The sequence below is a fragment of the Tabrizicola sp. T46 genome, assembly GCF_057219895.1.
This window is the reverse complement of record NZ_JBXVVV010000001.1, coordinates 495,058-715,311: the sequence shown is the minus strand read 5'-3', so window position 1 is coordinate 715,311 and position 220,254 is coordinate 495,058. Positions and strand designations below refer to the sequence as shown.

Genomic DNA, 220,254 nt, shown 5'->3' with positions numbered 1-220,254 from the left:
GGGATTAACCAGGTTCGGCGGGGTCTTCCCCTCGGCCCAGGCGATCAGGTTCGTGACCGCCATCATCCCCATGTTCTCACGCACCTCAAGGCAGGCGGTGCCGAGATGGGGTAAGAGCGTGACATTCTCCATGCCCATGAAGGCCGCCGGAACCTTCGGCTCGAACTCGTAGACGTCCAGCCCCGCCCCGGCGATCTGCCCCTTCTGCAGGGCCGCGATCAGCGCGGTTTCATCCACCACGTCGCCGCGGGCAATGTTCACGAAGATCCCGGATTTCTTCATCATTTCCAGAGCCTTGGCATTGATCAGGTGATGCGTCGCCTTACCCCCCGGCACGGCCACCACCACGAAATCCGCCGCCATCGCCTCGGCCATCTCCACCTGCCGCGCGGGCAGTCCCGGGTCCTCGACCCTGGAGCGGTTGTAGAACACCACCTCCATGTCGAACCCGTAATGGCAGCGCTTCGCGATCGCCTTGCCGATCCGCCCGAAGCCGATGATTCCAAGGCGTTTTCCGGTGACATGCGTGCCCAGCATCTGCACCGGCCCCCAGCCCTCCCACTTCCCCGCCCGCAGAAGCCGTTCCCCCTCTCCCAACCGCCGCGCGGTCATCAGGATCAGGCTCAAGGCGATGTCCGCCGTCGCATCCGTCACCGCGCCGGGTGTGTTGGAAACGGCGATTCCGGCAGCCTTCGCGGCGTCGACGTCGATGTGGTTGTAGCCCACCCCGAAGTTCGCCAGGATCTTCGCGCGTGGCGCGGAAACATCAGCGAAAACATCAGGTTGGAAACGGTCGCCCAGCGTCGGCAGCACCGCGTCGTAGTCGCGCAAGCTTGCCCGCAGCTCATCCGCCGACAGGACATCGGTCCGGTCGCGCAGGGTCACATCGAAGCGGTCCCGCGCGGCCTCAAGCACGCGGTCGGGCAGGCGGCGGGTGATCAGAAGTTTCTGTTTCAAAAGAGTTTTCCTCCCAAGGGAACCTCATGGCCCGGACCGATCAGCACGACCTGGCCCTCCTCGTCCGGCACGCCCAGGACCAGTACCTCGGACATCACCGGGCCGATCTGGCGGGGCGGAAAGTTGACGACGGCGAGCACCTGCCGTCCGACCAGCCCCTCGGGCGTGTAGTGTTTGGTGATCTGCGCCGAGGACCGCTTCTCGCCGATCCCCGGCCCGAAATCGACCCAAAGCTTGATCGCGGGCTTCCGCGCCTCGGGGAAGGGTTCGGCCCGGGTGATCCGGCCAACGCGGATGTCGACCTTTTCGAAATCGCCGTAGGTGATGGTCATTTCCCAAGCTCCCGTCCCCGGTCGGCAGCGGCCTTGACGGCACGCTTCAGAAGCGCGGGGAACCCGGTTTCCGGGTCCATCAGCACCGCCAGCGCCGCGGCCGTCGTCCCGCCGGGCGAGGTCACGTTGATCCGCAATTGTGCTGCCGTTTCAGGGCTTTGGAACGCCAGTTCCCCCGCCCCGCAGACCGTGGCCCGGGCAAGCTTCATCGCCACCTCGGCCGGCAGGCCCTCAGCCTCGCCCGCCGCTGCCATCGCCTCGATCAGGTGAAAGACGTAAGCCGGACCGGAGCCCGAAACGGCGGTCACCGCGTCAATCTGATCTTCACGGGTCAGGACGACAACCTGCCCCACCGCAGCCATCAGTTCCTGTGCCAGGCCCATGTCCGCATCCGACACCCGCCCGTTGCGGCACAGCGCCGTGATCCCCCGGCCCACCATCGCGGGCGTGTTCGGCATGGTGCGGACGATGGGCGTCTCGGCCCCGAGCGCCGCCTCGAAACTTGCGATGGTGGTGCCGGCGGCGATCGAGACGAAAAGGGTCGTCCCGTTTCCCAATGCCTGCAAAGCGGGCAGGGCGCTGCCCATCATCTGCGGCTTTACGGCCAGCACCGCCACCGCCGCCTCGGACGGCAACCCTTCGTTCAACCGCGTGCCGCAGCCGATCAGCCAGTCGGTCGGGTTGGGCTCGATCACCCAGACGGAGGACGGCGGCAGCCCGGCCTTCAGCCAGCCCGCCAGAAGGGCCGATCCCATCTTTCCGCAGCCAAGCAGTACCAGCCCGTCCCGGGCGACGCGATCCAGTGCCATGGAACCCCCCTCTTGTGGGGAAGAACCTAGGCGCGCCCGTAAGCCTCGGCAATGGCGACTTTCATCGCCTTCTCCGGGGTCTGGTCGCCCCAGACCGCAAGCTGGAACGCCGGGTAGAAGCGTTCCGATGCCATGACCGCGCTGGCGATCAGCCGGTCGATCTGTTCCGGCCCCGCCATCTGCCCGCCGCAGAGGAGGAGGCCATAGCGCCAGACCATCAGCTTCTGTTCCGCCCACCAGGTGAAGGCGCCGGTCCAGACCATGTCGTTGCAGCGGTTCAGCACATCGTGCAGCGCGCCGATCTTGTCCTCGGGCGGCTCCATCTCGAAGGTGCAGATGAGGCGCAGGGTTTCGTCCTGCGGGCTCCAGGCAAGCGTCAGCGAATAGGTCCGCCACTGCCCTTCGACCGCCATGGCGATCTGGTCGTCGGTGACGCGATCGAACTCCCACGCATGGTGTTCGGCCAGCGTTTCGACGATGTCGATCGGATGCAGATCGTCCATCGCAGCGTAGTCTTCGGAAAGCGACATTGCCCGGCCTCATTATGAAGCTTCAGGCGGGCCAAGACCCACTAGAAGCTGGGTGTCTGGCAAGGGTCAGCGTTTGCCCGACGCAGCCCTTACTAGATATGGTGGGACACGAGCGGAAGCCTGTAAAGTGATTTCTTCCGAAATAAGCTGTGGAGAACCGTTTTTCTGCGCCAGAGAGTCAGGAGAGTCAAAGACTTGGCGAGAAGCGGCCGTCGGGGACTCGTTCCGGGCGAGTAAAGACGAAAAAAGCCCCCGTGCGGGGTGGCACGGGGGCATGTCGGGTGCGTCTCGGCCTTTCAGGGGACAGACGGGCCGGGACCGAAGCGATGGGGACAGATCGCATTTCCGAACGCCTCTCGTATAGGGTCGCCCGGAATCGGGATTGTGACAGTCCTGCCCCCGTCGCAAGTTTCCTGTGGATCAATTCGCCTTCGACCGGATCATCCCGACGATATCCTTCGTTCTGTTCAGGATCGGCTGGGCGATCGCCTCGGCCCGTTCGGCGCCGTCGCCAAGGATGCGGTCGATCTCTGCCGGGTCGGCCATCAGGCGGTTCATCTCGGTCGTGATCGGGGCCAGTTTCGCCACCGCAAGATCGGCAAGCTTAGGCTTGAAGGTGCCGAACTGCGCGCCGGCAAATTCCGAGACGACACCGGCAACAGTTTGGCCCGACAAAGCCGAATAGATGTTCACAAGGTTCTTCGCCTCGGGCCGGTCCTTTAGGCCTTCCACGCTGTCCGGCAACGGCTCGGGGTCGGTTTTGGCCTTGCGGATCTTTGCGGCGATGGTGTCGGCGTCGTCGGTCAGGTTGATGCGGCTCTGGTCCGAAGGGTCCGACTTCGACATCTTCTTCGTCCCGTCGCGCAAGCTCATCACCCGCGTGGCAGCGCCCTCGATCAGGGGTTCGACCACGGGGAAGAAATCCACCCCGTAGTCGTTGTTGAACTTGATCGCGATGTCGCGGCACAGTTCCAGATGCTGCTTCTGGTCATCGCCCACCGGGACCATCGTCGCATGGTAGGTCAAGATGTCGGCGGCCATCAGCGACGGATAGGCGAAAAGCCCAAGCGACGCGTTCTCGGCATTCTTGCCCGCGGTCTTGTCCTTCCACTGGGTCATCCGGCTCATCCAGCCCATGCGGGCGATGCAGTTGAAGATCCAGCCAAGTTCGGCATGGGCGCTCACCTGGCTCTGGTTGAAGAGGATCGACCGCTTCGGATCGATCCCCGCCGCGATGAAGGCCGCCGCCCCCTCGCGCGTCTGCTGGCGTAACTTCTCGGGGTCCTGCCAGACCGTGATCGCGTGCAGGTCGACAAGGCAGTAGATCGTCTCGATCCCCTCGTCCTGCTTTTCGACGAACCGCTTCAAGGCGCCCAGATAGTTGCCCAGCGTCAAACCGCCCGAGGGCTGGATGCCCGAAAAGATCCGGGGTGTGAAGGTGGCGGATGGCGCGGAAGGCATGGGCAGGCTCCGTCTGGCAAAAGCTGACGAACCCGCGTAATCGAAGGGGCATTGGGCGTCAATCAGGCAGGACGGGCGGGCAGGAATGGAACATCAGCAATACCCCTCGCCCTTCAACCCTTTGCCGATGATCGTTTGGGTCCTCATCCTGCCCCTCGTTGCGATGGAACTGGTCCTGTCGCTGGCCGACGCCGGTCTGGTCGGAGGCGGGCAGGGCATCGCCTGGCGGATACAGGCGGTCGAACGCTTCGGGCTTTTCCCCGAGCTTCTGCGCTACCAGTGGGAAACCGGCGGCCAGCCCTACGGAGAACTCCTGCGGCTCGTCACCTATCCGCTGGTCCACGCCAGTTTCACCCATGCGCTCTTTGCTGTTGTCCTTATGCTGGCGCTCGGCAAGATGGTGGCCGAGATCTTCCGCTGGTGGGCGGTCCTGGTCGTAGTCTTCGGCTCCGCCATCGTGGGCGGCCTTGCCTATGGGTTCCTGATCCCCGGCCTTCGGACGCAACTCATCGGGGCCTATCCTGCGGTCTACGGGCTGATCGGGGCCTTCACCTTCCTCTTGTGGGTCAACCTCGCCCGCAGCGGCGCGAACCGCTACCGCGCGTTCAGCCTGATCGGGGCGCTGCTGTTCTTCCAGCTCGTCTTCGGCGTTCTTTTCGGCGCGAACTGGGACTGGGTCGCCGATGTCACCGGCTTTGCGGCCGGCTTCGTGATCAGCTTCTTCGTCAGCCCCGGCGGCTGGTCGCGGGTGATGGACAAGGTCCGTCAGCGCTGACGGCGGAAGGCGCCCTTCAGCTCGACCCAGCTCATCCCGCCGATCAGAAGGACGGTGCCGAAGTAGACGGCCATCGCCGTCAGCACCATTGCGCCGAGTGCGGCGGTGCGCAGGCCCGGTGTCGTCAGCGGTCCGGCCAGCGCGGTCGTCAGGCCCCAGAGGACCAGCCCCATCAGCGCTGAGGCAATGATAATCCGCGGCACGCGGGCAATGAAGCGGGCGTCCAGCTGCACCGCATCGCCCATCGCCCGCGAGCCGCGCCAAAGCTGCCAGACCATCACCCAGGCCGAGACAGTGGTGGCGATCGCCGCCGCCAGCCAGCCGATCAGCGGCAGAAGGCCGATGGCAAGGGCTGCGTTCACCACCATCGACCAGACCGCATAGCGGAAGGGCGAGCGTGTATCTTCGCGCGCGTAGAACAGCGGTTGCAGCACCTTGTGCAGCACAAAGGCCGGCAGCCCGGCCCCATAGACCGCCAGCGCCCAGGCGGTGTTCGCCGTCGCCTCGGCCCCATAGGCCCCGCGCTGGAAGAGGACCGAGATGATCGGCCAGGCGATCACCATCAGCGCGACGGCCGCGGGCAGGGTGAGGAGGAGCGCAAACTCCGCCCCACGGTTGAAGGACATGCGCGAGCCCTCGGCATCCGCGGCGCGCAGCCGGCGCGACAGGTCCGGCAGAAGGACGATCCCGATGGCAATGCCGACAACGCCCAGCGGCAGCTGGTAGATGCGGTCGGCGTTGTAAAGCCAGACGACGGCCCCTTCAGTCATGCTCGCCACCTGCCGGCCGACGATCAGGTTGATCTGCACCACGCCCCCCGCCAGCACGGCGGGGGCCGCAATGATTGCCAGCCGCTTCAGTTCCGGCGTCAGGACCGGCCAGCGGAAGGGCAGGCGATAGCCCAGGTGCCGTACGGCGGCCCAGCTGACCAGAAGTTGGAGGATGCCTGAGATCGTCACTGACCAGGCGAGCGTCCGCCCCATGTCCCAGCCCATGCGGTTGGCCAGAAGCATGCCAACGATCATCGTGGCTGAGAGGAGGATCGTGACCGCCGAGGTGATGACGAACCGCCCTGAGGCGTTCAGCATCCCGGACAGAAGGGCGGTCAGCGAGATGAAGAGGATATAGGGGAAGGCGATCTGGCCCAGCGTGACCGCGATGTCAAAGCGTTCGTCGCCGACAAAGCCCGAGGCCATCATGATGACCAGAAGCGGCATCCCCAGGATCGCAAGGATCGAGAAGACGGTCAGCAGCCCTGCCATGCCCCAGAAGGCATCGCGGGCAAAGGCCTCGGCATCCTCGCCCGCCTCGACCTTCTTGGCGAACATCGGCACGAAAGCAAAGTTGAAGGCCCCTTCGGCAAAGAAGCGGCGGAACATGTTCGGCAGGGATTGCGCGATGACGAAGGCCTGCGCGACGGGGCCGTCACCAAGGTACTTGGCCAGGAAGATATCGCGCAAGAGGCCTGCCACCCGACTGACCAGAGTCCAGGACCCGACGGTCAGGAAGCCCTTGACGATGCGGACGGGTTTCATTCGATTTCAATTCTCCGGCGGGTCCGCTCGTCGAGCCCTTCGGGCACTCCTCGCTCCGGCGACGTGCAGCTAGGAGTGCCCGAAGGGCTCGACGAGCGGGCCATGCTCATGCCTGCGCCCGCTCCGCACCTTCGGCGATGGCGGCGCGCAGCTTGCGGTCCAGCGACTCCTGCCGGTGCTTCTGGTGCAGCTTCAGTCCGAACATGTCCTTCACGTAGAAGGTATCGACCACCTGAGCCCCATAGGTCGCGATCACGGCGCTGGCAATGTAGATGTTGTTCGCCGCCAGCGTCCGGGTCAGGTCATAAAGCAGGCCGGGCCGGTCGCGGGTATCGACCTCGATGATCGTGTATATCTCGGACCCTTCATTGTCGAAGGTGATATGCGTCGGGAAGCGGAACTCGCGGTCGCGCTTCTTCAGCTTGTCGCGGTCCTTCAGCGCCTCGCGGGCAAGGACCTCGCCCTTCAGCGTGCGCTCGATCATCTGGCGCAGGCGCGGCAGGCGGCTGACCTCGTAGGGCCGGCCCTCGATGTCCTGCACCCAGAAGACGGCGGTGGCATAGCCGTCCTTCGAGGTATAGGTCCGCGCGTCCACGACGTTCGCGCCGACGAGCGCAAGGGCCCCCGCGAGACGGCTGAAGATGCCCGGATGGTCGGCCAGCGCAAAGGCCGCGCGAGTGGCGTCGCGGTCGGGGTCGGGGTGCAGGTCGATGCGGATCTCGCTGTCGCCAAGGCCTTGCAGCAGCCGAGCGAAGACCAGATGCGTGTCGGTCGACAGCCCCTGCCAATAGGGCGCATAATGCCGGTCGGTCTCATGCTCGAGCGCGGCGGGCGTCCAGTCTGCCAGCCGCTGGCGGAGCGCTGCCTTCGCGTCGTCGGTGCGGTTCTCGCGGTTGATGGTCTCGAGACCGCCTTCCAGCGCCTCGGCGGTCTGCTTGTAAAGCTGCCGCAAGAGCATGGCCTTCCAGTTGTTCCACGTCCCCGGCCCGACGCCCCGGATGTCGCAGACCGTCAGCACCGTCAGCAGGTCCAGCCGCTTCTTCGTCTTAACCGCCTTGGCGAAGTCACGCACCGTGCGCGGATCGCCGATGTCGCGCTTCTGCGCCATGTCGGACATCAGAAGGTGGTAGCGCACCAGCCATTCCACCGTCTCGCATTCTTCCGGGTCCAACCCCAGCCGCGGGGCAACCCGCCGCGCGATCTGCGCGCCCAGGATCGAGTGATCCTCGGGCCGCCCCTTGCCGATGTCGTGAAGGAGAAGCGCCACGTAAAGCACCCGCCGGTTCACCCCCTCCTTCAGGATGCCGCTGGCCACCGGCAGCTCTTCGACCAATTCCCCCCGCTCGATCTGCGCCAGGCAGCTGATCGTCTGGATGATGTGTTCGTCCACCGTGTAGTGGTGGTAGACGTTGAACTGCATCATCGCGACGATGGGCTCGAACTCGGGGATGAAGGCCGACAGCACGCCCAGCTCGTTCATCCGGCGGAGCGGACGTTCCGGGTTCCCGTGCTTGAGAAGGAGGTCCAGGAAGATCCCCTGCGCCTCGGGGTCCTCGCGCATGTCGTCATCGATCAGCGCCAGGTTCGCCGCCAGAAGCCGCATCACGTTGGGGTGGAGAAGGTATCCCGTCCGCAGCGCCTCTTCGAAGACGCGCAGAAGGTTCAGCTTGTCCGACAGGAATGCCGCGGGGTCCACAAGGTCCAGCCGGCCCTGCACCAGCTTGTAGCCCTTCTGCACCTGCTTGGTGCGCTTGAAGATGCCGAAGAGGCTCGCTTCCTTCTTGGCATGCCGCGCCTCAAGCTCGGTCAGGAAGATCCGCGTCAGCTCGCCCACCCGGGTCGCAAGGCGGAAGTAGTCCTGCATGAAATGCTCAACCGCCCTGCGGCCGCCCGCGTCCCGATAGCCCATGCGCTCGGCGACCTCGACCTGCAGGTCGAAGGTCAGCGTGTCCATCGCCCGGCCGGTGATGTAGTGCAGATGGCAGCGCGCCGCCCAGAGGAAATCCTCGGCCTCGGCAAAGCTGTCGAACTCCTCGCGGCTGAGAAGCCCCGCGCCGACCAGCCCCTCGGCATCCGGCACGCGGTGCAGATGCTTGCCGATCCAGTAGAGCGTCTGCAGGTCGCGCAGGCCGCCCTTGCCCTCCTTGACGTTCGGCTCCAGCACATAGCGCTGACCGCCCTGCCGGCGGTGGCGCTCGGCCCGTTCGGCAAGCTTCGCCTCGATGAATTCAGCGCCCGAGGTGCTGAAGAGGTCGGACCAGAGGCGGGCATCAAGATCGGCCGAAAGGGCAAGGTCGCCCGCGATATGGCGGTGCTCCAGAAGTGCGGTGCGGATCGTCACGTCCTCGCGCCCAAGGCGCAGGCAGTCCTTCACCGTGCGGCTGGCATGGCCGACCTTCAGCTTCAGGTCCCACAAAAGGTACAGCATCGTCTCGGTGACGGCTTCCGCCCAGGGTGTGATCTTCCAGGGGCTGAGGAACAGCAGGTCCACGTCGGACTGCGGGGCCATCTCGCCGCGCCCATAGCCGCCGACGCCAAGGATCGCGACGCGTTGGGCCTCGGTCGGATTGGAGAGCGGATGCAGCAACCGCGCCGCCTCGAAGGCAACCTGCACCAGCACATCCGTCAGGCGCGCCTGCGCCGTGATCAGCGCCCTTGCAGCACGCGGGGTGGTGTGAAAGGCCGCTTCATGCGCAGCGACCGCGGCCAACCGGGCGGCCAGCAGGTGCCGGGCGATAACGGCACGCGCCTGCTTGCCGTCGCGGATCCCGTCGAGGTCGGCGCGGATCGCCGCCATCAGCTCGGCGGGGACGGGCAGCGGATAGCCCGGCGTTGCGGCGGCCTCGGCCGCAGCGCGGGCGATGGCCGTCGCAGTCACGATGTCAGAGTCCCGGGCCGGCAAAGCTGCGCGGGGCCGGGTCGATCACCACGACCTGGTTGTCCCGGATCTGTGCCACGGCAAGACCGCGTTCGTTGGTGCCGTTGTCGAGGAAGCGGAAGATGCCCGAAACACCGGCAAAGCCTGCGCGCTGGGTCAGCGCCGCACGCGTGATCGGCGCACCGCCCGCGCCGCGCGCTAGGGCTCCGATGGCGGCGATCCCGTCATAGGCAAGGCCCGCCACGGCACTGGGCGCGGCCCCGTAGGCCGCCGTGTAGCGCGACTGGAACTGCGACTGAAGGCCAGGGTCCGGCATCGCGAACCAGCCGCCCTGCACGCCCGGCAGGGACAGCGTCGCCGACGGAATGTCCCACCGCGTCAGGCCGATGAACTGGGTCGAGCTTCGGTCGATCCCGTTGTCGACCAGAAGCTGCGTCAGCAGCGGCAGCGCGCCCGCGGTGTCGGCCGTCAGGAACAGCGCATTCGCCCCCGTGGACCGCGCCGTGGCAACGATGCCCCCCGCCGCCTGGACGATGCCGTTCTGCGAGAATTCATACGAGCTGACGCCGGCCACGCGGCCCCCAGCGGCGGTCACGCTGCGCTCGATCGCGGCGCGCCCGACATCCCCGGCGACGTTCCGGTCATGAACAATCAGGATGTTCGACTTGCCGTTGCGGACCGCATGTCCGGCCAGCCGCCGCGCCGTATTGTCGAAGGTCTGGCCTAGGACAAAGACATTGCCCCCGGCAATCGCGGTGTTGTTGGAAAAGGCCAGGACGTTGACGCCCGAATTCGCCACCGCCACACCCGCCGCATTCGCCTCTTCGGAATAGAACGGTCCAAGGATGATCTGGGCCCCCTCATCCACCGCCTGCCGGGCAAGCGCACCGGCCTGCGTCGGGTTCGCTGCGGTCCGGTAGACGCGAAGGTCGATGGTCACGCCCGACAGATCCGCCATCGCCAGCCGGGCGGCGTTTTCGAGACTGGTGCCGAAGACCTCGTCCTGCGTCTGGCCCGAACCTGACGGGATCAGGAGGGCAACCTGCACGGCCCCGCCACTGCCGCGCGACGGGGACGGACCCGTCGCCGGCACGCAGGCGGCAACCAGACCGGCGCAGAGGACCACGGCGGCACGACCCAGCGACTTGCGGGCCAGGCGAAGAACGGACAACATGGAAAGCCTCACTCTGCGGCGCTGTTTGCGATTTTGGTGCAGGGTAGTGGGTTCGAAAAGGGATGTAAACTTTTGAGGAGCGCGGCCGATCCGTCCCAGACCGTCCATCGGCCGGACTTGCGTGCCGTCCCGCCGGGCCTTCATCTTGTCTCGACGCCGATTGGCGCGGCGCGCGACATCACGCTGCGCGCCCTTGATATCCTTGCCGGGGCCGATGTCCTCGTGGCCGAGGACACACGCACCCTTCGCCACCTGATGGAGATCCACGGCATCCCCCTCGGCGGCCGTCAGGTCATCGCGTACCACGACCACAGCGGCGAGGGCACCTTGCAGCGTCTGGTCGGGCTGATCGCGGAAGGTCGCAGCCTCGCCTACGCGTCCGAGGCAGGGACGCCGCTGATTTCCGACCCGGGGTTCGAACTGGCCCGCGCCGTTGCGAACGCAGGCCTGCCGATGACGGCGGCTCCTGGCCCCTGTGCTGCGATCTGCGCGCTGACCCTGTCCGGCCTGCCTTCTGACCGCTTCTTCTTCGCCGGTTTCCCGCCCGCGGCCAAATCGGCCCGGGCCGAGATGATCTCAGGCCTGGCCGGGGTTCAGGCAACGCTGATCTTCTACGAAAGCCCGAAACGCCTGGCGGCTTTCCTCGCCGAGCTTGCCCGCATCCTCGGGTCCGACCGCGCGGCCGTCGTGTGCCGCGAACTGACCAAACGCTTCGAAGAGGTCTTGCGCGGACCACTGGGCAACCTGGCCGAAACTCTCGGTGCGCGTGAGGTGAAGGGCGAAATCGTGGTCCTCGTCGACCGGGCCGCAGAAGGTGCCGTCAGCGAAGAAAAGATCGAGGCCGCGCTGGCCGCGGCGCTCCGGACGATGAGCGTTAAGGATGCAGCAAGTTTTGTGTCGCAAACTCTGGGGGTGCCGCGCAAGATTGCGTACCGGATCGCGCTCGACCGCGCCAAGGACCAGGAAGACCCCGATGCCCTTTGACTTTGTCGCTGCCCCCTCACCGAACGCCCGGTCCCGTCGCGGGCTGCAGAACCACCTGTCAGGCCATGCCGCCGAAGCGTCGGTCGCCCGGCATTACGAAGACCGGGGTATCGCGATCGCCCTCCGCAACTGGCGGGGCAGCGGCGGGGAGATCGACCTTATCGGTCGGGATGGCGATCAAGTCATCGTGGTCGAAGTCAAGCACAGCAAGACCCATGATCTTGCCGCCTCGCATGTCTCCCGCGCCCAGGTCGCCCGCATCTTCCAGACGGTGGAGGAATTTCTTGGTGGCGAACCCCGTGGTCTTCTGACCGATGTCCGGATCGATCTGGCGCTGGTCGACGGGCAGGGCCGGATCGAGGTGATCGAGAACGCCTTCGCCTGAATTGCATCTTCGGCCGCCTTCGGTCATCACTCGGCGGACACCCAGCCGGAGACAGCGATGCCGCTCAAGGTAGCCTTGCAGATGGACCCCATCGGGTCGGTCAACATCAACGCCGATTCCACCTTCCGCATCGCGCTCGAGGCGCAGGCGCGGGGGCACGCGCTGTTCTTCTACACGCCGGACCGGCTGGCCTTTATCGAGGGCCGGGTCATGGCCCGGGGTTGGCCGATCGAGGTCCGGCGCGAGGTCGGGAACCACGTGACCTACGGCGCGGAGACCGACGTCGATCTGGGCGAGATGGACGTGGTCTGGCTCCGGCAGGACCCGCCCTTCGACATGGGCTACATCACAACCACGCATCTGCTGGAGATGATCCATCCCCGGACCCTGGTCGTGAACGACCCCTTCTGGGTGCGGAATTCGCCCGAGAAGCTTCTGGTCCTCCGTTTCCCGGACCTGACCCCGCCCACCGCGATCGCCCGCGATCTTGGTACGATCCGCGCTTTCAAGGCGCGGCATGGGGATATCATCCTGAAGCCCCTTTACGGAAACGGCGGGGCGGGGGTGTTCCGGCTGGACCCGAACGACCGGAACCTCTCCAGCCTCCATGAGCTGTTCATGGGGATCAACCGTGAGCCCCTGATCGTGCAGAAGTTCCTGCCGGCGGTCGAAAAGGGCGACAAGCGGGTGATCCTGGTCGACGGCGAGCCGGTGGGGGCGATCAACCGGGTGCCGCAGGCGGGGGAGACGCGGTCGAACATGCATGCCGGGGGGCGGCCCGAGAAGGTGGGCCTCACGGAGCGGGACCTTGAAATCTGCCGGACCATCGGCCCCGTCTTGCGCGAGAAGGGGCAGGTCTTCGTCGGGATCGACGTGATCGGCGACTGGCTGACCGAGATCAACGTGACCTCGCCCACGGGCATCCAGGAATTGGAGCGGTTCGACGGGACCAATGCCGCCCAGCGGATCTGGGAGGTGATCGAGGCGAAGCGGCGGGGGTGACGGCCGGTCTTGACTTGACCACAGTGGTCAGATTCTGAAAATCACTCCTTTTCAAATATTTACGCGTGGGCATTAGGGATTCCTTAACCTGCGCCGCAACTGTCCGGGTGGATGCCCGAACCGCGCCCTGAAGGCGCGCGAGAGGGTGGCGGGGCCGGAAAAACCGGTGCGGAGCGCGACTTCGGCCAGGGGGTGACGCGTATCGGTCAGCATCCGCCGCGCGGCCTGGAGGCGGAGGCCGAGCGCGTGGGCGGCGGGCGTGGTGCCCAGTGCGTCGCGGAACAGCGTTTCCAGACGTCGGGACGAGAGGCCAACGGCATGGGCGGTCTCGGCGGACGTCTCGGGCGCGTCGATCCGCGCCTCCATCCGGGCCAGCGCTGCGGCCACCCGCGCATCAAGCCCGGGTTCCGGTTCGGCGGCGGCGACCTGCGGCTCATGTCCCGGCCGGGCGCGGGTGAGGAAGCTGGAGGCGACCTGCCGGGCAAGGGCTGCGCCGTGGCGCGCGCGGATCAGGTGCAGCATGAAGTCCGCTGCCGGGGCTGCGCCCGAGATCGTCACGCGGTTGCGGTCGATGACGAAACGGTCGGGGACCACATCCACTTCGGGATGGGCGGCGGCGAGGTCTTCGAGGTCCTCCCAGTGAACGGTCGCGCGGTAGCCGTCCAGAAGCCCGGCGCGGGCGAGGACCCAGGGCGCGGCGTCAATGCCGCCGACAAGGGCAAAGCGGGGCGCAATGCGGCGAAGGTCGCGGATCAGGGGCCGCGTCGCCACCTCGGCCAGCCGGTATCCGGCGACGACGACCAGTGCATCAGCCCCGGCGGCATGGGCGAGGGGGCCGGAGGAGGGCAGCTCGATCCCGCAGGTGAGGGGCACCGGCGCGCCGTCGGGCGAGACGACGCGCCAGCGGTAGGCCTCCACCCCTAGCTGCCGGTTGGCATTCCGCAAGGGGTCAAGCGCGGAGGCGACCTCGAGGATCGAGGCCTGCGGGAGCACGAGGAGTGCGATGGTCAGGGGCGCGTCTGAAGGCTGGAAGATTGCATTTTCCGTCATGCGGATTTCGTAGACGGCAAAGAGCGGTTTGGGAAGCCCGCTATGCTGGCGCGCAAATCCGGGGAGGAAACCGATGCCGCTGAACATGAACAAGGAAGTCTTCATCACCTGCGCCGTGACCGGATCGGGCGGGACGCAGGACCGCTCCCCGCATGTGCCGCGTAGCCCGAAGCAGATCGCCGAGGCCGCGATCGCGGCGGCCAAGGCCGGGGCGGCCGTGGTGCATTGCCATGTCCGCGACCCCGAGACGGGTAAGCCGAGCCGCAAGCTGGAATACTACCGCGAGGTGACCGACCGCATCCGCGACAGCGACACCGACGTGGTCCTGAACCTGACCGCCGGGATGGGCGGAGACATGTATTTCGACGGCACCGAGAAGATGACCGAGATGGCCGCGATCTCGGACATGTGCGGGGCCGAGGAGCGGGTGGCCCATATCGTCGAATGCCGACCAGAAATCTGCACGCTCGACTGCGGCACGATGAACTTTGCCGAGGCTGACTATGTGATGGTCAACACGCCCGGCATGCTGCGCGACATGGCGCGGCGGATGACGGCGGCCGGGGTGCGGATCGAGATCGAGGCCTTCGACACCGGGCATCTGTGGCTGGCCAAGCAGCTTCATTCCGAAGGGGTGATCCCCGACCCGGTGCTGGTGCAGCTTTGCATGGGTGTGCCGTGGGGGGCTCCCGATGACCTCAACACCTTCATGGCGATGGTGAACAACGTGCCGGCGGGCTGGCATTTCAGCGCCTTTGGCCTGGGGCGGAACGAGATGGCCTATGTCGCCGCCGCGACGATTGCCGGGGGCAACGTGCGGGTGGGGTTGGAGGACAACCTCTGGCTCGAGAAGGGGGTCCTTGCGACCAACGCCCAGCTGGTCGAACGCGCCGCGACGATCATCGAGAACCTCGGGTCGAGGGTCATCACTCCGGCCGAGGTGCGGGCGAAGCTGAAGCTGGAGAAGCGGGCGCCGGTGGCGAAATAGCCCCTCACCCTGCCCTCTCCCCCGAGGGGAGAGGATGGCCTGTCGCCAGCGGCAGGGCCGGTTCTTCAGGCGTGGATGGGTTCAAGAGACCCCCTCTCCCCCCGGGGGAGAGGGTAGGGTGAGGGGGCAGCCCCAAGGGAGACGACATGGCACGGAAAGCGGCAATCATCGGGGGTGGGGTTATCGGCGGGGGCTGGGCCGCGCGGTTCCTTCTGAACGGCTGGGATGTGGGCGTCTTCGACCCCGACCCGGAGGCCGAGCGGAAGATCGCGGCGGTGCTGTCCAACGCCCGGGCGGCATTGCCCGCACTGTCCGACGTGCCGATGCCGCCGGAAGGCAAGCTGACCTTTCACGGCACGATCGGCGAGGCGGTCGAGGGCGCGGAGTATGTGCAGGAGTCGGTTTCCGAGCGGATCGAGTTGAAGCACAAGGTCTATGCCCAGTTGCAGCAATCGAACCCCGGGGTGCTGATCGGGTCCTCCACCAGCGGCTTCAAAGCCAGCGACTTGCAGAAATCCGCGGTCGCGCCGGAAAACATCATCGTCGCGCATCCCTTCAACCCGGTCTACCTGCTCCCGTTGTCCGAGATCAGCGGCAGCCCGGCGAACCCGCCGGAGATCGTCGAAAAGACCGTGCAGATCATGAAGGACATCGGGATGTTCCCCCTGGTGATCCGGCATGAGATCGACGCCTTCATCGGCAACCGCTTCCTGGAAGCCGTCTGGCGCGAGGCGCTCTGGATGCTGAAGGACGGCATCGCCACGACGGAAGAGATCGACGAGGCGATCCGCATGGGCTTTGGCCTGCGCTGGGGGCAGATGGGCCTGTTCGAGACCTACCGGATTGCCGGGGGCGAGGCCGGGATGCGGCACTTCATGGCCCAGTTCGGACCGGCGCTGAAATGGCCCTGGACGAAGCTGATGGATGTGCCCGAGTTCAACGATGAACTCGTGGACCTGGTGGCGAACCAGTCCGACGCGCAGTCCGGGATGTACGGCATCCGCGAACTGGAACGGATCCGGGACCGGAACCTCGTGGGATTCCTGCGCGCGCTGAAAGAGCGGAACTGGGGTGCCGGGAAGGTTCTGAAGGAACACGACGAGCGGCGGGCGGCGGCCTTTCATGCCGAGGTGGCGGCGGACATTGGCGCAAAGGCGCCCCTGGTCATGTGGCAGGGCCAGGTCCTGCCGGGCTGGATCGACTACAACGGCCACATGACGGAAAGCCGCTATCTCTTCGCCTGCTCGGAAACGATGGACAACTTCCTGCGGCTGATCGGGGCGGGGATGGATTACGTGGCGGCAGGGCACTCCTACTACACCGCCGAGACGCATATCAGGCACCTCGGCGAGGCGAAGCTGGGCGACCAGCTGCGGGGCGAGGTGCAGATCCTGAGCGCGGACGAAAAGCGGTTCCGCAGTTTCGTCTGGATCATGCGGGGTGACACCTGCGTGGCGACAGTGGAACAACTGTGCCTGCATGTCGACATGAAGGCGGGCAAGACGGTGCCGTCGGCGGCGGAGGTTCTGGGGCGGCTGGAAGCGGTGGCCAAGGCGCATGCCGGGCTGCCCCTGCCCGATGGCGCGGGCCGGGCGGTCGGGCAGAAGAAGGGGTAGGGCGATGGATTTCGGGCTGACCGAAGAACAGCGGATGATCGTGGATACCACGCGGGCTTTCGTGGAGGCCGAGCTTTATCCGCATGAGCAGATGGTGGAACGGACGGGCGTCCTTCCGCTGGAGCTGATCAAGGAGATCCAGGCGAAGGCCATCGCGGCGGGGCTTTACGCGGCGAACATGCCGGTCGAGGTGGGGGGTGCGGGGCTCGATACGCTGTCGTGGCTCCTTTACGAGAAAGAGCTGGGGCGGGCGAACTATGCGCTGCACTGGACCTGCGTGGCGCGGCCGTCAAACATCCTTCTGGCCGGGAATGCCGAGCAGCGGGAGCGGTACCTGATGCCCTGCATAAGGGGCGAGACCTGGGATTGCCTGGCGATGACCGAACCCGGCGCGGGGTCGGACCTGCGGGGGATGAAGGCCTCGGCGCGGCCCGACGGCGGCGACTGGGTGCTGAACGGGACCAAGCATTTCATCAGCCATGCCGACCTTGCGGGCTTTGCGATCGTCTTCATGGCATCGGGCGAGGAACAGACCCCCCGCGGCCCGAAGAAGCTGATCACCGCCTTCTTCGTCGACAAGGGCACGCCGGGGTTCACGGTGCGCGAGGGGTATCGCAACGTCTCGCACCGCGGCTACACCAACGCGGTGCTGGAGTTCGACGATTGCCGCGTGCCGGCGGCGAACGTGCTGGGCGAGGTGCACAAGGGGTTCGAGGTCGCGAACTCATGGCTTGGCGCGACGCGGCTGCAGGTGGCCTCGACCTGCCTTGGCCGGGCGGAACGGGCGCTGGCGCTGGCGATCGCTTATGCGGCCGAGCGCAAGCAGTTCGGGCAGGCGATCGGCAAGTTCCAGGGGGTGAGCTTCAAGCTGGCCGATATGGCGCTGGAGCTGAAGGCGGCGGAACTGCTCACGCGTGAGGCGGCGTGGAAATACGACCAGGGCACGGTGACCGAGGCCGACATGGCGATGGCCAAGCTGAAGGCGACCGAGGTCCTGGCGATGATCGCGGATGAGGCGATCCAGATCCACGGCGGGATGGGGTTGATGGACGAGTTGCCGCTGGAACGCATCTGGCGCGATGCCCGCGTGGAGCGGATCTGGGAGGGCACCTCGGAGATCCAGCGGCACATCATCAGCCGCGAATTGCTGCGGGCGGTCGGGGGTTGAAGCGGCGGGAGCGAGGGGTTTCACACCCCTCGCGCTCCCTGTGGGACATTTGTGGACGAATAATGCACACTTCTCTCTTCACCGGTAACCGCGCGTTAACGTTAATGCGCGACTCTGATCGCACGGTACAGGCGAGGACGCCGATGACCGTGGCGTGGAATGGCACCTCGCTTCGGGTTCCGGGGCGGGGTGTTTCCATTCTTCGTCCACAAATATCCCGGGTGCGTTCAGTGGATGCGCCATTGGTTCAAGCACCACTGGACGCGGGGGGCTGGCCCCCGGGGGCAGTTGCAGCAGGGCGAGGCCGCGCATGAGCCGCCTCGACCGCCTGCTCCGCCCGCGCCACATTGCCGTCCTCGGGGCCGGCTGGGCGCTGAATGTCATCGAACAATGCCGCAAGATGGGCTTCAAGGGGCCAGTCTGGCCGGTGCATCCGACCAAGTCCGAGATCGGAGGTCTGAAGGCCTACCCAAGCCTTGCCGACCTGCCGGAAGCGCCTGATGCGACCTTCATCGGGGTGAACCGCTTTGCCACGATCGATGTCGTGGGCGAACTGGCCTCCATGGGGGCCGGGGGCGCGATCTGCTTTGCCAGCGGTTGGGAAGAGGCGGGCGAGGCCGGGCTGCAGGACCGGCTGGTCGCGGCGGCGGGGGAGATGCCGATCCTCGGGCCGAACTGCTATGGCGTAATCAACTACCTTGACGGTGCGCTGCTCTGGCCCGACCAGCATGGGGGTGTTCCGGTCACGTCGGGCGTGGCGCTGATCAGCCAGTCGTCGAACATCGTCATCAACATGGGAATGCAGGCCCGGGGCCTGCCGGTGGCCTATGTCGCCTGTCTGGGCAATGCCGCCGTGGTGGGGCTGGCGGAGCTGACCAGGGCGCTGCTGGACGATCCTCGGGTCACGGCGGTAGGCCTCTACATTGAGGGGATCGACGATGCCCCGGCTTTCGCTGCTCTGGCCGAAAAGGCGCGCGGCATGGGCAAGGGAGTCGTGGCGATCAAGTCCGGGAAGACAGAGCTGTCGCGGACGGCGGCGGCTTCGCATACCGCTTCGCTCGCCGGGGGCGGCGCGGCGTCCAGCGCCTTCCTGCGGCAGATCGGGGTGGCGGAGGTGAACACACCCTCGGAACTGATCGAGACGCTGAAGATCTTCCACGTCCATGGGCCAGAGATCGGCACGCGCATCTGTTCGCTTTCCTGTTCCGGCGGTGAAGCGGGGCTGGTCGCGGATCTTGCGGCCCCTTACGGGATCGACTTCCCGCCGGTACCGCAGGCGACGTATGACCGGCTCTTTGCCGTGCTGGGCGAGATCCCGACGATCTCGAACCCCCTGGATTATCACACCTTCATCTGGGGCGACGGGCCGAAGACGACCGAGGTCTTCTCGGCCATGCTCGACGCCTATGACGCCGGCATCTACATCATCGACAGCCCCCGGGCCGACCGCTGCGACCCGTCCGGCTATCAGCCTGCCTTTGACGCGATCATCGCGGCGCAGCAAGCGACAGGAAAGATCGCCTTCCCGGTCGCCTCGATGGCCGAGAATTTCGGCGAGGGGCGGGTCCAGGCGATGATGGATCGGGGTGTCTGTGCGCTTCTGGGGCTGGAGACGGCGCTGGCGGCGATCAGGGCGGCGCAGACGCCGGCGGGGGTGGCGGGGTGGCGCCCCGCGCCGGCGCTGCCGCCGCGCGAGACGCGGCTGCTGTCGGAGGCGGAAGGCAAGGCGCTTCTGGCCAAGGCGGGCGTGGCGGTGCCGAAGTCGGCCAGCGGAGCGACCCTGGCAGAGGTGGCGGAGAAGGCGGCGGGTTTGCACCCACCCTACGCCTTGAAGGGCCTCGGGTTTGCACACAAGACCGAGGCGGGGGCGGTGCGGCTGGGGCTGACCTCGCTGGAAGGGCAGGCAGATATGCCGGGTGCAACGGGCTATCTGGTCGAGGAGATGGTGACCGGGGCGGTGGCCGAGGTCCTTCTGGGCCTCAGGCGTGACCCGGTTTACGGCGTGACGCTGACGCTGGGGATGGGCGGGATCACAGCCGAAGTGTTGGCGGATACGGTGACGTTGGTCCTGCCGGTGACCGAGGCCGAGGTGCTTGAGGCGGCGAGGGGCCTGCGGCTTTGGCCGCTCCTCGATGGCTATCGCGGGCGGGCGCGGGCTGACATGGCGGCGGTGGCCGAGATCGCGGTCCGCCTGGGTGCGCTGATACTGGCGGACGAAAGCCTTGAGGAAATCGAGATCAACCCGGTCATGGTGCGCGAGACGGGTGCCGTGGCGGTGGATGCGCTGGTCAGGAGGGTGTGATGGGCGAGATGCAGATGCGGACCGAGGGTCCGATCAAGACGCGGCGCGAAGGGGCGGTGCTTGAGGTCACGCTGGACGTGCCGAAGGCGAACGCGATCAGCCTGGCGACCAGCCGGGTGATGGGGCTGGCGTTCCGGGATTTCCGCGACGATGACTCGCTTCGCGTTTGCATCATCCGCGCGGCGGGAGAGAAGTTCTTCTGCCCCGGCTGGGACCTGAAAGCTGCGGCCGAGGGTGATGCGGTCGATGGCGACTATGGCGTGGGGGGCTTTGGGGGGCTGCAGGAACTGCCGAACCTCAACAAGCCGGTCATCGCCGCCGTGCAGGGCATCTGCTGCGGCGGCGGGCTGGAACTGGCGCTGAGTGCGGACCTGATCCTCTGTTCGACGAACGCGACCTTCGCCCTGCCGGAGATCCGGTCCGGCACGGTGGCGGATGCGGCGAGCATCAAGCTGCCGAAGCGCATCCCCTATCATGTGGCGATGGACCTCCTCCTGACCGGCCGCTGGTTCGATGCCGAGGAGGCGTTCCGCTGGGGCCTGATCAAGGAGGTCTGCGCTCCGGAGGAGTTGCTGGCGAAAGCATGGGAATTGGCGCGGCTTCTGGAAAGCGGCCCGCCGCTCGTCTACGCCGCGATCAAGGAAGTGGTGCGCGAGGCAGAGAACATGCGCTTCCAGGATGCGCTGAACCGGATCACCAAGCGGCAGATGCCGACGGTGGACCGGCTTTATTCATCCGAGGATCAGCTGGAAGGTGCCAGGGCCTTTGCCGAGAAGCGTGACCCGGTCTGGAAGGGGCGGTAAGCTGCGCGTCACCATGCCCCCGGATGGTGCGCTGTGGCGCACCCTGCGCGGGGCGCAAGCGAGGTTTCCATGCCGATCCATGACTACACCACCCGCATCCTCTGGACCGGCAACCGGGGCGAGGGGACGGCGCATTACAAGGCCTATGACCGCACCTGGGACATCGCGGTGCCGGGGAAGGCGCTGGTGCAGTGTTCGAACGATCCGCTGCTGGGCGGGGACCCCTCGAAGATGAACCCGGAGGACCTGCTCCTCTCGGCGCTCTCGGCCTGTCACATGCTGTGGTACCTGCACTATGCGAGCGACGCGGGGATCGTGGTGACCGCCTATTCCGACAGCCCGCTGGGTGTGGGCGAGGTCGGGCGCGGCGGGGCGGGGCGGTTCGTCAAGGTGACCCTGCGGCCGCATGTGGTTGTGGCCCCCGGGGCGGACCTCGCAGTGGCGGAGGCGATCCATCACCGCATCCACGAGGTCTGCTTCATCGCCCGGTCGGTGAACTTTCCGGTGGACTATGCGCCCACGTTCGCTGTCGGAGCCTCCGGCGGGGATATCTAGGCAGAAAGGAAATCAGCAGGATCGACGGCTTTCAGGCGACATTTCCTGTCGCTAAAGGAACGGTTGCGGTCAGGCTGCACGGATAGGGTCTCGCGGGGCGTGCGGGGACGAGCATGGACGAGACCGATTATATCATCGTGGGCGCAGGAAGCGCGGGCTGCGTGCTGGCCGACCGCCTGTCGGCCAGCGGGAAGCACCGGGTGACGGTGCTGGAGGCGGGCGGGACAGACCGGCGGTTCTACGTCCATCTGCCGCTTGGCTATGGCAAGCTCTTCTACGACCCGGCGGTGAACTGGCTGTACAAGACCGAACCGGACCCTGGGCTGAATGGCGCGCGGGACCACTGGCCGCGCGGGAAGGTTCTGGGCGGGTCCTCCAGCATCAACGCGATGGTGTGGATCCGCGGGCACCGGGCCGACTACGAGGATTGGGGGCGCAGCAACCCCGGCTGGGGCTGGGAGGACTGCCTGGCCGCCTACCGGGCGCTGGAGGACAACGAGGCGGGCGGGGATGCCTTTCGCGGGACGGGCGGGCCGCTGTTCATTTCGGCCAACAAGTCCGGGCTCCACCCCCTTGTGCCGACCTATGTCGAAGCCTGCGCGCAAGCCGGGCTTCCGCAGAACCCGGACTTCAACGGCGCCGAGCAGGAAGGGGCCGGGGTCTACCAGATGACGATCAAGGGGGCGCGGCGGAACTCGGCTGCACGGGCCTTCCTTCGCCCGGCGATGAAGCGGAGCAATGTCCGGGTCATCACCGGGGCGCTGGCGACCCGCGTCGTGATCGAGGGGGGGCGAGCCGTCGGGGTGGAGTATCGCCGGGGGGGCGAGACGAAGATCCTGAAGGCGAGGGCCGAGGTGATCCTTTCGGGGGGCGCGATCAACTCGCCGCAGCTTCTGCAGCTTTCGGGCATCGGGCCGGGGGCGCTGCTGCAATCCCTCGGCATCCCGGTGGTTCTGGATAACCCGAATGTCGGCGATCATCTCAGCGACCATCAGGGGCTGAACTACACCTGGGCGATGAAAGTGCCGACCTACAATGACGAACTGCGGCCCTGGTGGGGCAAGCTGCGCGCCGGGTTGCAGTATTTCATCGGCGGGGGCGGACCGCTGGCGAAGTCGATCAACCACGGGGGCGGGTTTTTCCGGACGAGCCCCGACCTCGACCGGCCGAACATGCAGCTGTATTTTCAGGCCTTTTCGACGCTTATCCCGCGCGATGGCGAGCGCCCGATCCTGAGCCCCGACCCCTGGTCGGGCATGTCGATCGGCCTGTCGAACTGCCGGCCCACCAGCCGCGGGCACATCCGGCTGCGGACGGCGCGGGCCGAGGATCATCCGGTCATTACCGCGAACGCCTTTTCCACCAACCACGATGTCGAGGAGATGCTGGCGGCGGTCAAGTTCCTGCGCCACATCGCGGCCCAACCCGCGATGGCCCGGCTGATCAAGGAAGAACTGCGGCCGGGTCCGACAGTGCAATCGGATGAAGAGCTTATCCAGGACTTCCGGTCGCGGTCGGGTACCGTATACCATCCAAGCTGCACCTGCCGGATGGGGTCTGATCCGGCGACCTCGGTCGTGGATGCGGGACTTCGGGTTCATGGCTTGGGCGGCCTGCGGGTGATCGACGCAAGCGCATTTCCGAACATCATCGCGGGCAACACCAATGCCCCCGCGATGCTGATGGGCTGGAAGGGGGCCGAGAGGGTTCTGGCCGACGCAAGGTGACGTTCCGCACCGGATTGTGAAGGCGGCTGGCTGGACCGGGGACGACCGGATGCGCCCAAGTGATTCGTCGCACGTTCGTAAGAAAATGGACATATTTGGGCGGGACGAAGGCGGTCAGTGCAATGTGCGCACGCAACGGTAGAAACATCCGCGACTCGCGCACATCCTTAAGTAGAATTACTCGCCCTCAGGTCAAATGCGCGGATGAAATCAGGTTCCGGGATCAGAAGATGTGGCGGGACGCCCTGCATTAAGGTATCGTTTACTGCGTGTTCAGCGTGTCCAACCAGGCGTGATCAAAGGTGTCGCGTCTGACAGGTTTTCACAGGAGGTTTGAATGAGAAAAAGTGTTGCAATCGCCGTCCTCGCGGCCGGGCTTGCGGCGCCGGCATCCGCGGCGACCGTTCTGGATTTCACCGTCTTCGACCCCGTCGCCAATGCCTCTTCGGGCACCGCTGGCAACGAGGGGTACACCGTGACGGCCACCGACGCCTCTGGTGCGAGCCGCGTTCTCACCAACTCGCGGCATGATTCTTCGCTCGGCTGCACGGGCTCCGGATGGAATTTCGCCTGCGCGCCGGTGTCGACGACCCGGTTCAGCACCGGCTTCGGGGTGGAAGGTGCCCTTCCGCGCGAAATCGACGCCGGCCTGATCAATCCGGTCGAGTACGTGCAGGTCACCTTCACCGGCGTGGTCAAGATCCTCGGCTTCGCCGGGATGCTGGCCTACAACGGCAGCCAGCGCGGTGAAGGCACCGAGGAAGTCGTCCTCGAATATTCGAATGACGGCGGCGCCACCTGGTACACCTCGCGTTCGGTTACGGCGTTCAACGACGACAACGACCCGACCAACACGGGCAACGACAACTTCGGAACGGTCGGTCTTGCCTGGCTGAAGACCGGCCCGCTGGTCGCCAATGCCGTGCGCTTCACGGCGGGTGGCGTGTCGCCGTTCGATGACCAGACTGCAAACGTGACGGCGGCGGGCCTGCTGGTTGCCCCGATCCCGGTTCCGGCGTCGCTGCCGCTGCTGCTCGCCGGCATCGGTGCGCTCGGCTGGGCTGCCCGGCGCAAGCGCAAGTCGGCCTGAACCGCGCCAAACGATTGACGAGTGCATTGGCCGGGCTTCTGCCCGGCCTTTTGCATTTCCGCCCTATTCCCCCCTTGGAAACCGCTTCCGTTCTTCCAGCACGTTCAGGTCCATGTGGTTGCGCATGTAGCGTTCCGAGGCCGGGCGGAAGGGCTGGTGATCCCAGGGCGCATAGGTCCCGTTCCGCAGCGCTTCGTACACCACCCAGCGGCGGGCTTGGCTTTCCCGGACTGCGGCGTCGAAGGCGGCAAGGTCCCAGCGGGCGTCGGCGAGGGCGCGGAAGTGGGTGAGGACCTGGGCGGCGCGAGGGTCGGTGGCGAGGTTCGTCGTCTCACCGGGGTCGTTCGCAAGGTCGAACAGCTGTTCGGGGTCAGCGGGGCAGCGGATGTATTTCCATGCCCCGTCGCGCAGGGCGACCATCGGGGTGACCGTGCCTTCGGCGGCATATTCCATCGCGACCGGGCCGCGCGCTTTGCCTTGTGCTACGGGGATCAGGTTGGCCCCGTCGGTCCAGGGGGTGACCTCATCCAGCGGAATCCCGGCAAGCGCCGCAAGCGTGGGCGCCACGTCGATCGCCGAGACCGGTGTCTCGACCAGCCCGGCAGGCATTGCCGGCGAGGAGATCATCAGCGGCACGCGGGCCGAGCCTTCGAGGAAGCTCATCTTGAACCAGAGGCCCTTTTCCCCAAGCATCTCGCCGTGGTCGGAAAGAAAGACGATGTCGGCCTCCTGCCGCGAAGCCTCAAGCACGGCAAGGATCTCGCCGATCTTGTCGTCGATATAGCTGATGTTGGCGAAATAGGCCTGCCGCGCGCGGCGGACATGATCCGGCGTGATGGTGGAGGACCGCCAGTCGCAGGCATCCATCAGGCGGCGCGAGTGCGGGTCCATGTCGTCGTAGGCAAGCCCCTCGGGCGGCTCACACTCCGGGGCACCTTCGTAGAGGTCCCAGTATTTGCGGCGGGCGACGAAGGGGTCGTGCGGGTGGGTGAAGCTGACCGTCAGGCACCACGGGCGGGAATCAAGGCCGCGCGACAGGTCGTACAGCTTCTGGCAGGCCTGATTGGTCACGTCGTCGTCGTATTCGTACTGGTTGGTGATCTCGGCCACCCCCGCCCCGGTGACCGAGCCGAGGTTGTGATACCACCAGTCGATCCGCTCGCCCGGTTTGCGGTAATCCGGCGTCCAGCCGAAATCGGCGGGGTAGATGTCGGTGGTCAGGCGTTCCTCGAAGCCGTGAAGCTGGTCGGGGCCGACGAAATGCATCTTGCCGGAAAGCGAGGTCTGATAACCCGCCCGCCGCAGGTGGTGAGCATAGGTCGGGATGTCCGCGGCAAACTCGGCCGCGTTGTCATAGACTTTCGTGCGGCTGGGAAGCTGGCCGGTCATGAAGCTGGCCCGCGCGGGTGAACACAGGGGCGATGCGGTGTAGGCGTTGGCGAAGCGGGCAGAGCGTGCGGCAAGGGCCCTGAGGTTCGGTGCGTGAAGGAACGGCGCGGGGCCATCCGGGAAAAGCGTGCCGGTCAGCTGGTCGACCATGAGGATCAGGAGGTTCGGCTTCTTGGTCATCGCACGTTCCCTGGCTGCGCGTCCCATTGCATGGCCGCGCCTGCCGGGGCAGTCTGGCCCCCGACCGACGCCTGCCGGTCGTATCCGTCATGGGTGACCCTTGGACCTGCTCGACAGTCCCGACCAGCGCATTCCGATGCCCGACGGCGTGACGCTGTCAGCCCGGCTCTGGCGGCCCGGGGGCGCGGTTGTGCCGGCGGTGATCGAGATGATCCCCTATCGCAAGCGCGACGGGACGGCGGCGCGGGATGAAGCGATCCATCCCTGGCTGGCCGCGGCCGGATACGCCTGCCTGCGCGTTGATCTGCGTGGCTGTGGCGAGAGCGAGGGGCTGCTGACCGACGAATACACCCCGCAGGAACTGGACGATGCCTGTGCCGTGATCGCCTGGGTGGCGGCGCAGGACTGGTGCACGGGCGCCGTGGGCATGATGGGCAAAAGCTGGGGGGCCTTCAACGCGCTGCAGGTGGCAGCGCTGCAGCCCCCCGCCCTGAAGGCGGTGATCGCGGTCTGCGGCACGGTGGACCGCTTCGGGCACGACATCCACTTCAAGGGCGGCTGCCTTTTGGGCGAGAATTTCGGCTGGGCGTCGACGATGCTCAGCTACTCCTCGCGGCCCGCAGACCCGGCCTTGCACGCAGGCTGGCGGGAGGACTGGCTGAAGCGGCTGGAGGGGAACCCCTGGCTCGCCCCGCGCTGGGCCGGGCACCAGACGCGGGACGGCTACTGGCGGCATGGATCGGTGGGGGATGACTGGTCGCGGCTGCAGGTGCCGATCCTTGCCTTCGGCGGCTGGGCGGACGGCTACATGAACATGGTTCCGGCGCTTGTGGAGAACGCCCCCGCCCCGGTGCGCGGCATCATCGGGCCCTGGGTGCATCTTTATCCGCATATGGGGGTGCCTGGCCCGCGGATCGGTTTCCTGACCGAAGCCAAGGCCTGGTGGGACCACTGGCTGAAGGGGGAGGGAGAGGTCCAGGCCGGGCTATACCGCTATGTCCAGCACTCCGCCCGGCCGGACCCTTGCGCCGCGCATCGCCGCGGTCACTGGATCGGGCCGGGTGGCGAGGTTGACCGAAGGGAGTTGTCCCTTGGGGCCGACCTGTCCGGGCCGCTGCCCGTGACCATCGATACGCCACAGCAGCTCGGGCTGGCCGCGGGGGAGTATTTCCCGACCGGCGACCATGGCGAGATGCCAGGGGACCAGGCGGCGGATGATGCGCTGTCGGTCACCTTCGACGGACCGGTGCTGGCCGGGGCGCTGACACTGGCCGGGGCGCCGGTCTTGCGGCTGCGGCTGACCTCGGATCAACCGAGGGCGCATCTGGTCGCGCGGCTGTGCGACGTGGGGCCGGATGGAAGCTCGTTGCGGATCAGCCACGGGATGCTGAACCTCAGCCATCGCTATGATCCCGTCGAACCGGAACCTCTTCCGGTCGGTGAACCTGTCGAGGTGACCATACCGCTCGACCACCTTGCCCATCGGCTGGAACCCGGCCATCGGCTGCGGCTGGCGCTGTCGACAAGCTACTGGCCCTTCCTCTGGCCGCTGCCCGACCGTGCCGCGCTGAGGCTGACCGAAGGCACGCTGGACCTGCCGGTCCTGGCCGATGCCCCGGACTGGACCCCGCCAGCGGCCGAACCCTTGCCCCCGCCGCGCCAGACCGTCGCCCGGTCCGGCCAGTGGTCGCGCGAGGTGACGGTCGATCCGGTTTCGGGTGCCCATGTCATGACCATCGTCGAGGATACCGGCGACACGCGGGAACCCCACGGCCTGACCCATGGCGAGACGGTGACCGAACGCTGGGAGATTGCCGCCGATGATCCCCTTTCGGCCCGTGCAACGATTGACTGGGACCAGCGCCTGTCGCGTGAGGGCTGGTCGGTCCAGACCCTGGCCGAGACCGAGATGACGGGCAACGCGACCCACCTTCGGATGAAAGCGCGTGTCACGGCATGGGACGGGGCGGAGAAGGTTTTCGAGCGCGAGGAAAGCGTGGAAGTGCCGCGCGACTGGGTCTGAATGGAAAAGGGGCCGCCCGAAGGCGGCCCCTCATGTCTGCGTAGGGTGCGCTACAGCGCACCGCCCGTCAGAGCTTCTCGATCATTTCCGGCACGGCGGTGAAGAGGTCGGCCACCAGCCCGTAATCTGCGACCTGGAAGATCGGCGCCTCTTCGTCCTTGTTGATCGCGACGATGACCTTGGAGTCCTTCATCCCGGCAAGGTGCTGGATCGCACCCGAGATGCCGACCGCCACGTAAAGGTCCGGCGCCACGACCTTGCCGGTCTGGCCGACCTGCCAATCGTTCGGCGCGTAGCCGGAGTCCACGGCGGCGCGCGAAGCACCCACGGCGGCGTTCAGTTTGTCCGCCAGCTTTTCGATCAGGGCAAAGTCAGACTGGCTGCCAACGCCACGGCCACCCGAGACGACGATCCCGGCCGAGGTCAGTTCGGGACGGTCGGACGAGGCCACCTTGTCCTCGACCCAGGCCGAAAGGCTGCCGTCGACCGAGGCCGAGACCTTCTCGACCGCAGCCGATCCGCCCTTGCCGGCGGCGTCGAAGGTCGCGGTGCGGATGGTCATCACCTTCTTCGCGTCGGACGATTTCACCGTCTGGATCGCGTTCCCGGCATAGATCGGGCGGTCGAAGGTTGCCGCGTCATGCACGGCGAGGACTTCGGAGATCACCATTACGTCCAAGAGCGCAGCGACACGGGGCAGCACCGATTTCGACAGCGCGCCCGAGGGGGCCACGATGTGTTCGTAGTCGCCTGCCAGCGAGACGACCAGCGCGGCGGTGGGTTCCGACATGCCGTGGGCATATTCCGCGCCATCGGCCAGAAGCACCCTGGACACACCCTGAAGCGTCGCTGCCTCGGCAGCAGCGGCGGCGTCATCGGGGCCCGCGACCAGAACCGTCACCGGACCCAACGACTTCACCGCGGTCAGCGCCTTGGCGACCTGGTCGGTTGCGAGTTTCCCGTCGGCGATATCAGCAAGAAGAAGAACGGCCATCTCAGATCACCCCCGCTTCGTCTTTCAGTTTCTGGATCAGCTCGGCCACCGAGCCGACCTTCACGCCCGCCTTGCGGCCCGCCGGTTCGACGGTCTTGATGACCGAGAGGCGCGGGGCGACGTCCACGCCATAATCGGCGGGCGTCTTGGTCGCCAGGGGCTTGGCCTTGGCCTTCATGATGTTCGGCAGCGACGCATAGCGCGGCTCGTTCAGGCGCAGGTCAACCGTGATGATCGTCGGCAGCTTGACGCTGATCGTCTGGAGGCCGCCGTCCACCTCGCGTGTGACCTTGGCTTTGTCGCCCTCGATCGCGACTTCCGAGGCGAAGGTCGCCTGCGACCAGCCCAGAAGTGCGGCCAGCATCTGCCCGGTCGCGTTCATGTCGTTGTCGATCGCCTGCTTGCCGCAGATGACGAGGCCCGGGGCCTCTTCCTTCACCACGGCGGCCAGCAGTTTCGCCACGGCCAGCGGCTCGATATCGGTGTGCACGTCAGCGGTGGCTTCGATCAGGATCGCGCGGTCGGCACCCATCGCCAACGCGTTGCGCAGCGTTTCCTGGCTTTGCTTCACGCCGATCGAGACGACGACGACCTCGGTCGCCAGACCCTTTTCCTTCAGGCGGATCGCCTCTTCCACGGCAATCTCGTCAAAGGGGTTCATGCTCATCTTGACGTTCGCAAGGTCGACCCCCGACCCGTCCGCCTTGACGCGCACCTTCACGTTGTAGTCGATCACCCGCTTGACCGGGACCAGCACCTTCATGGCCGCACTCCTCATCCGACGCGGGCGCCCCGGCCCGCACAAGCTCTCGCCCGCCTGTTACCGGAACGGGGGGCGTGGGAACAGAGCAAATGCGACAGGTTTCGGCGACACGACGCCGCGTTCTGATCGCCGGAGACGATCAGCACGCCTTTCACCGCCAACTCCTCGAGCGCTTCGTGCACTCGTCGTGACGGCAAGCGAGGAGTGCACGAAGTGCTCGACGAGCGATCCCGCGGTCAGCGCGTCAGGCCCGGCACCCAGAGGACGTCATCCTTGCCGTCATTGTTGGCAATGCGGCCCGCGACGAAGAACCAGTCCGACAGGCGGTTGAGGTAGCGCACCGCCTCGGGGTTCACGTCCTCCATCGTCGCGGTCTCGACCACCAGCCGCTCGGCCCGCCGGCAGACGGTGCGGCAAAGGTGAAGCTGCGCCGCCAGCACCGACCCGCCCGGCAGGATGAAACTCCGCAGCGGCGTGAGACGTTCGTTCATCGCGTCGATCTCGCGTTCCAGGCGCGTGACCTGGCCTTCGATCATCCGCAGCGGCGTGTAGGAAAGCGTTTCGTCCAGATGCCGGTCGGGGGTGCAAAGGTCGGCGCCCAGATCGAAAAGGTCATTCGAGATGCGCTTCAGCGCCTCGGCCATCTCTCCCGTGGCGTGCAGGCGGGCAAGGCCGACCGTCGCGTTCGTCTCGTCCACCGTGCCATAGGCGCTGACCCGCAGGGAATGCTTGGCCACCCGCGCCCCGTTCCCCAGCGCGGTTTCCCCGGCATCGCCGGTCTTGGTATAGATCTTCGACAGGACGACCATCAGTTCCCCGCTGATTTGAGCCAGGCGAATGCCACGATCAGGATCACCGCCACGAACTGCACCCCGATCCGCCAGCGCATGATCTTGTTGGCGTTGCGCTTGTTGAATTCGCCGCCCCTCGCAAAGGTCCCGATCCCGAAGAGGAGGATGCCAAGGACGACGAAGCAGGCCACGGTGGCCAGAAGGAACAGCGGATCGGAAAACATGGGCGAACTCCCTTTCAGCCTGATCTAGGCGGGCGGCCCGCAAAAGCGAAGCCAAAAAACGCCTTCCATCAGCATCCCCGAGTTTTCGTCGGAAATTCGCGTTTCAGCCCTTAGCGATCAGCCAGTCCAGCGCCCGCGTCGGCAGGGCCCGGCGCGCGAACGCCATCAGGTAGGTGGGCGTGGTGACAAAGTAGCGCGGCTTCGGACGCCGCGCCTCAAGCGCGCGGATCAGCTTGGCGGTCACCGCCGAAGGTTCCAGCTCGAAGGCGTCCTTCTTGACCTTCTTGTCGTAAAGCCTTCCGCGCAGGCGGCGATAAAGGTCGGCCTGGGCGGAGTTCTCCCAGTCGATCCACTTCTCGAAATGCGGGATGGCGTTCTCGCGGATCTTCGTCGCGATCGGCCCCGGTTCGATCAGGATCACCTCGATCCCGGAACCCTGAAGCTCGATCCGCATCACATCGGTCAGACCTTCCATCGCGAATTTGGTCGCGACATAGGCCCCGCGAAACCGCATCCCGACCAGCCCCAGGACCGACGAGCAGTTGACGATCCGACCGTGGCCTTGCGCCCGCATCACCGGGATGACCCGGCGGGCAAGGTCGTGGTAGCCGAAGAGGTTCGTCTCGAAAATCTCGCGTAGGGCGCCGCGCGGCAGGTCCTCGACCAGCCCGGGGCAGGCGAAGGCGCCGTTGTTGAAGAGAGCATCCAGCGTGCCGCCGGTGCGGCTCAGGGTCTCGGCCACGGCCTCGGCGATGCTGCCCTCGTCGGCGTAGTCGAGGCGAAAGCTTTCCAGCCCCTCGGCCCGCAGCCTTTCGCAATCCGCCTCCTGCCGGCAGGTGGCAAGGACGCGCCATCCCCGGGCCTTCAGGCCGCGCGCGGCATCAAGACCGATACCCGAGGAACACCCGGTGATCAGGATCGAACGGGGCGTCATGCCAGGGGTCAGGGGGCAGTCGGGCTGAGATAGCGGAGCGCCACATAGCCTTCGACGCCGTCGCCCTGGATCACGATCTGCGCCCAGTCGGAATCGACCGCAGCCACCAGAAGCGCCGCCTCGCCGGTTCCAAGCCGGTCAAGAATCTCCGCCTCGGTCGACGGGGCGGAGCGGACGTTGACCGAATTCGCCGTGACATACCAGATCGTGCCCGCGTTCAGCGCAGGTGCGGCTGCCGGGTCCGTGCCGGCCTCGGCAAGGGCGTCGTTGACGGCGCCTTCGATGGGCGCGCCGTCCTCGCCGGGGACGGGTTCATTGCCCAGGGCTGACAGGGTGAAGACGGGCTCCTCGACCTCGCGCACGACATCGCGACCGGCCTCGACCTCGATCACGGGGCCGGTGCCGGCAAGGGTGACCTTCGGCGGGGCAACGGGTTCGGGAACAGGCTCGGGGGCTGCCTCTACGATAGCAACCGGTTCAGGCGCAGGTGCCGCTGCGGGTGTCGGGGTCGGGTTCGCCCTTGCGCGCGCCTCGGCCCAGACCTCGTCAAGCCGGCCCTCGGCCTCGGCCTTGGCCAGACCGGGGCGCAGTTGTCCACGATCCTCGCCCAGGGTGAAAAGGGCGGCAATCATGCCGAGGCAAAGAAGTAAGGTCAGGCGCAGCATAGGGAATCCGTCTTGGCAACTGACCTGACCCTAACACAGCACCCCTTTCGGGTTGAGTCGGAATCGCATCATTTATCCACAAGGCCACAGGTCCTGTGACAAAGCCATCTGGACCGGCGCGCACCTTTTCCTTACACAACATGCATGAGTGCGGATGACGACGACCCCAAGATCGAGCCCCGGGAGGGGGAAGAGGGCCTGACCCTCTCGGAACCGCTGTCCCGCGCGATCGGTGAGCGTTACCTGACCTATGCCCTTTCCACCATCATGCACCGAGCCTTGCCGGACGCGCGCGACGGGCTGAAGCCGGTGCACCGGCGAATCCTCTGGGCGATGCGGCGGCTGCGGCTGACGCCTACGGGCGGGTTCCTCAAGTCGGCCAAGATCAGCGGCGACACGATGGGGGATTTCCACCCCCACGGCGATGCGGCGATCTACGACGCGATGGCGCGGCTCGCGCAGGATTTCAACATGCGCTACCCGCTGGTCGACGGGCAGGGCAACTTCGGCAACATCGACGGTGATAACCCGGCGGCCAGTCGCTACACCGAGGCCCGCGTGACCGCCGCCGCCGAGGCGCTGATGGAGGGGATCGACGAGACCGCCGTCGACTTCCGCCCGAACTACGATGGCCGCCTGGAAGAGCCTGTCGTGCTGCCCGCAGCCTTCCCGAACCTGCTGGCCAACGGCTCCAGCGGTATCGCGGTCGGCATGGCCACCAACATCCCGCCGCATAACCTCGATGAGCTGATCGACGGTTGCCAGGCGCTGCTCGCCGACCCCGCGATCACCGACGAGGCGCTGGTCCAGCTGATCCCGGGCCCCGATTTCCCCACCGGCGGCGTGATCGTCGAACCCCGCGACTCGATCCTCGAGGCCTACAAGACCGGCCGCGGTGCCTTCCGCACCCGGGCGAAGTGGGAGGTGGAGGACCTTGGCCGCGGCACCTGGCAGATCGTCGTCACCGAGATCCCCTTCCAGGTGCAAAAGTCGAAGCTGATCGAAAAACTGGCCGAGCTCATCCAGCTCAAGAAGATCCCGCTTCTGGCCGATGTGCGCGACGAATCCGCCGATGACATCCGCCTGATCCTCGAACCCCGCGCCCGGACGGTGGAGCCGGAGGTGCTGATGGGCAGCCTCTTCCGGAACTCGGACCTCGAGGTGCGGTTCTCGCTCAACATGAACGTGCTGATCGACGGCAAGGTGCCGAAGGTCTGTTCACTGAAAGAGGTCCTCCGCGCCTTCCTTGACCACCGGCGCGACGTGCTGCGGCGGCGCAGCCAGCACCGGATGGACAAGATCGACGCCCGGCTTGAGGTGCTTGAGGGCCTCATAATCGCCTTCCTCAACCTTGACCGCGTGATCGACATCATCCGCTACGACGACGACCCCAAGGCCGCCCTGATGGCCGAGGACTGGTCGAAACCGCATGTCCGGGCCACATCCGAACGCGACTATCGGCCCCCCGCGCCGGGCGAGGGCGAGCTGACCGAGACGCAGGCCGAAGCCATCCTGAACATGCGCCTGCGCTCCTTGCGGCGTCTGGAGGAGATGGAGCTGAACCGCGAACGCGACGCCCTGATGAAGGAACGCGCCGACCTTGCCGACCTTCTGGACAGCGAACGCAGGCAGTGGAAGCGCGTCGGCAAGGACCTGGACGAGGTGCGCAAGCTTTACGGCAAGGGAACCGCTCTCGGCGCCCGCCGTACCCAGTTCGCCGACGCGACCGAGACGGCAGACATCCCTTACGAGGCGATGATCGACCGCGAGCCGATCACCGTCATCTGCTCGAAGATGGGCTGGATAAGGGCGATGAAGGGCCATGTCGATCTTGCGGCGGAACAGAAGTACAAGGACGGCGACGGCCCCCGTTTTGCCTTCCATGCCGAGACGACGGACAAGATCCTGCTCTTCGCCGAGAACGGCCGCTTTTTCACCCTGCTTGGCGCGAACCTGCCCGGCGGTCGCGGGATGGGCGAACCCGTGCGCCTGATGGTCGACCTGCCGAACGACATCGGCATCTCGGACCTCCTGATCTTCCGGCCGGGGGAAAAGCTGCTCCTCGCTTCCGATGCCGGCGACGGCTTCATCGTGCCCGCAGAGGAACTCGTCGCCCAGACCCGGGCCGGAAAGGCGGTCCTGACCGTCAGGGAAGGCGGCAAGGCGGCGGTCTGCACGCCCGTGCGGGGCGACAGCGTCGCCGTCGTGGGCGAGAACCGCAAGCTTCTGGTCTTCCCCCTGGCGGAACTCCCCGAAATGGCGCGCGGCAAGGGGGTGCGGCTGCAGAAGTACAAGGATGGCGGGCTATCGGATGCGATCACCTTCACGCTGGCCGAAGGACTGTCGTGGAAAGACCCCGCCGGCCGCACCCGCACCGAGACCGAGCTTGCCGAATGGCAGGGTGCCCGCGCCAGCGCCGGCAAGATGGCCCCGCGCGGCTTTCCAAGGGACAACCGGTTTACCTGACGCGCGCTCGTCGTTGACTTCGGCACTCCTCGCTGGGGCCTGACCCGACGAGAAGACGAAGTCCCACGAGGAGGATACCCATCCGCCCCAATCAGGCTTGAATTTCCCGGCCCCACGGGCTAAGTCGCCGCGCGTGCAATCATGGGCTTTCGGGCCCGATCTTGTGAAGGGCGGAAGACGCGATGGCGAAGGCAAAGTTTGAACGGACGAAACCGCATGTGAACATCGGGACCATTGGTCACGTTGACCATGGCAAGACGACGCTGACGGCGGCGATCACGAAGTATTTCGGCGAATTCCGCGCCTATGACCAGATCGACGGCGCGCCGGAAGAGCGGGCCCGCGGGATCACGATCTCGACCGCGCACGTGGAATACGAGACGGCTGCCCGTCACTACGCCCACGTCGACTGCCCCGGCCACGCCGACTATGTGAAGAACATGATCACCGGTGCCGCGCAGATGGACGGCGCGATCCTGGTCGTGGCCGCCTCGGACGGCCCGATGCCGCAGACGCGCGAGCACATCCTGCTCGGCCGCCAGGTGGGCATCCCCTACATGGTCGTCTACATGAACAAGGTCGACCTGGTGGATGACGAAGAGCTCCTCGAGCTCGTCGAGATGGAAGTCCGCGAACTGCTATCGTCCTACGAATACCCCGGCGACGACATCCCGATCATCAAGGGCTCGGCCCACCAGGCGATGATCGGCGAAAGCCCGGAAATCGGCGAAAAGTCGATCCGCGCGCTGATGGACGCGGTCGACAGCTACATCCCGACCCCGGCCCGTGCGGTTGACCAGCCGTTCCTGATGCCGATCGAAGACGTGTTCTCGATCTCGGGCCGCGGCACGGTTGTGACCGGCCGGGTCGAGCGTGGCGTGATCAACGTCGGCGACGAAGTGGAGATCGTCGGCATCCGCGAGACCAAGAAGTCGGTCTGCACCGGTGTCGAGATGTTCCGCAAGCTCCTCGACCGCGGCGAGGCCGGCGACAACGTGGGCGTGCTGCTGCGCGGCATCGACCGTGACGGCGTCGAGCGTGGCCAGGTTCTCTGCAAGCCGAAGTCGGTGAACCCGCACACCAAGTTCGAGGCCGAGGCCTACATCCTGACCAAGGAAGAAGGCGGGCGCCACACCCCGTTCTTCGCAAACTACCGTCCGCAGTTCTACTTCCGCACGACGGACGTGACCGGGACCGTGCAGCTGCCGGAAGGCACCGAGATGGTGATGCCGGGCGACAACCTGAAGTTCGTGGTCGAGCTGATCGCCCCGATCGCGATGGAAGAGAAACTGCGCTTCGCCATCCGCGAAGGCGGCCGCACCGTCGGCGCCGGCGTGGTGTCGAAGATCATCGCCTAACACATAGGGTGCGCCTTCAGGCGCACCGACCTTCTGCAAAAGGGCCGTCCTTCGGGGCGGCCCTTTTCATATCCTGCGGTCTTTTCGCCGGGCACCGGACGCAGTATGCTTCCCCCGGCATGATGGAGGCTGCGATGGACCTGACCCGCTGAACCGTTCCCCTGAACCGTTTCAACGAAAGGTCCCCCATGCCCCTCTATCCCTTGCGGACGCATCCGCTGCGTTTTGCCGATGGCACCACCCATCCGAACATGGTCCACCTGAACCAGGTGATCCATCATCCGAACATCACCATCGGTGATTTCACCTATGCCAACGACTTTGACCCGCCAGCCGACTGGGCCGCGCGGCTTGCGCCCTATCTTTACCCCGGCGCGCCCGAGCGGCTGGAGATCGGCCGGTTCTGCCAGATCGCGCATGGGGTGCGGTTCATCACGGCCTCGGCCAACCACGACATGACGGGGCTCACGACCTATCCCTTCCCGGTCTTCGATCCGGCGCTGATCGAAGGTTACAAGGCAGGCTTATCCGGGCTGCCCGACACCGTAATCGGCCATGACGTCTGGCTTGGCCATGGTGCCCTGATCCTGCCAGGGGCACGAATCGGCCATGGGGCGATTGTCGGGGCCGGGGCGGTGGTGGCAGGCACGGTCGCGCCTTACACCATCGTCGCGGGCAACCCGGCGCGGGTGATCCGGCCGCGCTTTCCGCCGGATACCATCGACGGCCTTCTGCGCCTTGGTTGGTGGGATTGGCCCGTTGACCGCATCGATGCGGCGGTTCCGGCGCTTCTCTCCGGTGACGTGGCCGCGCTCACGGCCCTCGCCGCTGCTTGACTGGCAAGGGGAGGTCAAGGAAGCCCTTGACCTCCCTCTGCACCTGCCGTAACCCCTTCCGCGCGTAGGGGTATAGCTCAGCTGGTAGAGCGACGGTCTCCAAAACCGTAGGTCGCGGGTTCGATCCCTGCTGCCCCTGCCACCTCCCGTAACGACGCCTTCGTCCCTGGTGCCCCTGCCTTGCGCAGGGCGTTCACCTGCCCGTTCCGCTGCTTATCTCGGCATCTTTCGCGGATTGAAGGTCTGCGCGTTGCGGCGGCGTCTGCTGGTGCTGGATGACCCGCCAGTCCGCATGGACAAGGTGCCGATAGGACGAGGTACAATGGGCCACGTAAGAGGTGCCGCCCTCACTCCGGTCTTCGGCGGTATAGGCGATCACGATCAGGCCGTCCGCAGGGCGCGAGATCCGGCCGTCCCGGAACATGACCTCGGCCCAGCGTGGCGTGCCGGACATGGCCTCGGCGGCCTCGGTCCCGGTCAAGAGGAAAGGCTCGGCTGGCACGACCATCTGGCAGTCGGGGTCGATCCGCCTGGGAAGGGAATCGGGACTGCCCGTCCAGAGGCTTTCCTCGAACTTCCAGACCCGCGCGTCGTCCATGATGCGTGTTTCCTAGCTCTTGCCCGGTCGTCAACCACGGGCCCTGCGCAATGTTCCCCGGCGCGCCAATGCAAAAGGCCCCGCGGAGAGCGGGGCCTTGCGTCTGGTCGCGATCTGCGGGCCGATCAGGCCAGCGCGGCCTTGGCCTGGCCGGCGATGGCGTTGAACGCCTCGGGCTCATGCACGGCGAGATCGGCGAGGACCTTGCGGTCGACCTCGATCCCGGCCTTCGCCAGGCCGTTGATCAGGCGCGAATAGGTCATCTCGGCGTCGAAGAGGCGCACGGCGGCGTTGATCCGCTGGATCCACAGCGCGCGGAAGCTGCGCTTGCGGGCCTTGCGGTCGCGGGTCGCATACTGGTTGGCCTTGTCGACCGCCTGGGTCGCGGTGCGGAAGTTGGTGGAGCGGGCGGCATAGTAGCCCGAAGCGGCCTTGATCACCTTGCGGTGACGGGCGTGGGTGACCTTGCCGGATTTTACGCGGGACATCTGGTGCTCTCCTTACCGGTCGTAGGGCATGTATTTCTTGACGATCTTCGCGTCGCTGTCGCTGAGCAGCATGGTGCCGGTCGCGTCGCGGACGAATTTCGGGGTGCGCTTGATCATGCCGTGGCGCTTGCCGGCAACACCGGCCTTCACCCGACCCGAGGCCGTGAAGCTGAAGCGCTTCTTCGCCGCCGACTTGGTCTTCATCTTGGGCATTTCCATCTCCGTGGTTTCAGGCACGACTCGGCATGCCACTCTGGCCGGCCGTGCGGGTAACGAAGCCGCTCCTATAGGGGCAGGCCGAAAAAGGTGCAAGGGCCGAATCCCGGGAACCCTCGGTCAGTTCAGCATCCGCGCCACGACGCCGACCATCACGCCGGGAACATCGCTGATCCGGTAGCCGCTCGGGTGATAGGCTGCAGCCCCGATGATCATGCCTAGAGCGGCGACAAGCATGATCGCACCAAGCCGGGGTGCCTCGCCCTCGACCCAGGCCGACAAGAGCGACGGCAGCGCAAGGATGAGCAGGACGATCCCGAGCGTAAGGATCAGGTCGGTATCCACGGCAAGACCTCCGGGCGGTCTGACGCCCGTAAGGTTACTCCGGGTCGACGCGCGAGATCAATCTTTCGTCGCAGGGGGCGACACGCAGGATGTTCGTGGTGCCCTTGACGTTGAAGGGCACACCTGCGGTGACGACGATCTGGTCTTCCTCGGTCGCAAAGCCATCGGCCCGCGCCGCCCCGACCGCCGCGAGGACCGCGCCCTTGAAGCGCTCCTGCGGCGGAGTGATCACGCAATGCGCGCCCCAGGTCAGCGCATAGCGCCGCGCGGTGGACATCAGCGGCGTCAGCGCGATGATCGGCACATGCGGGCGTTCGCGGGCCACAAGGCTTGCCGTGGTGCCCGACTGGCTGAAGCAGCAGATCGCCTTGATGTTGGTCGCCTCGGCAATCTCGCGCGCGGCGGCGACGATCCCGTCGGCCACCGATTCGCGGCGGACGACCCGGCTCGCCTCGATGACCGAGCGGTAGGTCGGGTCCTTCTCGACGCTCATCGCGACGGCGTTCATCGTCGTGACAGCCTCGACCGGGTACTTGCCCGCCGCCGATTCCGCCGAAAGCATCACCGCATCCGCGCCCTCGTAGATCGCGGTGGCCACGTCCGACACCTCGGCCCGCGTCGGCACCGGCGATTCGATCATCGATTCCAGCATCTGCGTCGCAACGATCACCGGTTTCGCCTGGGCGCGCGCGCCGCGCACCAGCCGCTTCTGGATCGGCGGGACCGAGGTCACCGGCAGCTCCACCCCAAGGTCGCCCCGCGCGACCATGATCCCGTCCGAGACCTGCAGGATCGCGTCATAGGCTTTCACCGCCGCCGGCTTCTCGATCTTCGACAGAATCGCCGCCCGGCCCTTCGCCAGGCTCCGCGCCTCGATCACGTCCTCGGGCCGCTGCACGAAGCTGAGGGCCAGCCAGTCCACGCCCAGTTCGCAGACGAACTCCAGGTCGCCCCGGTCCTTCTCGGACAGCGCCGCCACTGGCAGCACCACGTCCGGCACGTTCACGCCCTTGCGGTTCGAGATCGTCCCCCCGACTTCGACCGTGCAATCGGCGAAATCCTTGCCGCAGGCGTTCACCCGAAGGCGGATCTTCCCGTCATTGACCAGAAGCGTCGTGCCGGGTTCCAGTGCCGCGAAGATCTCGGGATGCGGCAGGTTGACCCGCTTGGCATCACCCGGCACGGTCGACAGGTCCATGCGGAACGCCGCGCCCTCGGCCAGTTCTTCCGCACCGTTGGCGAAGACGCCCACGCGCAGCTTCGGCCCCTGCAGGTCGGCGAGGATTCCGATCGGGCGGCCGACATCGGCCTCGACCTTGCGAATGATCTCGTGGCGCTTGGCGATGTCCTCATGCACCCCGTGGCTCATGTTCAGGCGGAACACGTCGGCCCCGGCCTCGAAAAGGGCACGGATCATCTCATAGGTGCTGGATGCGGGGCCCAGCGTGGCCACAATCTTCACGTTGCGGTGGCGGCGCATCGCCATCCTCCTGCTTCAAATTTCGGTTCATGTGGGCCGCCCGCCTTATGGCGCAACTGATCGCGCCCCGCAACGACTTCCCGCCGCTCTTCGCGTCCTTTCCGTCGCTCATCGCTGGCCACGCGCGAAGAACGACCGTAAGGGAGGGATGAGCAACGCCTTGAGGTCCGCCTTGGCCTTCCAGATCGAAGGAGAGCACCGCCCCGGTCGCTGGCTGGTCACCTGCGACCACGCCTCGAACCGCGTGCCGCCCTGGGTGGCGGGGGGCGATCTTGGCATCCCGGCCGAGGATATGGCCCGCCACATCGCCTGGGATGTCGGCGCCGCTGGTGTCGCCCGCGAACTCGGCCGCCTTCTCGACAGCCCGGTGATCCTCTCGGACTTCTCTCGCCTCGTCATCGACCCCAACCGGGGCGAGGATGACCCGACCCTGGTGATGCAGCTTTACGACGGCACGATCATTCCCGCGAACCGCCACATCACCCCGGCAGGGATCGAGGAACGGCTCGACCGCCTTTACCGCCCCTATCACTCCGCCTACGCCCGCCTCGCCGCGCTGCGCCCCGACCGCGTGATCGTCGCCGTCCATTCCTTTACCCCCTGCCTCAAGGGCCGCCTGCCCCGGCCCTGGCATGTGGGCGTTCTTTACTCGCACCTCGACGAACGCTTCTCGAAGCCCCTCATAGCCCGCCTGGCGAGGGAACCCGACCTCTGCGTCGGGGACAACGAACCCTACTCGGGCCACCTTCCGGGTGACGCGATCGACCGCCATGCCTTGCGCCTTGGCCGTCACAACACACTTATCGAGGTCAGGAATGACCTGATCGGCACCCCGGCAGAGCAGGCCCACTGGGCCGCGCGCCTTGCGCCGATGCTGACCGATGTGATGGAGAGCCTTTGATGGACGACGCCACCCGCACCGAACTTGAAGCCGCCGCCTTCCGCGCGCTGGTTCACCACCTGATGGTCAAGCGCCCTGATGTGCAGAACATCGACCTGATGAACCTTGGCGGGTTCTGCCGCAACTGCCTGTCGCGCTGGTATCAGGAAGCCGCCGCGGAACGCGGGATCGAGATGACGAAGGACGCGGCGCGCGAGGTGGTCTACGGCATGCCCTATGCCGACTGGGTCGCCAGGAACCAGACTGGAGCCGATGCCGGAAAACAGGCCGCCTTCCAGCAGGCCTTCGCCGAAAACGTCGGAAAGAAGGGCTGACCCTCGCCCACGGTGCCGGAGTTTTCGAAAATTCCGGATCGGAGCCTTCAAAGGCTCCGCTGCGATGTCTTCGAAGAAATCGCGTCTAGACGCCCGCCCACCGCAGCAGCGCGACCACCACCACGCCCAGAAGCGCCGCCGCCACATCGCTGCGCAAGGCCACCGTCAGCCCCACACAGGCCCAGCGGCAGCCCGTCCCGCACCCCGCGCCGGAACCCGTCAAAGGTGAACAAGGCGACCGTCATGATCGTAGGTCGGGGCCTGCCCCGACTCTGACGAGACTCCCGGTTAGGTCGGGCTTCAGCCCGACTCCACCGTCCGTCATGCCGCCCCACCCCTGGCCGCCTGCCGCAGCACCCGGTCAAGCACGTCCAGGAACCGGCTCCGGTCCGCCTTGCCGAACATCTTCCCGCCCCCCTGCCGGAACGGGTCGGCGCTCCGCAGGTCCTGCATCAGGTCCCGCGTCGCCAGCGCCATGCCGACATTGGCCGCCGTCAGTTCCTCGCCATTGTGTTTGACCACCCGGGCACCCGCCGCCACGCATTTCGCGGCCAGGGGGATGTCTCCGGTCACGACCACATCCCCCGGCCCGGCATGGTCCGCGATCCACTTGTCGGCCTCGTCGGGCCCGCTTCCGACAAAGACGCTTTCGACCAGCGGGTTCTGCGACGGCCGGATGCCGCCGTTCGACACCACCACCATCCGCACCCTGTGGCGGGTGGCCACCGTCTCGGCCTCGGTTTTCACCGGGCAGGCGTCGGCGTCGATGTAAAGGGTCATGGCGCCCTCCGACCCATGTGGTCAGGTGTTAAGAAAGCCCTAATGGAAAACGCTAACACTCTGACTTCGATAGATAATCCAAATTTGACCACTGTGGTCACGCGTGGTCAGATCGCGGCCTTCCGCATCTCGTCCAGGTAGATCTCGCGCAGCCGGGTGGCGACCGGTCCCGGCTTGCCGGTCCCCACGGGTTGCCCATCCACCTCGACCACCGGCATCACGAAGATCGACGCGGCGGTCGAAAAGGCCTCGTCCGCCCCCTGTGCCTCGGCGGGGGTGAAGGGCCGCTCCTCCACCTCGAACTGGGCTTCCGCCGCGAAACGAAGAACGGCAGCCCGGGTGATCCCATGCAGGATGTCGTTCCCAAGGGCCCGGGTGATGATCCGGTTCCCCTTCACGATATAGGCGTTGTTCGAGGTCCCCTCGGTCACCGCCCCGGCCTCGTCGGTGAACCAGCTGTCATCCACCCCCGCCTTCTTCGCGGCCATCTTGCCCATCGAGGGGTAAAGCAGCTGGACCGTCTTGATGTCCACCCGGCTCCAGCGCAGGTCGGGGATCGTGATGACCTTGAACCCGGTCTTCGCCGCCGGGGCGTCGGCAAGGTTCGGGATGTTCTGTGTGAAGGCGACGACCGTCCCCGGCAGGTCGGGCGCGGGGAAAAGGAACGACCGGTCACCCGGGTTCCCCCGCGTGACCTGGAGGTAGATCATCCCCTGGTCGATCCCGTTCCGGGCCACCAGTTCCCGGTGCATCGCGAGGAGGTCGTCCGACGACATCGGGCAGGTCATCTCGAGCTCCCGCAGGGACCGCTCCAGTCGCCGGATATGGCCGTCGAAGTCGATCAGCTTGCCGTCAAGGACCGAGGTCACCTCGTAGACCCCGTCCGCCATCAGGAAGCCGCGGTCGAAGATCGAGACCTTCGCCTCCGCCTCGGGCAGGTAGTCGCCATTCACATAGACGGTGCGGGTCATCGGTCATCCCCAGAGGTTGGCATCGGGCGGGTGGACCCCTTCGGCATCGTAGTGCAGGGGATGGGCACGGTCTTCCGCCAGAAGGAGGGGGCCGTCAAGGTCCGTCCACTCCGCCCCCTGTGCCAGAAGGACGGCGGGGGCCATCGCGAGCGACGAGCCGACCATGCAGCCGACCATCACCTTGAAACCCATTTCCCGGGCGAGATCGCGGGTCAGCAGGCCCTCGGTCAGCCCGCCGGTCTTGTCGAGCTTCAGGTTCACCGCGTCATACTTGCCCTTCAGACCCGCAAGCGAGGTCCGGTCAAAGCAGGATTCGTCGGCACAGACCGGAAGGGGGCGGGCGATTTCTGCCAGCATGTCGTCCTGTCCGGCGGGAAGGGGCTGTTCGACCAGTTCGACCCCCAGCCGCAGAAGGTGGGGGGCAAGGTTGGCGTAGACCTCGGGCGTCCAGCCTTCGTTCGCGTCGATGATGATCCGGGAACGGGGGGCACCTTTCCGGACGGCCTCGAGCCGGGGCATGTCGTCCGGGGTGCCGAGTTTGATCTTCAGGATCGGCCGGTGGGCGTTTCGGGCAGCAGCCTCGCGCATCATTTCGGGGGAGGCGAGCGAGAGGGTGAAGGCCGTCACCACCGGACCCGGCGGGGGAAGACCGGCAAGGTTCCAGACGCGGCGGCCCGTAGTCTTGGACTCAAGGTCCCAGAGCGCGCAGTCCACCGCATTCCGGGCCGCACCGGGAGGCAGAGCGGATTGCAGCGCTTCGCGGGTGATACCTTCCGGCAACCCCTGAATCTGGCCACGACAAGAGGCGAGGGTCTCGCCATACCGGGCGTAAGGCACGCATTCGCCCCGGCCGGTGGCCCCGCCCCGGGCGATGCTGACGGTCAGCACCTGCGCCTCGGTCTTCGATCCCCGGCTGATGGTGAAGCGATCACGCAGGGGAAAGACGTCTTCCTGAACCAGAACCATGGGGTCAGAAGATCGGAAAGGTCGGAAGCCAGCCGTATTCCTTCAACTCCTTCGAGAGCTCGGCCAGCGGGATGAAGCTGAGGAACACCAGCGCGTCCATCAGGTTGGTGCGCAGGTGATCGACCCGGAAGGTGACCTCGGGCTCGGTCCGGAAGAGCGAAAGGTTCGGCCAGATCCGTGGCACACGGGCGGCGTATGCCTCATATTGTGAGCCGAAGAGGGCGCGGAGCCGTTCCTCTTCCTTCCCTGCCGTCTGGGACAGGATGACGAAGGTCAGGATCGTGAACAGCGCCGTCAGGACCAGCGATCCCAGCATCAGCCCGAAGCCGGCGACGCAGATCGTGGAGAAGAGATACAGAGGATGGCGGCAGATCGAATAGGGGCCGTCCTGCATTACCATGTCGTTCTTGCGGCCCCCGATGTAGAGGATAGCCCAGAACCGCCCCAGTACGCCTGCGATCAGCAGGGAGATTCCAAGGACCTCGAAGACTTCAAACAGCCAGTGCGTCCTTTCCCAGACCGGCCAGGAGAAGAGGACAAGAGGCAGGAGCAGCAGAAATGTTCCCCGCAGGACGTTGATCCGGGCAAGCTCGAAACGTGTACGAGACGGCTGCATGACGGGGACTTTCCTTGGCTTTGCCCCACCTGTGTGGCCCTGCGTTCTGTTGCAGTCAAGCGAACAGGACCGGGAGAAACAGGCCCACCCCGGAAAGAAGTTTCTGCGACTGCGAAAGGCCTGTTGCACCCTGGCGCGCAATAATCTATCGCCGGGACCAAAGTGTGTGAAATATCCTTAGCTAGAGAGACCCCGATGAGCTTCCGCCTGCAACCGCCCGCCCCCGCCCGTCCGAACCGCTGCCAGCTTTTCGGCCCCGGTTCGCGGCCCGAGCTTTTCGCCAAGATGGCAGCCAGTGCGGCGGATGTGATCAACCTGGACCTCGAGGATTCGGTCGCGCCGGCGGACAAGCCGCAGGCGCGGGCGAATATCATCAAGTCGGTGTCGGAGATCGACTGGGGACGGAAGACTCTGTCGGTGCGGATCAACGGCCTGGATACGCCGTTCTGGTATCGCGACGTGGTGGACCTTCTGGAGCAGGCGGGTGACCGGCTGGACCAGATCATGATCCCGAAGGTCGGCTGTGCGGCGGATGTCTATGCCGTCGACGCGCTTGTGACGGCCTGTGAGGCGGCGGCGGGCCGGAAGAAGCGGATCAGCCTTGAGGTCATCATTGAGACCGCAGCGGGGATTGCCCATGTCGAGGAGATCGCGGCCTCGTCCCCCCGGTTGCAGGCCATGAGCCTTGGGGCGGCCGATTTTGCGGCGAGCATGGGGATGCAGACCACCGGCATCGGCGGAACGCAGGAAAACTACTACATGCATCGCGAGGGCCAGAAGTACTGGTCCGATCCTTGGCACTGGGCGCAGGCGGCCATTGTCGCAGCCTGCCGGACGCATGGCGTGCTGCCGGTCGACGGACCATTCGGCGATTTCTCGGATGAAGAGGGGTTCCGGGCGCAGGCCCGGCGGTCGGCGACGCTGGGCATGGTCGGGAAATGGGCGATCCATCCGAAACAGGTGGCGCTAGCGAACGAGGTCTTCACCCCGTCCGAGACCGCCGTGACCGAGGCGCGCGAGATCCTCGCCGCGATGGAAGCGGCGAAGGCGGCGGGCCAGGGGGCGGCAGTCTACAAGGGGCGGCTGGTCGACATCGCCAGCATGCGGCAGGCCGAGGTGATTGTCCGGCAGGCCGACCTGATCGCCGGCGGCTGACCCGTTGCAAGTCGGCAGGGCCTCTGCAAGGCTTGGGCCGGAATGATCGGACAGGCTGTTCACGCCCTCAAGACCTGGAGCCGGGCGCGGTTTCCGCGCCGTCCCCGGCTGCCCCGGCTGGACGTGCTGGCGATCATGAAGAATGAATCGATGAACATCGAGGAATGGGTCGACCACTACCTCTGGATGGGCGCGAACCGCATCTGCCTGATCGACAACGGCAGCACGGATGACACTTTCGCCAAGGCGCTGAACCTGCAATCGCAGGGCAAGGTCAGCGTGATCCAGCTTCCGCGTCCGCACCGGCAGCGGCTGCATACCTGGACGGCCTATGAACGCTTCCGGATCGCCGAACATGCCGACTGGGTCCTGATCGCGGACATGGACGAATTCTGGTTCTGCCCGAATGGCGACACCCTGCCCAAGGCGCTGGCCGAGTTTCCCGATACTGACCTGATCTACTGCAACTGGGTGCAGTTCGGCAGCGGCGGTCTGGTCAAGCATCCGCCCAGTGTCCGAGAAGGGTTTACGCTGCGCCGTCCGGGTCTGGACATCAACACCAAGTACATCTGCCGGACCGCAGCCGTGACTGCGCCAACCGACCTGCACATCCACCGCGTGCGGGGCGGCCGGCGGTTGCGCATGGTCCGCAACCCGCCGCAGTTCCAGTTGAACCACTATTCGATCCAGAGCCTGGAGTTCTTCCAGTCGGTCAAGATGACCCGTGGCGATGCCGGCGGGAAGGCAAAGGACAGCATGCGCGACATGGACTACTTCCGGAAGCATGACGAAGGCTGCGTCGAGACCGACCGCCGTCTTGCCGATCTGGTGGCGGTTTGCAGGAATTCTTGACAAACCGCCCTGAAAACAGTCAGCGTTCAAGGGCGGTGGCCCAGCTTTCGGGCGCCATGTGAAGAATACCAGAGCCGCGCCCCAGGGGAGGGGAGGCCCCGCGCGGCGAATGGGAGGATGCACGCCCCGTGGCCCGGCCACGGGGCGCTGCTGTTTCTGAACGGTCGGGATTCCGGGCAAGTCCTTTATCCATAAGACATATTTTCGAGATACTTCGACAGCCTCCGAAGATTCGCTACGCCCTTCGGCATTGAACCGGAGGTCCTCATGCGTATCCTGATCCTGTCCCTTGCCGTCCTGCTTTTGCTTGTGGCCCTGATCTTCCTGATCGGCTGGCTTCTGCCCACCACGCGGGAGGGGCGCGCCGAGACGGTCATCGCCGCTCCGCCGGACCGTGTCCTTGCGGTGATCGCCGATGTCGAGGCGCAGCCGGAGTGGCGCGAGGTCGGAACCGTCACGCGCACCGCCGAGGGCTGGGAAGAGGTGACGGCGCGCGGCGAACGCATCGCCTTTGTTGCAGAAGAGATGACCGAGGCGCGCATCCGGCTGCGGTTTGCCTCGGACGCCGGGTACACCGGTGCGTGGGAGGCCGAGCTTACCCCGGTGGCGGACGGCACGCGGATCGCGGTGGTCGAACGGGCGACGGTGCCCTCGCCCGTTGGCCGGATCATCTCGCGCCTGATGTTTGATCCGGCCGCTTTCGCCACCACATATCTTGCGGCGCTGAAGGCACGGGTGGAGGGATAGATGGCGAAGAAACCGACGGACTGGCGCAAACGTTTTGGCGGCGCGAAACCCGCGCATGTGGTGATGCTGCACGCAGACTTTGCGGGCGTGAAGGCGGGGAATACGATGCTGATCTCGTCCCCCGGCGACATCGCCGCCTATCTGGCGAAGATCCCGCGCGGTGAGACGCGGACGATGGACCGGCTGCGCAACGAGCTTGCCCGGACGGCCGGGGCAAACGCGATGTGCCCGGTGACGACGGCGATCTATCTGCGCGTGGTGGCCGAGGTGAGCTTGCGCGACCTGGAAGAGGGCAAGCGGCTGGACGAGGTGGTGCCCTTCTGGCGGGTGGTCACGCCGGACAGCAAGGTGGCGAAGAAGCTGAGCTGCGGCCCCGATCACGTGGCGCATCTGATCGCTTTGGACGGCGGAGAGGCGCGCGACGGCTGATCGGCTTTCGGCGAGTTGCATCGCGCGAGGGGCAAGGGCATATAGGGGCGGCCCCCGGAAGGAAACGCGCCCATGAACTACCTTGAGTTTGAAAAGCCTCTGGCGGAACTGGAAGGCAAGGCAGAGGAGCTTCGCGCCCTGGCGCGTACGGGTGGCGGGGTGGACCTGACGAAAGAGGCCGAGGCGCTGGACCGCAAGGCAGAAGCCGCGCTGCGCGACCTCTACAAGTCATTGACGGCATGGCAGAAATGCCAGGTGGCGCGTCACCCGGACCGGCCGCATTGCAAGGACTACATCGAGGGTCTGTTCAGCGAATTCACCTCGCTGGCCGGCGACCGCGCCTTTGCCGATGACCATGCGGTGATGGGCGGGCTGGCGCGGTTCCAGGATCAGCCGGTGGTGGTGATCGGGCATGAGAAGGGCAACGACACCAAGACCCGGATCGAGCGCAACTTCGGCATGGCGCGACCCGAGGGGTATCGCAAGGCGATCCGGCTGATGGACCTTGCCGACCGGTTCCGGCTGCCGGTGATCACGCTGGTCGACACGCCCGGCGCCTATCCCGGCAAAGGGGCCGAAGAGCGCGGGCAGGCCGAGGCGATTGCCCGGTCGACCGAGAAGTGCCTGGCCATTGGCGTGCCGCTGATCAGCGTAGTGATCGGCGAGGGCGGCTCGGGCGGGGCGGTGGCCTTTGCGACGGCGAACCGGGTCGCGATGCTGGAGCATTCGGTCTATTCGGTCATCTCGCCCGAGGGCTGCGCCTCGATCCTGTGGAAGGACGCCGAGAAGATGCGCGAGGCGGCCGAGGCGCTGCGGCTGACGGCGCAGGACCTGCAGAAGCTGGGCGTGATCGACCGGATCGTGAAAGAGCCGATGGGTGGCGCGCAGAGGGCCCCGAAAGAGGCGATCGATGCGGTCGGCAAGGCCATCGAGGCGATGCTGAAAGAGTTGTCCGGCAAGGACGCCAAGGCGCTGATCAGGGACCGGCGGCAGAAGTTCCTGGAGATGGGTGCCAAAGGTTTGGCGGCTTGACGCCCTATTTCGGCCCGGCTTTCCGCGTTAATCGCTTCGTGGAACGTCCGGCCTAGACTGGATGCCAAACAGTCTTTCCTGCGCCGGAGTGTCGGATCGTGCCAACCATTGAGCTTCTCGACAACGGGGACTTTCAGGATCCACCGTCCGTCTGGAACGGGCAGTCGTGGATCATCGTAAGCGGCCTGCCCGGCTGGACCGGCGCCGACATCGAATGGGGGCAGGAAAACCTTTACCGCCCGGGCGGCAATTCGACGAACCGCGTCATCGAGATGGATGGCAACGGCGGGACGGCGATAACGCAGATCCAGCAAAGCTTTACCATCGGCGGGAAGGTCAACGCGGTCCTGTCGTTCGACATGGCGCTCCGCTCGGGCCTGTCACCGACGGTGGGCGAGGGGTTCCGCCTTGAAATCCTGAACAGCGCCGGCATTCCGATCCAGCCCGCGATCGACTATACGCCGACCTCGAATGCCTGGACGGCGGTCACCCTGACCGTGCCTTTCACGACCCCGGGGGTCTACTCGATCCGCTTCACCGAGATCGGGCCGAACAACAGCCTTGGCGCGATCATCGACGATATCAGCCTGCTGGTCTGCTTCACCTCCGGCACCTTGATCGACACGCCGGACGGCCCCCGCCGGGTGGAGGACCTGCGCGTGGGCGACGTGGTCCTCACGATGGACGATGGCCCCCAGCCGATCCGCTGGGTCGGCCGGCGCACCGTCCGCCGCGAGGAGATGCTGCGTGATCCGCGGCTCCGGCCGGTGATCATCGCTGCCGGGGCTTTCGGCGCTGCCATGCCGGAGCGCGACCTTGCAGTCTCGCGCCAGCATCGCATCCTGATGACCGGCTGGACCTGCGAGTTGCACTTCGGCGAGCCCGAAGTCCTGGTCCCGGCGCTGAAGCTGGTCAACGGATCGACGGTCAGGGCCGACATGCCCGACCGGGACATCACTTACGTCCATTTCCTGTGCGACCGCCACCAGATCGTGATGTCGGAAGGGCTGGCCACCGAAAGCTTCTATCCCTGTGCCCGATCGCTTGGCGGGGTCGAGGCCGAAGCCCGGGACGAGCTTCTCATGATCTTCCCGGAGCTGCGCGACATCGGGTCGCGACCGCTTGACTTGGCGCGCCCGCTGGTCGACGGGAAGACGGCGCGGCTGGTGGCCTGATCCGTCCGGGAGTCCGGCCCGTATGAGCGTTGCTTGTAGGGAAAGGGACCGGATGAACCCCTGGGTCATCGTCGTGATCGCCGGGCTGATGGAAACGGGCTGGGCGCTGGGGCTGAAGTATTCCGAAGGGTTCACGAAGCTTTGGCCCTCGGTCATCACGATCGTGCTGGCGCTGGGGTCGTTCTACCTCTTGTCGGTCGCGATGAAGAGCCTGCCGGTCGGCACGGCCTATGCGGTCTGGGTCGGGATCGGGGCCGTCGGGACGGCGATCGCGGCGGTGTTCCTGTTCAACGAACCCGTCAGCGCGATGCGGGTGCTGGGGGTGCTGTTGATCCTTGCCGGCATCGCGGCGCTGAAGTTCGCATGATCCGGGCCGCCGTTCTGGCAGCGGCGCTGGCCGGCCCTGCCGGCGCGGGGACGCTGGAGGGGCGGCTTGTCACCTTCACGGTCGCAACCTGGGACCAGCGCGACCGGCCTTTCCTCGAGGCGCGGGGGCGGACGGTGACGGTCGGGCAGGGTGTGGAGTTCGGGCTGGAGCCGGAGGGGCTGACCGGGGGGCTGGACGTGGTGCCGGTGACGGTCGAGATCGGGCCGAGCCGGATCGAGCTGGCCTATCCGGGCGTGCGGGGGCAGTTCTACGATGCCGCCTTCAACGGTTATGTCCTGCGGTTCGAGACAGAATGCGCCCTCTTCGACGAGGTCAGGATCGACCCTGCCGCGACGACGATGCCGGTGACCGAGATCTGGGCCGAGGTGGGGGCGCTTTACATCAATGTCTCCGGGCTGGACTACGGACCGGAGGCGACCCTGGCGCTGGACATCGAAGTGGCCGACTGCCCGTTGAGTTGACCACAGTGGTCATTTCCGGAATATTCATTCACATCAATAACTTGCATTTTTCTGTAAAGGATTTGGAAAGGATTGACCGCAGGCCTCACCACATCGTCTGTGCGGCGCGTGCCGGCCAGGCTGCGTCATAGGCGGCCCGGCCGATGCGGCCTTCGGTGATCCAGGTCATCAGCGGTCCGCCTGTGGTTGGCCCCGGAGGGTTTCACACCCTCCGGACCTCCCGTGGGATATTTGAGGACGAAGAATGAAAATTTGAGTCAATTCTTCCGTTTCTTGGGCTTCGGAGCCGGAAGATCGGCAGCTATGGCGCGGAGCGCGCGTGCCACACGGTCGGGATCATCAAGAGCGTCGGTGACGAGGAGATGGGGCTTCGCGCCAGGATAGGGCGGAGCGGTGGGGCTGCCGGGGAGGGCGGCGATTGCCCCGGGGGTCGGCTTGAGGAAGAGTTGGTCGTCGCAGACGAGGGCCACGACCCTGCCGTCGAGATAGAGAGCGTATTCTCCGAACATCTTGCGCGCGCTGACGGCCAAGGGGGCCAGCGTGTCGAGAAGGTGATCGATCGTCGCGGCAGAGGTTCCCATCGCTTATGCCTTGAACCCGGCCTCGGCCATCAGGCGGTCAGAGTGGGTCTCCACCTCGGCCTCGAGACGCTTCATGAATTCGGGCACCGGCAGGCCGGGGGCGATCGGGGGGAGGAATTCGACCACTGCGAGGCCGGGATGGCGCAGGATGCCGCGCTTGGGCCAGAAGACGCCGACATTGGTGGCGACCGGAACGCAGGGCTGGGCGAGCTGTTCGTAAAGGAGGCCCGTGCCGACCTTGAAGGGCTTCTGTGCGCCCGGCGCGACACGGGTGCCCTGCGGGTAGATGATGAGCTGGCCGGGCTCTGCCGCCCCTGCTGCGACATCGGCCTTCATCTTCTGGATGGCCGCGCCGCGCTTGCCGCGGTTCACCGGGACGCAGCCGATCTTCAGGGCGTACTGGCCAAGGAAGGGAGTGAAGATCAGCTCGCGCTTCATGATGAACTTGCCGGCTGGCACGGCGTGGAAGATCAGGATGATGTCGAGAAAGCTTTGATGCTTGGCGGCGATCACGCATTCGCCCGTCGGCGGGGTGCCGCGGACCTCGGACCGCAACCCGCAGAGAAGCTGGGCGGTGAAGATCACCCAGGCGCAGTAGCTGTGCATCGCGACATAGGCGCCCCGGCGGCTGAAGAGCGCCCAGGGCGCGAAGCCGATCGCGAGGATGGCCATCGCGACATACATCTGGACGATGAAGACGAGGCTGAGAAGCCAGCGCAGGACGATCATGTCAGCTCTCGCAGTTTCCGGAAGGCGGCGCGGCGGGTGGCAAGGAAGGCCACGACGGCGGCAAGGGGTGGCAGGGCGAGCGGCCAGAGCCAGCCCGTCCCAGTGAAGCCGAGGCCGGTCAGGAAGCCACCGGCGGCATCGGCGGCGGGCAGGGCGGCAACGCCGGCGATCCCGGCAGCAGCCCCGACGGCGGCCCCGGAAAGGGCGCGCAGGGTGAAGCGGCGCACGAAGGCCTTGGCGATGTAGGTGTCCTTGGCCCCGACAAGGCGGAGGACGTGGATCACCTCGGCATTCGTGGCGAGTGCTGCGCGCGCGGCAAGAGTGATCATCGCGGCCATTGCCGCGCCGATCAGCACGATGGAAAGGACGCCGAGAAGGCGGATACGCTCGGCCGCCTCGATCAGGGGGCGGCGCCAGCGGGTGTGGTCGTCGAGAAGCGCACCCGGGGCCTCAACCTTCAGGCGCTGGCGGAGGCCCTCGGAGTCATAGGGCTCGGCGGCCTCGACCAGTTCGAAGAGGCGCGGGATCGGCAGGGCTTCGACCGGAAGTCCGGGGCCGAACCAGGGTTCGAGAAGGGCGCGGGTCTCGGCCTCGTCGATCAGGCGATAGCTGGCGATGCCGGGGGTGGTGGCCAGGACGGCGAGGATCGCGTCGGTCTGGATCTGGACCTGGTCGGCGGGGGCGGAGAGGCGGATGGTGGCGGTGCGGGCAAGGGTTTCGGACCAGCGGTCGGCCAGGCGCCCCGAGGCGAGCGAGAGGGCGAGGGCGAAGACGCAGAGGAAGGTCATCGCGCCCGAGGTGAAGGTGGTCAGCCAGGCAGTGGGGCCCGAGGGCGGGACGACCTGCAACGCGCGGGTGGCGGGTGAGGCCGGTATCGCGGCGGGCGGCTTCACAGGTCGGCCCCGGCAAGCTGGACGCGGTGCTTGGCGATCCGCAGAACCCGGGCCTGAATCTGCGCCTTGGCCTGGCGGATGAGGTTGAGGTCATGGGTGGCGACGAGGATCGTCTTGCCCATGCGGTTGAGCTCGACGAGGAGGGTCAGGATGCGGAGTGACATCTCCCAGTCGACGTTACCGGTCGGTTCGTCGGCAAGGATCACGTCGGGGTCGACGATGACGGCCCGGGCAAGGGCGGCGCGCTGGCGTTCGCCGCCGGAAAGCTGGGGGGGAAGCGCGTCGGCAAGGTGGCCGAGGCCCACCCAGCCCAGAAGGTCGGCAAGGTCCTGCGCGTCGCTTTCGCGGTCCGAGACGGTGAAGGGCAGCGCCATGTTGGCCGCAAGGGTCAGGTGGTCGAGGAACTTGCAGTCCTGGTGCACGATGCCGATGCGGCGGCGGGTGCGGGCGATGTCGTCGCGCGAGAGCGTGGTGACGTCGTTGTCGAAAAGGGTGACCCGGCCGCTGGTCGCGCGCAGTTCGGCATAGGCGAGCTTGAGGAAGGTCGACTTGCCCGACCCTGAAGGGCCGGTCAGGAAGTGGAACGACCCCGGCGCGAGGCGCAGCGATACGTCGGACAGAAGGTCTCCGCCGCCGTAACTGTAGGCCACGTTCTCGAAGGCGATCACGTCGGTTCTCCTGCTATGTCGCACGGCGGACGGCAATGTCGGTGTGCATGGCCGCTGCAGCCCTGTGCGCTTTCCATCGCACAGGGGGAAAGGATTGCACAAGAGCAAGCGACAAGGCCTTGGAACGACAGGAATTAAGGGTTACAACGCCTCTGGGGGAGCCGGAAACTGGCTTTGAGGGACAAGAATGCGGTTGGTTTGCCCGAACTGCGAGGCCAAGTACGAAGTGCCGGAGGATGCGATCCCCGACACGGGCCGCGACGTCCAATGCACGAATTGCGGGCATACCTGGTTCCAGATGCGCGGGCGTGCGGCGCCCTTCGTTGCGCCGGTGTCGGCCGGGCCGGATGCGAAGCCCGCACCGGAGGCCGCGGCCGAGCCGGCACCCGAGCCGGCGCCGGCCGAGCCTACCGTGGTCACTTCTGCGGCCGAGCCTGCCGCCGAAGTCGTGACCGATGAGGCGGTGACCCCGGCAGAGCACGAGACCGTTGCCTGGACGGCCGCAGCGGGAGCCGCAGAACCCGGGCCAGCGCCCGACGACGCCAGCCCTGCCGAAGCCGATCCGGCCGCAGCGACCCTGCCGGATGAGAGCCGGCCAGAGGCGGTGTCCCAGACCGAAGGTGCCGATGCCACCCCGGCCGAGCATGTCAGGGACGTTGCCGCCGGTGCGGCGGCCGATCCGGTGCCGGACGCCGACCCCGCTGCCGGAGTGGTGGCTGAGGTTATCGCCAGGACCCGTGATCTCCGCGAAGAGGTGGCGGCTGCCTCTGACTCGGTGGCCAAAGCTGTTGCAGAGCCAGCGGCTGCCGCGGCAGTCGCGCCTGCTGCGGCCTATGCGGTGGACGAGTCCGTGCTGGCCATCCTGCGCGAAGAGGCCGAACGTGAGGCGAATGCCCGCCGTGCCGAGGCGCTGGAAAGCCAGACCGACCTCGGGATTGACGAGGCCATGCCAAGGAAAGCAGCCGTCTCGGCCGAGGCAGAGGCAAAGCCGACGGCCCGGCGCGATCTTCTGCCGGATGTCGAGGAGATCAACTCGACCCTGCGGCCCTCCGAGATTCAGGCCGACGATGATGGAACGCCTGACTTCGTCGCGCCGCCACCCGAAGCGCCGCGTGGGTTCCGGAGCGGTTTCCTGACCCTGATGACGATCGCGATCATTGCGGCGGCGCTTTACCTTGTCGCCCCCCGTCTTGCGGTGCTGGTGCCGGCGCTGGCCGGGCCGCTGGAAAGCTATGTGTCGTTCATCGACAGCCTGCGCCTTGGGCTGGACGGGGTCATGCGGTCTGCGACAGTGGCGATCAGCGACCAGTGATGTCGCCAAATCGGCTTGCCCCTTCCGGGGCGTGCCTTTATCCCTCTGGGGCAAGCCTGAGCCCCCGAGGAGCCGCCATGACCAATCCGCGTTTCGACAAGTCGAAGCTTCCCAGCCGCCATGTGACCGAAGGTCCGGCGCGGGCCCCGCACCGCAGCTATTTCTACGCGATGGGGATCACCGAGGAAGAGATCCACCAGCCCTGGGTTGGCGTGGCGACCTGCTGGAACGAGGCGGCCCCCTGCAACATCGCGCTGAACCGCCAGGCGCAGGTGGTGAAGCAGGGCGTGAAGAAGGGCGGCGGCACCCCACGCGAGTTCACCACGATCACCGTGACCGACGGCATCGCGATGGGGCATGAGGGGATGCGGTCCTCGCTCGCCAGCCGCGATGCGATTGCGGATACGGTCGAGCTGACCATGCGCGGGCATTGCTATGACGCCATCGTGGGGCTTGCGGGGTGCGACAAGTCCCTGCCGGGGATGATGATGGCGATGGTTCGCCTCAACGTGCCGTCGGTCTTCATCTATGGGGGCTCCATCCTGCCGGGCCGCTACAACGGTCAGGACATCACCGTTCAGGACATGTTCGAAGCCGTGGGCAAGCACCAGGCCGGGAACCTGTCGGACGTGGAACTGGCGATCATGGAAAAGGTCGCCTGCCCGTCCAGTGGCGCCTGCGGGGCGCAGTACACGGCGAACACGATGGCTTGTGTGTCCGAGGCGATTGGCCTCGCCCTGCTGAACTCCTCCAGCGCCCCTGCGCCCTATGAATCGCGCGACCAGTTCTGCGAAGCTTCGGGCGTTGCGGTGATGAACCTGATCGAGAAGAACATCCGTGCGCGGGACATCGTGACGCGGAAGTCGCTGGAGAACGCTGCCCGCGTCGTGGGCTGCACGGGTGGTTCCACCAACGCGGCGCTGCACCTGCCCGCCATCGCGCATGAGGCGGGGATCGACTTTGACATCTTCGATGTCGCGGCCTGCATGAAGGACACGCCTTACTTCGTCGACCTGCGGCCGGGCGGGAAATACGTGGCGAAGGACCTGCACGAGGTCGGCGGCGTCGCGGTGGTGATGAAGGAACTGGCGAAGGCGGGTCTTCTGCACCTCGACTGCATCACTGCGTCGGGCAAGACGCTGGGCGAAAGCCTGGACGAGATCCGGGGTGAGGCCGACGGGCGGGTGATCTACCATATCAACTCTCCCATCACGAAGACGGGCGGCGTGGTCAGCCTGAAGGGGAACCTTGCGCCCGACGGGGCCATCGTGAAGGTCGCCGGCATGACCGAGGCCGAGCAGGTCTTCACCGGCCCGGCGCGGGTATTCGAATGCGAGGAAGATGCCTTCGAGGCGGTGAAGAAGCGCGAATACAAGGAAGGCGAGGTCATCGTCATCCGCAACGAAGGCCCGGCGGGCGGACCCGGGATGCGCGAGATGCTGGCGACCACGGCGGCCCTGTCCGGTCAGGGCATGGGCAAGAAGGTGGCGCTGATCACGGATGGCCGCTTCTCGGGTGCGACGCGGGGCTTCTGCGTGGGCCACGTGGGTCCGGAAGCGGCGCATGGCGGGCCGATTGCGCTTTTGAAGAACGGCGACATGATCACGCTGAACGCGGTCACGGGCGAATTGTCGGTGGCCCTGTCGGATGAGGAACTCGCCAAGCGCAAGGCCGAATGGAAAGGGCCGCGCAAGACGGCCTATACCAGCGGCGCGGTGCACAAGTTTGCCAAGCTTTGCGGCGGGGCGCGCTGGGGGGCGGTCACGCATCCGGGCGCCAAGGGCGAAAGCCACGTCTACATGGACCAGTAAAGGGTCATGGCCGGGCAACTGGCAGGTCTCATCGACCGGTGGCGGCTGCGGAAGGTCCAGGAATACTGGGCCGGAAAGGCCGAAGCCGCCCCGACCCTTCGGCCGCTTGTCCTGCATGGTTTGCGCACGCAGGCCCGGTCGATGCGGCGTCAGATCGACCGGGTGATCCATGCGGCGGACCATCGTCTGGGGACGCCGGCGATCGGCGCGGGCCTGCCGCGGCTGCCCCTTGGCACCGACTGGTCGTGGCGCGGAGACGGCTGGCGGGGGCCTTTGCCGCAGCCGGGGCTGATCGCCGGATCAGATCGCAGCCGGATCAGCGATGACCTTTCGCTTTATCATGATTGCCCGCTGGGTGAGGTCGCCGTCCGGCAGGGGCGCAACACCGGAACCGATGACCGCGCGCCCTTCGGCCTCGGGATCGAGGTCTTCGGCTTTCAGGGCAGCTTCCTGTCGCTGGCGACTTCGCTTCCGCCCGAGGCGGTGCAAGGCCTGAAATCGCGGCATCTGGTGCGCGTCGACGTGATTATCGAGGCCGAGCGGCCGCTGCGGGCCTATGCGCGGCTGAATGTCAGGCACGGCCCCAACGTGGCCCAGATCGTGCGCGAGCTGTCCAGCCTGGACGGTGAGGTCGTGGTGGAGTTCGACCTTGCCTATGCCAAGCTGGACGACACGCGGATCGAACGCGCCTGGCTGGACCTGATCTTCAACGATGCGGCGATGACCGGGATCAGGCTGCGCGACCTTGTGGTCAGCCGCCGCCCGCGTGCCGAGCTTTAGGGGATGCGATGACGGCAGGGCGATTGACATTGACCCAAAGCCGGATCGTCGGCGGCGTCTGGGAGGGGGTCCTGACCGGGGCCGGCGACGCGGTGCCGCTGGAGGCGCTGCACCAGGGCCGCAAGCTGGACGGGCTGTCGGTTTCGCCTGTGCCCGGCGAGGCGGGAAGCCATCTGGTGCGGCTGGCGATCCCGGCCTCGATCCTGAGCGAAGGCGTCCAGACCGTGCTTCTGCAGGCCGGGGGCGAGGTGCTGGCCAGCTTTACCCTGATTGCGGGCGTTCCGCTGGAAGAGGACCTGCGCGCCGAGATCAGCCTGCTGCGTGCCGAGCTGGACCTTCTGAAAAAGGCGTTCCGTCGTCACGTCGTCGAAACAGCCAAGTTCCTCTAGTAAGTGATTGTCCAATTCCTTGCTTAAGGAATTTGGGTCGCGCCTTACCCCCAGGTCGGGTGGAACTTGCCTGCAGGCGAAAGAGTGAAGATCTCGCACCCCGTCGCGGTCACGCCGACCGAGTGTTCGAACTGAGCCGAGAGCGACTTGTCGCGGGTCACGGCGGTCCAGTCGTCGGCAAGGATCTTGGTCTCTGGCCGGCCAAGGTTCACCATCGGCTCGATGGTGAAGAACATGCCTTCCTCAAGCACCGGACCTGCGCCAGGCCGGCCGTAGTGAAGCACATTCGGAGGCGCGTGGAACACCCGCCCGAGGCCGTGACCGCAGAAATCGCGGACCACTGACATCCGCTGCGCTTCAACATAGGACTGGATCGCATGGCCGATGTCGCCGAAGGTGTTCCCCGGCCTGACCGCCGCGATGCCGCGCATCAGGCCTTCGTGAGTGACCTCGATCAGGCGCTCGGCCTTCCGCGCAAGGGTGCCGGCCACGTACATCCGGCTGGTGTCGCCGTACCAGCCGTCGACGATCACCGTCACATCGACATTCAGGATGTCGCCGTCCATCAGCACCTTCGGCCCCGGGATGCCATGGCAGACGACGTGGTTCACAGAAATGCAGGAGGCGTGGCGATAGCCCTTGTAGCCGATGGTGGCCGAGGTGACGCCGCGCCGCCTGATCTCGGCGGTGATGAAATCATCGATCACGGCGGTGGTGGTGCCCGGCGTGACCAGGGGTGCAACGTCATCCAGGATCTCGGCGGCGACTCGCCCGGCCAGGCGCATGGCGGCAAAGTCCGCATCCTCGTAGATGCGGATACCGTCCTTCGTGATCCGGGCGCGGTGTTCGTCCACGGCGGTCTCCTTTGCGCCCTACATAGGCCCCTTGGGGTGGAATGGCCAGAGGGCGGGCTTTGAAACGCCTGAACGCAGGGCTATACCCGGGTGTGAGGCACGGAGGGCGGAATGGGCAATCCAACGGCGGCGATGCTGGTCATCGGGGACGAGATCCTGTCCGGCAGGACGCGGGACACGAACACGCATTATCTGGCCGGTGAGCTAACCCGGATCGGCATCGCTCTGCGGGAAGTTCGGGTCGTTCCGGATGAGCACGGGGAGATCGTGGCGGCCGTACGGGCGCTGTCAGGACGCCATGATCACCTCTTCACCAGCGGCGGGATCGGGCCGACGCATGATGATATCACCGCCGATGCGGTTGCGGATGCACTGGGCGCGCCGATCGGGCACCGGGCCGATGCGATGGCGCTTCTGCAGGCTCATTACGACCGAGCGGGCCTGCCCTTCAACGAAGCGCGGCAGCGGATGGCGCGGATTCCGGAGGGGGCGAGCCTGATCGACAACCCGGTCTCGACCGCGCCGGGGTTCACTCTGGGCAATGTCCACGTGATGGCCGGGGTGCCGAACATCTTCCAGGCGATGGTCGCCAGCGTCCTGCCGAAGCTGACCGGCGGCCCGCCGCTTCTGTCGCAGTCGCTGCGCGTGAACCGGGGCGAGGGCGAGATCGCCGGACCCTTCGGTGCCTTGGCGGCCGAGTTTCCCGATCTTTCGATGGGGTCCTATCCCTTCATCCAGAACGGGGCGCATGGCACGAACCTTGTGATCCGCGGCACCGATCCCGCGCGGGTCGATGCGGCGATGGTGCGCCTGACCGGTCTGTTCGGATGACGCCTGAGGCGATCGCCGCGGTGATGGAAGCGACCTGGCCACCGGCAAGGACGTGGCGCGAAGGGCCCTTCACCTTCCGCGACGGGGCAGGCGGTGGCAAGCGGGTGTCGGCGGCGAGTTGCGAGGGCGACTGGGCCGAGGCTGACCTCGCGCTTCTGGAGGGAATGGCCGAACCCCTGGCGCTGATCCGTCCGGGGGATGGCGCGCTTGACGCGGCACTTGGCCAGCGGGGATGGCAGGTCGTCGACCCGGTCGTGGTCTATGCCGCCCCGGTTGCCGCGCTGCGGGCCGAGCTGCCACCCCTGGCCGCCTTTCCCCATTGGCCTCCCTTGGCGATCGCTCGCAGCATCTGGGAAGACGGCGGCATCGGTCCGGCGCGGATTGCGGTGATGGACCGGGTGCAAGGGCCGAAAGCCGCGATCCTGGCACGCGATGGTGACCGCCCTGCCGGGGTGGCCTTTGTCGCCTGCCATGGCGCCGAGGCGATGCTGCACGCGCTGGACGTGCGCCCGGCCCATCGTCGCCGCGGGATTGGCGAGACGCTGCTGCGCGCTGCGTCCAACTGGGCGGCGTCCGAGGGCGCAAGCCGACTGTCGCTGGCGGTGACCGAGCGAAACAGTGCCGCACGTGCGCTCTACGCTCGCCTTGGGATGCAAGTTGTGGGACAGTATCATTACCGGGTGAAGTGATCGCGGAAAGCGGCGCGGGCAGTGTGGCATAAGACCCAAGCGATGACGGTTCTGGGCCTGGGCCTTGCCCTGGCTTCACCCGTCTGCAGCCTGACGCTGGAGCTTCCGGCCCCGATCCTTGCCGAGGAGACCCGGAGCGAGGCTTTTGGCAGCCACGACCTTCCCACCGGCCCCTATGCCAACGGGGCCTTGCCGACGTGGACGATGGAAGGCGCGGTCACCCAGCGCGCCTTGCAGCTTGACGCGCCCGACCTTCCGACCCTGGCCATCTTTGCCCCCTTGCGCGACCAGATCGTCTCGGCGGGCTTCGAGGTGCTTCTGGACTGCGAAACGCGGGCCTGCGGCGGGTTCGACTTCCGCTATGGCACTGAGGTCCTGCCCGAACCGGACATGCATGTCGATCTTGGGGACTTCCGCTTTCTGTCGGCGATCCGGGGCGACGAGGCGGTCAGCATCCTCGTCAGCCGCTCGGCCCTTACGGGCTATGTGCAGATCACGCGCGTGACGCCTGCGCCTGATACGGCGGCGCCAACGTCCGTCCCTTCTGCCTCTGTCGTCGACATGACCGTTGCGGTGGATGAGAGTGCGGCCGCGGCCGCGACACTGCCCGACTCCGCCATCGGCCCTGCGCTGGATCAGATCGGAACGGCGGTCCTGGGTGACCTTGAATTTGCCAGCGGCGCTGCCGCGCTAAGCGATGGAGACTACCCTTCTCTCGCCGCCGTGGCCGCCTGGCTTGCGGCCAATCCCGATGGCACGATCGCCCTTGTCGGACATACCGACGCCTCGGGCAGCCTTGATGCGAATATCGCGCTGTCGGAGCGCAGGGCCGAAGCCGTGGCACAGGTGCTGATCGACCGCTACGGCGTCGACCGCGACCGGGTGACGGCGAAAGGCGTGGGTTTCCTGTCCCCGCGCGCGACGAACCAGACGGAAGAGGGGCGCCAGAAAAACCGGCGGGTCGAGGTCGTGGTGACCTCGACCCGCTGACGGGAACCGGGGAGGGGGCCGGGGCCCGTGAAGGGGTCACCAGTTGTCGGGACCCTTTTCGATGTAGCGCTTGGCCAGGAAGTCGATGAAGGCGCGCACCTTGGGCTGGGTGAACCGACCCGGCGGATAGACCGCGTAGATGCCCAGCGTCTCGACCGGGAGGCCGGGGATCGCCTCTTCCACCAGACCCTGCCGCATTGCATCGGCATAAAGGAAGCTGGGCAGGTAAGCGATGCCAAGGCCGGAGATCGCGGCGTTCAGAAGGCTTTGGCCATCGTTCACCGTCAGCCAGCCGACCGAGCGGACCTGCCGCTTTTCGCCCGAGGGTGCGGTGATCTTCCAGACGTTGCCGTTCGCCTGGTTGGAGTAGTGCAGCAACTTGTGATCGTTCAGGTCGTCGATCTTCATCGGGCGCCCGAACTTCTGGAAGTAGCTCGGCGAGCCGATCATCCGCTTGGTCGTCTCGGTCAGCTTGCGGGCCCGGAGGCTCGAGTCCTCCAGATCGCCCACCCGGATCGCCATGTCGAAGCCTTCGCTGATCAGTTCGACATAGCGGTTGTTCAGAACCATGTTCACCGTGATGTCGGGGTATTCCAGAAGGAAGTCCCCCAGGATCGGCGACAGGAGGTTCACCCCGAAGTCGGTTGCGACGGAGACCCGCAGCAGGCCCGATGGCGCTGACTGCATGCTGGTCACCAGCGCATCCGCCTCGCCCGCATCGTTCAGCACGCGACGGGCGCGGTCATAGTAGGCAAGGCCGATCTCTGTTGGGCTGACCCGGCGGGTGGTGCGGTTCAGGAGCCTTGCCCCAAGCCGAGCCTCCAGCGCCGAGACATGTTTGGAGACAGCAGATTTCGAGATCCCCATCTTCTTCGCCGCGTCGGTGAAGCCGCCTTGGTCCACGACGGTGGCAAAGGCCTCCATCTCGGTCAGTCGATCCATAGTGCCCTCGTTGTGGCAATTAACACGCTCTTTATGAGAGATTGTTTCGTAGGCAAATCGGGCAGGATGGGGGCGAACCCGCGTCCGATCCGGGGTATTGTGTGGGATCGTTCAAGGCAGGGAAACGCATGGGCCATAAGCGGCCCCGGCAAGCCCTTGCGGGGTGCCTCGTCCAGAGGGCAACGGTATAAGAGAATATGGGCTGTCGGCCGAAAGCCGTGGCCGGCAGGCGATCGGGATCATCGGTCCTTTTCCGCCATAATCCTTTCGAAGCGGCGGCAGAGGGGCGATATCCGGGATGGTCGCCCACAGATTTCGGCGCCTGCGACTCGCGCCGGATTCGCGGCCGCTACAGCTGGGCTGCCAGCCGGGCCGCCTGGTCGATCGCGCGCTTGGCGTCAAGCTCGGCCGCCACATCGGCCCCGCCAATCAGGTGATGGGCAACGCCAAGTCGGGTCAGTTCGGACGCGAGGCCGCGTTCCGGTTCCTGCCCGGCGCAAAGGACCACGGCATCCACGGCCAGAAGTTCCGGTTCCGCGCGGTCGGCGCCGTGGCTGATCCAAAGGCCCTCTGGCGTGATGCGTTCATAGGTGACGCCGCCCTGCATCCTGACGCCCTTCATCGCAAGCGAGGCGCGATGGATCCAGCCCGTGGTCTTGCCCAGATGCCGCCCCGGCTTTTCGGCCTTCCGCTGAAGAAGGACCACCTCGCGCGCCGGGGGGTGGGGGGCCGGGCCACCCGCAGCCAGACCGCCGCGCGTGTCCCAGGGCGCGCTGACGCCCCACTCCGCACGCCAGAGGATGGGGTCCAGCGTCGGGCTGGTGCCTTCGTGGACAAGCGCCTCGGCAACGTCAAAGCCGATACCCCCGGCCCCGACGACCGCCACGCGACGGCCGACCGCGGCCCCCTGCAGAACGTCGATGTAGCTCAGGACATTGGCCCCGGGTTCCGTTGGGATACCCGGATCGCGGGGGGAGACGCCGGTTGCGATGACCACCTCGTCAAATGCGGCAAGCTCTTCGGGCTGTGCCGCGACTCCAAGGCGAAGCGTCACGTTCGGATGGTCCAGCGCAGTGGCAAACCAGGCGACGAGGCCGTGGAATTCCTCTTTCCCTGGTACCTGCTTTGCCAGGTTCAGTTGCCCGCCGACTTCCATCGCCTTGTCGAAGAGCGTGACCTTGTGCCCGCGCCCGGCGGCGACGATGGCGGTCATCATCCCGGCGGGGCCCGCCCCCACAACTGCGATCCGCTTTGCCTGAGGCGCGGGGTCGTAGGTCAGTTCCGTCTCATGGCAGGCCCGCGGATTGACGAGGCACGAGGTCAGCTTGCCTGAGAAGGTATGGTCCAGACAGGCCTGGTTGCAGGCGATGCAGGGCGCGATCTCTGCTGCACGCCCGGCGGCGGCCTTGGTGATGAAGGCCTCGTCCGCAAGCCACGGCCGGGCCATCGAGACCATGTCGGCCATCCCATCCGCCAGAAGCGCCTCGGCCACCTCGGGCGTGTTGATCCGGTTCGACGTGATCACCGGAATCGTCACCTCCGGGCGCAGCCGCGCCGTCAGATGCGCGAAGGCCGCCCGGGGGACGGAGGTGGCGATGGTCGGCACCCGCGCCTCGTGCCAGCCGATGCCGGTGTTGAGGACGGATGCCCCGGCCCCCTCGATCGCCTTTGCCAGAAGGATCACCTCGTCCCAGGTGGACCCATCAGGCACAAGGTCAATCAGCGAGATGCGGTAGATCAGGATCGCCTCCGGCCCCATCGCGGCGCGCACACGGGACACGGTCTCGACCGGAAGGCGCATCCGGTTGGCGTAGGGGCCGCCCCAGTCATCCGTCCGCCGGTTCGTATGGGTGACAAGGAACTGGTTCAGGAAGTAGCCTTCCGACCCCATGACCTCGACCCCGTCATAGCCCGCCTCGCGCGCGCGGGCGGCTGCGTTGGCGATGTCCGCGATCTGCTTTTCGATCCCGGCCGCGTCCAGTTCCTTCGGCGGAAAGGGCGAGATCGGCGACTTGATCGCCGACGGACCCACACAGTCGGGCGAATAGGCGTAGCGGCCCGCGTGAAGGATCTGCATCACGATCCGCCCACCCTCGGCATGGACCGCGTCGGTCACCCGGCGGTGGTTGGCGATGTCCTTGTCCGAAAAGAAACCCGCCGCGCCCGGAAAGACCCCGCCTTCGCGGTTCGGGGCCATGCCGCCGGTCACGATCAGCCCTGCCCCTCCGCGCGCCCGGGCGGCATAGAAGGCGGCAACGCGGCCCCAGTCGCCGGTCTCCTCGAGCCCCGTGTGCATCGACCCCATCAGGGCGCGGTTCCGCAGCGTCACGCCGCTGAGGGTGATCGGGGCAAGCAGGTGCGGGTAGCTGGACATGGGGCCCTCCGGATTGGGCGAGAGAATGGCGGGGTCCGATGATCCTGTCATCCGCTACGCGGCGTCACGCCACGGCAACCTGCGACCGGGTGCAGCGTCACGATGGCGCCGAAAGAACTGTGACGATCGTGTCGCCATAGCGGCGCTGGTCGAGGCTTGCGAAGCTCTCCGGTATTGCGGGGATGACACCTTCCTCCCAGACGACGGTGGCCCCGGGAGCGAGCCAGCCGCCCTTCTGCGCAGAGGCAAGGGCCGCCTCTCCCATCCCCTTACCGTAGGGCGGGTCGAGGAAGACCAGCGAGAAGGGCGCCTCCGCGTTCGGCGGCAGGCGGGTCGCGTTCTGGCGAAGGACCCGCGTCTCACCCTCGGCCCGCATCTTCGTGATGTTTTCACGCAGAAGCGCCAGCGCCTTTGCACCATCATCGACGAAGACCGCCGTTTCCGCCCCCCGGCTCAGCGCTTCGAGCCCCAGCGCCCCCGTCCCGGCGAAAAGGTCAAGCACCCGTGCCCCCGCCACAAGGTTGCCCCGCGTGCCGTTGACGAGGAGGTTGAAGATCGCCTCGCGCACCCGGTCCGACGTGGGGCGCAGATGCGCGGCGGCATCGCCGATCCCGACCTCGGCCAGCTTCAGACCGCGACGGGAACCGCCGATGATCCTCATGCCTTCAAAAGCACCTTCAGGTCGGGCGCAGAGGCGATGGTATCCGGCGCAGGAGACTTGCCGCCTTCAATCAGCCGCTTGCCGACCATATAGGCGCGGGCGTCGTTCATCGCATCCACTGCCAGCAGGCTGTCCCCGCGGTAGTACCAGAAGCTGACCGCATCCCCTTCGCCCTTTCGGGTGACGATCCTGTCATACCCAGTGTTTAGCCCGGCAATCTGCAGCTTCAGGTCGTACTGGTCCGACCAGAACCACGGCTTCGCCTCATAGGGCGCGTTCGCCCCCAGCATGTTCGCCGCAACCGCCTCGGCCATGTCGATGGCGTTGCCGACCGATTCCAGCCGCAGCCGCCCGCCGCCATGCGGGAACGAGGCGCAGTCCCCCGCCGCCCAGATCGCGGGGTCCGAGGTCCGGCCCATCGCGTCCGTGGCAATGCCGTTGTCGATGGTCAGGCCGGCCGCTTCGGCCAGCTGCGTGTTTGGGGTGATGCCCACACCGACGATCACGAAATCCGCGGGCAGGACACGCCCGTCCTTCAGCCGTGCGCCGGTGACGCGGGTCTCGCCTTCCAGCCGGTCAAGGCCGGTCTCTTCCAGCACCTTCACCCCATGGGTTCGATGCAGCGCCCCGACAAAGGCGCTCGTCTCGGGCGCGGCAACGCGCTGCAGGATGCGCGGCGCCATTTCCAGCACCGTGACATCCAGCCCCAGCTTCGACGCAACCGCCGCCGCCTCCAGCCCGATATAGCCGCCGCCGACGATGATCACCCGCGCGCCGGGGCGGAACTCGGCCCGCATCGCGTCAACATCGGCAAGGGTGCGCACGGTGTAGACGCCGCCCAGCCCGCCCCCGATCGCGGCTGGCAGCCTGCGCGGGGCCGACCCGGTGGTCAGCGCCAGCTGGTCATAGGAGAGTACCTCGTCCCCGACCGTCACCGTCTTGCGCGCGGGGTCGAGCGCGCTGACCGGCTCGCCCAGCCGCAGCGTGACATTGTTCTCGGCCCAGAACTCCGGCGCGCGCAGCCAAAGCCGGTCCTCCTCCATCTCGCCCAGAAGATAAGCCTTCGACAAGGGCGGACGCTGATAGGGGGGCGCAGGCTCGTCGCCCAGCATCACGATATCGCCCTGATGGCCGAGGGCCCGCAGCTTTGCCGCAAGTGCTGCACCCGCCTGACCCGCTCCCACGATAACCACACGCATTCTCTGACCCCTCTGGCATCCGTCACGCCGGACCCTATAACCCAAGGCGTGACAGGCGCAACGCAGGCGCCGCAGGAAAGGAATGACTGTCATGACGATTGCAGTGGGCACCCGGCTGCCGGAAGCAACGCTTCTGAAGATGGGCGACAACGGGGCCGAAGGGATCAAGCTTGGCGACAAGCTGAAGGGACGGAAAGTAGTGATCTTCGGGCTGCCGGGGGCCTATACGGGCACTTGCTCGACCGCGCATGTCCCAAGCTTCATCCGCACCGCGAAGAAGTTCGCTGAAAAGGGTGTGGACGAGATCATCTGCGTCGCCGTCAACGACCCCTTCGTGATGAAGGCCTGGGGCGAGGCGACCGGGGCGACCGCCGCTGGGATCACCATGCTGGGCGATGCGGACGCTGCGTTCTCGAAGGCGATCGGGATGACCTTCGACGTGCCGCAGCTTGGGTTCTACGCCCGGTCGAAGCGCTATTCGGCGCTGGTCGAGGATGGGGTGGTGACGCGGTTCAACCCGGAAACCGGGACCGGCTGCGAGATTTCAGCCGGCGAGCATCTCCTGTCGCAAATCTAGCGCGACCCTCCTCGTGCGACTTCGTCTTCTCGTCGGAGGAACACCGGCGAGGAGCGACGAAGCCGACGACGAGCCCTCCCGGATCAGGCCTTCCGCGCTCTGACCTCGCACAGCGACAGGACCGGCTCGCCATGGTCGCGCTGCACCTCGGCGCTGCCTGCCAGCCGGTCCATGGCCTTGGCAAGGTCGATGTCCAGCCGGGAAAGGCCGTGGCAGTCATGCGTCGTCAGCGTGATGTCGACCGTGTTGTAGACATTCTTCCATTCCGGGTGGTGGTTCAGCTTTTCCGCCGCCAGCGCCGCGCGGGACATGAAGCCCCAAGCTTCCGAGAAATTACGGAATTTCAATATTTTGCGGATCGCATCGCGCCCCGGCACGGCGGCCCAGCCGGTCTCGCCCAGGGCCGGCAGGTGGGCGCTGCGGTCGGTGTTGGACAGAAGGTCGGCCATAAGGAGCTCCTTTCCCAAGGATGACAGGGTCTATTCCCGCGCCTCCCCGCGGCGGAAGGGGCCGTAGGCGGTCAGGACCTCGATCTCCTCACCCACGGCGCGGCGTTCGGCCTGCAGGTAGCGGTCGACAGCCTTGCGGAACGAAGGGTCGGCGATCCAATGGATCGAATGGGTCTCGACCGGCAGGTAGCCCCGGGCCAGCTTGTGTTCGCCCTGCGCCCCGGCCTCGACCCGTTGCAGCCCATGTGTGATCGCCCAGTCGATCGCCTGATAGTAGCAAAGTTCGAAGTGCAGGCAGGGGTGGTCCTCAACACAGCCCCAGTAGCGGCCGTAAAGCGTGTGCCGCCCGATGAAGTTCAGCGCCCCGGCCACGGGCCGTTCGCCGTTGAAGGCGAGGACGAGAAGGATGTCGTTCCGCATAGTTTCGTGAAACCGGGTGAAGGCTTTCCGCGTGAGGTAGGGCGTCCCCCATTTGCGGCTGCCGGTGTCCTGGTAGAAGGTCCAGAAGGCATCCCAGTGCTGGGGTTCGATCGTTTCCCCGGACAGGGCGCGGATGGTGAGGCCGCGGCTCTGGGCCGTCTCGCGTTCCTTGCGGATCATCTTGCGCTTGCGGCTGGACAGGTCGGAAAGGAAATCGTCGAAGCTGGCGTAGCCCCGGTTCTCCCAGTGGAATTGCTGGGTGACGCGGTGCAGCGTGCCTTCGACCCCGGCCAGCGCCTCGGCTTCCGCGGCGGTGCAAAAGGTGGCGTGAAGGCTGGACAACCGGTTCTGCGCGGCAACCCCGATGGCGGCGCGCCAGAGGGTCTCGCGGTGCTCTGCCGGGCCAAGGAAACGGCGGCCGGTAGCAGGGGTGAAGGGGACGGCGATCTGGAGCTTCGGGTAGTAGCGGCCTCCCGCCCGGTCCAGCGCGTCGGCCCAGCCGTGATCGAAGATGTACTCGCCCTGGCTGTGGGTCTTCACGTAAAGCGGCGTCGCGGCAAGGAGGCGGCCCTCGTCGCGCAGGACCAGGGGCCGGGCCTGCCAGCCGGTGCCGGTGCCGGTCGAGCCGGAGGTTTCCAGGGCCGAAAGGAAGCGGTGGGTGGTGAAGGGGTCAATCGGCCGACCGTCCGCCTGTTCGGGTGCGGCCACCGCGTCCCATTCGGGGGCGGCGACGCCGGACAGGCTGTCGAGAAGGGTCAGGTCGGCCATCGCGGCTCCGAAGCCGCGGCCTTTGGTCTATCGACCGCAGGCCGCGCGAGGGGTGTCTCTTGCAGGGAAAGGTGGCTGGCGGGCCCGCGAGGTCAAGCCGGAAGGCGGGCCGCGTAGCCTTCGAAGGTCACATTGTCGGCCACCACGCGCGCCTTTGCCTCGGCCTCGGGCGAGCGGATCGTCCAGCACAGGATGGCCGCGCCCTGGGCCTTGAGCTCGGCCACCCGGGGACGCGACAGGTCGCGCCCTTCGTGGCTGATGAAGCTTGAGCCCGTGGCATCAAAGTCCGGGATGTCGCGCAGCCGGTCGCAGATGGCGGGCGGAAGCGGGGCCCAGTCGTCGGGGTCGTAGGCCGAGGTGGTGATCCCGCGCGGCAGGTGGGGGGCGAGGTGAGCCATATGGGCCACGGAATGGGGGTTGAAGGACATGACCGCGACGGGGCCGGGGTAGTCCTTCAGGGCTGCGGCGGTCGCGGCCTCGAGCCGGCCGTCGGTTTCGGCCATGGTGAGGGTCTGGTCCTTGATCTCAATCAGAAGCGGGACCTTGCCGCCGATGATGGCCAGGACCTCGGGCAGGGTCGGGATGAAATCGGTCGAATCCTTCAGCCTGATCCGGCCCAGCTCGGTCGCGGTGCGGGCGCTCACCGGGCCGGTCTCGTCAGTCAGCCGGTCGAGGTCTTCGTCATGAAAGACGATGGCTTGCCCGTCGGCGGAAAGCTGGAGGTCGATCTCGATCCCGTAACCTGCCGCCACCGCGGCGCGGATCGCTGCGGGGGAGTTCTCGACCCGGCCGGCCGTCCTGTCGTGCAGGGCGCGGTGGGCGATGGGCAGGCGGAGGAAGGCTGCCGGCAGGGGGACGCGGGTCATTTCAGTTCGAAGATCGCCTCGATCTCGACTGCGACCCCAAGGGGGAGCGAGGCGGCCGAGACGGCCGAGCGGGCGTGGCGGCCGGCATCGCCGAGGACGGCGACGAGAAAGTCGGAGGCGCCGTTGATGACCTTGGGCTGGTCGGTGAAATCGGGGGTGGAGTTCACGAAGCCAGTCAGCTTCACCGCACGGGAAAGCCGGTTCCAGTCGCCGCCCGTGGCCTTCTTCAGCTGGGCGAGCAGGGAGATCGCGCAGCGTTTGGCGGCCTCGGCCCCCTCTTCGAACGAGAGGTCCTCGCCCAGACGGCCCTTGATCAGTCCGTGTTCGTTCTGGCTGATCTGGCCCGAGATGTGGACGAGGTTGCCAGTCACGACGAAGGGAACGTAGTTCGCCGCAGGGGCGGGGGCGTCGGGGAGGGTCAGCCCGAGCTCGGCCAGGCGTTTCTCGATGGCATGCATGGAGGGGTCCTTTCGCTGTCGGCGGCAGGGTAGCCTGCCCGGGGCGGGCAGGGCAAGGGACGCGTGACCACAGTGGTCAAATCTGGAATGGTATGAGATTTCAGAAGCTTGCGTGTGGGCATTAACCATTTGGAAAGGTGGTCCACGCTGCCCTGCGGTCAGGGCGCAAGGACCGTCCAGGCTGCCGGATAGCGGTATTCCTCGAGGTTCGGGGTTGGTCCGATCCGGTCGACCACGGCGAAGAGGCCGGGGGCGTGCAGCGGGGTGAGCACGCCATGCCAGGTGCCGCGACGGAGGTTGATCCCTTGCGCCCCGTCGGTGAGGAAGGCCTGCGGCGTCGAATCGGGGCCGGCTGCGACGATCACGAGGAAGGGGTCGGCGGTCATGGGCAGGAAGGCCTGGCTGCCGTCGGGGTGACGCTCGATCAGGTCGAAACTGTAGGGCAGCGCGCGGGGTTCGGCCTTGAAGATCGAGATGCCGGCGCGCCCATCGGGGCCAAAGTCGAGCCCTGCGCGGTCGTGGTGGCGGCGGCAGAGGCCGGCGTTGATCAGGCGGAAATCGCCGGTGGCGTCGAGGATGTCGCCGAAGGGGGCGAAGGCTTCGGCGGTGAGGGGCCGGGGGCGGATCAGGCGCATCAGACCGCCCTCGAACTTTCGCAGAAAGTTCGTACCACGAGTTTTCTGCGAAAACTCGCGCTCATCGGGCCGGACCGAAGGCACCGGGGCCGCGAAGGCGGGCGTGGCGGTTCACGTCCTTGTAGAGGAGGTAGCGGAACCGGCCCGGACCTGCGGCATAGCAGGCCTGCGGGCAATAGGCGCGGAGCCACATGAAATCGCCGGCCTCGACCTCGACCCAGTCCTGGTTCAGCTTGTAGACGGCGCGACCCTCGAGCACGTAGAGGCCATGTTCCATGACATGGGTTTCCTCGAAGGGGATGAGGCCGCCGGGCTGGAAGGTGACGATGTTGACATGGGCGTCGTGGCGCAGATCGTCGGGTTCGACGAAGCGGGTGGTGCCCCAGCGTTCGCCGGTGTCGGGCATCCAGCGGATCGGGACGTCGGCTTCGTTGATGACGAAGGCTTCGGGGGCTGCGACGCCCGGGGCGGGTTCGTAAAGCTTGCGAAGCCAGTGGAAGCGGGCGGGGGTGCCGCCTTCGGCGAGGAGGGTCCAGCGGGTGCCGGCGGGAATGTAGGCGTAGGAGCCTTCCTCCATCTCGTAGCCCGCGCCGTCGATGGTCAGGGTGGCGAGGCCGCCGGTGAAGAAAAGCCAGTGCTCGGCGCCCGTTTCGGGATCAGGGGCGTCCGACCCGCCACCGGGGGCGACCTCCATCACGTATTGGCTGAAGGTTTCGGCAAAGCCTGTCATCGGCCGGGCGATGAGCCAGAGGCGCGTCCTTTCCCAGCCGGGCAGGAAGCTGGTGACGATGTCGGAAAAGCAGCCTTTCGGGATGACGCAGTAGCTGGACGTGAAGACCGCGCGCTGGGTCATGAGCGCGGTCTGCGGCGGCAGGCCGCCGGGCGGTGCGTAGTAGGGGCTCATGGCAGCTGGTCCTTCAGGCGCAGTTCGGCGATGCGTTCGACCTGGGCGCAGGCGGTGGCGAATTCGATATTGGTGTCGTTGCCGATGCGGGTCTCGAAGGCCTGAAGGATGGAAGCCTTCGTGTTGTCGCGGACGGCGATGATGAAGGGGAAGCCGTGTTTTTCCACATAGGCCTCGTTCAGGCGCTGGAAGGTCGCGCGTTCCTCGTCCGTCAGGGCGTCGAGGGCGGCGGAGGCCTGTTCGGCAGTGGATTCGGGTGTCAGGCGTCTGGCGGCGGCAAGTTTACCGGCAAGGTCGGGGTGTGCCTTGAGCACCTGTAGCCGTTCGGCCGGGCTGGCACAGCGGAACATGCGGCAGAGCGCGTTGTGAAGGCCCGCGGCGCTGTCATGCGCGGGGCCGAGTTCGAGATGCCAGGCCCGTTCGGCGACCCAGGGGGAGTGTTCGAAGATGCCGCCGAAGCGGCTGACGAACCGTTTCAGCGACATCTGGCTGGGACGTTCGGCGCGGAGATGGGGGTGGGTCATCCGCCAGTGATCGGCGATGTCGATGCGGCGGGGGAACCAGACGCCCTCGTGACCCGTGGCGTAGTCGAGAAAGCGACGGAGGCCCGCGATCTTGCCGGGGCGGCCGATCAGCCGGCAGTGCAGGCCGATGGAGAACATCCTGGCCCTGCCTTCCAGACCTTCGGCGTAGAGCGTGTCGAAGCTGTCCTTGAGATAGGTGAAGAACTGCTCGCCGGTGATGTAGCCCGGGGCGGTGGCGAAGCGCATGTCGTTGGCTTCGAGCGTGTAGGGGATCACGAGCTGGTCATGGTCGCCGAATTCGCGCCAGTAGGGCAGGTCGTCGTCATAAGTGTCGGAGATCCAGGCGAGGCGGCGCGTCTCGGCGGTGAGGCGCACGGTGTTCATCGAGCAACGTCCGGTATACCAGCCCTGCGGGGCTTCGCCGACGACTTCCTCATGCAGCCGGAAGCTTTCCGCGATCTGGCGTATCTCTTCCGCGGGGTCCATGTCGCGGTGGTCGACCCATTTCAGGCCGTGGGAGGCGATCTCCCACCCGGCGGATTTCATGGCGGCGACCTGCTCGGGGTTCCGTGCGAGGGCGGAGGTGACGCCATAGACGGTGACGGGGATGCCGAGCCCGGTGAAGAGCCGGTGCAGCCGCCAGAAGCCCGCGCGGGCGCCGTAGTCGTAAAGCGATTCCATGTTCCAGTGCCGCTGGCCCGGCCAGGGCGCGGCACCGGCGATGTCGGAGAGGAAGGCCTCGGACTGCGCGTCGCCGTGCAGGATGTTGTTCTCGCCCCCTTCCTCATAGTTGAGGACGATCGAAACAGCGATCCTTGCACCGCCGGGCCAGCGGGCATCGGGAGGGTTGGGTCCGTGGCCACGGAAGTCGCGGGGATATCGGTTCACGCTGCTCTCCTCTTGCCGCAAGACTACGCAGAAAGACTGCGGGCATTTTCAGGATTTCACGAAAGGTCATATGGCCGCAACGCCGGGTCGCGTCGCGGTGACTTTCGTGTTTGGATGGAGGTGAACACAGGAGGCGACCATGGGGCGGCTTTCGACGCATGTGCTGGATACGGCCCGGGGCAGGCCTGCGGCGGGGGTGAGGATCACGCTTTACCGGGTCTCTGGCCAGAGCCGTCAGGAGATTGCCGGGATGGTGACGAACACTGATGGGCGGACCGACGGGCCGGTGCTTGAGGGCGCAGCGCTGACGGCTGGCACCTATGAGCTGGTCTTTGCCGCCGGGGACTACCTTCGGGCAAGCAGGCAGGCGGGCGAGGGCATCCTGTTTCTGGATGAAATCCCCATCCGCTTTGGCGTCGCGGATGCGGCCGGCCATTACCATGTGCCGCTGCTTCTGTCGCCCTTCGGCTACGCGACCTATCGCGGGTCGTGAACCGCCGGGTCAAGAAAGCGTCACTTGCAGTCGGGCGCGAGACGGGCTTTGAATGGTCCGTCGAATTGCCATGTTGAGGAGCAAAGCATGTTTCGCATGACGTCTGTGTTTGCAGCACCCACACTTGTTCTCCTGATGGGCGGAACCGCGCATGCCGCGCTGACCGCAGATCAGGTCTGGCAATCCTGGAAAGACGCTGGTGCGCTGATCGGTCTTGAGGTTTCGGCCGCAACCGAGAACAGCGACAGCGGGACGCTGACGCTGAACGGCGTGTCGGTCGGGGTGGCAGGCACGCCCGGGCTGACCATTTCCGACATGGTGCTGACCGAGGCCGAGGACGGGTCGGTCACGATCACGCCGGGCGCGGATATCGGCATCAGCATGACCGGCGAAACCAAGGGCACAGCCAAGATCGTCCATGACGGACTGACCCTGACGGCGCGCGAGGCGGACGGGGGGCTGGCCTATGACTTCGGCGCGGCCAAGCTGGATGTCGTCTACGACACGACCGGACCGGGCACCTCGCTTGACGGAACGGCGGCGGCGGATGTGGCGAGCAGCGGGACCGTCGGCTTCACGGATCTGGCAGGCACCTATTCTGACACACCCGGCACCAACCGGACCTTCGGGCTGGATGTGAAAGCCTCGTCGCTGGCCTATGACACGAAGCTGGACGATCCGGGCCTCGGTCTGAAGCAGTCGACCACCAGTTCGACGGCCGACCTCGAGATGTCGCTGGACTTTGCGCTGCCCTCGACCATTGCGTTGGCTTCGATGGTCGCGCCGGCTGATTTCGGAACCGCGCTGCAGGAGGGGCTTGCTGTCACCATCTCGACCAAGCAGGGCGATTCCGCGGGGACGATGGTGCAGGAGGACGAGTTCTTCCCGATGACATTCGACATCAAGGCCGGTGGCGGAGAGGCGTCGGGTGTCTTCAACAAGGATACGCTCAACATCCAGTCGTCCGGCAGCGGTCTGGAGATCGACGTGACCACGCCGATGATGCCGGCGCCGGTCAAGATCACCTCGGGGCCGATCCAGTTCGGGCTGACCTCGCCGGTGATGGCAAACGAGACGGCGGGGGATTACGGGCTGGTAATGAAGCTGAGCCAGTTCACGGTCAGCGAGGACGCCTGGGCGCTGTTCGACCCCAATGGTGCCCTGAAGCGCGATCCGGCAGACATTGCGATTGATGTTTCGGGCAAGACCAAGCTTGACGTGATTGCGATGGCAGCGGCGGATGAGGCCGGGACCGAACCGCCGGTTCCCGCCCCGGAATCGCTGAACATCAACGAGTTGATGCTCAAGGTCGCAGGTGCTGCGCTGACCGGGACCGGGGCCTTCACCTTCGACAACTCGACGGGCGTGCCGCAGCCGCTGGGCGAGGCGAACGTCACCGTCACCGGCGCGAATGCGCTGATCGACGGACTGATCGCGACGGGCCTTATGGCCGAAGAAGACGCGATGGGCGCGCGGATGATGATGGGCGCCTTCATGTCGCCGGGCGCGAACCCGGACGAGCTGACCTCCAAGATCGAGGCGAAGGCCGGCGGCGAGATCTATGTGAACGGTCAGCGCGTCCAGTAAGACCGTTTCGTAGGGTGGGCAGTATTGCCCACCCTACGGGGCCATTGCCCGACGCAGCTCGTCGCGGATCTGGTTCGACATGTAATCGGTGAAGAGCTGGACCTTCGGGTCCTTCAGCCGCCGGTGCTGGCTGAGCGTCGAAAGCTGCACGGCCAGGGGCGGTGTGGCCGTCGCCACGGGCAAGAGCGCGCCCGAGCGGAGATGCTCGGCCACCTCGAACACGGGTTTCAGGATGATCCCGCGCCCGTCCAGCGCCCAACCGGTCAGGACGTCGCCATCATCGCTTTCAAAGGGTCCGGCAATCTCGAACCTCCGGGGGCCATCGGGGGTGAGGAGTGTCCACTGGAACTCACGCGCCCCGGGATAGCGCAGGTTCAGGCAATCGTGCCGGTCGGCGATCAGGGCTGCGCCATCTGCCGGCATGCCCCGGCGGGCGATGTAGGACGGAGCCGCGCAGAGGATGCGAGGGCAGTCCGCTATTGTGCGGACCTTGAGGGTGCTGTCCTCCAGCAGCCCGAGGTGGAAGGCGACGTCGATGCCTTCCGCCACCACGTCGACCCCGCGGTCGCTGAGCCGGAGGCGGACGTCGATCTGGGGATAGAGGTCCTTGAAGGCGGGGACGCGCGGCGCGATGAAGCGCCGCCCGATGCCCAGCGGGGCCGCGACAAAGATCGTGCCGCGCGGGTTCTGCGTCACGTCCATGACCGCGGCCTCGGCGTCGTCGATCGCCTCGAGCACCCGGCGGGCGCCTTCATAGAAGATGCGGCCGTTTTCGGTTGGCTGGAGCGAACGGGTCGTTCGGGCGAAAAGCCGGACGCCGAGGTGCTTTTCAAGGTCGGACACCCGGGCCGAAGCGACGGCCGGGGAGGTGCGCTGGTCGCGCGCGGCGGCGGACATGCTGCCCAATTCGTAGACACGGACGAACATGCGGATGTTGTTCACATAGGACATGCGGTGGCCATTGTTCGGCGTGGGTTGAAAGTGATGCGGGCTTTCTATGGATTAACAGAAAGGTCACGACCGCGATAGCCTTTCGGCAAAGACGGAGAGCGCGATGTACGACTGGGTGGTCTTGTGGGAATGGATCGAGATCGCGGTGCGCTGGACGCATGTGATCACCGCCATCGCCTGGATCGGGTCAAGCTTCTACTTCATCGCGCTGGACCTTGGCCTGCACCGGGATCGTAACCTTGCCTCGGGCGCGGATGGCGAGGAGTGGCAGGTTCACGGCGGGGGGTTCTATCACATCCAGAAATACCTCGTGGCACCCGAGGCGATGCCGGACCACCTGATCTGGTTCAAGTGGGAGAGTTATTTCACCTGGCTGTCCGGGTTTGCGCTGCTGGTCCTGGTCTACTACCTGGGCGCCGAGCTTTACCTGATCGATCCCACGGTGCTGGAGCTGACCACCTGGCAGGCGGTTGCGATCTCGATGGCGTCGCTGGCCTTCGGCTGGATCGTCTACAACACGCTGTGCAAGGTCTTTGTGAACGCCGACCAGAACGTGCTGATGCTGGCGCTCTTCGCGGTGCTGGTGGGGATGAGCTGGTTCTACACCCAGGTCTTCAGCGGCCGGGCGGCGATGCTGCACCTTGGCGCGTTCACCGCGACGATCATGAGCGCCAACGTCTTCTTCATCATCATGCCGAACCAGCGGATCGTGGTGGCCGACCTCAAGGCTGGGCGGAAGCCTGACCCGAAGTATGGCAAGATCGCCAAGCAGCGGTCGACTCATAACAACTACCTGACGCTGCCGGTCATCTTCCTGATGCTGTCGAACCATTACCCGCTGGTCTTCGCGACCGAGTGGAACTGGGTGATCGCAAGCCTTGTGTTCCTGATGGGAGTGACGATCCGGCACTGGTTCAACACCAAGCATGCGCGAAAGGGCAACCCGCACTGGACCTGGGGAGTGACGGTGGTGTTGTTCCTGCTGATCGCCTGGCTTTCAACCGCGCCGATGCGGACGGTCGAGGGCGAGGCGAAGCTGCAGGGTGCGGCGCTGGTCTATGCCTCGGCTGACGGGTTTGAGGACGTGGTAGGGATCGTGCAGGGCCGCTGCAGCATGTGCCATGCAGCCGAGCCGGGCTGGGAGGGCCTGCACTGGCCGCCGAAGGGTGTCGTGCTGGAGACCGAGGCCCAGATCGCGCATGAGGCCCGGCGGATCTACCTGCAGGCAGGGATCAGCCATGCGATGCCGCCGGGAAACTTGAGCTGGATGGAGCCCGAGGAACGCGCGGCGATCGTGCGCTGGTTCCGGAAGGCGGGGACGGACGATCCGGTGTGATCGCCGCCCGGCGCCGATTGCTTCGAAGAAATCGGATCGGAGCCTTTGAAGGCTCCGTCGCGGAGTTTTCGAGAACTCCGCCTGCGCGCATGGCAGGGGTCAGTCCTCGGTCCGGCTGCCGCTGTCACGGTCCTGCGGGTGGGGACGCATCCAGGGAAACTCCGGCAGCCAGCCTTCGCGGCGGATCGTCCAGAGCTCATATGTTGGGCGGAACTGGTCCGGCGCGTCGAGGCTGCCGAGGTTGATGCCGATCTCGTCGCCGATATGCGCAAAGACGGGAGAGCCGCATGTCGGACAGAAGCTGCGGTCGCGGAAAGTGCGGACCTCGCCGGTGATGGTCACGGCGGTCTCGGGGTAGATCGCCGAGGCGTGGAAGAGCGCGCCGTGGTTCTTGCGGCAGTCCATGCAGTGGCAGATGCCCACCCGGTAGGGCTGTCCCGTCGCCACGAAGCGTAGTGCGCCGCAGAGGCATCCGCCGGTCACAGTGGTCATGGCCTTTGTCCTCCGCTCGTCGATGACTTCGTCACTCCTCGCTGACCCCGGACGAGAAGCCAAAGGCGCACGAGGACGCGTCAGTCTCCCAGCTTGGCGTGAACCTCATCCAGGTCAACCGGGCCCTTGGGCATCTTGTTTCCGGGGTTTTCGAAGTCATAGCGGAAAAGCTGGAAGTCGCGTTTGTAGATCTCCCACATCAGGTGCATCGAGAGGTCGTCGAAATAGGCCTCGACCGGATGGGCGCGCTTTGGCCCGTGGCCTTCGCTTTCGTTGAAGCGCGGGATGGTGGCGAGGTCGACAGGATGCTTCGTGGGGATGTTGTCCAGCACCACCTGCATGCCGGGATTGAAGTCTTCGGTGAAGAAGATGTGGTTGTAGCGCCCGCCGTTGACGATGAAGGTCGAGATGTGCCCGGACATGGACGACCAGTGGATGTCCGGCTCCATCGGCTTTTTCCAGCGGATGGTGTCGCGCGCGAAAAGGAGGAAGCGGCGGAAGCTGGCGATCTGGTCGAACTCCTGCTTGCCGTCCTCGCCCCCGACCTCGACCCCGTATTTCTGGACGAGGAGCGGGACAAGGTTGCCGCGGTAGCGTTTGCCGTTCCGCTGGATGCCGCAGATCTTGTCGAAGAACGAGGACAGGATCCGGGTATAGGGATTGCGCACGCAGGTGAAGGCAAAGACCTCGCGCCCCCGGGCGGCGCGTTCGATCAGGGGCTGGCTGTCGTCGAGCGCCCATTTGTGCAGGCCCGTCACCGCATCATGGATATCGCCGTCGAAAAAGCGTCCGTGGTCGGAATAGTACATGATTTGCCCGATCGTGGAGCAGGCGCATTTCGGCACCACCCGGTAGAGGACGCTTTCGCTTTCCGTCATCCAGATTCCCGGAAAACCCATGCTTGCTACCTTTGCCGGCGAGACTTGACCCGGATCCGAACCAATGCTGCGATTGTGGCAATCAAGCAGACACATTCGGGCTTTTCAAGGAACTGCGCGCCGGTCTAGGACAACGGGACAAAGCCGTTCGCGTCGAGCCAGAGGGCAGATGACACAGATCGCCTATCTTCTTCTGTGCCACAAGGACCCGGAAGCGATCATCGCGCAGGCACTCCGGCTGACGTCAGCGGGCGATTGCGTTGCGATCCATTTTGACGGGCGGTCATCCGCATCGGACCATGCGCGCATCCGGGACGCGCTTGCCGGCAACCCGGCCGTCACCTTTGCCCGGCGCCGCGTGAAATGCGGCTGGGGGGAATGGAGCCTGGTTGCCGCGACGATGGAGGTCGCGAAGTCGGCGATCGAGGCCTTTCCGGGAGCCACGCATTTCTACCTTCTGTCCGGCGACTGCATGCCGATCAAGTCGGCCGAGCATGTACGGCGCTGGCTAGAGGATCAGGATGCCGACTTCATCGAAAGCCTGGACTTCTTCGAGTCCGGCTGGATCAAGACCGGGATCAAGGAAGAGCGCCTGATTTACCGCCACTGGTTCAATGAGCGCCGGCGGAAGTGGTTGTTCTACACCTCGATGCAGGTGCAGGCCCGGCTGGGGCTGGCACGCAAGCTGCCGGAGGGTCTGCGCATCCGCATCGGCAGCCAGTGGTGGTGCCTACGCCGCCGGACGGTGGAGGCGATCCTGGCCTTTGCGGCACGCCGGAAGGACGTGGTGCGGTTCTTCTCGACCACCTGGATCCCGGATGAGACCTTCTTTCAGACACTCGTCGGCCATCTGGTGCCGGAGGACGAGATACGGACGCGGACACTGACCTTCCTCCTCTTCACCGATTACGGGATTCCGGCCACCTTCTGCGATGACCACTATGATCTTCTTCTGGCGCAGGACTACCTCTTCGCACGGAAGATGAGCCCGCATGCCGGACAGCTTAAGGCCCGCCTTGGGGATCTTTATGCCGAGACCGGACGTGACTTTGCCCCGGGCGGGGACGGCCGGCGCCAGTTCGAATACCTTACGGCACGCGGCCGTCACGGTCGCCGCTTCGCCCCGAGGTTCTGGGAGACCGGGAGCAGCGTTGGCCGCGACCGGCTGGTCTATGTTGTCGCCTGTAAGAAGTGGCATGTTGCCAAGCGTCTTGCGGACCGGGTGCAGGACGTCACCGGGATGACGACGCATCATTACGTGTTCGACGAAGAGAAGACCCGGCTGCCTGACCTTGGCGGCCTTGAGTCGACGCTTGGCAAGCGGTCGCGGCATCGCAAGGCCCTGGTGCGGATGCTCCTGGAGGCAAGCGGCAGCAGCCGGATCCTGTTCTGCGTCGATCCGTCGAGTACCGATGTCATCAGTGATTTCCGGCACGACCACGCCAGCATTCGGCTGCTTGAGGTCGGATGCGACTTCAGCGACGCCTACCTTGTTGGTCATGCGCGGCGCCTCGGGCTGGCCGGAAGCTCTGCCCTGCCGGGCGAAATCCAGCGGCTTTTGCCCACGCTGCGCAACGAACTGCGTTTCGAAAGCGAGCGCCTGCGTGACCTCAACCTTCCCGAGACCCACCGGATACGCGAGCAGGCCGAGCCAGAAGAGAATGCCGCTGCGCTGGCGCGTTTCCTGGGTATCCCGCTTGACAAGGCGCGCGAGATCGCGGCCACAGATTATCTCTTCGCCGACTGACCAGAGGATCTAACATGGCCTGGACCTATGACCCGACCAACATCTTCGCCCGCATCCTGCGGGGTGAAATCCCGAACCGGACGGTGATGGATACGCCGCATACGCTGGTCTTCCATGATATCCACCCGCAGGCGCCGGTGCATGTGCTGGCAATCCCGAAAGGGGCCTACGTGACCTTCGATCACTTCGCCGCCGAAGCTTCGGCCGAGGAGCTTCTGGATTTCCACCGCACCGTGGCGAAGGTCTGCGCGATCCTTGGCCTTGCGGGCACCGACGGCTATCGGGCGATCACCAATGCTGGGGCGCACGGGATGCAGGAGGTGCCGCATTACCACCTGCATATCCTGGGGGGCCGGGTCCTGGGGCGGCTGGTCGAACGGGACTGAAACCGCAAGCTTCGGGTCGCGGGACGGTCCTTGAGCCGCCATCCTTCATCACAACGAAGGAGGATGAGATGCAGTACGTGGCCCTACCGACCGAGATTGCGCGGCACTACCAGGCGGGCGGCGCCGATGCCAACGGGCAGGTGCCCGAACGGGTTCGGGCCGAGGGTCGTGGCAATCCCTGCCGCCATTGCCTGCGGATGGTGCCCGAGGGGGCCGGGATGCTGATCCTGGCGCACCGGCCCTTCCCGGCACCGCAGCCCTATGCCGAACTGGGACCGATCTTCCTTTGCGCCGATCCCTGCGAACGGGGCGGCGGGTTAGAGGTGCCGGAGATTCTGGCCTCGCCGGATTACATCTTGCGCGGCTACGGGGACGATGACCGGATCGTCTACGGGACGGGCGGAGTGGTGCCGACTGCTGCCATCTCCGGGCGCGCGGCAGAGCTTCTGGCCGATCCGAAGGTGGCCTATGTCCACGTCCGGTCGGCCCGGAACAACTGCTATCAGCTGCGGATCGACCGGGATTAGGCGCTAGCGCCGGAACGGGCTTGGCCGAAGGCCCCGGGCAGCGCTGTCGGTGATGTCGCGGATGCGCTTGGCGCGGGTTTCGGCGGTCCTGGCGGTCTTTACCCATTCCAGCGTGCCGCGGCGGATGCTGCGGGGCAGGGCGGACCAGAAGGCGGTGGTGCCGGTGGCGGCGAGTGCCCCGGTCAGGTCGGGCGGGTCGATCAGGGCGTCGACGTCGTTCAGGAAATCCCATTGGCCATTGGCCTGGGCGATGGCGATCTTCGCCTCGCCCGCCGGGGTCATGGCACCCGAAGCGCGGGCGCGCTCGACATGCGCCTTGTTGATCGCGGACCAGGCGGATTTCGGGTTGCGCGGGGCGACGAGGATCATCGAGCGGTCCGCGTCGAGCGCGCGGGTGACAGAGTCGATCCAGCCCCAGCAGAGTAGCTCCTCGACCTGCGGTTCGTAGGCGAGGTAGTCGGGGTGGTGTTTCTTGTAACTGGCAAGCCAGACCGAGCGGGCGGTGGCATGGTTCACTGCAAGCCAGTCGCGCAACTCGGCGCGGGACCGGACCGTCAGGATCGGGGCGTCGTCAGCCGCGCCCATGTTCGGCGTCCCAGGTTTTCAGCCAGCGTTTCGGGGCAGCGTCGCGCCATTGCTGGATCAGGCGGGCCCTCGCCCAGCCTTCGTCGATCCGCCCCGCCCGGACAAGGACCAGATTGTGCGGCTCGTAATGGGGGTGGAGGATGAAGGTTTCCGGATCGGCGGCCAGAAGCATCTCGCGTTCGTCGCGCGAGGCCTTGAACACTGCCGCGTCGATGTAGGGCGACCACCAGCACCACATCTTGCCGTGCGCTTTCAGGCATTCGTTGCCCCAGGGGTGGTCGATCGTGACCATCGGCAGGTCGAGGCCGAGGGCGAAGACCTTGAGCTCGGGCCAGGTATGGATCAATGCGCCTCCGCCCAGTTGCGGCCCTTGCCGGCCTCTACCGCGAGGTGGACGTTGAGCGAGACCGCCGGGTGGGATGAGCCTTCCATCACCTCTTTCGCGACGGGTATCAGGCGGTCGGCATCGGCCTCGGATACCTCGAACAGAAGTTCGTCGTGGACCTGGAGGAGCATCTTCGCGTCGAGGTGGGCGATGGCGGCGGGCATCCGGATCATGGCGCGGCGGATGACGTCGGCGGCGGTGCCCTGGATGGGTGCGTTGATCGCGGCGCGTTTGGCGAAGCCTGCGCCGGGGCCCTTGGCGTTGATCTCGGGCGTGTTGATCTTGCGGCCGAAGAGGGTCTGCACGTAGCCGTTGGCTTGGGCGAACTTCACCGTGTCGTTCATGTAGGTGCGGATGCCCGGGAAACGCTCGAAATAGCGGTCGATAAAGCCTTGGGCTTCGGCCCGCGGGATGCGGAGGTTTCGGGCAAGACCGAAGCCCGAGATGCCGTAGATGACGCCGAAGTTGATCGCCTTGGCCTTCCTGCGGATGTCTGAGGTCATCTGGTCGAGGGGGACGTTGAACATCTCGGACGCGGTCAGGGCGTGGATGTCGATCCCTTCCTCGAAGGCGCGGCGGAGTTCGGGGATATCGGCGATGTGGGCAAGGATGCGGAGCTCGATCTGGGAATAGTCGAGCGACACAAGGATGCGGCCCCTGGGTGCCACGAAGGCCTCGCGGATGCGGCGGCCTTCCTCGGTCCGGACGGGGATGTTCTGGAGGTTGGGGTCGGTGGAGGCGAGGCGGCCGGTATTGGCCCCGGCGATGGAGTAGGAGGTGTGGACGCGGCCGGTCTCGGGGTTGATCGCCTCTTGCAGGGCGTCGGTGTAGGTGGATTTCAACTTGGCGATCTGCCGCCAGTCGAGGATCCGGGCGGCGAGCCTTGCGCCCTGCGGGTGGCTGTCTTCTAGCGTTGTGATGTCTTCCAGAATGTCCGCACCGGTGCCATAGGCGCCGGTCTTGCCTTTCTCGCCGCCGGGGATCTGGAGGCGGTCGAAGAGGATTTCGCCCAGCTGCTTCGGGCTGCCCACGTTGAACTTCTCGCCCGCGATCTCCTGAATCTCTTCCTCAAGCTGCACCATCTTCTGCGCGAAGACGTTGGACATGCCGCGCAGGGTGTCGCGGTCGACCTCTATGCCCGCCATCTCCATATCGGCCAGCACCGGGACAAGCGGGCGTTCGAGGGTTTCGTAGACCGTGGTAACGCGGGCCTGGTGCAGGCGCGGCTTGAAGGTCTGCCAGAGGCGGAGCGTCACGTCGGCATCTTCGGCGGCGTATTTGACCGCGTCGTCGATGGCGACCTTGTCGAAGGTGATCTGCGACTTGCCCGAACCGAGGAGCGTCTTGATCGAGATCGGCTGATAGCCGAGGTAGCGGTCGGAAAGCTCGTCCATCCCGTGGTTGTGAATCCCGGCATGCATCGCGTAGGACATGAGCAGCGTATCGTCCAGGGGCGCGATGCGGATGCCAAGGCGGGCGAAGATCTTCCAGTCGTACTTCATGTTCTGGCCGATCTTGAGGATGGCGGGGTCCTCAAGCAGCGGCTTCAGCGCGGACAGGACTTCGTCCAGCGGAAGCTGGTCGGGGACCAGCGCTGTCGCGCCGAAGAGGTCGCCGCCGCCGGTGGTGTGGCCGACGGGGATGTAGCAGGCCTGCCCGGCATCGACCGAAAGCGAGATGCCGACGAGTTCGGCCCGCATCTCGTCGAGGCTGGTGGTTTCCGTATCGATCGCGACATGGCCTACGTCGCTGATGCGGGCAATCCAGCGGTCAAGTGCGGCACGGTCGCGGACGCATTCGTAGGCGGAGAGGTCGAAGGCAATCTGCGGCGCCTCGTGTGCCTGCGGCTTCTCTTCGCGCGGGGCGACCTGCAGTTGCGAGGTTTCGGGCAGGGCCGGGGCGGCAATCCCCAGCTTGTCGGCAACCCGCTTCGTCAGGGTGCGGAATTCCATCCTGGTGAGGAAGTCCATGACTTTGTCGCCCTCGGGCAGGCGGATTTCGAGGTCATCGAGCGTCACATCGAGCGGGGTGTCGGATTTCAGCGTGACGAGGTCCCGGCTGATGCGGATCTGGTCGGCATTGTCCACCAGCGCCTCACGCCGCTTGGGCTGTTTGATTTCGCCGGCGCGGGCAAGAAGCGTATCAAGGTCGCCGTATTCGTTGATCAGAAGTGCCGCCGTCTTCAGGCCGATCCCCGGCGCGCCCGGCACATTGTCGACCGAGTCGCCGGCAAGGGACTGGACGTCGATCACCCGGTCCGGGCCGACGCCGAACTTTTCCATCACCTCATCCGGGCCGATGACGCGGGTCTTCATCGGGTCGAACATGTCGATGCCCGGGCGGATCAACTGCATCAGGTCCTTGTCCGACGAAATGATGGTGCATGACCCCCCGGCCTCAACGGCCTGCCGGGCCAGGGTGGCGATGATATCGTCGGCCTCGTAACCCTCGGTCTCAAGGCAGGCGACGTTGAAGGCGCGGGTCGCCTCACGCGTGAGGGGGAACTGCGGGCGCAGGTCCTCGGGCAGTTCGGGGCGGTTGGCCTTGTAGGCGGGGTAAAGGGTGTTGCGGAAGGTCTCGGCGGAATAGTCGAACACGACAGCAAGATGGGTCGCGGCCCTGCCGTTGGAGGAGGCGCGGCTGAGTTCATTCCACAGGATGTTGCAGAAGCCGGCGACCGCACCCACCGGCATCCCGTCCGACTTCCGGGTGAGGGGCGGCAGCGCGTGATAGGCGCGGAAGATATAGGCCGAGCCGTCGATCAGGTGCAGATGATGGCCCTTGCCGAAGGTAGATGACATTCCTAGCTCCGTTTTGTGGAGGTTGTGCCATGTTCCGTACCGTCTTGCCAGCTTTCGCGCTGCTTGTTGCCGCCCCGGTCGCAGCGGACGATACCCCGTCCTGCGATCCGGTGACGATGAACTGCTCTCCGCTGGTTGCCTGCGTCGAGGCGACGGGAGAGATCCTGCGCGGCGCCTCGTTCGGGGCAGACGGTGGTCCATTTCATGCCGAAAACACAGCAGGTGTGCTTTGTACCGGCACATGGCGGCGTGGGCCGCTGGGCCTCGGTCTTGCTGAATTCACCTGCAGCGACGGCAGGTCGGGCCAATCGCTCTACACGTTCTTCGTGCCGGAAAGCGGCACAGCTGTGGGCACGGGGCACTTCACCGGCGGCGGCGAGGTGCGGTTCTGGTCCGGAGACAACCTGGAACGCTACTTCCGCGAAGTCGCACCCGAAGACCGCCATCGGATGGCCTGCGCGCCAGAGGCAATGCTGCTGAGCTGACGCCGGTCAGTGATCGTCGTGGGCGTGTTCGCGGTCGATCACATAGCGCTTGTCACAATAGCCGCATTCGACCCAGCCGGTGTCAGCCGGGATTGTCAGCCAGACACGGGGGTGTCCCAGGGCACCTTCGCCGCCGTCGCAGGCGACCTTCCAGGTGGTGACGGTCTGGGTTTCAGGGGCGGGGATCGGCATGGTCGATGGGTCCTTTCGGCTGCGCCGCAATCTATCGAAAGAGAGCGGGGCGGAACAAGGGGGAAGCGTGTCACACCCCGATCGGCGATCCGCGCGACTTCAGGGCGGTAAGCCAGCCCAGTCCCTGCGCCGTTCCCTTTGCCGGACGATACTCGGCCGCGATCCAGACTTCGGGGCGGTTCGCGTCGATGTCGTCGCAAAGCTCCGGCAGCGAAAAGCCGCCGCCGCCTGGTTCGTTGCGAGCCGGAAAACCTGCGACCTGCACATGGTTGACCCGATGGCGATGCTCGGCCCAGACCACCGAGGCGTCACCATGCAGACGCGCGGCGTGCCAGAGATCGAACTGCAACCCGATGCGTGTGTTGGCGAGGTCGTCCACGATGCGGGCGGCCTGATCGTAGTCGTTCAGGAAGTAGCCCGGCATGTCGTCTGGATTGAGCGGCTCGATCGTCAGGGTCAGGCCGGGCGCTTCGGCAAGGGCCCAGGCCAGGTTCTCGACATAGCACTGTTCCGCCTGCGGACCGCGCGCGACGCCGGCCATGACATGCAGCCGCCCGGCGTTCAGGCGCGTGGCATAGTCCGCGGCGCGCAGGAAGCTGTCGCGGAACCGCAGCTCCATCCCCGGCACGGCGGCAAACCCGCGGTCGCCTGAAGCCCAGTCGCCGGGGGGTGTGTTGATCAGCGCCAGCGGGATCCCGTTCAAGGCTCGTTCCCAGTCGGCCATCGGCTGGTCGTAGGGAAACAGGACCTCGACCCCGTCAAAGCCGCAGCGGGTGGCCCAGTCTGGGCGATCGAGCACGGGGACTTCGGTGAAGAGGAGCGTCAGGTTGGCGGCGAAGCGGGGCATTTCGGTTCAGGACACTTCCGTATCTGACAGTTCCGAGGACGGGATGACCGGGAAGAACTGTCCCGAAGACCAAAGACCGAACCACATTTGCCCGTCATGCGCGTGATGGCAACCCAGATCGATCAGCCGGTAAAAGCTCTTGCGATCGATCAGAGCCCAAAGATTGGCCCGGATAAGTATGTAGGGCGAGGGTTCGCCGGTGTCCGGGTCACGCTCGACCCGCAAGGGGTGGTCGGGGCCAAGCGTGGCCTGATCCTCTGTCCTGGTGGTGAAGGTCAGGGTCTGCTCAGGCCCCGCGCCTTCCGCGTCGAAGTCGGTCGCCAGAAGCGGGGCGTCGTCCACCTTGATCCCCACCTTCTCGACCGGCGTGACAAGGAAGTAGTCATCCCCTTCACGCTTCAGAATCGAGGAGAAGAGCTTGACGAGCGGCGCCCGGCCGATGGGGGTGCCAAGGTAGAACCAGGTGCCGTCCCGCGCGATGCGCATGTCGATGTCGCCGCAGAAGGGCGGGTTCCACAGGTGGACCGGGGGCGGGCCCTTCTTCGAGGCGGCCTTGGCGGCAGCGGCGAGTGTGTCGGCGGTGGGTTCTGTCATGCTCCGAGTGTAGCGGTGCGACGGGCGAGCGCAAATTTCTTCGACAGACAGGTAATCGGTTCGAAACGGCATGTGTCCGGCTTTCACGAGGAATTGTGTCCCGTCGGCTTTTGCCATTTGTGCCGGGCGGGATAGTTCGCTTTACTGATGAGGTATCACCCTGAAGGGAGAATGGGGCATGGCCGACACCAAGGCGCTTGTGGCCGAAATCGAAGCGCTGGGCGCGACACTGGGGCAGGCCAAGGCCTCGATCAACCACCGGTTCATCGGGCAGGAAAAGGTTGTGGACCTGGTGCTCGCGTCGATGCTGTGCGGCGGCCATGCGCTTCTGGTCGGCCTCCCAGGCCTTGGCAAGACACGGCTGGTGGACACGCTGGGCACTGTCATGGGGTTGAAGGCGAACCGCATCCAGTTCACGCCGGACCTGATGCCGGCAGACATCCTTGGCTCGGAAGTTCTGGAAACGGCTGCTGATGGCGGGCGGTCGTTCCGCTTTCTGGAAGGCCCGATCTTCTGTCAGCTTCTGATGGCCGACGAGATCAACCGCGCCTCGCCACGGACCCAATCTGCGCTGTTGCAGGCGATGCAGGAAAAGGAAGTGACCATTGCCGGCCAGCACCGCGCGCTTGGGAAGCCCTTCCACGTTCTGGCCACGCAGAACCCGATCGAGCAGGAAGGCACCTATCCCCTGCCCGAAGCGCAGCTGGACCGGTTCCTGGTGCAGGTCGACGTCGACTACCCGACCCGCGCGACCGAACGCGACATCCTGATCGCGACCACGGGGGCTGAAGAGGCCGAAGCGCATCAGGTCTTCACCGCGGAAGAGCTGATCCGCGCGCAGGGTGTCATCCGCCGGATGCCGGTGGGCGATCAGGTGGTCGAGGCGATCCTTGACCTTGTCCGCGCCTGCCGCCCGGGCGAGCCAGAGGGGCGTGATCTGGCCGACAGCCTTTCATGGGGGCCCGGACCGCGCGCAGCGCAGGCGCTGATGCTGACGGTGCGGGCGCGGGCACTGCTGGATGGACGCCTCGCTCCGTCGGTTGGCGATGTGGCGGCGCTGGCTCAGGCGGTGCTGGTGCACCGGATGGCGCTGAGCTTCGCTGCCCGTGCGCGGGGTGAGACGCTGGCCGGGATTATCGCACGGGTGACGAACCGCGTTCTTGGTCTTGAGGCTGCGGCGTGACGGCAGCCCCCGACCTTCGGGCCCGGGCGGAAGCGCTTGGGCAGACGCTGCCGCCGCTTCTGGCCGAGGCCGAGATGCTGGCCTCGACCGTTATGCTTGGCGAGCACGGGCGCAGGCGCGCGGGTCTGGGGGATGAATTCTGGCAGTACCGCGCGGCCCATGCCGGCGATTCGGCGCGCATGATCGACTGGCGGCGCTCGGCCCGGTCGGACAGCCATTTCGTTCAGGAGCGCGAATGGCAGGCGGCGCAATCGGTGACGATCTGGATCGACCCGGCGAAGTCGATGAGTTTCACCGGCAACAAGGGTCGGGCGCCGAAGTCTGACCGGGCAAGGCTGCTGGGGCTGGCGATTGCCGTTCTGCTTCTGCGGGGCGGGGAACGCGTCGGGCTTGCAGGTCTGGCGCATCCAAGGTCCGGGCGTGGGCAGCTCTTGCGGCTGGCAGCGCGTCTGTCGGGAGAGGTGGCGGAAGATGATTTCGGCGCCCCGGTCACCGAAGGCATGGTCGCCCACGGGCGCGGCGTCTTCCTTTCGGACTTCCTGGGTGATCTTGGTGCCATCGAGGCAGCCCTTGCGCAGGCGGCGGACCGGGGGGTGAAGGGGGCGCTGATCCAGGTCCTTGATCCGGCCGAGGAGGAGTTTCCCTTCGATGGCCGCACGATTTTTGAATCGATGGGCGGCACCCTTCAGTATGAAACGCTGCGCGCCAACGATCTCCGCACCCGTTATCTTGCCCGCCTTGCAGAGCGGAAGGATCGCCTGGCCGGCCTGGCACGTGCTGTCGGCTGGCACTTCACCACCCACCACACCGGAAGCCCGGCCCAAGGCGCGCTTCTATGGGCCTATGCGGCGTTGCAGGGGAACCGCTGATGTTAATGGTCGGCCCTGTCGGTTTTGCCTTGCCCTGGCTTCTGCTGGGGCTTTTGGCTTTGCCGATCCTGTGGATTCTTCTGCGCGCTGTCCCGCCCGCCCCGATCCGCCGGCGCTTTCCCGGTGTGGCCCTGCTTCTGGGCCTGAAGGACGAGGAGACGGAGGTCGACAAGACACCCTGGTGGCTGCTTCTCCTGCGGATGCTGGCGGTGGCGGCGGCGATCATCGGTTTTGCCGGGCCGGTCCTGAACCCGGACGAGCGTGTTGCGGGCAGCGGCCCGATGCTGATCGCGGTGGACGGGTCCTGGGCCGATGCGCGCGACTGGCCGCAGCGGGTGGAGAAGATCACGTCGCTGGTCGCCGAGGCCGGGGCGGAGGGCCGGCCCGTTGCGCTGGTACGTCTGACCGACGACCCGCAGCCGGTTACCTTCCAGACTGCCGAAGCCTGGGCCGGGCGTGCGGCAGGATTGCAGCCGCAGGCCTGGGCACCATCGGACCTTGCCGCCTGGGCCGAGGTTCTGCCGGAAGGCGATTTCGATACCGTCTGGCTGTCCGATGGGCTGGACCATGATGGGCGCGATTCCCTCGCCGATGCTTTCCAGGATAAGGGTTCACTCCGGGTGATCCAGACCTCGCGCCCGATCCTGGCCCTTCATCCGGCGAGGTTCGAGGACGGCAGGATCGTCCTGTCAGCCAGCCGCCTGCCTGCAGGCGATGCCGTCGCGGTCGACGTCCTTGCCCAAGGCCCGGACCCGGCCGGGATCGAGCGTGACCTCGGTCGTGCGACGCTTGCCTTCGATGCGGGCGCAACGCTTGCCCAGACGACGCTGGATCTTCAGCCGGAGCTTCGCAACCGGATCACCCGCTTTGAGCTTGAAGCCGCGCGGACCGCCGGTGCGGTGAGCCTGACCGACGACAGCCTCAAGCGGCGCAAGGTCGCCCTGATCCGGATCGGGGCCGACCAGGAGTCGCTTCAGCTTCTGTCCCCGCTTCACTATCTGCGACAGGCGCTGGTGCCGGTGGCCGACATCATCGAAGGCAACCTGATCGACACGCTTCTGGCCAATCCTGACGTGGTGATCCTGCCCGATGCCGGAACCCTGACCCAGGCAGAGACGGATGCAGTCCTCGACTGGCTGGACAGGGGAGGTCTTTTCCTGCGCTTTGCCGGCCCCCGGCTGGCTGCAAGTACAATCGCGGACCTTTCGGAGGACCCGCTGCTTCCCGTGCGGTTGCGCGAAGGTGGCCGCACCGTCGGTGGCGCGATGAGCTGGGGTGAGCCCAAGACCTTGGCGCCCTTCCCCGAGGGGTCGCCCTTCTTCGGCCTGCCGGTGCCCCAGGATGTGGTGGTGCGGGAGCAGATCCTTGCACAGCCCGATCCCCAACTGGCCGAGCGTACCATTGCGGCACTGGAGGACGGCACGCCCCTGATGACCCGCAAGGAAGTTGGCGCAGGGCAGGTGGTGCTGGTCCATGTCACCTCGAACGCCGAATGGTCATCACTGCCGCTGTCCGGACTGTTCGTGCAGATGCTGGAACGGCTGGCGGTGTCGACCAAGCCTGCCCAGCCAGAAGCGGCCGACCTTGCCGGCCAGACCTGGGCACCGGAAGTCGTGCTGGACGCCTATGGGCAGACATCGGATGCGGGGGAGTTGCCGGGTGTACCGGGCGAAGACCTGGCCGAGGCTGTTGCCTCGGGGCCTACACTTGCCCTGCAGCCCGGACTTTATGCAGGATCCGACCGCAGGGTGGCACTGAACACCATCTCGACAGAGACTGAACTCGTCGCCGCGACATGGCCCGCTTCCGTGCCTGTGGATCAGCTTGAGGGGCAGGTGGCCCAGGCACTGAAAGGGGGCTTTCTGAGTATGGCACTGGCCTTCCTCCTGGTCGACGTGCTTGCCTCGCTTTGGCTCGCGGGTCGGTTGAGCGGCCTGCGGCGCGGGGTGGCGCTGCTTGCCGTTGCCGCCTTGTCCCTGCATCCGCAGGGTCTGAAAGCGCAGGAGACTGCGCCAATGCCCGATGACAGCCTTGCGCTTGAGGCGACGACGGCCGTCGTCCTTGGCCATGTGCTGACCGGCGACCCCAAGGTTGACGAGATCGCCGCCGCCGGGCTTGTGGGACTGAGTGAAAAGCTTTGGCAGCGCACCTCGATCGAACCGGCGATGCCGATCGGTGTCGATATCGAAAAAGACGAACTGGCCTTCTTCCCCTTTCTCTACTGGCCGATCTCTGCCGGGCAGCAGCAGCCGTCAGCCGAAGCCTATGCGAGGCTGAACCAGTATCTGCGGACGGGAGGCATGATCCTCTTCGACACCCGTGACGCTGATGTCGCGGGCTTTGGCGGAGCGACGCCGGAAGGCCAGACCCTGCAGATGATTGCCTCGGGTCTGGACATTCCGCCGCTTGAACCGATGCCGCCCGACCATGTGCTGACGCGGACCTTCTACTTGCTGCAGGATTTCCCCGGCCGCCATGCGCGTGGAGCCGTCTGGGTCGAGGCCGCACCGATGGCCGCTGCCGAAGCCGAAGAGGGAATGCCCTTCCGCAACCTGAATGACGGTGTGACGCCGGTGGTGATCGGCGGCAACGATTGGGCGGCGGCATGGGCCGTGGATGATATCGGTGTGCCGCTTCTGCCGGTCGGACGCGGCATGGCGGGCGAACGCCAACGCGAGATCGCCTATCGTTTTGGCGTCAATCTCATCATGCACGTGCTGACCGGGAACTATAAGTCCGACCAGGTCCATGTACCGGCACTTCTGGAAAGGCTGGGACAATGAACCAGTCGGTGGTCTTCGCGCCCCTGGTCGGCTGGCCGGTGATCGCGGCCCTTGCGGCCCTAGCGGTCGTCCTGGTCGGGCTGGCGCTCTGGCGCGGGTTGCCGGGATGGTGGCTGCGGGGCCTGGGGCTGACGGCCCTGCTTGCGGCACTCGCAAATCCTGCCTTGCAGGAAGAGGAACGCCAGAACCTTTCCGACATCGTGATTCTGGTCGTCGATGAGACGGCAAGCCAGTTCCTCGGCGACCGACAGGCGCAGACCGAAGCGGCGATTGCGGCTGTCGAGGCCGAGATTGCGCTGATCCCGAACACGGAACTGCGGATCCACCGCGTTGCCGATGGCGAGAAGGACACCGGGTCCCTGGTGATGACAGCCCTGTCCGAGGCGCTGGCCGAAGAGCCGCGCGCCCGGGTCGCCGGGGCGATCCTGATCACGGACGGCCGCGTGCATGACATGGGGCTTGTGCCCAACCTGCCCGCGCCGCTGCAGGTGCTTATCACCGGCCGCGACACCGACTGGGACCGCCGCCTTGTCGTCCGGAACGCGCCCGCCTTCGCGATCATCGGCGAGGAGTTCAAGCTTGAGCTCAGGGTCGAGGATCTTGGCGCGGTCCCCTCGGGCGAAAGCTTTGTGGACCTGACCATCTCGGTCGACACCGATGAGCCGCAGACTTACACGGTGCCGCTGAACGAGGATCTGGAACTGCCGGTCACACTTCCGCATGGCGGGGCCAACGTGCTGCAGTTTTCCGTGGCCCCGGTCGAGGGCGAACTGACGGACCGCAACAATGCCGCGGCGGTCCAGATCAACGGGGTGCGTGACCGGCTGCGCGTGCTGCTGGTGTCGGGCGAACCCCATGCCGGCGAACGGGTCTGGCGGAATCTTCTGAAGTCCGACGCGGCGGTTGACCTGGTCCATTTCACCATCCTGCGGCCACCGGAAAAGCAGGACGGGGTGCCGGTTGATGAACTCAGCCTCATCGCGTTCCCGACGCGTGAGCTGTTCATCGAGAAGATCGAGGAATTCGATCTGATCATCTTTGACCGCTACCGCATGCGGGGCATCCTGCCGATGTCCTATATTGAGAATGTGGTGAACTACGTCCGCGACGGCGGCACGGTCCTTGTTGCGGCTGGCCCGGAATATGGTGCGGTGGACAGCCTCTACCGCTCGCCCCTGGCCGAGATCCTGCCGGTGGCACCGACTGCACAGGTGGTTGAGGAAGGCTTCCGCCCCGCCCTGACCGATCTTGGCCGCCGACACCCCGTGACCGAGGGACTGGAAGCCTCCGCGCCGGAAGGTGGCTGGGGCCGTTGGTTCCGTGCCATCGAGGTCGAGCTTCTGGATGGCCAGGTCCTGATGACCGGTCCTCGCGATCTGCCGCTTCTGGTGCTGAACCGCGTCGATCAGGGGCGGGTGGCCGTTCTGGCATCGGATCATGCCTGGCTCTGGGGTCGCGGCTACGAAGGCGGCGGCCCGCAGCTGGAACTGCTGCGCCGGCTTGCGCACTGGATGCTGAAGGAGCCCGAGCTTGAGGAAGAAACACTGACGGCCAGCGTGACCGGTCAGTCGATGACGATCACGCGCAGGACCACCGAGGAAGAGCCGCCGGGCCCCGTCACCGTGACCGGCCCCGACGGTGCAGAGGTGGTTCTGGAAATGCCCGAAGTCAGCCCCGGCCGCTATGAGGCAGGATGGGAAGCGCCGGTCATTGGACTATACCGGCTTGCGCAGGGCGATCTTGAACGTGTCGTTGCCGTTGGGCCCGCCGCGCCGCGCGAATTCGTCGAGACCATCGCTTCGGGGGAAGAACTAGGACCCGTGGCCCAGGGCACCCGTGGCGGGGTTCTGACCCTGCAGGACGGCACTCCCGACATCCGCACCGTCAGCGAAGGGCGCATGGCAATCGGTCGCGGCTGGATCGGGATCACCCCGCGCGAAGCCTATCTTGCGACCGATATCGACATCTCGCCTTTCCTGCCCGCCTGGGCATGGCTTCTGATTGCCGCCAGTCTGGCGATTTCCGCCTGGCTGATCGAGGGCCGGAAGGGTCGTCGCGCCGCCTGACCTTGTCTTGCGGGACGCGGTGCCGTCACGAGGCGCTATGGCTTGCTGTTCAGGATCACCCGACGTGAGGCCGAGGCGAACTCGCGCCGAAGCAGCACGCCGGTCGCAAGGATCGTGCCTGCAATCAGCCCCCAGGGGCCGAGGAGCCAGCCTAGTGCCGCCAGGGCGAAGTAGATCGACCGAAGCCCCCGGTTGAAGGTTCGTGCTGCGGTGATGTTGATCTCGCCCGCCTGTGCGGCCCGGTGATAGGCCATGGGATCGGACGGTTCGTTCGGCACTGCCGCCATCAGGACCGAGCAGTAGCCGAACAGCCTGTTCGCCCAGACGAACTTCAAGAGGGCGTTTGCCAGCAGAAAAACCACTGGCAGCATCCGGACGGCGATGTCTGGTCCGCCCTGTGTCGCCGCATCCGCCAGCGGCAGGTCGGCCGCCAGACGCTGGACCGCAGCCGCATTTCCGATCAGCGCCACGCCGCCCCCGATGGCGATCAGTGAAGCCGAGGCGAAGAATGCCGTACCCTGGCGGAGGCTTTCGATCACGGTGGCGTCGAAGATCCGCGGCACGCGGGTCACGAAGGTGCGCATCCACTCGCGCCGATAATCCTCCATCAGGACCGAGACCGAAGGCAGCGACCTTGGCGGATGTTCGGTCAGCCAGCCTGATATCAGCCAGGCCGCCAGCAGCAGACCAAAGCCGATCAGGTCGAGAAGCGGGAGAGAGGAAAGCGGCATCGTCATCTGACAAAGACTATTTGTCTTGGCAGGACTTGTCACTTGCCGACACAGCGGCACCGGGTACGGAGGATCAGCGGCAGGGTGGTCTTGAAGAACGGGAGTGAACCGGCAATGCTTCGATCATTGCGGCATTGCAGCCAGGTGCGGCCGGCACAGCGCCGCAGCGTAATGCGGAAGGACGGCTCGAATGGCGCAGTCTTGGTTCAGCAGAATCGCCAAAGCCTATCTCTCGTTGGGCCGTGCGATCCTTGTTGCCTTCAGCAACCGTGAGGTCCTTCTTCTGTTTTCGCTCACCACGCTGGTCGCCTTCGGCGGTGCCATCGTGTTCATGCTGCTGGAGGATTGGGACTTCATCGACGCCCTTTATTTCGCAGTCGTGTCGATGGCCACGGTCGGCTATGGCGACCTGTCGCCGGAGACCAGCCTCGGCAAGCTATTCACGATTGCCTACCTGATCATTGGCATTGGTATCTTCGTACTGACCGTTGCCGCGGTCGCCGAGGCCATCTTGTCCGAACTGCGCCGCACGCGGAATGGGGCCTAGGCCGCAGGGCCGGTGCCAGACTCATCGAGAATCCTTGCGTGTGCCACGAATTGGTTATATTTTTTTACCAATACTTGGGAGATCGCACCATGCAGATGCCTCAGCCCGATAAAGCCGTGATCGCCGGAAAGGGCCGGATCGTTGCGCGGTTGCGTGCGGTCCTGCCGCCGGACGCAGTGATTGACGATGCCGGTGAACTGCGGGCCTACGAATGCGACGCGCTGACGGCTTACCGTTGCCCTCCGCTAGCGGCCGTGCTGCCGCGAACGACCGCCGAGGTCGGCGCGGTCCTGCGGATCGCATATGAGGAAGGCGTGCCTGTCGTGCCACGTGGATCGGGGACCAGCCTCGCCGGCGGGGCCATGCCGACTGCCGACAGCATCATCCTTGGCGTTTCCAGGATGAACGCGGTGCTCGAAACGGATTACGATAACCGCTTTATCCGGGTGCAGTCGGGGCGTACCAACCTTTCGGTTTCGGGCGCGGTCGAGGCGGACGGGTACTTCTATGCCCCGGACCCGTCCAGCCAGCTGGCCTGTGCGATCGCGGGAAATATCGCGATGAACTCGGGCGGGGCGCACTGCCTCAAGTACGGGGTGACGACCAACAACCTTCTCGGTGTCACGCTGGTCCGCATGGATGGGACCGTCGTGACGCTGGGCGGCCCCTGGGGCGAACCGGGGGGGCTGGATCTGCTGGGTGTCGTCTGCGGGTCCGAGGGCCAGCTTGGCGTGGTGACCGAGGCCTGGCTGCGCATCCTGCCAAAACCGGAAGGAGCGCGCCCGGTCATGGTGGGTTTCGCGTCGAACGAGGTGGCGGGCGCTTGCGTTGCAGACATCATCAAGGCGGGCATCCTGCCCGTCGCGATCGAGTTCATGGACCGTATGCTGATCCGCGTCTGTGAGGATTTCGCCCATGCCGGCTACCCGGATTGCGAGGCGCTGCTCATCATCGAGGTCGAAGGGTCAGAGGCCGAGATCGATGAACAGCTTGCCGCAATCAAGGCGATTGCCGCGCGGCACGATCCGGTAGCGCTGGTTGAGGCGAAGGACGAGGCGCAGGCCAAGCGGATCTGGCTGGGACGCAAGTCGGCCTTCTCGGCCATCGGCAAGATCTCGGACTACATGTGCCTTGACGGCACGATCCCGGTCTCCAGCCTGCCGTACGTGCTGCGCCGGATTGGCGAGTTGTCAAAGCAGCACGGGCTGGCGGTCGGTAACGTGTTCCATGCCGGGGATGGCAACATGCATCCCCTGATCCTTTATGACGCGAACAAGCCCGGGGACCTTGAGACCTGCGAACGGATGGGCGCGGATATCCTGAAGCTGTGCGTCGAGGTCGGCGGCTGCCTGACCGGCGAACATGGTGTGGGGATCGAAAAGCGCGACCTGATGGAGGTCCAGTTCGCCCCGCAGGACATGGAGGCGCAGATGCGGGTGAAGGACGTCTTCGACCCGAAATGGCTCTTGAACCCGGCCAAGGTCTTTCCGCTCGGCACCTCTGAAAGCCGGCGCGCCGGATGACCAACTTCAGGAACCTTCGCGAAGATTCCCGGCCCGAGGGGATGAAATGATGCGACCTCAGACAGAGGCGGAGCTTGCCGAGGCCGTTGCCGGGGCCAAGGGTCCCTTGAGCGTGCGTGGCGGCGGAACGCGCACCCTTGGTCACGCTCTGGGCGAGGTTCTCGAGACAGGCGGGCTGACCGGGGTCGAGCTGTACGAACCCGGCGCGCTGACGCTGGTCGTCCACGCCGGCACGCCGCTCGCCGACGTTGAGGCGACGCTTGCAGCGGAACGGCAGCGGCTGGCCTTCGAGCCGCCGGATCTGCGCGCGCTTCTGGGCCGCGAGGGAACTTCGACCATCGGCGGAGTGGTTGCCGCAAACGCAAGTGGCCCGCGCCGGGTGCAGGCGGGCGCAGCGCGCGATGCGGCGCTTGGTGTCCGTTTCGTCGATGGGTCGGGGACGGTGGTCAAGAATGGCGGCAGGGTGATGAAGAACGTCACCGGTTATGACCTTGTGAAGCTGATGGCAGGCAGCCGCGGCGTGCTCGGCGTGCTCAGCCAGGTGTCCCTCAAAGTGCAGGCAATGCCCGAGGCGGAGGCGACGCTGGTCGTCGAGGGGTTGGGTGACGAGGCCGGGCTGTCCGCCTTGCGCAAGGCGCTTGGGTCGCCGTTCGATGTGTCCGGGGTGGCCCGTCACGCGGACCGCTCGCTGATCCGGGTCGAGGGGCTGGCGGGATCGGTCGCCTATCGCGCGGCGTCCCTGAAGGCTTTGGTTGGCGGCGAAGTCACGCTCGTCGACGGTGCGGCCAGCGCTGCCCTCTGGCGTGAGGTGCGCGATGTCCTGCCCTTTGCCGAAAAGGCGGGCGATGTCTGGCGCGTCGTCACCCTACCCACCGCCGCCGCCGAAGTTGCCGCCAGGACCGAAGGCGAAGCGATCTGGGACTGGGGAGGGGGCCTTATCTGGCTTCGAACGGAACCCGGGCGTGGGGCCGAGGTCGCTGCCTCCGTCGCCGGGCGGGGCCACGCCACGCTTGTGCGCGGTGACGGCGGACCGGTCTTTCCGCCCGAAGCCGCCGAAGTCGCGGCGCTGGCTGCGGGCCTGAAGGCAAAGTTCGATCCGCGCGGAATCCTCAATCCGGGAATGACAGGCTGATGCAGACAACCTTTACCCCCGAACAGCTGAAGGACCCCGGGATCCAGCGAGCGAACGAGATCCTACGTTCTTGTGTCCATTGCGGCTTCTGCACCGCGACCTGTCCAACTTACCAGGTCCTTGGCGATGAACTCGACAGCCCGCGCGGCCGCATCTACCTGATCAAGGACATGCTGGAACAAGGGCGCCCGGCAGACGAAAAGACGGTCAAGCACATCGACCGCTGCCTTTCCTGCCTTGCCTGCATGACGACCTGCCCCTCGGGCGTCCATTACATGCATCTTGTCGATCATGCCCGCGCGCATATCGAAAAGACCTACAAGCGGCCCCTGATGGACAGGATGCTGCGGTCGGTGCTGGCGCGGGTGATCCCCTACCCGGGTCGTTTCCGGCTTGCCCTCCTGGGCGCAAAGATCGCGCGGCCCTTCGCCTTCCTGATCCCTGACCGGCGGCTGAAGGCGATGCTCGACATGGCGCCAAAGCATATCCCCCCGGTCAGCAGGAACGACGACGCGCAGGTCTTCCCGGCCATTGGCGAGCGAAAGCTGCGCGTGGCCCTGATGACCGGCTGCGCACAGAAGGCGCTGAACACCGACATTAACGACGCGACGATCCGCATCCTGCGCCGGCTGGGCTGCGAGGTGGTGGTGGCGCAAGGTGCCGGTTGCTGCGGAGCGCTCACCCACCACATGGGCAAGGAGGACCTGGCCCATGGCTCGGCGGCCGCCAACATCCGCGCCTGGATGGCTGAAAAACAGGCCAACGGCCTTGATGCCATCGTCATCAACACCAGCGGATGCGGGACGACGGTCAAGGATTACGGCCACATGTTCCGCACGGATGCTACGCTCGCTTCGGATGCGGCCACGGTGGCCGGACTGGCCCGCGACATCAGCGAGCTGCTGGTCCAGATCGGTTTGCCCCAAGGTTCGGCCAAGGGGCTGCGCGTGTCGTATCACGCTGCCTGCAGCCTCCAGCATGGCCAGCAGATCAAGACCGCACCGAAGGACCTTCTCAAGCGCGCAGGGTTCCAGGTGGTTGAACCCGCGGACAGCCACCTCTGCTGCGGGTCGGCCGGGACCTACAACCTCTTGCAGCCCGAGATCAGCCAGGACCTGAGGCGCCGCAAGGTCGCGACGCTGGAAGCCACGGCCTCGGACATCATCGCAGCAGGTAACATCGGCTGCATGATGCAGATCGGGTCTGGCACCACGGTTCCGGTCGTCCATACCGTCGAACTTCTGGACTGGGCGACGGGCGGTCCGAAGCCGCGCGCTCTTGGCTGACAGGGCGTCAGAGCAGGCGGGTGATGTTCACTTGCAGCAGGCCCGAAGCCCGGCTTGCCGAAATGGCCGCAAATCCGCCAAACTTGGCCTATATCCCAAGAGTCGAAGCGGGGGGGGTTGATGCGTCAGTTAATCGCACGCCTGTTGGCGGTCCTGACCATCATGGGCGGCGCAGCCACCGTGCGGGCGGATGACGCTGCGATTGTCAGCCTGCAGACGGCCGACGATTCGCGTGGCTGGGATGCCGTTGGAAAGCTCATCCTGGGCGAGCACGGATTTTGCACCGGGGCGCTGATCGAACCCCAGCTCGTCCTGACAGCGGCGCATTGCCTGTATGACAAGACAACCGGCGTCCAGATGAAGCCGGGCGACATCCAGTTCTTCGCAGGCTGGCGGAACGGGCGTGCCATGGCCTACCGTACCGTCAGTCGTGCGGTGACCCATCCCGACTATCGCTACGGCGCGGCGGACAAACTGGACCGCGTCACTGCCGACCTTGCCCTTCTGGAACTCAGCCAGCCCATCCGTCTGCCCTCGCTTGTCCCCTACAAGGTCGGGTCCACCCCCGCCGAAGGTGATATTGTCGGCGTCGTGTCCTACGCACAGGACCGTTCGGAAGCGCCGTCCATCCAGGAAACCTGTTCGGTGCTGGCCGGTCGGGCGCAGACGCTGGTCCTGTCCTGCAATGTCGACTTCGGCTCATCCGGCGCGCCGGTGTTCTCGGTCGTTGATGGAGTTGCGAGCGTGGTCTCCGTGATCTCGGCAAAGGCCGAGGTCGAAGGACGCAAGGTGGCGCTTGCCGTGCCCATCGCTGCGCCCATGGAAGCCTTGCGTTCCGCCCTTGACCACAGTCGCGCCGGGAAGCGGTCCGAACCCGGGAATGTCTCGATCCTTTCCGGGGGGCAGGACAGCGGGGCCAAGTTCATCCAGCCATGAGATGCCTGATCCCTCTTCTGGCACTCGCCCTTCCGGCGGCAGCCCAGGACAATTCGGGCCTTGATCGTCTCGACACACGCGACGACCTTCGGGGCTGGGAGGCTGTCGGACGCGTCGACATCCAGGGGTCCGGCTTCTGTACCGGAACCTTGATCGCCCCCGACCTTGTGTTGACGGCGGCGCATTGCGTGCTCGAGACGGGTGGCAAGCCGATCGACGCCCAGAGGATCACCTTTCGCGCCGGTTACGCCGACGGGGTGGCAGTTGCCGATGTCGCGGTGAAGCGCACGGTCGCAGCCGAGGGGTTCACAGGCAGCGATCAGGCCCCGGTCGAGGAAATGCTCAGCGACGTGGCGCTTCTGGAGCTGGCCAGTCCGATCCCGACCAGCCTGATTTCCCCCTTCACCGTTGCCTTGCCGGGAACCGGGGACAAGGTCAGCGTCGTCTCCTATGCGCAAGGCCGCGAAGAGGCCCTGTCCATCCAGCGCGTGTGCCGGGTCCTTGGTCAGCGACAGGGGTTCATCGCGGTCGATTGTGACGTGACCTACGGGTCTTCGGGTGCGCCTGTCCTCGACCGGTCAGGATACCGCGCAAGGATCGTCTCGATCATCTCTTTCGGTTATGTCGAGGATGGCCGTCCGATCACGTTCGGAATGCGGCTTCCTGCGGTCGTGGACGATCTGAAGGCAAGGCTCCGCGCGGGCCGGGTGACCAGCGAGGCACCCTCGGCCGGAGACGGTTCGGGCGTCAGGCGGATTGGTGTCGGGGGCGGCAACAACGACATCGGCGCAAGGTTCATCAAGCCCTGAGGGGTCTTGAAACCCGCCCCCGCGTTTCCCAGATCAACGCTATCCGGGTGCCATGACGGGCCCGGGAACCCTGCCTTGCCCCGTACCGGGAAGGCCCCTGACATCGCTTCCAGGAGGATGACAATGCGTAACCTCGATTTCGCCCCGCTGTACCGTGCCACCGTCGGCTTCGACCGGATCGCCGACATGATGGACCGCGTGCTGTCGAGCGAGGTGACCCAACCCACCTACCCGCCCTACAACATCGAAAAGACCGCGGATGATGCCTATCGCATCTCGATCGCCGTTGCGGGCTTTGCGCCTGAGGACCTGACTGTCGAGGTCAAGGACGGCAACCTGCACATCGCTGCGCGCAAGGCCGGCGAAGAGACCGACCGCACCTATCTGCACCGTGGGATCGCGACCCGCGCATTCGAGCGCCGCTTCGCCCTTGCCGACCATGTCCGCGTCACCGGCGCGGTGCATGAGCATGGCATGCTCCACGTCGACCTAGTCCGCGAAACGCCCGAGGCGCTGAAGCCCCGCCGGATCGAGATCGCCCGTGCAAACGGCGCGACGCCGGTGCTTGAGGCGAAGGCCGAGACGGTCAACTGATCGCGTTCGGACCGCAATAGGATCGGCGCGCCCTGCGGGGCGCGCCGTTTTTTTTGCTTCAGCCGACCGCTCGTCAATGGCGTCCTCACTCCTCGCTCCACCCTGTACAACGAGCAGGCGAAGCCGCCCGAGGAGCACACGATGGGGTCATTCAGCCGACAGGCCCTGCGCCAGCCGCATGAGGTTGACCGCCTCGATCCGGTAGCCATAGGGATCATCGCCCCGCGCGCCGCCTGCCAGCGCAATGGCGTCATCCCAGCCCCATTCTCCCAGGTAGACCGAACCCTGCAGCAACTGTCCGAAACCCGCGATCGCAGCGGCAAAGTGGGTTTCGTCGGTCGCCATCTCGTTCCCGGTGATCGGTGTTTCGATCAGGGTCGAGCTCTCCGCCCCCGGCGCCTTCCAGCGCAGGCGCAGGAAGCCGAGTTCACCACCCGCCGCCTCGGTTACCGCCGCTGTACCATAGCGCAGCGGGTCGTTCAGCAGCGCCTCCGACCCCGGGGCCGTCACTTCATAGATCGCGGTCACCTGCGTTCCCGCCCCGATCTCGCCCGCGTCAACCGCGTCGTTGTTGAAATCCTCGCGCTGCAGGCTCCGGGTCTCGTAGCCGATCAGCCGATACTCGGCGACCGTGGCGGGGTTCCATTCGACCTGGATCTTCACATCATCCGCAATCGGAAAAAGCGCCCCGGTCAGTTGGTCCACCAGAACCTTCCGCGCCTCGCTCAGCGTGTCGATATAGGCGGCCTGCCCATTCCCGTTCTGCGCCAGTGTCTGCATGATCGCATCGTCGAGGTTCCCACGGCCGAAGCCCAGCACGGAAAGATAGGTCCCCGTCTTACGTTTCTTCGCAACATAGGCCTCCAGCCCCTCGGGGTCGGAAACACCCACGTTGAAGTCGCCATCGGTGGCCAGCAGGATACGCGTGACCTCGCCATCGGCCTTCATGCCCTCGGCCACCTCATAGGCGAGCTCCAGCCCCTCGGCCCCCGCCGTCGACCCGCCCGCCGCAAGGTTCTCCAGCGCCGCAAGGATCGCTGCCCGGTCTCCTGCAGCCGTTGGGGGCAGGACAAGTCCGGCCGAACCGGCATAGGTGACGATCGACACCTGATCCTCGGGCCGCAGTTCCGACAGCATCAGCGTCAGGGACTGCTTCAGAAGCGGCAGCTTGTTCGCATCTTCCATCGAACCGGAGGTGTCGATCAGGAACACGAGGTTCAGCGCCGGGCGGTCGGTCACGGCGGGCAAGGCCCCCTGCACCCCGATGGTCACCAGCCGTGTGGCCGGGTTCCAGGGCGTCTCCATCACCGCGACGGTGGTGGAGAACGCCTCTTCCGGCGTCGGCGCGGGATAGGCGTAGGGGAAGTAGTTCACCATCTCCTCGATCCGCACCTGATCGGGCGTCGGAAGCATCGCCATGTTCAGGGTCGAGCGGAGCACCGACCAGGACGCGGTATCCACGTCGATCGAGAAGGTCGAGACGGGTTCCTCTGCTGTGACCTTCACCGGGTTCGGCGCCGCGTTTGCGTAGGCTTCGCTGTCCTCGGGCTGCGGGAGCAGCATCTCGGGCATCGGGGCAACCATCGGCTCGGCTGCATAATCCAGGGCAACTTCGCCCTCGGCGCGCATCCGGCTGTCGTCCAGCGCCAGGGCTTCCTCCATCGCCACCGGAGGGGCGGCCGCCGGTGCTTCGCTTGAGGTGGCAAGCTCCGCAAGCGGCTGGTCAGGGCGGGACGGTTCCGGCGCAGCCGCAGCAACCGGGGCCTGCCCATCCGTTTCCGCCGTCCGCGCGGCGTCGCCAGCGGCCACCTTGGCCTCGGCCTCGGGCTTCGCCGGTTCGGCGGGCGTGGCAGACATTGGGGACCCGCCCGGCTGCGGCAGGCGCAGATCGGCGACGGGCAGGATCACCGCCACCCCGATCGCAAGCGCCGCGATCGAGGCAGAGGTGGCAAGGGCAGGGCGGGCGGTTAGGAAGTTCAGCATGCGGCGTACTCCTGTCAGGGGGGCCGCCCCTTCCGGGCGGTCCTGACTGGAACGGGCGGCTTCTGCCGATCCTTGGGCACGGTCGAAGTTTTCCATCGCCAGCGCCATCGCGCGTGCGCGGGCATCGGCATCCGGCGCAGGCGCGGCCCGCAGGCGGCGGCGGAGGTCGTCGAGATCGTCGGTCATTTCGCGTCCTCCCGTGCCATGGCCCTGAGGCGCTTCTTCACTTCGCTCATCCGCCAGGCGATCGTGCCTTCCGAGACGCCAAGCACAACCCCGGCCTCGGCCTGGGTCATCTCTTCGCCAAGGACCAGCGCCACGGTGTCGCGCAGTTCCGGCGACAGGCGGGTCATCGCCTCGGCCAGCCAGTCCTCCGCTTCGGCCTGTGCCGTAATCTCGTCCTGCCGGGCCAGTTCCCAGTCCCCCCAGCCAAGCGAGGCTTTCGCCCGCGTCTGCTGGCGACGGCGGAGGTCATGTGCGGCATTCACCACCACGCGGTAAAGCCAGGTGGTGAACCGCGCCTCGCCCCGCCAGTTTTGCAGCTTTGCGGGCAAGGCGGCGCAGATGTCCTGCGCCAGATCCTCAGCCTCGGTCCGGCTGCCCGTCAGCCGCCAGGCAAGTCCGTGGATGCGGTCGTAGTGCCGCCCGACCAGCGTGGCAAAGGCCCCGCGGTCGCCTTGCGCCGCGGCGGTTGCCAGCATCTCGTCGGATGTATCCATCAGCATCACGTTACCTGTGACGCACGCCGCGGGGCAATCCTTGGCGGTGGCTGTGGGCCGCGCGCGAAAATCCCGCCCCCGGACAAAAACGCCCCCCGACCGGGCGTCAGCCGGGCCGGGGGGCTCCTGTAGACCGGGACGCCCCGACATGCCCGACGTCAGTAAAGCAGGCTGTCGTAGATGCCGTAGGCAGACCGCGTCTCGCTCAGGCGCGTGCTCAGACCCTCATCGGCGGCAAAGTCCACGATGGCGCGATAGGTGCCGGGTCCGAAGGCACCGTCGATGCCGCCGCGGTAGTAGCCCCAGGCTCGCAACTGGCGCTGGATTGCCTTGCGCTCGGCCGGCGAATAGCTCTGGAACGCCACGGCTGCCGGGGTGCGATAGATCGACGTCGTAACACTCGGCGCCGGTGTCACCGGGCGGACTGGCGTGGGATCAACGAAATAGGCCGGCGGTGCCGAGCGGACGGTCGGGAGCAGCGGCGCCTGCCGCAGGATCCGGTCAACGATCACCGCAGTGGCGACCCCGGCAACAAAGCTCTGCTCCTTGTCCCCCCAGGCTTGCGCGGGGGCGGCAGGCAGGAGGGCCATGGCAGAAGCCGCAACCAGGGCGGCAGCGGCGCTCCGTGCGCGTGTGACAGTGGACAGCATGTCGTTTCCTTTCCTGTCTGACCCGGACCTCCCGGGTCGATGGAACAGGAATGGGGACCGGGCGGCTGTTAGGCAAATGCGCCGGGGCGTTAGCGGACGACACGCGATTGCTATCAAATAGCGCCTTTGAAATCAAAGCGTTGGCGGGTCGCCACCGGCAAGGAAATGGTGCAGGCGACGCAGGCCTTCCTCCATCCGCGCCTCCGGTCCGCCGCCGACGCCCAGCCGGACATGCTCTGGCTGGCCATAGGCGGACCCCGGCAAAAGAAAGGTGCGCCAGGGCGGTTCCAGCAGCGCACGGGCCAGCGCCTCGCCCCTGATGCCCTGAACCCGGGCCAGCCCGATCAGCCCGGCCTCCGGCCGATGCCAGGAAAGCCGCGGTTCCTCGGCCACGAAACGGTCCAGCCGGTCCAGCGTGGCCCGCCCCTCCGCCCGGGCAACCTTTAGCGCCGCAGCCAGCCGGTCGGGTCGCAGCGCCACCTCGGCAATGCGTTCACCAAGCGTGTTCATGATCTCGGACGAATTCTCGCGCAAGATCATCGCGTCGCGGATGACTTCCAGGCTTTGGCAGATCATCCAGCCGGTCCGCAATCCCTGCAGCCCCAGCGCCTTCGAGACCGATCCCGTTGTGATGCCAAAGGGCGTCAGCCCGGCGATCGAAGGGGGCCGTGGCCCAGCCCATTCCAGCCCAGCATAGACCTCGTCCACCACGAGCCAGATCCCGTGGCGATCGGCCAGCGCCGCCAGCGCGCGCAGGTCCGCCTCGGGGATCAGCCGCCCGGTCGGGTTGTTGGGGTTGGTCAGGAAGATCATCCGCGTCTTCGGGGTGATGGCACGCGCCACCGCCTCGGGGTCCAGCCACCACCCCCGCGCCTCATCCCGCGCCACTTCGACCAGACGCGCGCCGATGGCCTTCGCCATCACGCCCGCCTGCGGCCAACCCGGCGCTTCGGTCACGACCTCATCCCCGGCGACAAGAAGCTGACGGAACAGCAGATAATTCGCCTCCGCAGCGCCCGCCGTGATCAGCACGCTATCTGGATGAAGCCCGAGGCCCGCCTGGTCCAGAATCCTTTGCCGGAGAACGGGCAGACCAAGAAAGCTTACGCCGTTCCAGTCCAGCGACATCTCGGGGTCGAGATCGGCGAGAAACTCCTTCAGCCGCGGCGACCGGGCGAGCGAGAAGCCGATGAAGCATTCCGGCGGTTCGGCCGCGGTGGTCTCAAGAAGGTAGTCGAAGAGCTTGTGGATCGTGACCTTCACGCCGGGCGCACCCCAAGAATCTTCGCCGAAAATTCTTGCCCACACCTCACCGGACGTCGCGCCCCTGGTTCAGGATGATGACGTTCCCAGACGACACATCCCCCGCGGGCGATATCAGGAACCCGACCCAGGCCGCAATCTCCTCAGGCTGCATCGCCCGCCCATGCGGCATTGCGCTGATCGCCTTCGCCAGCACCTCCTCGGTCAGCACGTTGAACAAGGGCGTCTCCGTCATCGCCGGGGCGATGGAGTTCACCGCGATCTTCTCTTTCGCATAGCGCCGGGCGAGGTCCTTCGTCAGCGTGTCCATCGCCGCCTTCGAGGCGCGGTAATGCGGCGGGTCGAAGACGTCGAAGTTGTAGGCGCCGTTCGACGAGATGTTGACGATCTTCCGCACCCCCGGCCGCCCCGCCATCGCCTTCACCGCCTGCTGGCAGCAGTGGAAGGCGGAATGGAAGTTGATCTCCATCTGCCGGGTCAGCTCATCCGCCGGGATGTCGGGGAAATCCGACATGAAGCACGTTCCGGCGTTGTTCACCAGCGCATCCACCCCGCCGAAGCGGGTGGTCAGCCGGTCGAAAAGGTCGGCAATCGCCTCCGGCTCCGTCAGGTCCACGGCTTCGGGGACAAATCCCTCGCGGTCCGCTGCCATCGCCAGAAGGGCGGGGCCGTCGATGTCGACACCCACGACCGTCAGCCCATCGGCCAGTAGCCTATCACTGAAAGCCCGGCCAAGCCCCCCCGCCGCCCCGGTGACGACGGCTACGCGGCTCATTTCGCCACGAAGTCGAAGTGCTTGCGAACGTCTTCCTCGATCTTCCAGGTGCCCTTGAAGTCCTTCTCGACCACGAAGGCATCCCCCGCCTGCACGGTGACCGGTGTGCCGCCATCCGGCGTGATGACGATCCGGCCCTTGATCAGGACCACGTATTCATAGGCCGTGTAGGTCGCGTGATAGCTGCCCTTGGTGCATTCCCAGATGCCCGAGACCATGCTGCCATCCTTGGCCGTGTGCAGGACCCAGGTCTTCATCCGGGGCGAGCCCTCGGTCACCACCCAGCCGTCAAGATCGGCGGTGGAAGGCTCGATTCCGTCGGTCGACGGCAGCTTGGTGATCGACTGCATGGCATGTGCCTTTCTGAAAGAGATGCGTCCGCAGCCTGCATCGCGCATGGCACGCTGTCATGACACTTCACGACCGCGCCGCGCCTGATCCCGACCTCAGCCCCGCTTGAAATCCGCCGCCGAGTGCCGTTCGGGCAGCTGTTCCTCGGCCGGTCCCCAGGTCCGGTTCACCATCCGCCCGCGTACCACCGCAGGCCGGGCGTCGATCCGCCTGGCCCAGGCCAGGACGTGGGTGTAGCTCGCCACATCCAGAAACTCGGCGGCGTTGTAGGCGCGCCCCAGCACCAGGTTCCCGTACCAGGCGTAGATCGCCATGTCGGCCAGTGAGTATTCCCCGGCCATCCACTCATGCTCGGCCAGATGCCGGTCCAGCACGTCCAGCTGGCGCTTCGTTTCCATCGCATAACGGTTGATCGGGTATTCCTGCTTGGTCGGCGCATAGGCGTAGAAATGCCCGAAGCCGCCGCCAACGAACGGCGCGGACCCCATCTGCCAGAAGAGCCAGCTGAACATCTCGGTCCGGTTCCGTGGATCTTTCGGGATGAAGGCCCCGCCGAACTTCTCGGCCAGATAAAGCATAATCGACGCGCTTTCGAACACGCGCTGCGGCGGGCTGACCGCATGGTCCATCAGCGCCGGGATCTTCGAATTCGGGTTCACCTCGACAAAGCCCGAGCCGAACTGGTCGCCCTTGCCGATGTCGATCAGCCAGGCGTCGTATTCGGCGTCGTGGCCCGCGTCCAGCAGCTCTTCAAGCAGCATGGTGACCTTGACCCCGTTCGGCGTCGCCAGCGAGTAAAGCTGCAACGGGTGCTTGCCGACCGGGAGGGCCTTCTCGTGCGTCGGCCCGGCGATCGGGCGGTTGATGCTGGCAAAAGTGCCGCCCGAGGGCTGCTCCCATTTCCAGACCTTCGGCGGGGTATACTCGTTCGACATCTCGGAACCCTTGGATTGGCGTCGAGCCGAAAGCTAGCGCACCGAACCCACCCCTGCCAGATGCGGGAACCGGCGTGACCGGCCTGCCGAAATGCACAAAGGGCGGCCCGGCGGCCGCCCCTTGTTTTCCTTTGTGCCCTGTCAGATCGAGAGGCAGACGTATTTCAGTTCCATGTAGTCGTCGATCCCGTGACGGCTGCCCTCACGGCCAAGGCCCGACTGCTTCACGCCACCGAAGGGCGCCATCTCGTTCGAGATGAGGCCGGTATTCACGCCCACCATCCCGTATTCCAGCGCCTCCTGTACCCGGGTGATCCGGCCGATGTCGCGGGCGTAGAAATACGAGGCAAGCCCGAAGATGGTGTTGTTCGCCATCTCGATTACCTCTTCTTCGGTCTCGAACTTGAACAGTGGCGCCAGCGGCCCGAAGGTCTCTTCCTGCGCGACCTTCATGTCCGGCGTGACCCCGGTCACGACCGTGGGCTCGAAGAACGACCCGCCGAGCTCGTGCCGCTTGCCGCCGAGCACGACCTTGCCGCCACCGGCCAGGACGTCGGCAATATGCTCTTCGACCTTGTCCATCGCGGCTTCGTTGATCAAGGGGCCGGTCGTGACGCCGGGTTTCAGCCCGTCGCCGATGGTCAGCTTCTTCACGGCGGCCGTCAGCTTTTCGGCAAAGGCGTCATAGACGCCGGCCTGCACGTAGATCCGGTTCGCGCAGACGCAGGTCTGGCCGTTGTTCCGGAACTTCGAGATCATCGCGCCTTCGACCGCGGCGTCCAGATCGGCGTCATCGAAGACGATGAAGGGCGCGTTCCCGCCAAGCTCCATGCTGCATTTCAGGACCTGGTCGGCGGCCTGCTTCAGAAGGATGCGACCCACCTCGGTCGACCCGGTGAAGGTCAGCTTGCGGATCAGCGGGTTCTCGCAGAACTCCTTGCCGATATCCGACGACCGCTTCGAGGTGATGACCGAGAAAAGGCCCGCCGGCACGCCCGCGCGCTCGGCCAGAAGGGCCAGCGCCAGCGCCGACAGCGGCGTCTCGGCGGCGGGGCGCGCGACAAAACCGCAGCCTGCGGCCAGCGCCGGGGCAACCTTCCGCGCGATCATCGCGTTCGGGAAGTTCCAGGGCGTGATCGAGGCGGCCACGCCAATCGGCTGCTTCAGCACATGGATCCGCTTGTCGCGCTGGTGGCCGGGGATAATGTCGCCATAGGTGCGCTTCGCCTCTTCCCCGTAGAACTCGATATAGCTCGAGCCATAGGCGATCTCGCCCTTCGCCTCGGGCACCGGCTTGCCCATCTCGGCGGTCAGGATCGTGGCCAGGTCGTCCTGGTTCGCCATGCAAAGGTCGAACCACTTGCGCAGGACCTGCGCGCGCTCCTTGCCGGTGCGACCGGCCCATTCGCGATGCGCCTTGTGGGCGGCGGTGATGGCGCGGGCGGTTTCGGCCCGGCCAAGGTTCGGCAGGTGGCAGATCACGTCGCCGCGCGCCGGGTTGGTCACCGTGAAGGTCGAGCCGTCATCGGCGTCGACCCACTGGCCGGCGACATAGGCCTTCGTCACCAGAAGCGAGGGATCTTTCAGAAGCGACGCGAGGTCGGTCACGGAATCGAGCATGGGGGCCTCCATTGATTGGGAAACGGCGTGCCACGCGCTGGGCGGGATGTCCAGTTTCCCCCGACCAATCATGCCATGTTTTGATCAAATTCTGCAAGGCCTGGACGTAAGGCCCCGGAGTTTTCGAGAACCCCTGACCGGAGCCTACAAAGGCTCCGGCGCGATTTCTTCGAAGAAATCGGCTTATCAGCCGTTCGCCTGCATCCGATCGATGTAGGACCGCATTTCCTCGGCCTCATGCCGCGCGTCCCGCAAGCCTTCCATCGCCGCCTTCAGCTCGGCCTCGGTCTGGTTGATCTGGGTGATCAGCTCGGACTCGCGCTGTTCAAGATAGGCCAGCGCCTGGTCGCGCAGTTCTTCCGCCTCATGCAGCGACTGCGCCAGCCTGTCCATCTCCGCCATGTCGCCACCCTGCACCCGGGTAAAGCGGTGCAGAAGCCAATGGGTGAACCAGCCAAGCGCGAAGGCAAGCAGCAGGATGATGGCGGTGGCGATGACGAATTCGGTGCGGTTCATGGATTTCCTTCGGCCTCAAGGTCTTCGGGCCGTGGCAAGGGTCGTATCGTCTTTTCCGTCGGCGCGACAGAGGGGCTGGTATCGCCCGAGAAATCCGGGGCTGCCGCAGGCGTCGCCGCGCCAGCTTCCGGGGCGCTCTCAGCCGCAGCCACGCGCTGCGTCGCGGCCTCGGTGGCGGCAGCATCGGTGCCAGCGGCTGGGGTCGCAGCCGGCACTTCCGTTTCGGCCGGAACGGCACCCGCAACCGTGTCAGCAGCGACGGGTGCCGCCTCTGCGGCACCTTCCGCCCCCTTGACCCCTTTCAGCACGAACTCGATACGCCGGTTGGCCTCCCGGCCCTCTTCGGTTCCGTTGTCGGCGATCGGCATCTCTTCGCCGTAACCCACGGCATTCATCCCCGAGATGTCCACCCGCCGGCCCTGGAGTGCCAGAAGCACTGCCTCGGCCCGGGCCTGGCTCAGAGCCTTGTTCCCGCCTTCCGACCCCTGGGCATCGGTGTGGCCGGAGATTTCCATCTTGATCGGCGGGCAGGCCACAAGGATCTCGGCCAGCGCGTCCAGCACCGGGCGTGCGTCCGTGGCCAGCTCTGCCGAGGCCGGGGTGAAGGTGATCTTCTTCTGCGCGATCACCGCGTTCACATCCGCCACGCATTCCTCGGGCGTCGGCAGCGAGGCGATGGGGTCCAGCGCCTCGTCATAGCGCACGTTGACCCGGAAGGTCTGCCCCGGCCCCAGCCGGCCCGACAGGATCTGTGTGATCCGGCTCCGCGTGTCCTGCGAGCCGGTCACACCCGTCACCTCGACCGTATCGGCCCGGACGAGAAGCGAGCCCTCCTCGACCTCGGCCAGGGCCTCGATCCCGGCGAAGACCCGCACCGGCCAGCCGTCCGGCAGGGCGGCGTCGGTCCGTGTCGCCATCAGCACCTCGGCCCCCTCGAAGGCCGCGCGGGCGAAGGCATCAACCGCCTGCCGCTGCAGGTCATCCGTAAGGCGGCCGCGCAATTCGACCTTGCCTGCCGACGAGAGCGTCGCCGTGAACTCTGCCGGGCCCTGGACCGCCGTCTCGGCCTTTTCCAGCGTCGAGGTCAGCGAAAAGGCGTCCGGCAGCCCGGTCTCAAGCTCTCCCACCACTTTGTCGAAAGCGGCCTGGCTGACCGTGCTTCCCGCCAGAAGCGTCACATCCCCGTCCGAGAAGGTGATCGTCGCCGATCCAAGCTCGGCCACCGCGCGAATGCCAAGGACCACCCCGTCCGCCCAGCGGGGGGTCGGCGTGCCCAGCCCGATGGTGCAGATCGGCCGCCCCGTCATCCCCGCAGCCGTGGCGGCCGCAATGATCCGCGCCTGCGCCCGTTCGGTATCCGCCGAGCAGCTGTCAAACCGCGCGCCTTCGCCGTCGACCACGAAACGCAAGGTGAAGGGCGTGATCACCGGCCGCGGGGCCGAGATGTCCATGACAAGCTCGACTCCCGAAGGAGCGATTGCCCGCAGATCGCTCTCCAGCCGCCGCTTCTGCGCCAGGCTGTCGGAAATCGCCGTCACCTCGACGCGCCCCGCCCCGACCGAGATCTTCGATCGCGGCAGCCGTCGCAACGCCTCAAGCCCGAAAGTCAGGGCCTCGTCCCAGGTCTCGGGGGCCGGGTGGCCCGCCGTCTCAAGCATGTTCGTCAGTTCGGTCTCCGGCATGATCGCCGCCGCCGCCTCGGCCAGCGAGACGCGGGTCAGGCTTTCCTCGCCCGCCGCCTCCGGCATCAGGCCGATCAGCTGCACGCCATCATCCGTCCGCAGCATCTGGACCGAGAAATCCGGTGCCTTGATCGCGGATGCCGGGGTCACGTCAAGGCCATCGCGGATGCGCGAGCTGTCGACCAGCCCGCCCACCAGGTTCACCGCCCGGAACCGCGCCACCTCGGTCGGGGCCGTACCGCTCAGCTGCACCTGCAGACCATCCGCATGCACTGAGATCCAGTCTACCCCCTGCTCGGCCAGCCGGTCGCTCACCACCTGCTTCGTTCGCGCCTCGATCACCAGGGCCGAACCATAGGCCACGACGACCATCAGCATGGCCGCAAGAATGAACGCCAGCAGCGCAAGCGTGGTAGCGGACAGGCGACGCAGGAACTTGGTCAAGGGCAGGCTTTCCGGGCGACTCGGCACATCCTTGGTGCCCTGCGCTTCCTAGGGGTTCGGGCGTCCGGGTTCAACCAAGCCAGGCCGCAACGGCAAGAAACGGCACAGGGATCAGTCCGGCATCCCGGTTCGACCGGAAGACGGCCATGCATGACGCCGGGTCATCAAGGTCCAGCCGGCTCATCTGCCACTGGATGTGCCACCCCATCGCCCAGACCCCTCCAAGCGCCACGACCAGCGCCAGTACCCGGCCTTCGCCGGCATGGGCGCTAACCACGGCGGCGGCGAAGAAGAGAAGCGTCAGGGCGAAGAACCCCCAAAGCCAGCGCCGGCTGTTCTCTCCGAACAGCCGTGCGGTCGACTTCACCCCGATCAGCGCATCATCCTCGCGGTCCTGGTGGGCATAGATCGTGTCGTAGTAAAGCGTCCAGGCGATCCCGGCGGCGTATAGCAGGACCGCCGCCACGGGCACCTCGCCCGCATGGGCGGCCCAGGCCAGCAGCGCGCCCCAGTTGAACGCAAGCCCCAGAAAGACCTGCGGCCACCAGGTGAACCGCTTGGCGAAGGGATAGACCGCGACCAGCGCCAGCGAGGCGACGCCCAGGCCGATGGCCAGCCAGTTGTAGGTGAACAGGATCCCCGCAGCCAGAAGCGCCTGCACCACCATCCAGACCAGCGCCCCCCTGACCGTGACCTGACCCGAGGGGATCGGGCGGCTGCGCGTCCGCGCAACCTCGGCGTCGAAGTCGCGGTCGGTGATGTCGTTCCAGGTGCAGCCCGCGCCGCGCATGAGGAAGGCCCCGATGGCGCAAGAGACGACCAGCCACAGATCCCAGGGCCGGAACCCCGACACCCCGCCCGCTAACGCGATCGCCCAGAGGCAGGGGATGAGAAGAAGCCAGGTCCCGATCGGCCGGTCCGCCCGGCTCAGCCGCAGATAGGGCCGCGTCGCAGGGGGGGCGAAACGGTCCACCCAGTTCCCTTTCGGCGCATCGGCGACCACGCCCGCCGGTTCGGCCTCTGGAATTTGCGACGGCGGGGTCATAGGGTCACGCTCATGTCCGGGATCAGGCTTCATGTAGACCACCCTCTGGCCACGGGGCAAGCCGTGCCCCTGACGCCGGATCAGGCGCATTACCTCACCGGGGTCATGCGGCTGGCCGTCGGCGCCCCGGTGCATCTCTTCAACGGGCGTGACGGGGAATGGCGGGCCAGCCTGACCGTAGCCGGCAAGCGCGGCGCCATCGCCACCTGCGAGGCCCAGACCCGGCCGCTCGTGCTGCCGCCCGACCTCTGGCTTCTCTTCGCACCGGTCAAGAAGGCCAGGACCGACTTCATCGTCGAAAAGGCGGTGGAGCTTGGTGTTGCCCGGATCCTGCCGGTGCAGACCCGCCACACCAACTCCGAACGCATCCGGCAGGACCGCCTCCAGGCCCATGCCGTCGAGGCCGCCGAGCAATGCGGCGCCACCTTCGTCCCCCCGGTCGCCGACCTTGCCCCCCTCGACCGCGTGCTCCGCGACTGGCCCGAAGGCCGCGCGCTCCTCTGGTGCGACGAGGCGTCGGTGAGAACGGAAGGCCCCGAGGCAACCTACTCCCCGCTGCCCCCCGCCCCCGCCGCCATCCTCATCGGCCCGGAAGGCGGCTTCTCGGTCGAAGAAGCCCAACGCCTCCGCACCCGCCCAGGCGTCACTGCCCTGTCGCTCGGCCCCCGCATCCTGCGCGCCGACACGGCAGCGGTCGCGGCGATCACCCTCTGGCAGGCAGCCCGCGGGGACTGGCGGTGAGCTTCTTCCGCCCCGAGATCACCCAAGGCCTAACCCGCTGGCGCGAAGTCATCGCGGCGGGTGCGGGCGCGGCGCTTGGCCTCTGGCTGATCTTCCGCCCCGGCTTTGTCCTCCCCGGCATTGGGCTTGTCCTGACCCTTTTCTCCCTCAGCTGGGCCGCCGTCGCCGTCCGTCGCCTGCGCTTCCGCCAGCCGGGCGAGGCCCCGGGGATCGTCCGCGTGACCGAGGCGCAGATCGCCTACATGGGTCCCCGGATCGGCGGTTTCGTCGGTCTGCCCGACCTGACCGAGCTTCGCCTTCTCACCCATCGCGGCCACCGGGTCTGGAAACTGCGCGCTGCGACCGGCGAGGTCTTGCACATCCCGGTCGAGGCGGACGGGGCCGATGCGCTTTACGACGCCTTCGCCGGACTGCCCGGTATGGACACGTCTGCCCTGGTCGCGGCCCTGGGGACCGAGGCCCCCACCGACAGCAAGGTCGTCGCGCTGAACACGGCCGACCGCCTGATCTGGACGCGCAAGGGGGCCGGGATCGTCAGCCGCTGACCCGAAGCCCGCGCCCAAGGCCGGAACCGCGCACCGGGCAGCGTGGACAGAGGTTAAGAAACGATGAATCAGAAACTTCAAGTATTTGATATATAAAGACTTTAAAAGTTTGACCGCTGTGGTCACTCCCCGCCCCCCTTGACTTCAACCGCGCCCCAAGACACGTCTTGGCGCCCGACCCCGAAAGGTCGGCCAAGACCCGCCAGCCCCGGAGCCTGCTTTTCATGTCGATCCCTCAGTCCGGCGGCGGACCCATCGAAAGCTTCGACCAGCTCGCCGCCTATATGGAGGCCGGCTGCAAGCCGAAGGACCGCTGGCGGATCGGGGCCGAGCATGAGAAATTCGGCTGGCTGACCGACAGCCGCCTGCCGCTTCCCTACGCCGGCCCCCGCTCGATCTCGGCCATCTTCGATGGCCTTGCCGCCCGCTACGGCTGGCAACCCCTCCGCGAGGGCGAGAACGTCATCGGTCTCACCCGCGACGGAGCCAACATCAGCCTTGAACCCGGTGGCCAGTTCGAGCTTTCGGGCGCGCCCCTCGCCAGCGCCCTCGATGTGGCGGCCGAACTGCAGACCCACCTCGACGAGGTCCGCACGATCGCCGACCCGATGGGCGTCCGCTTCATGGGGATCGGCGCCCCGCCGGAATGGACGCATGATCAGATGCCGGTCATGCCCAAGGGCCGCTACCGGCTGATGACCGATTATATGGGCCGCGTCGGCACCCATGGCACGCAGATGATGTACCGCACCGCGACGGTGCAGGTGAACCTTGACTACGCCTCCGAGGCCGACTTCGTGAAGAAGCTGCGGGTCGCCCTCGCCCTCCAGCCCGTCGCCACCGCGCTCTTCGCCTCCTCGCCCTTCTTCGAGGGCAAGCCCAATGGTCACCGCAGCTGGCGCAGCCGGATCTGGCGTGGGCTGGATGACAGCAGGACCGGCATGCTCCCCTTCGCCTTCGACGAGGGGATGGGATTTCAGGCCTACGTCGACTGGGTGCTCGACGTGCCCATGTACTTCGTCTACCGCGACGGCAAGTACATCAACGCCCTCGGCCAAAGCTTCCGTGATTTCCTGAAAGGCCAGCTTCCGGCCCTTCCCGGTGAAAAGCCCACGCTCTCCGACTGGGCCGACCACATGACCACCGTTTTCCCCGAGGCGCGGGCGAAGAAGTTCATCGAGATGCGCGGGGCCGATTGCGGGGATCAGGCGCATATCGCCGCCCTCCCGGCCTTCTGGGTCGGGCTCATGTACGACCAGACCGCGCTTGATGCGGCATGGGACCTTGTGAAGGGTCTGGACGCCGAAACCCGCGAAGGGCTGCGGGTCGCGGCCTCGGTCTCGGCCCTGCAGGGTGAGGCGGGGGGCGTCCGGCTTCACGACCTCGCCCGCGCGGCGGTCGGGCTGTCACATGCGGGCCTCGCGGCAAGGGGCCTTGGCGAAGAGAGGCTCCTGTCGCCTCTGGTGGAAGGTGTGAAGTCCGGCAAGGTGCAGGCGGACCGCTGGCTTGATCTCTATAACGGACCCTGGCGTCACGACCTCACGCCGCTTTACGCAGCCGCTTCTCTCTAGGGCCAATCGCCCGCCGGAGCGGCATCAAGGGGCATTTCCCGTATCGGCAGGTTTCTTCTCGCCGATCCTCGGCTCGGTCCCGGCCTTGATCCGCTTCAGGTTCCCGGCATGCCGGATGTAGACAAGGATGGTCAGGATGACGACCAGGAACAGCATCCGTCCCTCGTTCAGAAGCACCAGCCAAAGCGAACTTGTTGCCGCGCTGGCCAGCGCGGCAACCGACGAAATGCGAAGCACAAGGGCCGTAACCAGCCATGTGGCACAGGCCGCAAGACCAACAGGCCACGACAAGGCGATCAGGATGCCAAGGAAGGTCGCCACGCCCTTTCCGCCCCGGAATCGCAGCCAGACCGGAAAAAGATGCCCGAGGAACGCAAAAAGACCGGCCAGCTGTGCCGCATCCTCGCCCAGAAGCCAGCGTGCGATCAGCACCGCGATCCCGCCCTTGGCCGCGTCCAGGATCAGCGTCGCCAGCGCCGCGCCCTTGTTGCCGGTCCGAAGGACATTCGTCGCACCGATGTTGCCCGACCCGATCTGCCGCAGGTCCCCAAGGCCCATGGCCCGGGTTATGACAAGGCCGAAGGGGATCGAGCCGAGGAGGTAGGCCAAGAGGGCCGTTACTGCCAGAAGCATCGGATCGGTGGTGATTTCAGGCATGTATCAGGCGTCCGCTTGGAAGACCTGCGTCCCGGCGACGAAGGTGGCAAGCACCTTACCCTCCATCCGGGCGCCGTCAAACGGGGTGTTCTTGGACTTGGACCGGAGCTTGAAGCGGTCCATCAGGAAGGGCGCGTCGGGGTCGAAAAGGACAAGGTCCGCCGGCGCGCCCGCCGTCAGGCGCCCCTGCGGCAGGCCAAGGCGGCTGGCCGGGTTCAGCGCCATGGCGCGGAACAGGGCGGGCAGGCTGAGGTGCCCGGCGTGGTAGAGGCGCATCGCGGCGGGAAGGAAGGTTTCCAGCGCCACCGCTCCCGGGGCGGCCTCTTCGAAGGGCAGGCGCTTCGATTCCTCATCCGCCGGGGTGTGCATGGAGCTGATGATGTCGATCGTCCCTTCGGCCACTGCGGCCACGATGGCCAGCCGGTCCTGTTCCGACCGAAGTGGCGGGGTCAGCTTGAAGAAGGTGCGGTAGTCGCCGACGTCGAATTCGTTCAGCGTCAGGTGATGGATCGAGGTCCCCGCCGTGACATCCAGCCCGGCGGCCTTGGCCCGGGCCAGCGCAGGCAGCGCCTTGGCCGTGGTGATCTGGTCGGCGTGGTAGCGGACCCCCGTCATCTCGACCAGGGCAAGGTCGCGCTCCAGCCCCATCCGCTCTGCCATCGGCGAAACCGCTGGAATCCCGCGCAGGCTGGCGAACTTTCCGCTGGTCGCCGCAGCCCCGGCAGAGAGTCCGGGGTCCTGCGGGTGGCCCACGACTAAGGCACCCAGCGATTTCGCATAGGCCATGGCGCGGGTGATTGCCTTGGCCTCGGTCGAAACGTGGAAGACATCGGTAAACGCAATCGCCCCGGCATCGCGCAGAAAGCCGATCTCGGTCATCTCGGCCCCCGCGCGGCCCTTGGTCAGCGCGGCCATGTGGCGGATGCGGACCGGGCTTTCGCTTGCCCGGCGGGTGACGAATTCCAGCGTCTCGGGCGTGTCGATGGCGGGCAGGGTGTCGGGCCGGGCGATGATCGTGGTCACGCCCCCCGCCGCCGCCGCCGCCCCGGCCGAGCCGAAGCTTTCACGGTGCCGCTCACCCGGTTCGCCGATCTTGACGCCAAGGTCGACTATCCCCGGTGCCAGGCACTTGCCGCCGCAGTCGATGACCGTCGCGCCTTTCGGCGCCGTACCGTCGCGCGCAAGGATCACGCCGGCCTTCACCGTCAGACTGCCGGTCGCATCGGTTCCGGCCTCGGGGTCGATCAGGCGGGCGTTGGTGAAGTGAAGCGTCGTCATGTCTGGCCCTGGATTTCCCTGATCCGGGCATAGACCGATCGTGCATCCTCGACCAGTTCAAACCCGACCCGAAAGCCGCTGTCGGTCGTGAAATACACCGACCCCGGCACGCCATCGACCAGCTCGACGACGGTGTCCTTGCCGATCGGATAGCTTCTGAGGTCACGTTTGCCGGCGATATCGGTCGCGATGAAGGCGCGGCGATCGGTCAGGGTGTAGAAGGTGCCGGACAAAGGGTCCTGCCGCTGCCTTGGTTGGCGTCGCAGCTCGCGGAAACCGATGTAGAGGAAGATCAGGCCAAAGAGCCAGATGACACCCCCGGCCTGCATGGCCTGGGCGATCCAGAAGATCGAGAAGGCGATGATCACGAAGGGCATGATCCGGTCGCGGCCCTTGCGGGCCACAGGGCCGGGACGGGGCGTGGGTTTGCCCTGCCAGAGGATCTGCTCGCCGGGGTCGAGGATACCCTCCCAGCCCTCTGGCACCGGCTCTGGCGGTTCGCGAAGATCGGTCATCGCGCACCATTCCGGGGCTTCCGTCCGGAGGCGGTGATCAGAAGGTAGGCGACGGCTGCGGGGTCCGGGAGATATTTCATCAGATGCCGGTCGCCGGTCGTGGTCGTGACCTGCACCGCGCCCAGGAAGGGCCGGGCGACCAGCAGCTGCGCCAGCGTCACCGACCGCCCGCCGGGGCCGAGAAGGCGGCGGTCGGTCAGTCGCCAGACCTCGGCCATCGCCTCGGACTGGACGAAGGCCGCGCGGGCGGCAATCGCCATGACCGCACCGACCGGCCCCATCACGGGAAACGGATTCTGCAGCCACATGAGCACCAGCCCCGCGCCGATCCCGAGGAGCACCGCCATGATCAGATGCGCGCGCCAGTAGACCTGACGGTCGGGGCGGAATTCCGTGACGACCTTCTCGCCCGGCTGAAGGTCGGCCGGGTGACCCATAACGCTGTCGGGTTCGATGCGGGCCATCAGGCGATCCAGACGAAGATGGTGGTGAAGAGTGCAAGAAAGATTAACACGACGGTCGCGACGATGCCGCCCATGCGGGCCTCGGACTTCGTGGGCTTGCGGTCGGGGTCGGGGGTCATGGTGTGGCCTTCGGCGCGGATTGAGCTTCTTCCCATGCCCGCGTGAGGTCTTCGAAGATCTTCGCGGAAGGAAGGCTATGTCCGGGATACCCGATCCTCATCCGTGACAGGTCGCGGCTGGTGAAAAACGCGGCAATGGTCCACGGCTCAGGCTTGAGGCGTCGGGCTTCCACTACTGGTCCAAGGGACATGGAACGTGCCATCCACCTCCAGACGAACGAACCACTTGCCGCAAAATCGAGCAGGACCGGTCGAGCAATTCCGGCAAGCCCCGCTTCCTCGATTTTCTTTTCACCGACAAATCGAATGAGCCGCCTTGCCGAGATGGCATAGCTGGTCCCACAGAGCCGGATCGCAAAGATAAATGCGGCAACTCCGCTGGCTCCAGAAAGGGACTGCAGCGTCCGATTATCGAAAGCGAAGGGAACCAAGACAAGAAAGCTTACGAAAGCCGGGGCCATAGCGAGGATGATACGTTTGCAAGCAGTAGGATCTGGCCTGGGGATGTAGCAGACAAGCTTCTCATCCTTGTCCAGTGCGTCCGAAACGTATGGCGGCAGGCCGTCGCTCACGCCATCATCCCCACGATCTTCCGCCCCCGTTCGGCCCGGAGGTTCCGGGCGAGGAGGTCCATGCAGGCCATGCGGACGGCGACGCCCATCTCCACCTGGTCCTGGATCACGCTGCGGTTGATGTCGTCGGCGAGATCCCCGTCGATCTCCACCCCCCGGTTCATGGGCCCCGGGTGCATGACGATGGCATCCGGGGCGGCGTAGGCCAGCTTCTCGGCGTCCAGCCCGTAGCGGTGGTAGTATTCGCGTTCCGACGGGATGAAGCCGCCGTCCATCCGTTCCTTCTGCAGGCGCAGCATCATCACCACGTCGGCACCCTTCAGGCCCTCGGACATGTCGTCGAAGAGCTCGCACCCGAAGTCCTCGACGCCCGAAGGCATCAGCGTGGGCGGGGCGATCAGGCGCAGGCGGTTCTCCATTTTTCCCAAGAGAATCAGGTTGCTGCGGGCGACGCGGGAATGGGCGATGTCGCCGCAGATGGCGATGGTCAGGCGTTGCAGACGGCCCTTGGCGCGGCGGATGGTGAGGGCATCGAGAAGCGCCTGCGTGGGGTGTTCGTGCCGCCCGTCGCCGGCGTTCAGGACGGCGCAATCCACCTTCTGCGCCAGAAGGTTGACCGCGCCGGAGGACCCATGCCGCACAACCAGAAGGTCCGGGTGCATCGCGTTCAGCGTCATCGCGGTGTCGATCAGGGTTTCCCCCTTCTTCACCGAGGAATTCGCGACCGACATGTTCATCACATCGGCCCCAAGGCGCTTGCCGGCGAGTTCGAAGCTGGACTGCGTTCTTGTTGAATTCTCGAAGAAAAGGTTGATCTGCGTCATCCCCGCCAGCACGTCGGACTGCTTCACCGTCCGGCGGTTGAGGTCGACATAGCGTTCGGCAAGGTCGAGGACCGTGGTGATCTCCAGCGGTGAAAGCTGTTCGATCCCCAGAAGGTGGCGGGCGCGGAAGGCCATGGGCGGGTCCCCTTCGATTTCCCCCTCTATGGCAAAGCGCGGGGGACGGGGCAAGCGTCGGGGTCGGTTAAGGAAGGGTGAAGGCTGTCCGTGAGCTGCATTCGGGGCGGGGTGGCGTGATGGGGACCAAGCCCTTGGGAACGCTGCATTAAGGCGGCGAGGCCGGTCGGTTCCCGCTGTCTTGAAAGTGTCTTCCTTCTGTCTTCCTTCCGTCTCTACGCCCGGAGGCGCGACGGTCCCCTAACCACGTATGGCGAATCGGCATGGCGCGCCGGGCGGAAGGCTCTGGTCGCGGGCGTGGTCCGGGCTTACCTTTCCCGTCATGGGAATCGCCGCCGATATTGCCGAGGACTGGCACGCCGCCCTTGCCGCGCTGGGCTGGCAGGTCGATGCCGGGGTGGACGAGGTGATCGGGGACGGCCCGGTCAACCGCTATGACCTTGCGGCGGAACCGGCCAGACCTGCGGCCGCGCCTCGTCCGGCCGAGGTTCCGGCAGCGGCTGCTGCCGATCCGGTTGCGGTCGCGAAGGCGCTGGCGGGGCAGGCGCAAACGCTGCCCGACCTGCAGGCCGCCCTTGCCGGGTTTGACCTCTGCGAGCTGAAGAAGGGCGCGCGAAACCTCGTTTTTGCCGATGGCAACCCGGCCGCCCGCGTGCTGGTCCTTGGCGAGGCTCCAGGGGCAGAGGAGGACCGCGAGGGGCGGCCCTTCGTCGGCCGCGCCGGGCAGCTGCTGGACCGGATGTTCGCCGCCATCGGGCTTTCGCGGACCTCGCCAGACCCGGCGCAGGCGCTTTACATCACCAACGTCATGCCGTGGCGCCCCCCCGGCAACCGCGACCCGGAGCCGGCGGAGATTGCCATGATGCAGCCGTTCGTCGAGCGCCACATCGCGCTTGCGGACCCCGAGGTGATCGTGGTGATGGGCAACACACCGCTTTTCGCGCTGACCGGGGGCCGGGGCATCCTGCGGGCGCGGGGGACGTGGATGCAGGCGCTGGGCAAGCCCCTGTTGCCGATGACGCATCCGGCGTATCTCTTGCGCAATCCGGCGGCCAAGCGCGAGGCTTGGGCGGACTTGCTGGGCCTGCAGGCAAAGCTGCGGGGATGAACCGGGGCTTCGATTTTTCGACGAAAGATCGGGGCGATATCTGAAAGGGCGATGCCTTCCCATGTCCAGGATCGACGACACCCTGCCCTTCCACCCGGTCCGCATCGCGGTGCTGACCGTCAGCGACACCCGGACGCCGGACACGGACCGTTCCGGCGATACGCTGGTCGAGCGGCTGACGGCGGCGGGGCATGTGCTGGCGGCGCGGGGGATCGTGCCGGATGATCGCGCGGTCATCGCCGCCCGCCTGCGGGAATGGATCGCCGACCCGGAGGTCGATGTGATCCTGACCACGGGCGGCACGGGCCTGACCGGGCGCGACGTGACGGTCGAGGCGCACCGGGACGTCTACGAGAAGGAGATCGAGGCCTTCGGAACGGTGTTCACCATCGTCTCGATGCAGAAGATCGGCACCTCGGCCGTGCAAAGCCGGGCCTGCGGCGGCGTGGCCGGGGGGACCTATCTTTTCGCCCTGCCCGGCAGCCCTGGCGCCTGCCGTGACGCCTGGGACGAAATCCTGGCCTTCCAGTTCGACAGCCGCCACCGGCCGTGCAACTTTGTCGAGATCATGCCGCGGCTCGAAGAACACCTGCGACGGAAATAGCCTGTGGCGCGTAACATCTGCGTAGGCGGGTGCCCTGCCGACTGGCGCGCGGGCCGGGATGAGCTAGGCTCGGTCCGGAGGTGGCCATGCGGTTTCTTGCACGCAGTCTGACGGGGCTTCTGCTTCTGGTCGTCACGCTGGCCCTTCTGGGCGCGGCGGCGATGGTCGTCGGCTCGGCGGTCCGGGAAAGCCTGGCCCCGGCGGGTCCTGCCCGTCCGACGGAAGAGCGGGTGGTTGCGGCGAACCTGCTGACGCTGACGCCGTCCGAGATCACGCCGCAGTATACTGCTTATGGCAGGGTCGAGGCGCGCCGGACGCTGGACCTGCAGTTGTCCGAGGCTGGGACGGTGATCTGGGTGGCCGAAGAGTTCCGCGATGGCGGCATTGTCGCCCCCGGCGACCGTCTTTTGGAACTCGATCCGGTCCCGGCCCGGGATGCGCTGGACCTTGCCCGGGCCGACCTGACCGAGGCCGAGGGAGCCGCCGCCGCCGCGGTGGCTGCCGTGGCTCTGGCCGAGGAAGACCTTGCCGTCGCCGAGGCGCAGACCGCGCTGCGCCAGCAGGCCCTGGAGCGGCAGGTCGACATCGACGCGCAAGGCGTGGGCTCGCCCCAAGCGGTGGAGACGGCGGAGCTGGAGGTCTCGGCCTCCAAGCAGGCAGAGCTGTCCCGCAAGCAGGCGCTGGCGCAGGCGCGGGAACGGGTGGACCAGACGGCGGCGGCCCTGACCCGCGCCCGCGTCGCCCTTGCCGAGGCAGAGCGGAAGCTTGCGGACATGGTTCTTCACGCCGGGATCGGCGGGCGGATCGAGGGTGTGTCGATCGTCCCCGGTGCCGTCGTCACGGCGAATGAGGAACTGGGGCGGATCATCGACCCGACCTCGCTGGAAGTCGCGATCCGGCTTTCGACCAGCCAGTATGCACGGCTTCTGGACGAGGCGGGCGACCTGCGCCCGCTGCCGGTCAGCGTGTCATTGCCGGGGCTGAGCGGGGCCACGCCCCTGCCGGGACAGCTGGACCGGGTGGGTGCTGCCGTGGGCGAGGGGCAGACCGGCCGGCTGATCTTTGCCGTGCTGGAGCCCGGCGCGGCAGAGACCGGGCTTCTGAAGCCCGGCGACTTTGTCGAGGTGACGGTCGAGGGTGCGCTTCTGACCGGCGCGGCGCTGATCCCGGCCACGGCGCTGGGGCGGCAGGGGACGGTCCTGGCACTCGGGGCCGAGGACCGGCTGGAGGAACAGCCGGTCGAGGTCCTGGGCCGGCAGGGGGACGACGTTATCATCGCCGTCGGCCCGCTTGCGGGGCGCGAGATCGTGGCGGAACGCTCGGCTTTCCTGGGCGAAGGCATCCGCATCCGCCCGATCCGGCCCGCTGCGGCCGCCGTGGCTGACCAGCCGGCAGACGGCTGAGATGGAGCTGATCCGCATCTTCGCGCGGCACCGGACGCTGGCCAACCTGCTGATGGTGCTGATGCTGGCCCTGGGCCTTGCCGCCGCGACCAACATGCGGGCGCAGTATTTCCCCGACGTTGTCCTGAACGAAGTCGATGTCACCGTCACCTGGGAAGGGGCCGGTCCCGACGAGGTGGACCGCGCCATCGTGCAGCTGGTGGAACCCGCGCTTCTGGCCGTGGACGGTGTGAACTGGGTGGGCTCGCGCGCAAGCGAGGGCCGGGCGGTCTTCGAGGTCTCGTTCGAGGCGAACCACGATATCGTGGTGGCCGAGACCGATGTGCAGGCTGCGGTCGATGCTCTGACGACGCTGCCGGAAGGGGCGGAAGAGCCTGTCGTGACCGCCTTCGCCTGGCGCGACCGGGTGACGGATGTGGTGATCACCGGCCCGGTGGGCGTGGACCAGCTGGCCCGCTTTGCCGACGAGTTCACCTTGCGGCTGTTCTCGGAAGGCATCAGCCGGGCGACGATCACCGGGATGGCCGATCCCGAGACGGTGGTCGAAGTGTCATCGGCGATGCTGATGCGCCACGACCTGACCATGGCCGAGGTGGCCGAGGCGATCGGGGCCGCCACCCGCGCCGCCCCGGCGGGTGAGCTTGGCGGAACCTCGCGGCTGCGGAGCGGGACCGAGACGCGAACGGTCGAGCGGATCGCCGCCATCGTCCTTCGGGCCGAAGCGGACGGGACCACGCTGACGGTGGGCGACATCGCCACGATCCGGGCGAACGAGGCAAATTCGGTGCGCGCGGCCTTTGTCGGCGACAACCCCGCCATGACCATCCGGGTCGACCGCGCCGATGACGGGGACGCCATCCGGATGCAGGCCACGGTTGCCCGCGTCGCCGCCGAGGTGCAGGCAAGCCTGCCGCCCGGCGTCACGATCGAGCTTGTCCGCACCCGGGCCGAACAGATCGGCGACCGGCTGGCGCTGCTTCTGGACAACGGCCTGACCGGGCTTGGGCTGGTGCTGGTCCTGCTGTTTCTCTTCCTCAATGCCCGCATCGCCTTCTGGGTCGCGGCCGGCATTCCCATTGCCATGATCTTCGCCCTTGCAGCGATGTGGGGCCTTGGGATGACGCTGAACATGATCTCGCTTTTCGCGCTGATCATCATGCTGGGGGTCGTGGTCGACGACGCGATCGTGGTCGGCGAACATGCCGATTTCCGGGCCCGGACCCTGGGCGAGCCGCCCGCCCTTGCCGCCGAGAACGGGGCGATCCGCATGGCCGCACCCGTGCTGGCATCGACCATAACCACGATCGTCGCCTTCCTGGGGCTTCTCGTCATCGGCGGCGGGTTCGGCGAGCTGATCGCGGCGATCCCGATCACGGTCGCGCTGGTTCTGGCGGCGTCCCTGATCGAGTGCTTCCTGATCCTGCCGAACCATCTGAAGGGCGCGCTGACGGCACGGAACGAGGACCGCTGGTACGACTGGCCGTCGCGCCAGGTGAACCGGGGCCTGGACTGGTTCCGCCGGGCCGTGATCCGTCCGGTGATGCGCTTTGTCCTGTTCGCCCGCTACCCGGTGTTGGCCGCAGCCGTGCTGGCCCTGGCATGGCAAGCCTCGCTTTTCCTGCGCGGCGATGTGCAGTTCCGTTTCTTCAGCCCGCCCGAGCAGGCCTCGGTCACCGGGTCCTTCGCGATGCTGCCCGGTGCGGACCGCGAGGACACGCTGGCCATGATGCGCGAATTGCAGCGGGCGGCCGATGTGGTCACGGCCCGTTTCGAGGCCGAGCATGGGCTGAACCCCGCGACCTTCATCCTTGCCGAGATCGGCGGCGGCGCGGGGCGCAGCCTCGCCAGCGCGGAAAGCAAGGGTCCGGACCTTGTCGGGTCGATCTCGATGGAGTTGATCAGTCCGGACCTGCGGCCTTATCCCACGTCCGCCTTCGTTGCGGCGCTGGAGGAAGAGGTGGTGCCCAATCCGCTTCTGGAAGAGATCAGCTTCCGCAATGCCTTCTTCGGCCCCGGTGGCGCGTCGCTGTCGGTCGATCTTTTCGGGGGCGAGGCCGAGACGCTGAAGGCCGCTGCCGAGGCGCTGAAGGCGGCCCTTGCCGGATACCCCGAGGTTTCGGGGCTGGAAGACAGCCTTGCCTATGACAAGGAAGAGCTGATCCTGTCGCTGACGCCGCAAGGCGAAAGCCTTGGCCTTGACGCCGCGGCTCTGGGCCGGGCCCTGCGCGACCGGCTGGGCGGGATCGAGGCCGCGACCTATCCCGATGGCCCGCGCCAGGCCTCGATCCGGGTGGAACTGCCCGAGGCCGAACTGACCGCCGATTTCCTGGAGCGGAGCCTCGTCCGTAGCGAAACCGGGGCCTATGTGCCGCTGGCCGACATCGTGACGGTCGAAAGCCGCGCAGGTTTTTCCACCATCGCCCGGGAGAACGGGTTGCGGACGGTGACCATAAGCGGCGACCTTGCCGAGGATGACCCTGCCCGCGCGGCCGAGGTGCAGCGCGCGCTGGTCGAAGAGATCCTGCCGCAGATTTCGGAAGACTACGGGCTTGGCTTCCGCCTCTCCGGCCAGGCCGCGGATGAACGCGAGTTCCTGGGCGGGGCAGTTGTGGCGCTGGGGCTTTGCCTTCTGGGCATCTACCTGACGCTGGCCTGGATCTTCGCGCATTGGACGCGCCCGCTGGTGGTCATGTCGGTCATTCCCTTCGGCCTGATCGGGGCGATCTGGGGCCATTGGGTGTGGGATATGCCGATGTCGGTTTTCTCGATCGTCGGACTGATCGGCATGGCCGGGATCATCGTGAACGATTCCATCGTGCTGGTCAGCACGGCGGATGAATATGCCCAGAAGCGCGGGCTTCACGCAGCCATAGTCGATGCGGTTTCCGACCGGTTCCGCCCGGTCCTTCTGACCACGTTGACCACTGTCCTTGGCCTTGCACCGCTGCTTTATGAGGGGAGTTCCCAGGCCGAGTTCCTGAAGCCCACGGTGATAACCCTGGTCTTCGGTTTGGGCTTCGGGATGGTGCTGGTCCTTCTGGTGGTGCCGGCGATCATGGTCGTACAGCACGATATCTCGCGCGCTTTCGCCTCGCTTCGCCGCGGTGTGAGGCGCGGTCCGAAGGGGGTCCGGACGATCCTTGGCCTTGCCGTGGCCGGGACGCTGCTGGTGGCGCTGCTGCTGCCGTTCCGGATGGCGGTGACCGGGACCCTGCCGGACTGGATGGCCGCGCTTGCCCCGGATCTTGCGCTGACCTCGCCCGGATTGGTCGCGGTGGCGGCTTTCGTTGCGGCGGGTCTGGTTCTTTGGTTGCTGGCGGTGCTGGCGACCGCCGTCAGCGTCCGTTCGGCGGGCCGTTAGGGCGCGGGGCAGCCCCGGACCTCGATGGCCGCCCCTTGCGCGAGGATCGTCAGCGTCAGGCCGGACCGGTCAAGCGCAAAGGGTGCGCCGCTGGGGGGGACAAGGTCGGTGACCGCGACAAGCTCGCCCGCCATCCGTTTTGCGACAGGCTCGGCCACCCAGACCTGGGGGTCTGCAGTCTCGACCGCGACGACCTCGGCGGTGCCGGGATCGGGCAGCTTCATCCGGGCGGTCAGCCGCAGGCCATCGGAAATCGGCTCCACCTGGCAGGCGACGAAGGTGACGCCCCCTTCGCGCGCGGTGGCGGCGCGGGCGGAAAGGGCTGCCTTGATCTCGGCATCCGGCGCGCCCGGTGCCACGAGGTCGGACCGGAGCGCGACTGACGCGGGCAGGCAGATGTCGTCGCAGACGCCAAGGTCCATCTTGAGCGACAGCGTCACCGGCTGCGTGGGGTCGATGGGCTGAACCTCGATCGGCAGAAGCAGGCGGTCATGGTAGCCGATGGTCTGCATCCCATTGGAATCAAAGACCGAAGGCGCCGGCCAATGGATGCGGACAGAGGCCACGTTTTGCGATCCCGACCAGTCGAAGCGAGGCGGGATGCCGGCGTCACCGGGGCTGCGCCAATAGGTCTTCCACCCCGGCGCCAGCGTCAGGTCGACCGCCGCCATATGCGACCCGTCCGACGTCTGCCAACCCGCCTTGAGGGACGCGGACAGGACATCCTCCTGCGTCGTGGCAAGGGCGGGACCGGAGGCGGCGAGGCTGGCAAGAAGGGAAAGGCGCAAGAGCATGGGGTGAAGATAGGGACCGGGGCCGGGGAAGGAAATCACGTTGCAGCGAAGTGCCGTGAGCGTGACCTTTCCGCCATGCTTTCCCGCTTGAGGCGGGGGGCGTCGCCGGGCATGCTGGGTTCATGGAGCTTGCCGGACAGATCCTGATCGCCATGCCCGGAATGGCCGACCCGCGCTTTGACCGCAGCGTGATCCTGGTCTGCGCCCATTCGGGTGAGGGATCGATGGGGTTGATCGTCAACAAGCCATTGGAAGACTTGAGTTTTTCCGGCCTTCTGGAGCATCTGAAGATCCCCCGCGCGCCCGACGGCCGCGACATACGCGTGCACCTTGGCGGGCCGGTGGAGCGGGGGCGGGGATTTGTCCTGCACTCGCCGGACTGGCAGGTTGGCCGGGGCACGATGGCGGTGCCGGGGGGCTTCGGGATGACCGCGACGACCGATATCCTTGAGGCGCTGGCGCAGGGCGAGGGGCCGGACAAGGCCTTGCTGGCGTTGGGATATTCCGGCTGGGGTCCGGGGCAGCTTGAGGCCGAGATCGCGCGGAACGACTGGCTGACCTCACCCGCGCCGGAGGGGTTGGTGTTCGGCGCTGATGACCGGGTGAAATGGTCGGCGGCGCTGCGGGGGATGGGGATTGATCCCTTGACGCTGAGTGCTGCGGCGGGGCGGGCCTGAGGGCTCGCCAAGGGACTCCAGGTAAGGGGTTGGGAACGCTGGGTTAATCCGGGGGATTTGAGCTCGGGTCGGGGTCTTTTGGGCGTCTTCCTTGTGTCTTCCTTTTGTCTCTACGCGCGTATGGGTGGTGGGGCGTTAACCTTGGGGGCGAATCGTGTCGTCGCCGAGAACTGTCAGATTTGCTTTGGGCAAATCTGACAGGAGGGGCAGGGGCGTGTGGGCAGTTTGACCAGCCTACGGGGTGCGGGGGTGCGCAATGAATGCGCACCCTACGGGAGTCGGGGCAAGCCCCGACCTACGGGTCACTCCCAGTGGGAAAGCAGGCGCATCTGAGCGAAAAAGTCGTGGCGCGCGAAGGCCATAGCCTCCGCGCGCCTGCTGCAGTTGGGGACCGAACTGGGGACGCCTCCGGTCCCGCCTTGCCGCAACCTGGGATCAGGTGTGCTCGATCAGCCGGGCGATAACGCCATCGCCTGCAGCGCCATCCTTGCAGTGGCCTTCAATCTCGATCGTGAGCTTTGACGGCTCGGTGCGGGGGGGATATTTCGCGATCAGCTTCTGGGCCTCGGCGGCGTTGTTGGCGTCGTGGATCCACCTTTCGATGTGGTAGGACACATCATTCTTTTCCGGTGTTTCCATGGCCATGAAGTCGCCGCAGGTGACGCTCATGACATCAACCGGTGTGAACTGAACCTCCGCCAGTACCGGGGACGAAGCCCATGCAGCCAGAGCAAGCGCGGACAGTATCTTTTTCGAGTTAGCCATCTTTTTCCTCCATTGCGCAATTTTCGCGCAGTTCTGCGCGTGGAATCACCCTACAGGAGGAAACAGATTCACGAATTGATAGCTATCAATGACAGACTGCGTTGTTTGTGTCTTGGCGCGGATGGGGGCTGAGTCGGTCTTCACTCGCCATACGGGACCCAGACCGTCTTGACCTCTGTCGCGTGGGACAGGAACTTGCGCCCCTCGCCCTCTGCCCCAAACCAGCTCCGCGCCTTCCCGTGGTTGACCCAGGTGCGTTTCAGGTTTCCCGCCGCCTCGCGCTCGATGAGGGCTGAGAGGTTCTGGGACGAGAAGCTCCAGACTGCGTCGACGTCCATGTGGCCGGCGAGGGATTTGGCGAGGTCCTGAGCCGGGCCGGTGACGATGTTCACGACCCCGGCTAGCACGTCGGAGGTGTCGAGGACCTGGTAGAAGTCGGTGGCGGAGAGGGGGGCGGTTCCGGGGACGAGGACGCAGGTGTTGCCCATCGCGATGGCGGGGGCCATGACGGAGACAAGGCCGAGGAGGGGGCATTCGTCGGGGAGAAGCGCTCCGATCACGCCGACGGGTTCATTCATCGCAAGCGCGATGCCGCGGATGGGGACGGATTTGGCGGCACCGTCGTATTTGTCGGCCCAGGCGGCGTAGGTGAAGAGGCGCTGGATGCTCGCGTCAACCTCGGCCTGCCCTGGTTTGCCGGTGAGGTCCTGGAGGCGGTTGGCGAACTCTGACGCGCGGGCGGAGAGGTTTTCGGCGATGAAGTAGAGGACCTGCGCGCGGTTGTAGGCCGTGGTCTTGGCCCAGCCTTTGGCGGCATGGGCGGCCTCGACCGCGTTGCGGATGTCCTTGCGGTTGCCGATGCCGACATGGCCGAGGAGTTTGCCTTTCGGCCCGTAGACGGGTTGCGAGTAGCCGCTATCGGGCCGGGCCTGCTTGCCGCCGATGTACATCTTGGCGGTGCGGTCGAGGGCTTCGACTTGCGGCTCGGTGGGGGCCGGGATGGGTGCGGCGGGTTTCAGGGCGACGGGTTTGGCGGCGGGTTTGAGATAGGCCATCAGGCCCTCCCACCCGCCTTCGCGGCCGAAGCCGCTTTCGCGGACGCCGCCAAAGCCTGCGGCGGCGTCGAAGAGATTTGTGGCGTTGATCCAGACGACCCCGGCTTTCAGCTTCGGGGCCACGTCGAGGGCGAGGTTGATGTTCTCTGTCCAGACGGTCGCGGCAAGGCCGTAACGGGTGTTGTTGGCCAGCGCCACGGCCTCCTCGGGCGTGCGGAAGGTCATGCCGACGAGGACGGGGCCGAAGATTTCCTCTTGCATCAGCGGTGAGGCGGTGCCGAGGCCGGTGATGAGGGTGGGGGGGTAGAAGCTCCCCTGTGCGGGCAGCGGGCAGGGGGCCTGGTAGTGGTCGCCTTCGGGGTTGGAGGCGACGAGGTCGGTGATGGTTTTGAGCTGGATGGGGTCGACGATGGCGCCGATGTCGATGGCCTTGTCGAGAGGGTCGCCGATGCGAAGGCCGTCCATCCGGCGTTTCAGCTTGTCGTAGAAGCGGGGGGCGACGCCTTCCTGGACGAGGAGGCGGGAGCCGGCGCAGCAGACCTGACCCTGGTTGAACCAGATGGCGTCGACGAGGCCCTCGATGGCGGAGTCGAGATCGGCGTCGTCGAAGACGATGTAGGGGGATTTGCCGCCGAGTTCGAGGGTGAGGGACTTGCCGGTGCCCGCGGTCGCCTCGCGGATGCGCTTGCCGACGGAGGTGGAGCCGGTGAAGGCGATCTTGTCCACGGGGGCGTCCACGAGGGCAGCGCCGGTGGTGCCGTCGCCGGTGACGATGTTGAGGACGCCTTTGGGGAGGCCCGCCTCGCGGCTGATGTCGGCGAAGAGGAGGGCGGTGAGCGAGGTGTATTCGGCGGGTTTGAGGACTATCGTGTTCCCGGCGGCCAGCGCCGGGGCGACCTTCCAGGCGAGCATGAGGAGAGGGAAGTTCCAGGGGATGACGGCCCCCGCGACGCCGAGGGGTTGGAGGTCGGGGTGTTCGGAGGGGAGGAGCTGGGCGAGGCCGGCGTGGTAGGAGAAATGGCGGGCGACGAGGGGGATGTCGATGTCGCGGGACTCGCGGATCGGCTTGCCGTTGTCGAGGGTTTCGAGCGTGGCGAAGAGGCGCGAGTGTTTCTGGACGAGGCGGGCGAGGGCGTAGAGGTATTCGGCGCGCCGGAAGGCCGGGAGGGCGGCCCATTTCGGTTGCGCGCGGCGGGCGGCGGCGACGGCGCGGGCCACGTCCTCGGCGGTGCCTTGGGTGACTTCCGCGAGGGGTTTGCCCGTGGCGGGGTTCGACGTGGTGAAGGTCTCGCCCGGCGCGGTGAACTGGCCGTCGATGTAGTGGCCGAAGCTGCCGTTGTGCTTGGCGATCCAGGCGAGGGCCTCGGTGGCGCTTTCGGGGGCGGGGCCGTAGGCCATGCTGTCGAAGATTTCCTTGATGGTCATGGGGTCCCTCGATGTGTCGGGCGGGGCTCGTCGATGCCTTCGGCACTCCTCGCAGGCGCACCGACGAGAAGACGAAGTCGCACGAGGAGGGTTGGGTCCGGGCGCATCAGCCCATCGCGTGGCGGAAGCCGGCGGAGTAGTGGCCGGTCAGGTGGTGTTCGAGCTGGCGTTCGATGTCGCCGAGGAGGGAGGAGGCGCCGAAGCGGAAGAGGTCGGGTTGGAGCCAGGGGTGGCCGAGTTCGTCCTTCATCAGCGTGAGGTAGACGAGCGCGTCCTTCGCCTTGGCGATGCCGCCGGCGGGTTTGTAGCCGACCTTGAAGCCGGTCCGCGCCTCGTAATCGCGGATGGCGCGGATCATGGTGAGGGAGACGGGCAGGGTGGCGTTGACGGCCTCTTTCCCGGTGGAGGTTTTGATGAAATCGGCACCGGCCATCATGCAGACGAGGCTGGCGCGGGCGACGTTTCTCAGCGTCCCCAACTCACCCGTAGCGAGGATCGCCTTGACGTGGGCGTCGCCGCAGGCCTCGCGCATGTCGCGCATCTCGTCGTAGAGGGCCTGCCAGTTTTGCGTGAGGACGTGGCGGCGCGAGATGACGATGTCGATCTCCTTCGCCCCGGCGCGGACGCTTTCGCCGATTTCGGCGATGCGGAGCTTGTAGGGGGAGAGGCCCGCGGGGAAGCCGGTGGATACGGCGGCGACGGGGATCGACGTGCCTTCCAGCGCGCGGACGGCGGGGGCGACCATGTCGTGGTAGACGCAGACGGCGCCGGTGGTGAGGCCGGGCATCCCGAGTTTCTCCAGCATCCACGGCGCGACGGGCTGGCGGGCCTTGGCGCAGAGGCGCTGGACGCGGCCTTCGGTATCGTCGCCGCTGAGGGTCGTGAGGTCTATCAGGCTGACGGCCTTCAGAAGCCAGGCGGCCTGATACTCTTTCTTTACTGACCGCCGCCCCGGCAGCGTCGCTGCGCGGCGTTCGATGGCGGAGGTGTTGGCCTGAACGCTGGCGACCCAGTCGAGGTCGAGCGCCATGCCGGGGTTGCGGGCATGGGTCACCTGGGGAAGGAGGACTTCCGTGGGAGATGTGAGGGTGTTCATCAGGGGCCTCCGCCCGGGGTCGGGTTCCCGGACGATGCCACGCGGGGGCGGGTCGGGCAAGGGGCGGAGGTCAGGATTTTTGACCGGATGGTCAGGAAATCTTCTGCCGGGCCGGAAGGTGGAGCCCAGCCCGGACCTGATCCTGGGTCCCGGGTCGTTACGGCAGGTCTCCAGTCAGTGCCGGGACGGGGTGGGGGAGGATGACTGGTCCTCGGCGAGGGTCGACCATGGGCGGCCGGTGCCGGTGTCGGGCAGGGTCTTGGGGTCCTCATGCCGCAGGATCAGGGTCTTGGCGAGGAAGAGGGCCGAGATCGGGGCGGTGAGGAGGAGGAAGAGGGTGATCAGGAGTTCCTGCCAGCTGATGCTGCCGGACTGCGGAATGCCCGAAAAGGCCGAGACGACGAGAGCCGCGCCGACGCCGATGGTGGTCGCCTTGGTCGGAGCGTGCAGGCGCTGCATCGGCTGGGGCAGGCGCAGAAGGCCGTAGCTGCCGACGAGGGCAAAGATGCCGCCGCCGACCAGAAGGGCCGCGAGGGCGAGTTCGATCAGAAGGGTCATTCGATGATGCTCCCCCGCAGGAGGAAGCGGCAGTAGGCGACGGTGCCGACAAAGCTCGTCAGTGCCAGCAGAACCGCAGCCTCGAGGTAAAGGTGGCTGCCGCCCCAGATGCCGTAGAGGATGACGAGGGCAAGCGCGTTCACCGTCATCGTGTCGAGCGTCAGGACGCGGTCGGTCACGGTGGGGGCGGTGAAGAGACGCCAGAGGTTCAGGACCAGCGCCAGCGCGATGCAGACGAGCATGAAGAGGAGGGCGTAGGAGAGGATCATTCGAAAATCCTTTTCAGCCGGGTCTCGTAACGGGCCTTGATGTCGTCGCGGACGGAAGCGGGGTCCGGGGCGTGGAGCGAATGGATCAGGAGCGCCCGCCCACAGGCCGACATGTCGGCGGTCAGCGTGCCGGGGGTCATGGTGATGGTCCCGGCGAGAAGGGTGATCGCCTCGGGCGACCGAAGGTCGAGGGGCACGGTGACCCAGTTCGACTGGATCTTGTCCCGCGGCATGAAGAGGACGATGCGCGCGACCTGGAAGTTGGCGACGATCACGTCCCAGAGGACGAGGGCCGCGTAGGATGCGAGCGCGAAGGGGCGCTTGATGCGGGCGCGATCCGGCCACCAGGCCGAGGTGAGGTGCGGGATCACCGTGCCGAGAAAGACCGCCATGACAAGGCTGCCGAGCTTCCACTGGTTCACGAGGAGGAACCAGAGGACGATCAGGGTGAGCGTGAGGTAGGGATGCGGGAAGAGGCGCTTGAGCATGGCTTACCCCTCCTCGCCCAGCCGGTTGGCGTCGATGTAGCCGGTGGGCGCATCAAGCTCGGCCGCCGTCCCGGAAAGCCAGTCGGTCACCGGGCCGGCAAGGACGGTCAGCAGCACCAGTCCGGCCAGAAGGGCGATGGTCGCGGTGAAGGCGAGGCCTTCGGGGGGATGGTCGGCGGCGGGCGTCTCGCTGGCGGCGGGCTTCCAGAAAAGGGTTGAGCCGGCGCGGGCGAAGCCGAGGATCATTAAGAAGCTGGAGACGAGGATCACGGTCCAGATCAGCGCGACCTGATCGCGGAAGGCGTCGAGGATCAGGAGCTTGCCGATGAAGCCCGAGAGGGGCGGCATCCCGGCCATGGCCACGGCAGCGGCGAGGTAGAGCGACGCGATGAGGCCCGACTGGGCGAGCGGCTCCGTCACCTGATCCAGCCGGGCATGGGCGCGGCGGCGGGTGACGAGGTCGGCGACAAGGAACATCGCGGCGGTCGCGAGGGTAGAGTGGAGGATGTAGTAGAGCGCGGCGACCGTCGTTTCCGGCGTGAAGGCAGAGATGGCGACGAAGGCGGTCCCCATCGAGGCGATGCCGCCGAAGGCCGCGAGGCGGGGAAGCGTGGTGGCGCCGAGGACCCCGACAGCGCCAAGGGCGAGGGTGATGAGGCCCGCAGGCAGGAGGAGCGTGACAAGCATGTCCCCGGTGGCGGCAAGCTCTGGCGGGAAGACGAGGGTGCCGAAGCGCAGGGTGGCATAGGCGCCGATCTTGGTCATCACCGCGAACATGGCGGCGACGACGCCGGGGGAGTTCGCATAGGTGCCGGGCAGCCAGAACTGGAGCGGCACAAGCGCGCCCTTGATCGCGAAGACCATGATCAGCATCACCCCGGCGACGCGGATCAGGGCGAAGTCGCCTTCGGGCAGGGTCGGCAGTTTCACGGCAAGGTCGGCCATGTTGAGCGTTCCGGTGACCCCGTAGACCAGTGCCAGCGCGAAGAGGAAAAGCGACGAGCCAATGAGGTTGAAGGCGACATACTGGATGCCGGACCGGGTGCGGGTGCCGCCGCCGGCATGGACCATGAGGCCGTAGGAGGCGATGAGGAGGACCTCGAAGAAGACGAAGAGGTTGAAGGCGTCGCCGGTCAGGAAGGCCCCGCCGATCCCCATCAGGAGGAACTGGAGAAGCGGGTGGAAATGCGCGCCCTTCCGGTCCCAGCCAGAACCGATGGAATAAAGGACGACGACCAGCGCGAGGGCCGAAAGGAGGGCGACCATCATCGCCGAAAGATGGTCGAGCACCAGCACGATGCCGAAGGGGGCAGGCCAGTCGCCGAGGAAATAGGCCTCGGCCCCATGGGTGGTCGCCGCCCAGAGGAGGGCGGCGGCAATGGCGTTCAGGGCGACGATGGATGCGACCGAGGCGACGCGCTGCAGGACCAGGTCACCGCGCATGGCGATGACCATGAGGCCCGCGACAAGGGCGGGCAGGACGACGGGGGCGATGATCCAATGGCTCATCATGGGGTGCCCCCCGGGGTGCCGTCTTCTTCGCGTTCGTCCTGATCCGTCACGTCGACGCGGTCATGGCCGACGACAAGGTTCCCCCCGATGGCAAGGATCATCAGGACGGCCGTCATCCCGAAGGAGATGACGATGGCCGTCAGGACCAGCGCCTGGGGCAGGGGATCGGCATAGGTTTCGGACTGTCCGATGATCGGGGCGGCGTTCACCACCAGCCGGCCGGAGGCGAAGAGGAAGATGTTCACCGCATAGCTGAGGAAGGTCAGCCCGAGGATCACCGGAAAGGTCCGCCGGCGGAGCATCAGGTAGATGCCGGTGAAGGTCAGGACGCCGATGGCGCTGGCGATGAGGGCTTCCATCAGCGGGCCCCCCCGGTTGGGTCGACATCGAAGGCGCGGGTGTTCACGCCCTCGCCACTGCGCAGGGCAAGGCGCGAGAGCGAGGCGAGGGCCAGAAGCACCGCGCCAAGGACGCAGAGGAACACGCCAAGGTCGAAGAGGGCGGCGGTGGCGAGTTCGAACTCCTCGAGGGGCCAGAGGTTCACGTATTCGAAGCCCGAGGTGAGGAAGGGAAGGCCCACGAGCCAGGCGCCGACGCCGGTCAGGGCGGCGACAAGGACGCCCCAGCCGATCAGGATGTGGTGGTCATAGCGCTGGCGTACTTGAGACCATTCGTAGCCCGAGGCCATGTACTGCATCAGGTAGGCGATGGCGAAGATCAGGCCGGCAACAAAGCCGCCGCCGGGCATGTTGTGGCCGCGGAGGTAGAAGTAGACGCCGACCATCATTGCCATGGGGAGGAGGAGGCGGGTTGCGACGACCAGCATCATCGGGTGACGCTCACCATCCTCGCGGTCGCGCGGCAGGGTGGCGAGGCGGCGGGTGACGGCGGGGCTGCGCAGGAGCGTTTCCGAGAGGGCGAAGATGATGAGGGCGGCGATGCCGAGGACGATGATCTCGCCGAAGGTATCATAGCCGCGGAAGTCGACGATGATGGTGTTCACCGCGTTGGTTCCTCCCGCCCCCGGTTTCGACTGGGCGAGGTGGAAATGCGAGATCGGTTCGAAGGCGGGCTGGCGGGTGAGCATCGCATAGGCCAGTCCGCCGATGCCAAGGCCCGCGACGGCGGCGATGCCGGCGTCCAGGAGGCGGCGAGGGGTGCCGCTTTCGGCGGGGGTGGATTTCGGCAGGAAGTTCAGTGCGAGGAGCATGAGGAGAATCGTCACCACCTCGACCGAGATCTGGGTCAGGGCAAGGTCGGGGGCCGAGAAGAGGGCGAAGAGCGGGGCGATGAGAAGGCCGACGACGCCGGTCAGGATGAGGGCCAAGATGCGGGTGTGGTGGAGGAACGGGGTCGCAAGTGTGGCGATCACCATGATGGCCCAGACGGTCAGGGTGATGGCATCCACGGGCAGGAGGGCGCGGATGCCGGTAGCGTGGCTGCCGCCGAGGAACGCCCAGAGAGAGACGCCGGCGATGGCAAGGACAGCGGCGGTGACGGCGCGGGCGAAACTGCCGTTGTGGACAAGGCCGGTCAGGGCACGGGCAAGGGCGGCGAGGGGTTCGATCACGGCGTCGAAGATGCGCTTCGCCTCGGGGCGGGGGCTTGCGTCCCAGAGCGCGCGGAGGCGGGGGTAGGCGCCCATCATCATCAGGCCGCCGCCCACGGCGATGAGGGACATCCAGAGGGCCGCGGCCTCAAGCCCGTGCCAGTGATAGATCTTGACGGCGACCGGCTCGCCGGTGACGGCGCCGGCGGCCGCGTCGACCAGCCAGGCGGCCATGGTCATCGGGAAAAGGCCGATCAGGACGACGAGGAGGGCAAGGAAGGCCGGTGCGCCCCAGAGGCCGGGGCCGGGGTCATGGGGTTTGTGGGGATAGTCGTCGCGCGCCGGGCCGAAGAAGCCATGGGCGAGGAAGCGGAAGGAATAGGCGACCGAAAAGAGCGCGCCGATGGTGGCAAGGACGCCCATCGCCCAGGGGGTGAGCCATTCGGTATGGGCGGCCTCTTCCAGCATCAGCTCCTTCGAGAGGAAGCCGTTCAGCGGGAAGATCCCGGCCATGGAGAGCGAGGCGAGAAGGACGATACCGAAGGTGATGGGCATCAGGTGGCGGAGGCCCCCGAGGCGGCGGAGGTCGCGGGTATGCGCCTCGTGATCCACGATCCCGGCGGACATGAAGAGAGCGGCCTTGAAGGTCGCGTGGTTGATGATGTGGAAAACGGCAACCGTAGCGGCGGCCTTGGTGCCGTAGCCGAGGAGCATGGTGATGAGGCCAAGGTGGCTGACGGTAGAGAAGGCCAGAAGCGCCTTCAGGTCGTCCTTGTAGAAAGCGATCTTGGCGGCCATCACCATGGTGATCAGGCCCGTGGAGGACACGATCCAGAACCATTCCGGCGTCCCCGCCAGCACCGGCCAGAGCCGCGCCATGAGGAAAAGGCCCGCCTTTACCATGGTGGCCGAGTGGAGATAGGCCGAGACTGGCGTGGGGGCCGCCATCGCATGCGGCAGCCAGAAGTGGAACGGGAACTGCGCCGACTTGGTGAAGGCACCAAGGAGGATCAGGATCAGCGCGGGAAGATACCAGTCCGAGGCCTGGATGACCTCCTTGTTTTCAAGGATCACGGTCAGGTCGTAACTGCCGACGATCCCGCCCAGGATCAGCATCCCGGCGATCAGGCAAAGGCCCCCGCCGCCGGTCACGGCCAGCGCCATCCGCGCGCCCTGCCGCCCTTCCGGAAGGTGCTTCCAGTAGCCGATGAGGAGGAAGGAGGAGAGGGACGTCAGCTCCCAAAAGATCAGGAGGAGCAGGATGTTGTCGGAAAGGACGATCCCCACCATCGCGCCCTGAAAGAGCATGAGGTAGGTGTAGAACTGCCCCATCGGGTCCTCTTTCGCCAGGTAGAAGCGGGCGTAGAGGATGATCAGAAGGCCGATCCCGAGGATCAGCCCGGCGAAGAGAAGGCCAAGCCCGTCAAGGAAGAAGTTCGCGTTGAGGCCAAGCGCGGGCAGCCATTCGATGCGGGTCTGCACGACCTCGCCCGAAAGGACGGCGGGGGCGTTCAGGCCAAGAAGGATCAGCGCGAGAAGGGTGACCGAGCCGGTGACGGCAGCGCAGGCGTCGCGTCCGGCGCGGATCATCAGGCCGGGAAGAAGCGCGCCAAGGAAGGGAAGAGCCGCAATCAGGGCAAGGGACATTCAGGCGGCTTCCTCGTCGTGGCGGCTTGACTTCGATTGTTATCGCGTCGCGGCGGGTTTCGGGCGATTTTGGGTCGGAGGTCAAGCATTTCAAGCCTTGCGAACCGCAAGTTCATCGCTTTTCGACGGGACTGTGGTGTCCGTGCCTGCAGGGCTGCGGATGCGAGCGCTACCATGCCGCCGGTCGCAGGCTGTGGATGCGCAGATGCTGTCGGCGGCGCCTTTGGGTTGCCGCGTACCGGAGACTCAGGCGGCTTCGGTCACGCCTTCAGGCAGTTTCGCACCGGTCATGAAGGCCACGGCGTCCGACATCGAGTAATCCTGCGGGCGGATAACGCAGAGCCTGCGGCCAAGCCGGTGAATGTGGATGCGGTCGGCCACTTCGAACACATGGGGCATGTTGTGGCTGATCAGGATGATCGGGATGCCGCGCGCGCGGACATCGCGGATCAGTTCCAGCACGCGGCGGCTTTCCTTGACCCCGAGGGCGGCGGTGGGTTCGTCCAGGATCACGACCTTGGACCCGAAAGCGGCAGCGCGGGCCACGGCCACGCCCTGGCGCTGGCCGCCGGACAGGGTCTCGACCGGCTGGGTGATGTCCTGGATCGTCATCAGGCCAAGCTCGCTCAGCTTGTCGCGGGCGAATTTCTCCATCCGGGCGCGGTCCATCTTGCGGAAGATCGATCCCGCGATGCCGGGCTTCCGCCATTCGCGCCCGAGGAACATGTTGTCGGCGATCGACAGGGCCGGCGACATGGCGAGGTTCTGGTAGACCGTCTCGATCCCCAGGGCCCGGGCGTCGTCGGGCGACTTGAAATGCACCGGCGCGCCGTCAAGGAACATCTCGCCATGGTCGGGCACCACCGCGCCGGAGAGCGCCTTGATCAGCGTCGACTTGCCCGCGCCGTTGTCGCCGATCACGGCGAGGATTTCGCCGGGCATCAGCTCGAAGTCGCAGCCGTTCATGGCGACGACGGTGCCGTAGCGCTTCATCAGCCCGCGCGCCTGAAGGATGGGTGTAGCTTCGGTCATTGCGAGGCCCTCCGCAGCCATTGGTCAAGCGACACGGCGATGATGACAAGGCATCCGGCCGCGAATTTCTGCCAGTAGTCATCGACGCCCGCCAGCGACAGGCCGGTGATGAAGACGCCGACGATCATCGCGCCGAGGACCGAGCCGATGATCGACCCGCGCCCGCCGAAAAGCGAGGTGCCGCCGATCACCACGGCGGTGATCGAGGCGAGGTTCACGTCAGAGAAGGCGATGGGCGAGATCGATCCGACGCGGCCGATGGCGACCCACGCGGCAAAGCCGCAGATGAGGCCCGCCACGGTGTAGACCGAGATCAGCGTTCGATCGACCTTGATGCCGGACAGCATGGCGGCGTCGGGGTCATCGCCGATGGCATGTACGTGGCGGCCCCAGGCGGTGTGGTTCAGGACATACCAGAGGACGGCAGCGAAGATGATGAGGGTGATCCCGCCGTAGCTGATATTCGCCCCGCCGCCAAAGTTGATCGTGGTTCCGAAGAAGAGGAGGCTAGAGGCGTTCGCCTCGATGTCGACGTTGCGGATCGATTCCGACTGGGAATACCAGAGCTTGATCGATTCAAAGATCGACAGCGTCCCCAGCGTCACGATGAAGGGGGGCAGGCGCATCTTGGTGACGAGCAGGCCGTTGATTAGGCCCATCAGGCCGCCGACGACAATGCCGATCAGGACGGCGAAGATCACCGGCACGCCCATGAAGACCGCAAGGTTGCCCATGACCAGCGAGCTGAGGACCAGGATCGCGCCGACCGAGAGGTCGATGCCTGCGGTCAGGATGATCAGCGTCTGGGCCAGTGCCACGAAGCCGGTCACGGTGACCTGCTTCAGCACAGTGGAGAGGGCGCCAAGCCCGAGGAAGCGGGGGGCGATGATCGAGAAGGCGGCGATGGACAGAAGCAGCACGAGGGCCGGGATCATCGTCGGGTTGCGGCGCAGGAAGTTCCTGAGCTTGAAGATGAAGGTCTTGTCGTCCTTCTCGAAGCTCGCCACGGTCGTATCGGCCTTGGCGAGGGTCGCCTCATAGTCCGATATGGTCTTGGTCGGCGCGTCGTCGCTGCTCATCAGCCGTCTCCCCCCGGATGATGCGATGCCTGTCCCGGCACCGCCTAAACAGAAGGGCGACCGTAGAAGCCGCCCTTCCGGTAATCAAGCCACTTGCGCGGCGGGGATCAGCCCCAGCAGAGGTTGGTACCTTCGGTGGTGTCGATCGACGGCACGCCCTCGACCGGCTTGTCGGTCACGAGGTTGACGCCGGTGTTGTAGAACGACAGCCCCTCGGTCACCGTCGGCTTGGTGCCGTCCTTGGCGAAGGCGGCGATCGCCTCGATCCCCAGCGACGCCATCTTCAGCGGGTACTGCTGCGAGGTGGCACCAATCACGCCCGACTTGACCGAGGCCACGCCCGGGCAGCCGCCGTCAACCGAAACAATGATCGCCTGGCCTTCCTTGCCGGCGTTCTTCAGCGCCTGGTAGGCACCTTCGGCAGCCGGTTCGTTGATCGTGTAGACCACGTTGATGTCCGGGTCCTTGGCCAGGAGGGTCTCCATCGCGCGGAGGCCGCCTTCGGGGTTCGCGTCCGAGGATTCGTGGCCGATGACGCGCGGATCGTCTTCCGAGTCGAGGACGGTCAGGTCCGGAACCTCGATGCCGAAGCCGGTCAGGAAGCCGGTGTTGCGCTGCACGTCGACCGAGATGTTGTCCTTGTTGATGTTCAGCATCGCAATCTTGGCGTTCTTGGCGCCTTCTTCGCCCAGCGTCGCGGCAGCCCACTTGCCGATCAGGACGCCGGCTTCGAAGTTGTCAGTCGCGAAGGTGATGTCCTGGGCTTCGGAATCGGCGAGCGGGGTGTCGAGCGCGATGACCAGGATGCCGGCGGCGCGGGCGTCCTTGAGGGCCGGGCCGACCGAGTCGTTCGAGGGCGTGATCAGGATGCCCTTGGCGCCGGCGGCGACGCAGTTCTCGATCGCGGTGATCTGCGGGGCGGCGTCGCCGTCCTTTTCACCGGCATAGGCCTGGAAGTCGAGGCCGGCTGCAGCCGCGGCGGCTTCGGCGCCTTCCTTCATCTTCACGAAGAAGGGGTTGGTGTTGTTCTTGGTGATCAGGCAGGCAAGGTCTGCGGCCGAGGCCATGCCCGACATCAGCGCAAGCGCGCCTGCGCCCAGAAGGGCTTTGGTGACGATCTTCATGTGGTTCCTCCCAAGGAACGGGGCCCTTTGCCCCGGTTTGTAATCTCGCAGCACAGCCCGAGACTCCCCGCTGCGCCGAGGGCGAGAAAAGCTGATTCCCGACCTCGCGTCAAGATAATTAAATCAGAGTGATTTATTATTGACAGGCCGCGATTCCCTCCGCAGTCTGCACCCTGTCCGTGGGGCAGGGAGGCGCCACGGGACTGCTCACGGGGGGAGGGGCGGCCATATCATGCTGATCGGTTTGCCTGCGATCCTCGGGCCGGACCTGCTGCACACGCTGCGGTCGATGGGGCATGGCGACGAGATCGCGATCGTCGATGGCAACTATCCCGCGCAGGACCATGCCCGGCGGCTTGTCCGGGCGGACGGCCACGGGCTTTTGCCGGTGCTGGAGGCGATCCTGAAGGTGCTGCCCCTTGACCGGGCGGTGCCGCATGCGGTCTTCCGGGCGGCGGCGGGCAACCAGCCAGGGCAGGAGGATGCGATCCACCGCAAGATCGATGCCTGCTGCGCGGCGCTGGCACCGGGCTTTCAGCCAGTTGCGCTGGACGGGGCGTCGCTTTACCCGCGAATCCGCGCCGCCCATACGATCGTGGCCACCAGCGAAGGCGCGCTGTACGCCAACGTGATCCTGCGCAAGGGCGTGATCGCGGCAACCGGGGGCGGCTGATGGGTCCGCTGCAGGAGGTCGCGGTTGACCGGATCATCGGCGACGACCTTGCGCGGCGCGGGTCGAACCAGTCGGGGATGCGCGACCACAACGAACGGCTGGTCCTGGGCCTGGTCCGACAGGCGGGCGCTTTGGCCAAGTCGGATATCGCGCGGATGACGGGCCTCTCGGCGCAGACCGTGTCGGTCATCATGCGGGCGCTGGAGCAGGACGGGCTGCTTGTCCGGGGCGAGCCGGTGCGGGGACGGATCGGCCAACCGTCGATCCCGATGTCTTTGAACCCGGATGGCGCCTTCTTCTTCGGGCTGAAGATCGGGCGGCGGTCGGCCGACCTGATCCTGATCGACTTTCTCGGCCGGGTCCGCGCCTCGCGCCGCAAGGTGCACCGCTACCCGACCCCGGACGGGATCGTCGCCTTTGTCTCCGAGATGTTGCCGAAGCTTTCGGGCGAACTGCCCACGGGCTTCCGCGGCCGGATCGGCGGGATGGGTGTCGCGATGCCGTTCCAGCTGTGGAACTGGGTCTCGGTGCTGGGTGTCGAGCAGGAAGCAATGGATGCCTGGCGGTCGCGCGACATCACAGCCGAACTGCAGGCGGTGCTGGGCCTGCCGGTCTATGTGCAGAACGATGCGACCTCGGCCTGCGGGGCGGAGCTGATCTTCGGGACCGGCGAGCGGCCGAAGGATTTCCTGTACTTCTACTTCGGGACCTTCATCGGCGGTGGCCTTGTCATGAACGGCCAGCTCTTCCTTGGCCGCACCGGCAACGCGGCGGCGGTCGGGTCGATCCAGGTTCCGGCACCGGGGGGTGGGACGCGGCGGCTGATCGACCTTGCATCCATGTCGGTCCTGGCCGAGGCAATGGAGGCGGCGGGCGAGGCGTCGGATCACCTCTGGACGCAGCATGAGCACTGGGAGGTCTCTGAGGCGGTCCTTTCGGCCTGGCTGGACCAGGCGGCGGCGGCGTTGGCGCAAGCTACTCTTGCCGCGGCGGCTCTTCTGGAGGTGCAGGCGGTGCTGATCGACGGCTGGATACCGGTCGCGGTGCGGGCCGACCTTGTGCAGCGGACTCGTGCCGCCCTTCTGCGGCTGGACCTTGCCGGGATCGACGTGCCGGAGATCCGTGAAGGCACCGTCGGGGCCGAAGCGCGGGCCTTGGGCGCGGCGGCGATCCCCTTGTCGCAGCGCTACCTGATCGACCAGAACGCGGCGGTGCGCGAGGGATAAGCCAAATTCCTTAAACAAGGAATTTGGCAATTTTCTTGCTTAAGAAATTTGGGTCGGGGTCGGCGGTCGCGCTTTACGGCGTCATCGCCTTGCGCTGCCGTGCCCGTTCCAGCCCCAGCTTGCGTTCGCGCCAGATGATCAGGATGCCCGCGACGACGATCAGCGCCGCCCCGCCCAGCATGGTGAGGGTCGGCACTTCGGCGAAGACGAAGTAACCGATGGCCAGCGCGAAAAGCATCGAGGCATAGTCGAAGGGGGCGACGAGCGAGGCGTCGGCCTCACGGTAGCTGGAGGTCAGAAGGATCTGCCCAAGGCCGCCCAGAAGCCCGGCGCCGATCAGAAGCGCGGTCTCGGTCGGCGTGGGCCAGACCCAGCCGAAAGGCAGGGTGACAAGCGACAGAACGGACGCGGTCAACGAGAACCAGAAGACGATGGCCGAGGTTGCCTCGGTCTGCACGAGCTTGCGGACGAAGACCTGTGCAAGGGCGGCAAAGACCGCGCCGCCAAGGACGAGCATGGCTCCGAAGGCCTCGGCCATACTGGCGCTTTCCGGGCCGATGGAAAGACGAGGTGCCAGCACGATCAGGACGCCGGTCATGCCAAGAGCGACGCAGGATATGCGGAAGAGGCGAACCTCTTCACCCAGGAACATCGCGGCGAAGATGACTGTCAGAAGGGGCGCGGCATAGCCGATTGCGGTGACCTCGGGCAGGGGCAGGTAGCCAAGCCCGGCAAAGCCGAGGCCCATCGCGCAGGTGCCGACCACACCGCGCCAGACATGGCCCATCGGTGCCTTGGCCTTGAGGCCGGTGGCGAGTTCCTTCCGCCAGACGAGCCAGGCCACGATGACGGGGATCGCGAAGAACGACCGGAAGAACACCGCCTGCCCCGCCGGGACATGGGCTGCGGTGGCCTTGATCAGGCTCGCCATGACGATGAAGACCAGGACAGAGGCGAGTTTCAGGGCGATGCCGCGAAGGGGGCGCATGGGAGGGTCCGGAACTGGCGGTGTCCTCTGGACGCCGCGGATGGTTTCAGGTTCCCTGATCGGAAAGGAGAACGCCATGCCGAAAGCGCCTTTGTCCGACAGAATTGATCAGGGGCGCGGGCTGGTGCCTGCGGACCTCGTGCTGAAGGGGGGGCGGGTGTTCGACCTGATCACCGGCGACCTTGTGGAAACCGACGTGGCGATCTGCGGCGACACCATCGTGGGGGTGTTCGCAGAGTATTCCGGCACGCGGGAGATCGACGTCACGGGCCGGGTGCTGGTGCCCGGCTTCATCGACACGCATCTGCATATCGAAAGCTCACTGGTCACGCCGCATGAGTTCGACCGCTGCGTGACCCCGCGCGGGGTGACGACGGCGATCTGCGATCCGCATGAGATTGCCAATGTCTGCGGGGTGACGGGGATCCGCTACTTCCTCGACTGTGCCGCGGAGCTGGTGATGGACCTGCGCGTGCAGCTTTCGTCCTGCGTGCCCTCGACCCATATGGAGACGACGGGCGCGCGGCTGTCTGCTGCCGATCTGGTGCCGTTCCGGGACCATCCGAAGGTGATCGGGCTGGCGGAGTTCATGAATTATCCGGGCGTCCTGATGAAGGACCCCGGCTGCCTGGAGAAGCTGGAGGCGTTCCAGGGCCGGCACATCGACGGGCATGCGCCGCTCCTGACCGGGAAGGACCTGAACGGTTACATCAGCGCCGGCATCAGGACCGAGCATGAGGCGACCAGTTACGACGAAGGGCTGGAGAAGCTGCGGAAGGGGATGCGCGTCCTGATCCGCGAGGGGTCGGTGTCGAAGGACCTGCACGCGCTGGCGGGGCTGCTGACCGAGCGGTTCGCGCCCTGTCTTTGCCTTTGCACGGATGACCGGAACCCCCTGGATATCGGCGAGCATGGGCATCTGGATTACATGATCCGGACGGCGATCGGACTTGGTGCCCCGCCCCTCGCGGTCTACCGGGCGGCGAGCCTGTCGGCGGCGGAGGCCTTCGGGCTGAAGGACCGCGGGCTGATCGCGCCGGGGAAGCGGGCGGATATCGTGGTGATCGACAGCCTGGAGGGGTGCCACGCTTCGCTTGTGCTCGCCGGGGGCGTGGTGGCCGGGGATGCGGCCTTCGCGGCGCGGGGGGCCGTGGCGCCGGTGGCGCGGGGGTCGGTGAAGGCGCCGCGGGTGACGGCGGAAAGTTTCCGGACCGGGGGGAACCGGGTGGAGACGCCGGTCATCGGCATCCTGCCGGGGAAGATCATCACCGAGCATCTGACCTATCAGATCGCGCCGGAGGGGGGCGACAAGCGGCCGGACGTGGCCCGCGACCTCGTCAAGATCGCGGTGGTGGAGCGGCACGGGGTGAACGGCAACATCGCGACGGGGTTCGTGAAGGGGTTCGGGCTGGCGCGGGGGGCGATTGCGTCGACCCTCTGTCATGATCATCACAACATCGCGGTGGTGGGGGTGGATGCGGGGGACATGAGCCTGGCCGTGGGACGGCTGTCGGAGATCGAGGGCGGGTTCGTGGTGGTCGCGGGGGGGAAGGTCCTGGCTGAACTTGCGCTGCCGGTGGCGGGGCTGATGAGCCTGAAATCCTTCGAGGAGGTGCGGGAGGGGCTGGTGGGTCTCCGGGCCGCGGCGCGGTCTCTGGGAGTCACGCTGGAGGAGCCGTTCCTGCAGCTGGCCTTCCTCTGCCTGCCGGTGATCCCGCATCTGAAGATCACCGATATGGGGATGGTGGATGTCGACCGGTTCGAGGTGATGCCGTGAAGTGACCACGGTGGTCAGATTCTGATTATCACGTTTTTTCAGCTGGTTGCGTGTGGGCGTTTACCGTTTGGTAAGGTTTGGCGAGGAGGCCCTCTGCCCCATCCCTCGCCTTCGTCGGGGGGAGGGAAGCGCCGTTTGCCGGGCGTTGGTGCCGGGGCTGCCTTGGTGCGCCTCTGGCTGGCGGCCGGGGGTTTCACACCCCCGGACCCCCGTGGGATATTTGGGGACGAAGAAATGAAAAGCACTGTTAAGCACCGAAACTAAAGGCGCCACGTGCGAATGAAGGTGCCGGATCGTGCCTGCTCTGAGGCAGGCAGGCACGTCAAATCTGTCGAGGGACAAATCTGCGAGCAAAGAGCGGTGTCACCCCCGCGCCAGATCCTCGAACAACCGCGCGACACCTTCCGCCCCAGGATCATTGTGGCCTTTGAGCTTGTCGGCGGCGAGGTAGCTTGCGCGACCGGCCTTGGCGCGGGTCATCTGGGCGGTGGCGTTCGCGCCGTCGCGGGCGGCTTTGGCGGCGGCTTGAACGCCCTGCGGGAGGGCGGCGAGGGCCGGGGCGAGGGCGTCGATCAGGGTGCGGTGGCCGGGGGCGGCGCCGCCGACCTGCATCACGCGGTCGAGGCCGGCGGAGAGGGCGCCGATCCAGGTCTTGCCGGAGGCGCTCGCATCGCCGGCGGCGGCGAAGAAGATGGCGAGGAGGACACCCGACGAGCCGCCCATGGTCTGCGAAAGCTCCATGCCGATGGCGCGGTAGAGTTGGGTCGGGTCGGCAAGGGGGAGGCGGTCGAGGGCGGCTTCAAGCGCGCGGGCGGCCCCGGCGAGGGTGCTGCCGGTGTCGCCGTCGCCGGATTTGGCGTCGAGGGCATTGAGGTCGGCCTCGCAGGCGATGAGGGCCTTGCAGCAGCGTTGGATCAGCGCCCGGTTCGCGGGATGGGCGGAGGGGACGGGCTGGATCGGGGCGAGGCCATCGGGCAGCGGGCGGACGGCGACCGTGCCGAAGGGCGAGAGACCGGGCCATGCGTGGGGGGCGACGGGGGCAGAAAGGCTGGTGACCTGCGCGTCGTCGACGGGGAGGAGCGAGACGGAAAAGCCGTGCATGTCGAGCGAGGTCATCAGAGGGGCGGGGCCGATCATCCATTTGACCTTTGCCCCGAGGGGCGAGCGGGCGAGTTCTTCGGCCAGCACCGACATCTCAAGCGGCGTGGTGGAGCCGAGGTTGTTCAGAAGTGCCACATGGTCGCCGGGGCCGGTGTGGGGCAGGAGTTTTTCGGCGACCATCTGCATGGCCGAACGCGCGCCGGTGAAGCCGACCTGTTCGATCCCGGCCTCGCCATGGATGCCGAGGCCAAGCTCGGCATGGCCGGCGGGGATGCGGTCCTCTTTCGGTGAGCCGGGGACAGTGCAGGTGTCGAGCGACATGCCGATGGAGATCGCGCCGTGGATCGCCTTTTCGGCGGCGGCGGTGACGGTGTCGAGGTCGGCACCGGCCTCGGCGAGGGCGCCTGCGATCTTGTGGACGAAAAGGGTGCCGGCGACGCCGCGGGCCTGGGGCAGGTCAGGCAGCGCCACGTCGTCATCGACGATGACCATCGAGACCTTGAGGCCGAAGGCGCGGGCGCGTTCGGCGGCGAGGCCGAAGTTCAGCCGGTCGCCGGTGTAGTTCTTGACGATTAGAAGGCAGCCCGCCTTGCCGGTGACGGCGAGGATGCCTGCCAGCACCGCGTCAACGGAAGGGCTGGCAAAGACGTCGCCGCAGACGGCGGCGGTGAGCATCCCCTTGCCGACGAAGCCGGCGTGCGAGGGTTCGTGTCCGGAGCCCCCGCCCGAGACGAGGGCGACCTTCTGACGGTCCCAGTCGGTGCGGATCACGACGCGGATATGGGGATAGCCGTCCAGCCGCGCGAGCTTGCCGCCGGAGGTGCGCAAAAGGCCGTCGATGGCCTCGGTGACCAGCGTGTCCTTGGCATTCATGAACTGTTTCATGGGCGTATCCTCAAAGGCGGTTGCCGCTGGCATCGAACCAGAGCGGGTTTTGCGGTCGGATGGACAGGCTGTCGCCCGGCCGAAGGGGGGTGTGGACGTCCGAAAGGGTGACGATCTCATGCGGGCCGAGCGTCAGGTGCAGGCGGGTCTGGTCGCCCAGGTGCTCGATCCGGCGGACGGTGGCGGGCTGGCCTTCGCCCTGGACGATGTGTTCCGGCCGAAGGCCGATCTGCGCGGCCCCTGCGGGGGCGGGGCCGAAGGCATCGGCCGGGAGAAGGTTGATTTGCGGCTGGCCGAGGCGCGAGGCGACATAGGCCGAGACGGGTTCTTCGTAGATCTGGCGGGGGGTGCCGAACTGGACGAGCTTGCCATGGTCCAGAACGCCGACATGGGTGGCCATGGTCATCGCCTCGATCTGGTCGTGGGTGACATATAGGAAGGTGGCCTTCATGTCGGCGTGGATGCGCTTCAGCTCGACCCGCAGGTCGGCGCGGAGTTTGGCGTCGAGCGATGAGAGGGGTTCGTCCATCAGGTAGATGCGGGGGTTACGGACGAGGGCGCGGCCGATGGAGACGCGCTGCATCTCGCCGCCTGAAAGGGCGGTGGCCTTGTTATCGAGCTTGTGGGGGATCCGAAGGACCTCAGCCACTTCCTGCACGCGTTTCGCGATCTCGGGTTCCGGCATCGCGATGATGGGGGAGCGGAGCGGGAAGGCGAGGTTGTCGCGCACGGTGAGGTGGGGGTAGAGCGAGTATTGCTGGAAGACCATCGCCACGTCGCGCTGGGCGGGGGTGTCGTTCAGGACGGAGGCTCCGCCGATGCGGATATCGCCTGCATCAGGCTTGTCGAGGCCGGCGATGAGGCGGAGCGTGGTCGTCTTGCCCGCGCCGGTGGGGCCGAGGAGGACGACGAAAGCGCCGTCGGGGATGGTCATCGAGACCTCCTTCAGCGCCTGGGTCGCGCCGAAGGATTTCGAGAGGTTCGAGAGCGTGACCTCAGCCATGGTGGACCCCCGCGTTGGCGGCGGTGCGAAGGGCGCGGCCGGTGGTGGCGTCGAAGAGCGAAAGCGTGCGGGCGTCGAGCGCGAGGCCGGTGGTGTCGCCGGTTCGGGCGGCCTGGCCCGAGGGGGTGCGGGCCTTGACCTGGCCGTGGGGGGTGGAGAGCGTGACGATCTGGGTGGTGCCGAGGTATTCCACGGCCTCGATCCGGCCGCGCAGGGGCGCGCTGTCGGAGAGCGCGATGTGTTCCGGGCGGACGCCAAGGACAAGGCTGCCGTGGGCCGCTTCCTGAAGTTCCGGGAGCGCGACCTGGGTGTCGCCGAGGCTGACCGAGCTGGCACCGGCGGCGGCTTTGCCGTCGAAGCGGAGGAAATTCATCGAGGGGCTGCCGATAAAGTCGGCGACGAAGAGGGTCGCTGGGTGGTCGTAGATCTGTTGCGGGGTGCCGAACTGTTCGACGACGCCGTGGTTCATCACGACGATCTTGTCGCCCATCTGCATGGCTTCCAGCTGGTCATGGGTGACGTAGACGGTGGTGGCCTTCATGCGGTCGTGGAGGGCGCGGAGTTCCTCGGCCATGATCTCGCGGAATTCGGCGTCGAGCGCGCCCAGGGGCTCATCCATCATGAAGGCCTTGGGGTTCCTGACGATGGCGCGGCCAAGGGCGACGCGCTGGCGGTCACCGCCGGACAGGCCGCCGACGGGTTTGTCGAGCATGTGGTCGATGCGGAGGATGCGGGCAACCTCGGCCACCTTCTTCTGCACCTCGGCCCGCGGGACGCCCTGGGAGACGAGGGGGTAGGCGATGTTCTTCCGCACGTTCATATGCGGGTAGAGGGCGAACATCTGGAAGACCATCGCAATGTCGCGCTGGGAGGCGGGTTTCTGGCTGACGTCTTCACCGTCGATCAGGATTTCGCCGGAGGTCGGGAGTTCGAGCCCGGCGATCATGCGGAGCGTGGTGGTCTTGCCGCAGCCCGAGGGGCCGAGGAGCATGAAGAATTCACCGTCCCTGATGGTGAAGGACGACCCCTGCACGGCGGTGAAGCTGCCGAATTCCTTGCGGAGGTTGCGGATGACGATTTCAGCCAAGGGGAAGCTCCTGCCCGGCGCGGATGAGGTTGCCGTTGAGGTCAAGGAGCGCAAGCTCGCGCATGCCCCAGGGTTTGTCTTCGGCACGCACAAGGCGCGGGATGCCGTACGGAGGCAGACCGAGCGCGCCCCATTCGGCGTCGAGCGCATTAACGTCCGACGGGCGCAGATAGGCGCCGTGGTCGCAGGCGGCGGGGTCAAGGGCGGGGTGGTGGAAGAAGTGCACCTCCGCCCCTTCACGCTTCATCAACAGGTATTCGGGGTCGTCGTAGACCGTGAGGAAGCCCAGCCGCTGCCAGAAGACCTCGGTCTCGGCCATGTCGCGGGCGGGCAGGATGGGGGAGAGCTTTTCCAGCATCGGCCTATTCCGGGAAATGCGAGACAATGATGAACATCACCGTGCCGACGAGGGTGACGATGAAGCTGTAGGTGAAGGCCCAGAGGAAGAAGGGCTGCATCAGCATGACGACGCCAAGCGCGATGAGGATGGTGGCGAGCATCTCCCACGGACCGCGGCGGAGGCGGAGTAGGCCGTTGAGGAAGGCGGTCATCTGGTGGCCCCCGTGGAACGAGTTTTCTGCGAAAACTCGGGGGCGGTACGGGATTTTTCGCAGAAAAATCGGGTCATTTGCGGACCGCTCCGAAGGTGATCCCGCGCAGGAGGTGCTTTCTGAGCAGGATGGTGAAAACCATCACCGGCAGGAGGAACAGCGTCGCCCCGGCGGCCACGGCGGGCCAGTCCTGGCCGCCGACGCCGATGATCGTGGGGATGAAGGGCGGCGCGGTCTGGGCGTTGCCGGAGGTTAGGAGGACGGCAAAGGCGTATTCGTTCCAGGCGAAGATCAGGCAGAAGATCGCGGTCGAGGCGATGCCGGTCGCGGCCTGGGGCAGGACGACCTTCCGGAAGGCCTGAAAGCGGGTGTAGCCGTCGATGAGGGCGGCCTCTTCGTATTCACGGGGAATCTCGTCGATGAAGCCTTTCAGGAGCCAGACGGCGAGCGAGATGTTCACCCCGGTGTAGAGCAGGATCATCCCGAGATGCGTGTCGGAAAGCCCAAGCTCGCGGTACATGAGGTAGATCGGGATCGCGACGGCGATGGGAGGCATCATCCGCGTGGAGAGGATGAAGAACATCAGGTCGTCCTTCAGGGGCACGCGGAAGCGGCTGAAGGCATAGGCCGCAAGGACGCCGAGGAAGACCGAAAGGAAGGTCGAGCCGAAGCCGATGATGACCGAGTTCAGGAACCGTTCGCCGAAGCGCGAGGGGCCGGCGATGACCATGCCCTGGTCGCGCACGATCTCGTCATACCAGGTGTCGGGCGGGGGGAGCGCCTGGAATTCGTCCTGGGCGATGCGGGTGCGGGTGGTGAAGAGGTTCACGTAGCCTTCGAGGCTGGGTTCGAAGATCACCTTCGGCGGGTAGGAGATCGAATCCGGCCCCGACTTGAAGCTGGTGGATATGATCCACAGGAGCGGCAGGAGGGTGATGATCGTGTAGAGGGTGACCAGCGCGGCCGCGACCCATTTCGAGGTGCGCGTGGGTTCGGTGACGGAATAGGCGCTCATTCTACCGTTCCTTCACCTTGTTGAGGGCCTTCACGTAGATCGAGGCGAGGCCGAAGACGGTGACGAAGAGGATGATCGCGTAGGCCGAGGAATAGCCGGTGCGCCATTTCTCGAAGGCCTCGCGCTTGAGGTCGATCGAGGTGAGAAGCGTCTCGTTCCCTGGGCCGCCGCCGGTCAAGAGCGTCACCATGTCGAACATCTTGAAATTCTCGATCCCGCGGAAGAGGACGGCGAGCATCAGGAAGGGAAGGACCATCGGCACGGTGATCGTCCAGAACTGCCGCCATTTCGAGGCGCGGTCGATCTCGGCGGCCTCGTAGATGTAGTCGGGGATGCTTCGGAGGCCCGCGAGGCAGATCAGCATCACGAAGGGCGTCCACATCCAGGTGTCGACGATGATGATCGACCAGGGGGCAAGACCGCCGGGGCCGAGCATGGAGAAGGAGTTGGCGGGGATGCCGGTGAAAAGCTCGACCGCGTAGTTCACGAGGCCGATCTGCGGCTGGTAGAGGAAGGTCCAGAAGTTGCCGACCACGGCAGGGGACAGCATCATCGGCAGGACGATGAGCGTGGTCAGCAGGTCATTGCCCTTGAACTTCTTGTTGATGAGCCAGGCGAGCGTGAAGCCGATCACCACCTGAAGGACGATTGTCCAGATCAGGAAATGGGCCGTGGTCTGCATGTTCTGCCAGATGCCCTCGTCCGTGAGGACACGCTGGTAGTTCCGGAGGCCGACCCATTCGACCTCTTCGTTCGGGCGGTTGGCGCGGTAGTTGGTGAAGGAGAGCCGCACCGTCCAGATCAGCGGGAAGATGTTGATCGCGAGGAGGAGGAAGATCGTCGGCGCGATGAAGATCCAGGCGATGGCCCGGTCGGAGAGGCCGCGGACCTTTCGCGCGAGGGGGAGGGGCGTGGCCCGGGCGGCGGCTTCGATGGGGTTTGGCATGGCGGAATCCCGTGGGGTGCATGAAGCGGCGGTTCAGCCGCTCCTGCGTGCTCTCTCCCCCCGGAAGGGGAGAGAGACTGATTACTGCTGTCGGAGACCCCGGCTCAGGCCCGGGGTGTGATCGCGCGGGGCGCGATCACAGTTTGCCTTCGTCCTCGAAGACTTCGGTCCAGTCGGCGATCAGGCCGTCGAGGGCCTCTTTCGCGGTGCCTTCGCCGGCGACGACGTAGTTGTGGATCCGTTCCTGCATCGCGAGGAGCAGCGAGGCATAGGCCGGTTCCTGCCAGAAGTCCTGGACATTGGCCATCGCATCAAGGAAGTCGGCAGCGAAGGGCGCGCTGTCCTTGAAGCCGGGGTCGTTCAGCACGGCGTTGTGCACCGAGTAGCCGCCCGACGCCCACCATTTCTTCTGCACTTCCGGGTCAGCGAACCACTTGATGTATTGGAGCGCGCCTTCCTGGTTGTCCGAGTAGCTGACGACCGAGATGCCCTGACCGCCAAGGGTGGAGGCCGGCTGGTTCTGGCCCGGGTTGACGAAGAAGTCGATCTTGTCTCCGCCGGTATTCGGGTCGGCATAGAGGCCCGGGAAGAAGGCGAACCAGTTCATCGCCATCGCGACCTGGCCGGATTTGAAGGCGTCGAGCGACTGTTCCATGTAGGCGTTGTCATAGCCCGGAGGGGTGCAGCAGTCGTAGATCGCCTTGTACATCTCAAGTCCCGCGACCGCCTCGGGCGAGTTCACGGCACCTTCCATGTCATACTTGCCGGGAGTCATTTCGTACTTGAAGCCGAAGGGATAGAGCGCGGAGGTGGCCCCCATCGTGATCCCTTCCGAGCCACGCTCGGTGAAGATCGAGACGCCGTAGACGGTCTTGCCGTCGATCTCGCGGTTCTGGAAGAATTCGGCCACTTCCTTGAGTTCGGTCCAGGTCGTGGGTTCACCCAGCGGGCGGCCATACTTTTCCTGGAACTCGGCCTGAAGCTCGGGGCGGGCGAACCAGTCCTTGCGATAGAACCAGCCGTTCGCGTCGCCCATGGCCGGGAGGGCATAGAAGTTCTCGGTGCCCTTGGGCCAGGTCGAATAGGCGTAGACGGCCGCGGGCATGAAGTCGGCCATCGAGATGTTGTTGGCGGCGAAGAAATCGTTCAGCTTGATGTAATGCCCGTTCTCGGCGCCGCCGCCGATCCACTGGCTGTCGCCGATCAGGAGGTCGCAGAGCTGGCCGCCCGAGTTGAGTTCGTTCAGCATCCGGTCTGCGAAGTTCGGCCATGGAACGAACTCGAAGTTCATCTTGATGCCGGATTGCGCCTCGAAGTCCTTCGACAATTCGACGAGCGCGTTCGCCGGGTCCCAGGCGGCCCAGCAGAGGGTCAGTTCATTCGCCTGGGCGTTCGCCTGGGCACCCCATACCAGGGCAAGTGCCGCAGACGCGGCAAGGGTCGTCCGTTTCATTGCAGTCCTCCCGATGTGTTGCATGCGGACCCGTGCGGATGCCGGGCCTTCTTGAATTGACCCGACGATAGGCACGGGGCGGGCGGGCTGTAAAGCGTTTTTGAGGTGCGTACCTCAGAAATCTGAAAATCGCCGGATCAAAGCGCTTTGACGGGGGTGTCAGGCGGTCAGCGCGGCCTTGTCGGGGGCTGCCTCGGCCACGGCGGGGGTCAGGTTTTCGCGCAGGAGGATGGTGATGCGAATCTGTTCCTGGCCCGCGTCGATGGCGAGGCGGTCGGCCTTGGCCTTCAGGACTCGGAGGGCCGAGCGGGCGAGATGGCCGACGTCCTGGGCGATGACGGCGTCGATGCTGCCTTCTTCGAGGCCGGTGCGGGTATGGGCGGTCAACTCATGCGCGACGACCACCACACGCCCGGCGAGCCCGGCCCGGCGCAGGGCCTCATTCACACCCCGGGTGCCGGCGCCGGCGACATAGATCGCCACCACGTCGTCATGTGCCGCAAGGCAGGCCGCCGTGATCCGGGCGGTCAGATCGCGGTCGTCATGGCCTTCGAGCGAGGGGAGCGACTGGAGATGCGGGAAGCGTTCGGCCAGCACCTCGTCAAAACCGAGGCGGCGATCGACCATGTCACGGGCAAGCATGGAACTGACGACGACAGCAACTTTTCCGGGCCTTGGCCCCACGAAACGGCCCAGAAGGACGCCAGCGGTGCGCCCAGCGGCGCGGTTGTCGATGCCGACGAAGTGGTCACGCGGGGCCTGGGGCTGGTCGGTGATCAGAGTGACGACGGCGGTGCCTTCGGCCTTCAGCCGGGCGATGAGGTCGCGCACGTCGGGGGTTTCGTGCGCCATGATCGCGCAGCCGTCGATCGGCTGACTGTTCAGGCCGCCGAGGACCGAGACGATGGCATGGGGGTCGCGCTGGGGAACGGTGGCGATGACGACCTCGGTCGCTTCGGCAAGGGGGCCGCGGGCGGCGTCGGTGATGGCGTGCTGGAGGCCCTGGAGGAACTGGGATTCGACATCTGGCAGGATGAAGACAAAGCGGTAGCGGCGCTGGCGGGCAAGGTTGGCGGCGGCGACGTTGCGGACATAGCCGAGCCGGTCGATCGCGTCGTTCACCGCGCGGACGGTCTTTTCCCGGACACCCGGCCGGGCGTTCAGCACCCGGTCGACCGTGGCGAGTGATACCCCCGCCTCACGCGCGATGTCGTTCACGGTCGGTCGCACGTCCCCCTCCACTTTCCCGGACTATCGGCGCGGGCGTGAGGTACGTCAATCAGGATTTCCGCGGGATGGGAAAAGGGGCTTTCCTTGTGCGGTTGCGGGACGCAGAGTGCGGACGACAGCAAAGGGAGACCCGGCATGCCCACGCTTCTCTTGTACGGCGACAGCAACACCCACGGCACGATGCCCGCGCCGCATCTTGGCTTTGACGGCCGCTTCGGGCGGGAGGAGCGCTGGGCGGGGCGGCTGGCGAAGCTTCTGCCGGAGTGGGAGGTGATCGCCGAGGGGCATCCGGGGCGCACGACGGTGCATGATGACCCGATCGAGGGCGCGCACCGCAACGGGCTGACGGTGCTGCCGGCGATCCTGGAAAGCCACAAGCCGGTGGATGTGGTGCTGCTGATGCTGGGGACGAATGACCTGAAGGAGCGGTTCTCGGTCAATGCGGGGGACATTGCCCTTGCGCTGGAGCGGCTGGTCCGGGTGATCCGCGCCTCGGGGGCCGGCCCTGCGGGTGGGGCGCCGGAGGTGCTGCTGGTCGCGCCGCCGCCGATTGTCGAGACAGGGTGCCTGGCGGGCATGTTCGCAGGCGGGGCGGCGAAGTCGCGGGCGCTGGCGGCAGAGGTGAAGGCGGCGGCGGAACGGGTGGGCGTGCCGTTCCTCGATGCGGGCGCGGTGGTCAGGGTCTCGCCCATCGACGGCATCCATTATGATGCCGAGGCGAACCCGGCCCTGGCCGAGGCATTCGCGGCGGCGATCCGGGCGCATTTTCCGAGGTAAGGGCGATTCCGGCCCGGGGGCTGTCGCATAATGGTTTGCAGATGGCGCTGCTTGGCGCATGCTTGGCCTGTCCCGCCAGCCGAAAGGTCCGCCGATGACCCGTCATGATCCCGCCCTGACCGCCCCCGCGCTTTCGGCGCTGGCCGAGCTCCGCGCCAACGTGGCCCAGCCCTTCACGAAGGCGCGGGCAATGCCGAAATCGGTCTACACCTCGCCCGACTTCGCGGAGGCCGAAGAGAAGCACATCTTCGCGAAGGACTGGCTTTGCGCGGGCCGGGCGGATGCGCTGCCGAACCCCGGCGATTACCTGACGATGGAGATCGCGTGCGAGCCGGTGATCATCCTGCGCGACCGGGACGGGGGGTTGCGCGGCATGTCGAACGTCTGCCGCCACCGGATGAGCACGCTTCTGGAAGGCCGGGGGAATGTGCGGTCGATCGTCTGTCCGTATCACGCCTGGACCTACAATCTTGACGGCAGCCTTCGTGGCGCGCCGGCGATGGCGGCGAACGAGGCCTTCTGCAAGGAGGACATCAGGCTGCCGTCAGTCCGGGTAGAGAACTGGCTGGGCTGGATCCTCGTCACGCTGAACCCAGATGCGCCGCCGCCGGAAAAGGCGCTGGCCGAAGTCGAGGCGCTGGTCGGCTACCTGGACATGGGGTCCTACGTCGAGGCGTTCCGGGAAGAGTTCACCTGGGACACGAACTGGAAGGTGCTGGCCGAGAATTTCATGGAAAGCTACCACCTGCCGGTCTGCCACAACGGCACCATCGGCGGATCGGTCGACCTGATGCAGATGACCTGCCCCGAGGGGCTGGAGGCGTTCAACTATCACTGGATCATGAAGAACGACACGATCCCCTTGTCCCTGGCGCATCCGTCGAACACGCGGTTGACGGGTGACCAGCGGCGGATCACCTGGCTGTTGTCGATCTACCCGTCGCTGATGATCACCCTGACGCCGGGGTACTTCTGGTATCTCAGCCTGACGCCGCTGGGGCCGGGCAAGGTTGGCGTCCTGTTCGGCGGTGGCATGGCGGCGGATTGGGCCAAGGACCCTGACGCCGATGCGCATTTCGGTGCGCTGAAGGCGCTGCTTGATGACGTGAACGTCGAGGACAAGGGCTGCGTGGAGCGGGTCTATCAGGGGCTGTGCGCGGGTCTGTCCAGCCCGGGGCCGCTGAGCCATCTGGAGCGGCCGAACTACGATTTCGCCCGCTACATCGCCGGGCGGATGCCTGCGGGGGCTTGACCGCGCCCCGACGGGCGACAGGTTGGCGGGTATGACACGACATGCCCTGATCGTGGCCCATGGCCAGCCATCCGACCCGCGCCCTGCCGGGGCCGCGCTTGAGGCGCTGGCGGCAAAGGTGCAGGCGCTGATGCCGGGCTGGACCGTGGCGGCGGCGACGCTGGCCGAGGCGGGCTCGATTGCCCGTGGGGTGGCAGGGCGACCCGGCGGGGTGGTCTTTCCGATGTTCATGGCTGGCGGCTGGTTCACCCGGGTGCAGATCCCGAATCATCTGGCAGACGCCGGGGCCGAGGGTTGGCAGGTGCTGGAGCCCTTTGGCTGTGATGCGCTCGTGCATGACCTGTGCGTGACACTCGTCGCAGAGGCCGGGGCGGACGAGGTGATCCTTGCGGCGCACGGGTCGTTCAAGTCCGCGGCCCCGTCGGATATTGCGCATCACGTGGCGGGAAGGATCGCCGCCCAGACCGGGGCGGGGGTTGCGGCGGGGTTCATTGACCAGGAGCCGCAGCTTTCTTCGCTGAAAGGAAGGGGCGGGGTTTGCCTGCCCTTCTTCGCCGCGGAGGGCGGGCACGTCAGTGAGGACATCCCGCGGGCGCTGGCCGAGGCCGGGTTCACCGGGCGCATCCTGCCGCCTGTGGGATCGGATGCGCGGGTTCCGGGGATCATTGCGGCGGCGATTGGCCGGGGCGTCCCGGTCTGTGCCGGGGCCTGCCGCTGGGCGCGACCGGCGGCCTGAGCGGAAAGCCGGGGCCTCCCGCTCAGGGTCAGGTCTTGGCGGATCAGCCGTTCAGCATCAGCTGGTAGCTGGCCGGCACATAGCGGAAGCCGCCATCCATCGCCTCGACAAAGCCCACGCCCGGGAAGGGCATGTGGTAGCCGATGAAGGGGATGCGGTCGGCTGCGATCTGGCCGAAGATCGCCTTGCGGGTTGCAGCGGCGGCGGCCTTGTCGCGGTCGAAGCGGACCTCCCAGTCCGGGCGCTGGAGCGACCAGACGTAGTGGTTGGCGGTGTCGGCGGTGATCATCAGGCGCTGGCCGCCCGATTCCACGTTGTAGACCATGTGGCCCGGCGAATGGCCGAAGGCGGCCACGGCGGTGATGCCGCTGACGACACTGCCGGCATCGTCAAGGAAGGTCATGCGGTCATTCAGCGGGGCCACGTTCTTGACGAAGCCTTCGTCCGCGGCCTCGGTCGCCGCGTTGTGTTCAACCGCGCCGGTGACGTAGCGGGCGTTCGGGTAGGTGGGCGTAGTGCCATCGGCACCCATGAGACCGCCGATATGGTCGCCATGCATGTGCGTCAGGACGACGACATCCACAATGTCGGCCGTCATCCCGGCGGCGGTCAGGGCGGCCAGCGTGCCTTCGGCGGAAAGGCCGGTGTCGAAAAGCACGATCTCGGCCCCGGTGTTCACCACGGTCGGCGTGAAGAAGTTCTGGGTCCGGTCGGCCGGGATGAAGTTCGCGGCGGAGAGGGCGGCGAAATCCTCGAGCGAGGCATTCAGGCCGAAGGTTTCCTGAGGGTTCTCGCTGGCCCGGGTGCCGGCGAGGAGGGTGGTCACTTCGAAGCTGCCAAGCTTGAAGCGGTTCCAGGGCGCGAAGCCCGAGCCGAGCATGGTTTCGGTCGCCCGGGCTGCCTTGGGCAGGAAGGTGGCGGAAAGAGGCAGGGCAGCGGCGGCGACGAGGGCCTGACGGCGGGAAAGCTGTGTCATGGATGCTCCTGTGCGTTGAGTGACGATGCCCGGCTAGCTAGGGCCGCTTGGGGCAAGGTCAGATCACAGAGGCGTCAGGAGGCGTGCCATCCTGCACAGGCGCTGTGCGCCGGCGGTCAGGGATCACTCCCACCAGGGATCGATGGCAGCGATCTCGGCGTCGGACCAGCCGAAATGGTGGGCGAGTTCATGCACCAGGACATGGGACACAAGCTCCTGGATCGAGACGTTCCCCCGCTCGGCCCATTCGTCGAGGATCGGGCGGCGGTAAAGCCAGATCACGTCGGGCCGGGTCTGCTGGTCCGAGAGCGACTTTTCGGTCAGCGGGATGCCGTCGTAAAGCCCGGTCAGCTCGAAGGGGTCGTCGAGGCCAAGCTCCTCGACCGTCTGGTCCTCGGGGAAATCCTCGACCCGAAGGCGGATATGGGTCGCCGGTTCGCGGAACTGCGGCGGGAGGGTAGAGATCGCCTCATGCGCCATCTGCTCGATCAGGGCGAGGGAGGGGGCGATGCTGTCGGGCGCTGGATCGGTCATGGGAGAGAGATAGGGAGCCGAGGGGCGGAGGGGAAGGGCATCCCGGAACTGGGGTTCCGTGGTAGGCTGCCCGAAAACGGGGGTCGGGGATGGCGAAGGAAGCGAAGACAACGTCGGCACCTCTTGACCGCGCCGCGTTTCTTGCGGGCCTTGAGAGCCCGGAACGCCGGGACGAGGCCACGCGGCTGCTGGACCTTTTCGCGCATGCGACAGGATGGGAGCCCCGGCTTTGGGGGGCGTCGATCGTCGGCTACGGCCGCTACGTCTATCGCTACGAAAGCGGGCATGGCGGCACATCCCTTGTCACCGGGTTCTCGCCCCGGAAGGCGGAGCTGTCGATCTACATCCTGCCCGGCTACGCGGATTTCGCGCCGATCCTGTCACGCCTTGGTCCGCATCGGTTGGGGAAGGCTTGTCTGTACATCAAGCGGCTGGACAGGGTGGATGAAGGCGTTCTGGCCGAGCTGATCGCGGCCGGGGTGGCGGACATGGCGGGGCGCTACGACCTGCATCCGGTCTGAGCATGAAACGGGGTGCCGTCTGGCGGGGCATCGAGCCCCACCTGACGGCGTTGCCACGGCTTGGTGAACTGGCGGCGCAAACTGGACAAATGCGGGGGCTTGTGACAGGGAAGGGCGCTTGAAGGAGCCTGTCCCATGTCCACGACGTCCGCAGTCACCACCCGTTTCGCCCCCTCGCCCACCGGCTGGATCCATGTGGGGAACCTGCGCACCGCGCTGATGAACTACCTCATCGCGCGGCAGAACGGCGGGACCTTCATCCTGCGGCTGGACGATACCGACCAGGAACGGTCGAAGCAGGAATACATCGACGGACTGAAGGCGGATCTCGCCTGGCTGGGGATCACCTATGACCGGATCGAGCAGCAGTCCTTGCGGATGGCGCGCTATGCTGAAGCCGCCGAGCAGCTTAAAGCGGCGGGGCGGTTCTACGAGTGTTTCGAGACGCCGGTCGAGCTGGACCTGAAGCGGAAGAAGCAGCTGAACATGGGGAAGCCCCCGGTCTACGACCGCGCGGCGCTGGCGCTGACCGACGCGCAGAAAGAGGCCTACCGCGCCGAGGGGCGGAAAGGTTACTGGCGCTTCAAGCTGGATCAGGAGCGGATCGAGTGGCAGGACGGGATCATCGGGCCGATCTCGATCGATGCCGCGAGCGTCTCGGACCCGGTGCTGATCAAGGCGGACGGGCAGGTGCTTTACACCTTCGCCTCGTCGGTCGATGACGTGGACATGGGGGTGACCCACATCGTGCGGGGCGCCGACCATGTGACGAACACGGCGACGCAGATCCAGATCATGAAGGCCTTGGGCGGCACGCCGCCGACCTTCGCGCACCATTCGCTTCTGACCGGGCCGCAGGGCGAGGAATTGTCGAAGCGGCTTGGGGTCCTGTCCCTGCGCGACCTTCGGGCGCGGGGGGTGGAGCCGATGGCGCTATTGTCCCTCATGGCGCGGCTGGGGTCGTCGAAGCCGGTCGAACTGGCCGCGAACATGGACGAGCTGGTGGCGGGGTTCGACGTGGGGTCCTTCGGGGCCGCGCCGACGAAGTTCGATGCGGAGGACCTCTTTCCGCTGACGCGGCACCATGTGCAGTCTCTGCCCTTTGCGGCGGTGAAGGACCGGATTGCCGCGCTGGGCGTGCCGGAGGCAGAGGCCGAGGCCTTCTGGGCGGTGGCCAAGGGCAACATCACCATCCTTGATGACCTGAAGGACTGGTGGACGCTGTTCCGCGACGGGGCGGAGCCGGTGGTGGACGAGGCGGACCGCGACTTCGTGCGGCAGGCGCTGGCCTTGTTGCCGGCTCGGCCGTGGACAACGGCGACCTGGGGCGAATGGACGGCTGCGGTCAAGGAGGCGACGGGCCGCAAGGGCAAGGACCTGTTCCGCCCGCTGCGCCGGGCGCTGACGGGGCGCGATGCCGGGCCGGAGATGGCCGATGTGATGCCCTTGTTGCGCAAGGTGCCGGTGGTCTGAGCCCCTTGGCTGGCCCCGGGGGCGCTTCGCCCCCCGGACCCCCCGAGGATATTTGTGGACGAAGAATGAGCCTTCGGGGTCAGGACGGGTAGCGGAGGCCGGGCGAGTGGCGGGACCGGGCGGGCAGGCGAAGTTCGTCGAGGGGAACCTCTTCCGGCATGTCTCGGTCATGGCCCTGACCTCGTCGGTCGGTCTGATGGCGGTCTTCGTCGTCGACCTGATCAACATGCTTTACATCGCCATGCTGGGGCGGGCCGAGCTGGCGGCGGCGATCGGCTATGCCGGGGCGATCCTGTTCTTCACCACCAGTTTCGGGATCGGCATGTCGATTGCTGTCGGCGCGCTGGTGGCGCGGGCGCTGGGGGCGCGGGATCCCGCCTCGGCCCGGGCAAGGGCGACGACGGGGATGGTCCTGGGCGCGGTCTTCGGGTCCTTGTTCGCGGCGGCGGTCTGGGTGGTGCTGCGGCCGCTGGTGGCGCTTCTGGGGGCCACGGGCGAGACGGCGGAGCTGGCGGTGCATTTCCTGCAGATCGTGATCCCGTCACAGCCCCTGCTGATGATCGGAATGATCGGGGGTGCGATCCTGCGCAGCCATGGCGACGCAAGGTCGGCGATGATGATCACGGTCTGGGGGGCGCTGGCAACGGCGGTGCTGGACCCGATCCTGATCTTCGGCCTTGGCTGGGAGCTGACCGGGGCGGCCATCGCCTCGGTCGCGGCACGGGTGGTGATCGCGGTGATGGCGTTGCGACCGATCGTCCGGCGGTACGGCGGGTTCGACCGGCCGACGCCGGGACAGGTGATCGCCGACATGGGGCCGGTTTGGGCGATTGCGGTGCCGGCGATCCTGACTCAGGTGGCGACCCCGGTGGGGCAGGCCTTCATCACCCGCGCAACCTCGGCCTATGGCGAGGCGGCGGTGGCGGGAATGGCGATCGCAGGGCGGCTGACGCCGGTAGCCTTCGGGGTGATCTTCGCGCTTTCCGGCGCCATCGGGCCGGTCATCGGGCAGAACTTCGGGGCCGGGCGGATGGAGCGCGTGCGCCGCGCCTTCTGGGATGGTCTGATCTTCACCGGGCTGGTGATCCTTCTGGTGTCGGCAATCCTGTTCCTGCTGCGCGCGCCGATCGCCGATGCCTTCAAGGCGGAAGGGCTGACGCGTGACCTCGTCTATCTTTTCTGCGGGCCGCTCGCGCTTCTGTGGTTCTTCAATGGCGCGATCTTCGTGGCGAACGCGGTCTGCAACAACCTTGGCCGGCCCTTCTGGTCGACCGTGGTGAACTGGGGGCGGCATACGGTGGGGACGATCCCGCTGGCCCTATGGCTGGGCGGGACCTGGGGGGCGCAGGGCGTGCTTGTCGGGCAGGCGCTGGGCGGGGTGGTCTTCGGGCTGGCGGCGATCTGGCTTGCGCTGATGGCGATTGCATCGCCTGCCGTGCCTGCACCGCGCGGCGCGCGGCCGGAACCCGCCGCGCCTGCGGCACCCGAGGCTGACCCGGTCGCAAGCCCGGGAGAGCGGCGGGCGTGACGCGCCCTTCGCGCGGGCTGCATACCATCGTATCCCGAATTCTCTTGCCCGACGCTGACCGGATGGGTTAGGGAGTCTCTGTCAGGTTCGGGAGAATCCGGCGGGTTTCTCGGAACCCGACGGTGCCGAAGGAGCAACCGCCCCGGTAAACTCTCAGGCGCAAGGGACCGTAGCTGACATTGGACTCTGGAGAGTTCCCGCATCTCGCGGGACGCCGAAGGGATAACGATCTCAGGCGCGCCAACCGGCGCAGGGACAGAGGGGGCATCGAGCGGCGGGGATTGGCCCGCCGGGACGGTGCCGGTCATTTTTCCGGCCGAAAAGCGGGAGGGGCGGCGATGGCCGACCTTGAGGATGCTGGCCTTTTGCGTCTGGGGCTTGATGCCCTGCATGACGCGCTGAGTGGCAGGATGGTGCCCTTCGCGGGCTACCGGATGCCGGTGCAATACCCGGACGGGGTGTTGAAGGAGCACCTGCACACACGCGCGGCGGCAGGGCTGTTCGACGTGAGCCACATGGGGCAGGTGATCCTGCGGCCCAAGGGCACGATGGACGATCTGAAGCTGGCCTTCGAGGCGCTGATGCCGGTCGACGTGCTGGGGCTGGCCGAGGGTCGGCAGCGCTATGGCCTTTTCACCAATGACGCCGGCGGCATCCTGGATGACCTGATGTTCACCAACCGGGGCGATCATCTCTATGTTGTGGTGAACGCGGCCTGCAAGGCGGATGACATCGCGCATATGACCGCCGGGATGCCGGATGTGTCCGTTGAGCCGGTGACCGACCGCGCGTTGTTGGCCTTGCAGGGGCCGGGGGCAGAGGCGGCTTTGGAGGCCGTTGTGCCGGGCGTGGCCGCGATGCGGTTCATGGATCACCGGATCATCGGCGACATCTGGGTCTCGCGCTCGGGCTATACCGGGGAGGACGGGTTCGAGGTCTCGGTGCCCGAGGCAGAGGCCGAGGGTTTCGCGCGGAAGCTTTTGGCGCAGCCGGGGGTCGCACCCATCGGCCTTGGTGCGCGTGACAGCCTGCGCCTCGAGGCCGGGCTTTGCCTTTACGGCCATGATATTGACACGACGACCAGCCCGGTCGAGGCCAACCTGACCTGGGCGATCCAGAAGGCCCGCAAGGCCGGTGGCGCGCGCAAAGGTGGCTTCCCCGGTGCTGCGCGGATCCTCCGCGAACTGGCCGAGGGGCCGGAGCGCCTTCGCGTCGGCCTGCGGCCAGAGGGCCGCGCGCCGATGCGCGAGGGTGTGGAGCTTTTCGCAGAAGATGGGACGCCGGTCGGTCGGGTAACCTCGGGCGGGTTCGGACCATCGGTGAACGCCCCGATCGCGATGGGTTACGTGGCCCGCGCGCATGCTACACTCGGCACGACTCTGATGGGCGAGGTGCGCGGCAAGCGCCTGCCTGTGACCGTGTCGGACCTGCCTTTCCATCCCACCAGCTACAAGCGTTAAGAGGCCAAGACGATGAAATACACCAAGGATCATGAATGGCTGCGCGTCGATGGTGACCTCGTCACCGTCGGGATCACCGAACATGCAGCGACGCAGCTTGGCGATGTGGTCTTCGTGGAACTACCCGAGATCGACACGATGGTGGCCGAGGGCGACGAGGTCTGCGTGATCGAAAGCGTCAAGGCGGCCTCCGACATCCTGGCCCCGATCGACGGCGAGATCGTCGCGGTGAACCAGAAGCTTGTCGACAATCCCGCGCTGGTGAACGAGGACCCGACCGGGGCGGCCTGGTTCTTCAAGATGAAGGTCGATGACCTGGGCGTCCTGGACGAGTTCATGGACGAGGACGAGTACCAGGACCTGATCGGGTAAGAGCACGATTTTTCTGCGAGAAATCGGGGCTTCGGGTTTTCGCCGAAAACCCGTGGCCCGTTCGCAAAGGATGGAACGCCATGACCTTCACCGCCACGGACTACAACCCCTACGACTTTGCCAATCGCCGCCACATCGGGCCGTCTCCGGTGGAGATGGCCGAGATGCTGGCCGCCGTCGGCGTCCGCACGCTGGACGAGCTGATCGACCAGACCGTGCCGCCCTCGATCCGCCAGGCGAAGCCGCTGCCCTGGGCACCGCTCGCCGAGCATGAGCTACTGGCCCGGATGAAGGAGGTCGGCGCGAAGAACCGGGTGATGACCAGCCTGATCGGGCAGGGCTACTACGGCACCGTGACCCCCCCGGCGATCCAGCGGAACATCCTGGAGAACCCGGCCTGGTACACGGCCTATACCCCCTATCAGCCCGAGATCGCGCAAGGCCGGCTGGAGGCGCTTCTGAACTTCCAGACGATGGTCTGCGACCTGACCGGACTGGATGTTGCGAATGCCAGCCTTCTGGACGAGGCGACGGCCGCGGCCGAGGCGATGACGATGGCCGAGCGGGTGGCAAAGTCGAAGGCGCGGGCCTTCTTCGTCGACCGCTTCTGCCATCCGCAGACCATCGCGGTGATCCGCACCCGGGCGCTGCCGCTAGGGATCGAGATCATCGAGGATGACGTGCGGGCGCTGGACCCGGCCAAGGTCTTCGGTGCGATTTTCCAGTATCCCTCCAGCTACGGCCATGTGACCGACTTCACCCAGCGCATCGCCAGCCTCCATGCGGCGGGTGCGATTGCGATCATGGCGACGGACCTTCTGGCGCTCTGCATGCTGAAGGAACCGGGCGCCATGGGGGCGGACATCGCTGTCGGCTCGGCCCAGCGCTTCGGCGTCCCGATGGGCTATGGCGGCCCGCATGCGGCCTTCATGGCGGTCAAGGACGCGCACAAGCGGCAGATGCCGGGGCGGATCGTCGGCGTTTCCATCGACGCGCAGGGCGGCAAGGCCTATCGCCTCTCGCTCCAGACCCGCGAGCAGCACATCCGGCGCGAGAAGGCGACCTCCAACGTCTGCACCGCGCAGGCGCTGCTGGCGGTGATGGCCAGTTTCTACGCCGTCTTCCACGGGCCGAAGGGCCTCCGCGCGATTGCCGAGCGGGTGCATTTCCTGACCCAGCGGCTGGCGCGCGCCCTGAAGGCGGCAGGGGCGAAGGTCAGCCCGAAGGCCTTCTTCGACACGATCACGGTCGAGGTCGGCGTCGGCCAGGCCGGCATTCTTGCCGCCGCACGGGCCGAGGGGCTGAACTTCCGCAAGATCGGCCTCGACCGCGTCGGGATCAGCCTGGACGAGACCACCGATGAGCGCGTCCTGATCAAGGTCCTCCGCGCCTTCGGGATCGACGGCGTGCCGCCGCACCGGGCAACCCTGGGCTTCCCGGAAGAGATGCTGCGGACATCGGACTACCTGACCCATCCGGTCTTCCACATGAACCGGGCCGAGTCCGAGATGATGCGCTACATGCGGCGCCTCAGTGACCGCGACCTTGCCCTTGACCGGGCGATGATCCCGCTTGGCTCCTGCACGATGAAGCTGAACGCGGCGGCCGAGATGATGCCGATCACCTGGCCCGAATTCGGCAGCCTTCACCCCTTCGCGCCGCGTGACCAAGCCCAGGGCTATGCCGAGGCGATTGCCGACCTGACAGCCAAGCTTTGCGAGATCACCGGCTATGACGCGATGTCGATGCAACCGAACTCGGGCGCGCAAGGGGAATATGCGGGGCTTCTGACGATCCTCGCCTATCACCGGGCGCGGGGGGACGATGACCGGAAGGTCTGCCTGATCCCGACATCGGCCCATGGCACCAACCCGGCCTCGGCCCAGATGGCGGGGATGGAAGTCGTGGTGGTGAAATCCGCCCCGAACGGCGACGTGGATGTCGAGGACTTCCGGGCGAAAGCCGAGGCGGCGGGGGCACGGCTTGCGGCCTGCATGATCACCTACCCCTCGACGCATGGCGTCTTCGAGGAAACCGTGCGGACCATCTGCCAGATCACCCATGACCACGGCGGGCAGGTCTATATCGACGGGGCGAACATGAACGCCCTCGTGGGTCTTGTGAAGCCGGGAGAAATCGGCGGCGATGTCAGCCACCTGAACCTGCACAAGACCTTTGCCATCCCGCATGGCGGCGGCGGGCCGGGCATGGGGCCGATCGGCGTGAAAGCGCATCTTGCGCCGCATCTGCCGGGGCATCCCGAGACGGGTGGTGACGGCGCAGTCTCGGCAGCCCCCTATGGCAGCGCGTCGATCCTTCTCATCTCCTGGGCCTATTGCCTGATGATGGGCGGGCCTGGCCTGACGCAGGCGACGCGGGTCGCGATCCTGAACGCGAACTACATCGCGGCGCGGCTGGCGGGGCATTACCCGATCCTCTTCATGGGCAACAAGGGCCGGGTCGCGCATGAGTGCATTCTGGATACCCGCCCCTTCGCCGAGGCGGGCGTCACGGTCGACGACATCGCCAAGCGCCTGATCGACAACGGCTTCCACGCGCCGACGATGTCCTGGCCGGTTGCCGGGACGCTGATGGTCGAACCGACGGAAAGCGAGACCAAGGCCGAGATCGACCGTTTCATCACCGCGCTCCTCTCGATCCGAGACGAGATCCGGTCGGTCGAGGCGGGCGAGATCAGCGCCGAGGACAGCCCCCTCCGCCACGCCCCGCACACGGTGGCGGCTCTGGTGGGGGACTGGGACAGGAAATACTCCCGCGAGACGGGCTGCTTCCCGCCGGGATCGTTCCGGGTGGACAAGTACTGGCCGCCGGTCGGCCGGGTCGACAACGTGCACGGCGACCGGAACCTGATCTGCACCTGCCCGCCGGTCGAAGCCTATGCCGAGGCGGCGGAGTAGCTTCGGGGTCCTGCCCCGGTCGGTCCATCGGATTGACCGGGGTGCCGCGCCGCGCTACCGCTCGCCCGGATGACAAGCCGCCCGCCGTTCCTTCAAGGCCTGACCGCCAGCCTGCCCATTGCCTTGGGCTACTTTCCCATCGCCTTTTCCTTCGGGGTGGCGGCGACACGGGCCGGGTTCACGGCGGTCGAGGCCTTCGCCCTTTCACTGATCATCTATGCGGGGGCGTCGCAGTTCCTGGCCCTGGCACTTCTGTCCTCGGGTGCGCCGGTCCTGGTTTCGGCCTTCACGCTCGTCGCGATGAACCTGCGGCATGTCCTCTACGGCCCGGCGCTGATGAAGGCTGCCGGGCGGGAGGCAAGCACCCGGCACGCCTGGGCCTGGGCCTTCGGTCTGACCGACGAGGTCTTTGGCCAGGCACTGGGGTCGTTGGCGCGGGGACAGCGGTTTTCGGAAGGCTACATGTTCGGGCTGGGCCTCGGGGCCTATGCAAGCTGGCTTGCGGGTACGGCCGTCGGGGCGGTGGCGGGCGGCGGGGCGCTGGACGGCTGGCCCGCAGTCAGCGCGGGGCTTGGCTTCATGCTTCCGGCGCTTTTCCTGGCGCTCCTTCTGTCGATCATGACGCGCCGGCAGCTTCCGGTCATCACGGTGGCTGCCCTTGCCACCGTGGCCGGGACACTTGCGCTGGACGCGACCAGCGGGATCCTTCTGGGAATGCTGGCCGGTGCGCTTGCCAGGCTGGTGCGGCGATGAACGCCGAACTTCTTGCGGTGGCCCTGATCACGGGTGCAGCGAACTGGGTGTTCCGCGTCCTGCCGACGCTGACGCGGACCGACCGGCTGGCACCGGGCGGCTGGCTGGAGCGGTTCCTCTCTGCTACCGGCCCTGCCGCGATCGGAACGCTCTTCGTGGCCTCGATCCTGCCCTTGCTCTCCAGTGATCCAGCCAAGCTTCTGCCAACGGTGGCCGGCACGATCGCTGTCGTCGCAGTCTATCTTGGCAACCGCTCGGTCGTCGGGGCGACGCTGGCGGGGGCCGTGGTCCACGGGCTGGCCTTCTGGCTTCTGGCCTGAGCGAAGGCTTGCGCGCGGGTCCCGCATGCGCGACGATCAAGGACAGCGACGGGAGGGGGACCGGGATGCTCGAGATCGACACGCAGAAGGTGGTGCAGGTGATCTTCCTCGCCCGCGAAGGCGAGGTCGGCGCGGCCGAGCTCCATGCCTTCATCAACGATCTGAACGATGACGAAAAGCCCCAGCTGACCGCCATCGCCTGGGTCGGTCGCGGTGCCTTCGAGCCCGAGGATTTCGACGAAGCCGTCGCCACCGCCATCGCCGAGGCGACAACGCCAACGGCAGACTACCTGATGGGCATGCCCCACCTGGCCGAGAACCTGGAGGCGGGGCTTGAGGCGCTGGGGATCGATGTGTCGGGCGAGGAAGAGGATTTCCTCTGACCCGAAGGCAGGGGCCACCTTGCAGTGCGAACATCGAGTGCACATCTTGTGACCTAAAAAGGTAAAAGGTGCATCATGGCACAGACAGAGTCGATCAGACTGACCTGTCCTGCCTGCGGGCAGGGCAACCGGGTGCCGGCATCTCGGCTGGCAGACGATCCGAAATGCGGCGTCTGCGGGGCCCCCCTGGCGGACGGGCGTGTGGCCACGCTTGACGCCGCGACCCATGACCGGGTCACGCGGGGGGACGGGCTGCCGGTGGTCGTCGACTATTGGGCGCCCTGGTGCGGCCCCTGCCGGATGATGGCCCCCGAATTCGCGAAGGCGGCGCAAGCCCTGGCGCCTGAGGTGCGGTTCATGAAGCTGAACACCGAGGAGCACCCGGAAGTCTCGGCCCGGGCGGGCATCCGGGGCATCCCGGCGCTGATCCTCTATCGCGGGGGCCGCGAGGTGGCCCGGCTGGCCGGAGCCCGCCCCGCCGCCGAAATCGTCGCCTTCGCCCGTCAGGCCGTACGCGGGTGACGCCCGGGCCTGCGGCTTGACAAGGCCGCAGAGATACGCGAGACAGCCGCCGGGTCGTTGGGGCAGTAGCTCAGTTGGGAGAGCGTATCGTTCGCAATGATAAGGTCAGGGGTTCGATCCCCCTCTGCTCCACCAATGACCATCGGCCAGGATGATGAGAATAGAGGGAAAGCCTCAAGCGCATTGAGGCTGTCCGACCATCATACCTGCCACCGGGCCGCCGCTTAACCCGATGCGGACGATTCCACCCCCTCAGCGCTTCCAGATCGGCGGGATGACCTGGCCCCGGCGGATGGCAATGAAAAGCAGGATCGCCCCGGCCGTGGTGCAGAAGATCAGCGCGAAGATCGACAGTTCCAATCCGAAGTTTCCACCGGTCCAGAAGGCCGGCCCCTCGATCGTGGCCTTCAGAAGTCCCTGATCAGCCGGGCCACCCGAGACCACGCTGGAATAGATCCCCTCCTGCACGAAGTTCCAGCCCATGTGGATGCCGATGCAGATCCAGAGGCGCCGGGTGACCATGTAGGCAGCCGAAAGCAGGAGACCGGCCTCGATGCTGATGTAGGCCGCCCCGGCCACTGTGGCACCGGGGTTCGTCAGGTGCAGGAAGCCGAAGACGAAGGACGAGATCAGGATTGCCACCCAGCTGCCAAGTATGGTCTCGACCGACTGGAACAGAACGCCGCGGAAGATCAGTTCCTCGAAGATACCGGACTTGATCGCCAGCGCGAGGGCGGGAAGCAGGAAGGCCACCGAGTTTACCCCGTCGACCTTGTAATAGCCCATCAGCATCACCGACAGCGCGACGGCCGTAAGGAGCCCCGCGCCGATCAGGATGCCGATGCCCCATTCCCGCACCCATCCGCGCGTCGAAAGCTCGGTCACCTCGCGGCGTTCGATGAGCCTTCCGTAGGCCAGATAAACGGCAATTGCGCCAAGACCCAGCGCGATCATGGCCGCTATGTTGAGCAGCGGGCGGTCATGAAGGTAGTCCAGGACCCATTGGGCCGTGCCCATGAAGTAGAACAGGGCGCCGCCGAAGACGATCAGGCGGACAAGGGCGAGGACGACCTGAAGCCAGATCGGTCGCTGGGTGGCGATGGTTGTGGTCATCTGGTAAGCTTCCCTCTGTTGGTTTCTTCTTGTCCCGCGTCCGTGGCCGCCAAGACGACGGCCCCGGGGATGTCTTTGGTGCCGACCTGCACGCTGAATTGATCGCCGGTCGGTCTGTCCGGTTCAGTCCGACGGCAGGATGAACCTGGGTTTCAGGGTATCGATGCAGCCGGTGGCCAACGGCTCCCCGGGCCGTTCGACGAAAGCCATGCCGATATCCTTGGCGCATTGCGAGAAGACCAGGGCCGCGTGTCCCGCCTCGGGGAAGCCCAGAGCGGTCGCGCGGCTCAGCCCCCCGGCCGCCAGCAGCGCCTCTTCGGTCGAGGTCTGGGTGTCGTTGAAGCCGTACATCACCAGCGTCGGGATGTCGCTTTTCACCGCCTCATGGAAACCAGGGAACGGCAGGGCCGGCGGAATGTAGGGACAAAGCTGGTAAAGGCTGTCATCCACGTTCGCCGACTTGGCGAGGAACTTGAACTTCAGCCCGTCCACCACCGCCTGCATCTGTTCGCGAGAGTTGAAGGGGACATCCTCGGTGCAGGCGACGACCATCAGGTCCAGGATCTCGACGATCGGCTTGTATAGGCCGCGCGCCTCTTTCGACACGGCGGCGAAGACCTCGGCGACATCGCCGTCGGGCAACTGGTCGAGAAGGGCAAGGGTCGGCGGAATGTCGGCGGCGGGCAGGTGCGTCTCGATCAGCGTCCGCAGGACGGCGCGGTCCGGGGTCTGGTGCGCGAGGGCGGCATAGGCCGCGGCGAAGCTCAGCATGTCCTCCTTTGACCGCGTGGCGATCATCGCGTCGGTCATCGCCTTGTCCAGCCGCTGCGCAAGACTCGTCGCGCCAAGGGCCGACCGGGCCAGCGAATCCGACAGGGACGACAGCGCATAGCCGGTGAATGTCGCGTCGCGCCTGGCCGTCGCCGCGCCCTCGAGCAGAAGCCGTGCAATCACCGTCTGCTCGGGCGTCAGCTTTTCGGCATAGGGCTTCAGCATCTCGCCCCCGTCGGGAGCCTTCGTCGCCGCACCCGAGGCCAGAAGGTCATAGGTGCCGCTCTCGCCCCGGTCCCATTCGGTGACGATCAGGGGGATGTAGCCCGTCGCGTTGGGCCAGTGGCCGAAGGTGTTGCGGTCCTCGAAAAGCTTGATCAGCGTCGACACGTTGATCTCGGGCCGCCCGCGCGCCGCAGGGATCGGGTTCTTCTCCAGCTTGACCGCGACCCGCTGGATCGTGGCCTCAAGGTCCGGGAAGGCAGCCGCGCAGGCCGCATCCGCCGCGCATTGGTTGATGACCTGCTGTACGCCTTCCTGCACCGGAAGGATGTTCGTGTCATAGGCACGGGCGTTCGGCGGGAAGACGCTGTCGATCACGACCGACCGCACGCCTTCGGGGGCGGAGCGCATGACTTCGAGCGCAAGCTTCGTGCCATAGGAGATGCCGTAGATGTTGTAGTCGCCATAGCCAAGGGCCTGCATCAGAGCCCGAACATCCCTGGCGTTCTGCACGGTATTGTAGGCCGCAAGGTTGCGGCCGCCGTCCTTCAGCTCACCCGTGCATTTGCCGAAGATCTCCTCGATCTTTGCCCCGTCGAGACTGGCCGGATTGAACAGCGCCTCAAGACTGTTCTCGAAGGTCGAGAAACAGGTCACCATGTCCGACGATATGCCCGCCGCCCGCTGGTCGAAGGTCACCACGTCGCGACGCGCCCGGTGGCCCTCGAAGATCGGCACGACGATGCCTGCCAGATCCCGGACAGCCCCGCCGCCCGGGCCGCCGTGCAGGTAGACCAGCGGATCGGGGGCCGGGCTTTCGGTATGTGCCTTCAGGACCGCAAAGCTGAGCTTGATGCGCGGCCCCTCCGGCGCATCATGGTCCTCGGGCACATCAACCCGACCGCAGATGACCGTCTTGCCCTCGACCTCGGCCGCCGGCAGGGGGCGCGGGCAGGCCTCGATCGTCACGGGATACTCGGGCACGGCACCTCCTGCGGCGATGACGGGAAATGCCTTGTCCGCCGGCTCTGCCGCAAGCAGCGCCATCACCGTGGCAATGACCTGATCTGGCGTCACGGCAGTTTCCTTTCAGGCAAAGGGCAACTGCCCCATGGGTCTTGGGCGCTGCCTAAATGACGGAGATGTTATCGTGACTGTGATGTGCCGCTATCCGGAAAGCGAAGGGCCGCCCCGTCGCCGGCGTGTCTCGCTCGGCAACTCACCGAAAGCGCGACGATAGGCCTGCGAAAAGCGGCCCAGGTGCAGAAAGCCGCATTCCATCGCGGCGCTGGTGACCGAGTCCGCCTCGTCCCGGTCGAGTATCCGCTCCCGCACCCGTTCAAGCCGCACCTGCTGAAGGTATTCCCTGGGCGACACGCCTTTGACGGACTGGAAGGACAGTTGCAACCAGCGCGGGCTGACCTCCAACTCGGCGGCAAGCCCCGTCAGGGACAAGGCTTCGTCCGACCGGGCCCTGATGATGTCGCAGGCTCGGCTTACCCGCCGGAACTCGGATATCCCGCCGATTGGCCACCCCGGCGGACGTTCCTTGCCGAAGCCTTCGGATACAAGATCCGTGATCAGACCGACGAACTCGTCCCGGGCCCTGGGGGTGAAAAGGCGGTCCTCCCGCCGGAAAAGATCGTCGGCGAGGTCGGGCAACAGCTGCCGCATCTGCCGGGCGAAAACCGTGTCGATCTTTCGTACTGCACTGCTTGTTGCCTGTCCGGATTCGCCTGATCGCGCTTCTGCCAGCAATTGAACCATGTATCGCGGCACGAGCACCGTGGTTGCCACGAATGGGCCGTCCTTCGGCGCGGTCACCCGTGTGCGCCGCTGCTCGGCGGCGATCATCACCATCGTGCCAGCGTCAAAGCCGTATTCGGCTCCTCCGGTCTCCATGTCCAGGCGGCCCGCGGTCGGGATCAGGATGGTGACGCAATCGGGATCCTCCAGCACTACCTCGTGCCCGCTTGAGATCACCCGCCCGAAGGTGATCCCCGTCTCGCCAAGGCGAAGCGCATCGACCACGACGCCCGAGCCGCGCCTTTCAACATCCAGCAGCCGCGAGTTTGAAAAAAGCAGTGATGAGGCGCCGTGCGGATCGCGGAAGGCATGTGTCTGCCGGCGTTCGCGGTTCTGATCTGGCGGGACCAAATCCTTCACGTCGACCGCTCCCGGTGTTCAACAGCCGCTAACAAACCAACGCTACTGCCTTGTTCCAAGGATGCAAGGAAGCGTTTTGTCGCGACCGGAAAGACTATCTTCTGCGAAGAATGTTGCCTCTGAAATCACCATCTTGCCGACCGGCGCCTAAAGTCGACCACTTCATGGGCGCGTCCGCTCCGTCCGGCGGGCCGGCAACGCATGGACCGGTCCGGCCCGACCAAAGCGGATGCGTGCCGCTATCGCGCAGGGTCGACGTGAGTCCGGCCGATGTTCCGCATTAGCCACAGGCCGTAGATCGCGTTCGGCAGCACCACGAGGACCGGCACCAGCTGCACGAGTCCCGATGCTTCTGTGCCGGGGGCGGCTTCGACGGACGGGTTGCCCTGCGACAGTCCATGGGCCGCGCCCGCCAGGGTGAAGGTCGCGAAATCCCAAAGCGCATGGACCGCAATCGGCAGCCAGAGCGAGCCTGACCGCAGGCGCAGGGCAATGAAGAGAAGGCCCGACAGGAAGGCCGCCGTCGACTGGATCAGCGCCGCCTGAAGGTCCCCGGTGATGAAGACGTTCAGACTGTGCATCGCCCCGAAGATCAACGAGGTTGCCAGCACGGCCAGCCAGATCGGAACCGCGTGGCGAAACGCCTGCAGCACCGCGCCGCGCAGCATCATTTCTTCGGAAAAACCGACGAAGAGGCAGTTGATGAACACGATGCCCAGCGTCAGAAGCGGGGGCAGGCCGCTGTAGACGGCAAAGCCGATCGCTCCAAGGATATAGAGCATAGGCAGCCATGCGAGACGCCAGCTTGCCGGCGGGGGGGCGCGGTTCAGGCCGACGTCGCTCCAGCCTTGCCAGAGACACACAGAAAGGATGAACGCGCCGGCAAGGAACCATGTCCAGCCGAAGCCGCGCGAAATCACCTCCTCAAGGGACATGTCGCCCGGGTTGAAAAGCTTGCCCGCAAAGACCGTGATCCCGACCCAGACCACAAAGGCAAGAAGCGTGAGGGCGATGCGCCTGGTCATTCAGGTCTCGATGGGCTTACAGCCAGGAACGTTCCACGCCTGTCGCTGGCGACGCATGCTGGACCCTTTCCCTGCAGTTGCACTGCCGGAGTTCGGCCCGATGCGCCCGGTATCGCGACACGGCCGGAACCGGCCAGATCTCGGGTCAGAGCGAGCCTTCGCTGCCGGTGAACATCACTTCCTCGACCGTGCCGTCGTTCGAAGCAAGGCAGCGCCACGGTGCCGTGGCACCCGGAATGGTTGCCTCGACCTGGGTTCCGGCCTCCGAGAAGAGATAGTTGAACACCGACACGTCTGCTGTCCGGTTCCCGGTCTGACGGGCGATGGCGCCAACACAGGCCTGGTAGGCCGGGGTCGCGCGATCCGCTGCAGTTGGCGCGATGGAGGTGACAGCTACTGGCGCCGTATCGACGCAACCGGCCAGGGCGGCGAAAGCAACGGCGGAAATCAGGACTGCGCGCATCGGAATGATCCTTTCTGGGTCCGGTCCGGAAAACCTAGGTCCGGCCTTCTGCACTGTCTATCCGATAAGCGAACTCCCGCGTCTGCTTCAGGCTTGCAGTTTCGCGGGAGCGAGCTTGCGGAAACCCGGACGGCGGGAGGCGACCAGCGGGGAGAGGGCGGCGATGGCCAGCAGGAGACCCGCCAGTGCCACGAAGATCGCCGGGAAGCCCACGTAATCGGCGGTCAGGCCGATCAGGGGCGGGGCGATGAACATCCCGCCGTAGCCGATGAACGAGACCGCCGCGATCGCCGCGCCGGGGGTCGCTCCGCCGTGGCGGCCGGCGGCGGAGAAGAGGATCGGCACGATGTTCGCAAGGCCGATCCCGGACAGCGCGAACCCGGCCACGGCCACCGTGGCCGAGGGGGCGAGGGCGGCCAGGGCCATCCCGGCGGCCGCGATGACGCCCGAGGCGCCGAGCAGGGGCACCGCACCCACCCGGTTCCGGACTGCGTCGCCGCAGAACCGCATCGCGGCCATCGCGGCGGAGAAGAGGGCGAAGGCCATGCCTGACATCTCCACCCCAGCGGCATGGTCGGTGGAGAGGTAAAGCGCGCTCCAGTCGAGGACGGCGCTTTCGGGGACGAAGGCGAGGAGAGCCATGAAGCCGATCAGATAGATCGTCCAGCCCTGCCGCCAGATGCCGGTCCCGGTGGTGGCTTCGGTCTCCTCCGCCGCCACCTGGGCGCCGGAGAGCTGCGACCAGCTGAGGGCGACGAGGGCGAGGGCGAGCCCCAGCACGGCAAGCGCGTGGCCCTGGCTGCCCAGCATTGCGATGGCCGGCCCGCCGAGGGCGCCGCCAAGAAGGCCGCCGACGCTCCAGAACCCGTGGGTCGAGGAGAGGATCGCGCGGCCCGAGGCCTGCTCCAGCTCCACGGCGTTGGCATTCGTGGCGACGTCCATCATCGCGATGCTGGCCCCGAGGGCTGCGATGGCGAGGGCGAGGGTCGCGATGGTGGGGGCGAGGACGGCGGCGGGGAGAGCGGCCGCACAGGCGACGGCGGTCCAGCGGACCAGCGCCCGCGAGCCGTGGCGGGCGGTCAGGCGGCCGGAAAGGCACATCGCGGCCATCGACCCGATCCCCATCCCGAGGATCAGGAGGCCGAGGGTGGATTCGGTGATCCCGTGGCGGGGGAGGAGGAGGGGGATCTGCGGCGCCCAGGAGCCGAGGATGGCCCCGTTGAGGAGGAACATCGCCGAGATGGAGACACGCCAGCGGCGGGCTTCGGAGGGATCGAGGGGCATGGGCAAACCTGTGAAGGGGGGCTTGCGGGGACCATGCCGGAGATCGGGGCGGCGGGCTGTTCCCGGGGAAACAGGGGGCGCGGGTCAGGGGGAGCGGGGGCGGGGGCCGCAAGGGACTCCCCTCCCGTGACCACGGTGGTCAAATCGGGTAAGGGTTTGATTTTGCTGAGAAAGGGGTGTGGACGTTAGGGATTTGTTAAGGGGATGGTTAAAGGATGACAGACTTATGGTGTTCACTGGTTTAGCATTGCAAGAATGTCTTGGACTATGACCTTGACGTCGTCGCAAACCTCGTCGGGGTTCAGCTGCGCCGCTACATCGAACTTTGTAACACCAAACTTCTTCTCAATTGAGTTTGCGCCAACTTCCATTAGCTCTTTTCCGCGAAGGTCCTTAATGACTTGGTGAACATTCTGTGCGGTGAAGTTCGCAGGTATAGCAACTGCATGCTCGTCCGCAAGAAACGCCTGGACTTCCTCCAATGAAACACCTGCTGCCCGAGAAATGGCTTGCGGGCAAACGACATAGTTCTCAATGTGCCTTCTCTGCCAAACCCGAAGTTTGAGATTTGGATTATCATTATTGTCTGACTTATCTCTCAAAGTTAAATCATCGACATTATTCTGAGCAAGATCGTCCCGGTCCCCGATACTCACCGCACGCAAGTCTGGAATATCGCCCTTAAGCTGCAAGTACAGTTGCTTGCGCTCCTTAGATGATCCCGTCCATGCCCACATCACGACGTCAACGGGAATAGGCATCCCGATCTTCTCAGCCATTAATCTGATGAATCGAGCATCACTTTCGTTCTCAACTAACAGCAGCGCCTTTGATTTCTTTAGACGATCCAAGCGTGGCGAGAACTCACTACCCAAGCCAGCAAATAAGCCCATCCGAGCGGATTCATCGCTCAAGTACTTTGCATTACTACCTTTAAACATCAGTATCTTAGCGTGATCTGCCCAACGAAGGATCTCAGTGCTGTGAGTTGCAAGAAGAACCTGCTTTTCTCCTTTGTGAGCGATGCTTTCCAGTTCGGAAATCAAGAGTGTTTGCAGACTAGAGTGAAGATGGGCGTCTGGCTCATCCAACAAAAGGACGTCGGTATCAGGATCGAGTGCCAAGGAGAATACACTTAACCATTGTAAGAAGCCGCTACCCTCGGCCATAAGATCCCGCGGCTTAAATTTCGGAAACTTCTTAATGCGCGTTTTGTCCCACTGGCCCTTAACTAGGCTCACTCGGATGTAACTGTGGTATAGGTCGTTAAAAGGGCTAACTGAAAGACTCGCTTGAAAGTATCTTCCCATTGCCGACTGCAACATTTCCCAAGGATCGCTTTCGCGAAGCTTCCTAAGGTCAGATGTCTTAATTCGGCCTTCTGCGTCCTTGAGCTCAGCGCGACGGCGTTGATTGGTGCTCTCAAGTTCAAATAGAAGATTGCGGATGATGCCCCCTACCAAACCACTGCCAGTCAGGGATCGACGCTGTGCAACACTCATTCGTTGCTCTTTCGCGGCTATTCCAGCAAAGGGTGGCACAAAGGCGATTCGGGGCGTTTTGTCACCAATAGCGATATTTGAACTTGTCTGCTTAATGAAGAGTCGATCATTGGCCAATGCTAGGCTAATGCATAAGAACTTTTCGTCGCCGGCATCATTTCTCCATGTTGGCATTACAGATAGTGTATATCCGTCTGCTCCGGGTACTTGGTTGGTCAGGTTGGTCCAAAGATGGGCTAGAGATGGAACTTGGATAGGTGAGAACTCGTCGTCGGAAAGGCCAACACCCTGCCCAGTATGTGCTGGAGTTAAGGCTTCTTCACCCTTCTCATTCTTAAGGACCGTGAGACAGAAATCCCAAACTGCTAGTGACTGCAAGACTGTTGATTTGCCGGAGTTGTTGCCACCAGCCAACAGCGAAAGACCATTTGGATTGACTTTAATGATCTCGTTCTTAAATTTCTTGAAGTTCTTCAGTTCAAGCTTTTCAATCACAATGCACCCGAGAGCAGCGCCTTTAGCAGGCACTCTATTCTAGGTTGACTCTTTTCTTCAAGGGGTATCCCTCACACCCCCATATGCCTCACCCGCGCGCCCCACTCGATCGCGGCGGCGTGGAGGCGGTCGATCTTCAGCTCGTCGCGGACCTCTTCCAGCATCCGGAGCTCGACCTGGGAGTGCCTGCCGTCCGCCGTGACCACGTCGCAGGCGAGTGCGTAGGCGGTCTCGTAAAGGCGCTCGGGCAGGGCCTCGCGGATCAGGCCGAAGAGGGCGTCCAACCCGTCCTCTTCCTCAAACAGGTCAAAGACGGTGCGACTGACGCGCTGGATGCGGTCGGGGTCGTAGGTGGCGAAGATCGGCATGTGGTTGACCATGCGGGTGATCGCCACAAGCTCGGCGGTGCGGACGTCCTGGTCGGAGGCGGAGCAGGCCACCATCACGGCGACGAGGGCATCCTGGGGGGACATGGCGGATTCAGGCATGGGCGGGCTCCTTCGGTTGGGCCGGAGATTATTGACGAGGCAGTGGGGGGGCAATAGAGGACGGGTGCCCGCGACATTGGGTTTGCGGGCGGATCACGGAGATATGCGATGAGTGCCCTGCGCGACGCGGCGATGAATTCGAAGGCCTGGCCCTTTGAAGAGGCCCGCGCGGTGCTGAAGCGCTATCGGGGCAAGGACCCGGCGAAGGGCTATGTGCTCTTCGAGACGGGCTATGGGCCGAGCGGTTTGCCGCATATCGGGACCTTCGGCGAGGTGGCGCGGACGACGATGATCCGCCGGGCCTTCGAGATCATCAGCGACATCCCGACGCGGCTGATCTGTTTTTCCGACGACGTGGACGGGATGCGGAAGGTGCCCGAGAACGTGCCGCAGCAGGAGATGCTGCGGGGGCACATGCAGAAGCCTTTGACCTCTGTGCCGGACCCCTATGGCGAGTTCGAGAGCTTCGGGCACCACAACAACGCGATGTTGCGGCGGTTTCTGGATACGTTCGGGTTCGAGTATGAGTTCATCTCGGCCACCGAATTCTACAAGAGCGGCCGGTTCGACGACACGCTGCGGCTGTGTGCGGAGCGTTATGACGCGATCATGAAGATCATGCTGGCGTCTTTGCGCGAGGAGCGTCAGCAGACCTACAGCTGCTTTTTGCCGATCCACCCCGAGACGGGGCGGGTGCTTTATGTGCCGATCAAGCATGTGGATGCGAAGGCGGCGACGGTGACCTTCGATGACGAGGCGGGCCGGGAGTGGACGCTGCCGGTGACGGGCGGGCATGTGAAGCTGCAGTGGAAGCCGGATTTCGGCGCGCGCTGGGCGGCGCTGGACGTGGACTTCGAGATGTACGGGAAGGACCATTCCACCAACACGCCGATCTATGACGGGATCTGCGAGGTGCTGGGGGGGCGGGCGCCCAATCACATGACCTATGAGCTGTTCCTGGATGACCAGGGGCAGAAGATTTCGAAGTCGAAGGGGAACGGCCTGACGATCGACGAATGGCTGACCTATGCGGCGACGGAGAGCCTTTCGTACTTCATGTACCAGAAGCCGAAGACGGCGAAGCGCATGCATTTCGACGTGATCCCGCGGGCGGTGGATGAATATCACCAGCAGCTGCGCGCCTTCCCCGAGCAGCCGGTGGACCAGCAGGTGAATAACCCGGTCTGGCATATCCACAACGGCAAGCCCCCGGAGAGCCGGATGGTGGTGTCGTTCGGGATGCTCCTGAACCTTGCGAGCGTGGCGGGGGCGAAGGACGCGGGCGCGCTGTGGAAGTTCATCCGGCGCTATGCTCCGGAGGCTTCGCCCGAGAAGAACCCCGACCTTGATGCGGCAGCGGGCTTTGCGGTGCGCTACTTCGCCGACCGGATCGCGCCGACGCGGGTGTTCCGGCTGCCCACCGACAAGGAGCGGGCGGCGATGGAGGACCTGGTGGCGCGGCTGAAGGTCTGGGACGGCGGGCTGGATGACGAGGCGCTGCAGTCGATGGTCTTCGCCGTGGGCAAGGAGCACGGGTTCGAGCCGCTGCGCGACTGGTTCAAGGCGCTGTACGAGGTGCTGCTGGGGGCGTCGGACGGGCCGCGGTTCGGCGGGTTCATCGCGCTTTACGGTGTCGAAGAGACCGTGGCACTGATGGAGCGGGCGCTGAAGGGCGAGTTCGTCGCCTGAGGCAGGTCAGGTTCGGTCTTGGCTTTGGCCGCGCTTGCGCTAGCTCTCGGTCGGGGACGTCTGACCGAAGGACCGCGCCATGCGCCTTGCCGCCTTGCTTTTCGCCGTGACCCTTGCCCTGCCTGCCGCCGCGCAGGAAGGCCCGATCCAGCAAACGATCCAGAGCCAGATCGAGGCCTTCCAGGCCGATGACTTTGCCCGTGCCTTCACCTTCGCCAGCCCGAACATCAAGGGCCTCTTCCAGACGCCCGAGAACTTCGGGGCGATGGTGAAGAACGGCTATCCGATGGTCTACCGTCCGGCGGATGTGCAGATGCTGGAATTGCGTGAGATCGCCGGGAACCTCTGGCAGCGGGTCAGGATCACGGATCAGGCCGGGGCGGGCTGGTTTCTGGACTACATGATGGTCGAGACGCCGGAAGGCTGGCAGATCAACGCGGTGCAGATCCTGCCGGCGCCGGACGTCGGGGCCTGAGCCCGGTCCACTGGCTTCCCCTTACCTTGACACTTGCCCAGACGGGACGCAGGCCGCGGTGTCGCGACGTGCTTTTCGCCGGGTGCAGGCGTTGCGTGGTCACTGGCCGGGCGCGCGGCGGACTGAGAGCCGGTTAAGCGATCCTTGCTACCCCATTGCCCAAAGACGGCGCGGCTTGCCCGCCCGTCCGGGTCATTGGCGCGAAGCGAGGGAATCTGATGAACAAGGCTATCACCGACGGGCTGGTCCTGATGCCGCCGGCATTCTCGGCCGGCTTGAACCTGTGGTCGCGCGAGGACGGAACGCCGGGATCAGGATCCTACCAGGGTCAGCCGAACGCCGCCCTTGTGACCAACGACCAGGATTTCGCGGGGTGTCTGGAGCTGCAGAAGACCGACGCCGTGCAGAAACTGCGGTCCTTTGCGCAGACGCCGGTTCAGGCCGGCCTGTACCTGAGGGTCACGGCGCGGATCAAGGCGGTGGCGGGAAGCCTGCCCGCAGTGCGGATTGCCACCTGGGCGGGGAATGCCAGCGGACAGAACGTGGCCACGGTGACCCAAACCGGGCCGAGCGTGCAGCTGACCACCTATGGGCAGGTGGTGACGGTCAGCGCGATCATCTCGCCCGCCAACCGGACGGGTGTGGACCTGGCCTGGACGCCGGTGGTTGCTTACGCGCATATCGGACTGGATCTGACGGGCCCGAACGGCGGCGTGGTCAGGATCGACGACATCGTGGTCGAGGATGTCACCAACATCTTCATCCGCAAGCTGATGGACTGGGTCGACGTGCGCGACTATGGCGCGCTGGGCAACGGGACGACCGACGATACGGCGGCCTTCCTTGCGGCGGATGCCGATGCCAATGGCAGGATGATCCTGGTGCCGTCCGGGGTATTCCGGTTGAACAGCGATGTGTCGATCGAGAGCCGCATCCGGTTCGAGGGCACGGTGTCGATGCCGGCAGGCCGGCGGCTGACGCTGACGCGGAACTTCGACCTCGACACCTATGGGCAGGCCTTCGGATCAGAAATCGACGGCTTCAAGCGTGCCTTGCAGGCGCTGTTCTACTTTACCGATCACGTGGCGCTGGACCTTTCGGGCCGCCGCGTCGACATGACCGAGCCGGTCGACGTGGCCGCGGTGGGCGCGCTGAGCACCTTTGTCAGCCGCCGCGTGGTGCGGAACGGGTCCCTGAACGCGGTCCCCGGGCCGGGCTGGGATACGGAAACCTATACCTCGGTTGCGACCTATGCGGCGGCCTCACCCTTCACGCTGACCGGCGTGGCGAACGTAGCCAATATCCCGGTCGGATCGCTGGTGCAGGGCACCGGCGTCGGCCGAGAGGTCTATGTACGGTCGAAGAACGTTGCGGCCGGGACGCTGGAGATCAGCCAGCCGCTGTTCGGTGCCACGGGAACGCGGACCTATACCTTCCGCCGGTTCAAGTACCTTCTGGATTTCAGCGGCTTCAACCAGCTGTCGCGCTTTGAGCTTGAGGACATCGAGTTCAATTCGAACGGCGTCTGTTCGGGCGTGATGCTGTCACCGGTGGGCGCGACCATGCGCTTTGTGTCCTGCAGCTTCAACCGGCCGCTGGACCGGGGCATCACCTCGATCGGGATGGGGTGTCAGGGGATGTTCGTCGACATGTGCCAGTTCCTGTCGAACGAACAGGACCTGGACGTCGTCGCCCGCACCTCGATCGCGCTGAACGTGCAGGCCAACGATACCAAGCTGCGCAATAACCGGGTGGTGCGGTTTGCGCATTTTGCGGTGGTCAACGGCACGGGTCACCTGATCCACGCCAACCACTTCTTCCAGGGCGACAATGCCGGATCGGGGTTGCGCCGGGCCGGGCTGATCTTCACCCAGACCAACATCTCGACCGTGGTGACCGGCAACTACATCGACAACTGCTTTATCGAATGGGGCAACGAGCATGACGCCGCGCCCGAGTGGGCCGGGGAGTTCTCGTTCGGCGGGCTGAACATCGTGGGCAATGTGTTCATCGCGGGAAACACGACGTCGGCGTTCCGTTTCATCGTGGTCCGGCCTTATGGCCCGGGGCATTACCTGAACGGGTTTTCGCTGGTGTCGAACAGTTTCCGCGTGATCGGGAACACCGTCGATCGCGTGGACATGGTGGACACGAGCCTTGCCACCCTGGACCTCGCGCAGTCGCGGAATGTGCGGGTGGAGGGGAACAGCTTCAACAACGTGACCCAGCCGATCATGAACCCGGTGACGCTGGTGCATACGCAAGGCACGGCGGCGGAGACCTGGAATGTGGATGCGGGAACCTTCATCCCCTTCGGCGCGCGCATCCGGCTGGTGAATTCGGTGATGCCGGAAGGGATCATCACCAACGGGGCTGGCCAGGCGCGCTATCCGATGCCCTATGCCAATCCGGGGACGGGGTCGTCCGGCTCTCAGGCGCAGTTGCGCTGGGGCGAGGCGGTACGGGGCAGGGTGATCGTCAACATGCGGATGGATGTGCCGTCGTAAGGGCGCTTAGCTGGTAAGGGTTGGGTGCGGTCCTTCGGGGCCGCCCTTTGCTACAGGTCCTGGGGGTCAAGGCGGAAGGCCCGGGCGAAGCCGCCGTTCAGCAGGGCCGAGACAGGGGTAAGCCGGACGAAGGCGAAGTCGGGGAGGTCGATGTAGATCCGCGCCTTGGGGTTCCGGTCAAGCCAGCGGTCGCGCATGCCGGGACGGGCGGGGTCATCCGCCGCGACGAAGGCGGCCTCGGCCCGGATCATCAGGCGGGGGTGGGTGAGGGGATCGCCCTTGTCGCCCACCTCGCCCAGCATCAGCGCGCAGGGCGGGCGGTCGCGGAGGGCGCGGAAATGCGGGGCAAGGCCGGAGACGAGGGTCAGGAGCCCAGCCTCGGGGTCACGGGCAAAGGCGATGCGGCTGATCCCCGGCGTGCCGGTGTCCGGGTCGGTCCAGGCCAGCGCGGCATGGCCGAGGGCCAGGAGGCGATGCGCCATCGCAAGCGCCTCGGCGTCGGCGGGCTGGACGGGGTCGGGGCGTGGGGGCCGGCCGGGCATCTGCCTGATCTCTTGTTGACAAGGGGGCGGGGGCAGGAGTCTTCTGTTGTCATTCGCGCGGACAAGCCAGCGATTACTGGCGCTTTCCCGATCGGATGCGATCATGACCGATACCACACCCGGCCGCAACGACCGGACCGAGTTCCTGCCCAAGCTCTTCACGGTCTGGCGGGAGGGCTATGGTCTTTCCGACCTGAAGGCCGATGCGCTGGCCGGTTTGACCGTGGCCATCGTGGCGCTGCCCCTGTCGATGGCGATCGCGATTGCCAGCGGGGTGGGGCCCGAACGCGGGCTTTACACGGCCATCGTCGGCGGGTTCCTGGTCAGCGCGCTGGGTGGGTCGCGCTATCAGATCGGCGGGCCGGCGGGGGCGTTTATCGTCCTGGTCTCGGCCTGCGTCATGGCGACCGGGCTGGAGGGGTTGATCCTTGCGACCTTCCTCTCGGGGCTGGTGCTGATCGCGGCGGGGGCGCTGCGATTGGGCACCTACATCCGATACATCCCCTATCCGGTGACGGTCGGGTTCACCGCCGGGATCGCGGTCATCATCTTCGCAAGCCAGCTGCGCGAGATGTTCGGGCTGACCCTGCCGGGGGCAGAGCCCGGGGAAATCCTGGAAAAGCTTCGGGCCCTGTGGGAAGCGCGGGACACGGTAACGCCCGCGGCCTTCGGTGTGGCGGTGGCGACGATGGCGATCATCCTGGCGCTGCGCCGCTGGCGGCCGCATTGGCCCGGGATGCTGATCGCGGTTGCCGTCGCATCGGCGCTGGTCGCGCTTCTGGGCCTGCCGGTTGCAACCATCGGAGCCAGGTTCGGCGCGCTCCCGAACATGTTGCCGGTTCCGGCCCTGCCGGACTGGTCGCTCTGGCAAGCTGCCCTGCCCTGGGCGCTGAGCTTTGCGCTGTTGGGGGCGATCGAGTCCCTGCTGTCGGCGGTCGTGGCGGACGGGATGAGCGGCGCGCGGCACCGGTCGAATGCAGAACTGGTGGCGCAGGGGCTGGCCAACATGGGGTCGGCGCTGTTCGGTGGGTTCTGCGTGACCGGGACGATCGCGCGGACGGCGACGAACGTGCGGGCGGGCAGCCGGGGGCCGGTCTCGGGGATGCTGCATGCCCTGTTCCTCCTCGTATTCCTGATGGTCGCTGCCCCCCTTGCGGGGCTGATCCCCCTTGCCGCGCTCGCGGGGGTGCTGGCCGTTGTGGCATGGGGGATGGCCGAGCGGCACGAGTTCGCCTCGCTTCTGCGGTCGTCGCGGGGCGATGCGATGGTGGTCAGCGTGACCTTCCTTCTGGTCGTATTCCGCGACCTGACCGAAGGGATCGTCGTCGGCTTCGCGCTGGCTGGCCTCGTCTTCATCAAGCGGATGTCCGAGACGGCGGGGATGCACCAGCCTGAGCACCTGCATGAGACGCCGCCGCGCAGCGATCTTGCGGTCTATCACATGCGGGGGCCCTATTTCTTCGGCTCCGCCGCCCAGGTGGGCAGCATCCTCGAGAAGATCGCCGAGGCGCCCCGCGCCATCGTCCTTGACATGTCCGAGGTGCCGATGATCGACAGTTCCGGGGCGCGGAGCTTTCATCGGCTTGCGGCGCGGGCGCAGCGCAGGGGCGGCCAGCTGTTCCTTGTCGGGCTGCCCCACCGCCTGCAGCGCGAGCTTGAAGTGCAGGGCGTGAAGGCACCCGATGTGCGGTTCCTTCCCGATCTTGCTGCGGTCGAGCGCGTTCTGGACCAGCGCGCCGAATCGACCTGACACGTTCGTTCGGGCAGACATGCCGAGCCGGATGTCTGCAAACGAAAGGCTTCACGAAAGCTCACGCCGACGTGAAGGGCAGGGGGTTGAAAAGCAACGGCATTCCCACGCCGACTTTTCAGAGTTTTCTGAATTGACCAATGCAGGGTCAATTAATTTACAGAATTATGCATGAAAATTAGGGGGTTACGTTTCGCTTAACAAAATGGTAACATCATGGCGGGAGAGAGCGTTCCGAGGGGCGGAACGACAGTCAGGAGGGGGCCTTTGGCCGGGTCCCTTCGAGGAGGCAAGCCATGACCGACCAATCACCCCTGAAATCGATCTATCCGGCATCCGCAGACTTCGTGGCAAAGGCGCATGTCGATGCTGCCGCATACGAAGCGCGCTATGCCGCCTCGGTGACGGACCCCGAGGGTTTCTGGGGCAAGGAAGGGCTGCGGCTGGACTGGATCAAGCCTTACACGAAGGTCAAGAACACTTCGTTCGCGCCGGGCAACATCTCGATCAAGTGGTTCGAGGATGGCGTTCTGAACGTCAGCGCCAACTGCATCGACCGCCACATGCTGACCCGCGCGAACCAGACCGCGATCATCTGGGAGCCGGATGATCCTAAGGAACCCGCCCAGCACATCACTTACGCCCAGCTTCTGGAGCAGACCTGCCGCCTCGCGAACGTGCTGAAGGCGCATGGCGTGACGAAGGGCGACCGCGTGGTCCTTTACATGCCGATGATCCCGGAAGCGGCCTATGCGATGCTGGCCTGCACGCGGATCGGGGCGATCCATTCGATCGTCTTCGGCGGCTTCTCACCCGACGCGCTGGCCAACCGCATCAATGACTCTGAAGCCAAGTTGGTCATCACCGCAGACTGGGCGCCGCGCGGCGGCAAGAAGACCGGGCTGAAGGACAACACCGACAAGGCGCTGCTGCATTGTTCGGACAGGGTGAAGGTGCTGGTGGCCAAGCGCACCGGCGACCAGACCTCGTGGGTCGAGGGCCGTGACTTTGATTTGACGGCAGAGATGGCGGCGGCCAAGCCCTATTGCCCGTATGTGGAGGTCGGCGCGGAAGACCCGATGTTCATCCTGTACACTTCGGGTTCCACGGGGAAGCCGAAGGGCGTGGTGCATACGACAGGCGGTTACCTCGTCTATGCCAGCCTGACCCATCAGGTCACCTTCGACTACCATGACGGCGACGTTTTCTGGTGCACCGCTGACGTGGGCTGGGTGACCGGCCACAGCTACATCGTCTACGGGCCACTGGCCAATGGCGCGACCACGCTGATGTTCGAGGGCGTGCCGACCTATCCAGACGCGGGCCGCTTCTGGGAAGTCTGCGCCAAGCACAAGGTCAACCAGTTCTACACCGCACCGACCGCGATCCGCAGCCTGATGGGCCTTGGGCCGGAGTGGGTGGAAAAGCACGACCTGTCGTCGCTGAAGCTTCTGGGGTCGGTGGGCGAGCCGATCAACCCCGAGGCCTGGAGCTGGTACAACACCCATGTCGGCAAGGGGAAATGCCCGATCGTCGACACCTTCTGGCAGACCGAGACCGGCGGTCACATCATCACCCCGATCCCGGGGGCGATCCCGCAGAAACCCGGCAGCGCGACGAAGCCCTTCTTCGGAGTGAAGCCCGAAGTGCTGGACCCGGCGACCGCAAAGGTGCAGACCGAGACGGCGACCGAAGGGGTCCTCTGCATCACGGACAGCTGGCCGGGGCAGATGCGGACGCTGTGGGGCGACCACCAGCGGTTCGAAGAGGCCTATTTCAGCCAGTACAAGGGCTATTACTTCACCGGTGACGGCTGCCGCCGCGATGCGGACGGCTATTACTGGATCACCGGCCGGGTCGATGACGTGATCAACGTCTCGGGCCACCGGATGGGTACGGCCGAGGTCGAAAGCGCGCTTGTCGCGCATGAGGCGGTGGCCGAGGCGGCGGTGGTGGGCTACCCGCACGACATCAAGGGGCAGGGCATCTATGCTTATGTGACCCTGATGAAGGGGATCGAGCCGACCGAGGACCTGCGCAAGAAGCTGGAAGCCTGGGTTCGCCAGGAGATCGGGCCGATCGCCAAGCCGGACCTGATCCAGTGGGCTCCCGGCCTGCCGAAGACCCGCTCGGGCAAGATCATGCGCCGCATCCTGCGCAAGATCGCCGAAAACGACTTTGGCAGCCTTGGCGACACCTCGACGCTCGCCGATCCTTCAGTCGTCGATGACCTGATCGCCAACCGGATGAACCGGGGCTGAACGGTGGCCCCCGTCATCATCCTTCTGGGGCCACCCGGCGCGGGCAAGGGCACGCAGGCGCGGATGCTGGAGGAGGACTTCGGTCTGGTCCAGCTTTCTACCGGTGACCTTCTGCGCGCGGCGGTGGCGGCGGGGACCGAGGCGGGGCTGAAGGCCAAGGCGGTGATGGAGGCGGGGCAGCTGGTCTCCGATGACATCGTGCTTGCCATCCTGAAGGACCGCATGGCCGCGCCCGACGTGGCAAGGGGTGTCATCCTCGACGGCTTTCCCCGCACCGCAGGCCAGGCGGCGGCGCTGGACAAGCTTCTGGCCGCAGCGGGCCAGCGCGTCACGGCGGCGATCAGCCTTGAGGTCGATGACGAGGCGATGGTCGCCCGCGTCTCGGGCCGCTACACCTGCGCCGCCTGCGGCGAAGGCTACCACGACGAATTCAAGCAGCCCGCGCAAGCGGGGGTCTGCGACAAATGCGGCGGCACCGGCTTCAAGCGCCGGGCCGACGACAACGCCGAGACGGTGCGTGAAAGGCTGACCGCCTATCACGCCCAGACGGCTCCGCTGATCGCGCATTACGATGCCCAGTCCGTTCTGGAACGCGTGCCGGCGATGGGATCCATCGACGGCATCCGCGCCATGCTGGCCGGTATCGTCGGGCGCGTCTCAGCCTGAGGGGAGGGGCCGTTCCCCCGGATGAACCGGGGGTGCGGGCAAGCAAACAAGGGAGAGTACAACATGGCAGACAAATCCTCTGCCAACGCCTATTGGGCAGCGAACATCCGGGTGATCGTCATTTCCCTGATCATCTGGTTCGCCTGTTCCTTCGGGCTTGGCATCCTGCTTCGGCCGGCGCTGTCCGGGATCAGTGTCGGCGGCGCCGACATCGGGTTCTGGTTCGCGCAGAACGGGTCGATCTTCGTGTTCCTGATCCTGATCTTCGTCTACGCGAAGGTCATGAACGGGATCGACCGCGCCCACGGCGTGGAAGAATAAGGGGGACCGGGACAGTGGATCAGTTTACCCTCAACCTTCTCGTGATCGGTGCCTCGTTTGCGCTGTATTTCGGGATCGCGTTCTGGGCCCGGGCGGGCTCGACCGCGGAATTCTATGCCGCGAGCCAGGGCGTTCCCCCGGTGATGAACGGCATGGCGACGGCGGCGGACTGGATGTCGGCCGCGTCCTTCATCTCGATGGCGGGCCTTCTCGCCTTCGGGGGCTATAACAACTCGGTCTTCCTGATGGGCTGGACCGGCGGCTATGTGCTTCTCGCACTGCTTCTGGCCCCTTACCTGCGCAAGTTCGGGAAGTTCACCGTGCCGGAATTCGTCGGCGACCGGTTCTACTCCACTTCGGCCCGCATGATCGCGGTGATCTGCCTTCTCGTCATCTCGATCACCTACGTTATCGGGCAGATGGTGGGCGTGGGCGTGACCTTCGCGCGCTTCCTGGAAGTGTCGACCACGACGGGCCTTCTGATCGGCTCGGCCGTGGTGTTCGCCTATGCGGTGTTCGGCGGGATGAAGGGCATCACCTATACCCAGGTGGCGCAGTACATCGTGCTGATCATCGCCTACACCATCCCGGCGCTGTTCATCTCGCTGAACCTGACGGGCAATATCCTGCCGCAGCTGGGCTTCATCGGGACCTATGCGCCTTCCGGTGGCGAGGTTTACTTCCTGGACAAGCTTGACCAGGTGGTGACCGACCTCGGCTTTGCCGCCTACACTGCTGACACCACGAACATGTTCAACATGTTCCTCGTCACGATGTCGCTGATGATCGGGACCGCGGGTCTGCCGCACGTGATCATCCGCTTCTTCACCGTGCCGAAAGTGTCGGACGCCCGCATCTCGGCCGGCTGGGCCCTGGTGTTCATCGCGCTGCTCTACACCGTCGCCCCCGCCGTGGGTTCGATGGCGCGCCTGAACATCACCACCACCTTCTGGCCGGGCGCCATCGAGGGCGAAACCTTCTCCAAGCCCGCGCTTTCGATCGCCGAGATCGACAGCAACCCGGATCTCGCCTGGATCCGGAACTGGGAAAAGACCGGCCTGCTGAAGTTCGAAGACAAGAACGGCGACGGGCTGATCCAGTACTTCAACGAGAAGAAGCCTGTGACTGACGCCACTGCCGCGCTTGCGGCTGCTAAGAAGGCGCTGGCCGATGCTGCTGCCGACGCTGACAAGGCCCCGCTGGAAGCCGCTATCGTCGAGAAGCAAGCTGCCCTTGACGCCGTCCTGGCCGATCCGGCAAATGGTCTGGGTGGCAAGTCGCTGGCCGAACAGGGCATCGTCGGCAACGAACTGACCACGGTCAACAACGACATCATGGTTCTGGCGAACCCTGAAATCGCTGCTCTGCCCGGCTGGGTCATCGCCTTGGTCGCCGCCGGTGGTCTTGCCGCCGCGCTCTCGACCGCTGCGGGCCTTCTGTTGGCCATCTCCTCGGCCATCAGCCACGACCTGATCAAGGGTGCGATCAACCCGAACATCAGCGAAAAAGGCGAGCTTCTGGCCGCCCGGATCTCGATGGCTTTCGCCATCGTGGTGGCGACCTGGCTTGGCTACGACCCGCCCGGCTTTGCCGCGCAGGTGGTGGCACTGGCCTTCGGTCTGGCGGCTGCGACGATCTTCCCGGTGCTGATGATGGGTATCTTCTCGACCCGCGTCGGCAAGGAAGGCGCGATCGCCGGCATGATCGTCGGCCTCGTCACGACCTCGGTCTACATCTTCCTCTACCTGGGCTGGTTCTTCATCCCCGGCACGAACGTGTACCCGAACACGCCTGACATGCACTGGTTCGGCATCTCACCGGCAGCCTTCGGGCCGATCGGGGCGCTTCTGAACTTCGCTACGGCCTACATCGTCTCGGCGATGAGCAAGGCTCCGCCGCAGGAAGTGCAGGACCTGATCCAGTCGATCCGCGTGCCGAAAGGTGCCGGCAAGGCGACGGCTCACTAAGACCAACGCGCCTCCGGGGACATCCCCGGGGGCGCACCCTTTCACCGGGCTTTGGGATCATGGATCAGGACAGCACACAGCTTCTGGCCTTCCTTGAGACGGTTCACCCCTATGACAGCCTGCCGCGGGACGAGATGGCGCGGGTCGCCGCTTCCTTCAGCCGCAGGCATTACGACGACGGCGCAATCATCTATTCGGCAGGAGAGCCGCTGGACGGCATCTTCCTGATCCTTCAGGGCGCGGTCGAGGTGCTGGAGCCATCGGGCAGCCTCGTCTCGCTCCTTGGCCCCCGCAACAGCTTTGGCGAACGTGGCCTGATGCGCGATGGTGTTGCCGTGACGACGGCGCGCGCGACCGAAGGTGCCGAAATCCTGATGCTGCCCGAGGCCGAATTCCGGCGGCTCATCGCCGGCTATCCGGCCTTCGAACGTTTCTTCCATCGCGGCCGCCAGCACGAAAACCGCGAGGCGGACATATCGACCCGAAAGGTGGGAGACCTGATCGCCCGGGCGCCGATCGCGGTGCCGGCAGAGACCTCGATCCGTGAAGCCGCGGGACGGATGCGAGACGCGCATATCTCGTGCCTTGCGATCACCGAAGGCGACCGGCTGGTCGGCATCGTGACCGCGCGGGACTTCGTGAACAAGGTGCTGGCGCAGGGACTGGACCCGGCGGCACCGGTCAGAACCGTGATGGCGGCCGATCCGATGGTGCTCACGCCGGACAGCCTTGGGTCCGATGTGCTGAACCGGATGCTGGAACACCGGATCGGGCATCTGCCGGTGGTGGATGACGGCAAGCTTGTGGGGATGATCACCCAGACCGACCTTGTCCGGTTCCAGGCCGTGTCCTCAGCGCTGCTGGTGCGCGATGCGGCGACGGCCGGGACGGTGGCAGAACTGGCCGAAAACACGGCGCGCATCCCGCGCCTATTGGTGCAACTGGTGGGCGGTGGTTCGGCGCATGAGGTGGTGACGCGGCTGATCACCGACATCGCGGACACTGTCACACGCCGTCTATTGGCCATGGCCGAGGCCGAGCTTGGCCCGGCGCCGGTGCCCTACCTCTGGCTCGCCTGCGGCAGCCAGGGCCGGCAGGAACAGACCGGTGTCAGCGACCAGGACAACTGCCTGATGATCGCGGACGCCGCGACGGATGCAGACATGGCCTATTTCGCGAAGTTGGCCAGGATCGTCTCGGACGGGCTGAACGACTGCGGCTATGTCTACTGCCCCGGTGACATGATGGCGACCAATCCGCAGTGGTGCCAGCGGATGGAGGTCTGGCGCGGCTATTTCCGCAAGTGGGTGTCGACCCCCGACCCGATGGCCCAGATGCTGGCAAGTGTCATGTTCGACCTGCGTCCGATCGGCGGGACGGCCAGCCTTTACGCCGACCTGCAGGCCGAGGTGCTGGACATGGCCGCGAAGAACTCGATCTTCGTGGCGCACATGATCTCCAACAGCCTCAAGCACACGCCGCCCCTGGGCCTACTGCGGGGCTTTGCCACCATCCGCTCCGGTGAACACAAGAACCACATCGACCTGAAGATGAACGGTGTTGTGCCGGTCGTGGACCTTGGGCGCGTCTACGCCCTGATCGGCGAGTTGCCGGAAGTGAACACCCGTGCCCGGCTGGAGGCTGCGGTAGAGGCAGGGGTGATTTCGGCATCCGGCGGGCGCGACCTGATCGAAGCCTATGACCTGATCGCCCAGGCGCGTCTGGAACACCAGGCCCGCCGGGTGAAGGGCGGCGAGAAGCCCGACAACTTCATTGCGCCGTCGGAACTGTCGGATTTCGAGCGCAGCCACCTGCGCGATGCCTTCGTCGTCGTGCGTACCATGCAATCCGCCGTGGGCCAGGCCCGCGGCGCCAGAAGTTGAGACCCTGAATGGCCCTTGAACTCCTTGGATCCCTTTTCGTCGCGCTGACGATCGGCCTCTTTCTCTGGGCGCTTCGCAAGAAGGTCCCGGCGATTCCGCGCTGGTTCGTGCCCCTGGCGGCGGGTCTTGGCCTGATCGCGACGACGATCTGGATGGAATACAGCTGGTTTGACCGCGTTTCGGGCGCCTTGCCGGACGAATTCGCCGTGACGAACGTGGAAACCGGGTCCTCGCCCCTGCGCCCCTGGACCTATGTCGTTCCGCTTGCGAACCGGTTCACCGCGCTCGACACCACCAAGCGCGCCCGCCACCCCGAGCGCGCCGAACTGATCGTCGCGCCGGTCTTCGGCTTTGCCCGCTGGCAGAACCCGCAGACGGCATTGATGGTCTTCGACTGCGCCGGAAAGCGCCGCGTTCCGGTGACTGAAGGCATGAACATCGACGCGAACGGCACTCTGACCGGGGCCGAATGGCTGCAGATCGAAACCACCGACGGCCTGCAAGAGGCCGCCTGCAAGGAGGGATGAATGGACCGCAAACCGCGCATCCTTGTGGTCGAGGATGAGGACAACATCGCCGTCGCGCTGGACTATCTGATGACGCGCGAGGGCTATGACCACGACCGCGTGGCCAGTGGCGCCGACGCCCTGCCGCGCATCCGTAAGACCCACCCGGACCTTGTGCTTCTGGACGTGATGCTGCCCGAGGTGTCGGGATACGAGATCTGCGAAGGCATCCGTACCGACCCGTCGCTTGCGGATGTGAAGGTGCTGATGATGACGGCCCGCGGCTCGGCGATCGAACGCCGGAAGGGGATGGCGCTGGGGGCGGACGGCTTCATCTCGAAACCCTTCGAACTGAAGGACCTGCGCGACGAGGTGCGCCGGCTTCTGACAGCGGGGGCCTAGTCCCATGCTGACCCGCCTTTCCCTTCGGCTGCGGGTCTTCCTGATCTTTGCGGGCCTCGCGGCGGCGGTGATCGCGGCAACCATCGTCGGGCTTTGGCTGGGTTATACCCGGCTGGGTGATCCGGGCGCGGCGCAGGGCTTTGTGCAGGCCGGTGTCCTTGCAAGCTTTGCCGCGCTGGGGCTGGTGGCCTGGGTCTGGTATCTCTTCGACCTCAACGTGGCGAAACCCATCGAGACGCTCTCCGGCGCCCTTCGCGCGCGGGCGCATGCCGATGTCGATGCAACTATGGATGCCACCATCGCGCGCTATCTGGGCGACCTTGCACCCGCAGCCGAGGCCGCCGCCCTCAGCCTCTCGGAAACCCGCAGCGCGCTGGCCGAGGCCGTCGCGCGTGAGACTCAGCGCCTTGGGGCGGAAAAGGCCCGGCTCGAGGCGCTTCTGTCGGACGTGCCGGTGGGCGTGATCCTGTGTTCGGCGGACCACGGGCTGGTCTTTTACAACGGTCCTGCGGCGGATGTGATCGGGGCTGGCCGGGCTGGCGGGCTTGAGGCCGGGCTCGACCGCAAGCTCTTCGACTACCTCCATGCCGCCCCCTTGCGGGACGCTCTGGACCGTCTTCGGGCTACGGGCGACATGGATGCCGCCTCCGACCTCCTTTGCACCACGACCGCCGGTGCCCGCGTCCTTGCGGCGCGGATGCGTCTTCTGGGGACAGGCCCGGGCGATGGCTACGTGCTGACCCTGCGCGACATCACCGGCGACATGGCTAGTGAGGCGCGGCGCGAAGCGATGCTGGAAAACGCGCTCGACGGGCTGCGCCGCCCGGCCGCCGCGCTTGCGACCCTGGTCGGCGTGATGCCCGAAGATGCCCTTCCCGCCCCGATGGCCCAGGCCCTCCGGTCCGAGACCGCGCGCCTCTCTCAGGCCGTGACCCGCTTTGGCGAGGCCCGTGACGAAGGGCGGGGCGACGCCGGTGTCCTGCCGCCGACCCGCGCCTCGGACCTTGCCAAGGGTCTTGCCGCGCGGCTTTCGGCGGATGGCATCCCGATCCGGGCCGAGGCTGCGGACCTGATCCTGTCCTGCAACGGATTCGAGCTGATCATGCTTCTTGCGGTCCTTGCCCGGAAGGTCGCCGACCGGGCCGGTGGATCACTTGTGCTCAAGGTCGAAGAAGAAGACAGCGGCGCCGCCATCCGCCTGTGCTGGCAGGGTCCCCGCGCGGGCGTGGGCGAACTGGACGGCTGGCTTTCCGGCGTCTTGTCGGATGACGTGCCCGACCGCACCGCGCAGATGGTGCTTGCCGCCCATGCGACCGAGATCTGGCCCGAGGTCCTGCCCGATGGCAGCGCCGCGATCTGCCTGCCGATCCGCCGTGCCCGCCGCGCCGTCGCCCGGCCAAAGCCGGTGGCACGGAAGGTCGTCTACGATTTCGACCTTCTGTCCCCCGCCCGCAGCGACAGGCTGGCGGATGCCGCACTGGATCGGCTGACCTATGTGGTCTTCGACAGCGAGACGACGGGCCTGAACCCGCAAGGAGGGGACGAGCTTGTGCAGCTTGCTGCCGTCCGCATCGTCAATGGCCGTCGGGTGGAGGGTGAGGTTTTCGACACCTTGGTCAATCCGGGCCGTCCGATCCCGCCGGTTTCGACCAGCGTACATGGCATCACCGATGCCATGGTGGCTGACGCTCCGCCGGTGGCCGAGGTGGTCCGCGCCTTCCACAAGTTTGCCGAAGGCGCGGTGCTGATCGCCCACAACGCCCCCTTCGACATGGAATTCCTGCGCCGGATGGAAGGGCCGCTTGGCCTCACCTTCGACATGCCGGTGCTGGATACGGTGCTGCTCTCAGCCGTGGTCTACGGGCAGCACGAGGTGCACAGCCTTGATGCCCTGACCCATCGTCTGGGGATCACCATTCCCGAAGAGGCCCGGCATACGGCCATTGGCGATACCGTCGCCACCGCGGATGCCTTCCTGAAGCTGGTCCCCGCATTGAACGGTCGTGGCTTCCGCTCTTTTGGAGAGGTTCTGGCCGAGGTCAGAAAGCACGGGCGCCTGCTCAAGGACCTGAACTGAGGTCAGCCGTCCTTCGCCTCACGCATGCCGGCACTGAAGACGCCGGTCAGCGCGCGGGAGATCAGGGACGAGACCTGCGGCCGGTCGAGCGTGCGGAACGGCAGGGGCCGGCAAAGCTCCATCGCGGCGACCCCGACCCGCGCGGTCAATGCGCCGTTGACCACGCCTTCGCCAAAGCGGCGCGACAATTTGGACAGGACCCCGCCCCCGGCGACCGAGCCGATCATGTCGTCGGTCAAGGCCAGCGCCCCGGCGGCCAGGAGTGAGGCGAAGACCCGCCGCAGGATCCGAAAGTTGCCGAAGCTGCCCGACCTTCCGCCGTAGATCTCGGCGATCTGGCGGATCATCCGCAGGTTTGCGACAAGTGAGGCCGCGACATCGGCCAGCGCGATCGGCACCAGTGCCGTGACCGTCGCCACCTGCCGGGCGGCGCTTTCCACCGAAGCCCGGGCGCGGGCGTCGAGGGTCGTCATGAGCTCGCGCTCGGCCAGGGCAAGAAGGGCGTCGGCATCCATCACCTCGGCCTCGCGTTCGGCAAGGCGGGCGCGGCCCCAGGCAGTGTCGGGGCGACTAGAGTAGAGACGGGTCAGGTCGGCCACCACGCGCCGCGCGGACGGAAGGTCGGCGGCGGCATGGGCGGCCTCGGCCCGGATCCGCAAGCTGTCCAGCCGGGCAAGGCGGGCAAAGGCGGCCCATTCCCGGAAGGCAAGGATCAGCGCGGCCAGAAGGGCAAGAGAAACAAGGCCAAAGGCGATCCAGCCCAGGATGATGTTCTGGGTCAGTAGGTCGGTCACGAATTCCCAGGCTGCGACCGACAGGACGAAGAGGAAAAGCGAGCCGAAGGCCCAGGCGGCAAAGCGGCCGAGGGCCGAGCCGCGCGTCTGCGACAGGCTGGCGATGGTCTGCATCGCCTGGCCTTCGGGCAGGATGTCGGGGACCGGGGGCGCGGCGGCGGGATCGACGCTTTCGTCGATCTCCTGCAGGAACGGTTTCCGGGCCTTGGGCGGGACGGTCACAGCAGGTCTCCGATCAGGAACTCGACGGCGCGGTCCAGCCGGATATGCGGCGGCCCCTCGCCCGGGCGCAGGGTCAGGCGGGCGGGGGCAAAGGCCATCAGGTTGTAGTCCGCGTCAAGCCAGGCCTCGGCCCCCTCGCGCGCGGGGGCGAGGAGGTGGGCCGGATCGGTTGGCAGGGTGCCGGGATACATCACCGCGGGCTTGCCGGTGGAAAGGAGGGTGCCCTTGACTGCGGGCAGGGTCTCGCCGTCACGGACCACCGTTTCCTCCACCGTGGCGCGGAGGGAGGCCAAAGAGAGCGCGTCGGTCCGGGCGCCTGAAAAGTCGGCGCGCGACTTCGCCTCGGCCAGCAGGGCGGCGGTGATCGCGGTCAGGGCGGGGTGCTGCTCGTGATGGAGGTGGTCGGCCTTGGTGGCGGCGAAGAGGATGCGCTCCACCCTTCTTCCGCCGAAGAGAGAGGTCAGCCAGCTGTTCCGGCCCGGGCGGAAGGCCCCCAGCACCTCGGCGAGCGTCCGGCGCAGGTCCTCGACCGCGCGTGGGCCCTGATGGACCGCGGTCAGGACGTCGGCCAGCACGATCTGCCGGTCGATCCGGGCGAAGTGGTCGCGAAAGAACGGGCGGACCACTTTGGACTTGTAGGCCTCATACCGCCGCTCCATCTCGCGCCAGAGGCTGGAGCGACCGGTTGTTGCGGGCTTCGGCAGGGGGGCGAAGGTCAGAACGGGCGACCCGGCAAGGTCGCCGGGCAGGAGGAACCGGCCCGGGGTCACGTCGATCCGCCCCGCGTCGCGGGCGGCGGCGAGGGTGGCGGTGTAGGCCTCGGCCAGGTGGCGGGCCTTCGCTTCGTCGAGGCGGAGGGCCCCGTCCTCGGCCCGGGCAAGGGCGACGAAATCGGCGGCTTCGGGGCGCTTCGCAAGCCGGGTGAGGGTGGCCTCGGACCACTGGTCGAAGGTCTGGTCGAGAAGGGCGAGGTCAAGGAGCCATTCGCCGGGGTAATCGACGATATCGAGGTGCAGGGTCTGTGGTCCGCGCCACGACGAAAGGAAGCCACCCGGCTGGACCCGGAAGGAAAGCCGAAGCTCCGAGATCGCGCGGGTCGAGGCGGGCCAGCGGGGCTGGTCGCCGGTCAGGGCGGCGAGGTGCGCCTCGAAATCGAAGCGGGGGAGGGTGACATCGGGCTGGGGCTGGAGGTAGACCGCCTCGATCCGCCCTTCGGCCTGCGCCTGAAGCTGGGTCATCCGCCCCCGGTTCAAAAGGTTCGCGACCAGCGAGGTGATGAAGACGGTCTTCCCGGCGCGGGAGAGGCCGGTCACGCCGAGACGGACGGTGGTGTCGAAGAAGGTCTCGGACAGCGTGGCCCCGGCCCCTTCGATCCCCCGGGAGATGCCGTCCGTCAGTCCCGAGATTGCCAAGGCCCGTCCCTTTCGTTCGTGGTGGCGAAGATAGAGGCCGGGGGCCGGGAAGGGAAGCCGGATGGGTGGGGCCGGCGAAACCTATCCGGAAAGCCGGGTGACCACAGTGGTCAAATCAGGAATATATAATGATTACATATTGTTATATTCGCGCGTAAAGGATTTGGAAAGGATTGCACCACGTCCCCCATCCGGGGTAGGGAGGGGCCATGCCGCGCTTTGCCCTGAAGATCGACTATGACGGCGGCCCCTTCGCGGGCTGGCAGCGGCAGGCGGGCGGCCTGCCGTCGGTGCAGGGCGCGGTGGAGGCGGCGCTGGGCAGGCTGGAGCCCGGACCCCATACGATTGCCGCAGCAGGGCGCACCGATGCGGGGGTCCATGCGACCGCGCAGGTCGCCCATGTCGACCTTGCCCGCGCCTGGGACCCGTTCCGCCTTGCCTCGGCGCTGAACGCGCATCTTCGGCCCGATCCGGTGGCGATCATCGCCTGTGCGCGGGTGGCGGACGACTTTCACGCCCGGTTTTCGGCGACGGGGCGACAGTATCTGTTCCGCCTCGTCGCCCGCCGCGCGCCGGTCACGCATGACCGGGGACTGGTCTGGCAGGTGCTGAACCCGCTGGACCTAGAGGCGGTGCGGGCGGGGGCGGCGGAACTGGTGGGGCATCACGACTTTACCACTTTCCGGTCGACGCTTTGCCAGTCGAAGAGTCCGGTGAAGACGCTGGACCGGATCGAGGTGACCGAGCACGCCTATCCGGGCGGAGTCGAGTACCGCTTCGAGCTTGCGGCGCGGAGTTTCCTGCACAACCAGGTGAGATCCATCGTCGGCACGCTGGAGCGGGTGGGGGCGGGGGCCTGGTCCCCCGCTGACGTAGCGGCGGCGCTGGAGGCGCGGGACCGGGCGGCCTGCGGGCCGGTCGCCCCGCCGCAGGGGCTGTACCTGGTGGGGGTGAGCTATCCGGCGGACCCGTTTACGGGGCCTCAGCCGCACAAGGCAAGGTCATCCCGGTCCTGATCCTGATACCCCAGGGTGCCCGGAGTTTTCGAAAACTCCGGCGCGTTTCCTTCAAAGGAAACGACCCGATTTCTTCGAAGAAATCGGTCTTGAACCGTCCGAGCAAGAGGATCTCGACCAAGGTCACCGGAAGCGGTCCAGAAGCCTTTGCATCGGGCTACGGGTATCCTCGGTGGCTTTCGGCGGTTCCGGGGCGGGGGCCCTGGGGGCGGGTGCAGGCTCTGGCCGTTCGGCCGAGGTCGAGGACCTGGGCGGCGCGGTGCGGAGCGCGACGGCATTCATGAACTTCTGCCCGTCGCCTGCCGCCAATGCCGGAGCACCTTCGGAGATGCCGCGGAGAAGGTCCTCGAGCCAGTCCTGGTCGGCCTTGGCGAAGTCATGCAGGACATAGGCCGCCACGGCATCCTTGTGGCCGGGGTGACCGATGCCCAGGCGGACGCGGGCGTAATCGTCGCCGAGATGGCCGTGGATCGAGCGCAGCCCGTTGTGCCCGGCATGGCCGCCGCCCTGCTTCAGGCGCAGCTTGCCGGGGGCAAGGTCCAGTTCGTCGTGGAAGACGGTCAGGTCGGCGAGGGGGAGCTTCCAGAAGGCGACGGCGGCCTGCACCGACTGGCCGGAGAGGTTCATGAAGGTCTCGGGCTTCAGAAGCGCCACCTTTTCGGTCCCGAGGCGGCCTTCGCTGACAAGCCCCTGGAAGGCCTTGCGCCAGGGGGAAAACCCGTGGTCGGCGGCGATGCGGTCCAGCGCCATGAAGCCGATGTTGTGCCGGTTGCCCGCGTATTTCGGCCCGGGATTGCCGAGGCCCACGAAGAGTTTCACCTGACGGTCCCCGCCGTTGCTGCCTGCCGGATATAGGCCGGAAGGACGGGACGCTCAACTGTGCAGCCGCTCCTCGTGCGGCTTCGCCTTCTCGTCGCCGGGGTGCGAGGCGCGCCTGGAAGGCGACGATGCGTTGTTCCGGAAATGCAACGGGGGGCCCGAAGGCCCCCCGCGCATTTCGGTTCGGTCAGCCGCCTCAGGCGGTGGCTTCGGCGTTCTCTTCCGAGACGAGGCCCGACGGTGCCGCGACGTTGGCGATCACGAAGTTCCGCGCGATGGTCGGTTTGACGCCGGCCGGAAGCTCGATGTCGTTGATGTGGATGACGTCGCCGATCTTCTTGCCGGTCAGGTCGACCGTGATGTGATCGGGGATGTCCCCGGCGGTGACTTCAAGCTCGACCTCGGGGCGGACCACGGTAAGGGTACCGCCGCGCTTGAGGCCAGGGGAAGCCTCGTGGTTGATGAAGGTCACGTGGATGAACAGCTCGATCCGGCTGTCATCGTGGATGCGCATGAAATCGACATGCGTCGGCAGATCCTTGACCACGTCGCGCTGGACGCCACGGCAGATGACGTGGACGTCGGGCTGGCCTTCGACCTTGAGGTTGAAGAGCGACTGCAGGAAGCGGCCCTGCCGCAGCTTGGTCAGGAGGTAGTTGTATTTCATCTTGATGGCGACCGGTTCCTGACCGTCGCCATAGATGATGCCGGGTACGTAGCCGTCACGACGGGCTTGACGGGCGGCCCCCTTGCCTGTCCCCGTCCGTACCTCGGCGTTAAGATCGATGATCTCGCGTGCCATGGTTCTTCTCCACTATAAGTCCGCCATCCTCCAAGGGTGCATGGCGCGACCGGGGGCCTATAGCGGGGAATCGGTGGGAAGGAAAGCGGGAAGTTCCGCGTGTCGTTTTCAGCGGGCGCGGGGGTCGCGGCGGGACTGGAGGCGGGGCTGCGGGCAGGCTAGACCGGCCTTGCGCCGGGTGACCCTGCCCTGCCCCCCCGGAAGGGGAGGAATGGCGCAGGAGTCCCGAGCCGCATGTCGTCCCTTGCCACCCTTGCCTATTCCCGCCCCGCGCTGGCGGCCTTCGGGGCGATGGGGGTGCTCTGGGGCACCTTCGCGGCGGTGCTGCCGGACCTGAAGGCGATGCTGGGGGTGGACGAGGCGGGCCTGGGCCTTCTGATCTTCTTCACGCCGATCGCGGCGATCACGGCGATGCTTCTGGCCCCGGCCTTCGGAGCGGCGCTGGGGCGGGCGGCGCTGCCGCTGGCGGTTTTCCTGATGGCGCTGGCCTTTGCCCTGCCGGGGCAGGCGAGTGCCGTGTGGATGTTTCCGCTCGCCATGGCCTGCGCCGGGGCGGCGACCGGGCTGACCGATGTCCTGATGAACGCGCGCGTGGCGGCGATGGAGACGCAGCGGCAGATCCACCTGATGAACCTGGCCCATGCGGTCTATTCCTTCGGCTATGCCGGGGGCGCGATCCTGACCGGGTTGATGCGCGGGGCAGGCTGGGCGCCGGCTTGGGTCATGGGAACGATGGCGGGCGTGGGCATCCTTTGCGCGCTGATGACGCTGGAAGCGGACGGGCGCATCCACGGCCTGAGAAAGCCGAAGGACGGCAGCGCCCTGCCGCTTGGGCTGGTGCCGGTCATCGGCGGGGGCATCGTGATGATCGCCTTCATGACCGAGAACGCGGCCGAGAACTGGTCGGCGCTGCATATCGAGCAGACGCTGGGGGGCAGCCCCGAGGAAGGCGCGCTGGGGCCGGCGGCGCTGGCGCTGACCATGGGCTTTGCCCGGCTGGGCGGGCAGTGGCTGGCGGGGCGGATCGATCCCTACACGCTGTTGAAGACGGGCGCCGTGATAGCGGCCTTTGGCGCGCTGATCGCGTCGCAGGCCGGTGGCCCGATGGAGGCCTACGCGGGCTTCATCATCATGGGTATCGGGGCATCGGTCCTTGCTCCTACGGCCTTTTCGGTCGTTGGGCAGGAGAGCGCCCCCGAAGCGCGGGCGCGGGCCATCGCCCGGGCGACGCAGCTGGGCTACCTTGGGTACTTCCTCGGCCCGCCGCTTCTGGGGCTGATCGCGGGCACCTTCGGGCTGCGCTTTGCCTTCGTCTGGGCGGCGGGAGTGCTGGGGCTGTTGTTCCTGCTGGTACCGCTTCTGGCGCGTCAGCGTACCTGAATCTCGAGGAACCGGGGGCCATCCTGCGGGGTGGCCAGCATCTCGGCCAGCTCGGCTGCATCCTGCTGGATCTGCGCGAAGGGCATGCCGCAGGCGGCGGCGAAATCCTCCATCTCGAGGGGCGAGGGGTTGCAGCCCAGGATCACGGGGACCTTCGCCTGTTCCATCGACTCGGCGATCTCGCGGAAGCCGGCGTTGTTCCAGACGATGTAGGTGATGGGGAGTTTCTCATCCACGGCGGTGCGGAGCTCACCGGGTGAGAACTGGAGGCCGCCGTCGCCGATGAGGCAGATCACCGGCGTGCCGGGTGCGGCGATGGCGGCGCCGACGGCAGCGCCGGGGGCATAGCCGAGGGCACCATAGCCGGTTGCGGCGTTGAACCAGCCGCCGGGGCGGTCGTGGTCATAGTAGAGGTTCGCGGCATAGACCGGCTGGGTGCTGTCGCCCACGATGATCGCTTTCGGGGTGGCGGCGCGGATCGCCTCGACGATCTCGAGCTGGCCGGGCATCGCGGCGGACAGGCCCGGAAGCTCGGCCCGGGCGGCGACGCGGGCGGCCTCAGCCCGGGCGGCGCCGTTGCGGTTGGCGGGCAGCATCATCGGCAAGAGGGCGGCCATCATCGGCCCCGCATCGGCCTTGATCGGCATCTTCGCTGGGTGGCGGGCGAGCTGGTCGGCGCAGATGTCGATGCGTATCATGTCGGACAGGTCCGGCACGCCGCCCTTGGCATAGACGTCGTAGTCGGTCGGCCCAAGTTCCGTCCCGATGGCAAGCACCTGGTCCGCCGCGGCGATCAGGCTGCGGACGGAGGGCAGGCTGGGCGAGGCGGGCACGCATAGCCGGTGGTCGTGGAGTGCACCGCGTGCGTTCGCGGTCAGGATCACCGGGGCGTCCAGCAGCTCGGCCAGCTTGCGAAGCTCGTCATGCGCGCCGCGCGTGCCGCCGCCGGCAAGGATGACGACCCGCTCGGCGTTGTTGAGCGCGGCGGCGATGCTGCGGATGCGGCCAAGGGGCAGTGGGACCGCCGACCCGCCAAGCGACGGGGGCGGCAGGGCGGGGCAGGGCTGGCCCATCATGTTGGTGGAAATCTGGATATGCGCGGGACCGGGACGGCCAGCGGTCATGGCGGCGAAGGCGCGGTCAAGGACATCGCCCAGCTTCTTCGGATCGGTCACCGTCTCGGTATGGCAGAGGGTCGCGACCATTGCGCCCTGGTCGGGAAGCTCGTGCAACCGTCCCCAGCCCTTGCCCAGCGTGTCGCTGCGTCCAAGGCCGGAAACGACGAGCATCGGCACGGAATCTGCGCGGGCCTGGGCCATGGCGGTCAGCGTGTTGGTGAGGCCCGGGCCGGTGATGACGAAGGCCACCCCCGGCTTACCCGAGACGCGGGCGTAGCCGTCGGCCATGAAGCCCGCGCCCTGTTCATGGCGGGGCGTGACATGGCGGATCTTGTCGCCGGCCGCGGCCAGACCCCGGTAAAGCTCGATCGTGTGAACGCCGGGGATGCCGAAGACGGTATCAACGCAGCGCGCGATAAGACCCTCGACCAGACGGATGCCGACGGTGGTCATGCTGCATTCCCCAGAATGGCGGCCGCATGTGCGGCGATACGGTTGGCGGCTTCGGTGGTGCGGTCGTCGGGTTGGGTCAGCGACAGGCGAAGCCAGCCCGAAAGGCCCGCGCCGAAGCTTTCCCCGGGCATGACGGCGACCTTCTGACGCTCAAGCAGGCTGATGGCAAACTCTTCTCCTGAAAGCCCGGTCGCGCGGATATCCAGAAGCGCGAACATCCCGGCTTCGGGCTGGTTGACGTAAATCCCGTTCACTCCAGCCAAGCGTTCCGCGAGCAGGCCGGCGCGGCGGGCGAAGCGTTCGGTCATCCCGGCTGCGACCGGTGAGGGTTTGGAAACTGCAAGGGCCGTCATGTCTGCGATGAAGGGTTGGCTGCCAAAAAGCATGGTTTCTGAAAGTGGGAGCAGGCGTTCGCAGAATTCGGCCGGTCCGACGCACCAGCCCGAGCGAAAGCCGGGGGCGGCGTGCGACTTCGAGATCGAGGAGGCGACGACCACCCGTTCGGCCAGATCGGCGAAGTCGAGCGGCGAGGCGAAGCTGACCCCAGGGAAGATCATGTCTTCATAGACCTCGTCCGACAGGATCCAGAGGTCGTGCTTGCGGGCAAGCTCTCCCAGTGCGCGGATGTCGTCGGGGCGCAGGACCGCGCCTGTGGGGTTGTGCGGGGTGTTGAGGAAAAGGACGCGCGAACGTGGCGTGATCCGCTGCGCCACATCTTCGGCCTGCATCCGGAAGCCGTGTTCGGGCCGGAGTGGCACCGGGACCGTCTTCGCCCCTGTCTGTGCGATCAGGCCCTCGTATGTTGCATACATCGGGTCGCCGATCAGCACCTCGTCCCCGGCCTCGGCCAGGGTGCGGAGGATGGCGTAAAGCGTGGTTTGCGTTCCAGGCAGGCACATCACCTGGTCGGTGCCGATGGGGCGCCCGCGCCGGGCGGTGTAGCGGGCGGCAAGGGCGGCAACGACGCCGGGCTCGCCGCGCCCGTTGGAATAGCCGGTCCGCCCCGCGCGCATCGCCGCATGGGCCTTGTCAAGGAACACCTCAGGCGTTGGCACGTCCGGCTCGCCGATGGTCAGTTCGATGATCTCTTCGCCGGCGGCTTTCATCGCGCGGGCGCGGGCGTGCACGGCCCATTTCGCGCCGCCAAGGCCAGCGAGGCGATCGGTGACGGAGGCGTATTTCATGTCGGCATCTTCCGCGGTTGGGTCAGGAGTGAGTCATGGGCGCCAAGATCGACCCCGACGATCGCACCCACGGACTTCAGGCCAAGGGCAACGATCTCGCCCTCGGCGAAGGCATGGGGGAGGAGCGAGCCTTCGACCCATAGCCCGTCGATCACGGCATTGCAGGCGATCGCCTCGCCCCGGATCTGCGCGGCAGGCACCTCGCGTGGGAGGGCGGAGATCAGCCGCTCAAGGATGTCACGGTAGGCGGTATAGGCGGCCTCGTGCACCGAGAGGAGTTCGGCATCGCCGCGCACCTTGTGCATGTAGCCGGCCCAAAGCACGACCGCCCCACCATCGAGGACCGGAGGGGTCAGTGAGGCGGCAACGAAGGCGGCCAGGCGTTCCTCGGGCGATGCACCGACGCTTTCCAGCGCTTCCGATCCCTTCAGGGTCATCCCGTCCATCAGGGCGCGGTAGGCCGCCCGGGTCAGTTCGTCCTTGGTCTGGAAGTAGTGCCGGATCAATCCTGCGGTAACCCCGGCCCGCGCCGCGATGGCGCGCACGGTTGCCGCCTCGGGCCCCCCTTCGGCGACAAGGCTTTGGGTGGCCGTGATAAGGTCGGCGCGGCGCATTTCCTGGCTTTCGCGACGATAGGTGCGGCGACCGGTGTCCATGGAGCGTTTCCTGTTATACAGGCGCACAATTCACGCGTCCGCAGGGAAGAGTCAAGCTTGCTCGGGCGGTTTGGGGGCCTTGTCCCGGTCGAAGACATCCTTGTGGATGATGACATCGGTCTGGGGGAAGCGCCGGATGATCTCACGCCTCAGGCTTGCGCCGATGGCATGGGCGTCGCGCAGGGACTGGTCGCCATCAAGCTCGATGTGGAGATTGATGAAGATCCGGCTGCCGGCTGTGCGGGTCTTCAGGTCGTGAAAGTCGCGCACGCCGGGCCAGTCGCGTGCGATCTCGGCGATCCCGGCCAGAATTGCCGGGTCAGCGGAGCGGTCCATCAGCGCGTCCCAGGCGGCCTTGCCGATCCTGACGGCGCCCAGCAGCATGAAGACCGCGGCACCAAGGGCGATGATCGAATCGACCGAGCCCATCCCGAAGCGGCTGGAGGCCCAGAGCGCGATCAGCGCCCCCACCCCAGGGACAAGGTCGCCGAGGTAATGCAGCCGGTCGGCCGCGACCACGCGGTTGCCGGTGGCCCGGGCGACGCGGCCCTGCCACCAGACGAGCGCGAGCGTCAGAAGGATGGAAACCAGCATGATCGCCATGCCCCAGCCTTCGGCCTGAAGCCGGGTCGGTTCGGGGGAGAGCAGGCGGTCAACCGCCCCCCAGCCGATCACCACGGCTGCGACGACGATGAAGGCGGCCTGCGCCAGCGCGGCAAGATCCTCGGCCGAGGTGTGGCCGAAAGCGTGGTCCTCATCCGCCGGACGCGCGGCATAGATGATTGCCGCGGCGGCACCGAGCGACATCATCAGGTCGATCGCGCTGTCGGCGGCCGAGGCGGCAATGGAGAGGGCCCCGGTTTCCGCCAGCGCCCAGAGCTTGAGCGCGACGAGCGTGGCCGAGACGGCGACCGAGGCGAAGCCGGCGGAAAAGGTCAGCCGATTGCGCTGGCCGGGGGCGGTGGGTGCCTCAGTCGAAGACTTCATCGGCATTCACGCCCCAGATCGCGGACTTCCGCACCCAGCCGCGCTGTCCTTCCAGCGCGATGCGGCACCAGTCCGGCTGGCATTCGAGGATGCGCCCGATGACGCCGGTTTCCGCCTGCGCCACGACTGTCCCGTCGTCGGACGGGCTGTTGCGGAACTCGGCCATGTCAAGGGTCACAAGCGCGGTCCGCGACCCCGAGAGCAACGAATAGTGCACCCAGCCGCCAGCACCTTCGACATCTTCGACACGCCGCCAGTTCTCGAATTCGGCGGTGATACGAAGCGGCATGCCGGACCGGGTGAAGACCCAGTCGATCCGGTGGGTGAGGCCAGGGCCGCGGCGGGCGTTGCCTTCGCTGCCCTTCAGCGACACGAAACGCGGCAAGGGCAGGTTCGTCACGCAGCCGAAGCCGGGCTGGCAGGGCTTTTCCTTTGTCTCGGTGACAGTAGCGCCAGTGGAATCGGCTGCGACCCGCGGCTCTGCGCCCTCGACCGGCGCGGTTTCCTGCGCGGTGGCGGGCAGCCCAAAGGACAGCGTCGCCACCAGCACCGCAAGAACCGCACCCGTCCGCTTCATCCCGTTCCGCCCTGCAAGCTGCCGCCCGAAGCCTCCCGCCGCCCCTTTCCCGGGGCTTGTGCTGCGCGCAGCTTTGCTTACCTTGCCCCAAGGACGCCGGATTTGGAAGTGTCGGAGGGAACGATCATGCCAGTGGCACGCCTTTCGGTGGTGGTGACGCGGCGGCTGCCCGAGGTGGTCGAGACCCGGATGAAGGAGCTGTTCGACGTCGAACTGCGCGATCCCGACGTGGCGATGACGCGCGAGGAACTGGCAGCGGCCATGCGGCGGGCCGATGTTCTGGTGCCGACGATCACCGACACGATCGACGCGGGCCTGCTGGCACAGGCCGGTGACCGGCTGAAACTTATCGCAAGCTATGGCGCGGGGTTCGACCATATCGATGTCGCGACGGCCCGGCAGCGGGGGATCCTGGTGTCGAACACCCCCGGCGTGGTGACCGAGGATACCGCCGACATGGTCATGGCGCTGCTTCTTGCGGTCACGCGGCGCATTCCGCAGGGGTTGCAGTTGATGCAGTCTGGCCAGTGGCAGGGCTGGTCACCGATGGCGAACCTTGGCGGTCGGCTGGGCGGGCGGCGGCTGGGCATCCTTGGCATGGGGCGGATCGGGCAGGCGGTGGCGCGGCGGGCGCAGGCCTTCGGTCTGCAGGTCCATTACCACAACCGCAAGCGCCTGCGCCCCGAGGTCGAGGACCCGCTGGAAGCGACGTACTGGGAAAGCCTGGACCAGATGCTGGCGCGGATGGACATCCTGTCGATCAACTGCCCGCACACACCGGCGACCTTCCACCTTCTGAACGCGCGCCGGCTGAAGCTGATGAAACCCTCTGCCGTGGTGGTGAACACCTCGCGCGGCGAGGTCGTGGATGAAAACGCCCTGACCCGCGCGCTGCGGGCAGGCGAGCTGGCCGGGGCGGGGCTTGATGTCTACGAGCATGGCACCGACATCAATCCGCGGCTGCGCGAGTTGCCGAACGTCGTCCTTCTGCCCCACATGGGGTCTGCCACGATCGAGGGTCGAATCGAGATGGGCGAGAAGGTGATTATCAACATAAAGACCTTCGCAGATGGCCACCGGCCCCCGGACCAGGTGGTGCCCGGTATGGTCTGAGGGCCCGAATCGGGCAACATTGTGCCAATCCTGCAACGCTGCCGGATTGCCGTCCGTGACGGGTTCGTTAGCTGTTGAAGGCCCTCACACGCCTAAGTAGGTTTTGCGGGTGCCCTGCCAGTTTCGGTGGGAACGAACACATGTGGAGAACACCATGAAGAAACTCGTTGCTTCGGTGCTGGCGCTCAGCGTCTTCACCTCGGCCGCCATGGCCGGCGGCCCCGTCGTCGTCGTCGAAGAGCCGACCCCTGTCGTTGAAGAGCAGGCTGGCACCTCGGGCGGCATCCTTCCGCTGCTCCTGGTTGGCATCGCGCTCTGCGTCGCTCTCTGCGGCGGCGATGACGATGATGAGCCGGTCGCGACCACGCCGGCGCCTTCGCCTGCTCCGGTTCAGTAATCCAATTTAGCGGCGAGCTGCCCGCCTTGCGGGCGAACTTGCGGTTTAAATGCCGGGACAATCTCGTCCCGGCATTTTCAGTTTTTACCGTCATTTCGTCCAATCAAGGCATTTGCCTTGCCAGGTCAGCTGTAAGGCGTGCCCAAAGGTCAGGCCGAAATGCCACAGACCGGCGTTGAGAATGGTCGCCGCTGCGATTCCGTTTGTCTGCGCTTGATTGTGGGCATACCGTCACAAGCACGTGTGCCGCGTCTGTCGGTGCCAGCCTTGTCTCATGGAGATGTCATGAAAAACGTTCTTGCCTCTGTCCTTGCAGCCTCTGTCCTGCTGTCCGCCTCGCTTGCCCATGCCGGCGGCCCGGTGGTTGTCGTCGAAGAGCCGACCCCCGTCGTGGAAGAGCAGGCCGGCACTTCGGGCGGCATCCTGCCGCTGCTGCTGGTTGGCATCGCGCTCTGCGTCGCGCTTTGCGGCGGCGATGACGATGATGAGCCGGTTGCAACCACGCCTGCGCCGGCTCCGTCGACGAACTTCTAAGCCATCCAACCTAGAAACTGCCCGCAGCGCGCAGTTGCGTGGCAGTGTTGCCGGGGCGGAGTTATCTGTCCCGGCAATTTCTTGGCCGTGAGGCACTGTGACTTGGTCCCGCAATCTTGTGGCGACCGATCTGTGTTCGGCACTCTTGCCCGTTTGCCACAGGTCACAGGCGAACCTGCTTCCTGATCACGATTCCGTTTGTCAGGCAAAGGAATGGCACATAACGTTCCGCTGCGTCACGCGCATCATAGGATGCCGAGTCTCATTTTGGGGGTAACCATGAAGAACGTTATTGCGTCTGTCCTTGCTGCCTCGGTCCTGCTGTCCGCCTCGCTTGCGCATGCAGGCGGCCCGGTCGTTGTTGTCGAAGAGCCGACTCCGGTCGTTGAAGAGCAGGCCGGCACCTCGGGCGGCATCCTGCCGCTGCTGCTGGTCGGCATCGCCCTCTGTGTCGCGCTCTGCGGCGGGGACGATGACGATGATCCGGTTCCGACGTCCACCCAGCCTGTAGCTGTGGCGGCTGGCGGCTGATTGAAGATATCCCGGCACGGCGGCTGCAGCCGTGCCGGTCCACCCGCGGGCGATAGCCTGCCAACATTTGGGACATGAAGATGAAGAAGCTGCTGACATCCACCCTTGCCCTGCTGGTCGCCGTATCGGCCACGACCGCCCATGCCGGTGGCCCGGTCATCGTGACCGAAGAGCCGGAAGTCGTTGCCGATGCTCCGGCGTCGGGCGGCATCCTGCCGCTGCTCCTGGTCGGCATCGCGCTCTGCGTCGCGCTGTGCGGCGGCGATGATGATGATCCGGCTCCGGCCCCGCAGCCCACTGAATGATCTGAGCCTGTCCGGTGCGGCGGTTGTCGCCGTGCCGGACCCTCCAGTCTTCAGAAGCGATCCGGCAGGAGTTGTGGAAACTCCACCATCCTGCTTTTCCCGGCAAGAAAACGTGCGACAAGCTGGGCCGTGATCGGGGCCAGCGTTACCCCCAGATGCCCGTGGCCGAAGGCCAGGATCACGTCGTCCCCGCCCCGTGAGGGGCCGATCACCGGCAGGCTGTCCGGCAGGCTCGGACGAAATCCCATCCATTCGCGGTCCGGTTCCCCAAGGTCGGGAAAGAAAGCCCGCGCGCCGTCTACCAGCCTCTGAATCCGGTGCGGTGAGGGTGGCAGGGTCAGCCCGCCCAGCTCGACAGTTCCCGCAACGCGCAGCCGCCCCGCCATCGGGCAGAAGTAGAAGCCGCGCGACGTCGGGCAGGTGGGGCGGGACAGCAGTGACGCGGGCATGTCCCATTCGACGTGATAGCCGCGTTCGGTATCCAGAGGCACCCGGTCCCCGGCTTGCCGGGCGAGGTCACGCGAATGCGCCCCCGCGGCGATCACCACGCGGCGGGCGTGCAGATGAAGGCCGGGGCCTTCGATGACCACGCCATCCGGCCCGCGCGTCAGCCGTTCGGCCCTTGCGCGGATCAGGCGGGCCTGCGACAGGGCGGCGGCGGCGATCAGGCCCATCATCCGGCCGGGATCGTCAAGAAAGGTCGCATCCGGGAAGAAGGCGGCACCGCCCATGCCGGGGGGAAGGCCGGGTTCCAATTCAGCAAGCCGGTCGGGGCCGACCATCTCGACCGTCACCCCCAGCGCGCGGCGCGGGGCCATTTCGGCCTCGGCCAGGGCGAAGGCTGACGGCGTTTCGTAGAGGTAAAGGCAGCCGCGGCGCTGGAGGATGCCTGCACCGGCGACCTTCAGGGCAAGCGCGTCCCACCTCTCGCCCGCGTCCTGAAGCAGGCTGGCCAGGACCGTCGCGTTCCGCTGTGCCGCAGCGGGCAGGGACTGGCTCAGGAAGCGCACCAGCCACGGGGTCAGGCTGGGCAGGGCGCGATGCCGGATCGCCAGCGGCGAGGTACGGCTGAGGAGGAGAGACGGCAGCGACCGCAACACCGCCGGCGTGCCGACGGGGCTGGTGGCATAGCCCGCGATCGTGCCGGCATTGCCATAGCTTGCGCCCATCCCCGGCTCGCCCGGATCGACCAGCACCACGTCGCGGCCCTGGTCGACAAGCTCCAGAGCGGTGGTGAGGCCGATGACTCCGGCCCCGATCACCGCGATGTCTGTTGTCTCACGCATCAGCGTCAAGCCGGACCGCAGGGTGTGCCGCGGCGCAGTTTCAGAGGCAGGCCTTGAAGAGTGCCCGGGTATTCTTCTTCGTCATCTTCACCGGGTTTCCGCCGCAGGAGGGGTCTTCCAGCGCCATCTTGGTCAGCATGTCGAGGTCGGGGTCCTTGACGCCCAGCATGGTCAGGTTCCTCGGGATATCCAGCGTCTCCCGCAGGTCAAGGATGCGCTGGTAGAAGCCCTTGTAGCCGCCCTTGATCCCGCAATAGGCCGCAGCCGAGGCCAGCCGGTCTTTCACGGCCTTACGGTTGAAGTCCAGGACCATCGGCATGACCACCGCGTTCGTCGTGCCGTGGTGGGTGTTGTAGACCGCCCCGATCGGATGGGACAGCGCGTGGATCGCCCCCAGCCCCTTCTGGAACGCCACCGCCCCCATCGCCGCCGCACTCATCATATGGGCGCGGGCGTCGAGGTCACCCGGGTCGGCATAGACCCTGGGCAGGTTCTCGAACACCAGCCGCATCCCTTCCAGCGCGATGCCCTGGGACATCGGGTGGTAGAAGGGGCTGGAGAAGGCCTCCAGGCAATGCGCCAGCGCATCCATGCCGGTGCCTGCGGTGATAAACTTGGGCATCCCGGTGGTCAGGGCCGGGTCGCAGATCGTGACGGCGGGCATCAGCCTGGGGTGGAAGATGATCTTCTTCTTGTGCGTCTCGGAGTTCGTCAGAACCCCCGCCCGGCCCACTTCGGACCCGGTCCCGGCGGTGGTCGGCACCGCGATGATCGGCGCGATCTTGCTGGCGTCCGCCCTGGTGTACCAGTCGTCGATATCCTCCAGCTGCCAGACCTTCAGTTTCTTCGGCTGGTGCGCCATCAGCGCGATCATCTTGCCGAGGTCCAGCGCCGAGCCGCCGCCGAAGCAGATCACCCCGTCATGGCCGCCGGCGAGGTAGACCGCGATGCCCGCCTCCATGTTCTTCTCGTTCGGGTTCGGGTCCACATCCGAAAAGACCGCGCGGCCGAGGCCCCCGGCCTCCAATACGTCGAGCGCGCTCTTGGTGATCGGAAGGGACGCCAGCGCCTTGTCGGTCACCAGAAGGGGTTTCGTCAGGCCGATGGACTTGGCGTGGTCGGCCAGTTCCGCGATGCGGCCGACGCCGAACTTGATCGCGGTGGGGTAGGACCAGTTCCGGTTGGGAACGTTGTGGGTCATGGTCTCAGACTTTCTTGAGGTGATAGGATTTCGGCCGGGTCACCGAATGGAACCCGAGATAGCTCAGCGAGGTGCCCCGCCCGGTGTCCTTGACCCCAGTCCAGGTCAGCGCGGGGTCAAGGTAGTCGGCCCGGTTCATGAACACGGTCCCGGTTTCCACCTGTGCGCCCAGTGCGGCAGCGGTGTCGTAGTCCTCGGTCCAGATGCTGGCGGTCAGGCCGTAGGGCGAGTCGTTCATCAGCGCGATGGCCTCGGCATCGTTCTTCACCGGCATGATGCCCACGACGGGGCCGAAGCTTTCTTCCTTCATGACGCGCATGGAGTGGTCCACGTTGATGAGGATCTGCGGCGCGAGATAGGCCCCGCCGTCATCGGCGAATTTCTTCGGGTCGAGGAGCGGCTTCGCGCCCTTGGCGATGGCCTCCGCCGTCTGGTCGCGCACCGTCTGGGCAAAACGCTTGTGCGCCATCGGGCCGAGAGTGGTCGAGGCGTCGAAGGGGTTGCCCAGTTTCAGCTGGCCGACCCAGGCGACGGATTTCTCGACGAAGCTGTCGAAGAGGCTTTCGTGCACATAGATCCGCTCGATCCCGCAGCAGCACTGGCCGGCATTGTACATCGCGCCGTCCATCAGCACGTCGACGGCGAGGTCAAGGTTCGCATCGGCCCGAACATAGCCGGGGTCCTTGCCGCCAAGCTCCAGCCCCAGCGGCGTGAAGGTCCCCGCCGCCGCGCGTTCGATGGCCTGCCCGCCGCCGACCGAGCCGGTGAAGTTGACGAAACCGAAGCTGCGCGCCTTGATGAGGGACTCGGTGGTGGCGTGGTCAAGGACCACGTTCTGGAACACGTCCTCCGGCACGCCGGCGGCGTGGAAGGCCTCGGCCAAACGCTCGCCTACAAGGAGGGTCTGCGAGGCGTGCTTCAGAACAACCGTGTTCCCGGCGATAAGGGCCGGGACGAGTGTGTTGATCGTGGTCAGGTAGGGGTAGTTCCACGGCGCGATGATGAAGACGACGCCGACCGGTTCGCGGGCGAGGTAACGGCGAAACTTGTCCGAATCCTCGATCATCTCGGGCGCGAGGGTCTTGGCGGCGATCGATGCCATATAGTCCGTGCGCGCGTTCACCCCGCCGAATTCACCGCCATAGCGGGTCGGGCGGCCCATCTGCCAGGCGATTTCCTCGACCACCACCTCGGACATGGTGTTCAGCTTCGCGACACCGGCCTTGACCAGCGCGATGCGGTCTTCCAGCGGGCGGGCGGCCCAAGGTTTCTGTGCGGCCTTCGCGCGGGCGACGACGGCATCGGCTTCTGCCGCAGTCAGGGGCATCCGTTCGGCATAGACGCGGCCGTCGACGGGAGAGATGAGCTGGATCGGTTTCATGTCAGTCCTCGTGGGTCGGGGTTGCCCCGACGATTGTCTTTCGGGCTAGGGTCTCCCCGGCCCGCGTGTCAGGTCGGCGGCCAGACCGAGGTATCGTGGTCTGGATGCTGACGGCTGCTTTGCCGGATCAAGTCGAACCGCTCCACTGTGTCGCCCACGCCATTATCGCCCTCTCCTGTCCGGGTCGAGGGGAGCGTCACGATTCCGGTCAGCCAATGCTCCATCGCCTCGGTCCCGACATTGTGCTCGGGCCTAAGCTCGGCATGGCGGTCGAGTGAGCCGATGGTAACCTCGATCCGCGGACGCGACAGCGCCTCGTAGGTCAGGGGTGTGCCGCAGTCCCGGCAGAAGCCGCGCAGCGCGTCTGCGGAGCTTTGGAAATGCGCCAGTGTGCCCCGCGTCAGGTGGAAGTGGTTGCTGTGCCCGCCAGCCCAGGCGGCGAAGGGTCCGCCGACCTGTTTCTGGCACATACGGCAATGGCACAGACAGGCGTTGTCTGGCCGGGTGGTGAACGCATAGCGCACCGCCCCGCACTGACATCCGCCTGCCCACCTTTCCATCGTGTCCCCCTTACGCGCGTTCCAAGAGCCGCTGGATCTCGAAATCGGTGACAACGCGGTCGGTCTCGGAAATCTCCCACTGGGCGGCGTGGTGGTAGTGGTCGATCACGTCATCGCCGAAGGCTTCGCGGAACATCTTCGAGCCGTTCAGCAAATCCGCCGCCTCGCGCAGGTTGTGCGGGATCTCGCGCACCCCTCCGGCGGAATACATGTCGCCCTTCATCTCGGGTTCCAGTTCCAGCTTCTGCTCGATCCCGGCCAGACCGGCGGCCAGAAGGGCGGCGCAGGTGAGGTAGGGGTTCACGTCCGACCCCGGAATCCGGCATTCGACACGGATCGCCTTCGTCCCCTCGCCACAAACGCGGAAGCCGGCGGTGCGGTTGTCGGCGGACCAGACCGCCTTCGTGGGCGCGAACATCCCCACGGTAAAGCGCTTGTAGCTGTTGACGTAGGGCGCAAGGAACACGGTCATCTCGCGCGCATAGGCCAGCTGGCCGGCGACGTAGTGCTGCATCAGCGCCGACATGCCATGCGGCCCCTTCGGATCAGCAAAGGCGGGCTTGCCGTCCAGAGTCCACAAGGACTGGTGGCAATGCGAGGACGACCCTGCCTTGCGGTGGTCGTACTTCGCCATGAAGGTGACCGAGCGGCCCTTGGTCCAGGCGATTTCCTTGATGCCGTTCTTGATGATCGTGTGGTTGTCCGCCGTATCGAGCGCGTCGGAGTAGCGGTAGTTCACTTCCTCCTGCCCCGAGTCCGCCTCACCTTTCGAGTTCTCGATCGGGATACCCGCGCCGTAAAGTCCATTGCGGATGGCGCGCATCACGTCTTCTTCCTTGGTGGTCTGGAAGATGTGGTAATCCTCGTTGTAGGCGCTGATCGCCTTCAGGCCGGTGAAGTTCGTGTCCCGCAGGGATTCGTAGGAGTTCTCGAAGAGGTAGAATTCGAGTTCCGTCGCCATCATCGGCTGAAAGCCCATGGCGCGGGCACGTTCGACCTGCGCCTTCAGGATCTGGCGCGGGGAATGGGCGACGGGGTGGTGATGGTGGTCGAGAAGATCGCAAAGGACCATCGCCGTACCCGGCAGCCATGGGACAAGGCGCAAGGTGGCCATGTCGGGCTTCATCACGTAGTCGCCATAGCCGGTCTGCCAGTTCGAGGACTTGTAGCCCTGAACGGTCGTCATCTCCATGTCGACGGCAAGAAGGTAGTTGCAGCAATGGGTCTCCTCCCAGCCGCCGTCGACGAAGAACTGGGCGTGGAAGCGTTTGCCCATCAGGCGGCCCTGCATGTCGACGCCGGCGACGAGGACGGTGTCGATTTCCTTGGCCTTCACGGCCTTCTTCAAGTCTTCAAGTGTCAGATTGCCCGGCATGTGGTGTCTCTTTCCTGAATGTCGGTCGGAATGGGGCCTCGGCCCCGGGATCGAAGGGGATGCAACCCCGACGCTCCGCCGAATTCAGGCTTGCGGGGCCAGCATGGGCCGCCTTGGCTATCCTGCGGCTCGGACCGCATCTGATCATTCTCCCCGGGATCGCGGTTTGCCCGCGAATTTGATCAATCATTCACAGGTCGGCGGGTTTGCGCAACCCCCCCAACGGTTGCCGCTTCACCCCTTTCCCCACGCGGCGCACGCAGGCCCATTGCGGCGTTCAGGACGACGCCGGTCAGGAGCACTGCACCACCGATCAGGGTGGCGCGGCTTGCGGTTTCACCAAGCGCGAGCCAGACCCAGATCGGTCCCAGCAGGACCTCGATCAGGGACAGGAGCGTCAGTTCCGCCGCCGGGACCACTCGACTGCCGAGCGTGAAAAGGACCATCCCAAGGGCGACGACGAAGAACCCGACGGTGAAGGCAACGGCCATGTCCTGCGGCAGGGCCAGGATCGGTTCGCTCCGCGCCAGAAGAACCGCGCCCGCAAAAAGGGTGGAGAAGACGCTGCCCAGGAAGGCCACCGGCATCATGTCCCCCACGCGCCCCCAGCGCAGCGCAACCGAGAAGGCGCCGAAACCCGCGGCCGAGGCCAGCGCGGCAAGGTTCCCCGCGATGGCGCCGGACTCAAGCCCATCGGCGACCATCAGATACATGCCAAGGACAGCGATGGCGATGGCAATCCAGGTGCGGGAATGGACCGGCTCACGCAACAGAAGCCAGCCAAGGACGGCGGCGACGAAAGGGGAGGCCGCGAAAAGGAGGACGGCATTGGCGACGGTGGTCGTCTGGAAGGCATAGATCGCGCCCGAAAAGGCGAGGACCAACCCAAGGCCCCCCGCGATGCCGGCTCCGCCCACAGCCCGCAGGGCGGCCAGTGGCCGACCCCGCGACGTCCACCACATGAAGCCGAGGAGAACCGGGATCATGCCGACCGAGCGCCAGAACAGGATCTGCCAGACCGAGGCAGCCTCGATCTGCCTCAGGCCAAGACCCATCAGCGACCAGATGGCACCCGCCGCAAGGCACAGTGCCACGCCTGTTCCGTACCGCATGCGATGCCCCCTTTCCCGGAAGGCTGACACGGGCGCAGCAAGGCGGCTGTTCCGTTCACGACCTCGCAGGGGCCGGGACGGCATCTTGCTTGCAGATGACATCGCTCCCTGCCTGTGCCGAGCGGCGCTGTCCCAAGCCGGAACTAGCGGGGTCAGTAGCCGCGCGTGCGGTCGACGAGATGCAGGAAGGGCTCACCCGCTTCGCCCCGCCGGATGTTTTCGGCCAGGACGCGGGCTGCGCTGGCGGTGCGGGTATCGGCGGCGATGTGGGGGGTGACCGTGACGCGGGGATGCGTCCAGTAGGGATGATCCTGCGGCAGCGGTTCCGCCCGGAACACATCCAGCGTGGCGTGGCCGATGTGCCCGGCATCGAGCGCAGCCAGAAGCGCATCATCGTCGATCAGGGCACCGCGACCGGGGTTCAGGATCACCGCGCCCTGCGGCAGCCATCCCAGCCGTTCGGCGTTCAGAAGGTTCTCGGTCTCGGGCGTCTTCGGCAGCAGCGTCACCAGAATCGCTGCCGTAGACAGCGCCTGCCGCAGCCCGTCTTCGCCATGCAGGCAGCCGGGCTTTGCCGTCCGGCCCCATGCGGTCACCGGGAAGTTCAGCGCCCGGAGGGCGGTTGCTGCGGCGGTGCCAAGCTCTCCCGTGCCCAGCACCGTGACCGGGCGTTCGCGCGCCAGGGGCGGGCAGGTCGGGTCCCAGACCCGGCCCGGGTTCACGATGTGCCGGTCCATCCCGAGGTGATGGCGCAAGCTGTGGCCCACGACCCATTCGGTCATCCCCTCGCTCATCGCCGGGTCGACCATCCGGCAGAGGGGTTGGGTCAGGGTGGCATTGCCGACGATCCGCTCCACCCCCGCCCAAAGGCTGAGGACCGCCTTAGCCCGAGTGAAGGGGGCGAAATCCTGCAGAGGCGAGGACGGGGCATAGATGATGTAATCCACCGTCTCGGCTGCGGCCTCGGTCACCACCTGCGCGGCAATCCCAGCTTCTGCCAGGGCCTTCGGAAGCTCGTTCTCATACTCGGACCAAAGGCTTGGGACGGCGAACAGAATGGTGGTCATTGCGTCACCTTGGCCGGTGGACATGGGCGCTTTGGACAAGACCAAAGCCCACCAGCAGCACCATCATCGCCGACCCCCCGTAGCTGAGAAGCGGCAGCGGCACGCCCACGACCGGGGCCATGCCCATGACCATCGACAGGTTCACCGCGATGTAGAAGAAGAAGTTGGCCGCCACCCCGATGATCAGAAGCGCCGAGAACCGGTCGCGGTTCTGGAAGGCCGCGAAAAGGCAGAAGCCGATGATCAACGCATAAAGCCCCAGAAGCGAGAAGGCACCGACAAAGCCGAATTCCTCGGCCAGCGTGGTGAAGATGAAGTCGGTATGCTTTTCCGGCAGGAAGTTCAGCCGCGACTGGGTGCCCTGCATGAAGCCCTTCCCGCTCCACCCGCCG

215 protein-coding genes, 2 tRNA genes and 1 riboswitch (2 of these 218 cut by a window edge) are annotated in these 220,254 nt (G+C 66.2%); of the genes, 97 read left to right on the top strand and 120 right to left on the bottom strand.

Annotation, left to right across the window (positions count from 1 at the left end):
- The 5 genes from AC2D9V_RS03650 to trpS all read right to left on the bottom strand — a co-directional run.
- Positions 1–957 carry the 5' portion of a 2-hydroxyacid dehydrogenase gene (locus AC2D9V_RS03650; RefSeq protein WP_484712675.1) on the bottom strand. 3 nt of this gene lie to the left of the window's left edge, so the window shows 957 of its 960 coding nt (coding positions 1–957); the start codon lies at positions 955–957; its stop codon lies beyond the left edge, outside the window.
- Positions 954–1,289, bottom strand: coding sequence for a tRNA-binding protein (locus AC2D9V_RS03645; protein WP_484712674.1), 336 nt, complete (start codon positions 1,287–1,289; stop codon positions 954–956). Before AC2D9V_RS03645 ends, AC2D9V_RS03650 begins: the two co-directional genes overlap by 4 nt.
- Positions 1,286–2,098 carry a pyrroline-5-carboxylate reductase gene (gene proC, locus AC2D9V_RS03640; protein WP_484712673.1) on the bottom strand — a complete coding sequence of 271 codons (813 nt, stop codon included), beginning with the start codon at positions 2,096–2,098 and terminating at the stop codon, positions 1,286–1,288. The genes AC2D9V_RS03645 and proC overlap by 4 nt, the downstream gene beginning before the upstream one ends.
- A gap of 26 nt (positions 2,099–2,124) precedes the next feature.
- Positions 2,125–2,628 carry a type III secretion system chaperone family protein gene (locus AC2D9V_RS03635; RefSeq protein WP_484712672.1) on the bottom strand — a complete coding sequence of 168 codons (504 nt, stop codon included), beginning with the start codon at positions 2,626–2,628 and terminating at the stop codon, positions 2,125–2,127.
- Positions 2,629–3,048: 420 nt separating this feature from the next.
- Positions 3,049–4,089, bottom strand: a complete 1,041-nt coding sequence (gene trpS / locus AC2D9V_RS03630; RefSeq protein ID WP_484712671.1) for a tryptophan--tRNA ligase — start codon at positions 4,087–4,089, stop codon at positions 3,049–3,051.
- 85 nt (positions 4,090–4,174) lie between these two features.
- Between trpS and AC2D9V_RS03625 the strand changes: the two genes are divergently transcribed.
- Positions 4,175–4,864, top strand: a complete 690-nt coding sequence (locus AC2D9V_RS03625; RefSeq protein ID WP_484712670.1) for a rhomboid family intramembrane serine protease — start codon at positions 4,175–4,177, stop codon at positions 4,862–4,864.
- On the opposite strand, the gene murJ is transcribed toward AC2D9V_RS03625, so the two are convergent.
- The 3 genes from murJ to AC2D9V_RS03610 form a co-directional block, all read right to left on the bottom strand.
- Positions 4,855–6,399: a murein biosynthesis integral membrane protein MurJ gene (gene murJ / locus AC2D9V_RS03620; RefSeq protein ID WP_484712669.1), complete on the bottom strand. Its 1,545-nt coding sequence runs from the start codon at positions 6,397–6,399 to the stop codon at positions 4,855–4,857. The genes AC2D9V_RS03625 and murJ overlap by 10 nt on opposite strands.
- A gap of 106 nt (positions 6,400–6,505) precedes the next feature.
- Positions 6,506–9,196: a [protein-PII] uridylyltransferase gene (locus AC2D9V_RS03615; protein ID WP_484713395.1), complete on the bottom strand. Its 2,691-nt coding sequence runs from the start codon at positions 9,194–9,196 to the stop codon at positions 6,506–6,508.
- Positions 9,197–9,281: 85 nt separating this feature from the next.
- Positions 9,282–10,451 (bottom strand): penicillin-binding protein activator, encoded by a 1,170-nt coding sequence (locus AC2D9V_RS03610; RefSeq protein WP_484712668.1) that lies wholly within the window; start codon positions 10,449–10,451, stop codon positions 9,282–9,284.
- A 117-nt stretch (positions 10,452–10,568) separates the two neighbouring features.
- On the opposite strand from AC2D9V_RS03610, the gene rsmI reads away from it, so the two are divergent.
- From rsmI to gshB, 3 genes are read left to right on the top strand one after another with little or no spacing between them, the layout of a single operon-like run.
- On the top strand, positions 10,569–11,435 hold the full coding sequence (gene rsmI, locus AC2D9V_RS03605) for a 16S rRNA (cytidine(1402)-2'-O)-methyltransferase (protein WP_484712667.1): 867 nt from the start codon (positions 10,569–10,571) through the stop codon (positions 11,433–11,435).
- Positions 11,425–11,820, top strand: coding sequence for a YraN family protein (locus AC2D9V_RS03600; protein WP_484712666.1), 396 nt, complete (start codon positions 11,425–11,427; stop codon positions 11,818–11,820). Before rsmI ends, AC2D9V_RS03600 begins: the two co-directional genes overlap by 11 nt.
- 57 nt (positions 11,821–11,877) lie before the next feature.
- Positions 11,878–12,822, top strand: coding sequence for a glutathione synthase (gene gshB, locus AC2D9V_RS03595; protein ID WP_484712665.1), 945 nt, complete (start codon positions 11,878–11,880; stop codon positions 12,820–12,822).
- A 72-nt stretch (positions 12,823–12,894) separates the two neighbouring features.
- On the opposite strand, the gene AC2D9V_RS03590 is transcribed toward gshB, so the two are convergent.
- Positions 12,895–13,977, bottom strand: a complete 1,083-nt coding sequence (locus tag AC2D9V_RS03590) for a GlxA family transcriptional regulator (protein ID WP_484712664.1) — start codon at positions 13,975–13,977, stop codon at positions 12,895–12,897.
- On the opposite strand from AC2D9V_RS03590, the gene bcoG reads away from it, so the two are divergent.
- From bcoG to AC2D9V_RS03550, 8 genes are all read left to right on the top strand, one after another.
- A complete protein-coding gene (gene bcoG / locus AC2D9V_RS03585) occupies positions 13,946–14,860 on the top strand; it encodes a 3-dehydrocarnitine:acetyl-CoA trimethylamine transferase BcoG (protein ID WP_484712663.1) in 915 nt (304 codons plus the stop codon). The two genes, AC2D9V_RS03590 and bcoG, sit on opposite strands and share 32 nt — an antisense overlap.
- 146 nt (positions 14,861–15,006) lie before the next feature.
- Positions 15,007–16,476, top strand: coding sequence for a carnitine 3-dehydrogenase (locus tag AC2D9V_RS03580; protein WP_484712662.1), 1,470 nt, complete (start codon positions 15,007–15,009; stop codon positions 16,474–16,476).
- A gap of 4 nt (positions 16,477–16,480) precedes the next feature.
- Entirely contained in the window at positions 16,481–17,644 is a 1,164-nt protein-coding gene (locus tag AC2D9V_RS03575) for an acyl-CoA dehydrogenase family protein (RefSeq protein WP_484712661.1), read from the top strand.
- 310 nt (positions 17,645–17,954) lie between these two features.
- Positions 17,955–19,946, top strand: a complete 1,992-nt coding sequence (locus tag AC2D9V_RS03570; RefSeq protein ID WP_484712660.1) for an acetate--CoA ligase family protein — start codon at positions 17,955–17,957, stop codon at positions 19,944–19,946.
- Positions 19,946–20,749, top strand: coding sequence for a carnitinyl-CoA dehydratase (locus tag AC2D9V_RS03565; RefSeq protein WP_484712659.1), 804 nt, complete (start codon positions 19,946–19,948; stop codon positions 20,747–20,749). The genes AC2D9V_RS03570 and AC2D9V_RS03565 overlap by 1 nt, the downstream gene beginning before the upstream one ends.
- Positions 20,750–20,818: 69 nt before the next feature.
- Complete coding sequence (locus tag AC2D9V_RS03560) at positions 20,819–21,304, top strand: OsmC family protein (protein WP_484712658.1); 486 nt, start codon at positions 20,819–20,821, stop codon at positions 21,302–21,304.
- A gap of 113 nt (positions 21,305–21,417) precedes the next feature.
- Complete coding sequence (locus AC2D9V_RS03555; protein WP_484712657.1) at positions 21,418–23,031, top strand: GMC family oxidoreductase; 1,614 nt, start codon at positions 21,418–21,420, stop codon at positions 23,029–23,031.
- 337 nt (positions 23,032–23,368) lie between these two features.
- A complete protein-coding gene (locus AC2D9V_RS03550) occupies positions 23,369–24,121 on the top strand; it encodes a VPLPA-CTERM sorting domain-containing protein (RefSeq protein WP_484712656.1) in 753 nt (250 codons plus the stop codon).
- A 63-nt stretch (positions 24,122–24,184) separates the two neighbouring features.
- Here the strand turns inward: AC2D9V_RS03550 and betC are convergent, their stop codons facing one another.
- The gene (gene betC / locus AC2D9V_RS03545) at positions 24,185–25,690 is read right to left on the bottom strand and encodes a choline-sulfatase (RefSeq protein ID WP_484712655.1); all 1,506 of its coding nucleotides are present in this window, start codon (positions 25,688–25,690) and stop codon (positions 24,185–24,187) included.
- Between the two features lie 136 nt (positions 25,691–25,826).
- Between betC and AC2D9V_RS03540 the strand changes: the two genes are divergently transcribed.
- Positions 25,827–27,713: a CocE/NonD family hydrolase gene (locus AC2D9V_RS03540; RefSeq protein WP_484712654.1), complete on the top strand. Its 1,887-nt coding sequence runs from the start codon at positions 25,827–25,829 to the stop codon at positions 27,711–27,713.
- Positions 27,714–27,780: 67 nt separating this feature from the next.
- Here the strand turns inward: AC2D9V_RS03540 and AC2D9V_RS03535 are convergent, their stop codons facing one another.
- From AC2D9V_RS03535 to AC2D9V_RS03510, 6 genes are all read right to left on the bottom strand, one after another.
- Positions 27,781–28,707 carry an electron transfer flavoprotein subunit alpha/FixB family protein gene (locus AC2D9V_RS03535; protein WP_484712653.1) on the bottom strand — a complete coding sequence of 309 codons (927 nt, stop codon included), beginning with the start codon at positions 28,705–28,707 and terminating at the stop codon, positions 27,781–27,783.
- 1 nt (position 28,708) lies between these two features.
- On the bottom strand, positions 28,709–29,470 hold the full coding sequence (locus tag AC2D9V_RS03530) for an electron transfer flavoprotein subunit beta/FixA family protein (RefSeq protein WP_484712652.1): 762 nt from the start codon (positions 29,468–29,470) through the stop codon (positions 28,709–28,711).
- A 236-nt stretch (positions 29,471–29,706) separates the two neighbouring features.
- Positions 29,707–30,279: a cob(I)yrinic acid a,c-diamide adenosyltransferase gene (locus AC2D9V_RS03525; protein ID WP_484712651.1), complete on the bottom strand. Its 573-nt coding sequence runs from the start codon at positions 30,277–30,279 to the stop codon at positions 29,707–29,709.
- Complete coding sequence (locus AC2D9V_RS03520) at positions 30,279–30,485, bottom strand: twin transmembrane helix small protein (protein ID WP_484712650.1); 207 nt, start codon at positions 30,483–30,485, stop codon at positions 30,279–30,281. The genes AC2D9V_RS03525 and AC2D9V_RS03520 overlap by 1 nt, the downstream gene beginning before the upstream one ends.
- Positions 30,486–30,588: 103 nt before the next feature.
- Positions 30,589–31,419 carry an SDR family NAD(P)-dependent oxidoreductase gene (locus tag AC2D9V_RS03515; protein WP_484712649.1) on the bottom strand — a complete coding sequence of 277 codons (831 nt, stop codon included), beginning with the start codon at positions 31,417–31,419 and terminating at the stop codon, positions 30,589–30,591.
- An 8-nt stretch (positions 31,420–31,427) separates the two neighbouring features.
- A complete protein-coding gene (locus AC2D9V_RS03510; protein WP_484712648.1) occupies positions 31,428–32,084 on the bottom strand; it encodes an SH3 domain-containing protein in 657 nt (218 codons plus the stop codon).
- Positions 32,085–32,228: 144 nt separating this feature from the next.
- Here AC2D9V_RS03510 and parC point away from each other — a divergent pair, with 144 nt between their 5' ends.
- From parC to AC2D9V_RS03490, 4 genes are all read left to right on the top strand, one after another.
- Positions 32,229–34,550 (top strand): DNA topoisomerase IV subunit A, encoded by a 2,322-nt coding sequence (gene parC, locus AC2D9V_RS03505; protein ID WP_484712647.1) that lies wholly within the window; start codon positions 32,229–32,231, stop codon positions 34,548–34,550.
- Between the two features lie 182 nt (positions 34,551–34,732).
- Complete coding sequence (gene tuf, locus AC2D9V_RS03500) at positions 34,733–35,908, top strand: elongation factor Tu (protein ID WP_484712447.1); 1,176 nt, start codon at positions 34,733–34,735, stop codon at positions 35,906–35,908.
- Between the two features lie 188 nt (positions 35,909–36,096).
- Complete coding sequence (locus AC2D9V_RS03495; RefSeq protein ID WP_484712646.1) at positions 36,097–36,744, top strand: CatB-related O-acetyltransferase; 648 nt, start codon at positions 36,097–36,099, stop codon at positions 36,742–36,744.
- Positions 36,745–36,810: 66 nt separating this feature from the next.
- Positions 36,811–36,886, top strand: a tRNA-Trp gene (locus AC2D9V_RS03490).
- Between the two features lie 51 nt (positions 36,887–36,937).
- Here the strand turns inward: AC2D9V_RS03490 and AC2D9V_RS03485 are convergent.
- The 5 genes from AC2D9V_RS03485 to pyk all read right to left on the bottom strand — a co-directional run bounded on the left by AC2D9V_RS03485 (position 36,938) and on the right by pyk (position 39,871).
- Positions 36,938–37,342, bottom strand: coding sequence for a hypothetical protein (locus AC2D9V_RS03485; RefSeq protein ID WP_484712645.1), 405 nt, complete (start codon positions 37,340–37,342; stop codon positions 36,938–36,940).
- Between the two features lie 125 nt (positions 37,343–37,467).
- On the bottom strand, positions 37,468–37,830 hold the full coding sequence (gene rplT / locus AC2D9V_RS03480; RefSeq protein ID WP_374435134.1) for a 50S ribosomal protein L20: 363 nt from the start codon (positions 37,828–37,830) through the stop codon (positions 37,468–37,470).
- Positions 37,831–37,842: 12 nt separating this feature from the next.
- Entirely contained in the window at positions 37,843–38,043 is a 201-nt protein-coding gene (rpmI, locus tag AC2D9V_RS03475; protein WP_484712644.1) for a 50S ribosomal protein L35, read from the bottom strand.
- 123 nt (positions 38,044–38,166) lie between these two features.
- Positions 38,167–38,391 (bottom strand): hypothetical protein, encoded by a 225-nt coding sequence (locus AC2D9V_RS03470; protein ID WP_484712643.1) that lies wholly within the window; start codon positions 38,389–38,391, stop codon positions 38,167–38,169.
- 34 nt (positions 38,392–38,425) lie between these two features.
- Entirely contained in the window at positions 38,426–39,871 is a 1,446-nt protein-coding gene (gene pyk / locus AC2D9V_RS03465; protein WP_484712642.1) for a pyruvate kinase, read from the bottom strand.
- Between the two features lie 148 nt (positions 39,872–40,019).
- Here pyk and AC2D9V_RS03460 point away from each other — a divergent pair, with 148 nt between their 5' ends.
- Both AC2D9V_RS03460 and AC2D9V_RS03455 read left to right on the top strand, forming a co-directional pair.
- Entirely contained in the window at positions 40,020–40,772 is a 753-nt protein-coding gene (locus AC2D9V_RS03460; protein ID WP_484712641.1) for an N-formylglutamate amidohydrolase, read from the top strand.
- Entirely contained in the window at positions 40,772–41,086 is a 315-nt protein-coding gene (locus tag AC2D9V_RS03455) for a DUF1244 domain-containing protein (protein WP_484712640.1), read from the top strand. Before AC2D9V_RS03460 ends, AC2D9V_RS03455 begins: the two co-directional genes overlap by 1 nt.
- 85 nt (positions 41,087–41,171) lie before the next feature.
- Here AC2D9V_RS03455 and AC2D9V_RS03450 read toward each other — a convergent pair whose 3' ends face one another.
- The 5 genes from AC2D9V_RS03450 to AC2D9V_RS03430 all read right to left on the bottom strand — a co-directional run bounded on the left by AC2D9V_RS03450 (position 41,172) and on the right by AC2D9V_RS03430 (position 44,419).
- Positions 41,172–41,309 carry a hypothetical protein gene (locus AC2D9V_RS03450; RefSeq protein WP_484712639.1) on the bottom strand — a complete coding sequence of 46 codons (138 nt, stop codon included), beginning with the start codon at positions 41,307–41,309 and terminating at the stop codon, positions 41,172–41,174.
- Positions 41,310–41,407: 98 nt separating this feature from the next.
- The gene (locus AC2D9V_RS03445; protein ID WP_484712638.1) at positions 41,408–41,866 is read right to left on the bottom strand and encodes a YaiI/YqxD family protein; all 459 of its coding nucleotides are present in this window, start codon (positions 41,864–41,866) and stop codon (positions 41,408–41,410) included.
- Positions 41,867–41,973: 107 nt separating this feature from the next.
- Entirely contained in the window at positions 41,974–42,837 is an 864-nt protein-coding gene (locus AC2D9V_RS03440; protein WP_484712637.1) for a D-amino-acid transaminase, read from the bottom strand.
- A gap of 3 nt (positions 42,838–42,840) precedes the next feature.
- On the bottom strand, positions 42,841–43,803 hold the full coding sequence (gene dgcA, locus AC2D9V_RS03435; protein ID WP_484712636.1) for an N-acetyl-D-Glu racemase DgcA: 963 nt from the start codon (positions 43,801–43,803) through the stop codon (positions 42,841–42,843).
- Between the two features lie 4 nt (positions 43,804–43,807).
- Positions 43,808–44,419 (bottom strand): methyltransferase family protein, encoded by a 612-nt coding sequence (locus AC2D9V_RS03430; protein ID WP_484712635.1) that lies wholly within the window; start codon positions 44,417–44,419, stop codon positions 43,808–43,810.
- A 195-nt stretch (positions 44,420–44,614) separates the two neighbouring features.
- On the opposite strand from AC2D9V_RS03430, the gene AC2D9V_RS03425 reads away from it, so the two are divergent.
- From AC2D9V_RS03425 to AC2D9V_RS03390, 8 genes are all read left to right on the top strand, one after another.
- On the top strand, positions 44,615–45,574 hold the full coding sequence (locus AC2D9V_RS03425; protein WP_484712634.1) for an L-malyl-CoA/beta-methylmalyl-CoA lyase: 960 nt from the start codon (positions 44,615–44,617) through the stop codon (positions 45,572–45,574).
- Between the two features lie 42 nt (positions 45,575–45,616).
- Positions 45,617–46,426, top strand: coding sequence for a glycosyltransferase family 2 protein (locus tag AC2D9V_RS03420; protein ID WP_484712633.1), 810 nt, complete (start codon positions 45,617–45,619; stop codon positions 46,424–46,426).
- 267 nt (positions 46,427–46,693) lie between these two features.
- On the top strand, positions 46,694–47,173 hold the full coding sequence (locus AC2D9V_RS03415) for an SRPBCC family protein (RefSeq protein WP_484712632.1): 480 nt from the start codon (positions 46,694–46,696) through the stop codon (positions 47,171–47,173).
- Entirely contained in the window at positions 47,174–47,602 is a 429-nt protein-coding gene (locus AC2D9V_RS03410) for a hypothetical protein (protein WP_484712631.1), read from the top strand. It abuts the gene before it with no gap.
- Between the two features lie 72 nt (positions 47,603–47,674).
- Positions 47,675–48,634, top strand: coding sequence for an acetyl-CoA carboxylase carboxyltransferase subunit alpha (locus tag AC2D9V_RS03405; RefSeq protein ID WP_484712630.1), 960 nt, complete (start codon positions 47,675–47,677; stop codon positions 48,632–48,634).
- Positions 48,635–48,732: 98 nt separating this feature from the next.
- Positions 48,733–49,809: a Hint domain-containing protein gene (locus AC2D9V_RS03400; protein WP_484712629.1), complete on the top strand. Its 1,077-nt coding sequence runs from the start codon at positions 48,733–48,735 to the stop codon at positions 49,807–49,809.
- Positions 49,810–49,861: 52 nt separating this feature from the next.
- Positions 49,862–50,176 carry a DMT family transporter gene (locus tag AC2D9V_RS03395; protein ID WP_484712628.1) on the top strand — a complete coding sequence of 105 codons (315 nt, stop codon included), beginning with the start codon at positions 49,862–49,864 and terminating at the stop codon, positions 50,174–50,176.
- Positions 50,173–50,658 (top strand): hypothetical protein, encoded by a 486-nt coding sequence (locus AC2D9V_RS03390; RefSeq protein WP_484712627.1) that lies wholly within the window; start codon positions 50,173–50,175, stop codon positions 50,656–50,658. The genes AC2D9V_RS03395 and AC2D9V_RS03390 overlap by 4 nt, the downstream gene beginning before the upstream one ends.
- Before the next feature lie 257 nt (positions 50,659–50,915).
- On the opposite strand, the gene AC2D9V_RS03385 is transcribed toward AC2D9V_RS03390, so the two are convergent.
- From AC2D9V_RS03385 to AC2D9V_RS03370, 4 genes are read right to left on the bottom strand one after another with little or no spacing between them, the layout of a single operon-like run.
- On the bottom strand, positions 50,916–51,239 hold the full coding sequence (locus AC2D9V_RS03385; RefSeq protein ID WP_484712626.1) for a TfoX/Sxy family protein: 324 nt from the start codon (positions 51,237–51,239) through the stop codon (positions 50,916–50,918).
- 3 nt (positions 51,240–51,242) lie between these two features.
- Complete coding sequence (locus AC2D9V_RS03380; protein WP_484712625.1) at positions 51,243–51,968, bottom strand: lysophospholipid acyltransferase family protein; 726 nt, start codon at positions 51,966–51,968, stop codon at positions 51,243–51,245.
- On the bottom strand, positions 51,965–52,861 hold the full coding sequence (locus tag AC2D9V_RS03375) for a cell division protein FtsX (RefSeq protein ID WP_484712624.1): 897 nt from the start codon (positions 52,859–52,861) through the stop codon (positions 51,965–51,967). The genes AC2D9V_RS03380 and AC2D9V_RS03375 overlap by 4 nt, the downstream gene beginning before the upstream one ends.
- A complete protein-coding gene (locus AC2D9V_RS03370) occupies positions 52,858–53,529 on the bottom strand; it encodes a cell division ATP-binding protein FtsE (RefSeq protein ID WP_484712623.1) in 672 nt (223 codons plus the stop codon). The genes AC2D9V_RS03375 and AC2D9V_RS03370 overlap by 4 nt, the downstream gene beginning before the upstream one ends.
- 187 nt (positions 53,530–53,716) lie before the next feature.
- On the opposite strand from AC2D9V_RS03370, the gene AC2D9V_RS03365 reads away from it, so the two are divergent.
- The 4 genes from AC2D9V_RS03365 to AC2D9V_RS03350 all read left to right on the top strand — a co-directional run bounded on the left by AC2D9V_RS03365 (position 53,717) and on the right by AC2D9V_RS03350 (position 57,821).
- On the top strand, positions 53,717–54,841 hold the full coding sequence (locus AC2D9V_RS03365) for a zinc-ribbon domain-containing protein (RefSeq protein ID WP_484712622.1): 1,125 nt from the start codon (positions 53,717–53,719) through the stop codon (positions 54,839–54,841).
- Between the two features lie 77 nt (positions 54,842–54,918).
- Positions 54,919–56,652, top strand: a complete 1,734-nt coding sequence (ilvD, locus tag AC2D9V_RS03360) for a dihydroxy-acid dehydratase (protein WP_484712621.1) — start codon at positions 54,919–54,921, stop codon at positions 56,650–56,652.
- A gap of 6 nt (positions 56,653–56,658) precedes the next feature.
- Positions 56,659–57,432, top strand: a complete 774-nt coding sequence (locus AC2D9V_RS03355; protein ID WP_484712620.1) for a DUF6478 family protein — start codon at positions 56,659–56,661, stop codon at positions 57,430–57,432.
- 23 nt (positions 57,433–57,455) lie between these two features.
- Entirely contained in the window at positions 57,456–57,821 is a 366-nt protein-coding gene (locus AC2D9V_RS03350; RefSeq protein WP_484712619.1) for a hypothetical protein, read from the top strand.
- 44 nt (positions 57,822–57,865) lie between these two features.
- On the opposite strand, the gene map is transcribed toward AC2D9V_RS03350, so the two are convergent.
- Entirely contained in the window at positions 57,866–58,675 is an 810-nt protein-coding gene (gene map, locus AC2D9V_RS03345) for a type I methionyl aminopeptidase (protein WP_484712618.1), read from the bottom strand.
- A gap of 111 nt (positions 58,676–58,786) precedes the next feature.
- Here map and AC2D9V_RS03340 point away from each other — a divergent pair, with 111 nt between their 5' ends.
- The 3 genes from AC2D9V_RS03340 to AC2D9V_RS03330 are packed head-to-tail and all read left to right on the top strand — an operon-like array spanning position 58,787 to position 61,185.
- Complete coding sequence (locus AC2D9V_RS03340) at positions 58,787–59,506, top strand: competence/damage-inducible protein A (RefSeq protein ID WP_484712617.1); 720 nt, start codon at positions 58,787–58,789, stop codon at positions 59,504–59,506.
- Positions 59,503–60,195, top strand: a complete 693-nt coding sequence (locus AC2D9V_RS03335; protein ID WP_484712616.1) for a GNAT family N-acetyltransferase — start codon at positions 59,503–59,505, stop codon at positions 60,193–60,195. The genes AC2D9V_RS03340 and AC2D9V_RS03335 overlap by 4 nt, the downstream gene beginning before the upstream one ends.
- Positions 60,196–60,237: 42 nt before the next feature.
- Positions 60,238–61,185 carry an OmpA family protein gene (locus tag AC2D9V_RS03330; protein ID WP_484712615.1) on the top strand — a complete coding sequence of 316 codons (948 nt, stop codon included), beginning with the start codon at positions 60,238–60,240 and terminating at the stop codon, positions 61,183–61,185.
- A gap of 36 nt (positions 61,186–61,221) precedes the next feature.
- On the opposite strand, the gene AC2D9V_RS03325 is transcribed toward AC2D9V_RS03330, so the two are convergent.
- From AC2D9V_RS03325 to AC2D9V_RS03310, 4 genes are all read right to left on the bottom strand, one after another.
- On the bottom strand, positions 61,222–62,127 hold the full coding sequence (locus tag AC2D9V_RS03325) for a LysR family transcriptional regulator (protein WP_484712614.1): 906 nt from the start codon (positions 62,125–62,127) through the stop codon (positions 61,222–61,224).
- Positions 62,128–62,476: 349 nt separating this feature from the next.
- Positions 62,477–64,501, bottom strand: coding sequence for an oxidoreductase (locus tag AC2D9V_RS03320; RefSeq protein WP_484712613.1), 2,025 nt, complete (start codon positions 64,499–64,501; stop codon positions 62,477–62,479).
- 97 nt (positions 64,502–64,598) lie between these two features.
- Complete coding sequence (gene rsmD / locus AC2D9V_RS03315) at positions 64,599–65,162, bottom strand: 16S rRNA (guanine(966)-N(2))-methyltransferase RsmD (RefSeq protein WP_484712612.1); 564 nt, start codon at positions 65,160–65,162, stop codon at positions 64,599–64,601.
- Positions 65,159–66,361, bottom strand: coding sequence for an NAD(P)/FAD-dependent oxidoreductase (locus AC2D9V_RS03310; protein WP_484712611.1), 1,203 nt, complete (start codon positions 66,359–66,361; stop codon positions 65,159–65,161). Before AC2D9V_RS03310 ends, rsmD begins: the two co-directional genes overlap by 4 nt.
- A gap of 91 nt (positions 66,362–66,452) precedes the next feature.
- Between AC2D9V_RS03310 and AC2D9V_RS03305 the strand changes: the two genes are divergently transcribed.
- Positions 66,453–66,938 (top strand): redoxin family protein, encoded by a 486-nt coding sequence (locus AC2D9V_RS03305; RefSeq protein WP_484712610.1) that lies wholly within the window; start codon positions 66,453–66,455, stop codon positions 66,936–66,938.
- A gap of 83 nt (positions 66,939–67,021) precedes the next feature.
- On the opposite strand, the gene AC2D9V_RS03300 is transcribed toward AC2D9V_RS03305, so the two are convergent.
- The 7 genes from AC2D9V_RS03300 to puuE all read right to left on the bottom strand — a co-directional run bounded on the left by AC2D9V_RS03300 (position 67,022) and on the right by puuE (position 72,850).
- Complete coding sequence (locus AC2D9V_RS03300; protein ID WP_484712609.1) at positions 67,022–67,387, bottom strand: 4a-hydroxytetrahydrobiopterin dehydratase; 366 nt, start codon at positions 67,385–67,387, stop codon at positions 67,022–67,024.
- A gap of 30 nt (positions 67,388–67,417) precedes the next feature.
- Positions 67,418–68,575 carry a GNAT family N-acetyltransferase gene (locus AC2D9V_RS03295; protein WP_484712608.1) on the bottom strand — a complete coding sequence of 386 codons (1,158 nt, stop codon included), beginning with the start codon at positions 68,573–68,575 and terminating at the stop codon, positions 67,418–67,420.
- Positions 68,576–68,667: 92 nt separating this feature from the next.
- Positions 68,668–69,441 carry a glycerophosphodiester phosphodiesterase family protein gene (locus AC2D9V_RS03290; protein ID WP_484712607.1) on the bottom strand — a complete coding sequence of 258 codons (774 nt, stop codon included), beginning with the start codon at positions 69,439–69,441 and terminating at the stop codon, positions 68,668–68,670.
- Positions 69,438–69,899 carry a RidA family protein gene (locus tag AC2D9V_RS03285; RefSeq protein ID WP_484712606.1) on the bottom strand — a complete coding sequence of 154 codons (462 nt, stop codon included), beginning with the start codon at positions 69,897–69,899 and terminating at the stop codon, positions 69,438–69,440. Before AC2D9V_RS03285 ends, AC2D9V_RS03290 begins: the two co-directional genes overlap by 4 nt.
- A gap of 158 nt (positions 69,900–70,057) precedes the next feature.
- Positions 70,058–70,534 carry an ureidoglycolate lyase gene (locus tag AC2D9V_RS03280; protein WP_484712605.1) on the bottom strand — a complete coding sequence of 159 codons (477 nt, stop codon included), beginning with the start codon at positions 70,532–70,534 and terminating at the stop codon, positions 70,058–70,060.
- A 61-nt stretch (positions 70,535–70,595) separates the two neighbouring features.
- The gene (locus AC2D9V_RS03275) at positions 70,596–71,438 is read right to left on the bottom strand and encodes a bifunctional allantoicase/(S)-ureidoglycine aminohydrolase (RefSeq protein WP_484712604.1); all 843 of its coding nucleotides are present in this window, start codon (positions 71,436–71,438) and stop codon (positions 70,596–70,598) included.
- Positions 71,435–72,850: an allantoinase PuuE gene (puuE, locus tag AC2D9V_RS03270; RefSeq protein ID WP_484712603.1), complete on the bottom strand. Its 1,416-nt coding sequence runs from the start codon at positions 72,848–72,850 to the stop codon at positions 71,435–71,437. The genes AC2D9V_RS03275 and puuE overlap by 4 nt, the downstream gene beginning before the upstream one ends.
- A gap of 139 nt (positions 72,851–72,989) precedes the next feature.
- Here puuE and uraH point away from each other — a divergent pair, with 139 nt between their 5' ends.
- Both uraH and AC2D9V_RS03260 read left to right on the top strand, forming a co-directional pair.
- Positions 72,990–73,343, top strand: coding sequence for a hydroxyisourate hydrolase (gene uraH, locus AC2D9V_RS03265; protein WP_484712602.1), 354 nt, complete (start codon positions 72,990–72,992; stop codon positions 73,341–73,343).
- Between the two features lie 96 nt (positions 73,344–73,439).
- Positions 73,440–74,930: a DUF2125 domain-containing protein gene (locus tag AC2D9V_RS03260; protein ID WP_484712601.1), complete on the top strand. Its 1,491-nt coding sequence runs from the start codon at positions 73,440–73,442 to the stop codon at positions 74,928–74,930.
- Positions 74,931–74,963: 33 nt separating this feature from the next.
- On the opposite strand, the gene AC2D9V_RS03255 is transcribed toward AC2D9V_RS03260, so the two are convergent.
- The gene (locus AC2D9V_RS03255; RefSeq protein WP_484712600.1) at positions 74,964–75,881 is read right to left on the bottom strand and encodes a LysR family transcriptional regulator; all 918 of its coding nucleotides are present in this window, start codon (positions 75,879–75,881) and stop codon (positions 74,964–74,966) included.
- Between the two features lie 103 nt (positions 75,882–75,984).
- Here AC2D9V_RS03255 and AC2D9V_RS03250 point away from each other — a divergent pair, with 103 nt between their 5' ends.
- Positions 75,985–77,217, top strand: a complete 1,233-nt coding sequence (locus AC2D9V_RS03250; protein WP_484712599.1) for a urate hydroxylase PuuD — start codon at positions 75,985–75,987, stop codon at positions 77,215–77,217.
- 99 nt (positions 77,218–77,316) lie between these two features.
- Here AC2D9V_RS03250 and AC2D9V_RS03245 read toward each other — a convergent pair whose 3' ends face one another.
- Positions 77,317–77,709 (bottom strand): GFA family protein, encoded by a 393-nt coding sequence (locus AC2D9V_RS03245; RefSeq protein ID WP_484712598.1) that lies wholly within the window; start codon positions 77,707–77,709, stop codon positions 77,317–77,319.
- A gap of 80 nt (positions 77,710–77,789) precedes the next feature.
- Positions 77,790–78,608 (bottom strand): sulfotransferase family protein, encoded by an 819-nt coding sequence (locus tag AC2D9V_RS03240; RefSeq protein WP_484712597.1) that lies wholly within the window; start codon positions 78,606–78,608, stop codon positions 77,790–77,792.
- Positions 78,609–78,756: 148 nt separating this feature from the next.
- On the opposite strand from AC2D9V_RS03240, the gene AC2D9V_RS03235 reads away from it, so the two are divergent.
- The 3 genes from AC2D9V_RS03235 (at position 78,757) to AC2D9V_RS03225 (ending at position 81,247) form a co-directional block, all read left to right on the top strand.
- Positions 78,757–80,334: a DUF5928 domain-containing protein gene (locus AC2D9V_RS03235; protein WP_484712596.1), complete on the top strand. Its 1,578-nt coding sequence runs from the start codon at positions 78,757–78,759 to the stop codon at positions 80,332–80,334.
- A gap of 14 nt (positions 80,335–80,348) precedes the next feature.
- Entirely contained in the window at positions 80,349–80,720 is a 372-nt protein-coding gene (locus AC2D9V_RS03230; protein WP_484712595.1) for an HIT domain-containing protein, read from the top strand.
- A 68-nt stretch (positions 80,721–80,788) separates the two neighbouring features.
- Positions 80,789–81,247 (top strand): DUF1203 domain-containing protein, encoded by a 459-nt coding sequence (locus AC2D9V_RS03225; RefSeq protein WP_484712594.1) that lies wholly within the window; start codon positions 80,789–80,791, stop codon positions 81,245–81,247.
- Between the two features lie 3 nt (positions 81,248–81,250).
- On the opposite strand, the gene AC2D9V_RS03220 is transcribed toward AC2D9V_RS03225, so the two are convergent.
- Genes AC2D9V_RS03220 through polA form a run of 3 tightly spaced genes read right to left on the bottom strand, consistent with a single transcriptional unit; the run spans position 81,251 to position 85,018 of the window.
- A complete protein-coding gene (locus tag AC2D9V_RS03220) occupies positions 81,251–81,832 on the bottom strand; it encodes a YdeI/OmpD-associated family protein (protein WP_484712593.1) in 582 nt (193 codons plus the stop codon).
- Positions 81,819–82,178, bottom strand: coding sequence for an MmcQ/YjbR family DNA-binding protein (locus AC2D9V_RS03215; RefSeq protein WP_484712592.1), 360 nt, complete (start codon positions 82,176–82,178; stop codon positions 81,819–81,821). Before AC2D9V_RS03215 ends, AC2D9V_RS03220 begins: the two co-directional genes overlap by 14 nt.
- Positions 82,175–85,018, bottom strand: a complete 2,844-nt coding sequence (gene polA / locus AC2D9V_RS03210) for a DNA polymerase I (protein ID WP_484712591.1) — start codon at positions 85,016–85,018, stop codon at positions 82,175–82,177. Before polA ends, AC2D9V_RS03215 begins: the two co-directional genes overlap by 4 nt.
- Positions 85,019–85,047: 29 nt before the next feature.
- Between polA and AC2D9V_RS03205 the strand changes: the two genes are divergently transcribed.
- Positions 85,048–85,503 (top strand): hypothetical protein, encoded by a 456-nt coding sequence (locus AC2D9V_RS03205; RefSeq protein ID WP_484712590.1) that lies wholly within the window; start codon positions 85,048–85,050, stop codon positions 85,501–85,503.
- A 6-nt stretch (positions 85,504–85,509) separates the two neighbouring features.
- Here AC2D9V_RS03205 and AC2D9V_RS03200 read toward each other — a convergent pair whose 3' ends face one another.
- From AC2D9V_RS03200 to AC2D9V_RS03190, 3 genes are all read right to left on the bottom strand, one after another.
- Positions 85,510–85,695 (bottom strand): zinc-finger domain-containing protein, encoded by a 186-nt coding sequence (locus AC2D9V_RS03200; RefSeq protein ID WP_484712589.1) that lies wholly within the window; start codon positions 85,693–85,695, stop codon positions 85,510–85,512.
- Between the two features lie 70 nt (positions 85,696–85,765).
- On the bottom strand, positions 85,766–86,542 hold the full coding sequence (locus AC2D9V_RS03195) for a hydroxypyruvate isomerase family protein (RefSeq protein ID WP_484712588.1): 777 nt from the start codon (positions 86,540–86,542) through the stop codon (positions 85,766–85,768).
- 6 nt (positions 86,543–86,548) lie between these two features.
- The gene (locus tag AC2D9V_RS03190) at positions 86,549–87,136 is read right to left on the bottom strand and encodes a DUF1285 domain-containing protein (protein WP_484712587.1); all 588 of its coding nucleotides are present in this window, start codon (positions 87,134–87,136) and stop codon (positions 86,549–86,551) included.
- Positions 87,137–87,314: 178 nt separating this feature from the next.
- Here AC2D9V_RS03190 and AC2D9V_RS03185 point away from each other — a divergent pair, with 178 nt between their 5' ends.
- From AC2D9V_RS03185 to AC2D9V_RS03170, 4 genes are read left to right on the top strand one after another with little or no spacing between them, the layout of a single operon-like run.
- Positions 87,315–88,319, top strand: coding sequence for an AAA family ATPase (locus AC2D9V_RS03185; protein ID WP_484712586.1), 1,005 nt, complete (start codon positions 87,315–87,317; stop codon positions 88,317–88,319).
- Positions 88,316–89,188, top strand: a complete 873-nt coding sequence (locus tag AC2D9V_RS03180; RefSeq protein ID WP_484712585.1) for a DUF58 domain-containing protein — start codon at positions 88,316–88,318, stop codon at positions 89,186–89,188. Before AC2D9V_RS03185 ends, AC2D9V_RS03180 begins: the two co-directional genes overlap by 4 nt.
- Complete coding sequence (locus AC2D9V_RS03175) at positions 89,188–91,971, top strand: DUF4159 domain-containing protein (protein ID WP_484712584.1); 2,784 nt, start codon at positions 89,188–89,190, stop codon at positions 91,969–91,971. Before AC2D9V_RS03180 ends, AC2D9V_RS03175 begins: the two co-directional genes overlap by 1 nt.
- Positions 91,968–94,037: a hypothetical protein gene (locus tag AC2D9V_RS03170; protein ID WP_484712583.1), complete on the top strand. Its 2,070-nt coding sequence runs from the start codon at positions 91,968–91,970 to the stop codon at positions 94,035–94,037. The genes AC2D9V_RS03175 and AC2D9V_RS03170 overlap by 4 nt, the downstream gene beginning before the upstream one ends.
- Before the next feature lie 35 nt (positions 94,038–94,072).
- Here AC2D9V_RS03170 and AC2D9V_RS03165 read toward each other — a convergent pair whose 3' ends face one another.
- On the bottom strand, positions 94,073–94,774 hold the full coding sequence (locus AC2D9V_RS03165; protein WP_484712582.1) for a DUF599 domain-containing protein: 702 nt from the start codon (positions 94,772–94,774) through the stop codon (positions 94,073–94,075).
- 184 nt (positions 94,775–94,958) lie between these two features.
- Here AC2D9V_RS03165 and AC2D9V_RS03160 point away from each other — a divergent pair, with 184 nt between their 5' ends.
- The 7 genes from AC2D9V_RS03160 (at position 94,959) to AC2D9V_RS03130 (ending at position 101,595) form a co-directional block, all read left to right on the top strand.
- Positions 94,959–95,315: a potassium channel family protein gene (locus AC2D9V_RS03160; RefSeq protein ID WP_484712581.1), complete on the top strand. Its 357-nt coding sequence runs from the start codon at positions 94,959–94,961 to the stop codon at positions 95,313–95,315.
- 89 nt (positions 95,316–95,404) lie between these two features.
- Positions 95,405–96,838, top strand: coding sequence for an FAD-linked oxidase C-terminal domain-containing protein (locus AC2D9V_RS03155; protein WP_484712580.1), 1,434 nt, complete (start codon positions 95,405–95,407; stop codon positions 96,836–96,838).
- A gap of 49 nt (positions 96,839–96,887) precedes the next feature.
- The gene (locus AC2D9V_RS03150) at positions 96,888–97,970 is read left to right on the top strand and encodes an FAD-binding protein (RefSeq protein WP_484712579.1); all 1,083 of its coding nucleotides are present in this window, start codon (positions 96,888–96,890) and stop codon (positions 97,968–97,970) included.
- Entirely contained in the window at positions 97,970–99,256 is a 1,287-nt protein-coding gene (gene glcF / locus AC2D9V_RS03145) for a glycolate oxidase subunit GlcF (protein ID WP_484712578.1), read from the top strand. The genes AC2D9V_RS03150 and glcF overlap by 1 nt, the downstream gene beginning before the upstream one ends.
- Before the next feature lie 120 nt (positions 99,257–99,376).
- Complete coding sequence (locus tag AC2D9V_RS03140; RefSeq protein ID WP_484712577.1) at positions 99,377–100,192, top strand: trypsin-like serine peptidase; 816 nt, start codon at positions 99,377–99,379, stop codon at positions 100,190–100,192.
- A complete protein-coding gene (locus AC2D9V_RS03135) occupies positions 100,189–101,001 on the top strand; it encodes a trypsin-like serine peptidase (protein ID WP_484712576.1) in 813 nt (270 codons plus the stop codon). The genes AC2D9V_RS03140 and AC2D9V_RS03135 overlap by 4 nt, the downstream gene beginning before the upstream one ends.
- 123 nt (positions 101,002–101,124) lie before the next feature.
- A complete protein-coding gene (locus AC2D9V_RS03130; RefSeq protein ID WP_484712575.1) occupies positions 101,125–101,595 on the top strand; it encodes an Hsp20 family protein in 471 nt (156 codons plus the stop codon).
- Between the two features lie 147 nt (positions 101,596–101,742).
- Here AC2D9V_RS03130 and AC2D9V_RS03125 read toward each other — a convergent pair whose 3' ends face one another.
- The 11 genes from AC2D9V_RS03125 to ubiA form a co-directional block, all read right to left on the bottom strand.
- Positions 101,743–103,764 carry a vWA domain-containing protein gene (locus AC2D9V_RS03125; RefSeq protein ID WP_484712574.1) on the bottom strand — a complete coding sequence of 674 codons (2,022 nt, stop codon included), beginning with the start codon at positions 103,762–103,764 and terminating at the stop codon, positions 101,743–101,745.
- The gene (locus AC2D9V_RS03120) at positions 103,761–104,297 is read right to left on the bottom strand and encodes an RNA polymerase sigma factor (protein WP_484712573.1); all 537 of its coding nucleotides are present in this window, start codon (positions 104,295–104,297) and stop codon (positions 103,761–103,763) included. The genes AC2D9V_RS03125 and AC2D9V_RS03120 overlap by 4 nt, the downstream gene beginning before the upstream one ends.
- Before the next feature lie 158 nt (positions 104,298–104,455).
- Entirely contained in the window at positions 104,456–104,947 is a 492-nt protein-coding gene (locus AC2D9V_RS03115) for a peptidoglycan-binding protein (protein ID WP_484712572.1), read from the bottom strand.
- A 132-nt stretch (positions 104,948–105,079) separates the two neighbouring features.
- The gene (locus tag AC2D9V_RS03110; RefSeq protein ID WP_484712571.1) at positions 105,080–106,210 is read right to left on the bottom strand and encodes a pyridoxal phosphate-dependent aminotransferase; all 1,131 of its coding nucleotides are present in this window, start codon (positions 106,208–106,210) and stop codon (positions 105,080–105,082) included.
- 46 nt (positions 106,211–106,256) lie between these two features.
- On the bottom strand, positions 106,257–106,985 hold the full coding sequence (locus AC2D9V_RS03105) for an SDR family NAD(P)-dependent oxidoreductase (protein ID WP_484712570.1): 729 nt from the start codon (positions 106,983–106,985) through the stop codon (positions 106,257–106,259).
- On the bottom strand, positions 106,982–107,335 hold the full coding sequence (locus AC2D9V_RS03100) for a cupin domain-containing protein (RefSeq protein WP_484712569.1): 354 nt from the start codon (positions 107,333–107,335) through the stop codon (positions 106,982–106,984). Before AC2D9V_RS03100 ends, AC2D9V_RS03105 begins: the two co-directional genes overlap by 4 nt.
- 96 nt (positions 107,336–107,431) lie before the next feature.
- Positions 107,432–108,271 (bottom strand): glutathione-dependent disulfide-bond oxidoreductase, encoded by an 840-nt coding sequence (gene yghU / locus AC2D9V_RS03095; protein ID WP_484712568.1) that lies wholly within the window; start codon positions 108,269–108,271, stop codon positions 107,432–107,434.
- A gap of 141 nt (positions 108,272–108,412) precedes the next feature.
- The gene (locus tag AC2D9V_RS03090; protein WP_484712567.1) at positions 108,413–109,891 is read right to left on the bottom strand and encodes an NAD-dependent succinate-semialdehyde dehydrogenase; all 1,479 of its coding nucleotides are present in this window, start codon (positions 109,889–109,891) and stop codon (positions 108,413–108,415) included.
- Between the two features lie 186 nt (positions 109,892–110,077).
- The gene (locus tag AC2D9V_RS03085) at positions 110,078–110,407 is read right to left on the bottom strand and encodes a hypothetical protein (protein WP_484712566.1); all 330 of its coding nucleotides are present in this window, start codon (positions 110,405–110,407) and stop codon (positions 110,078–110,080) included.
- The gene (locus AC2D9V_RS03080; RefSeq protein WP_484712565.1) at positions 110,404–112,533 is read right to left on the bottom strand and encodes an OmpA family protein; all 2,130 of its coding nucleotides are present in this window, start codon (positions 112,531–112,533) and stop codon (positions 110,404–110,406) included. Before AC2D9V_RS03080 ends, AC2D9V_RS03085 begins: the two co-directional genes overlap by 4 nt.
- A 70-nt stretch (positions 112,534–112,603) precedes the next feature.
- Complete coding sequence (gene ubiA, locus AC2D9V_RS03075) at positions 112,604–113,578, bottom strand: 4-hydroxybenzoate octaprenyltransferase (protein ID WP_484713394.1); 975 nt, start codon at positions 113,576–113,578, stop codon at positions 112,604–112,606.
- A gap of 12 nt (positions 113,579–113,590) precedes the next feature.
- Between ubiA and AC2D9V_RS03070 the strand changes: the two genes are divergently transcribed.
- The 3 genes from AC2D9V_RS03070 (at position 113,591) to AC2D9V_RS03060 (ending at position 116,435) form a co-directional block, all read left to right on the top strand.
- The gene (locus AC2D9V_RS03070) at positions 113,591–114,319 is read left to right on the top strand and encodes a 16S rRNA (uracil(1498)-N(3))-methyltransferase (RefSeq protein WP_484712564.1); all 729 of its coding nucleotides are present in this window, start codon (positions 113,591–113,593) and stop codon (positions 114,317–114,319) included.
- Positions 114,316–114,864 (top strand): hypothetical protein, encoded by a 549-nt coding sequence (locus tag AC2D9V_RS03065; RefSeq protein ID WP_484712563.1) that lies wholly within the window; start codon positions 114,316–114,318, stop codon positions 114,862–114,864. Before AC2D9V_RS03070 ends, AC2D9V_RS03065 begins: the two co-directional genes overlap by 4 nt.
- Positions 114,865–115,088: 224 nt before the next feature.
- On the top strand, positions 115,089–116,435 hold the full coding sequence (locus AC2D9V_RS03060) for a glutamate--cysteine ligase (RefSeq protein ID WP_484712562.1): 1,347 nt from the start codon (positions 115,089–115,091) through the stop codon (positions 116,433–116,435).
- 24 nt (positions 116,436–116,459) lie between these two features.
- On the opposite strand, the gene plsY is transcribed toward AC2D9V_RS03060, so the two are convergent.
- The 6 genes from plsY to AC2D9V_RS03030 all read right to left on the bottom strand — a co-directional run bounded on the left by plsY (position 116,460) and on the right by AC2D9V_RS03030 (position 120,999).
- Positions 116,460–117,092: a glycerol-3-phosphate 1-O-acyltransferase PlsY gene (gene plsY, locus AC2D9V_RS03055; protein WP_484712561.1), complete on the bottom strand. Its 633-nt coding sequence runs from the start codon at positions 117,090–117,092 to the stop codon at positions 116,460–116,462.
- 3 nt (positions 117,093–117,095) lie between these two features.
- Positions 117,096–118,370, bottom strand: coding sequence for a dihydroorotase (gene pyrC / locus AC2D9V_RS03050; protein WP_484712560.1), 1,275 nt, complete (start codon positions 118,368–118,370; stop codon positions 117,096–117,098).
- Positions 118,367–118,885 carry a hypothetical protein gene (locus AC2D9V_RS03045; protein ID WP_484712559.1) on the bottom strand — a complete coding sequence of 173 codons (519 nt, stop codon included), beginning with the start codon at positions 118,883–118,885 and terminating at the stop codon, positions 118,367–118,369. Before AC2D9V_RS03045 ends, pyrC begins: the two co-directional genes overlap by 4 nt.
- A complete protein-coding gene (locus tag AC2D9V_RS03040) occupies positions 118,882–119,349 on the bottom strand; it encodes a hypothetical protein (protein WP_484712558.1) in 468 nt (155 codons plus the stop codon). The genes AC2D9V_RS03045 and AC2D9V_RS03040 overlap by 4 nt, the downstream gene beginning before the upstream one ends.
- Before the next feature lie 115 nt (positions 119,350–119,464).
- Positions 119,465–120,040, bottom strand: coding sequence for a hypothetical protein (locus AC2D9V_RS03035; RefSeq protein ID WP_484712557.1), 576 nt, complete (start codon positions 120,038–120,040; stop codon positions 119,465–119,467).
- Entirely contained in the window at positions 120,037–120,999 is a 963-nt protein-coding gene (locus tag AC2D9V_RS03030; protein WP_484712556.1) for an aspartate carbamoyltransferase catalytic subunit, read from the bottom strand. Before AC2D9V_RS03030 ends, AC2D9V_RS03035 begins: the two co-directional genes overlap by 4 nt.
- 322 nt (positions 121,000–121,321) lie before the next feature.
- Here AC2D9V_RS03030 and AC2D9V_RS03025 point away from each other — a divergent pair, with 322 nt between their 5' ends.
- From AC2D9V_RS03025 to AC2D9V_RS03010, 4 genes are all read left to right on the top strand, one after another.
- A complete protein-coding gene (locus AC2D9V_RS03025) occupies positions 121,322–122,107 on the top strand; it encodes a uracil-DNA glycosylase (protein WP_484712555.1) in 786 nt (261 codons plus the stop codon).
- A 61-nt stretch (positions 122,108–122,168) separates the two neighbouring features.
- Positions 122,169–122,711 carry a molybdenum cofactor biosynthesis protein B gene (gene moaB / locus AC2D9V_RS03020; RefSeq protein ID WP_484712554.1) on the top strand — a complete coding sequence of 181 codons (543 nt, stop codon included), beginning with the start codon at positions 122,169–122,171 and terminating at the stop codon, positions 122,709–122,711.
- 86 nt (positions 122,712–122,797) lie between these two features.
- A complete protein-coding gene (locus tag AC2D9V_RS03015; protein ID WP_484712553.1) occupies positions 122,798–124,114 on the top strand; it encodes an efflux RND transporter periplasmic adaptor subunit in 1,317 nt (438 codons plus the stop codon).
- 1 nt (position 124,115) lies between these two features.
- The gene (locus AC2D9V_RS03010; RefSeq protein WP_484712552.1) at positions 124,116–127,475 is read left to right on the top strand and encodes an efflux RND transporter permease subunit; all 3,360 of its coding nucleotides are present in this window, start codon (positions 124,116–124,118) and stop codon (positions 127,473–127,475) included.
- On the opposite strand, the gene AC2D9V_RS03005 is transcribed toward AC2D9V_RS03010, so the two are convergent.
- Positions 127,472–128,269, bottom strand: coding sequence for a protein-disulfide reductase DsbD domain-containing protein (locus AC2D9V_RS03005; protein ID WP_484712551.1), 798 nt, complete (start codon positions 128,267–128,269; stop codon positions 127,472–127,474). The two genes, AC2D9V_RS03010 and AC2D9V_RS03005, sit on opposite strands and share 4 nt — an antisense overlap.
- Before the next feature lie 122 nt (positions 128,270–128,391).
- On the opposite strand from AC2D9V_RS03005, the gene AC2D9V_RS03000 reads away from it, so the two are divergent.
- Positions 128,392–128,946, top strand: a complete 555-nt coding sequence (locus tag AC2D9V_RS03000) for a YqgE/AlgH family protein (RefSeq protein ID WP_484712550.1) — start codon at positions 128,392–128,394, stop codon at positions 128,944–128,946.
- A 435-nt stretch (positions 128,947–129,381) separates the two neighbouring features.
- Here AC2D9V_RS03000 and AC2D9V_RS02995 read toward each other — a convergent pair whose 3' ends face one another.
- From AC2D9V_RS02995 to AC2D9V_RS02940, 12 genes are all read right to left on the bottom strand, one after another.
- The gene (locus tag AC2D9V_RS02995) at positions 129,382–129,711 is read right to left on the bottom strand and encodes an HdeA/HdeB family chaperone (protein WP_484712549.1); all 330 of its coding nucleotides are present in this window, start codon (positions 129,709–129,711) and stop codon (positions 129,382–129,384) included.
- Positions 129,712–129,851: 140 nt separating this feature from the next.
- The gene (locus AC2D9V_RS02990; protein ID WP_484712548.1) at positions 129,852–132,191 is read right to left on the bottom strand and encodes an aldehyde dehydrogenase family protein; all 2,340 of its coding nucleotides are present in this window, start codon (positions 132,189–132,191) and stop codon (positions 129,852–129,854) included.
- 106 nt (positions 132,192–132,297) lie between these two features.
- Entirely contained in the window at positions 132,298–133,287 is a 990-nt protein-coding gene (gene deoC / locus AC2D9V_RS02985) for a deoxyribose-phosphate aldolase (RefSeq protein ID WP_484712547.1), read from the bottom strand.
- A gap of 174 nt (positions 133,288–133,461) precedes the next feature.
- Positions 133,462–133,845 (bottom strand): cation:proton antiporter, encoded by a 384-nt coding sequence (locus tag AC2D9V_RS02980; RefSeq protein ID WP_484712546.1) that lies wholly within the window; start codon positions 133,843–133,845, stop codon positions 133,462–133,464.
- A complete protein-coding gene (locus tag AC2D9V_RS02975; protein ID WP_484712545.1) occupies positions 133,842–134,114 on the bottom strand; it encodes a K+/H+ antiporter subunit F in 273 nt (90 codons plus the stop codon). Before AC2D9V_RS02975 ends, AC2D9V_RS02980 begins: the two co-directional genes overlap by 4 nt.
- Positions 134,111–134,602, bottom strand: a complete 492-nt coding sequence (locus tag AC2D9V_RS02970) for a Na+/H+ antiporter subunit E (RefSeq protein ID WP_484712544.1) — start codon at positions 134,600–134,602, stop codon at positions 134,111–134,113. Before AC2D9V_RS02970 ends, AC2D9V_RS02975 begins: the two co-directional genes overlap by 4 nt.
- Before the next feature lie 3 nt (positions 134,603–134,605).
- On the bottom strand, positions 134,606–136,111 hold the full coding sequence (locus AC2D9V_RS02965; RefSeq protein ID WP_484713393.1) for a monovalent cation/H+ antiporter subunit D: 1,506 nt from the start codon (positions 136,109–136,111) through the stop codon (positions 134,606–134,608).
- Entirely contained in the window at positions 136,111–136,473 is a 363-nt protein-coding gene (locus tag AC2D9V_RS02960; protein WP_484712543.1) for a Na+/H+ antiporter subunit C, read from the bottom strand. The genes AC2D9V_RS02965 and AC2D9V_RS02960 overlap by 1 nt, the downstream gene beginning before the upstream one ends.
- Positions 136,473–139,310: a monovalent cation/H+ antiporter subunit A gene (locus AC2D9V_RS02955; protein WP_484712542.1), complete on the bottom strand. Its 2,838-nt coding sequence runs from the start codon at positions 139,308–139,310 to the stop codon at positions 136,473–136,475. Before AC2D9V_RS02955 ends, AC2D9V_RS02960 begins: the two co-directional genes overlap by 1 nt.
- A 246-nt stretch (positions 139,311–139,556) precedes the next feature.
- Positions 139,557–140,342, bottom strand: coding sequence for an ATP-binding cassette domain-containing protein (locus AC2D9V_RS02950; protein WP_484712541.1), 786 nt, complete (start codon positions 140,340–140,342; stop codon positions 139,557–139,559).
- Positions 140,339–141,421 (bottom strand): ABC transporter permease, encoded by a 1,083-nt coding sequence (locus AC2D9V_RS02945; protein ID WP_484712540.1) that lies wholly within the window; start codon positions 141,419–141,421, stop codon positions 140,339–140,341. Before AC2D9V_RS02945 ends, AC2D9V_RS02950 begins: the two co-directional genes overlap by 4 nt.
- A gap of 107 nt (positions 141,422–141,528) precedes the next feature.
- The gene (locus AC2D9V_RS02940) at positions 141,529–142,545 is read right to left on the bottom strand and encodes a substrate-binding domain-containing protein (protein WP_484712539.1); all 1,017 of its coding nucleotides are present in this window, start codon (positions 142,543–142,545) and stop codon (positions 141,529–141,531) included.
- Between the two features lie 232 nt (positions 142,546–142,777).
- On the opposite strand from AC2D9V_RS02940, the gene AC2D9V_RS02935 reads away from it, so the two are divergent.
- Together AC2D9V_RS02935 and AC2D9V_RS02930 are read left to right on the top strand one after the other, a co-directional pair.
- The gene (locus AC2D9V_RS02935) at positions 142,778–143,218 is read left to right on the top strand and encodes an RbsD/FucU family protein (protein WP_484712538.1); all 441 of its coding nucleotides are present in this window, start codon (positions 142,778–142,780) and stop codon (positions 143,216–143,218) included.
- A complete protein-coding gene (locus AC2D9V_RS02930) occupies positions 143,218–144,444 on the top strand; it encodes an ROK family transcriptional regulator (protein ID WP_484712537.1) in 1,227 nt (408 codons plus the stop codon). Before AC2D9V_RS02935 ends, AC2D9V_RS02930 begins: the two co-directional genes overlap by 1 nt.
- Positions 144,445–144,517: 73 nt before the next feature.
- On the opposite strand, the gene AC2D9V_RS02925 is transcribed toward AC2D9V_RS02930, so the two are convergent.
- The gene (locus AC2D9V_RS02925) at positions 144,518–145,432 is read right to left on the bottom strand and encodes a DMT family transporter (RefSeq protein ID WP_484712536.1); all 915 of its coding nucleotides are present in this window, start codon (positions 145,430–145,432) and stop codon (positions 144,518–144,520) included.
- Between the two features lie 76 nt (positions 145,433–145,508).
- Here AC2D9V_RS02925 and ade point away from each other — a divergent pair, with 76 nt between their 5' ends.
- Positions 145,509–147,209, top strand: a complete 1,701-nt coding sequence (gene ade / locus AC2D9V_RS02920; RefSeq protein ID WP_484712535.1) for an adenine deaminase — start codon at positions 145,509–145,511, stop codon at positions 147,207–147,209.
- Positions 147,210–147,572: 363 nt separating this feature from the next.
- On the opposite strand, the gene AC2D9V_RS02915 is transcribed toward ade, so the two are convergent.
- The 9 genes from AC2D9V_RS02915 to AC2D9V_RS02875 all read right to left on the bottom strand — a co-directional run bounded on the left by AC2D9V_RS02915 (position 147,573) and on the right by AC2D9V_RS02875 (position 156,480).
- Positions 147,573–149,195: a dihydroxyacetone kinase subunit DhaK gene (locus AC2D9V_RS02915; protein WP_484712534.1), complete on the bottom strand. Its 1,623-nt coding sequence runs from the start codon at positions 149,193–149,195 to the stop codon at positions 147,573–147,575.
- Between the two features lie 10 nt (positions 149,196–149,205).
- A complete protein-coding gene (locus tag AC2D9V_RS02910; protein WP_484712533.1) occupies positions 149,206–150,198 on the bottom strand; it encodes an ABC transporter ATP-binding protein in 993 nt (330 codons plus the stop codon).
- The gene (locus tag AC2D9V_RS02905; protein WP_484712532.1) at positions 150,191–151,285 is read right to left on the bottom strand and encodes an ABC transporter ATP-binding protein; all 1,095 of its coding nucleotides are present in this window, start codon (positions 151,283–151,285) and stop codon (positions 150,191–150,193) included. Before AC2D9V_RS02905 ends, AC2D9V_RS02910 begins: the two co-directional genes overlap by 8 nt.
- Entirely contained in the window at positions 151,278–151,643 is a 366-nt protein-coding gene (locus tag AC2D9V_RS02900; protein ID WP_484712531.1) for a bleomycin resistance protein, read from the bottom strand. Before AC2D9V_RS02900 ends, AC2D9V_RS02905 begins: the two co-directional genes overlap by 8 nt.
- A gap of 4 nt (positions 151,644–151,647) precedes the next feature.
- A complete protein-coding gene (locus tag AC2D9V_RS02895) occupies positions 151,648–151,836 on the bottom strand; it encodes a hypothetical protein (protein ID WP_484712530.1) in 189 nt (62 codons plus the stop codon).
- Positions 151,837–151,909: 73 nt separating this feature from the next.
- Positions 151,910–152,851 (bottom strand): carbohydrate ABC transporter permease, encoded by a 942-nt coding sequence (locus AC2D9V_RS02890; protein ID WP_484712529.1) that lies wholly within the window; start codon positions 152,849–152,851, stop codon positions 151,910–151,912.
- Position 152,852: 1 nt separating this feature from the next.
- Complete coding sequence (locus tag AC2D9V_RS02885) at positions 152,853–153,797, bottom strand: carbohydrate ABC transporter permease (protein WP_484712528.1); 945 nt, start codon at positions 153,795–153,797, stop codon at positions 152,853–152,855.
- A gap of 136 nt (positions 153,798–153,933) precedes the next feature.
- Complete coding sequence (locus AC2D9V_RS02880) at positions 153,934–155,250, bottom strand: ABC transporter substrate-binding protein (RefSeq protein ID WP_484712527.1); 1,317 nt, start codon at positions 155,248–155,250, stop codon at positions 153,934–153,936.
- Positions 155,251–155,409: 159 nt separating this feature from the next.
- A complete protein-coding gene (locus tag AC2D9V_RS02875) occupies positions 155,410–156,480 on the bottom strand; it encodes a LacI family DNA-binding transcriptional regulator (protein WP_484712526.1) in 1,071 nt (356 codons plus the stop codon).
- A gap of 135 nt (positions 156,481–156,615) precedes the next feature.
- Between AC2D9V_RS02875 and AC2D9V_RS02870 the strand changes: the two genes are divergently transcribed.
- From AC2D9V_RS02870 to AC2D9V_RS02860, 3 genes are all read left to right on the top strand, one after another.
- Positions 156,616–157,257, top strand: coding sequence for a GDSL-type esterase/lipase family protein (locus AC2D9V_RS02870; protein WP_484712525.1), 642 nt, complete (start codon positions 156,616–156,618; stop codon positions 157,255–157,257).
- A 94-nt stretch (positions 157,258–157,351) separates the two neighbouring features.
- On the top strand, positions 157,352–158,509 hold the full coding sequence (locus tag AC2D9V_RS02865) for an aromatic ring-hydroxylating oxygenase subunit alpha (protein ID WP_484712524.1): 1,158 nt from the start codon (positions 157,352–157,354) through the stop codon (positions 158,507–158,509).
- A 31-nt stretch (positions 158,510–158,540) separates the two neighbouring features.
- A complete protein-coding gene (locus tag AC2D9V_RS02860) occupies positions 158,541–159,245 on the top strand; it encodes a sirohydrochlorin chelatase (protein ID WP_484712523.1) in 705 nt (234 codons plus the stop codon).
- Positions 159,246–159,288: 43 nt separating this feature from the next.
- Here the strand turns inward: AC2D9V_RS02860 and AC2D9V_RS02855 are convergent, their stop codons facing one another.
- On the bottom strand, positions 159,289–160,221 hold the full coding sequence (locus AC2D9V_RS02855; RefSeq protein WP_484712522.1) for an MBL fold metallo-hydrolase: 933 nt from the start codon (positions 160,219–160,221) through the stop codon (positions 159,289–159,291).
- A gap of 123 nt (positions 160,222–160,344) precedes the next feature.
- Positions 160,345–160,755: a metallopeptidase family protein gene (locus AC2D9V_RS02850; protein WP_484712521.1), complete on the bottom strand. Its 411-nt coding sequence runs from the start codon at positions 160,753–160,755 to the stop codon at positions 160,345–160,347.
- A gap of 89 nt (positions 160,756–160,844) precedes the next feature.
- On the opposite strand from AC2D9V_RS02850, the gene AC2D9V_RS02845 reads away from it, so the two are divergent.
- From AC2D9V_RS02845 to AC2D9V_RS02795, 11 genes are all read left to right on the top strand, one after another.
- Positions 160,845–161,276, top strand: coding sequence for a DUF1801 domain-containing protein (locus tag AC2D9V_RS02845; protein WP_484712520.1), 432 nt, complete (start codon positions 160,845–160,847; stop codon positions 161,274–161,276).
- 135 nt (positions 161,277–161,411) lie between these two features.
- The gene (gene gltX, locus AC2D9V_RS02840) at positions 161,412–162,749 is read left to right on the top strand and encodes a glutamate--tRNA ligase (protein ID WP_484712519.1); all 1,338 of its coding nucleotides are present in this window, start codon (positions 161,412–161,414) and stop codon (positions 162,747–162,749) included.
- A 169-nt stretch (positions 162,750–162,918) separates the two neighbouring features.
- Complete coding sequence (locus AC2D9V_RS02835; protein ID WP_484713392.1) at positions 162,919–164,277, top strand: MATE family efflux transporter; 1,359 nt, start codon at positions 162,919–162,921, stop codon at positions 164,275–164,277.
- Positions 164,278–164,355: 78 nt separating this feature from the next.
- A riboswitch (glycine riboswitch) is annotated at positions 164,356–164,457 on the top strand.
- Between the two features lie 158 nt (positions 164,458–164,615).
- A complete protein-coding gene (gene gcvT / locus AC2D9V_RS02830; RefSeq protein ID WP_484712518.1) occupies positions 164,616–165,737 on the top strand; it encodes a glycine cleavage system aminomethyltransferase GcvT in 1,122 nt (373 codons plus the stop codon).
- A gap of 12 nt (positions 165,738–165,749) precedes the next feature.
- Positions 165,750–166,109 (top strand): glycine cleavage system protein GcvH, encoded by a 360-nt coding sequence (gcvH, locus tag AC2D9V_RS02825; RefSeq protein ID WP_484712517.1) that lies wholly within the window; start codon positions 165,750–165,752, stop codon positions 166,107–166,109.
- Between the two features lie 80 nt (positions 166,110–166,189).
- On the top strand, positions 166,190–169,027 hold the full coding sequence (gene gcvP / locus AC2D9V_RS02820; protein WP_484712516.1) for an aminomethyl-transferring glycine dehydrogenase: 2,838 nt from the start codon (positions 166,190–166,192) through the stop codon (positions 169,025–169,027).
- A gap of 69 nt (positions 169,028–169,096) precedes the next feature.
- A complete protein-coding gene (locus tag AC2D9V_RS02815) occupies positions 169,097–169,780 on the top strand; it encodes an AzlC family ABC transporter permease (RefSeq protein WP_484712515.1) in 684 nt (227 codons plus the stop codon).
- The gene (locus AC2D9V_RS02810; RefSeq protein WP_484712514.1) at positions 169,777–170,100 is read left to right on the top strand and encodes an AzlD domain-containing protein; all 324 of its coding nucleotides are present in this window, start codon (positions 169,777–169,779) and stop codon (positions 170,098–170,100) included. The genes AC2D9V_RS02815 and AC2D9V_RS02810 overlap by 4 nt, the downstream gene beginning before the upstream one ends.
- Before the next feature lie 65 nt (positions 170,101–170,165).
- Positions 170,166–170,483 (top strand): DUF3775 domain-containing protein, encoded by a 318-nt coding sequence (locus AC2D9V_RS02805; protein ID WP_484712513.1) that lies wholly within the window; start codon positions 170,166–170,168, stop codon positions 170,481–170,483.
- A gap of 75 nt (positions 170,484–170,558) precedes the next feature.
- Positions 170,559–171,005: a thioredoxin TrxC gene (trxC, locus tag AC2D9V_RS02800; protein ID WP_484712512.1), complete on the top strand. Its 447-nt coding sequence runs from the start codon at positions 170,559–170,561 to the stop codon at positions 171,003–171,005.
- Between the two features lie 59 nt (positions 171,006–171,064).
- Positions 171,065–171,140, top strand: a tRNA-Ala gene (locus tag AC2D9V_RS02795).
- A 117-nt stretch (positions 171,141–171,257) separates the two neighbouring features.
- On the opposite strand, the gene AC2D9V_RS02790 is transcribed toward AC2D9V_RS02795, so the two are convergent.
- The 8 genes from AC2D9V_RS02790 to AC2D9V_RS02755 form a co-directional block, all read right to left on the bottom strand.
- On the bottom strand, positions 171,258–172,118 hold the full coding sequence (locus AC2D9V_RS02790; RefSeq protein ID WP_484712511.1) for a CPBP family intramembrane glutamic endopeptidase: 861 nt from the start codon (positions 172,116–172,118) through the stop codon (positions 171,258–171,260).
- Positions 172,119–172,241: 123 nt separating this feature from the next.
- The gene (locus AC2D9V_RS02785) at positions 172,242–174,188 is read right to left on the bottom strand and encodes an alpha/beta fold hydrolase (protein ID WP_484712510.1); all 1,947 of its coding nucleotides are present in this window, start codon (positions 174,186–174,188) and stop codon (positions 172,242–172,244) included.
- A gap of 90 nt (positions 174,189–174,278) precedes the next feature.
- Positions 174,279–175,142 carry a helix-turn-helix transcriptional regulator gene (locus AC2D9V_RS02780; RefSeq protein ID WP_484712509.1) on the bottom strand — a complete coding sequence of 288 codons (864 nt, stop codon included), beginning with the start codon at positions 175,140–175,142 and terminating at the stop codon, positions 174,279–174,281.
- 374 nt (positions 175,143–175,516) lie between these two features.
- A complete protein-coding gene (locus AC2D9V_RS02775; protein WP_484712508.1) occupies positions 175,517–176,302 on the bottom strand; it encodes a CPBP family intramembrane glutamic endopeptidase in 786 nt (261 codons plus the stop codon).
- 145 nt (positions 176,303–176,447) lie between these two features.
- Complete coding sequence (locus tag AC2D9V_RS02770; RefSeq protein WP_484712507.1) at positions 176,448–176,765, bottom strand: hypothetical protein; 318 nt, start codon at positions 176,763–176,765, stop codon at positions 176,448–176,450.
- Between the two features lie 87 nt (positions 176,766–176,852).
- Entirely contained in the window at positions 176,853–178,049 is a 1,197-nt protein-coding gene (locus AC2D9V_RS02765) for an MFS transporter (RefSeq protein WP_484712506.1), read from the bottom strand.
- 233 nt (positions 178,050–178,282) lie between these two features.
- The gene (locus AC2D9V_RS02760; protein WP_484712505.1) at positions 178,283–180,079 is read right to left on the bottom strand and encodes an ATP-dependent nuclease; all 1,797 of its coding nucleotides are present in this window, start codon (positions 180,077–180,079) and stop codon (positions 178,283–178,285) included.
- Between the two features lie 38 nt (positions 180,080–180,117).
- The gene (locus AC2D9V_RS02755; RefSeq protein WP_484712504.1) at positions 180,118–180,534 is read right to left on the bottom strand and encodes a tellurite resistance TerB family protein; all 417 of its coding nucleotides are present in this window, start codon (positions 180,532–180,534) and stop codon (positions 180,118–180,120) included.
- A gap of 108 nt (positions 180,535–180,642) precedes the next feature.
- Here AC2D9V_RS02755 and AC2D9V_RS02750 point away from each other — a divergent pair, with 108 nt between their 5' ends.
- The 3 genes from AC2D9V_RS02750 to AC2D9V_RS02740 all read left to right on the top strand — a co-directional run bounded on the left by AC2D9V_RS02750 (position 180,643) and on the right by AC2D9V_RS02740 (position 185,205).
- Entirely contained in the window at positions 180,643–182,223 is a 1,581-nt protein-coding gene (locus AC2D9V_RS02750; protein ID WP_484712503.1) for a lysine--tRNA ligase, read from the top strand.
- 79 nt (positions 182,224–182,302) lie between these two features.
- A complete protein-coding gene (locus tag AC2D9V_RS02745) occupies positions 182,303–182,698 on the top strand; it encodes a DUF4864 domain-containing protein (protein ID WP_484712502.1) in 396 nt (131 codons plus the stop codon).
- Positions 182,699–182,916: 218 nt separating this feature from the next.
- The gene (locus tag AC2D9V_RS02740; protein WP_484712501.1) at positions 182,917–185,205 is read left to right on the top strand and encodes a glycosyl hydrolase family 28-related protein; all 2,289 of its coding nucleotides are present in this window, start codon (positions 182,917–182,919) and stop codon (positions 185,203–185,205) included.
- Positions 185,206–185,255: 50 nt separating this feature from the next.
- Here the strand turns inward: AC2D9V_RS02740 and AC2D9V_RS02735 are convergent, their stop codons facing one another.
- Positions 185,256–185,747, bottom strand: coding sequence for a pyridoxamine 5-phosphate oxidase (locus AC2D9V_RS02735; protein ID WP_484712500.1), 492 nt, complete (start codon positions 185,745–185,747; stop codon positions 185,256–185,258).
- A 103-nt stretch (positions 185,748–185,850) separates the two neighbouring features.
- Between AC2D9V_RS02735 and AC2D9V_RS02730 the strand changes: the two genes are divergently transcribed.
- The 9 genes from AC2D9V_RS02730 (at position 185,851) to AC2D9V_RS02690 (ending at position 197,580) form a co-directional block, all read left to right on the top strand.
- On the top strand, positions 185,851–187,497 hold the full coding sequence (locus AC2D9V_RS02730) for a SulP family inorganic anion transporter (RefSeq protein WP_484712499.1): 1,647 nt from the start codon (positions 185,851–185,853) through the stop codon (positions 187,495–187,497).
- 296 nt (positions 187,498–187,793) lie between these two features.
- Positions 187,794–189,758, top strand: coding sequence for an acetate--CoA ligase (gene acs, locus AC2D9V_RS02725; protein ID WP_484712498.1), 1,965 nt, complete (start codon positions 187,794–187,796; stop codon positions 189,756–189,758).
- 3 nt (positions 189,759–189,761) lie between these two features.
- The gene (locus AC2D9V_RS02720) at positions 189,762–190,424 is read left to right on the top strand and encodes an adenylate kinase (RefSeq protein WP_484712497.1); all 663 of its coding nucleotides are present in this window, start codon (positions 189,762–189,764) and stop codon (positions 190,422–190,424) included.
- A 63-nt stretch (positions 190,425–190,487) separates the two neighbouring features.
- Complete coding sequence (locus AC2D9V_RS02715) at positions 190,488–190,745, top strand: DUF4212 domain-containing protein (RefSeq protein WP_484712496.1); 258 nt, start codon at positions 190,488–190,490, stop codon at positions 190,743–190,745.
- Between the two features lie 14 nt (positions 190,746–190,759).
- On the top strand, positions 190,760–192,712 hold the full coding sequence (locus AC2D9V_RS02710) for a sodium:solute symporter family protein (protein ID WP_484712495.1): 1,953 nt from the start codon (positions 190,760–190,762) through the stop codon (positions 192,710–192,712).
- Positions 192,713–192,771: 59 nt separating this feature from the next.
- A complete protein-coding gene (locus AC2D9V_RS02705; protein ID WP_484712494.1) occupies positions 192,772–194,595 on the top strand; it encodes a DUF294 nucleotidyltransferase-like domain-containing protein in 1,824 nt (607 codons plus the stop codon).
- Between the two features lie 8 nt (positions 194,596–194,603).
- Positions 194,604–195,122 carry a hypothetical protein gene (locus AC2D9V_RS02700; protein ID WP_484712493.1) on the top strand — a complete coding sequence of 173 codons (519 nt, stop codon included), beginning with the start codon at positions 194,604–194,606 and terminating at the stop codon, positions 195,120–195,122.
- Positions 195,123–195,503 (top strand): response regulator transcription factor, encoded by a 381-nt coding sequence (locus AC2D9V_RS02695; RefSeq protein WP_484712492.1) that lies wholly within the window; start codon positions 195,123–195,125, stop codon positions 195,501–195,503.
- A gap of 4 nt (positions 195,504–195,507) precedes the next feature.
- Positions 195,508–197,580 carry a 3'-5' exonuclease gene (locus AC2D9V_RS02690; protein WP_484712491.1) on the top strand — a complete coding sequence of 691 codons (2,073 nt, stop codon included), beginning with the start codon at positions 195,508–195,510 and terminating at the stop codon, positions 197,578–197,580.
- 2 nt (positions 197,581–197,582) lie between these two features.
- Here the strand turns inward: AC2D9V_RS02690 and AC2D9V_RS02685 are convergent, their stop codons facing one another.
- Both AC2D9V_RS02685 and AC2D9V_RS02680 read right to left on the bottom strand, forming a co-directional pair.
- A complete protein-coding gene (locus tag AC2D9V_RS02685) occupies positions 197,583–198,596 on the bottom strand; it encodes a YcjF family protein (RefSeq protein WP_484712490.1) in 1,014 nt (337 codons plus the stop codon).
- Positions 198,593–200,008, bottom strand: coding sequence for a YcjX family GTP-binding protein (locus AC2D9V_RS02680; protein WP_484712489.1), 1,416 nt, complete (start codon positions 200,006–200,008; stop codon positions 198,593–198,595). Before AC2D9V_RS02680 ends, AC2D9V_RS02685 begins: the two co-directional genes overlap by 4 nt.
- A gap of 209 nt (positions 200,009–200,217) precedes the next feature.
- Here AC2D9V_RS02680 and truA point away from each other — a divergent pair, with 209 nt between their 5' ends.
- Positions 200,218–201,024, top strand: a complete 807-nt coding sequence (gene truA / locus AC2D9V_RS02675) for a tRNA pseudouridine(38-40) synthase TruA (RefSeq protein ID WP_484712488.1) — start codon at positions 200,218–200,220, stop codon at positions 201,022–201,024.
- A gap of 123 nt (positions 201,025–201,147) precedes the next feature.
- Here the strand turns inward: truA and pth are convergent, their stop codons facing one another.
- Together pth and AC2D9V_RS02665 are read right to left on the bottom strand one after the other, a co-directional pair.
- Positions 201,148–201,843, bottom strand: a complete 696-nt coding sequence (pth, locus tag AC2D9V_RS02670) for an aminoacyl-tRNA hydrolase (RefSeq protein ID WP_484712487.1) — start codon at positions 201,841–201,843, stop codon at positions 201,148–201,150.
- A gap of 196 nt (positions 201,844–202,039) precedes the next feature.
- Positions 202,040–202,645, bottom strand: a complete 606-nt coding sequence (locus tag AC2D9V_RS02665; protein ID WP_484712486.1) for a 50S ribosomal protein L25/general stress protein Ctc — start codon at positions 202,643–202,645, stop codon at positions 202,040–202,042.
- Between the two features lie 234 nt (positions 202,646–202,879).
- Between AC2D9V_RS02665 and AC2D9V_RS02660 the strand changes: the two genes are divergently transcribed.
- The gene (locus AC2D9V_RS02660; RefSeq protein WP_484712485.1) at positions 202,880–204,025 is read left to right on the top strand and encodes an MFS transporter; all 1,146 of its coding nucleotides are present in this window, start codon (positions 202,880–202,882) and stop codon (positions 204,023–204,025) included.
- On the opposite strand, the gene AC2D9V_RS02655 is transcribed toward AC2D9V_RS02660, so the two are convergent.
- From AC2D9V_RS02655 to AC2D9V_RS02635, 5 genes are read right to left on the bottom strand one after another with little or no spacing between them, the layout of a single operon-like run.
- Entirely contained in the window at positions 204,013–205,596 is a 1,584-nt protein-coding gene (locus AC2D9V_RS02655; RefSeq protein ID WP_484712484.1) for a 5-guanidino-2-oxopentanoate decarboxylase, read from the bottom strand. The genes AC2D9V_RS02660 and AC2D9V_RS02655 overlap by 13 nt on opposite strands.
- Positions 205,593–206,780: a pyridoxal phosphate-dependent aminotransferase gene (locus AC2D9V_RS02650; protein ID WP_484712483.1), complete on the bottom strand. Its 1,188-nt coding sequence runs from the start codon at positions 206,778–206,780 to the stop codon at positions 205,593–205,595. Before AC2D9V_RS02650 ends, AC2D9V_RS02655 begins: the two co-directional genes overlap by 4 nt.
- Positions 206,777–207,436 carry a TetR/AcrR family transcriptional regulator gene (locus AC2D9V_RS02645; protein ID WP_484712482.1) on the bottom strand — a complete coding sequence of 220 codons (660 nt, stop codon included), beginning with the start codon at positions 207,434–207,436 and terminating at the stop codon, positions 206,777–206,779. Before AC2D9V_RS02645 ends, AC2D9V_RS02650 begins: the two co-directional genes overlap by 4 nt.
- A gap of 51 nt (positions 207,437–207,487) precedes the next feature.
- Complete coding sequence (locus AC2D9V_RS02640; RefSeq protein ID WP_484712481.1) at positions 207,488–208,423, bottom strand: cation diffusion facilitator family transporter; 936 nt, start codon at positions 208,421–208,423, stop codon at positions 207,488–207,490.
- Positions 208,407–209,000, bottom strand: a complete 594-nt coding sequence (locus AC2D9V_RS02635; protein WP_484712480.1) for an SH3 domain-containing protein — start codon at positions 208,998–209,000, stop codon at positions 208,407–208,409. The genes AC2D9V_RS02640 and AC2D9V_RS02635 overlap by 17 nt, the downstream gene beginning before the upstream one ends.
- Before the next feature lie 126 nt (positions 209,001–209,126).
- On the opposite strand from AC2D9V_RS02635, the gene AC2D9V_RS02630 reads away from it, so the two are divergent.
- The 5 genes from AC2D9V_RS02630 to AC2D9V_RS02610 all read left to right on the top strand — a co-directional run bounded on the left by AC2D9V_RS02630 (position 209,127) and on the right by AC2D9V_RS02610 (position 211,880).
- A complete protein-coding gene (locus tag AC2D9V_RS02630) occupies positions 209,127–210,113 on the top strand; it encodes a 2-hydroxyacid dehydrogenase (protein WP_484712479.1) in 987 nt (328 codons plus the stop codon).
- A 154-nt stretch (positions 210,114–210,267) separates the two neighbouring features.
- Entirely contained in the window at positions 210,268–210,510 is a 243-nt protein-coding gene (locus tag AC2D9V_RS02625) for a hypothetical protein (RefSeq protein WP_484712478.1), read from the top strand.
- A 285-nt stretch (positions 210,511–210,795) separates the two neighbouring features.
- Positions 210,796–211,044: a hypothetical protein gene (locus AC2D9V_RS02620; protein WP_484712477.1), complete on the top strand. Its 249-nt coding sequence runs from the start codon at positions 210,796–210,798 to the stop codon at positions 211,042–211,044.
- A 279-nt stretch (positions 211,045–211,323) separates the two neighbouring features.
- Entirely contained in the window at positions 211,324–211,575 is a 252-nt protein-coding gene (locus tag AC2D9V_RS02615; protein WP_484712476.1) for a hypothetical protein, read from the top strand.
- Positions 211,576–211,655: 80 nt separating this feature from the next.
- Complete coding sequence (locus AC2D9V_RS02610; protein WP_484712475.1) at positions 211,656–211,880, top strand: hypothetical protein; 225 nt, start codon at positions 211,656–211,658, stop codon at positions 211,878–211,880.
- A gap of 50 nt (positions 211,881–211,930) precedes the next feature.
- On the opposite strand, the gene AC2D9V_RS02605 is transcribed toward AC2D9V_RS02610, so the two are convergent.
- From AC2D9V_RS02605 to rodA, 8 genes are all read right to left on the bottom strand, one after another.
- Positions 211,931–213,166 (bottom strand): NAD(P)/FAD-dependent oxidoreductase, encoded by a 1,236-nt coding sequence (locus tag AC2D9V_RS02605; protein WP_484712474.1) that lies wholly within the window; start codon positions 213,164–213,166, stop codon positions 211,931–211,933.
- Between the two features lie 40 nt (positions 213,167–213,206).
- Entirely contained in the window at positions 213,207–214,367 is a 1,161-nt protein-coding gene (locus tag AC2D9V_RS02600) for an iron-containing alcohol dehydrogenase (protein WP_484712473.1), read from the bottom strand.
- 4 nt (positions 214,368–214,371) lie between these two features.
- Positions 214,372–215,748: an aldehyde dehydrogenase family protein gene (locus tag AC2D9V_RS02595; protein ID WP_484712472.1), complete on the bottom strand. Its 1,377-nt coding sequence runs from the start codon at positions 215,746–215,748 to the stop codon at positions 214,372–214,374.
- A 68-nt stretch (positions 215,749–215,816) separates the two neighbouring features.
- Positions 215,817–216,308 carry a GFA family protein gene (locus AC2D9V_RS02590; RefSeq protein WP_484712471.1) on the bottom strand — a complete coding sequence of 164 codons (492 nt, stop codon included), beginning with the start codon at positions 216,306–216,308 and terminating at the stop codon, positions 215,817–215,819.
- A gap of 10 nt (positions 216,309–216,318) precedes the next feature.
- On the bottom strand, positions 216,319–217,683 hold the full coding sequence (locus AC2D9V_RS02585; RefSeq protein WP_484712470.1) for a glutamine synthetase family protein: 1,365 nt from the start codon (positions 217,681–217,683) through the stop codon (positions 216,319–216,321).
- A 182-nt stretch (positions 217,684–217,865) separates the two neighbouring features.
- On the bottom strand, positions 217,866–218,795 hold the full coding sequence (locus tag AC2D9V_RS02580; protein WP_484712469.1) for a DMT family transporter: 930 nt from the start codon (positions 218,793–218,795) through the stop codon (positions 217,866–217,868).
- Positions 218,796–218,947: 152 nt separating this feature from the next.
- Positions 218,948–219,862 carry an NAD(P)-dependent oxidoreductase gene (locus AC2D9V_RS02575; protein ID WP_484712468.1) on the bottom strand — a complete coding sequence of 305 codons (915 nt, stop codon included), beginning with the start codon at positions 219,860–219,862 and terminating at the stop codon, positions 218,948–218,950.
- 4 nt (positions 219,863–219,866) lie between these two features.
- Positions 219,867–220,254 carry the 3' end of a rod shape-determining protein RodA gene (rodA, locus tag AC2D9V_RS02570; RefSeq protein ID WP_484712467.1) on the bottom strand. Its footprint extends 752 nt past the window's final position, so only the last 388 of its 1,140 coding nucleotides appear in the window; its start codon lies off the right edge, out of view; its stop codon occupies positions 219,867–219,869.

What these genes read in the sequence shown, in the direction of transcription:
- AC2D9V_RS02775 (WP_484712508.1), bottom strand. Translation starts at nt 176,302, where the DNA reads ATGACCAGGCGCATCGCCCTCACGCTTCTTGCCTTTGTGGTCTGGGTC.
- AC2D9V_RS02665 (WP_484712486.1), bottom strand. Translation starts at nt 202,645, where the DNA reads ATGGCACGCGAGATCATCGATCTTAACGCCGAGGTACGGACGGGGACA.
- gcvP (WP_484712516.1), top strand. Translation starts at nt 166,190, where the DNA reads ATGACCTTCACCGCCACGGACTACAACCCCTACGACTTTGCCAATCGC.
- AC2D9V_RS03535 (WP_484712653.1), bottom strand. Translation starts at nt 28,707, where the DNA reads ATGGCCGTTCTTCTTCTTGCTGATATCGCCGACGGGAAACTCGCAACC.
- deoC (WP_484712547.1), bottom strand. Translation starts at nt 133,287, where the DNA reads ATGAACACCCTCACATCTCCCACGGAAGTCCTCCTTCCCCAGGTGACC.
- AC2D9V_RS03135 (WP_484712576.1), top strand. Translation starts at nt 100,189, where the DNA reads ATGAGATGCCTGATCCCTCTTCTGGCACTCGCCCTTCCGGCGGCAGCC.
- AC2D9V_RS02575 (WP_484712468.1), bottom strand. Translation starts at nt 219,862, where the DNA reads ATGACCACCATTCTGTTCGCCGTCCCAAGCCTTTGGTCCGAGTATGAG.
- AC2D9V_RS02715 (WP_484712496.1), top strand. Translation starts at nt 190,488, where the DNA reads ATGGCAGACAAATCCTCTGCCAACGCCTATTGGGCAGCGAACATCCGG.
- AC2D9V_RS03125 (WP_484712574.1), bottom strand. Translation starts at nt 103,764, where the DNA reads ATGACCGACGATCTCGACGACCTCCGCCGCCGCCTGCGGGCCGCGCCT.
- AC2D9V_RS03405 (WP_484712630.1), top strand. Translation starts at nt 47,675, where the DNA reads ATGAACTACCTTGAGTTTGAAAAGCCTCTGGCGGAACTGGAAGGCAAG.
- AC2D9V_RS03025 (WP_484712555.1), top strand. Translation starts at nt 121,322, where the DNA reads ATGGGAATCGCCGCCGATATTGCCGAGGACTGGCACGCCGCCCTTGCC.
- AC2D9V_RS03365 (WP_484712622.1), top strand. Translation starts at nt 53,717, where the DNA reads ATGCGGTTGGTTTGCCCGAACTGCGAGGCCAAGTACGAAGTGCCGGAG.
- AC2D9V_RS02855 (WP_484712522.1), bottom strand. Translation starts at nt 160,221, where the DNA reads ATGACACAGCTTTCCCGCCGTCAGGCCCTCGTCGCCGCCGCTGCCCTG.
- AC2D9V_RS03240 (WP_484712597.1), bottom strand. Translation starts at nt 78,608, where the DNA reads ATGGGTTTTCCGGGAATCTGGATGACGGAAAGCGAAAGCGTCCTCTAC.
- AC2D9V_RS03550 (WP_484712656.1), top strand. Translation starts at nt 23,369, where the DNA reads ATGAGAAAAAGTGTTGCAATCGCCGTCCTCGCGGCCGGGCTTGCGGCG.
- AC2D9V_RS03610 (WP_484712668.1), bottom strand. Translation starts at nt 10,451, where the DNA reads ATGTTGTCCGTTCTTCGCCTGGCCCGCAAGTCGCTGGGTCGTGCCGCC.
- AC2D9V_RS02730 (WP_484712499.1), top strand. Translation starts at nt 185,851, where the DNA reads ATGACCGATACCACACCCGGCCGCAACGACCGGACCGAGTTCCTGCCC.
- AC2D9V_RS03645 (WP_484712674.1), bottom strand. Translation starts at nt 1,289, where the DNA reads ATGACCATCACCTACGGCGATTTCGAAAAGGTCGACATCCGCGTTGGC.
- AC2D9V_RS02580 (WP_484712469.1), bottom strand. Translation starts at nt 218,795, where the DNA reads ATGCGGTACGGAACAGGCGTGGCACTGTGCCTTGCGGCGGGTGCCATC.
- AC2D9V_RS02790 (WP_484712511.1), bottom strand. Translation starts at nt 172,118, where the DNA reads ATGACCACAACCATCGCCACCCAGCGACCGATCTGGCTTCAGGTCGTC.
- AC2D9V_RS02975 (WP_484712545.1), bottom strand. Translation starts at nt 134,114, where the DNA reads ATGATCCTCTCCTACGCCCTCCTCTTCATGCTCGTCTGCATCGCGCTG.
- AC2D9V_RS03260 (WP_484712601.1), top strand. Translation starts at nt 73,440, where the DNA reads ATGACGTCTGTGTTTGCAGCACCCACACTTGTTCTCCTGATGGGCGGA.
- AC2D9V_RS02610 (WP_484712475.1), top strand. Translation starts at nt 211,656, where the DNA reads ATGAAGAAGCTGCTGACATCCACCCTTGCCCTGCTGGTCGCCGTATCG.
- AC2D9V_RS03235 (WP_484712596.1), top strand. Translation starts at nt 78,757, where the DNA reads ATGACACAGATCGCCTATCTTCTTCTGTGCCACAAGGACCCGGAAGCG.
- AC2D9V_RS03010 (WP_484712552.1), top strand. Translation starts at nt 124,116, where the DNA reads ATGGAGCTGATCCGCATCTTCGCGCGGCACCGGACGCTGGCCAACCTG.
- AC2D9V_RS03580 (WP_484712662.1), top strand. Translation starts at nt 15,007, where the DNA reads ATGGCACGGAAAGCGGCAATCATCGGGGGTGGGGTTATCGGCGGGGGC.
- yghU (WP_484712568.1), bottom strand. Translation starts at nt 108,271, where the DNA reads ATGTCGAACGAGTATACCCCGCCGAAGGTCTGGAAATGGGAGCAGCCC.
- tuf (WP_484712447.1), top strand. Translation starts at nt 34,733, where the DNA reads ATGGCGAAGGCAAAGTTTGAACGGACGAAACCGCATGTGAACATCGGG.
- AC2D9V_RS02630 (WP_484712479.1), top strand. Translation starts at nt 209,127, where the DNA reads ATGCCAGTGGCACGCCTTTCGGTGGTGGTGACGCGGCGGCTGCCCGAG.
- AC2D9V_RS02955 (WP_484712542.1), bottom strand. Translation starts at nt 139,310, where the DNA reads ATGTCCCTTGCCCTGATTGCGGCTCTTCCCTTCCTTGGCGCGCTTCTT.
- AC2D9V_RS03225 (WP_484712594.1), top strand. Translation starts at nt 80,789, where the DNA reads ATGCAGTACGTGGCCCTACCGACCGAGATTGCGCGGCACTACCAGGCG.
- AC2D9V_RS03495 (WP_484712646.1), top strand. Translation starts at nt 36,097, where the DNA reads ATGCCCCTCTATCCCTTGCGGACGCATCCGCTGCGTTTTGCCGATGGC.
- AC2D9V_RS03615 (WP_484713395.1), bottom strand. Translation starts at nt 9,196, where the DNA reads ATGGCGGCGATCCGCGCCGACCTCGACGGGATCCGCGACGGCAAGCAG.
- AC2D9V_RS02970 (WP_484712544.1), bottom strand. Translation starts at nt 134,602, where the DNA reads ATGCTCAAGCGCCTCTTCCCGCATCCCTACCTCACGCTCACCCTGATC.
- AC2D9V_RS02745 (WP_484712502.1), top strand. Translation starts at nt 182,303, where the DNA reads ATGCGCCTTGCCGCCTTGCTTTTCGCCGTGACCCTTGCCCTGCCTGCC.
- gltX (WP_484712519.1), top strand. Translation starts at nt 161,412, where the DNA reads ATGTCCACGACGTCCGCAGTCACCACCCGTTTCGCCCCCTCGCCCACC.
- AC2D9V_RS02740 (WP_484712501.1), top strand. Translation starts at nt 182,917, where the DNA reads ATGAACAAGGCTATCACCGACGGGCTGGTCCTGATGCCGCCGGCATTC.
- AC2D9V_RS03570 (WP_484712660.1), top strand. Translation starts at nt 17,955, where the DNA reads ATGAGCCGCCTCGACCGCCTGCTCCGCCCGCGCCACATTGCCGTCCTC.
- AC2D9V_RS02600 (WP_484712473.1), bottom strand. Translation starts at nt 214,367, where the DNA reads ATGACCCACAACGTTCCCAACCGGAACTGGTCCTACCCCACCGCGATC.
- plsY (WP_484712561.1), bottom strand. Translation starts at nt 117,092, where the DNA reads ATGCCTGAAATCACCACCGATCCGATGCTTCTGGCAGTAACGGCCCTC.
- AC2D9V_RS03515 (WP_484712649.1), bottom strand. Translation starts at nt 31,419, where the DNA reads ATGACGCCCCGTTCGATCCTGATCACCGGGTGTTCCTCGGGTATCGGT.
- AC2D9V_RS03445 (WP_484712638.1), bottom strand. Translation starts at nt 41,866, where the DNA reads ATGACCCTTTACATCGACGCCGACGCCTGCCCGGTGAAAACCGAGGCC.
- AC2D9V_RS03160 (WP_484712581.1), top strand. Translation starts at nt 94,959, where the DNA reads ATGGCGCAGTCTTGGTTCAGCAGAATCGCCAAAGCCTATCTCTCGTTG.
- AC2D9V_RS03305 (WP_484712610.1), top strand. Translation starts at nt 66,453, where the DNA reads ATGACGATTGCAGTGGGCACCCGGCTGCCGGAAGCAACGCTTCTGAAG.
- trpS (WP_484712671.1), bottom strand. Translation starts at nt 4,089, where the DNA reads ATGCCTTCCGCGCCATCCGCCACCTTCACACCCCGGATCTTTTCGGGC.
- AC2D9V_RS03385 (WP_484712626.1), bottom strand. Translation starts at nt 51,239, where the DNA reads ATGGGAACCTCTGCCGCGACGATCGATCACCTTCTCGACACGCTGGCC.
- AC2D9V_RS03340 (WP_484712617.1), top strand. Translation starts at nt 58,787, where the DNA reads ATGGGCAATCCAACGGCGGCGATGCTGGTCATCGGGGACGAGATCCTG.
- AC2D9V_RS03030 (WP_484712556.1), bottom strand. Translation starts at nt 120,999, where the DNA reads ATGGCCTTCCGCGCCCGCCACCTTCTGGGGATCGAACAGCTTTCACCG.
- AC2D9V_RS03430 (WP_484712635.1), bottom strand. Translation starts at nt 44,419, where the DNA reads ATGCAGCCGTCTCGTACACGTTTCGAGCTTGCCCGGATCAACGTCCTG.
- AC2D9V_RS02910 (WP_484712533.1), bottom strand. Translation starts at nt 150,198, where the DNA reads ATGGCTGAGGTCACGCTCTCGAACCTCTCGAAATCCTTCGGCGCGACC.
- AC2D9V_RS03460 (WP_484712641.1), top strand. Translation starts at nt 40,020, where the DNA reads ATGAGCAACGCCTTGAGGTCCGCCTTGGCCTTCCAGATCGAAGGAGAG.
- AC2D9V_RS03390 (WP_484712627.1), top strand. Translation starts at nt 50,173, where the DNA reads ATGATCCGGGCCGCCGTTCTGGCAGCGGCGCTGGCCGGCCCTGCCGGC.
- AC2D9V_RS03120 (WP_484712573.1), bottom strand. Translation starts at nt 104,297, where the DNA reads ATGGATACATCCGACGAGATGCTGGCAACCGCCGCGGCGCAAGGCGAC.
- AC2D9V_RS03230 (WP_484712595.1), top strand. Translation starts at nt 80,349, where the DNA reads ATGGCCTGGACCTATGACCCGACCAACATCTTCGCCCGCATCCTGCGG.
- AC2D9V_RS02705 (WP_484712494.1), top strand. Translation starts at nt 192,772, where the DNA reads ATGGATCAGGACAGCACACAGCTTCTGGCCTTCCTTGAGACGGTTCAC.
- AC2D9V_RS03185 (WP_484712586.1), top strand. Translation starts at nt 87,315, where the DNA reads ATGGCCGACACCAAGGCGCTTGTGGCCGAAATCGAAGCGCTGGGCGCG.
- trxC (WP_484712512.1), top strand. Translation starts at nt 170,559, where the DNA reads ATGGCACAGACAGAGTCGATCAGACTGACCTGTCCTGCCTGCGGGCAG.
- rplT (WP_374435134.1), bottom strand. Translation starts at nt 37,830, where the DNA reads ATGTCCCGCGTAAAATCCGGCAAGGTCACCCACGCCCGTCACCGCAAG.
- AC2D9V_RS03335 (WP_484712616.1), top strand. Translation starts at nt 59,503, where the DNA reads ATGACGCCTGAGGCGATCGCCGCGGTGATGGAAGCGACCTGGCCACCG.
- AC2D9V_RS02915 (WP_484712534.1), bottom strand. Translation starts at nt 149,195, where the DNA reads ATGAAACAGTTCATGAATGCCAAGGACACGCTGGTCACCGAGGCCATC.
- AC2D9V_RS03115 (WP_484712572.1), bottom strand. Translation starts at nt 104,947, where the DNA reads ATGCTGTCCACTGTCACACGCGCACGGAGCGCCGCTGCCGCCCTGGTT.
- AC2D9V_RS02620 (WP_484712477.1), top strand. Translation starts at nt 210,796, where the DNA reads ATGAAAAACGTTCTTGCCTCTGTCCTTGCAGCCTCTGTCCTGCTGTCC.
- AC2D9V_RS02980 (WP_484712546.1), bottom strand. Translation starts at nt 133,845, where the DNA reads ATGACCCTTCTGATCGAACTCGCCCTCGCGGCCCTTCTGGTCGGCGGC.
- AC2D9V_RS03560 (WP_484712658.1), top strand. Translation starts at nt 20,819, where the DNA reads ATGCCGATCCATGACTACACCACCCGCATCCTCTGGACCGGCAACCGG.
- AC2D9V_RS02695 (WP_484712492.1), top strand. Translation starts at nt 195,123, where the DNA reads ATGGACCGCAAACCGCGCATCCTTGTGGTCGAGGATGAGGACAACATC.
- AC2D9V_RS02595 (WP_484712472.1), bottom strand. Translation starts at nt 215,748, where the DNA reads ATGAAACCGATCCAGCTCATCTCTCCCGTCGACGGCCGCGTCTATGCC.
- AC2D9V_RS03530 (WP_484712652.1), bottom strand. Translation starts at nt 29,470, where the DNA reads ATGAAGGTGCTGGTCCCGGTCAAGCGGGTGATCGACTACAACGTGAAG.
- proC (WP_484712673.1), bottom strand. Translation starts at nt 2,098, where the DNA reads ATGGCACTGGATCGCGTCGCCCGGGACGGGCTGGTACTGCTTGGCTGC.
- AC2D9V_RS03320 (WP_484712613.1), bottom strand. Translation starts at nt 64,501, where the DNA reads ATGTCCAGCTACCCGCACCTGCTTGCCCCGATCACCCTCAGCGGCGTG.
- AC2D9V_RS03510 (WP_484712648.1), bottom strand. Translation starts at nt 32,084, where the DNA reads ATGCTGCGCCTGACCTTACTTCTTTGCCTCGGCATGATTGCCGCCCTT.
- AC2D9V_RS02625 (WP_484712478.1), top strand. Translation starts at nt 210,268, where the DNA reads ATGAAGAAACTCGTTGCTTCGGTGCTGGCGCTCAGCGTCTTCACCTCG.
- AC2D9V_RS02815 (WP_484712515.1), top strand. Translation starts at nt 169,097, where the DNA reads ATGACAAGCCGCCCGCCGTTCCTTCAAGGCCTGACCGCCAGCCTGCCC.
- AC2D9V_RS03000 (WP_484712550.1), top strand. Translation starts at nt 128,392, where the DNA reads ATGGAGCTTGCCGGACAGATCCTGATCGCCATGCCCGGAATGGCCGAC.
- AC2D9V_RS02590 (WP_484712471.1), bottom strand. Translation starts at nt 216,308, where the DNA reads ATGGAAAGGTGGGCAGGCGGATGTCAGTGCGGGGCGGTGCGCTATGCG.
- betC (WP_484712655.1), bottom strand. Translation starts at nt 25,690, where the DNA reads ATGACCAAGAAGCCGAACCTCCTGATCCTCATGGTCGACCAGCTGACC.
- AC2D9V_RS03330 (WP_484712615.1), top strand. Translation starts at nt 60,238, where the DNA reads ATGACGGTTCTGGGCCTGGGCCTTGCCCTGGCTTCACCCGTCTGCAGC.
- gcvH (WP_484712517.1), top strand. Translation starts at nt 165,750, where the DNA reads ATGAAATACACCAAGGATCATGAATGGCTGCGCGTCGATGGTGACCTC.
- AC2D9V_RS03250 (WP_484712599.1), top strand. Translation starts at nt 75,985, where the DNA reads ATGTACGACTGGGTGGTCTTGTGGGAATGGATCGAGATCGCGGTGCGC.
- AC2D9V_RS02860 (WP_484712523.1), top strand. Translation starts at nt 158,541, where the DNA reads ATGACACGACATGCCCTGATCGTGGCCCATGGCCAGCCATCCGACCCG.
- AC2D9V_RS02960 (WP_484712543.1), bottom strand. Translation starts at nt 136,473, where the DNA reads ATGGAAGCCCTCATCGCCAGCGCCATCGGCGTCCTGACCTTCACCGGC.
- pyk (WP_484712642.1), bottom strand. Translation starts at nt 39,871, where the DNA reads ATGCGCCGCCACCGCAACGTGAAGATTGTGGCCACGCTGGGCCCCGCA.
- AC2D9V_RS03170 (WP_484712583.1), top strand. Translation starts at nt 91,968, where the DNA reads ATGAACCAGTCGGTGGTCTTCGCGCCCCTGGTCGGCTGGCCGGTGATC.
- AC2D9V_RS02585 (WP_484712470.1), bottom strand. Translation starts at nt 217,683, where the DNA reads ATGCCGGGCAATCTGACACTTGAAGACTTGAAGAAGGCCGTGAAGGCC.
- AC2D9V_RS03325 (WP_484712614.1), bottom strand. Translation starts at nt 62,127, where the DNA reads ATGGATCGACTGACCGAGATGGAGGCCTTTGCCACCGTCGTGGACCAA.
- AC2D9V_RS02845 (WP_484712520.1), top strand. Translation starts at nt 160,845, where the DNA reads ATGGCGAAGGAAGCGAAGACAACGTCGGCACCTCTTGACCGCGCCGCG.
- AC2D9V_RS03220 (WP_484712593.1), bottom strand. Translation starts at nt 81,832, where the DNA reads ATGGGCGCGGCTGACGACGCCCCGATCCTGACGGTCCGGTCCCGCGCC.
- AC2D9V_RS02865 (WP_484712524.1), top strand. Translation starts at nt 157,352, where the DNA reads ATGACCCGTCATGATCCCGCCCTGACCGCCCCCGCGCTTTCGGCGCTG.
- AC2D9V_RS02995 (WP_484712549.1), bottom strand. Translation starts at nt 129,711, where the DNA reads ATGGCTAACTCGAAAAAGATACTGTCCGCGCTTGCTCTGGCTGCATGG.
- AC2D9V_RS03485 (WP_484712645.1), bottom strand. Translation starts at nt 37,342, where the DNA reads ATGGACGACGCGCGGGTCTGGAAGTTCGAGGAAAGCCTCTGGACGGGC.
- AC2D9V_RS03355 (WP_484712620.1), top strand. Translation starts at nt 56,659, where the DNA reads ATGGCCGGGCAACTGGCAGGTCTCATCGACCGGTGGCGGCTGCGGAAG.
- dgcA (WP_484712636.1), bottom strand. Translation starts at nt 43,803, where the DNA reads ATGGTTCTGGTTCAGGAAGACGTCTTTCCCCTGCGTGATCGCTTCACC.
- AC2D9V_RS03555 (WP_484712657.1), top strand. Translation starts at nt 21,418, where the DNA reads ATGGACGAGACCGATTATATCATCGTGGGCGCAGGAAGCGCGGGCTGC.
- bcoG (WP_484712663.1), top strand. Translation starts at nt 13,946, where the DNA reads ATGCCGCTGAACATGAACAAGGAAGTCTTCATCACCTGCGCCGTGACC.
- murJ (WP_484712669.1), bottom strand. Translation starts at nt 6,399, where the DNA reads ATGAAACCCGTCCGCATCGTCAAGGGCTTCCTGACCGTCGGGTCCTGG.
- AC2D9V_RS02635 (WP_484712480.1), bottom strand. Translation starts at nt 209,000, where the DNA reads ATGAAGCGGACGGGTGCGGTTCTTGCGGTGCTGGTGGCGACGCTGTCC.
- AC2D9V_RS02885 (WP_484712528.1), bottom strand. Translation starts at nt 153,797, where the DNA reads ATGCCAAACCCCATCGAAGCCGCCGCCCGGGCCACGCCCCTCCCCCTC.
- AC2D9V_RS03440 (WP_484712637.1), bottom strand. Translation starts at nt 42,837, where the DNA reads ATGACCCGCACCGTCTATGTGAATGGCGACTACCTGCCCGAGGCGGAG.
- AC2D9V_RS03195 (WP_484712588.1), bottom strand. Translation starts at nt 86,542, where the DNA reads ATGCCCCGCTTCGCCGCCAACCTGACGCTCCTCTTCACCGAAGTCCCC.
- AC2D9V_RS02605 (WP_484712474.1), bottom strand. Translation starts at nt 213,166, where the DNA reads ATGCGTGAGACAACAGACATCGCGGTGATCGGGGCCGGAGTCATCGGC.
- AC2D9V_RS02750 (WP_484712503.1), top strand. Translation starts at nt 180,643, where the DNA reads ATGAGTGCCCTGCGCGACGCGGCGATGAATTCGAAGGCCTGGCCCTTT.
- gcvT (WP_484712518.1), top strand. Translation starts at nt 164,616, where the DNA reads ATGGCCGACCTTGAGGATGCTGGCCTTTTGCGTCTGGGGCTTGATGCC.
- AC2D9V_RS03165 (WP_484712582.1), bottom strand. Translation starts at nt 94,774, where the DNA reads ATGACGATGCCGCTTTCCTCTCTCCCGCTTCTCGACCTGATCGGCTTT.
- AC2D9V_RS03575 (WP_484712661.1), top strand. Translation starts at nt 16,481, where the DNA reads ATGGATTTCGGGCTGACCGAAGAACAGCGGATGATCGTGGATACCACG.
- AC2D9V_RS03070 (WP_484712564.1), top strand. Translation starts at nt 113,591, where the DNA reads ATGTCCGGGATCAGGCTTCATGTAGACCACCCTCTGGCCACGGGGCAA.
- AC2D9V_RS02735 (WP_484712500.1), bottom strand. Translation starts at nt 185,747, where the DNA reads ATGCCCGGCCGGCCCCCACGCCCCGACCCCGTCCAGCCCGCCGACGCC.
- AC2D9V_RS02870 (WP_484712525.1), top strand. Translation starts at nt 156,616, where the DNA reads ATGCCCACGCTTCTCTTGTACGGCGACAGCAACACCCACGGCACGATG.
- AC2D9V_RS03420 (WP_484712633.1), top strand. Translation starts at nt 45,617, where the DNA reads ATGATCGGACAGGCTGTTCACGCCCTCAAGACCTGGAGCCGGGCGCGG.
- AC2D9V_RS03255 (WP_484712600.1), bottom strand. Translation starts at nt 75,881, where the DNA reads ATGTCCTATGTGAACAACATCCGCATGTTCGTCCGTGTCTACGAATTG.
- AC2D9V_RS02810 (WP_484712514.1), top strand. Translation starts at nt 169,777, where the DNA reads ATGAACGCCGAACTTCTTGCGGTGGCCCTGATCACGGGTGCAGCGAAC.
- AC2D9V_RS02700 (WP_484712493.1), top strand. Translation starts at nt 194,604, where the DNA reads ATGGCCCTTGAACTCCTTGGATCCCTTTTCGTCGCGCTGACGATCGGC.
- ade (WP_484712535.1), top strand. Translation starts at nt 145,509, where the DNA reads ATGCCGAAAGCGCCTTTGTCCGACAGAATTGATCAGGGGCGCGGGCTG.
- AC2D9V_RS03200 (WP_484712589.1), bottom strand. Translation starts at nt 85,695, where the DNA reads ATGCCGATCCCCGCCCCTGAAACCCAGACCGTCACCACCTGGAAGGTC.
- AC2D9V_RS02930 (WP_484712537.1), top strand. Translation starts at nt 143,218, where the DNA reads ATGGGTCCGCTGCAGGAGGTCGCGGTTGACCGGATCATCGGCGACGAC.
- AC2D9V_RS02925 (WP_484712536.1), bottom strand. Translation starts at nt 145,432, where the DNA reads ATGCGCCCCCTTCGCGGCATCGCCCTGAAACTCGCCTCTGTCCTGGTC.
- AC2D9V_RS02755 (WP_484712504.1), bottom strand. Translation starts at nt 180,534, where the DNA reads ATGCCTGAATCCGCCATGTCCCCCCAGGATGCCCTCGTCGCCGTGATG.
- AC2D9V_RS02660 (WP_484712485.1), top strand. Translation starts at nt 202,880, where the DNA reads ATGTCGTCCCTTGCCACCCTTGCCTATTCCCGCCCCGCGCTGGCGGCC.
- AC2D9V_RS03045 (WP_484712559.1), bottom strand. Translation starts at nt 118,885, where the DNA reads ATGACCGATCTTCGCGAACCGCCAGAGCCGGTGCCAGAGGGCTGGGAG.
- AC2D9V_RS03540 (WP_484712654.1), top strand. Translation starts at nt 25,827, where the DNA reads ATGCCCGACGGCGTGACGCTGTCAGCCCGGCTCTGGCGGCCCGGGGGC.
- ilvD (WP_484712621.1), top strand. Translation starts at nt 54,919, where the DNA reads ATGACCAATCCGCGTTTCGACAAGTCGAAGCTTCCCAGCCGCCATGTG.
- glcF (WP_484712578.1), top strand. Translation starts at nt 97,970, where the DNA reads ATGCAGACAACCTTTACCCCCGAACAGCTGAAGGACCCCGGGATCCAG.
- AC2D9V_RS03565 (WP_484712659.1), top strand. Translation starts at nt 19,946, where the DNA reads ATGGGCGAGATGCAGATGCGGACCGAGGGTCCGATCAAGACGCGGCGC.
- AC2D9V_RS03625 (WP_484712670.1), top strand. Translation starts at nt 4,175, where the DNA reads ATGGAACATCAGCAATACCCCTCGCCCTTCAACCCTTTGCCGATGATC.
- AC2D9V_RS02650 (WP_484712483.1), bottom strand. Translation starts at nt 206,780, where the DNA reads ATGAAATACGCCTCCGTCACCGATCGCCTCGCTGGCCTTGGCGGCGCG.
- AC2D9V_RS03410 (WP_484712631.1), top strand. Translation starts at nt 47,174, where the DNA reads ATGGCGAAGAAACCGACGGACTGGCGCAAACGTTTTGGCGGCGCGAAA.
- pyrC (WP_484712560.1), bottom strand. Translation starts at nt 118,370, where the DNA reads ATGACGACGCTTCACTTCACCAACGCCCGCCTGATCGACCCCGAGGCC.
- AC2D9V_RS03090 (WP_484712567.1), bottom strand. Translation starts at nt 109,891, where the DNA reads ATGCTCGATTCCGTGACCGACCTCGCGTCGCTTCTGAAAGATCCCTCG.
- AC2D9V_RS03525 (WP_484712651.1), bottom strand. Translation starts at nt 30,279, where the DNA reads ATGGTCGTCCTGTCGAAGATCTATACCAAGACCGGCGATGCCGGGGAA.
- AC2D9V_RS02765 (WP_484712506.1), bottom strand. Translation starts at nt 178,049, where the DNA reads ATGCCCCTCGATCCCTCCGAAGCCCGCCGCTGGCGTGTCTCCATCTCG.
- AC2D9V_RS03105 (WP_484712570.1), bottom strand. Translation starts at nt 106,985, where the DNA reads ATGAGCCGCGTAGCCGTCGTCACCGGGGCGGCGGGGGGGCTTGGCCGG.
- AC2D9V_RS03425 (WP_484712634.1), top strand. Translation starts at nt 44,615, where the DNA reads ATGAGCTTCCGCCTGCAACCGCCCGCCCCCGCCCGTCCGAACCGCTGC.
- AC2D9V_RS03040 (WP_484712558.1), bottom strand. Translation starts at nt 119,349, where the DNA reads ATGGCCCGCATCGAACCCGACAGCGTTATGGGTCACCCGGCCGACCTT.
- ubiA (WP_484713394.1), bottom strand. Translation starts at nt 113,578, where the DNA reads ATGACCCCGCCGTCGCAAATTCCAGAGGCCGAACCGGCGGGCGTGGTC.
- AC2D9V_RS02945 (WP_484712540.1), bottom strand. Translation starts at nt 141,421, where the DNA reads ATGAGCAGCGACGACGCGCCGACCAAGACCATATCGGACTATGAGGCG.
- AC2D9V_RS02835 (WP_484713392.1), top strand. Translation starts at nt 162,919, where the DNA reads ATGGCCCTGACCTCGTCGGTCGGTCTGATGGCGGTCTTCGTCGTCGAC.
- AC2D9V_RS03275 (WP_484712604.1), bottom strand. Translation starts at nt 71,438, where the DNA reads ATGAGCCCCTACTACGCACCGCCCGGCGGCCTGCCGCCGCAGACCGCG.
- AC2D9V_RS03415 (WP_484712632.1), top strand. Translation starts at nt 46,694, where the DNA reads ATGCGTATCCTGATCCTGTCCCTTGCCGTCCTGCTTTTGCTTGTGGCC.
- AC2D9V_RS03060 (WP_484712562.1), top strand. Translation starts at nt 115,089, where the DNA reads ATGTCGATCCCTCAGTCCGGCGGCGGACCCATCGAAAGCTTCGACCAG.
- AC2D9V_RS03245 (WP_484712598.1), bottom strand. Translation starts at nt 77,709, where the DNA reads ATGACCACTGTGACCGGCGGATGCCTCTGCGGCGCACTACGCTTCGTG.
- AC2D9V_RS03205 (WP_484712590.1), top strand. Translation starts at nt 85,048, where the DNA reads ATGTTCCGTACCGTCTTGCCAGCTTTCGCGCTGCTTGTTGCCGCCCCG.
- AC2D9V_RS03155 (WP_484712580.1), top strand. Translation starts at nt 95,405, where the DNA reads ATGCAGATGCCTCAGCCCGATAAAGCCGTGATCGCCGGAAAGGGCCGG.
- AC2D9V_RS02900 (WP_484712531.1), bottom strand. Translation starts at nt 151,643, where the DNA reads ATGCTGGAAAAGCTCTCCCCCATCCTGCCCGCCCGCGACATGGCCGAG.
- AC2D9V_RS02645 (WP_484712482.1), bottom strand. Translation starts at nt 207,436, where the DNA reads ATGGACACCGGTCGCCGCACCTATCGTCGCGAAAGCCAGGAAATGCGC.
- AC2D9V_RS03015 (WP_484712553.1), top strand. Translation starts at nt 122,798, where the DNA reads ATGCGGTTTCTTGCACGCAGTCTGACGGGGCTTCTGCTTCTGGTCGTC.
- AC2D9V_RS03395 (WP_484712628.1), top strand. Translation starts at nt 49,862, where the DNA reads ATGAACCCCTGGGTCATCGTCGTGATCGCCGGGCTGATGGAAACGGGC.
- polA (WP_484712591.1), bottom strand. Translation starts at nt 85,018, where the DNA reads ATGTCATCTACCTTCGGCAAGGGCCATCATCTGCACCTGATCGACGGC.
- acs (WP_484712498.1), top strand. Translation starts at nt 187,794, where the DNA reads ATGACCGACCAATCACCCCTGAAATCGATCTATCCGGCATCCGCAGAC.
- AC2D9V_RS02640 (WP_484712481.1), bottom strand. Translation starts at nt 208,423, where the DNA reads ATGAAGTCTTCGACTGAGGCACCCACCGCCCCCGGCCAGCGCAATCGG.
- AC2D9V_RS02690 (WP_484712491.1), top strand. Translation starts at nt 195,508, where the DNA reads ATGCTGACCCGCCTTTCCCTTCGGCTGCGGGTCTTCCTGATCTTTGCG.
- parC (WP_484712647.1), top strand. Translation starts at nt 32,229, where the DNA reads ATGAGTGCGGATGACGACGACCCCAAGATCGAGCCCCGGGAGGGGGAA.
- AC2D9V_RS03590 (WP_484712664.1), bottom strand. Translation starts at nt 13,977, where the DNA reads ATGAAGACTTCCTTGTTCATGTTCAGCGGCATCGGTTTCCTCCCCGGA.
- AC2D9V_RS02940 (WP_484712539.1), bottom strand. Translation starts at nt 142,545, where the DNA reads ATGAAGATCGTCACCAAAGCCCTTCTGGGCGCAGGCGCGCTTGCGCTG.
- AC2D9V_RS02880 (WP_484712527.1), bottom strand. Translation starts at nt 155,250, where the DNA reads ATGAAACGGACGACCCTTGCCGCGTCTGCGGCACTTGCCCTGGTATGG.
- AC2D9V_RS03635 (WP_484712672.1), bottom strand. Translation starts at nt 2,628, where the DNA reads ATGTCGCTTTCCGAAGACTACGCTGCGATGGACGATCTGCATCCGATC.
- AC2D9V_RS02850 (WP_484712521.1), bottom strand. Translation starts at nt 160,755, where the DNA reads ATGACCGATCCAGCGCCCGACAGCATCGCCCCCTCCCTCGCCCTGATC.
- AC2D9V_RS03380 (WP_484712625.1), bottom strand. Translation starts at nt 51,968, where the DNA reads ATGATCGTCCTGCGCTGGCTTCTCAGCCTCGTCTTCATCGTCCAGATG.
- AC2D9V_RS03100 (WP_484712569.1), bottom strand. Translation starts at nt 107,335, where the DNA reads ATGCAGTCGATCACCAAGCTGCCGTCGACCGACGGAATCGAGCCTTCC.
- rsmD (WP_484712612.1), bottom strand. Translation starts at nt 65,162, where the DNA reads ATGAGGATCATCGGCGGTTCCCGTCGCGGTCTGAAGCTGGCCGAGGTC.
- AC2D9V_RS03290 (WP_484712607.1), bottom strand. Translation starts at nt 69,441, where the DNA reads ATGACCCGCGTCCCCCTGCCGGCAGCCTTCCTCCGCCTGCCCATCGCC.
- AC2D9V_RS03300 (WP_484712609.1), bottom strand. Translation starts at nt 67,387, where the DNA reads ATGGCCGACCTTCTGTCCAACACCGACCGCAGCGCCCACCTGCCGGCC.
- AC2D9V_RS03455 (WP_484712640.1), top strand. Translation starts at nt 40,772, where the DNA reads ATGGACGACGCCACCCGCACCGAACTTGAAGCCGCCGCCTTCCGCGCG.
- AC2D9V_RS03175 (WP_484712584.1), top strand. Translation starts at nt 89,188, where the DNA reads ATGTTAATGGTCGGCCCTGTCGGTTTTGCCTTGCCCTGGCTTCTGCTG.
- AC2D9V_RS02990 (WP_484712548.1), bottom strand. Translation starts at nt 132,191, where the DNA reads ATGACCATCAAGGAAATCTTCGACAGCATGGCCTACGGCCCCGCCCCC.
- AC2D9V_RS03150 (WP_484712579.1), top strand. Translation starts at nt 96,888, where the DNA reads ATGCGACCTCAGACAGAGGCGGAGCTTGCCGAGGCCGTTGCCGGGGCC.
- AC2D9V_RS03520 (WP_484712650.1), bottom strand. Translation starts at nt 30,485, where the DNA reads ATGTTTTCCGATCCGCTGTTCCTTCTGGCCACCGTGGCCTGCTTCGTC.
- AC2D9V_RS02770 (WP_484712507.1), bottom strand. Translation starts at nt 176,765, where the DNA reads ATGCGCGCAGTCCTGATTTCCGCCGTTGCTTTCGCCGCCCTGGCCGGT.
- rpmI (WP_484712644.1), bottom strand. Translation starts at nt 38,043, where the DNA reads ATGCCCAAGATGAAGACCAAGTCGGCGGCGAAGAAGCGCTTCAGCTTC.
- AC2D9V_RS03130 (WP_484712575.1), top strand. Translation starts at nt 101,125, where the DNA reads ATGCGTAACCTCGATTTCGCCCCGCTGTACCGTGCCACCGTCGGCTTC.
- truA (WP_484712488.1), top strand. Translation starts at nt 200,218, where the DNA reads ATGCCGCGCTTTGCCCTGAAGATCGACTATGACGGCGGCCCCTTCGCG.
- AC2D9V_RS03085 (WP_484712566.1), bottom strand. Translation starts at nt 110,407, where the DNA reads ATGAACCGCACCGAATTCGTCATCGCCACCGCCATCATCCTGCTGCTT.
- AC2D9V_RS03140 (WP_484712577.1), top strand. Translation starts at nt 99,377, where the DNA reads ATGCGTCAGTTAATCGCACGCCTGTTGGCGGTCCTGACCATCATGGGC.
- AC2D9V_RS03190 (WP_484712587.1), bottom strand. Translation starts at nt 87,136, where the DNA reads ATGACAGAACCCACCGCCGACACACTCGCCGCTGCCGCCAAGGCCGCC.
- AC2D9V_RS02805 (WP_484712513.1), top strand. Translation starts at nt 170,166, where the DNA reads ATGCTCGAGATCGACACGCAGAAGGTGGTGCAGGTGATCTTCCTCGCC.
- AC2D9V_RS03280 (WP_484712605.1), bottom strand. Translation starts at nt 70,534, where the DNA reads ATGCGCCTGATCCGCCCCCGGCCCCTCACCGCCGAAGCCTTCGCCCCC.
- AC2D9V_RS02965 (WP_484713393.1), bottom strand. Translation starts at nt 136,111, where the DNA reads ATGAGCCATTGGATCATCGCCCCCGTCGTCCTGCCCGCCCTTGTCGCG.
- AC2D9V_RS03310 (WP_484712611.1), bottom strand. Translation starts at nt 66,361, where the DNA reads ATGCGTGTGGTTATCGTGGGAGCGGGTCAGGCGGGTGCAGCACTTGCG.
- gshB (WP_484712665.1), top strand. Translation starts at nt 11,878, where the DNA reads ATGCCGCTCAAGGTAGCCTTGCAGATGGACCCCATCGGGTCGGTCAAC.
- moaB (WP_484712554.1), top strand. Translation starts at nt 122,169, where the DNA reads ATGTCCAGGATCGACGACACCCTGCCCTTCCACCCGGTCCGCATCGCG.
- uraH (WP_484712602.1), top strand. Translation starts at nt 72,990, where the DNA reads ATGGGGCGGCTTTCGACGCATGTGCTGGATACGGCCCGGGGCAGGCCT.
- AC2D9V_RS02890 (WP_484712529.1), bottom strand. Translation starts at nt 152,851, where the DNA reads ATGAGCGCCTATTCCGTCACCGAACCCACGCGCACCTCGAAATGGGTC.
- AC2D9V_RS02895 (WP_484712530.1), bottom strand. Translation starts at nt 151,836, where the DNA reads ATGACCGCCTTCCTCAACGGCCTACTCCGCCTCCGCCGCGGTCCGTGG.
- AC2D9V_RS02655 (WP_484712484.1), bottom strand. Translation starts at nt 205,596, where the DNA reads ATGACCACCGTCGGCATCCGTCTGGTCGAGGGTCTTATCGCGCGCTGC.
- AC2D9V_RS02935 (WP_484712538.1), top strand. Translation starts at nt 142,778, where the DNA reads ATGCTGATCGGTTTGCCTGCGATCCTCGGGCCGGACCTGCTGCACACG.
- AC2D9V_RS03295 (WP_484712608.1), bottom strand. Translation starts at nt 68,575, where the DNA reads ATGGCCGACCTGACCCTTCTCGACAGCCTGTCCGGCGTCGCCGCCCCC.
- AC2D9V_RS03600 (WP_484712666.1), top strand. Translation starts at nt 11,425, where the DNA reads ATGCCCTTTGACTTTGTCGCTGCCCCCTCACCGAACGCCCGGTCCCGT.
- AC2D9V_RS03005 (WP_484712551.1), bottom strand. Translation starts at nt 128,269, where the DNA reads ATGCTCTTGCGCCTTTCCCTTCTTGCCAGCCTCGCCGCCTCCGGTCCC.
- AC2D9V_RS02615 (WP_484712476.1), top strand. Translation starts at nt 211,324, where the DNA reads ATGAAGAACGTTATTGCGTCTGTCCTTGCTGCCTCGGTCCTGCTGTCC.
- AC2D9V_RS03285 (WP_484712606.1), bottom strand. Translation starts at nt 69,899, where the DNA reads ATGCATGCCATCGAGAAACGCCTGGCCGAGCTCGGGCTGACCCTCCCC.
- AC2D9V_RS02950 (WP_484712541.1), bottom strand. Translation starts at nt 140,342, where the DNA reads ATGACCGAAGCTACACCCATCCTTCAGGCGCGCGGGCTGATGAAGCGC.